Origin of the sequence: Lentzea albida (assembly GCF_900111005.1) — a bacterium.
GTDB lineage: Bacteria > Actinomycetota > Actinomycetes > Mycobacteriales > Pseudonocardiaceae > Lentzea > Lentzea albida.
Genome location: NZ_FOFV01000001.1, coordinates 449,059 through 676,685 on the forward strand (window position 1 = coordinate 449,059; position 227,627 = coordinate 676,685).

Below are 227,627 nucleotides of genomic sequence, written 5' to 3' on the forward strand. Positions count from 1 at the left end.
CATGTCTGAGAAGGAGAAGATCACCCCCGTCAAGCTCATCGCGAGTGTGCTCGCGGCCACCACGGCGGCCGTTCTGAGCCTTCGCCTCAACCTCGTCGGCACCATCGTCGGTGCGATCCTCGCGAGTGTCGTCACGACCGTCGGCGCCGTGTTCTACCAACGGTCGATGGAACGCGAAAAGCGTTGGCAGATAATAGCTGTCGGCGGTCTGCTCGTGTTCGTCGTGACCGTCCTCACCGCGACGAGCGTCCAGCTCGTGACCGGCAAACCCGTGACGGCCGATACGGGCAAACCGTCCACAAGCACCCATACCGAGACGCACACCGAGACGACGAAGACCGAGACGGTCACCGTCACGGTCCCGCCGAGCGCGTCCACCCCGTCGTCGTCGGGCAGCACGACGACCACCGAACCCACGACGACGTCGACAGGTTCCGGACAGCCGAGCGACAGTCCCGCGCCCTCCTCCAGCGCCGACCCCATTCGGTGATCAGTTCACTACGTTGAGCGATAGTTAACTGTCAATGGCTACGCACCGGAGTTGATCTGTCGTGAGCTGTGACACACTTCGTTCACGTTCGAGGCGGGGCGTCATAGCCGAGAGTTCCGCAACTTCACTCGAACGGGCGAAGTAAATCGGTCATAACAGACCGGGAGGAGGCGCAATGAGGCTCGTGGCACGTCCGCTTGAGCCCGGCGCCTGCCGTGGATTCGCGTTGCGACCGAGGACGGGAGGGGTGGGGCGACCCCTGCCGCCGCCCCACCACCCGTCCCCCTAGAGCCCCCGAGAGAGGTCCCTGCAACCGACTCTCGGGTTCCCCTGCACCCGAAAGTGAGGGAGACGCTTGATGAACCGCACGAGTGCGGCCCGTGTAACCGGTGCCGTGTTGCTCGCCACCGGAGTCGTCACTGCTCTCAGCGTACCGGCGTTTGGCGCCCCTGCCGCACCAGTCGCCCCAACCGGTTCCGATACGGAGAGCTACCCGGCCGAATTGCTCCAAGCGGTGGAGCGTGATTTGGGCCTGAACGCTGACCAGGCCCGCGTCCGGTTGGCGTCTGACCACCAATTGGCCGGTGTCGCCGAGAACGCCAAGACCTCCCTCGGCGACGCGTTCGGCGGAGCCTGGATCGACCAGGCGAGCGGCAGACTGACCGTCGCCGTGACCAAGTCGGGACTCTCCGTGACCGGCGCGGACACCCAGGTTGTGAAGCACTCGCTCACCCAGCTCAACGGGACCAAGTCGGTCCTCGACCTGATGACCGCCCCCAAGGCGATCACGAGCTGGCGCGTCGACGAGAAGTCGAACAGCGTCGTCGTCGAGGTCAACAAGAACGTGCGCGACGCGGCCGCGGACCAGTGGATCGCGACCGCGAAGTCCGTCAGCGGAGCGGTCTCGGTCACCGAGGTGACGGAGAGCCCGACCCCGCTGTACGACCTGCGCGGCGGTGACGCCATCTACATGGGCGGCGGCCGCTGCTCGCTCGGCTTCTCCGTGTCGGGCGGCTACGTGACGGCGGGCCACTGCGGCACCACCGGCACGGCCGTCTCCGGCTACAACCGGGTCGCGCAGGGCACGTTCGCCGGCTCGGTGTTCCCCGGCAACGACTACGCCTGGGTCCGCACCAACTCGAACTGGACCCCGCGGCCGTGGGTCAACCGCTACAACGGCACGAACGTGATCGTCCGCGGCAACACCGAGGCCGCCGTCGGTGCCCAGATCTGCCGTTCGGGCTCGACGACCGGATGGCGCTGCGGCACCGTCCAGGCCAAGAACCAGACCGTGAACTACCCGCAGGGCCAGGTCCGGGGCCTCACCCGCACCAACGCCTGCGCCGAGGGCGGCGACTCGGGTGGTTCGTGGGTGGCGGGCACGAGCTTCGGCCAGGCCCAGGGCGTGACCTCCGGCGGTTCGGGCAACTGCTCGTCCGGCGGCACCACGTACTTCCAGCCGCTCAACCCGATCCTGTCGCGCTACGGCCTGACCCTCACGCGGGGCTAGTCCTGAGCTGAGAGCGCCGCGGCACCTGCTGGTGTCGCGGCGTTCTCGCGTTCATCGGACCAGCACGACCTTCCCGTGGGCATGGCCCGTCTCGCTCAGCCTGTGCGCGTCGGCGGCCTCGGCGAGGGGGAAGACCCCGGCGAGCGGCACGGTGAACGAGCCCTGCTCCGCGAGCGCGGCCGCGATGGCGAGACCGTGCAGCGCCTGAGGGTCCGAGCCGGGACCGCCTGCCGTGTGCGTCAGCCGGACCCCGTGCTCGCCGGACAGGTCGGCGATCGTCACCACGCGATCCGGTGAGCCGGCGATCGGCACCAGTTCCGGCACCGGGCCCGCGCAGTGCAGGACGGCGTCGACGGCCCGGCTGGCGGAGAGCGCCGCGACCCGGTCCGCCAGCCCTTCGCCGTAGACGACCGGAGTCGCGCCCAGTCCCGCGACGAAGTCCTGCGTGGACGGCCCGGCCGTGCCGATCACCTCCGCTCCTCGCGCCGCCGCCAGCTGGACCGCCACCGTTCCGACGCCTCCCGCCGCGCCCGCGATCAGCACCGTCGTGCCGTCGCGCACGTCCAGCAGGTCGAGCGCCCTGGTGGCGGTCTCCACGTTGGCCGCCGCCCCGCCCGCCTGCTCCCAGCTCAGCGCGGACGGCCTGGGCGCCCACGCCGCCAGCACCGCGAACTCGGCGTTGGCGCCGCCGAGCCGGGCCAGGTCGACCATCCCGAACACCTCGTCGCCCACCTCGACACCGCTCACCCCCTCGCCGACCTCGTCGACGACCCCGGCCGCGTCCACGCCCGGCACGTGCGGGAGCGCCAGCCGCGCGCCGAACCGTCCCGACCGCAGTCCGGCGTCGGCGGGCGTGACCCCGGACGCCCGCACGGCGATCCGGATCTGGCCCGGGCCCGCGTGCGGTTCGGCGACCTCGGCCACGTGCAGCACGTCGGCGGGCCCGTACTCGGTGAACTGGAGTGCTCGCATGACGGCGAAATTAGTGGAACAGGCCGTCCGTTTAGAGGAAACTGAGACGGTGACGGCGAATCTGACCCACAACCTGCGTTCGGACGCCCAGGACAACCGCGACCGGATCATGGCGGTCGCGCGCGAGGCGTTCGCGACGGAGGGCCTGGACGTGCCGATGCGCGAGCTCGCCCGCCGCGCCGGGGTCGGTCCGGCGACCCTCTACCGCCGCTTCCCCACCAAGGAGGCGCTCGTGGTGGAGGCCTTCTCGGAGCAGATGGCGGCGTGCACGGCCGCGGTCGACGACGGGCTGGCGCACCCCGACCCGTGGCTGGGCTTCTGCCACACGGTGGAGGAGATCTGCCGGCTGCACGTGCTCGACCGCGGGTTCGCGGCGGCGTTCACGACCGCCTACCCGCGGGCGATCGACTTCGGCGTCGTGCGCGAGACGGCGTTCCACAAGCTCACCGAGCTGATCCGCCGGGCCAAGGCGGCTGGGAGGCTGCGCGCGGACTTCTCGGTCGACGACCTGGTGCTGCTGCTGATGGCGAGCGGGGGCGTCCGCAACGGGACGCCCGCGATCGCGCGGCGGCTCGCCACCCTGTTCCTCGAAGGCTCAGCTGAACTGCACTGATCGCTTCGAGAGTCCGTACCAGAAGCCCTCGACGCTGGTGCGCGCCTTCTCGTCGCTCGCCGCGCCGAGGGCGACGAACAGCGGTGCGAAGTGCTCGGTCCGCGGGTGGGCGATCCCGGCGGCCGGCGCCTTCACCTGGAAGTCCAGCAACGCGTCCACGTCACCGGCGGCCAGCTGCCGGTGCGCCCAGTCGTCGAACTCCTTCGACCACGACGGCGGCTCGTAGTCCGGTCCGGCCGGGAAGTTCACGCAGCTCAGGTTGTGCGTCATGAACCCGCTGCCGACGATCAGGACGTTCTTGTCCCGCAACGGCGCCAGCCTGCGGCCGACCTCGTGCAGCTTGCGGGGGTCGAGCGTGGGCAACGACATCTGCAGCACCGGCACGTCGGCGTCCGGGAACATCTCCTTGAGCGGCACGTAGGCGCCGTGGTCGAGGCCGCGCTCCTCGTCCTGCTCGACATGGCCGCCCAGCAGCTTGCGGACGTCGTTCGCGAGCTCCGGCGCGCCCGGCGCCTCGTAGGTCACTTCGTAGTACCGCTGCGGGAAACCCCAGAAGTCGTAGACCAGCGGCACGGTCGTGGTCGCGCCGATGGTCGTCGGCGCCTCCTCCCAGTGCGCGGAGACCATGAGCACGGCCTCCGGGCGCGGGAGGGTGGCGGACCAGTCCTTGAGCTCTCTGGTCCACGTCTCGTCATCGGCCAGCGGGGGAGCCCCGTGGCTCAGGTACAGCACAGGTGCGCTCACGTCTTCGAGCGTACGCCTTTTAGTTCAAATTTCAACGATCAAGTTCGGATTTGAACAACTCGGCGGCACGGCGCGGGTCCTCGGCGTCCGTGATGGCCCTGACCACGACGACCCGGGTCGCGCCGGCCTGCTTCACCTCGTGCAGGTTCGTCAGGTCGATGCCGCCGATCGCGAACCACGGGCGGTCGGTCTTCGTGGCGCGGACGAGGTCGAGGCCCGGTGCGGGGCGGCCCGGCTTGGTCGGGGTCGGCCAGCAGGGGCCGGTGCAGAAGTAGTCGACGCCGGGTTCCCCGGCGGCCGCCGTCATCTGGTCGACGTCGTGGGTGGAGCGGCCGATCACCACCTCGTCGCCGATGATCCTGCGGGCGAGAGGCACGGGCAGGTCGTCCTGGCCGAGGTGCAGCACGTCGGCGTCGACGGCGTGCGCGATGTCGGCGCGGTCGTTGACGGCGAGCAGCTTGCCGTGGCGTTCGGTGGCCTCGGCGAGGAGCTCGATCGCCTCGATCTCCTGCTTCGCCTCCAGTGACTTGTCCCGCAACTGGATGATGTCGACGCCGCCCGCGAGGACCGCGTCCGCGAACTCGGCCAGATCAGGCCGGTTCGGCGTGCAGAGGTAGAGGGTCGCGTCGGCGAGTCGTTGCCTGATCAGGTTTCCGTCGAGTCCTGGCACGCACGCACGTTAACCGTTATGTTGAAGGCGGTCCGCACGGGAGCCTGGAGAACACCGGGCTGAGAGGGAGCGTGGTTCGCTCCGACCGTCGAACCTGATCCGGGTCATGCCGGCGCAGGGAGCGTGAATGCCTTGAGCAGTGTGGAAGTGGCCGTCCTGGGTGGCGGCGTCATCGGTCTGTCCGCGGCCCTGGCCGCGGCACGGGCCGGGTTCTCCGTCTCCGTCACGGACCTGGGCTCGCCGCACGCGGGCTCACGGGTCGCGGGCGGGATGCTCGCACCGCTGACGGAGGCGTGGCCCGGCGAGGAAGCCGTGGTGGCGCAGGGTGTCGAGGCCCTCGCGCTGTGGCCGTCGTTCGCCGCGTCGATCGGCGTGCCGCTGTTCGACGCCGGAACGCTGGCCGTCGGCACGCAGCCGGGCGACCTCGCCGACCTGCGGCACGCGGGGGAGTTGCTGACGTCGCGGGAGATCCGGGCCCTCGAACCCTCGCTGGGACCGGCGGTGCGCGGTGGCGTGTACGCGCCGGGTGACCTCGCCGTCGACAACAGGCTGTTGCTTTCCGCACTGTGGAAGGCTTGTCGCGAGGCCGGTGTTCTCTCCGATGTGGACGGACGCGTCACGGTGATCGCGGCCGGGGCGTGGAGCGGGTCGCTGCACCCGGCTCTGCGGGACGTGATCCGCCCGGTCAAGGGCGAGATCCTGCGGCTCACGCACCGCCCAGGAGCGTTGCCACCGCCCCGCCACACCATCCGCGCGCTGGTCTCCGGCCGTCCCGTCTACCTGGTGCCGCGCGACGACGGGCTGGTCGTCGGCGCGACCCAGTACGAGGCCGGGTTCGACACCGACGTGTCCGTCGCGGGCGTGCGAGATCTGTTGCGGGACGCGGAAACCGTGCTGCCGGGCATCGCCGAGTACGCCCTGACCGAGGCCGCCGTGGGTTTCCGCGCGGGCAGCCCGGACAACGTCCCCGTCGTGCGGTGGCTGGAGCCCGGCGTGATCGCGGCGACGGGTCACCACCGCAACGGTCTGCTGCTGGCCCCCCACACCGCACAGGTCGTGGTCGAGCTGCTTCGAGGAGGAACTTCGTGAGGGCACAGGTGAACGGGACCTCCCGCGACCTGGCCGAGGGCACGTCGGTGGCCGCGGTCGTGACGCTGGTGGGGGCACCCGAGAAGGGCGTGGCGGTGGCCTTGGACGGCGCCGTGGTGCCGAAGGCGTTGTGGGGCTCGACGATCGTGCCGGACGGCGGCGTCGTCGAGGTGCTGACCGCGGTCCAGGGAGGCTGACGTGGACGATCCGCTGATCATCGCGGGCCGGGAGTTCCGCTCCAGGCTCATCACCGGCACGGGCGGTGCCGCGAACCTGTCGGTGCTGGAACGGGCGCTGGTCGCGTCCGGCACCGAGCTGACGACCGTGGCGATGCGCCGGGTCGACGCGGCCGGGCAGACCGGTGTCCTGGAGTTGTTGCGGCGCCTTGGAATCGAGGTCCTGCCGAACACCGCGGGCTGCCGCACCTCCGCCGAGGCCGTGCTGACCGCGCAGCTCGCACGGGAGGCGCTCGAGACGAACTGGGTCAAGCTCGAGGTCGTCCACGACGAGGAGACCCTGCTGCCCGACCCGGTCGAGCTGCTGGACGCGGCGGAACGGCTCGTCAACGACGGGTTCGTCGTCCTGCCGTACACCAACGACGACCCGGTGCTGGCGCGGAAGCTGGAGGACATCGGGTGCGCCACGGTCATGCCGTTGGGTTCTCCCATCGGCACGGGGCTGGGAATCCGCAACCCCCACAACATCGAGCTGATCACTTCTCGTGCATCTGTTCCAGTAGTTCTAGACGCGGGCATCGGCACGGCCTCGGACGCCGCTCTCGCAATGGAACTCGGCTGCTCAGCGGTCCTCTTGGCGACCGCCGTCACACGAGCCCAGGACCCGGAACGGATGGGCGCCGCCATGCGTTGTGCGGTCGAGGGCGGACGGCTGGCGCGCTTGGCCGGGCGAATTCCGCAGCGCTTTTGGGCCCAAGCGTCTTCGCCGGGTCTCTGAGTCGCTACCTTGGGTACTCGCGTGTTGGGGGATGATTGAGAACTACGTAAGTTCCGCCGAGGAGGACGACTAGCCGTGACCGCCCCCATTGACGCCGAGGTCGAGGACGCGACGGCGCGCCTGTACCTGGCGATCGGCCGGCTGGCCCGGTTGTTGCGCCGCACCGGATCCCCCGGCCTGGGCCCCGGCGCGGTCTCCGCGCTCGCCACCCTCGCGCGCTGCGGTCCGATGCGTCTGGGCGACCTGGCGACCAAGGAGGGCGTGGCGCCCCCGACGCTGTCCCGCATCGTCGCCGCGCTGGTCGAGGCCGGGTACGTGAAGCGCGAACCCGACCCGCAGGACGGCCGCGCCTGGCTCGCCACCCCCACGCCCGAGGGCGAGACGATGGTGTCCGGCGTGCGGTCCGCGCGGGTGCGCGAACTGCAGCGCAGGATCGAGCAGCTGACGCCCGAACACGTCGCCGCGCTCGTGAGCGCCCTGGACGCGCTGGAGACCCTCGTGGGCGAGGAGTCCAAGTAGCCGTGAAGTCGCGGACCGCCGGCATGTGGTGGGGGACGTCGATCGAGGCCCCCGACCCCGGTGCCCTGGCGCGGTTCTACGCCGAGCTCCTCGGGTGGCACGTCGGCCACGAGGAGCCGGGCACCGCGATCGTGGCGGCCTCGCCGAACGGTCCGTTCTTCGTCTTCCAGCGGGCGGACGGCTACCGGCCGCCGGTCTGGCCGCCCGAGGACGGGCGGCAGCGCCCGATGATGCACTTCGACTTCCAGGTCGGTGACCTGGAATCGGCCGTCGCCGAGGCGGTGGCGCTGGGGGCCGTTCTCGCGGAGTTCCAGCCGCAGCCGCACGTGCGGGTGCTGCTAGACCCCGCGGGCCACCCCTTCTGCCTGTGCCTCGACTCCTAGCGCCCGGTTGAAGGCGTCGAACTCGGCGGCGAGCACCTCGCGGGTCTGCGCCAGCACGTCCCCGGCCATCGTGCCGGTGAAGGACTCCACGTTCACCAGCAAGGTGCCGCCGTCGGTCTCGCTGAGCTCCCAGCGGTGGCGCCCGAAGAACGTCTCCGGGTCGCCGCCCTGGGAGGCCAGCACGTACTTGTCGGCCGAGGTGATCTCCCCGTCGAAGTCGCGTTCGAACGGCGTGCCCTTGGCCGCCTTCACCTTCGTCCTCGCCCCGTCGACCTGGGTGTACTCCAGGACGGGGTTCCAGCGGGCGTAGCCGCCGAAGTCCACCAGCACGCGCCACACGTCGTCGATCGGCGCCGGGATGAGCAGCTCGGTTCTGATCTCATTTTCCTGCACGGTCGTTCAGCCTAATGGGCTCGGCTAGTCTTTTTCCATCGTCGGGATCAAGGGGCAGGTTCAGCAGCGCGGCGTCAAGCGACGCCGCGAGATCGTCGATGCCGCGATAGAGCTGTTCGGTACCAACGGGTACGCGGGCACCGGTGTCGCGGCCATCGCGAAGAAGGCGGGCGTCACGCCGTCCGCGGTGATCCACCACTTCGGCTCGAAGGAGAACCTGCTCAAGGCGGTCCTCGACGAGTTCGACGCACGGGCCGTCGCGCGCGTCACGGGCAGCGAGCTCGCGCAGGCGTTGCTCGACGACGCCGAGTACACGATGGCGCACAAGGGGTTGGCGACGCTGCACACGGTTCTGCAGGCCGAGCACCTGGCGCGCGACGACGAGATCACGCACCGGTTCCGCGCCCGCAACCGCGCGCTCCGCGGCCACTTCGCCGCGGTGCTGGGCGAAGCGGCCGCCGTGGAGTTGATCGCGTTCATCGAAGGCGCGTTGACGGTCTGGCTGCTCGATCCAGAGACCACGGACCTGAGAGCGATGTACGCCCGCTACCTGGCGAGGCTCCAGAACGGCGAGACCGGACCGGACCCGGCACCCAGCGGGTAGGCGGCCTCAACGGACTTCACGATGAAGTCCTTGCCGAACCGCACCGCCTCCGGCACCGAGGCACCGCGAGCGAGCGCCGAGCTGATCGACGACGCCAAGGTGTCGCCACTGCCGTGCGTGTGCTCGGTGTCGTAGCGGGGCCCGGGCAGTTCGATGAACTCACGGCCGTCGTAGAGCAGGTCGAGGCACTCCGGGTCGTCCCACATGTGGCCGCCCTTCACCAGCACCCACTCCGGTCCGAGCGCGTGCAACGCCTCCGCCGCCACGCGCTGGTCCTCGCGGTCCTTCACCGCGATGCCGGTGATCAGCCGCACCTCGTCGAGGTTCGGCGTCACCAGCGTCGCGCGCGGGAACAGCAGGCCGCGCAACGCGTCCAGGGCGTTGTCGGCGAGGAGTTGGTTGCCGTGCATGGAGGCCGAGACCGGGTCGACGACTAGCGGGGTCCTCCCGGCCCCGATGCCGACGCGGTCCAGCGCGGGCGTGACGGCCTCGATGATCTGCGCCGACGCCAGCATGCCGGTCTTCGCCGCCTGCACGCCGATGTCCTCGGCGACCGAGACGACCTGCGCCGCGACCGTGTCCGCCGGGATCTCGACGACGCCCGTGACGCCCAGCGAGTTCTGGACCGTCACGGCCGTCAGCGCGACACAGCCGTGCACTCCGCACGCGAAGAACGTGCGGAGGTCGGCCTGGATGCCCGCACCACCGCCGGAATCGCTTCCGGCGATGGTGAGCACCCGCGGGGGCGCCTCGGTCACGTGGTCTCCACGACCGGCAGGTAGACCTTGTTGCCCGTGTCGGCGAACTCGCCGGACTTCTCGGCCATGCCCGCCTCGATGGCTTCCACTGTGGACAGTCCGCGTTCCTCGGCGTAGCGCCGCACGTCCTGCGTGATCTTCATGGAGCAGAACTTCGGCCCGCACATCGAGCAGAAGTGCGCCGTCTTCGCCGGCTCCGCGGGGAGCGTCTCGTCGTGGAACGAGCGCGCGGTGTCCGGGTCGAGCGACAGGTTGAACTGGTCCTCCCAGCGGAACTCGAAGCGCGCCTTGGACAACGCGTCGTCCCAGTCCTGGACGCCGGGGTGGCCCTTGGCGAGGTCCGCGGAGTGCGCCGCGATCTTGTACGTGATCACGCCGGTCTTCACGTCGTCGCGGTTCGGCAGGCCGAGGTGCTCCTTCGGCGTGACGTAGCAGAGCATCGCCGTGCCGAGCCAGCCGATCTGCGCCGCGCCGATCGCGGACGTGATGTGGTCGTACGCCGGCGCGATGTCCGTGGCCAGCGGCCCGAGGGTGTAGAACGGCGCCTCACCGCACCACTCCTCCTCGAGCCGGACGTTCTCGGCGATCTTGTGCATCGGCACGTGGCCGGGGCCCTCGATCATGACCTGGACGTCCTTGGCGCGTGCGATGTGCGTGAGTTCGCCGAGCGTCCGCAGCTCCGCGAACTGCGCCTCGTCGTTGGCGTCCGCGATGGAGCCCGGCCGCAGCCCGTCACCCAGCGAGAACGTCACGTCGTAGGTGCGCAGGATGTCGCACAGCTCCTCGAAGTGCGTGTAGAGGAAGCTCTCCTTGTGGTGCGCGAGGCACCACGCGGCCATGATCGACCCGCCGCGCGAGACGATGCCGGTGACGCGCTTGGCCGTCAGCGGCACGTACCGCAGCAGCACGCCCGCGTGCACGGTCATGTAGTCGACGCCCTGCTCGCACTGCTCGATCACGGTGTCGCGGTAGACCTCCCACGACAGCTTCTCCGGATCGCCGTTGACCTTCTCCAGCGCCTGGTAGATCGGCACGGTGCCGATCGGCACGGGCGAGTTGCGCAGGATCCACTCGCGCGTCTCGTGGATCCGCTTGCCGGTGGAGAGGTCCATGATCGTGTCGGCGCCCCACCGGGACGCCCAGACCATCTTCTCGACCTCGTCCTCGATCGACGACGACACCGCGGAGTTGCCGATGTTGGCGTTGATCTTCACGAGGAACTTCTTGCCGATGATCATCGGCTCGGCCTCGGGGTGCTTGCGGTTCAACGGGATGACCGCACGCCCGATGGCCACCTCGTCGCGCACGAACTCCGCGTCGAGGTTCTCGCGCACCGCGATGTAGCGCATCTCCGGGGTGATGATCCCGGCCTTCGCGTACGCGAGCTGGCTGACAGCTCCGTTGATCGGTTCCCGTGCGGCGATCCACTCCGACCTCAGGTCGGGCAGTCCACTGTGGACGTCGATCGTCGCGTTGTCGTCGGTATACGGACCGGAAGTGTCGTAGAGATCGACATGCTCGCCGTTGGTCAGTTCCACCCTGCGGAAAGGCACACCATCGCGGTACACCTTGCGCGAGCCCGAGATGGGGCCCGTGGTCACACTGGGCTTGACCGAACGGTCGTCAAGTGCCGTCACGACATTCCTCCCTACGCCGGCATTACCCGGTCAGGTTCAGGCGGTCGGTGACACCGGCACGACGGCCAGTCACCCTCTCAGCCCGCTTCAGGCGCGAGCTCCCGCGTTCTTGTTGAGTTGTCGAGAACCGACCATAGTCAGCGCGCGCCGCAGCTGCCAAGGCCGCGTTTTACCCCTAATCTCTTCCCGTGGCTGATCACCAGCCGTTCCCGCCCGGCGCGCGTCGCGGTCAGCGCCCCGCCGTGGTCTCGGCATGCCCTTCCTGCGGTGAGCTGGCGGGCCGGGGTTATCCCGACTGCGGCTTCTGCGCGGAGCTGCTCGACCAGTTCTGGCTCGCCGACTGGGAGGCGCTGCGCACGTCGTCGCAGCTCGCCGACCGGGAGCTGGCCGAGCTGGTGACCTCGGCGGACGTCGGCCAGTACCCGTGGACGTGCGTCGACTGGGCGATGACGCTGCTGGCGTGCTCGCGCTGCGGTGCCGAGCTCGGCACCGGGCCGGTCGAGTGCGTGCGGTGCGCGGTCACCGAGGAGCGCCGGTGGAACTGGGACCACGCGGCGCACCCGTCCACGATGAGCGCGAACGAGCACCTGCTCCGCGTGGCCCGTGCCGCCCTGCGCGCACCTCACCGACGTCGTCCGGCCGTCGTGCAGGCCTGGCAGCTGGTGCTGCCGTTCCTGATCGCCGGTGAGGTGATCGAGTTCGGCCGCCTGGACCGCATCCGCGCGCACGTGCTGGCCGGCGGTTACGCGTCGATGGCCGCCTGCCACACCTTCGCCGAGCTGGCCGGGCTGCCCGAGCTCTTCTGGCGCAGGGGCAACCCGAACTCAACGCGGGTCGAGTACCAGCCTGACTCCGAGCGCCAGCAGCACGCCGCCCGACAGCTTCTCGAGCGCGGGACGGACCCGCGGCCTGCTCAGCCAGCCGCGAACGGTGTGCAGGACCGACACGATGATCAGGTACCAGACGGTGTCGATCAGGACCCACCCGACGGCGAGGAAGAGCAGAACCCCCTTGCCGGCCTCCCCGGCAGGCACGAACTGCGGTAGGAACGAGATCGCGAACACGCCGAGCTTCGGGTTGGCGAGGTTCACGACCAGGCCGCTGCGGAACGCGTGGCTCGCGGGCGGCGGTTCGGCACCGGGCAGGCTCTTGCTGATCAGGGCCTTGACGCCCAGGTAGATCAGGAAGACCGCGCCCGCGATCCGGAGCCCGTGGTAGGCGATCTCGGACGCCGTGAGCAGGACGCTGAGGCCGAGAGCCGCGGCGACGGCCCAGCAGGCCACGCCGACCTCCATGCCGAACACCGTCGCCAGCGCGGCCTTCCGCCCGTGCACCGACTGTCGCAGGACCATGGCCGTGCCGGGTCCTGGCGACAGTGCGATGAGGAACGAGGCCGCGACGAAGGCGACGATGTTTTCGATGGGCATGCGTTGATGGTGGCTTGTGGTCGCAACTTGTTTCTTGACTTGGAGCGCGCTCCAGGATGTTCGGTGGTGCCATGACCTTGGAACTGGGGAAGTTGGGTTTCGGCACGTGGGCCATGGGCGGCCCGATGACCTTCGAGGGGCAGCCCGTCGGCTGGGGTCCGACGGACGACGAGGAGTCGCTGAAGGCCCTGCGCAGGGGCTTCGACCTGGGAGTTCGTCTGGTCGACACGGCGGACGTCTACGGCTGCGGGCACTCCGAGGAGCTGGTCGGGCAAGCGTTTGCGGACGTGCGGGACGAGGTCGTGATCGCGACCAAGTGGGGCGACGAGTTCGACCCTGCGAAGCGCGAGCTGACGGGGTACAACGGGACGGTCGAGTACCTGCGCCGCGCCGTCGAGGGGTCGTTGCGGCGACTGGGCACCGATCGGATCGACCTGTACCAGCTCCACCTCGGCGGGCTCGGGCTCGACGAGGCGGCGCTGCTGCGCGACGAGTGCGAGGCGCTGGTCGCGGCGGGCAAGATCCGCGCATACGGGTGGAGCACCGACGACCCGGAGCGGGCACGGTTCTTCTGCGAGGGCGAGCACGGTGTGGCCGCGCAGGCCGACATCAACGTGCTGTTCGACAACCCCGAGATGTACGCGGGGGAGTACGCGGTGCTGTGCAGGCGCCCGCTGGCCATGGGGCTGCTGGCGCGGGAGACGTTCGCGCCGCTGCCGGCGGACGACGTGCGCGTCTCGGACCCGGCGTGGCTGCTGTTCTTCGAGGACGGCAAGCCGACGCCCGCGTACTTCGAGGCGCGCGAGGCCGTGCGGGACGTGCTGACGTCCGGCGGCCGCACGTTGGTGCAGGGCGCGCTGGCGTGGTTCTGGGCGCGCTCTCCGCGCCTGGTTCCGATCCCAGGGGTCCGGACGGTGGCCCAGGTCGAGGAGAACGCTCGCGCGCTGGAGTTCGGTCCGTTGAGTGCGGACGAGTTGAAGCAGGTGGAGGCGGTGCTCCGGCCCTAGTCCTCGTCGTCGTCGAAGTTGGCCGGGTCGCTCGGGTCCCACGAGAGGCCCGGCTGGTTCCACTCGTTGTCGCGGAGCATCCGCTTGGCCTCCTTCTTGTACCGGCCGATGAGGCGGTCGGTGTAGAGGTAGCCGTTGAGGTGGTCGGTCTCGTGCTGGAGGCACCGCGCGAAGAAGCCGGTGCCCTCGACCTCGAACGGCTGACCGTCGAGGTCCACCCCGGTGACCTTCGCCCACTGGGCGCGTCCGGTCGGGTACGCCTCACCGGGCACGCTCAGGCAGCCCTCGAAGTCGTCGTCCGGGTCCGGCATGGTCTCCGGGACCTCGGACGTCTCGAGCACGGGGTTGCAGATCACGCCGCGGTGCTGCACCCCCTGGTCGTCCGGGCAGTCGTAGACGAAGACCCGCAGGTCGACGCCGATCTGGTTGGCCGCGAGCCCCACTCCGCGAGCAGCCGCCATCGTCTCGAACATGTCGTCGACGAGGGTCTTCAACTCGGTGTCGAACTCGGTGACCTCGCGCGTCGGGTTGTGGAGCACGGGGTCGCCGGCGATGCGGATGCGGTGGACGGCCATGGCTGAACTTTAAGCCGTCCAAAACTGTCGGTGTCGCGCGGTAGGTTGGAACGATCACGTGATTGAATTGCCCGCACCTGAGATGGTGTGGCGACCGTGGGGAGCCAGATGGATCACGCCGAGACGCTCACCTCCGCTGACGGGCTGACCAGCCGCGAACGCACGATGCTCGCGTTCGAGCGCCAGTGGTGGAAGTACTCGGGATCCAAGGAACAGGCCATCAGGGAACTGTTCGACATGTCCGCGACCCGCTACTACCAGCTGCTCAACGCGCTCGTTGAATCCGAAGCCGCCCTGGCCGCAGATCCGATGCTCGTCAAGCGGCTGCGCGGTGTCCGGACAGGCCGCCAAAGGGTTCGCGCCCGCGCCAGGAGCACCGAGGACTGATGACCTCCCCCGAGTCCGCAAGCCCGTCCCGTCCGGCCAAGGCAGCAGGCTTCGCCCTGCTCGGCGTCGCCGCCGTCGCGTTGGTGATCGGAGTCGTCTCGCTGTTCGGCGGAGGCTCCTCCTCCGACGACACACCGCCCGTGGCGGAGGGGTCGTCGACCGCGCCTCCGGTGGCGACTTCCGCTTCCGAGCCGCCCGCCTCGACACCCTCGTCCGCGCCCCCCGTGACGACGACGGCTTCGCCCACGGTGCCGCCGTCCACACCTGCGTCGTCGGCAGCGGTGCCGCCTCCGCCCGTCACCCAGCCGGGGGTCGCCAAGGCGCCTGTCCGGGTCTACAACAACTCGACGATCACCGGGTTGGCTTCGAAGGCTTCTGACGAGGTTCGGGCCAACGGGTGGGAGGTCGCGGAGACCGGCAACTACTCGGGCGGGACGATTCCGACCACCACCGTTTACTACCGGCCCGGGACTGAGGAAGAGGCCGCGGCCAAGGAGCTGGGGTCGGTGCTGCGGGCGCGGGTGGAGCCCCGGTTCGACGGGATCCAGTCTGCTGCGGCCGGGGTCATCCTGATCGTCACCAACGACTACCAGGGCACTTCGAAGAGCAAGTAGCGGCTTTGGGTTGATGGCTGCTTTTGCGGGCGGCTGCTTTTGCGTGCGGCCTGGTCGCCTTGCGTGCTTCCCCTGGGGCTCTGCCCCAGACCCCGGCAATCTGAGATGGGGGCCAGCGCTGGGGGCAGGTTGATGGCACGCCTGTTGCGCAGAGCGGCTGCCGGTTGCTTGGTTTGGTTGCGGTGGCGGTGGGGTCCCATCACAAGCCGCACCAGGAGCGGGCCACATGCCTGAGGGGGTGTCAACTCGACGAAAAGCGTGTCGAGTTGACACCCCCTCAGGCATGCAGCAAGTGCTGTGGCGCGACTCGTGATGGGACCCCACCGCCGGTACCTCTTTGCTGAAGACGGCTCGCCTGCGGCATCGCACCAAACTGACGGCTCGCCTTCGGTGTCGCACCGATCGCACGGCTCGCCTTCGGCATCGCACCTGTCGTGCGGTCCGCCTCAGCGGTCGCCCTCGCGGTCCACTCCCGGCGGCCCGTCTCAGTGGTCGCCCCGCGGCCCAGCCTCAGCGGCCCAGCGGGCCTCCCCCTCAGCGGTTCGCGGCGTAGGCCGCCAGCGATGCCAGCTGGGCCGGGTCCAGCGACGGCCGCACCACCTCGCGGGCCTTCGCCAGGTGTGCCTGCGTCACCTCGGCCGCCTCCAGCGACTCGCGCATCGCCGTCAGCGCCGCCTCCCGCACCAGGGCCGCGCAGTCCGCCGCCGAGTACATGTCCAGCTCACGCGCCAACGCTGCCAGGTCCACGTCATCTGCCAGCGGCGTGTTGCGGGACGAGGCCTTGAGGATCTCCGTGCGCGCCTCGGCGTCGGGTGGCGGCACGTAGATGATGCGCTCCAGCCTGCCGGGGCGGAGCAGTGCCGGGTCGATCAGTTCGGGACGGTTGGTGGCGGCGATGACCACGACGTCGCGGAGGGGTTCGACGCCGTCGAGTTCGGTCAGCAGCGCGGCCACGACGCGGTCGGCCACGCCGGAGTCCGAGGACTGGCCTCGGCGCGGGGCCAGTGCGTCCACCTCGTCCAGGAACACGAGCGCGGGGGCGGCGTCCGCTGCCCGGCGGAAGAGTTCGCGGACCGCTCGTTCCGACTCACCGACGAACTTGTCCATCAGCTCGGCGCCCTTGACGGTCAGGACGTTGAGCTGGCCCGTGCCCGCCAGCGCGCGCACGAGGAACGTCTTGCCACATCCCGGCGGGCCGTAGAGCAGGAGGCCGCGCGGGGGTTCGACGCCCAGGCGGGCGAACGAGTCCGGGTAGCGCAGGGGCCAGAGGGCCGCTTCCGTGAGGGCCTGCTTGACCTCCTTCATGTCGCCGACGTCGTCCAGCGTCAGGCCACCGGTCTGGACCGTGTCCGAGGCGGACATGGAGATCGGGCGCACGGTGTTCAGCGCACCGAGCAGGTCCTCCTGTCCCACCCGGGGTTCCGGCACCTCGCGCTGCCGCAGCGCGGCCCGGACCGCTGCCTCGCGGCGCAGGGCGCAGAGGTCCGCCGCCACGAAACCCGGTGTGCGGGCGGCCACCTCGCCGAAGTCCACATCGGACTCCAGGGGGACGTCGCGCAGCAGCACGCGCAGCAGTTCCGTGCGGCCCGCGGCGTCCGGGAGGGGGAGTGTCAGCTCGCGGTCGACCAGGTCGGGGGCGCGCAGGCGGGCGTCCACCGACTCGGCGCGGGCCGAGGTGACGACCAGGGCCAGGTTCGGGCGGGAGATGGCCGTGCGCAGGATGTCCAGGACCACGGTCGCCACCGGCGGCGGGGCGGTGGGCAGCAGGGCGTCTACATCCGTGAGGAGCAGGACCGTGGGCTGCTCGGGGACGCCCGCGATCGCGTCGCCGAGCTGCTTCGCCATCGCGCCCGGCTCCAGGACCGCGATGCTCGGCGCGGCCAGTTCCACGACCGTGGCGTCGACGGAGCGGGCCACCGCGCGGACCAGGGTCGCCTTGCCGACGCCTTCCGGGCCGCTGACCATGGCCGCGAGGCGGGCCGAGGCGCCCAGCTTCGTGAGCAGCTCGGGCTGGCGGAACATCAGCTCCAGCCACTCCGTCAGCCGCCGCGCCTGCTCCCGCTGACCCACCAGGTCCGCGACGGGCAACGCGTCGTGCTTCTCCTGCACCACCACCGGCGTCACCTCGGCGGCGGGAGCCGAAGCCGAACGCCACCCGACGACGCTCGACGGCTGCACGGCCACCGGGCCCGCGGGGTCGGTGGAGGTGATCGTGATGAGCTCGTTGGTCCACGTCATGCCGATGGCGTTGGACAGCTTGCGGCGCGTCTCGGACACGTTCGCACCGGGCGGCGGCGCGAGGTCCTGGGGGAGCAGCGAGACGTTGTCGCCGACCGTCAGTACCTTGCCCGTCAACGCCATCCGCACGTGTTCGGGAGTCAGGGCCGTGGTGGCGAGCCGCGAACCGGCGACGGTGATCGACCGCGCGGCGGTGACCTGGACGGGGGCCACGACGATCTCGGAACCCTCGACCACGCCCAGGTTGGTGAGCGTCACGTCGTCGACGAGGACCACCCCGGGTGGCTGCTCGCCGGACGCCGCCAGGGCCGCGCTCACGCGGGCGCCGGTCAGCTTCACCGCGTCCCAGGCGCGCAGGCCCAGGGCGTCGAGCACCTCGGGGTGGAGGCGGACGACGCCGCGCCGGGTGTCCAGGGCGGACGGGGACAGGCGAGCCGTCAGCGTGATCACCCCGACGACTCTAGTTCCTCACGGCGGGCCGGACGCGGCACGAGCACGAGCTCACCGCCGTCAGAACGGGAAAGGGCCGGACACGATGAACGTGTCCGGCCCTCTTCCTCAGAACGGTCAGCGCTTCGGCTGGCGCCTCAAGCCCAGCTGCCGCCAGGAACGACGGCGTCCGTTGGTGGAAGGCGCAGCGCCCTCCACAGTGGAACCATCACGCCGAGGCCGACGCACGGCCCGCATGGCCGCACCGGCCACACGACCGCGCAGGGGCTGGCGCAGGCCGAGCCGGCGAGCCGCCACGCCATGGGCCCGCTTGATCGCACGACGATCCGCACCGGTGACGGTCCAGGCCTCAGGGTGCTTGGAGAGCCACATGTACCGCCGCACCGAGTAGGGCAGGTGCCCGAGGTACACGACCATCGCGATGATCAACGCCACCAACGGGTACGTGATCACGGCGGCGGCCAGCAGTCCGACGGCGACCAGCAGGGGAGCCACCGCGCGCGGCGGCACCTTGACGGTCTTCACCGACAGCGTCGGGATCCGCGACACCAGCAGCATCGCCACCAGGACGGTCCACGCGCCGACGACGTAGGAGTTGTTCCACCAGCCGTCGGACCGGACCTGCTCCTCGATGATCAGGGGCAGCAGCAGCAACAGGCCGCCTGCGGGAGCCGGGACGCCGACGAAGAACTCCTTCGCGAACGGCGGTTGTTCCTTCTCCAGCAACGTGTTGAAGCGGGCGAGGCGGACCACCATGCAGACCGCGAAGATCAGCGCGATGACCCAGCCGGCCCGGTTGCCCTCGAACTTCCAGAGGTAGATCGCGAGTGCCGGTGCGACGCCGAAGGAGATGGCGTCGGCCAGTGAGTCGAGTTCCGCGCCCATCTTCGACGTCGCGTCCAGCAGGCGGGCGATGCGGCCGTCGAGGCCGTCGAAGACGGCCGCTGCCCCGATCGAGGCGATGGCCGCGCCCCACATGCCGACGTTCGCGAAGTGCACGGCCGACAGGCCCGAGCACATGGCGAGGACCGTGATCGCGTTCGGCAGCAGGCGAACGCCGGGCCCGCTGGGTGCCACTTACGCCTCCGGGAGTTCGGCGAGAACGGTCTCGCCGCCGATGGTGCGCTGGCCGGCCTCGACCAGGACGCGGCTGCCGCGCGGCACGTAGAGGTCCACGCGCGAGCCGAAGCGGATCAGGCCGTAGGTCTGGCCTGCGGTGACCTTCTCGCCCTCGGCGACCTCGCACACGATGCGGCGGGCGACGAGGCCGGCGATCTGGACGACGACCAGGTCGTGGCCGTCGACGGTGCGCAGCCACACGGTGTTGCGCTCGTTCTCCTCGGAGGCCTTGTCGAGGTCCGCCGAGAGGAACTTGCCGGGGTGGTAGGAGACCTGGACGACCTCGCCGTCGGCGGGCACGCGCTGCACGTGCACGTCGAAGACCGAGAGGAAGACGCTGACGCGCGTCATCGGCTGCGAGCCGAGGCCGAGTTCGGCCGGCGGGACGGCGTCGACCACGTGCGAGACGGTGCCGTCGGCCGGGGCCACGGCGAGGTTCGGACGGGTCGGCGTCACGCGCTTCGGCTCGCGGAAGAACCACGCCACCCACGCCGTGACCAGCGCGAGGACGACGCCCAGGCGCTTGAAGCGCAGCCGGACGAGGAGGGTCGCGATCGCCGCACCGGCGACGAACGGGCGCCCTGCCGGGTGCATCGGCGGCACCATGCCGCGCGCGAGTTCGAGGAAGTGGGAGACGGGCTTCTCGCTGCTCATCGTGTCTGTGGGTTCCGTAGCTTCCGTGGATTGTCGGGCGGCATCACGCTACGGCAACACCGCAAACCGCCCACCGGGACTGCCGGAGAAGACAAGTGGCCGGTCGGCCCGTGCATCCCCCGACGAACGCACGGGCCGACCGGCGCCTGCGGGCAGTGTAATCCCCGTCACATGGCGTTAACAACGCCGCTGGGTGAGCGTTCCGTCACAATCCGTTGACGCCGAGGTTCTGCAACGCGAACCGCACTTCAGGCACCCGGTTAGCGTCACGCACGGCGGGGGCGACGAGGTCGTCCGGATAGACCGCAGCTCCGTCCGCCATCCGCAGCACGAAGAGTCCGCCCCAGTTGAGTTCCAGCGTCGCGCGGTTAGCCGTCACGAGCAGGTCGGCCACCATGCAGCCGAGGAGTTCCGTCACGGCCTCGACGGCGGCGTCGTGCACCTCTTCCCGGGTCAGCGAGGCGTCCACCGGAGCTCCCGTGAGCTTGTGCAACTGCGCGCCCTCCAACGCCCTGAGCACGTCCGCGATCGTCTCGCCGACCTTGCTCACCCGGCCCGCGTGCCGCAGCAGGTCGGCCTGCCGCCGCACCAGCACCGGCCCGGCCAGCGCGGCGAGCTCCTCCCAGCCGATCGGCGGCCCCTGCACGCCGACCAGCGCCGCGACCTGCTCGGGCGGCAGGCCGTCGAGCAACGGCCACGAGGACCGTTCGTCGACCGCCTCGGCCACCCCGCCGCCGAGCTGGGAGAACCGCGCGATCGTCGCGACCCGCTCCCGGATCGGCGGGTGGCTGTCGAACACCGACTTCGGTTCCTGCGCGGCCAGCAGCGGTTCGATCTCGCGCAGCTGGTGGACGCGGCGGGGGTGGTCGAGGTAGGCGCGGAAGCCCTCCAGCAACGGTGGCGTGCGGCCGGCCACCACGGCCAGTGCCACGTACCAGCTCTTGTAGTCCTGCCACGCCACGCCGAGCGGGCCGCCGCGCAGCAACGACCGCACCGACGCCTCGCGCCCGGACGCGGCGACCGACACCTCGTCGGCGAACCGCTCGTGCTTGCGGCTTTCCGAGGCCGCGACCAGCGCGTACAGCCTCGCCCACCCGTAAAGGACGCCGAAGAAGGCGAAGTCCTGCCGCGACGCCATCCCGAGGGCGTGCTGCGCGCGCGAGGTGAGCGCGGAGAGCCGGGTGTGCCCGCCGCCGTAGTGGCCGAGTTCGTGCGCGAGCACCGAGCGCAGCTCGCCGATCGTCATCCCGGCGAGCCACGGCAGGCCCAGTTCCATGTACCGCGTGCCGCGGCGCTCCCAGACGCCCGCGTTCGCCTTGTCGACCAGCCGGATCTCGTCGGGGCTGCGGGTGCCCGCGATCCTCGCGAGCTCGTCGACGTGCCGCCAGAGCTCCGGGTGCGCCGACCGCGTCAGCTCGGCGCCTTCCGCCCGCGGACGCGCCCAGAACGCCGTGACCACCGCGAACAGGGTCGGCCCGCCCACGACCAGCGCCAGTGCCAGCAGCCACCAGCCGCCCGAGTCGTCGCCCCGCTCGAAGAGGACGGCCGCCAGCACGCCCAGCCCCGCCACGATGCCCACCGCGAGCACGAAGAACCCCGCCAGCATCACCAGCGCGAGTGCCGCTCTCATGTCCTGCTTCCCCCAGATCGTCCAGAACTACTGCAGGTATCTCACGACGACCTCGGATCCCGCAGCCAGTTCGGTGACGTCCTCGGGCACCTCGATCAGGCAGTTGGACAGCGCGAGCGCCGACAGCAGGTGCGACCCCGGCCCGCCGACCGGCGTCACGACCTGGCCGGACGACGGGTCGTGCAGGCCGCGCCGGAACTGCGTCTTCCCGGCGGGGGACGTCAGACCGCTCGTGATCGCCGCCCGCGCGGTGGGGCGTTCCGGCCGCGGGTGACCCATCGACGCCAGCAGCGCCGGCCGCACGAACACCTCGAACGACACCTGCGCGCTCACCGGGTTGCCCGGCAGCGACAGCACCGGCACGCCCTCGTAGCGGCCGGAACCCTGCGGCCCGCCCGGCTGCATCGCGACCTTGGTGAACTGCACGTCGTGGTCCGCCAGGGCGTCCTTGACCACCTCGTACGCGCCCGCGCTCACCCCGCCGGACGTCACGATCACGTCCACCGCTCCCAGGTAGGGCCTCAGCGCCTGGTGGAACGCCTCGACGTCGTCCGGCACGAACCGCAGCTGCGTGGCGACGCAGCCCGCGTCCCGCACGGAGGAGGCGAGCATCATGCCGTTCGACTCGTAGATCTGGCCCGGCCGCAGCGGCGTGCCCGGTTCGACCAGCTCGGAGCCCGTCGACAGGACCAGCACGTGCGGGCGGCGGCGCACCGGCAGCTCGGGCAGTCCCAGGGCGGAGGCGAGGCCGAGCGTGGACGGGCGCAGCACCGTGCCCGCGGCCAGCACCGCGTCGCCCTTCCGCACGTCGTCGCCGCCGGTGCGGATGTTCTGGCCGGGCACGACGGCCCGGTTGATCGTCACGGTGTCCGTGGCGCCGTCGGTCCACTCGACCTGCACCACCGCGTCCGCGCCGGGCGGCACCGGGGCGCCGGTCATGATCCGCTGCACGGTGCCGGGCTCCAGCGCGTTCAGCTCGGTGCGGCCCGCCGGGATGTCGTCGGCCACGCGCAGGCGCACCGGCAGCTCACCGGCCAGGTCGGCCGCGCGCACCGCGTACCCGTCCATCGCGGAGTTGTCGAACGGCGGCAGGGGCAGCGGCGCGATGACGTCGGCGGCGAGCACCAGCCCGAGGCACTCGTCGAGCGGGAGCTGCAGCACGGGCATCAGCCCGACGAGCTCCGCGACGCGCTTGCGGTGTTCGGCGACAGAGGTGGGGGACACGACTGCATACTGCCAACGTCGCGGCGACCGCGACGACCGCGTTGCCCCGTTTCACCCCGGAGGTGTTGTTCGTGCAGGTCAGGACCAGGCACACGCCGACGTTCGGCGTGGCGAGACTCGTCCTCGCACCCGGCGAGGCGGTGCTGGTCGACCCGCTGACCATCGCGGCGACGAGCTACGGGCTCGTGGTCGAGGTGAAGGGACTGGGTACCAAGGCGGTCGCGCTGTGCACGGCCGGCGCGGAAGGCGGCTGGCTCGACGCGACGCCCGTGCTGCCCGGCGACCTGCACCAGCTCGAGCTCGACGGCACCCACGGCTGGTGCGTGTCCCGGCACGGCTGGATCGCGTCGAGCAGCACGGTGGCGATGAACCCGGAGGCGCCGCCGATGCAGGCGATCTTCGGGGGCGCCGAGGGCTTCATGAACTACGCGCACGGCAAGGGCGCCGTGGTGATCGCCTGCTACGGCGCGCTCGACCTCGTGACGCTCGAAGCCGGGGAGGCGGTGACCATCAGCAGCGACCACGTCGTGGCGTTCGCGGACACCGTGCAATGCCGCCTCCGGCCGTCCGCGCCCGATGGCGTGCAATCCATTCAGACGGGTGAGGGCCTGGTGTTCGACTTCGCCGGTCCCGGGGCCGTGCTGACGCAGACGCGCGGGCCCCGGCGGCTCACCACCTGGTTGCGCGCCAACGGAGTCAGCCGGAGTTCATGACTCCGTAAGGAGGTATCCGCGTGAGATTTCTTCTTTTAGCGTTGCTCTCTGCGCTTTGCGTGAGATGCGTGATCTGAAGGAGGACGTCTTGGCTCTCGGTACCGTCAAGTGGTTCAACTCCGAAAAGGGATACGGCTTCATCGCGACCGATGGCGGGCCCGACGTGTTCGTGCACTACTCGGCGATCCAGATGGAAGGCTTCCGGACGCTCTCAGAAGGCGACCGGGTGGAGTTCGAGGTGCAGGCCGGACGGGACGGGCGCAGCCAGGCGTCGGACGTGCGCCGGGCCGGGTAGCGCCGCGCGGGACGCCCGCGCCCGAGTCCCTCTGATCACAGCTTTGGCCAACCCGGAGCAAGCCGATCTCGCCGGACGTTAGGCTGCCTCGCGTGTCGGAGGACCTGAGCGGACGGCGAATCGCGCATTACCGGATCGACGGAGTGCTCGGCCGCGGTGGCATGAGCGTGACGTACCGGGCCACGGACGTGAGGCTCGGCCGGAAGGTCGCGCTGAAGGTCATCGGTGAGCACCTCGCACCCGACGCGGAGTTCCGCGAGCGGTTCGTGGACGAGGCGCGCAACACCTCGGCGATCGACCACGCCAACATCGTGCCGCTGTACGACTTCGACGAGGTCGACGGCCTGCTCTACATCGCGATGCGGCTCGTGGACGGCCAGGACCTGGCCGGGCACATCAAGGAGGGGCCGCTCACGCCCGCGCGCACGTTGACGCTGCTCGCCCAGGTGGCCGAAGCGCTCGACATGCTGCACGGCAAGGGTCTCGTGCACCTCGACGTGAAACCGGCGAACGTGCTGGTCACGCAGAAGGAGGGCGTGCGCGAGCACGTCTACGTCGCCGACTTCGGCCTGACCCGCCGCGGCGCCACCGGCCACCGCACCCGGACGGGTGATTTCCTCGGCTCGCCGACCTACGCGGCGCCGGAACACCTGCGCGGCGAGCCCGTCGACGGCCGCACCGACCAGTACGCGCTCGCGTGCATGCTCTTCGCCTGCCTCTCCGGCCGCCCGCCGTTCCAGGGCGGTGTGCAGGAGGTCATCGCGGGCCACCTCAGCACGCCCGTTCCGGCGTTGTCGCAGCTCGTGGCATTGCCACCGGCCATCGACGAGGTGATCCGCAAGGGCACCTCGAAGGACCCGGCGCAGCGGTTCGCGAGCTGCGCCGAGCTCATCGCCGCCGCCCGCGTCGCTCTGGCCGGGGTCGCGCAGGGCTCGGCTCCCGATCGACTCGGGCCGCAGTCCGGCTCGTTCCCCGCCCAGTCGCCGGTGTCCGGGCCGATGCCCGCGCAGCAGGGCCAGTTCCAGGGCGGCGGGTACCAGCAGCCGTTGCAGGACCCGGTCCGCCTGCGCCCGCCGAACCAGGTGGGCGTGAGCGCGTTCACGTCCGGCAAGAAGGAACGGCCGGCGTGGTTCGCGCCGGTCATCGCGGCCGCGGTGGCGATCGTGGTGATCATCATCGTGGTGGTGATCCTCTCGCCGGGCGACGAACCCGCACGCCAGCCCAAGACGAGCTCCGCTCCGTCGCTGAACATCGGCGACGAGCCGACCTCGCGCAAGCCGCTGCCGACCTCCGTGCCCGTCCGCACCTCACCCTGAGTTCGCTTGCACTCGCCGTGCCCGAGTGCTAAACACGAACTAGCACTCGGCTGAGTCGAGTGCCAAAGACAGTGAGGCTAGGACTGGTGAGGCCCTCTCGGGGGTCGCCCGACCAGGAAAAAAAAAAGGTCACTCGCACCGTGTTCCGCTGTGGGCTCTGCCGGCCCGCAGTGGCCCAGAATCCACAAAGGCGGAGGAACACACCGCAATGGCCAAGATGATTGCGTTCGACGAGGACGCCCGCCGCGGTCTCGAGCGGGGTATGAACACCCTCGCTGACGCCGTCAAGGTGACGCTCGGCCCGAAGGGCCGCAACGTCGTGCTCGAGAAGAAGTGGGGTGCGCCGACGATCACCAACGACGGCGTCTCCATCGCGAAGGAGATCGAGCTCGAGGACCCGTGGGAGAAGATCGGGGCCGAGCTCGTCAAGGAGGTCGCGAAGAAGACCGACGACGTCGCCGGTGACGGCACGACGACCGCGACCGTTCTCGCCCAGGCGCTGGTCCGCGAGGGCCTGCGCAACGTGGCCGCCGGCGCCAACCCGCTGGGTCTGAAGCGCGGCATCGAGCAGGCCGTCGAGGCCATCGCCGAGCAGCTGCTGAAGAACGCCAAGGAGATCGAGACGAAGGAGCAGATCGCTGCTACCGCGTCCATCTCCGCCGCCGACCCCACGATCGGCGAGCTCATCGCCGAGGCGATGGACAAGGTCGGCAAGGAAGGCGTCATCACCGTCGAGGAGAGCAACACCCTCGGTCTCGAGCTCGAGCTCACCGAAGGCATGCGCTTCGACAAGGGCTACATCTCCGGTTACTTCGTGACCGACCCCGAGCGCCAGGAAGCGGTCCTCGAGGACCCGTACATCCTGCTGTTCGGCTCCAAGATCTCCACGGTCAAGGACCTGCTCCCGCTGCTCGAGAAGGTCATGCAGGGCGGCAAGCCGCTCCTCATCATCTCCGAGGACGTCGAGGGCGAGGCCCTGGCCACGCTGGTCGTCAACAAGATCCGCGGCACCTTCAAGTCCGTCGCCGTCAAGGCCCCGGGCTTCGGTGACCGCCGGAAGGCCATCCTCCAGGACATCGCCACCCTCACCGGTGGCCAGGTCATCACCGAGGACGTCGGCCTGAAGCTGGAGAACGCCGACATCTCGCTGCTGGGCAAGGCCCGCAAGGTCGTCGTCACCAAGGACGAGACGACCATCGTCGAGGGCTCGGGCGACGCGGAGCAGATCCAGGGCCGCGTCAACCAGATCCGCGCCGAGATCGACAAGTCGGACTCCGACTACGACCGCGAGAAGCTCCAGGAGCGCCTCGCCAAGCTCGCCGGCGGCGTCGCCGTCATCAAGGCGGGCGCGGCCACCGAGGTCGAGCTCAAGGAGCGCAAGCACCGCATCGAGGACGCGGTCCGCAACGCCAAGGCCGCCGTCGAGGAGGGCATCGTCGCCGGTGGTGGCGTCGCGCTGCTCCAGGCCGCCGAGGCCGCCTTCGCGGGCCTGAAGCTCGAGGGCGACGAGGCCACCGGCGCGAACATCGTCAAGGTCGCCGTCGAGGCCCCGCTGAAGCAGATCGCCGTCAACGCCGGCCTCGAAGGCGGCGTCGTGGTCGAGCGCGTCAAGTCCCTCCCCTCGGGCGAGGGCCTGGACGCCGCGACCGGCGAGTACAAGGACCTGATCAAGGCGGGCATCATCGACCCGGCCAAGGTCACGCGCTCCGCGCTGCAGAACGCCGCGTCCATCGCCGCCCTGTTCCTGACGACGGAAGCCGTCGTCGCGGACAAGCCGGAGAAGAACGCCGCGCCGGCCGCGCCGGACGCCGGCGGCATGGACTTCTGAGTCCACTCCGCAGGACGCACCACTCCTGAAAGGCCCGGCTCGCTTCGGCGAGCCGGGCCTTTCGGCGTCTCCGGGGTGGAGGCAGGCCTGCCGGGGTGGGCGAGGGGCCTGGTGGGGGACGTGGGAGGTACCGGCGGGCGGGAGAGTGGCGCTCGGCGTGAGTGGCGGGGCCTGCCGGGGTGGGCGAGAGGCTCGGTGAGGGGCGACGGGGGTACCGGCGCGCGTGCCAGTGGCGCTCGACGTGTGTGGTGGGGCTGGCGGCGGAAGGAACGCAGCGCCACGAGGCCCGGCGGGGTGAAGGCTGAACCCTGGTGTGACGCGGGCGAGGCCGCACGCGAGGGGCGAAGCCCGAGGTGGTGGGGCGAGGGGCGGCAAGCGCCTGGGTGGATGGGACGCGGGTCCATGGGTGGGTGAAGGGCCTGAACCGCCCGACGCAATGGCGAAGCCGAGCCGTCGGAGACAGCAGCTCCGATCAGCGGTGGTGACTCAACCCCGACGGCGATTGGGGCTTGACTTTGGGTGCGAGGCCTTAAACTTGACCACTCGGCCGGGCTTCACAGACCGGCCTTTATTAGGCCGAGAAAGGCCTCGCAAGGGCCCCGAAGTCAAGCCCCAATCGCGATCGTCGCGAAGCGGCGATGAATCAACCCGGCTCGTCACGGCACACGCAACCACCTGCGCAAGCCAATCTTTCCGTCAAAACCCCAGAACCCCAGCAAGTCGGAAAATCAAAGCATGATCGTGGGCGTAACAACGGTCCGCCCAGGTTCCCCACGAGAATTAACCAAATGCACCAAAATCTGCGTGGTCCCAGCCGGCACGTCAGGCAGAACGAACCGCCCCCCGTCATCAGCCCGAGTGCACGAGGACTGGTGATCGGCCACCCGAACCTCCACCTCGTGCTCCCCGGCCGGCACCAGCCACCCGTCGATCCGGTGCCGCGACCCGGTCGAGGTGAAGTTCACCATCAACGTCAGGTTGTCCACGGTGAACGTGATCGTGCCGGTCTGCCCGCCCCGCACCCCGGCGAACGACCCGGCCCGTTCCCATCGCGCCACTTCCACGTCCAGCGACTCCAGGGCGATCGCGAACTTCACGCGGTCGACCAGGTCGGCCGGCGGCGGGTCCAGTTCGTCGACGAGCCTGTTCAGCTCTGAGAGGACTGCGGTGTCCTCGGGGCCCCTGCGGTCGTCGCGCGGGTCGATCTCGTTCACCGCGATCCTCCTTCCGTCTCCAGGTAGTTGCGCAGCAGTGTCAGGCACCGTCCCCTGGTCGGACCGATGCTGCCGTGGGGCATGGCGAGCGCCTCTGCGACTGCCCGGTACTCCGCGCGGCCCGCGAGCACGGTGAGCCGGAGCAGTTCCTGGCACCTCGTGGTCAGGCGGCCGAACGCGAGCCACAGGCGGCGGTCGCGGTCGTCCGTCAACATGACGTCCTCGGGCAGGCCGGTGTCGGACTCGAGCTGTTCGGCGTATTCGTCGGACAGGTGCGTCTCACGCTTGTTGGGTGTCCAGGTTCGGCGCGCTTCACGCCTCGTCGTGACCACCAGGTAGCCGACCAGGGCTTTCGGCTCGTTGATGTTCGTGATGTTCTTCAGGAACGCGAGCCACACGGTCTGCACGACGTCTTCCGCCGCGGCCCTGTCCAAGCCCTGGCCGCGGGCGACGTGCCACAGGAGCGGCGTCAGCTCGGTCACCAGGACGTTCGTCGCCTCGCGGTTGCCTTCGCGCGCGGCTTCGACGCACACCGCATGACGTTCGGTGCCTTCAAGCCCGTCCCACGGCGGACGGTCATCCGCCGTGTGCAGCTCGTCCATGCAGCACCTCCGATCGGCCGCCCTTGTCAGCGCCGTCCGCCAACACATGAAGGGCTAACTGGGCGGTAGATACAAAATTCACTCGATTGGAGCAGCATCACCGCCGGGTCGGGCCCCATCTTCCTCCGCATGCGCCAGCGGCCCGTGATTCCCCCTCCGAGTCACGGGCCGCCAGTGGTGGGAGCCGCGCCGGCCGGCACCCCTCGAACCGGCTGACGCGGACTCCACGCCTGAACACTGCGCTCACCAGGTAAGGAGCGGTGCTCGGGCGAGCAGATACAGCCTCTGACGCAAGGGGCGGCGTGAAGGCTCCCGATTCACGAAAGCACACGTTATGGTCTAGACCATGCCGATTCTCGAAGTGATCGCACTGGACGCGAAGGACGCCGAAGCCGCGCAGGCGGGCGGAGCCGACCGGCTCGAACTGGTCGCCGACATGGCGAGCGACGGTCTCACGCCGTCGGTCTCCACCTTCAAGGAGGTCGAGAAGGCCGTCGACATCCCCATCCGCGTGATGCTCAGGGACGCCAAGGGCTTCGCGCCCGGCAACCTCAAGCACCTGCGCCGCCAGGCTTGGGAGCTGCGGGAGGCGGGTGCCACCGAGTTCGTGCTCGGTTTCCTCGACGCGGGCGGTGAGGTCGACGAGGGCGTCACGCTCAACCTCCTCGCCGAACTGGAGGGCTGCGCCTGGACGTTCCACCGCGCGCTCGACAACTCGAACGACGTCTTCCGCTCCTGGGGAGTCGTCAAGACCCTCGGCTGCGACACGGTGCTCGCGGCGGGCAGCGCCAAGGGCGTCGAGGACGGGATCGAGAACCTGAAGGAGCTGGTCACCCAGGGCCCGCCCGCGCTGCTCGTCGGAGGCGGTCTGCAGCAGCGGCACGTGCCGGAACTGCTGGCCGCGGGAGTGAAGGGTTTTCATGTCGGCAGCGCGGTCCGTCCGTCCGGATGGGACTCGCCGGTCGATTCGGCATCAGTTCGGGAATGGGTCAATCGTCTGGTCTAGACCCTTGACGTAGTCCGTTCTACAGTCACGTTGCTTCCTGTGAAATAGCTGTTGCAACATACGCAACGTGGAGGGCGCGACGATGCGGTTGAAGACACTCGCGGCGGTGCTGGGCGTGGGCGCGGTGGTCGCCTGCGCCCCGGTGCAGTCGGGACCGACGAACTCCGGCACGGACGAGCAGACGGGGCAGCTGCGGGTGTGGCTGTTCGACGAGGTCAACCGGGCACCCAAGGAGGCCGTGGTCAAGGAGGCGATCTCCGAGTTCCAGGGCAAGCACAGCGGCGTCACCGTCGACGTGCAGTACATCCAGGTCTCCAGCCGGGCGGAGCGCTTCAAGGCCGCGTTCAGCGACCCGAAGAGCGCTCCGGACGTGGCCGAGTTCGGCAACACCGACCTCGCGGGCTACGTGTCCGCCGGTGGCTTCTCCGAGCTCGACCTCGGCAAGTGGGACGAGTCCAAGGACCTGGTCCCCACGATCCTCGACACGGCCAAGGTCGACGGCAAGACGTATGGCGTGCCGTGGTTCGTCGGCGTGCGCGCGTTGTACTACCGCACGGACGTGTTCACCGAGCTCGGCCTGCAGCCGCCGACGACGCTGGACGAAATCGCCACCACGGCCCGTGAGATCAGGCAGAAGAAGCCGGAACTCATCGGCATCTCGGCCGGCGGCAAGTACCTGTTCGCCGCCCTCCCGTTCATCTGGGCCAACGGCGGGGACATCGCCAAGTCCGACGGCGGCAAGTTCAGCGCCACGATCGACAGCGCCGAGGCCAAGGCCGGTGTCGCCAAGTACACCGAACTGATCAAGGACGACATCTGCCCGCCCGCCACCTGCGCCGGCAACGGCGGTGACGCGAGCGTCGAGGCGTTCCGCGCGGGCAAGGCCGCGATGACCATCGGCGGCGACTTCAACCGCAAGTCCGTCGACGCCTCCTCCGCGGCCGGCAAGTACGGCGTCGTGCCGCTGCCCGGCAAGGACAAGGGCTCGGTCGCGCCCGCGTTCGCCGGCGGCAACCTGCTGGGCGTCATGAAGGGCACGCAGCGCAAGACGCTCGCCACCGAGTTCACGCAGCTGCTCGCGTCGAAGAAGTACCAGCAGAAGATGTACACGGCGATGGGCAACCTGCCAACGTTCTCCGACGTGCAGAAGCAGGTCGCGGACTCCGACAAGTTCCTGGAGCCGTTCACGAAGACGCTGCAGTCCGGCACGAAGTTCGTCCCCGTCACGCCGGCGTGGGCGAAGATCGAGGCCCAGGCGGTGGTGCCGACGATGCTCCAGGAGATCGTCACCGGCGCGAAGAACGTCGACACGGCCACCGCCGACGCCGCCAAGACGATGAACGCGGCCTTCACGTCGTGAGCATGACCGCGAAAGGCCAGGGGCGGACCGCGTTCGCCTACCTGGCCCCAGCGCTGCTGGTCCTGGGCGGCCTGCTGGCCTACCCGATCTACCAGCTGGTGCTCATCTCGCTCTTCGACTACGGCCAGGAACAGGTCAGCGGCGGCGCGCCGCTCGAGTTCCTCGGTCTCGGGAACTACCAGAAGCTGCTGGGGGACCAGCAGTTCTGGACGGTGCTCGGGCAGACCGTCGGGTTCGCGGCGGTCTGCGTGGTCGGCACGTTGCTCGTGGGCGCGTTCCTCGCGATCCTCGCCACGAGGGTCCGCACCTGGGTCCGGATGACGTTGTTCCTGGCGGCGCTCGGCGCGTGGTCCACGCCCGCCGTCGCCGGGTCGACGATCTGGCTCTTCCTGTTCGACGCGAACTTCGGGTTCGTGAACGAGGTCCTGGGCATCCAGGGCTTCTCCTGGACGTTCGACAAGTGGACGGCGTTCGGACTCGTCGCCGCCCAGGTGATCTGGTGCTCGTTCCCGTTCGTCATGGTGACGCTCTACGCGGGCATCAAGGCGATCCCGGGCGAGGTGCTGGAGGCCGCGGCACTGGACGGCGCGTCGGCGTTCCGCACGGCGTGGAGCGTCATCCTGCCGTTGCTGCGACCGATCATCCTCGTGGTGACGATCCAGTCGATCATCTGGGACTTCAAGGTCTTCACACAGATCTACGTGATGACCAACGGCGGCGGCATCGCCGGGCGCAACCTCGTGCTCAACGTCTACGCCTACCAGCAGGCGTTCGCGGCGTCGGAGTACGGCCTGGGCGCGGCCATCGGTGTCGTGATGACCGTGCTGTTGCTGGGAATCACGATGTTCTACCTGCGTGCACTCAAGCGGTCGGGGGAGGTCCTGTGAGGCGCTGGCTGACCGAGGGCTTCGTCCTCGTCATCGCCGCCGTGGTGGCGTTTCCGCTGTTCTGGATGGTCCTGTCCGCGTTCAAGCCGGAGGACGAGATCATCTCGGCCGACCCGGTGCCGTGGACGACGCGGCCGACGCTCGACAGCTTCACGCGGGCGCTCACGGTCGCGAACTTCGGGCGCTACTTCGTGAACAGCATCGTCGTCGCGTTGATCGTGGTCGCGCTGAGCATCCTGATCTCGTTCCTCGCGGCGACCGCGCTGACCCGCTTCCGGTTCCGCAGCCGCACGACGCTGCTGATCATGTTGCTGGTCGTGCAGATGGTGCCGGTCGAGGCGTTGACCGTGCCGCTGTTCTTCCTGATGCGGTCCGTGGGCGACTCCGTGCCGGTCTTCGGCCTGAACCACCTCGGCTCGCTCGTGCTGGTGCACCTCGCGTTCAGCCTGCCGTTCGCGATCTGGATGCTGCGGGGCTTCGTCGCCGCGGTGCCGGTGGAACTGGAGGAGGCCGCCACCCTGGACGGCGCCTCGCGGTTCCGGTTCCTGTGGCAGGTGCTGTTCCCGCTCGTCGCGCCCGGCCTGGTGGCGACGAGCGTGCTGTCGTTCATCCACGCCTGGAACGACTTCCTGTTCGCCAAGACGTTCATCATCTCGGCCGTGGAGAACCAGACCCTGCCTCTGGCACTCCAGGTGTTCGTCAAACCCGACCAGAACGATTGGGGCGCGATCATGGCGGGCTCCACCCTGATGACCATCCCTGTGCTGATCTTCTTCATCTTCGTGCAGCGTCGTCTCGTTTCCGGCCTCGCGGGGGCGGTGAAGGGATGAACCTGCTGCCACGGCCGGTGTCCTTCGTGGACGGCGGAAGGCTCTGCGAGTACAAGGGCTGGGAGACCGTTCTCGTCGACGGTCCTCCCGGCGGCTACCGGTTGCTCTCGTCCGACGACGGCGTGCTGATCGAGGCGCACGACGCGGAGGGGGAGATGAACGCGCTGCAGACGTTGCGGCAACTCCTGGGCGCACAGGCGTTCCGGGCCGCGGGCGACAAACCGTCGGTCATCCCGGCGTGCGAGGTCGTCGACTACCCGAGGTTCGGGTGGCGCGGCGTGATGCTCGACGTCGCGCGGCACTTCCTGCCCAAGCGGGAGGTGCTTCGGTACGTCGAGCTGCTGTCCGTGCACAAGTTGAACGTCCTGCACCTGCACCTGACCGACGACCAGGGCTGGCGCTTCGAGGTGAAGCGCTACCCGAAGCTCACCGAGGTCGGGTCGTGGCGGGAGGACTCGCGGTTCGGCGACCGGCGCTCCGGTGGTCTGAAAGGCCGTCCGCACGGCGGTTTTTACACGCAGGACGACCTGCGCGAGATCGTCGCGTACGCGCGGGCCCGGCACATCGCGGTGGTCCCGGAGATCGACATCCCCGGGCACTCGCAGTCGGCGATCGCGGCCTACCCGGAACTGGGCGTGCACGGCGGTGGAGTCTGGACCGACTGGGGCGTCAACGAACGCGTGCTCAACATCGAGAAGTCCACAGTGGACTTCTACCGGAACGTGTTCGACGAGCTGATGGACGTCTTCCCCGCGGAGGTCATCGGACTCGGCGGCGACGAGGCACCCGGTCACGAGGACGGCGTGCTGGTGCGGGCGATCGCGGAGCACGTCGTCAGCAGGGGCCGGCGGCCGTACGGGTGGGACGAGGTCCTGGACGCCCGTCCGCTGCCCGCGAGCACGGTCGTCGCGTCGTGGCGCGGGGTGCAGGGCGGCATCACGGCGTTGGGCGACGGCCACGACGTGGTCATGTGCCCCGAGCAGCACGTGTATCTCGACTACCGGCAGTCGGACTCGCCCGGCGAGCCGATCCCGGTGGGAACGCTGACGACGCTCGAGGACGTCTACGCGTGGGACCCGGTGCCCGGAGGCCTCACCGGCGAGGAGCCGGGGCGCCTGCTGGGCGCGCAGGCGAACATCTGGACCGAGCACCTCGACTCGGCCCGGCGGGTGGACTACGCGGCGTTCCCCAGGCTGGCCGCGTTCGCCGAGGTCGTGTGGTCCCCGGCGGAGAAGGACCCCGGGTTCGTGCGGCGGCTCGAGGAGCACCACCTGCCGAGGCTCGACGCACTGGGGGTGGAGTACCGGCCCCTCACCGGACCCCACCCGTGGCAGCGGCTCCCTGGCGTTCCTGGTTTTCCACGGTGATCACACGGCCGGCTCTTCCTCGGGCATGAGGATCCAGGCGGCGACGTAGAGGATCGCTCCGGTGCCGAACCCGAGCAGCGTCGCCGCCACGAGGATGATCCGCAGGATCGCGGCGTCCACGCCGATCATCTTGGCGGCACCGCCGCAGACGCCGGCGAGCATCTTGTCGCTGCGGCTCCTGCGGAGCTTCTTGACCTGGGCCGTCGCGTCGTTGAGCACGTTGTTCGTCATGGCTCAAGGATCGTCGGAATGACGGTCCCGCACATCGGTGACCACCCCGAATCCGACCCTGAGTCGTACTCTGAGGCTCATGGAGTCCCCCGAGGAGCTGGCGTCAGGGCTCGACCGCGCGGGCTACCTGCCGGACGGCGGGGTGGCCACGGCGGCGTTCCTCGCGGTCCGCATGGGCCGGCCGCTGTTCCTGGAGGGCGAACCCGGCACCGGCAAGACCTCCCTCGCGCTGGCGCTGGCCAAGGCGATGGACGTCCCGCTGATCAGGTTGCAGTGCCACGAGGGCATCGACGCCACGCAGGCCCTGTACGACTGGGACTACCCGCGCCAGCTCATGCACCTGCGCGTGCTCGAGACCCGCGGCGAGGTGGACGAGGCGTCCCTCTACACGCGACGGTTCCTGCTGGCCAGGCCGTTGTTGCAGGCGCTGGAGAACGCGCCGTGCGTGCTGCTCGTCGACGAGGTCGACAGGGCGGACGACGAGTTCGAGGCGTTCCTGCTGGAGGTGCTGTCCGAGAACGCCGTGAGCATCCCCGAGTTCGGCGAGATCAGGGCCACGACACCGCCGCTGACCGTGCTGACCTCGAACCGCACCCGCGAGGTCCACGACGCGCTGAAGCGTCGCTGCCTCTACCACTGGCTCGAGCACCCGGCGCTCGACCGCGAGGTGGCCATCCTGCGCCGCACGTTGCCCGGTCTCGACGAACGGCTCGCGCGCAAGGTCGCCGAGGCCGTCGGGAAGATGCGCGGGCTCGACCTGCTCAAGCCACCGGGCGTCGCGGAGTCGCTGGACTGGGCGCGGGCGTTGCAGGCGCTGGGGCGCACCGAGCCGGACGCGGAGACGCTGGGCGCGGTGCTGAAGTACCGAGAAGACGCGGAACGCGTCATCGGGAGCACAATCGTGGGGTGACGGAAGCCTGCGTGGGGTTCACGAGCGTCCTGCGGGGCGCCGGACTCCAGTGCGGGCCCGACCGCGTCCAGGCGTTCCTGCGGGCCACCGAGCACGTCGACCTGTACTGGGCCGGGCGCCTCACGCTGTGCGCCGACCCGGACGACCTGCCGCGCTACGACGCCGCCTACCGCGCGTATTTCGGCGGCGCCCCGCCCCGTCCACGCACGACGGTCGAGCTGGACTCGGTGACCGTCGGCGTCGCCGCGTCCGACGTGGAAGTGCTGAAGCACAAGGACATCTCCGAGTTCGACGCGGCACCGCTGATCGCACGGCTCACGCCGCTGCCTCCGCGCCGCCGGTCGCGCAGGCTCCGCAAGGCCCGGCGCGGGCGGGTGGACCTGGCCCGCACGGTCCGGGCGATGATCGAGACCGGCGGTGAGATCGCGTTGCCGCGCCACCGCCGCCGGGGTGAGAAGGCCCGCCGGCTCGTGCTGCTGATCGACGTCTCGGGCTCGATGGCCGCCTACTCGGACGCGCTGCTGCGGTTCGCGCACGTCGTCGCCCGCGCCATGCCCGCCGAGGTCCACACCATCGGCACCAGGCTGACCCGCGTGACCCGCCAGCTCCGGGAACGCGATCCGGAACGGGCGCTGCGGGCGGCGGGCAGGGCGATCCCCGACTACGAGGGCGGTACCCGGCTCGGCGATGCGCTGCGCCGGTTCAACCAGCGGTGGCGGCAACGCGGTGCCGTCGTCGTGCTCTTCAGCGACGGCTGGGAACGCGGCGACACCACCCTGCTCGCGACGGAGATGGCCCGGCTGCGGCGGCTGAGCCACAAGGTCATCTGGGCCAACCCCCATGCGGGCAAACAGGGTTATCGTCCATTGCAGGGCGGTGTGGTGGCGGCGCTCCCGCACGTCGACACCATGGTCGCCGGACACAGCGTGCACGCGTTGGAAGAACTGTTGAAGGAGGTACGCCGTGCGTGATGTCCTCTTCGACCTCGCCGAACGGGTGGCGAACGGCGAGACGGTCGGGGTCGGCACGGTGGTCGCGACCTTCAGCTCGGCGCCCCGGCCGGCGGGCGCGGCGATGCTCGTGACGCAGGACGGCGAGGCGGTCGGCAGCGTGTCCGGCGGCTGCGTCGAGGGCGCGGTCTACGACCTCGCGCAGTCCACGGACACCCCCGTCCTGCAGCGGTACGGGGTGAGCGACGACGACGCGTTCGCGGTGGGGCTGACCTGCGGCGGGATCATCGACATCTTCGTGGAGAAGGTCGACGCCGAGACGTTCCCGCAGCTCGCCGAGGTGGTGGAGACGGTCCGCGCCGAGGCGCCCGTGGCCGTCGCGACGGTCGTCGAGCACCCGGACGGCGTCGGCCGCCGCATGGTCGTCTGGCCCGACCGGCGTGACGGCACCCTCGGCAGCGCGCGCATCGACGACGCCGTCGCGGACGACGCCCGCGGCATGCTCGCCTCGGGCCGCAGCGGTGTGCTCCAGTACGGACCGGACGGTCAGCGGCGCGGCGAGGGCCTGAGCGTCTTCGTGAACTCGTTCGAACCGCCGCCGCGCATGCTCGTGTTCGGCGCGATCGACTTCGCCGCCTCCATGGCGCGGCTCGGCGCGTTCCTCGGTTACCGGGTGACGGTCTGCGACGCACGGCCCGTGTTCGCCACACGCAGCCGTTTTCCCGAAGCGGACGAGGTCGTCGTGGACTGGCCGCACCGGTACCTCGAACGCGAAGCGTCCAAGCTCGACGAACGCACGGTCATCACGGTGCTCACCCACGACCCGAAGTTCGACGTGCCGTTGCTGGAGGTCGCGTTGCGGCTGAAGGTCGGCTACGTCGGCGCGATGGGGTCCCGCCGGACGCACGAAGATCGACTGAACCGGTTGCGGGAAACGGGAATGACCGAATCCGAACTTGCGGCGCTGTCGTCGCCGATCGGGCTCGATCTCGGGGGCCGAACGCCCGAGGAAACCGCAGTTGCGATTGCCGCCGAGATCATTTCCTTGCGGTGGAAGGGAAGCGGGCGGCGGCTGACGGAGATCGAACTCCCGATTCACCGGTGATCGGGTTGTTGAACCCGCAAACAGGGAGCAAGCTGGAGTGACCCTCGTCACTTCATGGCCCACCACCCTGGGAGGGTTTCAATGCACATCTCGGTCAACGTCGACGGAGTGACATACGCCGACGAGGTCGAACCCCGCCTCCTGCTCGTGCACTACCTACGGGAGCGATTGAGCAAGACCGGCACCGTCGTCGGGTGCGACACCGGCAACTGCGGTGCCTGCACCGTCCACCTCGACGGTCACAGCGTGAAGTCGTGCCAGATGTTGGCCGTGCAGGCGAACGGCCACGACGTCACCACCATCGAAGGGCTCGCTCGCGACGGCAAGTTGCATCCCGTGCAGGAGGCTTTCCACTCGAACCACGCGCTGCAGTGCGGCTTCTGCACGCCCGGAATGATCATGCAGGCGATCGACCTGCTCGCCGACGAGTCGGACCCCGACGACGAGACCGTGCGCAAGGGCCTGGAGGGCAACCTCTGCCGGTGCACCGGCTACCAGAACATCGTGCGCGCGGTGCAGGACGCCGCCCAGCGGATGAAGCCCGGCGCCGGACCTGACCAGGAGCGGCACAGCGACGAACACGTCACCGCGAAGCAGCCGGTAGGTGGCGAATGACCGCCACGGCCGAGCCGGAGGTCGGAAAGGCCCGGCTCCGCAAGGAGGACGCTCGCCTCATCACCGGCCAGACCAGGTGGACCGACAACATCCAGTTGACCGGCATGCTGCACATGGCCGTGCTGCGCAGCCCCGTCGCCCACGCCCGCATCACGAACATCGACGTCAGCCGCGCGACGGCGATGCCCGGTGTGGCGCTGGTGCTGACCGGTGAGGACTTCGCCGCCGAGCAGGGCTCCCTGCCGTGCGCCTGGCCGATCACCGAGGACATGAAGTCGCCGCCCGCGCCCGCGATGGCCGTCGACAGGGTCAACTTCGCCGGCGAGGCCGTCGCACTCGTGATCGCCGACAGCGCCTACCACGCGGCGGACGCGCTGGAGGCCATCGACGTCGACTACGAGGACCTCCCGGTCGTGCTCGACCTGGAAGAAGCGTTGCGGGACAACGACCTCGTCCATCCCGACCTCGGTACGAACAAGTGCGCGACGTGGATCTTCGACTCCGCCGAGGCGGGCGCGGGGACGAACGTCGAGGACGAGATCGCGGCCGCCGACGTCGTGATCGAGCGGACGTTCCGGCAGCAACGGCTGATCCCGGCGTTCATGGAACCGCGCTCGGTCGTCGTGGACTCGACCGCGGGCATGTTCACCGTGTGGTCCGCCACGCAAATCCCGCACATCCTGCGGTGGATGCTGTCGGCCGTCACGGGCATCCCCGAGCACCGGCTGCGCGTGATCGCACCGGACGTCGGCGGTGGCTTCGGCGGCAAGCTCCAGGTCACGCCGGAGGAGCTGCTCTGCCTGCTGGTCGCCCGCCGGATGGGGCGTCCGGTCAAGTGGACGGAGACCCGCACCGAGTCGATGCTGTCCGCGCACCACGGCCGCGACCAGCTGCAGAAGATCACGCTGGCCGCCCGCCGCGACGGCACCGTGACCGGCCTGAAGGTCGAGCTGCTCGCCGACATGGGCGCCTACCTGCGCCTGGTCACACCGGGCGTGCCGATCCTCGGCGCGTTCATGTTCAACGCGATCTACAAGTTCGCCGCGTACCGGTTCGAGTGCACGAACGTGTTCACGAACAAGGTGCCGACGGACGCGTACCGCGGTGCCGGACGGCCCGAGGCGACGTTCGCGATCGAGCGCATGATGGACGAGCTCGCGGTCGAGCTCGGCATCGAGCCGATGAAGATCCGCGAGATGAACTGGATCAAGCACGAGGAGTTCCCGTTCACCACGGTCGCCGGGCTCACCTACGACTCCGGCAACTACGAGGCCGCGACGGCCCGTGCGATGGAACTGTTCGGGTACGACGAACTGCGCGAGGAGCAGGCACGGCGCCGTGCGTCCGGTGACGTCAAGCAACTCGGCATCGGGATCTCCACCTACACCGAGATGTGCGGTCTCGCGCCGTCACGGGTGCTGGGTGCTCTGCGGTACGGCGCGGGCGGGTGGGAGACCGCGTCGATCCGCATGCTGCCCACCGGCAAGGTCGAGGTGATCACCGGGACCTCGCCGCACGGGCAGGGCCACGAGACGGTGTGGTCGCAGATCGTCGCGGACCGGCTCGGCGTGCCGTTCGAGGACGTCGAGGTGCTGCACGGCGACACGGCGACGTCGCACAAGGGCATGGACAGCTACGGCTCGCGGTCGCTGGCCGTCGGCGGCACGGCGCTGGTGTACGCGGCGGACAAGGTGCTGGCCAAGGCCAGGACGCTGGCCGCGCACATGATGGAGTGCGACGAGGCGGACGTGGAGTTCGCCTCCGGTTCGTTCTCCGTCCGCGGCACGTCGACCGCCCGGACGCTGGGTGACGTCGTGCTGGCCGCGCACGTCGCGCACGACCTGCCCGAGGGCATGGAACCCGGCATGGACGCCGATGCCACGTTCGACCCGGACAACTTCTCGTACCCGCACGGAACCCATTTGTGCGCGACGGAGGTCGACACCGAGACGGGCATGGTGAAGATCGTGCGGTACGTGGCCGTGGACGACGTCGGCACGGTCGTGAACCCGTTGATCGTCGACGGTCAGGTGCACGGCGGACTGGCGCAGGGCATAGCACAGGCGTTGTACGAAGAAGCCACGCACGACGAGATGGGCACGCTGACGTCGGCGACGTTCGCCGACTACCTCGTGCCGTGCGCGGCCGACCTGCCGGCGTTCCTCACGGACCGCACGGCGACACCGGCGACGTCCAACCCGCTGGGCGCCAAGGGAGTCGGCGAGGCGGGCACGATCGCCTCGACACCGGCCGTGGTGAACAGCGTGCTGGACGCCGTGCGGCACCTGGGCGTGCGGGACATCGAGATGCCGATGTCGCCGGAACGCGTGTGGACCGCGTTGCGGGGTCGTGAGGATTCGGGTGCGGGCGAGGTCGCCGCGGGCGGGCTCGGTTCGATCGACGCGCAGGGAGGGCAGTCGTGATCCCGGCGGAGTTCAAGTACCTGTTCCCGTCCACCGTGGACGAAGCCGTGCGGATGCTCGCGGAGGAGGGCGAGGACGCCAAGGTCATCGCGGGCGGGCAGTCGCTCGTGCCGGTGCTGCGGATGCGGCTCGCCGCGCCCACGGCGTTGATCGACATCGGTGGCCTGACCGAGCTGACCGGCGTGCGCGACGACGGCGACTCGTTGCTCATCGGTGCCATGACCACGCACTACGAGGTGCAGCGTGATCATCTCGTGCAGGACCACGCGTTGCTGTTGAAGCTGGTCACGGACACCATCGCGGACCCGCAGATCCGGCACCGCGGCACGTTCGGCGGCTCGCTGTGCCACGCGGACCCGGCCGGTGACCTGCTGGCGCCCGTGCTGGCGCTGGACGCCGTGATGATCATCGCCGGGCCGTCCGGGCGGCGTGAGGTGCCCGCGTCGGAGTTCTTCGTCGACTACTTCACGACGGCCCTGGGCCCCGACGAGATCCTGCTCGACGTCCGGGTGCCGAAGTACACCGGCTGGAGCGCGCACTACGAGAAGCTCAACCGGGTCGCGCAGGCGTGGTCGATCGTCGCCGTCGCGGCCGCCGTGCAGGTGCGCGACGGCACCGTTTCCGCGGCTCGGGTGGGCCTCACGAACGTGGGCTCCGGGCCGGTGCGCGCGGTGGACGTGGAAGCCGCACTCGTCGGGCAGCCCGCGTCGGCCGAGGTGATCTCGGAGGCGGCCCTGCGGGCGTCGTCGGGTGACGGTTACAAGGACAACCTGGCCCGCGTGCTGACCGGGCGTGCGTTGACGGCGGCGGTCGCGGGATGAAGTTGACGCATTCGTTCCCGTCACCGGCGCCCGCCGAGGAGGTGTGGGAGGCGCTGCTCGACCCCGAGCGGGTGGCGCCGTGCCTGCCCGGCGCCACGCTGACCTCGGTGGACGGCAAGACGTTCAGCGGGGAGGTGAAGGTGAAGCTCGGCCCGGTGCAGCTGCTGTACCGGGGGAGCGGCGAGTTCGTCGAGGTCGACCCGGTGCTGCGCCGCGCCGTCATGAAGGCCGCGGGCAAGGACACCCGCGGCAACGGCACGGCGTCCGCCCTGGTGACCTTCGTCGTCGGCGACACGGTCGAGGTGGAGACCGACCTGGCGATCACCGGCCGTCCGGCGCAACTGGGCCGCGGGCTGATCGCCGAGGTCAGCGGCAAGCTCGTCGACCAGTTCGCGGAATGCCTGGCGGGCACGCTGGTATCCGTGGATCCTGACGAGGTGGCGCAACAGCAGCATCTCCGAGTGGTCCCCGACGAGCCGATCGACCTGATCGACACGGCAGGCGTGCCGGTGTTGAAGCGCGTGCTGCCGTTCGCGGCGGCGCTCGCCGTCGTGGCGTTCGTGGTCCTGCGACGCCGGCGGCACCGCTGAGGCGTGTGGTCCGGTGGCCGGCATCCGTGCTGGCCACCGGCCTTTTGCTGTCCGCGTGCACCGGCTCGCCGACGGTCGTCACCTCGGCACCCGCGCCGACTACTTCCAGCCCGCCACCCGCGCGGTCCTTCGTGCTGACCGCGGGCGGCGACATCCTGATCCACCCGGCGCTCACCGACCAGGCCGTGGCCGACGGGGGCGCCGCCGGGCGCGACTTCCTGCCGTTGTTCTCGGGCATCAAGGAGACCCTGAAAGCCGACCTCTCGCTGTGCCACCTGGAGGTGCCGCTGGGCCCGAAGGAGGGCCCGTTCTTCGGCTACCCGGCCTTCCTCGCGCCGCCCGAGGTGGCGAAGGGCCTGGTCGACGTGGGGTACGACTCGTGCTCGACGGCCTCGAACCACACGCTGGACCGCGGTGTCTCGGCGATCGGCACGACGCTGGACGCGATGGACGCCGTGGGCCTGAAGCACACCGGCTCGTACCGCACGCCGGAGGAGGCCGCTGCCCCGCACATCCTGGACGCGGGCGGCGTGAAGGTGGCCCAGCTGTCGTTCACCTACGGCTTCAACGGGATCCCGCTGCCCCAGCCGTGGCGGGCGAACCAGATCAACGCCGACAAGATCCTCGCCGACGCCCGTGCGGCCCGTGCCGCCGGCGCCGAGGTCGTCGTGCTGTCCGTGCAGTGGGGCAACGAGTACCAGCACGAGGCGACCGCCGAGCAGAAGGCGCTGGCCCGCCAGTTGCTGGCCGACCCCGCCCTGGACCTGATCATCGGCACCCACGTGCACGTCGTGCAGCCGTTCGAGAAGATCGGCGGCAAGTGGGTCGCGTACGGGCTCGGCAACGAGGTCGCCCGGCACGCCGAACCCCGCGGGGTGACCGAGGAGGGCGCGATCGCCCGGTTCAAGTTCGAGCAGGGGCCGTCCGGGTGGTCCGTCGTGGAGGCGTCCTACACCCCGACCCTGGTCGAGCTGGGGCCGCCGATCCGGCTGGTGGACCTGACCCGCGTCCCGGCCACCGAGCGGCGGACGCAGGCGATCGACCGGACCGAGGGGATCGTGTTCAGCATGGGCGCGGCCGAGCAGGGGTTGAAGCGCGGCAAGCCGTAGATCGCTCGAAGGTGTGGGTGCAGGGGCGGAATTGGAGTTCCTCCATGTGCGACGGTCGATGAGTGCTGTCACCTCCGCTCACCGTCGCCCAGTTCACCGCGCTGGGGCCGGCCCACTCCGGCTACACCGAGCTGGTGGAGGGCCGTCCGGTGTCCTCCCCCGCCGCCGCGGCCGGCCACAACTTCGCCTGCGGCAACCTGATCTCGCAGCTGGCGGCGCAACTCCCCGCGCACCTGCGGGTCACCTACGCACCGGACGTGGACCTGGAGCTGGCCCCGCCCGACGCCCCCGGTTTCGTCCGGCGGCCGGACGTGGTCGTGTTCCACCGCGGCGCCTCGGACCCCGTGCGGGCCTCCGAGGTGGTTCTCGCCGTCGAGGTGCTCTCACCGCACTCGCACTACACCGACCGCCGCGCCAAGCGCCTCGACTACGCCGAGGCCCGAATCCCGTTCTACTGGCTGGTCGACGCGGCCTCGCTGACCCCGTTGCGCCTGACCCAGGAAGGTGTGTTCGAGGAGGCGCCCGTCGCCACCACGACCTACGAGACGCGCGACCCGTTCCCGGTGAGGATCGAGCTGGATCAGCTCGTCGACTGAACCCGCCGGAACCGCTCGACCCAGGCCGGGCTCTCGACCTCGAACTCCGCGATCCGGCTGGTACACCTCACGCGGGCACCCGCCTCCGAGCGGTGGACGCAGGCGATCAACCGGGCCGAGGGATCGTGTTCAGCACGGGCGCGGCCTAGCAGGGGTGAAGCGCGGCAAGCTTCCACACAGGTAGCGCGAGCTGCTGGTTGCCCGCGTTAAGATCCGAGCGTTCCGTTGGAAAGGGGGTGCGGTGTGGTCGACAAGTTCCAGGATCCATTGCTGACTCCCAAGGAGACTGCCAAGCACCTGCTGATCCCGAGATCGACTCTGGATCGTTGGCTCCGGGAGCAGGTCGACGGAGCTCCGCTTGTCCATCGCGTTGAGCCAGACCGCCGCGGTTGGCCATCAGTGCCGTTCGTGGCGGTAGTTGAGGCGTATGTACTTCGATCTTTGCGGGACCTCGGGCTTCGAATGAACAAGATTCGAGATGCGGCTGAGGCCGTGCGCCGGGAATTCAACACGCCTTACGCTTTGGCGAACCGGAAGATTTCGACCGACGGAGTCGACATATTCTTGGAGTACGCGGACGGCGACATGGCGCGGGTTGGGGATCAGCAGCGGCCGATCCGTGACTTCTTGAATGCGCATCTGAGGTACATTAATTGGGACTCGAGTGATGGTTTGGCGTCATCGTTGAAGCTGAGGCAATATCCGGACGTCGCTCCTGTGATCATCGACCCGCGTTTCGGGTGGGGTGCTCCGGTGATCGAGGCGAACCATGTTCCGGTAGATGCGGTCGTGAACATGTGGCTCGCAGGCGACTCGCTGAAGGAAGTCGCTTATGAGTACAGTTTGACCACCGAACAAGTCGAATCGATCTGTCGAGCTGCCCAGCGTGTCGTCGCTTGAGTTTTTTCTGGACCGAAGCCTTGGTCGCGGTGTCGCGGAAGGTTTGCTTCGGCTTGAGTGGATCATCCACTGCATAGCGGATCATTTTCCGGATGACGCGCAATTCACCCCTGATGAGGAGTGGCTTGAGTACGGCCTTGATCGGGGTTGGGTTCCGCTGTGTAAAGACGGGCGGATCAAGGGGCGGCCGTCCGAGCGGCGTCCCGTTGAAGCCAAGGGTGCCGTGCTGTTCTATCTGGACAACCAGCAGCTTCGCAGAGACGAGATGATCAGTCGATTCCACGGCGCACATGATGCAATTCATCGTGCTGTGTTGCGGGGCGGTCCTGCGATCTACGCGGTGAAGAGCGACGGCATTCGGCGTACCTGGCCTTAGATGGGCCACCGGCCGACCACCCTGCCTCAGATCGTATTGCTAGTACGCCTTTACACGCCGGAACCGCTCGACCCAGGCCGGGCTCTCGACCTCGAACTCCGCGATCCGGTCCGGCTTCGGCGCCGTGGTGAGCACCGGCAGGTACCCGTCCACGGGCAGCAGCGGGTCGCTCGTGACGTCGCCGTCCAACAGTTGCAGCGTGGCGAGCCCGCATGCGTACTCAAGCGTCGGCAGCGCGGCCGCGAGGGCGACCCCGGCCGCCATCCCGACCGAGGTCTCCAACGCCGACGACACCACACACGGCAACCCACAGGCCTCAGCGACCTCGAGGGCCTTCCGCACCCCGCCGAGCGGCGCCACCTTGATCACCGCGATGTCCGCGGCCCCGGACACGGCCACCTTCATCGGGTCGTCGGCCTTGCGGATCGACTCGTCCGCCGCGATCGGCACACCGACCCTCCGCCTGACCGCGGCCAGCTCGTCCAGCGTGTGGCACGGCTGTTCCACGTACTGGAGCCCGCCGGCGGCCTTGTCCATGGCCTTGATCGCCGCGACGGCCGTGTCGACGTCCCACAGCATGTTCGCGTCGACCCGGATCGCCCCTCGCGGCCCGAGAGCGTCGCGTACGGCCTCGAGCCGCGCGCAGTCGTCTTCGAGCGTCGACTCGGCGACCTTCACCTTGGCCGTGGAACACCCGGACCGCTGGACGATCTCGTGCGCCCGCTCCGGACCGACCACGGGCACGGTGCAGTTGACCGGGATGCGGTCGCGGACCGGCGCGGGCCACCCGTCGTTCGCGGCCTCCAGCGCACACGCGAGCCAGGCGGCGGCCTCGGCGTCGTCGTACTCCTCGAACGGGCAGAACTCGCCCCACCCGGACGGACCTTCGAACAGCAGGCCGGTGCGGCGGGTGATGCCGCGGAACCGGGCGCGCATCGGGATGGAGTAGACGTGCACGGCCCGATTCAAGCGCACTTGAGGAACTCCAGCGAATGCCCGCCCCCACGCAGGTTGACCGAGCCGGCGGGCTGGATGCCGAGCACCGTGCAGACGATCTGCTGCACGGCAGCGGCACTGAGCTGCGAGACGTCGGTGGACAGGGCCACGTCGAGCCCGTTCGCCACCCGGTCGACGGTGGCGGGCACGGCGTCGAACGGCACTTCGGTGGTGAGCCCGCGGGCCTGCTCGGCGCCGGTCGGGCCCTGGGCGAGGAGTCCCACGACGTCGAACCCGCTCAGGCTGCCCTCGGGGCGGGGGACGGGCAGCACCCCGGTTCGGGAGACCCAGTAGAGCGACGGGGAGGTGTTCTCGACGGGGCCGGTGGGGGCTTCGAGGCCGGGGATGGGGTCGGTGGGGCGGATGCCGCAGGCTGTCAGGACGGTGAGGGCGGCGAGGACGAGCAGTGCGGGGCCGAGCTCACGAAGGGGCCGGGGCCTGGCATCGAGCCCGCGCCGGACACGCAGTCCGCGCTCAGGAAGGGGCTGCGGCTCACGTTCGCGCCGGGCAGCCGGCACGTGGCGGACTCCCAGCCCATGCCGGACGGCGAACACCCGGCCACCACCCAGCACCCACCAGCGCTTCACGCCTCACCACCCAACGGCAGCCGCAGCGTGAACAACGCCCCGCCCCCGGCCCGGTTCGCCGCCGTCAGCGTCCCCCCGTGCAGCCGCGCGTTCTCCCACGCGATCGCGAGCCCCAGCCCCGACCCCTCCGACCGCCCCCGAGCCGAGTCGGCCTTGTAGAACCGCGCGAACACGTGCGGCAGCACCTCCGCCGGCAACCCGGGCCCCGAGTCCGCCACCTCGATCACCAAGAATCCCGAAGCGACCGACAGCTCCAAAGACACCGGTGGCGAGCCGTGCCGCAGGGCGTTGCCGACCAGGTTCGCCACGACCACGTCCAGCCGCCGCGGGTCCAGGCGGGCCCGCACGCCGTCCGGCAGGGAGGCGGACACCTCGGAGAAGCCGCGCATCCGCAGGCAGGTCCGCACCACCTCGGCCACGTCGACGTCGTCCAGCGCCAGTGCCGCGGTCCCCGAGTCGAACCGGGTGACCTCGATCAGGTCGTTCACCAGCCGGGTCAGGTTCTGCGTCTCCCGGTTCACCAGCCGCGCGGCCTGGCCCGCCACGCCGGGCAGGGAGGCGGTCTCGGCGTCCAGCACGTCCGTCACGGCCGTCATCGCGGCCAGCGGCGTGCGCAGCTCGTGCGACACGTCCGCCACGAACCGCCGCGCGTCCGCCTCCATCCGCCGCAGCTCGCCGACGTGGTGCTCCAGCGAGGAGGCCGTGCTGTTGAAGGTCGACGCCACGGACGCGAGTTCGTCGCGGCCGCGGACCGGTACCCGAGCGGAGAGCTCGCCCTGGCCGAGTCTCCAGGCGGCCAGCTGCAGTTCGCGGACGGGGCGCAGCACGCCGCGCGCGGCCAGGAATGCCAGGCCCAGGGCCAGGACCAGCACCGCGCCGCCGATCAGCCACGCGTTGCGGGCCAGCTCGTCGACGAACGCGGCCTCCGAGGTGAACGGCCGCAGCACGTACACCTCGATGCCCGGCGAGGCGCCGGAGGTGACCCGCACCTGCATGCCCACGACGAGCCAGACGGAGTCCGCGTACGACACGCGCTGCCAGCCGACACGTCCCGAGGACACGAGGGACCGCAGTTCGGCGGTGATCACGGACGGGTCCATGCCGCCCGCGGAAAGTCCGTTGCCGTAGGCCAGGGCCGAGCCCTCGCGGCCGGAGACACGTCCCGCGACGCGTTCCAGGAGGGCGGTGTCCACGGGACGGGCGGGCAGCGGGTAGAGCTGCTCGACGCGGTTCGTGGTCTCGATGACGGCGTTGTCCTGGGCGCGTTGCACGATCGCGTCGCGCGCCCGCACGTAGCCGGCGCCGGCGACGGCCGCGGCGGTCACGACCGTCAGGAACGCGAAGGCGAGCAGCAGCCGCAGGCGCAGCGTCACAGCGGTCCGAACCGGTAACCGAAGCCCCGCACCGTCTGGACGTACACGGGGGCCGCCGGGTCGTCCTCGATCTTCGACCGCAGCCGTTGCACGCACGCGTCGACCAGCCGCGAGTCGCCCAGGTACCCCTGGTCCCACACCGATCCCAGCAACTGCTGGCGCGACATCACGCGGCCCGGCGACGAGGAGAGTTCCAGCAGCAGGCGCAGTTCGGTGGGCGCCAGCGAGACCGGCTCGCCCGACCGCGTCACCACGAGTCCCTCGCGGTCGATCGTCAGGTCGCCGTGGCGCTCGGCCAGCACCTCGGCGACCGGGGCGGACGAGCGGCGCAGCACGGCGCGGATGCGGGCCTCCAGCACGCGGGCCTGCGCCGGTTTGGCGACGTAGTCGTCGGCACCGGCCTCCAGGCCCGCCACCACGTCGATGTCGTCGTTGCGCGCGGTCAGCATGATGATCGGCAGGTCACCGGACGCGCGGATGCGGCGGCACACCTCGAAGCCGTCCACGCCCGGCAGCATCAGGTCCAGCACCACGACGTCGGGCGTGACCCTGCCCAGCAGGTCGAGGCCCTCCTCGCCGGTGCGCACCGCGTCCACGGTGTGCCCCTGGTAGGTCAGGGCGAGCGACAGTCCCTCGCGGACCGCCTCGTCGTCCTCGATCAGCAGTACGCGCGGCATGCCCTCCAGCCTTCCCGACGGGTCTCATGAGGACGTTCGTGCCACGTCATCGTTGCGCAACGATCAGCGGCCCGGCCGGCCCTAGTCCAGCGCGGCGGTGTGGCGCAGCTGCTCCGGCGTCGGGTCCGACACCAGCACGCGCAGGGCGTCCGCGAACCGGTCGAACCGCCGGTCCAGCTCGGCCAGCTCGCGCGACGGCTCCGCGACCAGCGCCGCCCGGCCCGCCCTGGGCGGTGCGGTCGCGAGCGCGTCGCGGACGGGCTGGGCCCGGCGCAGCGCCACGAGCAGCGTCCAGAGCCGCTGCTCGACCAGCGCCACCTGCACCGGGTCACCGGAGACGCGCAGGAAGTCCGTCCGCACCGCCGTGGCCCGGCGGCGCTGCGCCGGGCAGGTGAAGTCAGCGGACCGGACGACCTGCGCGTCCGGTGCGGACCGGGCGAGCGACTCCTCCGACCGGAACCGGCGCGTGGGCACGGTTCCGGCCGGGTTCCACATCCACCAGCCGGTCATCCGACCAGGTCGTCCGCGTCGACGATCTTGTACGCGTACCCCTGCTCGGCCAGGAACCGCTGCCGGTGCGCCGCGTAGTCGGTGTCGAGCGTGTCGCGCGCGACGACCGAGTAGAAGTGCGCCTGCCGGCCGTCGCCCTTGGGCCGCAGCAACCGGCCGAGGCGCTGCGCCTCCTCCTGCCGGGACCCGAACGTGCCGGACACCTGCACGGCGACCGACGCCTCGGGCAGGTCGATGGAGAAGTTCGCGACCTTCGACACCACCAGCGTCCGGAGCTCGCCGCGACGGAACCGGTCGAACAGCTCCTCGCGCTCCTTGTTCTTCGTCGACCCCTTGATCACCGGCGCTCCCAGCTCCTCGCCCAGCTCGTCCAGCTGGTCCAGGTAAGCACCGATCACCAGGGCCGGCTCGTCGGGGTGCTGCTCCAGCACCCGGCGGACGACCGGGATCTTGGTCCTGGCCGTCGAGCAGAGCTTGTAGCGCTCCTCCGGCTCGGCCGTCGCGTACTGCAGGCGCTCGTTGTCGGTGAGGGTCACGCGGACCTCGGTGCACTCGGCCGGTGCGATCCAGCCCTGCGCCTCGATGTCGCGCCACGGCACGTCGTAGCGCTTCGGCCCGATCAACGAGAAGACGTCGCCCTCCTGGCCGTCCTCGCGCACCAGCGTCGCGGTGAGCCCCAGGCGGCGGCGGGACTGCAGGTCCGCCGTCATCCGGAACACCGGCGCGGGCAGCAGGTGCACCTCGTCGTAGACGATCAGGCCCCAGTCGCGCGAGTCGAACAGCTCCAGGTGCTTGTACTCGCCCTTCGACTTGCGGGTGATCACCTGGTAGGTCGCGATCGTGACCGGGCGGATCTCCTTGCGCTCACCCGAGTACTCGCCGATCTCCTCCTCGGTGAGCGACGTGCGCGCGATCAGCTCCCGCTTCCACTGCCGGCCCGCCACGGTGTTCGTGACCAGGATCAGCGTGGTCGCCTGCGCCTCGGCCATCGCCGCCGCGCCGACGAGCGTCTTGCCCGCGCCGCAGGGCAGCACGACGACGCCGGACCCGCCGGCCCAGAACGCCTGCGCCGCCAGCCGCTGGTAGTCGCGCAGCTTCCAGCCGTCCTCCGCGAGCTCGATCGGGTGCGCCTCGCCGTCGACGTAGCCGGCCTCGTCCTCGGCCGGCCAGCCGACCTTGAGCAGCAGCTGCTTGAGGCGCCCGCGCTCACTCGGGTGCACGACGACCGTGTCGTCGTCGATCCGCGCCCCGAACATCGGCGCGATCTTCTTGTTGCGCAGCACCTCTTCGAGCACCGCTCGGTCGTTGGTGTGCAGCGTCAGCCCGTGGGCCGGGTGGTTGGTGAGCACCAGCCGCCCGAACCGGCTCATCGTGTCGACCACGTCGACCAGCAGCGGCTGCGGCACCGGGTAGCGGCTGAACCGCACCAGCGCGTCGACCACCTGCTCGGCGTCGTGCCCGGCCGCCCGCGCGTTCCACAACGCGAGCGGCGTCACGCGGTACGTGTGCACGTGCTCGGGAGCCCGCTCCAGCTCGGCGAACGGCGCGATGGACGTGCGCGCGTCGTCGGCGAGCGGGTGGTCGACCTCGAGCAGCAGCGTCTTGTCCGACTGGACGATCAATGGGCCATCGGTCACGCCGACAAGTCTCCCTGACGACGCCAAATGCGTTCGACCTGCGTCAACCGGTGACGACAAGTGTGAGTCGACACACCAAGCCAACACGACGTGTCGTACGTTCTCGGCCATGAGCAGCGAGTCGACTGATCCCGTCGAGCCCCCGGCCGTGGTGAACCCGGCTCCGGACGAGGCCGAGACCGACGAGGCGCCCCAGAAGAACAACTGGCTGAAGTTCGTCATCGTCGGCGTGCTGGCCGTCGTCCTGGTCGGTGGTGGCGTGTGGGCGCTGACGTCGCTCAACAGCACCGGGGCAGGCGACTGCGTGAGCGCCTCGCCGAAGAACGCGGACCAGCCGGACGGCGAGTGGAACCTCTCGTCGGAGGGCTGCAACGACACCGCGGCCACGCACCGGGTCGCCGTCGTGCTGAAGAACGCCGAGGACCAGTGCCCGGCCGAAGGCCTCTACGAGCCGGTGAAGTCCGGCGACGAGACGCTCTGCCTCATGCCCAACCTCATCGAGGGCAAGTGCTACAACTCGGGTGACGACGGCGTGTTCAAGCAGGAGGCCTGCACCCCCGAGTCACCGGTCAAGATCGTCAAGAAGGTCGACGGCCTGCCCGAGGAGGGCACGGTGTGCCCCGAGACCGCGGGTGAGTGGCGCTTCAGCGAGCCCGCCTCCGTCTACTGCATGGGTGTCCCCGAAGGATCCTGATCGGGTGAACTCGGTTGAGTTGAGCCCCCTCTGACGCCGATACCCAGGCCATGAAGAAGGTCGGCCTGGGTTTCGCCGTTGTCCTCGCCCTCGTGCTGCTCGGCGGGTTCGTGCTGAACCAGCTCGGCGATGTGGCGAAGTCGGCGAAGGCCGGCGACTGCGCGCGGATCTCCGGCGCGCTCGACAACCCGCGCTACCAGGCCCTCGACTGCGGGTCGGACCAGGCGAACGTCAAGATCGCCAAGGTCCTCGACTGGAACGAGAAGGCGTGCCCGTCCGGCGGCATGGACTACTCGACGTTCACGGGCGACTCCACCCTGTGCCTCATGCCGAACTTCGTCGAGGGCTCCTGCTACGGCCAGGACACCGACGCCGGCATCGCGAAGGTCGCCTGCGCGACCAAGGACTCGGTGAAGGTCGCCAAGGTGTTCACCGGCAAGGCCGACCGCGCTGCCTGCGGTTCCGCGCGCGCCGCGGTCTTCCCGGAGCCCGCCGTCACCTTCTGCCTCGAACGCGGCGACCAGCAGCAGTGACCTGTGCAGCTCTCCAGGTGATCCAAGTCGCCGTAACGTTTCCGTAAAGCCCGAGCGCATTTCCGCGCCGCGTGGCACTCTCTGCTCCGGCTGTGTCGGGGGGCATGGGCCATCTGGGGTAATCGGAAATGAGAGAACTGCATGAGCACGACTGAATCCGCTTCGCCCGCGCACGCGCCGGAGCCCTCGCAGGAGCCCGCGCCGAAGAAGTCGAGCATCGGCAAGCGGATCCTGACCTACGTCGTCGGCCTGGTGGTCGTCGGTGCCGCGTTCTACGCGTTCAACTACTTCACCAGCGACGTCGCGCAGGCGAAGGTCGGTGACTGCGCCGCGGTCACCGGCACGTCGACCAGCCCGGAGTACAAGCAGGTCGACTGCGGCGCCGCCGAGGCGAACTACGTGGTCGGCAAGGCCGGCGGCACCAGCGAGGTGTGCGGCGACGGCTACGACGAGTACACGCAGACGCAGCGCCGCGGCCCGAAGACGAAGCTGTGCCTCGCGCCCGTCCTCGCCGAGGGCAAGTGCTACGCCGAGAACACCGGTGGCATCGGTGTGAAGGCCGTCGAGTGCGGCGAGTCGGCCGCCTTCAAGGTGACCAAGGTCGTCAAGGACGCCGCCGCGCCGCAGTGCGCGGAGGGCGAGCAGCCGCAGTCCTTCCCCGAGGCGAAGCTCCAGTACTGCCTCGGCGCTGCTGCCTGACGAGGTCCGGCCTCATGAAACCGGAGTCGTGTCCCACGGCTCCGGTTTCGCTGTCTTCCGCGTGACCTGTCCGAGAGGAATCCCCAGTGACCGACCCCAACCAGCCGCAGCAGCCAGGGCCCTACGGGCCGCCTCCCGGCGGACAGCCGCAGCCGTACGGCCAGCCGAACCCCTACGGTCAGCCGCCCCAGCAGGGCTACCCCGGCCAGCCGGGACAGCCGGGCGATCCGTACGCCCAGCCCGGTCAGTACGGGCAGCCGGGCCAGTACGGCCAGCCGGGTCCGTACGGCCAGCCCGGACAGCCCGGTGACCCGTACGCCCAGCAGAACCCCTACGGCCAGGTGCCCGGTCAGCCCCTGGGCCAGCCGATGCCCTACGGCCCGCCGCCCAAGAAGAGCGGCGCCGGCAAGGTCATCGGCTCGATCGTCACCATCGTCGTGCTCGTCGGCGTCGGCATCCTGGTGAAGGCCCTGATCAGCGGTGGCCTGAGCAGCATCGGCGAGCCCTCGGCGAAGCCGGGCGACTGTGCGAGCGTCACGGGCACCACGTTCAAGCCGGACTACAAGAAGGTCGACTGCACCGCGCCCGAGGCGAACTACATCATCGCCAAGGCCATGAAGTCGACGACGGAGGCGTGCCCGAGCGACGACTACGCCGAGTACACCGAGTCCGGCCGGCGCACCTCGTCGCTGAAGCTCTGCCTGGTGGAGAAGCTCGAGGAGGGCAAGTGCTACCAGGAAGAGCTCGTGAAGATGAACATGGAGGGAATGAAGGTCGTCGACTGCTCCAAGGGCAGCAACGAGTTCGCCGTCCAGAAGGTCCTCAAGATCGAAAAGGTCGTCAAATCGGCGACCGCGGACTGCGGTGAGGCGACCGCCATTTCGTACACCGAACCCTCACCGGGCCTCACTTACTGCGTAACGGCGCTCGGCGGACAGTGACGAACGAGAAATGGCGGGCTGCAACTTGCAGCCCGCCATTTCCTATGCGTAAAAGCAACTAATTCGTCGTTCCCGGCGGCAGCAGCTGCTGCACGTCCAGACGCCCGGACAGCACGTCCTCGGTGTCCATCATGTCGGCGACGCGCTGGAGCCGGATCGGGTTCAGCGACAGCGGGAACGTGCCCACGGACACGAGCGCGGCGGTCGGCTGGTCGATGTCGGCGTAGCTGGTCAGCGAGTCCTGCACGCTCAGCTTGTTGGCCTGCGCGCGCTGCTGGGCCTCGCGCAGCACGTCCCGGAACACCTTCAGCGTCTTCGGGTTGGCCTCGGCGAACTTCTTCGACGACGCGTACCCGGACATGGGGAAGTCCAGTGTCGGGCCGCGCGCGGTGTCGGTGACGATCTTCGCGCCGATCTTGCGCTGCGCCTTCGTGATGAAGGGCTCGATCATGAAGGCCGCGTCCACCGTGCCGGCCGTCAGCGCGCCCTCCATGTCGGCGTACGGCATGGTCTTGAAGTTGATCTTCTGCTTCTCGACCGCGGCGGTGTCCAGCACGGCACGCGTGGTCAGCGCGCCGACGTCGTCCTTGCTGGGCACGGCGATGGTGGGCGCCGACTTCTTGCCCGGGTCGTCGTAGTCCGAGCCGGCCGAGGCGACCAGCGCCATCGAGTTCGGACCCGCCTGGTAGGCCTCACCCTGCAGCTGCAGCTCGGTGCCGCTCGCGACCGCGCGGAAGAAGTTCACGTGGGTCGCCCACGTGAGGTCCAGCGTCGAGTCGAGCTGCTTGATGGCCTCGTCCTCGCTGGGCTGGGGCACCAGGGTGACCTGCAGGCCGTTCTTCTCGAACAGCTTCTCGTTGAGGGCGATCCGCAGCGGCGCCACGTCGACGACCGGCAGCACGCCGATGCGGATGACGTTGCGTTCCATGTCCGCCGCGCCGCCGTCCGACGAGCCTCCGAACAGGCCGCAGCTCGCGGTCAGAACACACGTGATGAGCACTGCGACAAGCCGCAGAGCTTTGGCTCGGGTAGCCATGGCACCTCTCGCCGGTAGGCCTGGGTAGCTTCGAATTGATCAGTGAGTGTCACCACAGACCAGGGCGTCCGCAGTCCGAACTGCGCGTTCGGACGGACGTGGGGTGTGCCGACAACCGGGGATGTTAACCACCTGAACGTATGAAACGACACCCCATCTCGATACGGTGAGTGCTTCTGGAGACTTCCCCAACTGAGGGGGTGACCATTACCCTTCCCGCTCGGGTGGCACAGGTCGTAGTAGACCCACGTGTCTTCAGACGGGGTAGGGCGCCTCACCGGGCGAACAACCTCTGTGCTGCAATTCGGCCCGTTTGACGAGTCCATGCTCGGTCCTGGGGAGAGACCGGGACACTGCTGCTGGAAGAGGAAGCCCAGAGTGGCCCGACGTGAGAGAGGTCCCAGCCAGTTTGGCGTGGGTGACACCACACGCTCCGAAAGGCCCGAATCGGGTGACGGACTGGCTGCGCTGGGTAACGGACCGATGGACGTGACACCGGACCCGGTGAAGCACGACAACGGTGCCGGACCCGGTTCAGGATCTGCCCGATCCGCGGGATGGCGCCTGCGCAACTGGCGGTTGCGCACGAAGCTGCTCGCCGTTCTGCTCATCCCGACGGTCTGTGCGCTCGCCCTGGGTGGTCTGCGCGTGCGCACCGACCTCCAGGCCGCGACGGAGTTCAACAACCTCGCGAACCAGATCCGCCTCGAGACCGCTGTCGCGGACCTGGTGCAGCAGCTGCAGCGCGAACGCGACCTGTCGGTCAGCTACGTGGCCTCGAACAAGAAGGTCGACAGGGTCGTCCTGGAGCGCCAGCTGCGCAGGGTGAACGACACCAGCGAGGCTTTCCGCAACAAGATCTCCGAGCTCAGCTCCGACCTGAACCCGGCTGCCGTCGAGCGGTTCCAGGTCGCGTTCAACCAGCTCGAACGCCTGAACAGCCTCCGCAACTCGGTGCGCGACACGCAGTACCCCGCCGAGGCCGTCCAGCGCACCTACTCGGAGTCCGTCGAGACGCTCATCAACCTCGGTGAGCAGACGATCTCCGAGATCAACGACCCGGAACTGGTGCGACTGCACCTGACCACGAACGCCATCGCGCGCATCAAGGAGCAGGAGTCGCTCAAGCGGGCGATCCTCCTGGACGTCTTCCAGCGCAAGGCGTTCACCCCGTCCCAGCTGCGGTCCCTGCAGGCCGCGGACGCCGAGCTCGAAGCCGCGCGGAACGACTTCCGCAAGGCCGCGACGCCGGAGCAGGCCAAGATCTACGACGACACCGTCACCGGCCTCATCGTCGACAACGCGAACGACATGCAGGAATCGGCGATCAACCAGCAGGCGGGCGCGAAGGACTTCACGCAGGTCACGCCCGAGAAGTGGGACATCGCCGCCACGCTGACGGTCAACCTGACGCGTGACGTCGAGAACCTGCTGGTCGAGCAGCTGCAGACGAAGACCGACGACCTCGCCGGCGACACCCGCACCAGGGCCTACGTCGAGTCCGGCATCGTGCTCGCGATCCTCGCGCTCGCGTTGCTGATGGCGCTGTTCGTCGCCCGCTCGATCCTCAACCCGCTGCGCACGCTGCGCCGCACCGCCCTCGACGTCGCCGACCACGGTCTCCCCGACGCGGTCGAGCGGATCCTCGCGGACCCGAACCCGGAGGACGCGGCCAAGACCGCCGTCGAGCCGGTGCCGGTGCACACGCGGGAAGAGGTCGGCCAGGTGGCGCGCGCGTTCGACGCGGTGCACGGTGAAGCGGTGCGACTGGCCGCCCAGCAGGCCCTCCTGCGTGACAACGTCAACGCGATGTTCGTCAACCTGTCCCGCAGGTCGCAGGCCCTGGTCGAGCGCCAGCTGAACCTGATCGACCGGCTGGAGCAGGACGAGCAGGACCCGGACCAGCTGGCCTCGCTGTTCGAGCTCGACCACCTCGCGACCCGCATGCGCCGCAACTCGGAGAACCTCCTGGTCCTCTCGGGCACGGACCTCTCGCGGCGCCTGACCCGGCCCGTCCCGGCCGCCGAGGTCCTCGGCGCCGCGGTCTCCGAGGTCGAGCAGTACGCCCGCGTGCAGGTCGGCCAGACCCCGGACCTCACGGTCCAGGGCCGCGCGGTCAACGACCTCGTGCACCTCATCGCCGAGTTGCTGGACAACGCCACGGCGTTCTCCGACCCGGTCACCAAGGTCACCGTTCGCACGGCGAAGACCCGCAAGGGCGAGCTGGCGATCGAGATCCAGGACCGCGGCGTGGGCATGGGCGACCAGGAGATCATCGACGCCAACGAGCGCCTGGCGGACCCGCCGGACGTCGACGTCGCCGTCTCCCGCCGGATGGGCCTGTACGTGGTCGCGCGGCTCGCCAAGCGCCACGACATCAAGGTCCGCCTGCGCGGCAACGAGGACATCGAGGGCGGCACGACGGCACTGGTGATCGTGCCGGAGACGCTCATCGCGATCCCCGGTCAGGCACCGTCGTCGACCCCGCCGTCCGGCTCGGGCTCGCTGGCGTCCGCGTTCGGCATGTCGCCGACCGCGTCCTCGCCCTCGATGCCGCCCGTGCCGATGTCGCCGGCGGAGCACACGACGGAGATCGGCAGCACCGCGACGAGGGCCAGCGGCATCGCGGGCGCCTTCGGCGGCGCGACCGGTGTCCAGCCGCGGGTCGACGAGTCGAGCCCGAACATCCCGGTCAGCTTCGTGCCGAGTCCGATCACGGACACCGGTGCGGGCGCGACGGCGATCCCGGTCTACAGCGACCCGCCGATCGAGGACGTGACGCCGTCCGAGCGGTGGCGCCGCGACCAGCTCGCGGCCGTGGAGCCGGAGGGTTCGTTCGGCGAGCCCACGCTCTTCACCGCGTACGAGGACCGCAACGAGGAAGCCGGCGAGATCTCGTTCGAGCCCGGCTACGAGACCACCCAGTTCGTGCCGATCCCCCCGATCGAGGACGAGCCCGCCTCGTCCAACGGCGTCTCGCGCGCCTCGGTCGACGAGGGCCGGCTGGACATCGGGATGGGCCACCGCAACGGCACCTCCGAGTCCTCGCGCAAGAAGATCGAACACGACCTGGACGCTCCGACCGAACGCCTCCCGATCTACGAGGCCGTCCTGTCGCAGTGGTTCCAGGCCGTGGGCAGCGAGACGTCCGCATCGGCCGCTCAGCCGGTCCCTGCGGCCGCTGAGGACGACGCACCGGCCGCCACCAACGGTCACGTCGAGTCGAGGCTCGGCGGGACCGACAAGGGCTCGGTCGAGTACATCGACGAACCGCCGACGACCCCTCCGCTCTCGGACGGGCCGGAGCCGGAGCTGCCGACCCGAACCCGCAAGCCCGTTCCGGCGGTGGCACCCACCACCACGTCGGCCGCTGGCCTTCCGGTGCGCACGCCGCGCTCGAAGATCCAGAAGGCGGTCGAGGAAGTACCCGCACCCGCCGAGCAGGAGCGAGTTGTGGAACCCGAGCCCGTTGTGGAGGAGACTCCAGCGGCGGCACCCGTCTCCGAATCGGCTTGGCAATCGCCTGCCGATGAGGGATGGCACGCGGCTCAGGCGTTGTTGAACAAGACGCCGGAGACGAAGACCACGGCAGGATTGCCGAAACGGACACCGAAGGCTCAGCTCGTGCCAGGATCTGCTGCACCCAAGCAGTCGCCCCTGTCCACGACAGCGCAGCGCCCGCCGCTGCCGCCCCGCACCGCCGACGCGGTGCGCGGACGGATGTCGAGCCTGCAAAGTGGTGTCAAGCGAGGCCGGCACGCATTGATCGAGGCATACGCTGGTGACCAGTCGAGCCGGCAGAACGAGGAGCAGGAGTGACGACCGCAGCGCAGCCAGGCAGCTTTGGTTGGCTTATCACCGACTTCGTGCGGAGGGTGCCCGGCGTGGCACATTCCGTTGTGGTGTCCGCGGACGGGCTGTTGCTCGCGGGTTCCCAGGGCTTGCCCCGGGACCGCGCAGAGCAGCTTTCCGCGGTCGCGTCCGGACTGGTCAGCCTCACCCAGGGTGCTGCCCGCTGCTTCGAGGCAGGCGGGGTCAACCAGACGGTCGTCGAGATGGAGCGGGGCTACCTGTTCCTCATGTCGATCAGTGACGGTTCTTGCCTTGCCGTCCTGGCGGCACCCAACTGCGACATCGGCCTCGTGGCCTACGAGATGACGCTGTTGGTGGAGAGAGTCGGTCAACAACTCACCCCTGAGCTGCGCGCGCAGCTTCAGGGCGTGGTCCGTCGCTAGACCTCATCTGAAGTTCAGGGGTGAGAACAAATGGCTGGTAGATCTGGCGCTAGAGGCCGGGGCTTCGGTAGGAACTTCAACTACCAGGAGTGGGCTTCTGGCGGGTTTCAGTTCGACGAGCCTGACGCGATACCCCAAGAATCAGAGGAAGCTGAGGACGCACCCCTCGATGAGCGGGTTACAGGGCAAGGGCTAGGCGATATGTCTCAGCGTGAGGTGGACGACTCGTCGTCGTACCCGTACGACGACGTGCCGAACCGGTTCGACATAGACGGGTACGGCACCGGGTTGTTCGGTGGACCCGGTGCGGACCTGTTCGGCCAGCACGAGATGCCGGACGCCGTGCCGGAACAACTGCCGTACACGACGGGCTCCCACCCCGTGTACAGCACCGGCGGGCAACCGGCGTACAGCACCGGTGCGCAGCCTCAAGTGCGCCCGGAGGAGAATGCTTCCGCGGACTCGGGTTCACTGGTGCGGCCGTACACGCGCACCGGTGGACGCACACGACCCGACTACGACCTTGCTATCGAGGCGCTGATCTCCACCAGCGAGAAGGGCCTCGAACGGGATGCGGCAGTGCTTCCCGAGCACAGGTCGATCTGCGGGCTGTGTGTCGACACGCGGTCGGTGGCCGAGGTCGCGGCACTCCTACGCTTGCCACTTGGCGTCGTGCGGGTGTTGATCGGCGACATGGCAAGCATGGGTTTGGTTTTGATTCACCAGGGCGGTCTGGTCGTGGGGGACCGGCCTTCCATGGAATTCCTGGAGAGGGTGCTCAGTGGGCTTCGCAGGCTCTAGTCCCCAGGGCGCCGAGGGCGCACGGAAGCCGACGACCTCCGCCAAGATCGTGGTGGCGGGTGGCTTCGGTGTGGGCAAGACGACGTTCGTCGGCTCGGTGTCCGAGATCGTCCCGTTGACCACCGAGGCGGTGATGACCGAGGCCAGCGCGGGGGTGGACGACCTCTCCGCCACGCCCAACAAGGTCACGACGACCGTCGCGATGGACTTCGGCCGCGTGTCGCTCGACAGCGACCTGATCCTGTACCTCTTCGGTACACCGGGTCAGCACCGGTTCTGGTTCATGTGGGACGACCTGGTCCGTGGTGCCATCGGCGCCATCGTGCTGGTCGACACCCGCCGCCTGGCCGACGCGTTCGCCTCGATCGACTTCTTCGACGACCGGCAGCTGCCGTACGTCGTCGGCGTCAACTGCTTCGACGGCCTCCTGCACCACAGGCTGGAGGACGTGCGCGAAGCGCTGACGATCGACGAGTCGGTGCCGATCGTGACGTGCGACGCGCGCAACAGGCAGTCGACGAAGCAGACGCTCATCACGCTGGTGGAGCACGCGATGCGCCAGTGGATGTCCGTCCGCGCGGGCTGAACTCCTTCCGCCGGAGTCACCACCGCACACGACCGCGACGAGGCGAGCGCCACCTTCGGGAACGGCGCTCGCCTCGTCGTTGCGGTCTGATTCAGCTCGGGTCTGCGGTCAAGCGGTAGTCCCTTCGCCGTGGGCTGCGGCTACCCGATGACGAGGCCGAGCCCGATGCCGATGCCGAGCAGGCCGCCGTGGTGGTGGTGCCAGCCGTGGTCCCAGTCGTCCCAGTCGTCGTCGTCCCACTCGTCCCAGTCGTGCCAGTGGTGTCCGGTGCTGATGCCGACGCCGAGCCCGATGCCGATGTCGTCGACCTTCTGCTGATCCGTGTCGGCCGACGCCGTGCCGGACGAGAACAGCAGGGCGAAAGCCAGGGCTGTGAAGGTTGCGGCGGTGCTGAGCGCCGCCCTGGGGCTGACCATCGTGGAAGTCCTCCTCGGTCGATGCGGACGTCTCTCGGGAACGTCCACGTCAACCGACGCTAGGTCGCGCCACGACCACGTAAGGGTGATCAGCGGTCCCTTTCGGGGGATGACGGCGTGTCAGTCCTCGTCCACCAATGCGGCGGACGTGACGCGGTGAAGAGGGAACCTGAGCACCTCTCCGTAGCTGTGGTCGTAGCCCTCGAGCACGCCACCCCCGACGACGTGCGGTTCGATCACGCGCTGTGCCGCCGTGCCGTGGGAGTCGACGAACCCGACGAGCACCCTGCGGCGCGCCCGTGCGGCCTGCTGGAGCAACGACAGGGTGGCCGACGGACCGGCGCCCAGGTTGCCGGGGACGGCCACGCGTTCACCCCGTGGTGTCGCTGCGGCGCGATCACCGGCCCGGACCAGCCGGACGAGTTCACCCAGCCGCTCGACGGTGGGCACGGTGGGTGACGCCGGTTTGCGGGCGCTCCGCTGCCTCGGCGTGGTCCGGCGACCACCCGGCCGCAGGTCCAGCACCTGGCCGTCCGGGCCCTCGGCCGCCGGGGCGAACCCGGCCGAGCGCAGCCCGTCCAGCACGTCGGCCAGCGGCAACGGGCTGACGACCACGGTCGGGGCGATCCGGCGCAGCTCGAGCCGCATGGCCTCCGGGTGCGCGAGGACCTCGCTGATCAGCACCGGGTCGTCGCAGCGCAGGAACGACCCGGCCGCCCCGCCGCGCAACCTGCCGTGGCGGCGCGCGGCGTCGTCGATCAGGTACGTCAGCGACTGCGGGACGGGCGTGCGCGAGCGGACCTTGAAGAGCTCCTGCAGTTCGTCGGCCGTGCGCCCGGCGTCGAGCGCACGCCGCACGGTGGTCTCGCTGATCCGGTAGACCGTGGCGCTGCCGGCCGACTCGACGTCCGCGACCAGCGCCATCTCGTCCGCGAGCTCCGGTTCGAGGCGGCCGGGGGCGACGACGGTCAGGTCGGCCTGCACCAGCACGTGGTCGAGCGGTTCCGGCAGGGCGTCGCCCAGCGTCTTCGCCGCGTGACCGGGCCCTTCGTCGAGCAGCACGCGGCCGGCGCTGGTGATCGCGCCGAGGGCCAGCACGCCCACCGCGGTGCCCTCCTCGACGGTCCAGCGCACCAGCTCGTCGCGCTGGCGCCCGCCCCGGCGCGGGGCCCGCCAGCCGAGCAACGCGGCCAGGTCGGCGGGGTTCGCGATCGCGGTGCCCTTGGGGAACGCCGTCAGCGTCTCGAGCACCCACCGGCGGTCGCGCGGCGCCTGGGCGCGGCGGATCTCGTCGGCGAGGGGGTTGAAGAGCTTGTCCTTCTCGTCGCGGCGGCCGACCAGCGCGGGCAGCCGCGGCAGCTCCAGCCAGGCGTGCGCGAGCGTGGACCAGCGGACCTCGGTGGTGGCGGCGAGCCAGACGTCCGCCTTGGTCGTCGGCACCCACTCCGGCTCTGTCGCCTCGTTGTTCGCGACCAGGTCGGCGCCCACGACGAGCTCGATCAGCAGGGCCGCGCGCTGCTCGTCGACGCCCAGGTCCTTGGCCGCCTTGCGCAGGTCGCGGACGCCCAGGCCGCCCGTCCGCAGCACCGGCGGCGGTTCGGCGGACCAGCTCGTGATCAGGTTCTCGACGTGCCGGACCAGTTCCAGCGCCTCGCCTCCGCCGGTGGCGTCGACGCCGTCCTGCTGGAGTGCGGTGGTCTTCGGCTTCGGCTCGGTGACCTGGATCGGGCCGAGGGGGCGTTCACCGCGCAGCTCGAGGCCGATCTCGCGCGGCAGTTCGACGGTGCCGGGATCGCGCCGCAGCAGCAGACCGCGGGCGAGCAGGCGTTGGACCGGCGTCTCGGCCTTGTCGAGGGGCACGACCCTGGACGCGTCCTTGGTGTCGCCGATCGGTGGCCCCGCGGCGAGCTTCTGCAGGACCCGCTGCTCACCCTCGCTGATGCCGCCGAGGTCGTAGGTCTGCCCGGTCCTGCGGCCGAGCCCGCCGGGGTAGGCGCCGAACGCCTCCCTGGTCACCGGCGGCACGGACAGCGCGTCGTCGTCACCCCAGGCCAGTGCGAACGACCTCAGCCTCGCGACCGCCTGTTTGAGGGGCTTCGGCTTCACGTCCGGTCCGAGCAGCCGGCCGAGTGTGGGCAACGCCACGGGCTCGACGTCCGCGCCCTCGATCACCAGCGCCTCGAGCACCGCCAGCGTGAACGTGTCGAGGTCCTCGCAGGCGCGCGCGATCGACGCCCTGGTGCCGACCCGTGTCGCGAGCACGGACATATCGGCAGGTGGGGGCGTTGCCAGATCGGGACGCGCGCGCAGCAGCGCGACGAGAGCGGCGTCGTCCCGGGAGCGCAGCCAGTCGGCGAGAGTGGTGCCGGACATTCTCACCACGGTATATGGGCCGCCGGGATCTCATCGTCGCCCAGGTGAAAACGGGTCTGTCACACTTGTGCCCGTCAGCAGGCACCACCGAGGAGGAGATCGTGGCGAAAGGACGCCCTGGACGGGTCGACCCGCACTGGCCGGAGGGTCCCGACGGCGGTCACCCCGTGACCGAACTGACCAGTGACGTGCAGGGAGCGCTCTCGCCGTTCGGCACGGTGACGTTCCCGCTGCCGGTGGACACCCTCCCGTACACGCACCCCGTGACGGAGATCAACAAGTCCTGACGCGACTGTCAGGGCGGTCTTAAGACTGCCGAGTCGCGTGAGTACCGCAATGGGCCCGGGGATAGGCTCACTTCCCGCTTGAGCTGCACTTCGTGGGAGGAAAGACGATGCCGGTCCCCGGCCCTGGTTACTCGATCACCGTTCGTCTGGAGGCGCCGCCGTCAGCGAGCGCCGCGGGTGACCTCACCTCGGCCGTCGGCCGCGCCGGTGGCGTGATCACGGCGTTCGACGTCGTGGAGTCGCACAACGACCGCGTCGTCATCGACCTCACGTGCAACGCGTTGTCCGCGAACCACGCCAAGGACATCACCGACACGCTGGAGACGTTGCCCGGCATCGTCGTCCGCAAGGTGTCGGACCGCACGTTCCTCGTGCACCTCGGCGGCAAGATCGAGATCTCGTCGAAGGTGCCGCTGCGCAACCGCGACGACCTCTCCCGCGCGTACACGCCGGGTGTCGCCCGCGTGTGCGAGGCCATCGCCAAGAACCCGGACGACGCGCGCCGCCTGACCATCAAGCGCAACACCGTCGCCGTCGTGACGGACGGCTCCGCGGTCCTGGGCCTGGGCAACCTCGGCCCCGCCGCCGCCCTGCCCGTGATGGAGGGCAAGGCCGCGCTGTTCAAGAAGTTCGCCGGCGTCGACGCCTGGCCGGTCTGCCTGGACACCCAGGACACCGAGGAGATCATCCGCGCGGTCGAGCTCATCGCTCCCGTGTACGGCGGCATCAACCTCGAGGACATCTCCGCGCCGCGCTGCTTCGAGATCGAGGCCCGCCTGCGCGAGAAGCTCGACATCCCCGTCTTCCACGACGACCAGCACGGCACGGCGATCGTCGTTGTCGCGGCCCTGCGCAACGCCCTGCGCGTCGTGAACAAGGACATCAAGGACTGCCGCATCACCGTGTGCGGTGTCGGCGCCGCGGGTTCCGCGATCATCCGCCTGCTGCAGGCGCAGGAGCCGGGCGACATCATCGCCGTGGACGTCGACGGCATCGTGCACCGCGACCGCCCGGGCCTCGACTCGAACCTGAAGTCGATCGCGGCCTCGACCAACAAGGACAACCAGTCCGGCCGCCTGCACGACGCCCTGGTCGGCTCCGACGTCTTCATCGGCGTCTCGGCCCCGAACCTGTTCGGCGCGGACCAGGTCGCGACCATGGCGAAGGACGCCATCGTGTTCGCGCTGGCCAACCCGGACCCGGAGATCGACCCGATGGAGGCGCAGCAGCACGCCGCCGTCGTCGCCACGGGCCGTTCGGACTTCCCGAACCAGATCAACAACGTGCTGGCGTTCCCCGGCGTCTTCCGCGGCCTGCTGGACGCCCACGCCAAGACCATCACCGACGCGATGCTCCTGGCCGCCGCGCAGGCCATCGCCGACGTGGTGGACGGCGACAGGCTGAACGCGTCGTTCATCGTGCCGTCGGTCTTCGACAACACGGTCGCCCCCGCGGTGGCCGAAGCGGTGCGCAAGGCCGCCAGTTCCTGACGGTTGACGGGTGAACTCAGGCATACGATCGCCGTATGACCAAGCAGTTCACCCACCTGGACTCCCACGGTGCTGCCCGGATGGTCGACGTCTCCGGCAAGGAGCAGACCACCCGGATCGCCGTGGCCACCGGGATCCTGCACACGACCGCCGAGGTGGTCGAGTTGCTGGGCGCCGACGGCCTGCCCAAGGGCGACGCCCTGGCCACGGCCAGGATCGCGGGCATCATGGCCGCGAAGCGCACCTGGGAACTAGTCCCGCTGTGCCACCCGATCGCGCTGTCGTCGGTGAAGGTGGACCTGGCCCTGGCGGACTCCGCCGTGCTGATCACCGCCACCGTCCGCACCACCGACCGCACGGGCGTGGAGATGGAGGCACTGACCGCGGTCTCCGTGGCCGGCCTGACCCTGCACGACATGGTGAAGTCGGTCGACCCGGCCGCCTCCCTGGACGCGGTGCGGGTGGAGCGCAAGGAAGGCGGCAAGTCCGGCCTGTGGGAACGCCCGTGACCGCGTACAAGGCAGTCGTCATCACCGCGTCGAACCGCGCCGCCGCCGGCGTCTACGAGGACCGCAGCGGACCGGTCATCGTCTCGTGGCTGTCGGAGCGCGGCTTCTCGGTGTCGTCACCGGTGGTGGTGCCGGACGGCGAGCCGGTCCGCGCGGCGCTGGTCTCCGCCGTGGAGTCCGGCGCCGACCTGGTGCTGACCACCGGCGGCACCGGCATCAACCCGACCGACGGCACCCCCGAGGCCACGCGCGCCGTCGTCGACTACGAGGTGCCCGGCCTCGCCGACGTCATCCGGATGTCGGGGTGGCCGCGGGTGCCCGGTTCCGTGCTGTCGCGCGGCGTGGCCGGCGTGGCGGGCCGGACGTTGATCGTGAACCTGCCCGGCTCGACCGGCGGCGTGAAGGACGGCCTGGACGTGCTGGCCTCCGTTGTGGACCATGCGCTCGACCAACTGCGTGGAGGTGACCACCGATGAGCGTCGTGCTGCGGGCCGTCGTGACTTCGGAACCGTTGTCGGTGCAGGAGCACGCCTCGCTGGTCGAGTCCGACCGGGCCGGGGCCGTGGTCACCTTCTCGGGAGTGGTGCGCGATCACGACGGCGGGCGTTCGGTGGTGGAGCTCGAGTACCACTCGCACCCGTCCGCTTCGGACGTGGTGGCCGAGGTGGTCGAGTCGTTGGCGTCGAAGTACCCCGGGGTGCACGGGATCGCCGTGTCGCACCGGGTGGGGCCGTTGAGGATCGGGGACGTGGCGCTGGCCTGCGCGGTGGCGGCCGAGCACCGGGGGGAGGCGTTTTCCCTTTGTTCTGACCTCGTTGACGAGGTCAAGGCTCGGTTGCCGGTGTGGAAGCGGCAGGTGTTCGTCGGGGGCGACGACGAGTGGGTCAACTGCCCCTGAGGGTTCTGGTGGCCGTCGGGCCGGGATGAGGGCCTGCTCGCCTGCGCCAGTGCGTCTGTGGTGCTCGCCTCGCGCGCCTCGCCTGGTGTGCGCGTGCTTGCGTGCCCGGCTCGCTGGTCCGCCCGGCCTGCCCGCCTGCCTGATCGGCTCGTCGGCTCGCCCGCCTGCCAGCTCGCCCGCCTGCCCGGCGTGCCGGACCCGCGCGTCCGCCTGCCAGCTCGGCTGCCTGTTGTGCCGGACCCGCGCGTCCGCCTGCCAGCCCGGCCTGCCGCCTGCCTGGCTCGCGCGTCTGCCTGCCCGGCTTGCCGGCTCGCTCGCCTGCACGGCATGCCCGGCACGAGCGTCCGCCGCCCGGCCTCGGCAGACCCGCCCGCCAATCCCGGCCCGCTCACCCAAGCCCCACCCACCTCGGCGGCCACCGCACCCGCAAACGCAGGCAGGGACCTCACCGTCGGGGGGTAACGGTGAGGTCCCTGGTCCTGTGTCAGCCCGACTCGACAGGGCTGGCGATCATGCGGCCTGTCCGGCCCGAGCCCGCGGGGCTCAGATCAGGATCTTGTGGCCCGGGAAGATCAGGTCGGGGTTCGTGAGGAAGTTCTTGTTCTTCTCCACGATGGCCTGGTAGCCGCCTTCGACCTTGTTGGCGTCGGCGATCTTCGACAGGGTGTCGCCCGGCTTGATCTCGTAGTTGCCGTCCGGGTTCGACTTCGACGCCGGGGCGGCGGGTGCCTGCTGCACCGGCGCGGCGGCCTGGCGCTGCTGCGGCTGGGCCTTGCGCTGCTGCTGCTGGGGAGCGGCCTGGGTCTTCGGGGCGGTGCCCGAGGTGGCGCCCAGCTTGCGGCTGCAGGCGGGCCAGGCGTTGTTCAGGCCCTGGCCGGCGGCGACGCGCTCGGCGACAGCGATCTGCTGTTCGCGGGAGGCGTTGGCCGGGTTGCCCTGGCCGCCGTAGGCGTTCCAGGTCTGCTGGGTGAACTGCAGGCCGCCGTAGTACCCGTTGCCGGTGTTGGCGCCCCAGTTGCCACTTGCCTCGCACTGCGCGAGGGCGTCCCAGTTCACGGGGGCCGCGTTGGCGGTGCCAACGGCGAGGCCCAGAGGGGCGCCGGCGATGATGCCGGCGACCGCGACCTTGGCGATAGTGCGAGCGGCGGAACTCTGCTTGCCCTGCTTGCCACGGTTGAAAGCCATGTGCCTCTCGGTCCACCACACCTGCTGCCAGGAACTCGGGTTCGGGGCCCGGTGCGCTCCTGCGTCCCAGTCCGGCGGTTTCTCTCGCTCGGGGTTGTTCCGGAGTACCCGTCGGACTGGGTTCGGTGCTGGGTGCTCCGGTCTAGCTCGCGGCTGGTTCGGGCCAGCCGAGGAGCGACCGTACGTAACCGCCGAGGCCGAATCCAAATGTTTCGAGCTGTGATGCGCATCACAGTAACAGTGTGGAAAGTTGTGCTGGGGCTACAAAAGTGCAGCTCAGAGCCTTCGTTATCGGTCCGTTTCCATTCTGAGATCGGCCGAGATCTATCACGGAAAGTGAGTCGTGGCTCACGTGTGTTGGGCCATCGGGGACGCCCTGGTCACGGTCGAGCGACGCCTCGCCGGTAACTGGTTGATGATGTTCGGATGAGCAGGGAGTCACGGCAGGCCGCTCTGCACCGCGCGTTGCTCGCGAAGGCCGGCGAGCCCGTGTTGTTCGGTGATCTCGTCCGCGAGGTCTGGGGCGACGACCCCCCGGTGAGACCCCTGCCCGCGTTGCGCAACCTCGTGCGGCGGCTGCGGCAGTCGGTCGGCGACGAGATCGTCACGGACGCCTCCGGCTACCGACTCGTCGTGCGCAGGCCGGGCCCGGCGCAGCTGCCCGCCGACCTGCCGGACTTCGTCGGACGGGAGCGGGAGCTCGCCGCGCTCGCCGGGTCGGACGCCCGCGTGCTCGCGATCACCGGCCCTCCCGGCGTCGGCAAGACCGCGCTCGCCGTGCGCTTGGCCCACCGGATCCGCGACCGGTTCCCCGACGGGCAGCTGCACGTCAACCTGCGGGGGTTCGCGGCGGGACCGCCGGTCACACCCGAGCAGGCCCTCGGCCGGTTCCTGCGCGCGCTCGGCGTGGCTCCGGAGAACGTCCCGCTCGCACTCGACGACCAGGTCGCGCTCTACCGCGAGACCTTGCGCGGCCGCCGCGTGCTGGTGCTCCTCGACAACGTCACCGAACTGGGCCCGCTCGTGCCGGACGTCGAGGGCTGCACGGCCATCGTGACCAGCCGCAACGCGCTGCGGGCGGGGGAGGTCGGGCTCGACGTCCTCAGCGGTGGCGAGGCCGGGGAGCTGCTCGACCGGCTGGGCGTCGAGGGCTCGTCGCACGAGCGCGCCGAACTGATCAGGCTCTGTGCTCACCTGCCGCTCGCGTTGCGCATCGCGGGCGCGCACCTCGCCGACCGCCACCTGCCCGACTACCTCGCCGACCTGCGGGGTGGCGGCAGGCTCGACGCGCTGGAGATCGAGGGCGACGCGGCGGTGCGGGCGACGTTCGAGCTCTCCCACCGGGCACTGCCCGAGCGCGCCCGGCAGCTGTTCGGGTTGCTCGGCCAGGTCCCCGGACCGGACTTCGGCGTCGAAGCCGCCTCTGCGCTGCTCGGCGAGGACGCGAGCGGACCGCTCGGCCAGCTCGTCGCCGCGAACCTCGTGCACCGCGCCGGCACCCGCCACAGCCTCCACGACCTGCTCCGCGAGTACGCCCTGGGCCTCGGCACGCCCGTGACGTCCCGGCTCGACGAGTACTACCTCCTCAACGCCGACGCGGCCGCCCGCGCGCTCAACCCGGAGCTGCACCGCCTGCCGGTGCCCGCGCTGCCGCAGGACCTTCCCGCGCACGACCTGAGCGACATGGCGAGCTCCCTCGCGTGGTTCGAGGCGGAACGGGCCAACGTCGTCGCGGCCGTGCTCACGGCGGGCGCCAGGCCGATCGCCTGGCAGCTGACCGACGCCATGCGCTCGTGCTTCCTCCACCACACCGGCAACGTCGTCGACTGGTTCACGACCGCCCGCGCGGGACTGGCGGCCGCCCGCGCGCTCGGCGACGTCGGCGCCGAGGCGGCCATGAGCGCCTCGCTCGGCCTCGCGCACTGGCGGTCCAGCCAGTTCGCCGAGGCTCTGCCCGAGTACCGGCGTGCCGTGGAGCTCACCCGGCAGCGGGACGACCCCGGGGCGCTCAAGTCGTTCCTCGGCAACCTCGGCATCATCCACTGGGAGCTGGGCGACCTGGCCGAGGCAGCGGAGGCGATGCGCGCGTCGCTCGCCATCGAGTCGAGCCCGAACGCGCTGTACAACCTCAGCTGCGTGCTGCTGGACCTCGGACCGCTCGACCTGGCCGTGTCCTACGGCGAGGAGGCGCTGCGGGTCTCGACGGAGCTGGGCCTGACCGCGGGTACCGCTTTCTGCCTGCGCGGTCTCGCCGTCACGCACCTGTTCACCGGACGGTACGACCTCGTGGCCGAATATCAGGACCGGGCGGCCGAGGTGGCGACCGCGGAGCTCGGTCCCGTGTTCTTCGCCAGGGGCACGGAGACCCAGGCGTTCCTCCGCTTCGAACAGGGCCACCTCGACGAGGCGGAGGCCCTGGCGCGCAGGTCGATCGAGATGGGCGCCGAGTGCGCGGATGACATCGTCGAGGTCGACGGCCGCATCACGCTCGGCATGGTGCTGGAGCGGCAGGGCCGGGCGCGGGAGGCGGCGGACCAGCACGAGCAGGCGCTGGCGATCAGCAGGAAGTCGGCCTTCGCGCGGGGCGAGGTCCAGTCGCTCACGTGTCTGGCGGCCGACCACCGGGCGCTGGGAGACCTGGCGGTGTCGCTGAAGTGCGCCACCGAGGCCGACGAACGCGCCGAACGGGGCCAGCTGCGCGTTCGCCAGGTGCAGGCGGTGGGGGAACTGGCGTTGACGCGGGAGGCGCTGGGAGACCACGAGGAGGCCGAACGCCACCGGCTGCGGGCGGTGGAGCTGGCGCTCGCGACCGGCCGCAGGGGAGTGGGGACGACGGTGGACCGGCTGGGGCTGCCCCAGCCGCCCGCGAACGGCGGCTGAGGAGAGTGAGCGACGTCCACTTGGCGCGGAACCCGCTCAGCCGCCCGCGAACGGCGGCAGCACGTCCAGCTGGGAGCCGGCGGGCACCCGCGTCGAGGTGTCCCGCACCGCGACCCCGTCCAGCAGGAAGCTCGACGCGGCGAGCACCTTGCCGAGCTTGTCGCCGTGCCGCTCGCCGATGGCCGAGACCACGAGCGCCACGGTCGGTTCGGGCGCGTCGAGCAGCAGGTCCTCGTCGGCCACCCCGGCCGCGGCCCGCGCTCCCGCGAAGTAGCGGACGTTCACGGCGGTGGTCACTGTCATCCTCCGATGGCGCTCATGGGGCGGTCGGGCTGCGAGAAGCCCTCGTCGTTGATGCCGTGACCGGCGGCCTTGACCCACATGTTCGCGCGCCAGGCGTCGGCGATCGCGGAGTCGGGGGAGCCGTCGCGCAGCAGCGCGCGCAGGTCGGTCTCGCCGTTGCTGAACAGGCAGTTGCGGATCTGGCCGTCCGAGGTGAGCCTCGTGCGGTCGCAGGCCGCGCAGAACGGCCTGGTCACCGACGCGATCACGCCAACGACCGCGGGGCCGCCGTCGACCAGCCAGCGCTCGGCCGGGGCGCCGCCGCGGGGGACCTCCGACGGGGTCAGCGTGAAGGCGGACGAGAGCATCGTGAGGATCTCATCGGCCGTGACCATGTTCGTGCGCGTCCAGCCGTGCTGCGCGTCCAGCGGCATCTGTTCGATGAACCTCAGCTGGTAGCCGTTCTCCACGCAGAACCGCAGCAGCGGGACGGCTTCCTCCTCGTTCACGCCGCGCATCAGCACGGAGTTGACCTTCACCGGCTCCAGGCCGGCCTCGCGGGCGGCGTCGAGGCCGTCGAGCACGTCGGTGATGCGGTCGCGCCTGGTCAGCGTCGCGAACTTCTCCGGGTCGAGGGTGTCGAGCGAGATGTTGATCCGGTTCAGGCCGGCGTCCTTCAGCGACCGCGCGCGCCGGGCGAGCCCGATGCCGTTGGACGTCATGGACATGCGCGGACGCGGTTCGAGCTCGGCCGTCGCGGCGATGACCTGCTCGAGGCCGCGGCGCAGCAACGGCTCGCCGCCGGTGAACCTGATGTCGGTGATGCCCAGGTCGACCACGGCGATGCGCATGAGCCTGATCAACTCGGCGTCGGTGAGGAGCTCGTCCTTCTTCAGCCAGTCGAGGCCCTCGGCGGGCATGCAGTAGGTGCAGCGCAGGTTGCAGCGGTCGGTCAGCGAGACCCGCAGGTCCTTCGCGACCCGGCCGAACCTGTCGACGAGCTGGGGCGTGTCCGGACGTGCGGAGGTGTCCGGGGTGCCGCGCAGGACGGGGATGCCCAACTCCACTGCTGTCACCCTGTTCAGCTTAATGAACAAGTCGTTGTAGATGCCTCCAACAACGAGCTTTCTCACGTTCCGCCCGTTTGGAGCACCTCACGGGGAATTCTCTTACTGGCTAAGATGTTCCACATGGAACCAGAAGTGCTGGAGAGGTTCACCTGGTACATGCGGGAGCAGAGCGCCCTCACCGTCATGTTCCACGCGCGGGTCGCCGAGCAGATGGGCCTGTCCGCGACCGACGAGAAGTGCCTCGATCTCGCCATGCGGGCGGACGGACCGCTGACCGCGGGCCGGATCGCCGAACTCTCCGGCCTCTCCACCGGTGCCGTCACGGGCGTGATCGACCGCCTCGAACGTGCCGGATATGTCCGCCGTGTCCGTGACCCGCATGACCGCCGCAAGGTCCTCGTCGAGGTCACGGTGGGGGACGTCGACAAGTTCGGCGCGCCGTTCGAGAAGGCCCGCGACAGCCTGGTCGAGGTGCTCGGGCACTTCGACGACGCCGAGCTCGAAGTGATCGAGCGTTATCTACAGCTCCAGATCGGTACGTTTCGCAAGCGCGTGATCGATACTTAGGCCATGTGGCACTACTTGATGGACATGGACGGCGTCCTCGTGCACGAGGAGCACCTGATCCCGGGAGCGGACGAGTTCGTCGCGGAACTGCGTGCGTCCGAGACGCCGTTCCTCGTGCTCACGAACAACTCCATCTACACGCCACGGGACCTGCGGGCACGCCTGCAGCGCACCGGCCTGGACATCCCGGAGAAGTCCATCTGGACCTCCGCGCTGGCCACGGCCAAGTTCCTCGACTCGCAGCGCCCGAACGGCTCGGCGTTCGTGATCGGCGAGGCCGGCCTCACCACCGCGCTGCACGAGATCGGCTACGTGCTGACCGACCGCGACCCGGACTACGTGGTGCTCGGCGAGACCCGCACCTACAGCTTCACCGCGATCACCAAGGCCATCCGGCTGGTCGAGGAGGGCGCGAAGTTCATCGCGACCAACCCGGACGCCACCGGCCCGTCGCGCGAGGGCTCGCTGCCCGCGACCGGTGCCGTCGCGGCCCTGATCGAGCGCGCCACCGGACGTGAGCCGTACTACGTCGGCAAGCCCAACCCGCTGATGATGCGCTCGGCCCTGCGCACCCTCGGCTCGCACTCCGAGCAGGCGCTGATGATCGGTGACCGGATGGACACCGACGTGCGGTCGGGCCTCGAGGCGGGCCTGTCGACCATCCTCGTGCTGTCCGGGGTCTTCAGCGCCGAGTCCGCCGAGATGTTCCCGTACCGGCCGACGCGCGTGCTGAAGTCGATCGCGGAGCTCGTCGGTCACTCGCAGGACCCGTTCGGTGACTGGAACGCCGCCGTTCAGGCCTGACGCGAGCGCTGATCCGGGCAGACCACTGACGCGCGACGGTTCATCACCTATCGTCGCGGAGGTGGACACGGATCGACGCCCGATGTACGTCGTGGGAGACGTGCACGGGCACCTCGCAGAACTGATCAGGGCGCTGCACGTCGCCGGGTTGTGCGACGAGGAAGGGCGCTGGATCGGCGGCGAGGCCGAGCTGTGGTTCCTCGGCGACTTCGTGGACCGCGGGCCCGACGGCGTGGGCGTGATCGACCTGGTCATGCGCCTCGGTGACGAGGCGGCGGAGGCGGGTGGCTCGGTCAACTCGCTGATCGGCAACCACGAGATCCTGCTGCTCGGCATGTACCGGTTCGGCGACGAGCAGGTGCCGGACAGCCTCGGGCCGCGGTCGTTCGCGCGCAGCTGGCTGCTCAACGGCGGGCTGCGCAGCGACCAGGACCGGCTGACCGACGCGCACGTCGAGTGGCTGACGACGCGACCGGTGCTGAAGCTGCGCGACGACCACCTGCTGATGCACTCCGACACCGTGGCCTACCTCGAATGGGGGGCCTCGATCGAAGAGGTCAACGAGGCCGTCCGGCACGTGCTCAAGAGCGACGACCTCGTCGACTGGTGGGAGTGCTGGCGCAAGATGACGACCCGGTACGCGTTCCGGGGTCCGCAGGGGCCCGAGATCGCGGACGAGCTGCTCGCGACCCTCGGAGGCACCCGGATCGTGCACGGGCACAGCGTCATCGCCGACCAGCTCGGGGTGCCGCCGGACGAGATCGACGGGCCCCTCGTGTACGCCGACGACAAGGTCCTGGCGATCGACGCGGGCCTCTACAGCGGCGGTCCGTGCCTGGTCGTGCCCTTGCCATACGCCGAAGCCTGACTACCGTCTGGGGGATGACCTCCAGCTACTCCTCGGGCACGTCCGCCGCCCCGCTGCTGGGCGACACCATCCACGCGAACCTCGCGGCCACGGTCGCGCGGTTCGGCGACCGCGAGGCACTTGTCGACAAGGCGACAGGTCGACGGTGGACGTACGCGGAGCTCTCCAGCGAGGTCGACAGGGCCGCCGCCGGGCTGCACGCGCTCGGGGTGCGCAAGGGCGACCGGGTCGGGATCTGGGCGCCGAACTGCGCCGAGTGGGTGTTCGTGCAGTACGCGACGGCCCGGATCGGCGCGATCCTGGTCAACGTCAACCCGGCCTACCGCGTGCACGAGCTGGAGTACGTGCTGAACCAGGCGGGCATCCACACGCTGGTGTCCGCGCGGTCGTTCAAGACCTCGGACTACGCGGCCATGATCGAGGAGGTCCGTCCGCGCTGCCCGGAGTTGGAGCACGTCGTCTTCACCGACGATCCGCAGTGGACTCCCGGTGAGCTCCCGGACGTCGAGCTGGACCGCGACGACCCGATCAACATCCAGTACACGTCCGGCACCACGGGCTTCCCCAAGGGCGCGACGCTCTCGCACCACAACATCCTCAACAACGGCTACTTCGTCGGCGAGCTGATCAACTACACCGAGCACGACCGCATCTGCGTGGTGCCGCCGTTCTACCACTGCTTCGGCATGGTCATGGGCAACCTCGCGGCGACCAGCCACGGCGCGTGCGTCGTGATCCCGGCGCCGGCGTTCGACCCGGCGAAAACCCTTGCGGCCGTTCAGGAAGAGAAGTGCACGTCGCTCTACGGCGTGCCGACGATGTTCATCGCGATGCTCGACCTGGTCGACGGCTACGACCTGAGCAGCCTGCGCACCGGCATCATGGCGGGCTCGCCGTGCCCGGTCGAGGTCATGAAGCAGGTCGTCGAGCGCATGGGCATGAGCGAGGTCTCGATCTGCTACGGCATGACGGAAACCTCGCCCGTGTCAACACAAACGCGCGTCGACGACTCCCTCGACCGTCGTGTCGGGACGGTCGGCCGCGTCGGCCCGCACCTCGAGGTCAAGATCGTCGACCCGGAGACCGGCCTCACGGTGCCGCGCGGCGAGCCGGGGGAGCTGTGCACGCGCGGCTACTCCGTCATGCTCGGGTACTGGAACGAGCCGGAGAAGACCGCCGAGGCCGTCGACGGCGCGGGCTGGATGCACACCGGCGACCTCGCGGTGATGGACGACGACGAGTACGTCAACATCACCGGCCGCATCAAGGACATGGTGATCCGCGGCGGCGAGAACATCTACCCGCGCGAGATCGAGGAGTTCCTCTACACGCATCCGGACGTGCTCGACGCGCAGGTGATCGGCGTGCCCGACGCCCGCTACGGCGAGGAGCTCATGGCGTGGGTGCGGCTGCGCGACGGGGTGTGCGGGTTGACCGCCGAGGCCGTCCGCGAGTTCTGCACGGGCAAGCTCGCCCACTACAAGATCCCGCGGTACGTGCACGTGGTCGAGGAGTTCCCGATGACGGTCACCGGCAAGATCCGCAAGGTGGAGATGCGGGCGAAGTCGGTGGAGCTGCTGAATCTCGACGACAGCGCGCGACAGGCCTGACAGTGGTCGCGGGACTACGGGGCGATGAGGCGTAAAGACCCTGGTGAACGGGCCTGCGGCGAGCGCAGCATCGGTGGGTCGGAGCACTAGGAGGCATCATGCTCACCGCCACCAGGACCACCACGATGCTGCCCGTCGAAGACCCGGAGCGCGCCGAGCGCTTCTACGCGGACATGCTCGGTCTCAAGCCCGTCGCCACGAACCCGGACGGCACGCGGATCTTCGCCCTCGGCCAGGGCGACGCGCTGGGCCTGATGCCCGCGGAGAAGGGCTCGCAGACCGCGCACACCGTGCTCAGCTTCGAGGTGCCGGACCTCGAAGCCGAGATCCGCGAGCTCGAAGGCAGGGGCGTGCGGTTCGAGGACTACGACCTGCCCGACTTCAAGACCACCGGCCACATCGCCGTGATGGGCAACGAGCGCGCGGCGTGGTTCCTCGACACCGAGGGCAACATCCTCTGCCTGCACGAGCTGCTCGAAACCTAGGGCAGCTCGACGATCTCCTTGCCCAGCGGCACCAGCGAGACCTTCACCAGCTTGAAGTTCGCGATGCCCAGCGGGATGCCGATGATCGTCACGCACAGCGCGATGCCGGTGACGACGTGACCGATCGCGAGCCACAGACCGGCCACGATGATCCAGATCACGTTGCCCAGCAACGAGCCGGTGCCTGCGCCGGGCTTGTCGACGACCTCGCGGCCGAACGGCCACAGCGCGTAGTTCGCGATGCGGAACGACGCGATGCCCCACGGGATCGTGATGATCAGGATGCAGCAGATCAGGCCGGCGACCGCGTAGCCGACGGCCATCCAGAAACCGGCGAGCACCAGCCAGATCACGTTCAGGATGAGGCGCATGCCTCCAATCTAGTGCCGTGGCCGCCTGCCTTGCCTCGTATTGCGACGGTCAGACGGGTGCCGCAAGGTGCCCTGCTGAGCGCCGGAAGACGCGGTGGAGGTAGGCGGTCACGGCACTAGGCTCACCGCATGAAGTGGGGTGTGATCGCAACAGGCGGAATCGCGCAGGCCGTGACCGCCGACATGCTGAAGGTCGAGGGCGTCACGGTTCTCGCGGTGTCCTCCCGCGACGTCACGAAGGCGCGGGCGTTCGCCGACCGCTTCGGCGTCGAGCGCGCGTACGGCGACTACCGCGAGCTGCTCGCGGATCTCGACGTGGAGGTCGTCTACGTCGCGACGCCGCACGGCCAGCACCACGAGGTCACGCTCGCCGCGCTCGACGCCGGCAAGCACGTGCTGTGCGAGAAGGCCTTCGCCCTCTCGGTGGCGGACGCGGAGGAGATGGTCGAGCGGGCGCGGTCGAAGGACCTCTTCCTCATGGAGGCCATGTGGACGCGGTTCAACCCGCTGGTCCGCAAGGCCCACGACGCCGTGCGGAACGGGGAGATCGGCGAGGTCCGGCTGATCCGCGCCGACTTCGGCTTCCGGCACGCCTTCAGCGACGGCGACCGCCTGTGGGCCAAGGAAGCAGGCGGTGGCGCGACCCTCGACCTCGGCGTCTACCCGGTCGCGCTCGCGCACCAGTTCCTCGGCGTGCCGGCGCACGTCCACGCGCACGGCGCCCTCGCGCCGACCGGAGTGGACGCCGACGCGGGCATCCTGCTGGCCTACGACAACGGCGCGCACGCGCTGCTCAGCTGCTCGCTCGTCGCCAACACCGGTGCGCGCGCGGAGATCATCGGCACCGAGGGCCGCATCGAGCTCGTCGACCCGATGTTCAACCCGACCGCCGTCGTGATCAACGGTGTCGAGCACGCGATCGAGGACGAGGGCTACGCGCACCAGATCCGCGCGGTCGAGGAGAGCATCGCCGCCGGCCTCACCCAGAACCCGTCGATCACCTGGGACAACACCCTGGAGGTCATGCGCACGCTGGAGGAGGCGCTGCGCCAGGTCGGTGTCAGCTACGCGACCGTCAGGTAGATCAGCGCCACGTTCAGCACCACGACCGCGAAGGCCACGGCCCACGCGGCGTGCGTGACGACGCGCCGGTTCGTGTGCGAACCCATCACGGACCGGCGCGCGGTCAGCCAGACCAGCGGCACCAGTGCGAACGGGATGCCGAACGACAGCACGACCTGCGACAGCACCAGCGCGAACGTCGGGTCGACCCCGAACGCCAGGATCGCGAGCGCGGGCACCAGCGTGACCGAACGCCGTGCCAGCAAGGGAATCCGCACGCGCAGCAGGCCGTCCATCACCACCGCGCCGGCGTAACACCCCACGGCCGTGGACGCGAAACCCGACGCCAGCAAGCCGAGCGCGAACAGCAGCGCGATCCCGCCACCCAGCGTGGAGCCGACGGCCGCGTGCGCACCTTCCAGCGTGTCAACGCCTTCGCGGCCCTGCAAGGCGGACGCCGCGAGCAGCAGCATGGCCATGTTCACCGCGCCCGCGAGCACCATTGCCACCACGACGTCGACCTTGGTCGCGCCCAGCACCGACGGGTTCCTGCCGTGCCGGTCGCGGGCGAGGGCGGAGTGCAGGTAGACCGCGTGCGGCATCACGGTCGCGCCGAGCATGCCCGCGGCGAGCAGCACGCTGTTCGCGCCGTCGAAGCGCGGCACCAGCCCGGAGACCGCACCCGCAACCGACGGCGGCGCAACGAAAAGCCCCGCCACGAACCCGACCGCGATCACGACCAGCATCGTGGTGATCACGCGCTCGAACGGCTTCTGTCCGCGCCTGTCCTGCACCAGCAACAGGAGCGTCGACACCACACCGGTGATCACGCCACCGAGCAGCAGCGGCAGGTCGAACAGCAGGTGCAGCGCGATCGCCCCGCCGAGCACCTCGGCCAGGTCGGTCGCCATCGCCACGACCTCGGCCTGCCCCCAGTAGGCGAGCCGCACGGGCCGTGGCAGGTGGTCGCGCACCGCCTCCGGCAACGACTTCCCGGTCACCAGGCCGAGCTTGGCCGACAGGTACTGCACGAGCCCGGCCATGACGTTCGCGACGACGAGCACCCACACCAGCAGGTACCCGTACGTCGCGCCCGCCGCGGTGTTGGTGGCCACGTTCCCCGGATCGACGTACGCGATCGCGGCGACGAACGCCGGACCGAGCAACGCCGCACCCGCGCGCAGACGCGCCGAGACAGCGACCACCAGGACACCTCCCCTTGTCGCCAGATTATGGCAACAAGGGGCTGCGGGACCTAACTCATGCGTTCATCGTCACTCGGGCGACCCGCACGACGGCGTCCATTGCGCCGTCCAGGTCGCCGCTCGGCATCAGCAGGTGGCTCAGGGCGAGCCGCACCGTCGTCTCGGCGGTGAACCGCACGTGCCTGCCGGGGAAGTGCCGGCTGAGGTGCTGCTCCACGACCTCGGTGGCGTGGAACAGGATCGGGTGGCCGCGGATGGTGATGAACGGCAGCAGGTCCTCGGCGTTCTGCCCGGTCAGCACGGCCGAGACCAGCCGGTCCTTCTCGGTCTGCTCGAAGGTGAAGCGGAACGCCGACCGCATCGCCTCCCACGGGTCGGGGTCCTCCCGGAGCCGGGTGGCGATCCCGGTCAGGTACTCCTCCGTCTTGTGGACCGCGACGGCCTGGACGAGTCCCTCCTTGTTGCCGAACTCGTTGTAGACGGTCTGTCTGCTCACCCCGGCGCGACTGGCGACCTCGATCATGCGCAGCCCGTGGAAGCCCCGGGCCGCCAGCAGGTCGGCGGCCGCGTCCAGTAAGAGCTCGGTGATGTCGCTCACTCGTCCACCTTTACACAGTTACATTTTTTGTAAAGACGTAGAGTCGGGTTCTGTGCCGTTCACCGTGGGTTTCGACCTGGACATGACCCTCATCGACCCGCGACCGGGCATGGCCGCCGTGCTGAACGAGGTGGGCGCCCGCACCGGGCACGACCTCGACGGCGAGCACTTCGCGTCGAACCTCGGCCCGCCCCTCGACATGGTCTACCGCGAGATGGGCGTGCCCGAGGAGGAGATCCCCGAGATGGTCTCGCTCTTCCGCGCGCTGTACCCGGACGTCGTAATACCCGCGACGGTCGCCCTGCCCGGTGCCGCGGCGGCGTTGCAGTGCGTGCGGGAACTGGGCGGCCGCACCATGGTCGTCACGGGCAAGTACCGCAAGAACGCCGCGCTGCACCTCGAAGCCATGGGCTGGGAGGTCGACCACCTCTACGGCGAGCTGTGGTCGACGGGCAAGGCCGAGTCGCTCAAGCTGCACGGCGCGAGCGTCTACGTGGGTGACCACATCGGCGACATGCGCGGTGCCGCGGCGGCCGGAGCGCTGGGCGTCGGGGTCGTCACCGGGCCGTGCTCCCGCGCCGAACTGACCGAGGCGGGCGCGGCCGTCGTGCTGGAGGACCTGCGCGAGTTCCCGGAGTGGCTCAGGACTTCTTCTGGCGTGACTTCCTGACCACGGCGATGATCCCGAGACCCAGGCCCACGGCCGGCAGGTAGGTCGCGAGGACGTTCAGCCACACCGGCAGGTCGCTGTGGCCGGCGGCGAAGAGCACGAAGACCGCGATGATCGCCAGTACGCCCACGGCGAACAGGCCGATGGCCAGCGGCATCAACTTCGGAGCGGTCATACGTGCAGGGTAGTCGCGCTAACGGAGGTGCCTTCGCCCTGGTCTTCTGGCTACTCTGGTGGAACGCGTCCTGGGTGCGCCCCGGGCGCGTTCGTTGTGCATGAGTAAGGGAATGGTGAGCGCGGTGCCGACCGGCAAGGTCAAGTGGTACGACACGGAGAAGGGCTTCGGATTCGTCACCCAGGACGGTGGCGAGGACGTCTACGTCCGCAAGGCCGCCCTGCCTCCGGGTGTCACCGGTCTGAAAGCCGGCCAGCGCATCGAGTTCGGCATGGCCGAGGGCCGTCGCGGTCCGCAGGCGCTGTCCGTGCGCCTGATCGACCCCGCGCCGTCCGTCGCCGAGGCGCGCCGCCGTCCCGCCGAGGAGCTGCACGGCCTGATCGAGGACATGATCAAGCTGCTGGAGAACAAGGTGCAGCCCGACCTGCGCCGCGGCCGCTACCCGTCCGACAAGAAGAACATGAAGCTCATCGCCGAGGTCGTCCGGGCGGTGGCGCGGGACCTCGATCCGTAAAAGGATCGGCGTCATGTCTGACGCGGATCGGATCGTCGAGTTCGTCTACGAGGTCGGCCAGCTCAAACGCCTGCCCAGAGCGGGGTGGCTCTTCGCCGGGGTGCAGCACCCCGAGTCGGTGGCCGCCCACTCGTTCCGGGTGGGCGTCCTGGCGTTCGCGCTCGCCGTGCAGGAGGGCGCGAATCCCGACAGGGCGGCCACCCTGGGCCTCTTCCACGACGTGCCGGAGACGCGGATCGGCGACATCCCGTACGTCGGCAAGCTCTATCTCGACGTGAAGGTGCCCCCGGAGGCCGTGGCGCGCGACCAGGTCCAGCACCTGCCCGCGCCATTGGCCGCGCACATCGAGGCCCTGGTCGCCGAGCACGAGGCGGCCAGGGACATCGACCACACGCCCGAGGCGCGCTGTTCGCGTGACGCGGACAAGCTCGAGCTGTTGTTGCAGGCCAGGGAGTACCAGGCCGCGGGCATCTCCAAGATGGAGCGGTTCATCCAGACCATGCAGGGCTCGGTGGTCACCGACACCGGCAAGGCGCTGATGGACTCGGCCCTGCGGATCGCGCCCACCGAGTGGTGGGAGGCGTTCGGCCGGCGTTAGTTCGTCACCTCGACCGCCCAGTAGCCGCGCAGCAGCGGCTGACCGGTGTCGAGCACGGCCGCGGCGGCCTCGTGGACCTCGATGCCCTGGAGCTGGTCGCCCTTGTCGGGCAGGGCGAGGGTGTAGGTGAAGTTCTCGCCCTTGCCCAGCAGGCCGGTGCCCGTGGTCGTCTGCTCGCCGTTCGCCTTCTTGTAGAGGAACACGGCCTCCCAGAGGCCGTCGGCGAGCTGGCCGTCCACCGAGATCTGCACGACCTTGCCCGCGGGGACCTTCAGCTGCGCGGGCTTGGTCCGCTCCGCGCAGTTGTTGCCCTCGATGTCGCAGTAGACCGCAGGCTCGACCCTGATCGTCTTGCCGTTCGCGTGGAACGTGACCTCGGGGTAGTGGCGGGGCAGCGCGCACCCCGTCAGCACGAGAACGCTGGCAGCAATGACTGAAGCAAGTCGACGCACGTCAGGCAGCCTACGGGGTCACCGGGGCGGGCCTGCGGACCAGCCTGTGCAACGAGGTTCCGTTGCGGTACATCCACGTCTGCGTCAGACCCAGCGCCAGCAGCACGGACAGCACGGTGAACCCGATCCAGAACGTCGCTGGCAGCAGCACGCCCAGGGCGCCACCGAAGACCCACGCGAGCTGCAGGATCGTCTCGGAGCGGCCGAACGCCGACGCGCGCGACTCCTCCGGCAGGTCGTCCTGGATCACCGCGTCGAGGCTGATCTTCGCGAGCGACGACGCCGTGGCGCCCAGCAGGCCGACGATCGCGGCGGTGACGAGACCGGGCAGCGCGGCGGCGACGATCGTGGCGGCCAGCGCCGTGGCGACGCAGGCGATGACCACCTCGTCGGGCTTGCCGAAGTGCTGGCGCGCGCCGATCGCGTTGCCGAGGAAGCTGCCGACGCCCGCCGCGCCGGCGATCACGCCGAGCAGCAGCAGTTGCCGGACCGCGTCGCCCTCCGTCTGCTCGCGCACCACGAAGGCCGCGAACAGCGTCAGGAACCCCGTCAGCATGCGGATGGACCCGTTGCCCCACAACGAGACCGCGACGTGCCGCGAGATGCGTTGCCTGCGCGGCCTGGACGTCAGCGACGCGGGCACCTCGCCCTCGGTCACCTCGACCCACGACGGGATCTTCATGCACAGCCACGCGTTCACGCCGCACAGCACGGCGGTGAACCACAGCGCGCCCGGCGAGCCGAACAGGTTCGCGAAGCCCGCGGCCAGCGCGCCGAACACGCCGCCCGCCGCGAGCCCGAAGACCGTCATCCGGGCGTTGGTCTTCGACAGCGTGATCTCCGGCGGCAGCACGCGCGGGGTGATCGCGGACTTGAGCACGGTGAACGACTTGGAGAGCACCATGCTGCCGAGCGCCGCCGGGTACAGCAGCCAGTTGTCGAAGTTCAGCGCCATCACGACCGACAGGCCGATTCGCAGCACGCACGACGCCGCCAGCGCGAGACGGCGACCGCGCTGGATCTTGTCGAGCAACGGCCCGATGACCGGCGCGATCAAGGCGAACGGCGCGACCGTGATCAACAGGTAGAGCGCGACCTTGGTCTTGGACTCGGCGCTCGCGGCGGAGAAGAACAGGGTGTTCGCCAGCGCGACGGCCATCGCGGCGTCGGCGGCGTAGTTCATCATCACCGCGTAGGTGACCGACGTCATGCCGGACTTCCCCGCGCCGTCGGCACGGGCCGCACGCCGGAACGCCGCGACCGCCTGCTGCGAGAGCTGCTTGCTGCGGAACCACGCGACGCGCGTGACCGTGAGCTTGCGCGGCGGTTTGGGCGTCGGGGTCGTCTGCTGGTCCTGGTTGGGCAGCGGACGGGTGTTCTGCGGGCGTGGCGGCGGCTGGAAACCGTGTCCGGACGGCGTCTCGCGGCGCTCCCGCGGCCGGTACTCGTCGTCCTGCCACGGGTAGCGCTTCGGAGCCGGCTCGTCACTCCACCCGCGGTCGCCCGTCACACGTCAATCCTGCCCCATCCCGGTGAACCTCACCCGGAAGATGGTCGGCCAGTTCTTGCCTGTGACCAGGAACTCGTTGGTCCCCGGGACGTGCGCGATGCCGTTGAGGACGTCCACGTCACCGCTCGGCTTGAGCGAGGACAGGTCGTAGGTGTTCGTCACCTGGCCCGTGGCCGGGTCGATGCGGACGATCTCGTCGGTCTTCCAGACGTTCGACCAGACCTCGTCGCCGACGCACTCCAGCTCGTTCAGCTGGGTCAACGGCTTGCCGTCGCGCGTGACCTGCACACTTCCGGTCTCGGCGAACGTCTTCGGGTCGCGGAACGTCAGCTTCGCGGAGCCGTCGCTCATGACCAGGCGCCTGCCGTCGTCGCAGATGCCCCAGCCCTCGCCCTCGTAGGAGACGCGGCGGAGCTCGTCCAGCGTCTTGCGGTCGCGCTCGATCGCGACGCCGTTCTGCCACGTGATCTGCCAGATGGTGTCGCCGACGACGGTGATGCCCTCGCCGAAGAAGTCCGGCGGCAGGTCGACCTTCTTCTGCACGTTGCCGGTCGACGGGTCGAGCGCGCGCATCGTCGACTCGCCCTCGAGGCCGGTGCCCTCGTAGAGGACGCCGTCGACCAGTTCCAACCCCTGGGTGAACGCCGACGTGTCGTGCGGAATCTTCTGCAGGACCTCTACCTGGGGTTTTGCTTCTTGTGGCGGCGAACAGGCGGCCAGGACCGCGACGACGACCAGCCAGACGGGGGAGCGCACCCCACGGAGGGTGGCACGAGTTTTCGTCCCGGCGAAGACCTGCGGCACAATTCATGGCGTGACCGCGACTGAGATGCTCCTCGACGCCGTTGACCTCGCCCGCGCAGCCGCGCAGGAAGAGGCCGGTATGGAACGTGTCGGCGCTCATGTGGGGGTGTCCACCGAGGACGAGCACTCGGTGACCCACCTGTTCGAAGCCGAGCACGCGGGCTACCGCGGCTGGACCTGGGCGGTGACGGTCGCCCACGCGGGCGAGGGCACGCCGGTCTCGGTCAGCGAGGTCGTGCTGCTGCCCGGCAAGGACGCCCTGGTCGCCCCCGAGTGGGTCCCGTGGAGCGAACGCGTCCGCGCCGGTGACCTGGGCGTCGGCGACCTGATGCCGCCCCGCGAGGACGACCCGCGCCTCGTCGAGGCGTACGTGCAGTCCGACGACCCGGCGGTCGAGGAGGTGGCGCTGGAGATCGGCCTCGGCCGCACCCGCGTCCTGTCCCGCGAGGGCCGCCTCGACGCCGCCGAGCGCTGGGCGTCCTCCGACTTCGGCCCGCGCTCCGACATGGCCCGCAGCGCCCCCGCGCACTGCGGCACCTGCGGCTTCTACACCCGCGTGGCCGGCGCGTTCGGGTCGGCGTTCGGCGTCTGCGCGAACGAGATCGCCCCGGCGGACGGCCACGTCGTGCACGTCGAGTACGGCTGCGGCGCGCACTCGCAGGTCGAGGTCGACATCAGCCCGATGGTGCCGGTCGCGGACCTGGTCTACGACGACGCGCAGCTGGAAGTTCTGGACGTCTCGGAGTGACCGATCCGTTCGGCACCGAGGCCCTGCGCACCTCGGTCCTCTCGGCGTGGCGTGGTTCGCCCACCCGCTTCCGCGAGGACGCGAACGCCGAGGAGGACCTGCGCCTCGGCGGCTACCGGGACCGCCTGCTCGTCGAGCTCGCCCAGAACGCGGCCGATGCCGCTGGTTCTTCGCCGGGTGTGTTGCGGATCACTCTCGTGGACGGTGAGCTGCGCGCGGCCAACACGGGTGCCCCGCTGACCGCGGCCGGCGTCGCCGCCCTGGCCTCGCTTCGCGCGTCCTCGAAGGAGTCCGGCGTCGGGCAGTTCGGCGTCGGCTTCGCGGCCGTGCTGGCCGTGTCGGACGCACCGCGGGTGGTGTCTGTCTCCGGTGGCGTGGAGTTCTCTGCTTCTCGCACTCGCGCCGAGGTGCCGGAGTTGGCGTCCGAGCGCGGCGGTGACGTGCCGGTGCTGCGCCTGGTCTGGCCGGTGGTCGAGGAGGTGCCGGACGGGTTCACGACCGAGGTCCGGCTGCCGCTGAAGGTCGACCTGTCGCTGGACGACCTGGCGTCGGAGGTGCCGGACCTGCTGCTGGCGCTGCCCGGGCTGCGCCGCATCGAGGTCGGTTCGCAGTCGTGGGAGCGCTTCGTCACGGCGGACGGTGTGGTCACCGTCGGCTCGTTGCGCTGGCTGGTGGAGCGCACCGTCGGTGAGCTGCCCTCCGAGCTGGTCCAGGGCGTCGAACACCGTCCTCAGTGGACTGTGTCGTGGGCGTACCCGCTGGACGAGCCACTGGGCGAGGACGTGCTGCACGCGCCGACCCCGACCGACGAACGCCTGTCGCTGCCCGCCCGCCTGATCGCGACCCTGCCCGTCGAGCCCTCGCGCCGCCGGATCCTGCCGGGCCCCGCCGCGTGGTCGGTGCTGGACGCCGCCGCGGCCGCCTACCCAGCGCTGGTGGCGCGCGTCCCGGCCGTCGAGCGCACCGCCATGGTGCCGCTGCCGGGCTTCCCGCTGTCCGAAGTGGACGACCGCCTGCGCACGGCCGTGCTGCGTTCGCTGCGCACCTCCGCCTGGCTGCCGCTGGCCTCCGGCGAGTGGATCGAACCCGCGCGCGCCCGCGTGCTCGACGTCGGCTCCGAGGAGCTCGTCGACCTCGTCGAGGACGCGCTGCCCGGCCTGCTGGACGCCGAGCTCTCCGCTCCCGTGCACGCGCGTGCGTTGGCGGCACTGGAAGTTCCGCGCGTCACGACCGCCGAGGTCGTCGCCGCGCTGGCCGAGGTCTCCGGTGACCCGGGCTGGTGGCGCGACGTCTACGCCGCCTTCGCACCGCTGGCCGAGGTGGACCCGGACGTCCGCGAGGCGTTGGCCTCGCTCCCCGTCCCCCTGGCCGACGGCCGCGTCGTCACCGGCCCGCGCACCACCCTGATCGCCGACGAACCGCTGCCCGGCCTGCGGGTCGTGCACCCGGACGCCGTGCACCCGCTGCTGGTCCGCCTGGGCGCGGTCGAGGCGGGCGCCGCCGAACTGCTGGCCGACCCGACGCTCCGCGAGAACGTGGCCAGGTCCGTCGAGGACGCCGAAGCAGGCCTCGACGGCCTGGAACTGGTCGAGACGGTGCTGCGCCTGGTCGACCTGGCCGGCGTGCGCTCCGGCGAGGAACCGTGGCTCGGTGCCCTGGCCCTGCCGGACGCCGACGGCGAGTGGCACCGCGCGGACGAACTGCTGCTGCCCGACTCACCCCTGGTCGGCGTGGTCGAGGCGGACGCGTTCCCCCTGCTGTCCAAGGAGATCCTCGAGACGTACCCGCGTTCCGCGCTGGTCGCCGTCGGGGTGGTGGACGGGTTTTCCTTGGTGGTCGACGAGGAGCCGTCCGGCCCGGACCACGACCTGGCCGACGAGTCGGCGTGGTGGTCGCACGTGCCGGACGAGCCCCGTCGGGTGGTGGCCGTCCGCGACCTGGACCTGGTGGCCGACTGGCCCGCGGCCCTGCGCCTGCTGGCCTCCGATCCGGTGACGTGGCGCGCGGTGACCGAGCCCGACGGCTACACGGGGTGGTGGATCGCGCGGCATGCTTCGCTGGCGGGCAAGCCGCCGCGTTCGTACCGGCTGGCCGGGGCGTCGCTTTTGGACGGTCTGTTCGACGTGGTGCCTGATCTGGAGCTGCCTGACCATGTTCTGAGGGCGGCCGGTGTGCGGTCGTCGCTGGAGATCTGGGACGACGAGGACGCCGAGTTCGTGCTGGACCGGCTCGGTGATGCCGACCGGGTCGTTGCCGATGCGGTGGTGTTGCGCGCGTATGCGGCGTTGCCCGAGTTGGACTTCGCTCCGCCTGAGCGGGTTCGGGTGTTGAGCGGGGACGTGGTCTCTGCCGACGACGTGGTCGTTCTGGACCATCCCTGGTTGTTGGGGGTTGTGCCCGCTTCTCGTGTGTTGCTGGCTGACGGGTCGGAGGAACTGGCCGATCTGTTGGACCTGGCGTTGGCGTCCGAGGAGTTCGACGGGTTGCCGGATCACGTCGGTGAGGTTGTGGCGTGGGGTGATCTTGGGGCTGTTCGGATGGCCTGTGAGTTGCTCGAGGTCGCTCTGCCGGACGGTGTCGTGGTTGTGCACGAGTCGTTGGTGGTGGAGGGGCAGCGGGTCGAGTGGTGGATGGTGGACGGGGTTCCGCATTCCGCTGACACGCCTGAGGGGTTGGGGCGGGCCCTGGCTTGGGTTTCTGGGCGGTGGGGGGATCGGCACACGTTCGTGGCTTTGATCGGGGATCCGACTGCTGCGACGTTGTTGGGCTGAGTTCTGCTTGTGGTTGTTTTGCGTGCGGCCTGGTCGCTTTGCGTGCTTCCCCTGGGGCTCTGCCCCAGACCCCGGCAATCTGATCAGGGGGTAGCGCCGCGGGCAGGTAGATGGCACGCCTGTTGCGTAGAGCGGCCGCCGGTTTCGTAGTTTGGGCGCGGTGGCGGTGGGGTCCCATCACAAGCCGCACCAAGAGCGGGCCACACCTGAGGGGTGGGGTCAAGTCGACGAAAAGCGTGTCGACTTGACCCCACCCCTCAGGTGCAGCAAGAGCTGTGGCGCGACTCGTGATGGGACCCCACCGCCGGTACCTCTTTGCTGAAGACGGCTCGCCTGCGGCATCGCACCTGTCATGCGGCTCGCCTTCGGCATCGCGGGTGAGCACCCCAGTCAGGCACCGCGCCCCGCTACCCGCCTCCACCCCAGGGGCTAGCTCGCCACCTCTGCCGGTTCCGGCAGCGCCTCCGCCGATGCCGCCCGCCGCCTTCGCAGCCGGGGCTTCGCGATGTCCCCGCGCCGCACCAGGATGATCCACGCCGTGATCGTCACCAGCATCGACACGGCGCCGCCGATGATGATCGGCGCGCGGCCGTTGATCTCGCCCAGCCAGCCCATCAGCGGGCCGCCCACCGGGTTGCCGCCCAGGAAGACCAGCATGTAGATGCCCATTACGCGGCCGCGCATCTCTGGTTCGACCGCCAGTTGGATGGTGGCGTTGGCGGTGGTGTTGAACGTCATCATCGCCACGCCCACCGGGATCATCATCAGGCCCGTCAGGAGGATCGTCGGCATGAAGCCGGAGACGATCTCCAGGGCGCCGAAGACGATGCCGGAGCCGATGAAGACGGTCATCTTCGGGGTTTTTCGCTTCGCTGCCAGGGTGGCGCCTGCGAGGGTGCCCACGGCTATCAGGGTGGAGAGCAGGCCGTAGGCGTCGGCGTCGCCGCCGAAGACGTTGCGGGCCATGATGGCCAGGGTCATGTAGAAGTTCATGCCGAAGGTGGCGATGAAGAACACCAGCAGCATGACCGTCATGAGGTCCGGGCGGCTGCGGACGTAGCGCAGGCCCGAGAGGAGTTGGCCCTTCTCGCGGGGCAGGGGGTCGGAGCGCAACAACTGCGACGTTCGCATCAGCCAGATGCCGCCCACCACGCCCACGAAGCTGATGGCGTTGGCCAGGAAGACCCAGCCGGTGCCTATCGCCACGATCGTCACGCCCGCTATGGCCGGGCCGATGATGCGGGCCAGGTTGAACATCATCGAGTTGATCGCCACGGCGTTGGTGAGCTGGTCGCGGCCGACCATTTCGACGACGAACGACTGGCGTACCGGGGTTTCCACTGCAGAGAAGGCGCCCAGCAGGAGGCACAGCAGGTAGACGTGCCAGAGCTCCACCACGCCGGTGACGTCCAGCAGTCCCAGGGCCAGGGCGCAGATTCCCAGCGCGGACTCCAGCCAGAGCAGGAGTTTGCGCTTGTCCATGCGGTCGGCGAGGACGCCGCCCCACATCGAGAGCAGCAGGACCGGGAGGAACTGCAGGGACGCGGCGAAGCCCAGGGCCACGGGGGAGCCGTTGGAGAGCTCCAGGACCAGCCAGTCCTGGGCCACGCGCTGCATCCACACGCCGACCAGCGAGATGATCTGGCCGGACGCGTAAAGGCGATAGTTGTAGATGCCTAAGGATCCGAACATTCCGGTACGACGAGGTGGCGAACTGTCTGCTCCACCACCCGCGTAACCCGACACGTTCTTACTGACCCGCCATCCTGTCGATGATGTCGGCGGCCCTGGCGAGCAGTTCCCGTTCCTCCGGGTCCAGCTCGGCCAGCCGCTTGTCCAGCCATGCTTCGCGGGCCGTTATCTCGTCCCGCAGGTACGACAAGCCTTCGTCCGTGAGCTCGACGATGGCTTGACGACCGTCGGTGGGGTGCGGGCTGCGCGTCGCGAAGCCGAACTCCTCCAGGGCGGCGATCACGCGCGTCATCGACGGCGGCTGCACGCCTTCCTTCGACGCCAGTTCGCCCGGGGTCAGCGGTCCGCACTTGTGCAGCGTGGACAGGGCTGACACCTGCGTGAGCGACACCGCCGAGTTGGTGCGCTGTGCCCGCAGGCGGCGGTTGAGGCGCACGACGGCAAGCCTGAGCCTGCTCGCCAGTCCGTGCTGATCGGTCGCCACGTAGTTAGCATACCTCACGAAATAGTTTCCTGCCGAAAGGTCACGACAGGAGGCTCTGGATCGGTCCCAACGAGAAGTAGACGACGAAAGCCGCCGCCACGATCCACATGAGCGCGTGAATTTCGCGGGCCTTGCCGGTGAGGGCCTTGAGCAGGACGTAGCTGACGAAGCCCGCGCCGATGCCGTTCGCGATCGAGTAGGTGAACGGCATGACGACGATCGTGAGGAACGCGGGCAGGGCGATGGTGAAGTCGGTGAAGTCGATCTCGCGGATCTGCATCATCATCAGCGCGCCGACGATCACCAGCGCGGGTGCGGCCGCCTCGATCGGCACGACCTCGTAGAGCGGCGTGAAGAACATCGCGAGCAGGAACAGCACGCCGGTCACGACGTTCGCGAGGCCGGTCCTGGCGCCCTCCGCGATGCCGGACGCCGACTCGATGTAGACGGTGTTCGACGAGCTGGAGGCGGCACCGCCGGCGACGGCGCCGAGGCCGTCGACGAAGAGGGCCTTGCTGACGTTGGGCAGCTGGCCGTCCTTGTCGATCAGATCCGCTTCCTTGCCGAGACCGGTCATCGTGCCGACGGTGTCGAAGAAGTCGGTGAGGACGAGCGTGAAGACGATCAACGCGGCGGCCAGCGCGGGCAGGCGGGTCCAGGCGCCGAACGACACGTCGCCGAGCAGGCTGAGGTCCGGGACACCGAAGACCTGGTCGGGCAGCGCGGGGTAGCCGAGGTTCCAGCCCTTGGCGTTGACGCCCGCGGACGGGCCGGCCTTCACGAGCGCCTCCAGGACGATCGCGAAGATCGCCGTCGAGACGATGCCGATGAGGATCGCGCCCTTGACCCTGCGCGCGAACAACACACCCGTGACCACGAGTCCGACGACGAAGACGAGCGTCGGCCAGCTCGCGATCGACCCGTTGATGCCGAGGCCGACGGGCACGGTGGTGTTCGCGGCGTCCGGCAGGCGGCGGACGAACCCGGCGTCCACCAGGCCGATGAACGTGATGAACAGACCGATGCCGACCGCGATCGCGGCCTTGAGCTCGTTCGGCACGGCGTTGAACACCGCCGTCCGCACACCCGTGACGACGAGCAGCAGCACCACGAGCCCGTTGACCAGGATGAGGCCCATCGCCTCGGGCCAGCTGACCTTCGCCGCGACGCTCACCGCCACGAACGAGTTGATGCCGAGCCCGGTCGCGAGGGCGAACGGGTAGTTGGCGATCAGTCCGAACAGGATGGTCATCACGCCGGCGACCAGCGCCGTCACCGCGGCGACCTGACCGACCGGGAGGATGTTGCCGAGCACGTCGGGGTGCGACCCGGGACCCGACGGCGCGAAGCTGCCGATGATCAGCGGGTTCAGCACGACGATGTACGCCATCGTGAAGAACGTCACGACACCACCGCGCACTTCCCGCGCCACGGTCGACCCGCGCTCGGAAATCTTGAAGAACCCGTCCAGCATCTGGTCTCCTTACGACGTGTCCGAACGCGACTCCGCCCCACCGCACCCGCCGGCGCTGCCGCACGGGCTGGCAGACCCCGTGCCGGTCGTGCTGGGGGGAACCGCGCTGTGGTTCCTCGGATTTCTGGTGGTGCTGGTCCTCGACCGCTCGAACAGCACCCTGCTCTGGACGACCCTGTCCGGAGGTCTGCTCGGGATCATCGGGTACGGAGTCTTCTACTGGCAACGGCGGGCGGCGAGGCGCGGGTCACGAACTGCGCAGCGGGGCCTCGACGACGCATAGTTGCTCATGGTTCTGGCCACCGACTGGGTCCGCCTGCTGATCGTCTGCGTCGTCTTCGTGGCCGCGGCCTGCGCCGTCGTGCGCTTCACCGGCCTCACCACCCCGAAGCCGTTCCTCACGGCGGCGGCCCGCGCCGTCCTCCAGCTCGCGGCCGTCAGCGCCGTGATCACGTTCGTCCTGACCCACCTGGGCCTCACGTGGGCCTTCCTCGTCGTGATGGCCGTCGTGGCGACCGCCACCTCCGCGCGCCGCACCGGAGCGGGTCGCAAGGGCGTCTGGGTGGCTGCCTCGATCCTGGTGGGCACCGTGCCCGCGCTCGTCTTCCTGCTCGCCATCGGGCTGCTCCCGGCGAAGGGCATCTCGCTCATCCCGGTCGGCGGCATCCTGATCGGGGGCGCGATGACCGCCACGACGCTGTCGGCGCGCAGAGCCCTCGACACGCTGCACGACCGCTTCGGCGAGTACGAGGCGGCGCGCGCCATGGGCTTTCGCGAGCGCGACGCCGTGCGCCTGATCATCCGCCAGCCGTCCGCGGAGGCGCTGCTGCCGCCGCTCGACCAGACCAGAACGGTCGGGCTGGTCACCCTTCCGGGTGCTTTCGTCGGGATGCTCCTCGGCGGCGCGCCGGTCTGGCAGGCGGGCGCGCTCCAGATCGTGGTGCTCCTGGCGCTGCTGGCCGTCGAAGCCGCCGCCGTTGCGACCGTCGTGGAGCTCGTCGCGAGAGGTCTGGTCAGGAGGGCTTCCCAACCAACCGAAGTTAGGCTAACCTAAGTCTCGTCGCTTCGTGGTGGGAGCGGCAGTCAGTTCGGGAACGGACGAGGCCCCCGCTCTGGGCAGAGCGGGGGCCTCGTCGTGTTCGGCCGTGGGCGCTTGTCGGAGCATCCACTGCCGAAGGATCAGGGCAGCAGCAGGCCGTTCTGGCCCGAGCGCGCCGCCTCGAAGCGGGCGGAGACGTCCTCCCAGTTGACGACGTTCCACAGCGCCGAGATGTAGTCGGCCTTGAGGTTGCGGTACTGCAGGTAGTACGCGTGCTCCCAGATGTCGAACGCGAGCAGCGGCGTGACCGCGATCGACAGGTTGGAGTGGTGGTCCTTCAGCTGCAGCGTGATCAGCTTCTGCGCGATCGGCTCCCAGGCGAGGATGCCCCAGCCGGAACCCTGGATCGACGACGCGGCGGCGTTGAGCTGACCGCGGAACTTGTCGAACGAGCCGAAGTGCTCGTCGATCGCGGCCGCGAGCTCGCCGACCGGCTTGTCACCGCCGTTGGGCGAGAGGTTCTTCCACCACACCTGGTGCAGCGCGTGACCCGCCAGGTGGAACGCGAGCGTGGTCTCGAGGCCGACGATCGAGCCGAAGGCCTCCTTGTCGCGGGCCTCCTCGATCTGCTCGATCGTGTCGTTCGCGCCCTTGACGTACGCCGCGTGGTGCTTGCCGTGGTGCAGCTCGTTGATCTCGCCGATGATCGCCGGCTCGAGGTCGCCGTAGTCGTAGTCGAGATCCGGCAGCACGTACTGGCCCATGACTTCTCCTGCAATCTCTTGGTTCTTGCAACTTACTAGCAACAAGGTGAGTAAACCAGTTGCGAGCGCCCGTACCGTCGAAAGCGTGTCCGTGCTGACAGCCAGGAACATTTCGCTGTCGTTCGGTCCGAGGACCGTGATCTCGGAGGTTGATTTCAGTGTTTCGCCTGGTGACCGCGTCGGCCTGATCGCGCCCAACGGCGTCGGCAAGTCCACGTTGCTCCGCCTGCTCGCCGGTGAGCTGCCACCGGAAACCGGTTCTGTCTCAAGCACCGGGACAGTCGCCCACCTGACGCAGGAGACCCTCCACCAAGCTGGAGAGTCGCTGCGGGGCCACCTCGCGCGTCGCTCCGGCGTCGCGCGGGCCGAGCAGTGGCTGCAACGGGAGGCCGAGGCCCTCGCGGAGGGCGGCGGCGCCGAGTACTCCGACGCGTTCGACCACTGGACCGCCATCGGTGCCGGTGACTTCGACGAACGCGCGGACGTCGTCTGCGAACACCTCGGCCTGCGGGCGGACCTCCTCGACGGCCGGGAGCCCGACGAGCTGTCGGGCGGCCAGCAGGCGCGCCTGCGGCTCGCGGCGGTCCTGCTCACGCGTGCCGACGTGCTGTTGCTCGACGAACCCACGAACGACCTCGACGCCGCCGGTCTCGACCTGCTGGAGAACCACGTCAACGGCTACCAGGGCGCGATCGTGCTGGTGAGCCACGACCGGGAGTTCCTGGCGCGCACCACGACCGCCATCGCCGAGCTCGACGAGTTCAGCCACGGCATCACCGTCTTCGGCGGTGGCTGGGACGCCTACGTCGAGGAGAAGGCGAACGCCGAACGCCGTGCCCGCGAGGAGTACGACGCGTACTCGGCGAAGCGCGACTCGCTGGTGCAGCGCAGCCGCCAGGTGAAGGAGTGGTCGCGCCAGGGCGTGCACCGGGCGAACAGCGCCAAGGCGCGCCGGGACGAGCCGGACGAGAACATCCGCGCCGGACGCACGCAGGCAGCGGAGAACACGGCGTCCCGATCGTCCGTTGTGGACCGTCAGCTGGCGAGGCTGGAGGAGGTCGAGGAACCGCGCGAGGCGTGGCAGCTCCGGCTCACCCTGCCGTCGGCGGGGCGCGGCAGCTCGGTCGCGTTCACGTTGCGGCAGGCCGTGGTCCGCCGCGGCGACGTGACGCTCGGACCGGTCGACCTCACCATCGGCGCGGGCGAGCGGTGGCGGATCACCGGCCCCAACGGCTCAGGCAAGTCGACGTTGCTCGGCGCGCTGCTCGGCCGCCTCCCGCTGCTGGAGGGCGACCGCTCGATCGGGCCGGGCGTGGTCGTCGGCGAGGTCGACCAGCTGCGGGCCGAGTTCGCGAGCGACACCAGTGCGCTGCGGATCGTGGCGGACGCGTCGGGGCTCCAGGACGTCGAGGTGCGCACGCTGCTGGCGAAGTTCCGGCTCGGCGCGGACGCCGTGCTGCGGCCGGCGCGCGAGCTCTCACCGGGCGAGCGCACGCGCGCAGGACTCGCCCTGTTGCAAGCCCGTGGCACGAACTGTTTGGTGCTCGACGAACCGACGAACCACCTCGACCTCCCTGCCATCGAACAGCTGGAACAGGCGCTCGAGACCTACGCGGGAACGTTGTTGCTGGTCACGCACGACCGGCGGCTCGCTTCGGCCGTGCGGGTGGATCACGAGATCAACGTCCGCGACCTTCTCACGTTTCCTCGTGTGAAGGGTGGAAGATATGGGTCATGACCACCGAGGAGGACTGGCCGGTCGAACAGACCTGGTCGATGCGCAACACCCACTGGCACGCCTATGTGGAGCACACGTCACTCGACCACGCCTCTCCTCGACAGGTCCGGCTCGAACGCACCCCTGAGGAAGTGCTGACGTCGCCGGCCGAGGTCGCCGCGTGGCTCGAGGTCAACCTCCGCAGCGCGACGAGGCCCGAGGAGACGGGCAAGAAGCGCGTGAAGGACGAACGGGACTTCACCGACTCGAACCGGGTGCACGCCTCGCTGGCGTCGCGCGGCGAGTCGATCTACACGGGCGTGAAGGGCGAGCTCACGCTGGCGGTCGAGGCCGTGACGCCGGACGAGTGCCGGATCTCGCACGACGGTGCGGACGTGGCGCCCCTGAAGGCCGGCCGCCGCCGCTAGCTCGAGCCGGTGCGGGCAGGCCTGTCACGAGGACATGCCTGCCCGCACCGGTTTCCTCGTCAGGGCTTCGGGCGGCTAGCCGACGTGCCACGTGTGCACGGGCTCGCCCGCGTGCATCAGCTCCATGTACCGCTTGAGCATGCCGGACAGCGCCGCGTCCCTCGACAGGCCGCGTTCCTCCAGCAGCGCAACGGTTTCCCGCTGCCACGACGAGCCCGTGCGGCGCGCGAGGCAGCGCTGTTCGATCACGCCGAGGTAGCGCTCGCGGGCCTCGTCGGAGACACCGCAGTCGCGCAGGCCGTCGTGCGCCATCGGCAGGAGCCTGCGCAGCACCAGCTCGTCCGGCGGGATCCAGCCGATGCCGGGCCAGTACAGCTGGGCGTTCATGCCGTGCCGTGCGCCGGTGTAGAGGTTCTCCTCCGCCGCCTGGAACGACATCTGAGTCCACAGTGGACGTTCCTGTGAAGTGAGCGCGCGCTGGGCGCCGTAGAAGAACGCGGCGTTGGCCATCGTGTCGAGCACCGTGGGGCCCGCGGGCAGCACCCGGTTCTCGACGCGCAGGTGCGGCACGCCGTCGACCACGTCGTAGACCGGCCTGTTCCAGCGCCAGATCGTGCCGTTGTGCAGCCGCAGCTCGGAAAGTCGAGGCGCGCCACCGGCTTCCAGGACCTCCAACGGGTCCTCGTCGTCGGTTTCGGGCAGCAGGCTCGGGAAGTAGCGCACGTTCTCCTCGAACAGGTCGAAGATCGACGTGATCCACCGTTCACCGAACCACACGCGCGGGCGCACGCCCTGGTTCTTCAGCTCGTCCGGGCGCGTGTCCGTGGCCTGCTCGAACAACGGGATCCGGGTCTCGTGCCAGAGCGCCTTGCCCAGCAGGAACGCCGAGTTCGCGGCGATTGCGACCTGCACGCCCGCCAGGCACTGCGCGGCGTTCCAGTGCGAGGCGAAGTTCGTGGGCTCGACCTGCAGGTGCAGTTGCACCGACGTGCACGCCGCTTCCGGCAGGATCGACTCCGCGTAGCTGTGCAGCTTCTCCGGCCCCTTGCCCGGCATCGCCGGGCCTTCCATGTGCAGCACCATCTCCTCGCCGCGGGCCTTGAAGATGGTGTCGTTGAGCAGCGCGTACCGCGGCGACTCGGAGAGCCACCTGCGGTCGAAGTGCCGCTCCCGCAACGTGGGCAGCACGCCGATCATGGCCAGGTTGGCGCCCACGTCGTTGGCCTTGGAGTCCGCGCTGTCGAGCGACTGGCGCAGTTCTTCCTCCAGGCCGAGCATCTCGCCCCCGGCGAGCTCGCGCGGGGGGACGTTGATCTCGAGGTTCTGCTGTCCCAGCTCCAAGGTGTAGGAGGGATCGTCGATCTTCTCGAGGACCTCCGAGTTCGCCATCGCCGGACGCATCGCGTCGTCGACGAGGTTCAGCTCGATCTCGAGCCCCATCTGGCGACGGGGGAAGGAGAACGTGTCTTCGGCCAGCATCGTGGCCAGTGCGTCGAGACTCCGCTGCATCTTCTCCCGATAACGCTGGCGGTCGTCTCTGGTGAAAGTGCGGCTGGACACTTCACTTCCCATGCCGCTACCCCTTCGCTCGGCGCCGGTGGGCGCGGGCCAGGCGGAACGCCAAACGTGACACAGCGGAAACCTGCTTTACATCGCCCAAATCGGTGCTCTCTGTCACGTCGAGGTAACAACCAGCGATCATCCGCTGGTCGGGCGCGTGCGGTTCCGCCCTCCGGACTACCTCGCCTGTTCCACGACGGGTCGGATGCGAAACTTCCCGCGTGGCTGACGTGATCGAGATCAACGACCCGGCCGACCCCCGGCTGGACGACTTCCGCGACCTGTCGACGGCCGACCGCAGGCCCGACCGGCCCGGAGGACGCGGTCTCGTCATCGCCGAGGGTGTCGTCGTGGTGGAACGCCTGCTGGCCTCGCCGTACCCGGTGCGCGGACTGCTCGGCGTGCGCCGCCGGATCGAGGCCCTGGACCTCGCTGACCTGGACGTTCCCGCCTACGTGACGTCAGCGGAGGTCATGGCGTCGGTGGTCGGCTTCCACCTGAACCGGGGCGTGCTGGCGGCCGCGGACAGGGCTCCCGCGGTGTCGTTCGAAGAGCTCGCGGCCGGCTCCCAGCGCCTCGCCGTGCTGGAGGGCGTGGGCGACCACGAGAACCTGGGTTCGATCTTCCGCAACGCCGCCGCACTGGGCGTGGACGGCGTCGTCCTGGGTCCCGGCTGCAGCGACCCTCTGTACCGCCGCAGCGTGCGCGTGTCGATGGGCCACGTGCTGCGCGTGCCGTTCGCTACCACGGATGAGTGGCCCGCGGCGCTGAACCTGTTGAGGCAAAAGGGTTACACGGTTGCCGCTCTGACGCCCCGCCCGTCCGCCCTGCACCTAGCGGACGCGGGCCTGCGCGGCCGTCGCGTGGCCGTGCTGCTCGGCTCGGAGGGCCCCGGCCTCACCGACGAGGCGATCGACGCGGCCGACCTGGCCGTCCGCATCCCGATGTCGTCGGGCGTGGACTCCCTGAACGTCGCGACCGCGGGCGCCGTGGCGTTCTACGCGTTGCTCTAGAGGAGCGTGAGGATCAGCGCGAGCCAGGCGACGCCCACCCCGGTCACGACGCCGTAGGCTACCCAGCGCCACACCGGCACCTTGCGCCCGAGCCACACGCTCGGCGCCAGGCCACCGACCACCAGCACGTTCGCCACGAGCGCGAGCCACCGGCTCGTCTCGCCCAGGCCCAGCGAGAGCGACACGACCGTCACCGCGACGATCGCCGCGGTGATGACGCTGACCGTGAGCCCGGTGCCCCACGGGGTGGGCTCGGACTCCTCCTGCTGCTCCTCCGCGACGGCTTCGGCTTCGGCAGGCGCCTCGGGCGCCTCGACGGTGAGCAGGTCGCCGCTGACCGGGTCGGTGTAGCTGACCGGGGAGTTCATGACCGCCGCGATCCTGCCGGCGAGTTGCCTGCCCCGACGGGCGACCAGCGCGTTGGCCACCCCGTCGGCAGGCGTCTCGGTGCGCACCACGGCGTCGGCGACCTTCGCCCACTCGTGCAGCGCCTCGGCCAGATCGGCACCGAGGGGCAGGCTGTGCGGGTCGACCTCGCGCTCACCGGACTCGTCTTCGCCGGCGAGCACGGCGCGGCCGTCCCGGACTCGCAACTCCACTGCGCCTCCTCGGTCTGGAGCTTCGGGCAGAAACCTATCGGACGGGTGGGGTGGGGAGAACGGATGTCGGCCGGCGTCGGGTGGGTGGGCGGCCGAAGGGGCCGGAAAGGCCGGGGTGGCGGGAAATGCTGGGGATGACGGAGGCCGGGGTGGTGGGAAAGGCCGGAACGGCCGGAAAGCCGGGGTGGCGGAAACGGACGGGGATGGCGGGAAGGCCGGGTTGGCAGCGAGCACAGGTGGAGACGCGACCTGACGCCACCACCCTCGGCGCCTGCACCTCGGCGGCCTCGCCGCTCCCACAACCGGCGCCCCCACAGCCGGAGTCGTGAGGTCGCGTTCGCGCCAGATCCCCATTGGCGCGAACGCGACCTGCCGGCCTAGGCGAGCGAGTCGCGCCAGGCCGTGTGCAGGGCGGCGAACCTGCCCCGCTCACCGATCAGCTCCTCGGGGGAGCCGTCCTCCACCACAATGCCACCATCGAGCACCAGCACGCGGTCCGCGATCAGGACCGTCGACAGGCGGTGGGCGATGATGAACGCCGTCCGGTCCGCCAGCACCGTTTCCAGCGCTGCCTGCACGGCGCGTTCTGTGGGCACGTCCAGTGACGACGTCGCCTCGTCCAGCACCAGCACCGCCGGGTCCGCGAGGAACGCGCGGGCGAAGGCGACCATCTGGCGCTGGCCCGCGGACAGGCGGCCGCCTCGCTTGCGGACGTCCGTGTCGTAGCCGTCGGGGAGGGCCGCGATGAACTCGTGCGCGCCCACCTCGGCCGCTGCCGCCTCGATCTCCGCCCGGGTCGCCGCCGGACGGCCCAGGGCGATGTTGTCGGCCACGGAGCCGGAGAACAGGAAGTTCTCCTGCGTAACCATCGTGACCGCCCGGCGGAGGTCCGTGTCGGCGACCGTGCGGAGGTCGGTGCCGTCGAGCTGCACCGAACCCGTCGACGGGTCGTAGAAACGGGCCACGAGCTTCGCCACGGTCGTCTTGCCGGCACCGGTCGCGCCCACCAGGGCCACGGTCTGGCCCGCCGGGACGTCCAGCGAGAAGCGCGGCAGCACCAGGCGGGTCGTGCCGGGGTACTGGAACTCCACGTCGGCGAACCGGACGGCGCCCCGCGCGTGCGGCAGGGCCACCGGCGAAGCAGGTTCCGGGACCGACGGCTCCTCCTCCAGGACGCCTGAGATCTTCTCCAGGGCGGCGGTGGCGGAGGAGTAGGAGTTCGCGAACATCGCCAGCTCGTCGAACGGGTCGTAGAAGCGGCGCAGGTACACGGTGAACGCCGTCAGCACGCCCAGTTCCAGGGAGCCGCCCGCCACGCGGTAGGCGCCCCAGGCGAGGACCAGCGCCAGGGACACGTTGCCGATGGCGCGGACCGACGACACGAACGTGGCCATCACGCCCAGCGCGTCGGTGTTCGCGTCGCGGAACTGGCCGTTGAAGCCCTTCATGATCTGCTCGTTGCGGGGCTGGCGGCGGAACGCCTGCACCGCGCGGATGCCGTTCATGGACTCCACGAACTGCACGATGATCTTGGCGATCGCGCCGCGCGTGCCGCGGTAGGCGTCCATCGAACGCCGGCGGAACCAGCGCCAGATGAAGTAGATCGGCACGAAGCCCGCGATCACGACCAGGGCCAGCGGGACGTCCAGGTACAGCAGGATGATCGCGATGCCCGTCACCGACAGCGCCGCGTTGAACAGGCTGTCGAGGCCCTCCTCCAGCAGGTCCTGCAACGAGTCGACGTCGCTCGTCAGCCGTGAGATGACCTTGCCGGACGTGTAGGACTCGTGGAACCCGACGGACAGGCTTTGCGAGTGCCGGAAGATCCGGCCGCGCAGGTCCAGCAGCACGTCCTGGCCGACCCGGCCGGACAGGCGCAGGAACGCCCAGCGCAGGAACGTCATCAGCAGCGCGGAGACCGCGTACCCGGCGACGCACCAGACCAGGGTCGCCGCGCTGCCGCCGATCGCGGCCGGGATGCCGTCGTCGATCGCGACGGCGATCAGCAACGGACCCGCGAGCGCCGCCAGGTTGCCGCCCACCACCGCGGCGATCGCCAGCGACACGAGGCCGACGTGCGGGCGCAGCAACGATCCCAGCAGCCTGCGCGAGCGGGCCTGCAGGCGCAGGCCCGTCGAGTGCGTGATCTCCTCGATCTCCTCGGCGGCGACGCCGCGCCACTCTTCTTCCTGTGCCACAGTCACTTCACTCACGACGCCACCTCCTCTTCGATCAGGTCGTCGTCCATCGAGGACAGAAGACGCTTGTACTCCTCGTTGGTGTCCAACAGCTCCCGGTGCGACCCGATCGCCTCGATCCTGCCGTCGACCAGCAGCGCCACCCTGTCCGCGAGCTGCACGGTCGACGACCGGTGCGCCACGACCAGCGCCGTGGTGTCGCGCAGCACGCGCCTCAGCGCGCCCTCCACCTCGGCCTCGGTGTGGACGTCCAACGCGGACAGCGGGTCGTCCAGCACCAGCACCGCCGGCTTGCCGACGACCGCGCGGGCCAGCGCCAGCCGCTGCCGCTGGCCACCGGACAGCGACAGGCCCTGCTCGCCGATCCGGGTCGCGAGCCCCCACGGCAGCGCGTCCACGAACTCCTCCGCCTTGGCCACCCGCAACGCCTCGCGCACGGCGGCCTCGGACACGTCCGGCACGCCCAGGCCCACGTTCTCCGTCACCGACGCCGAGAACAGCACCGGTTCCTCGAACGCCGTGCCCACGACGGTCCGCAGGTCCTCCAGCGAGAAGTCCCGCACGTCGACGCCGTCGATCGTGATCCGGCCGCCCGTCACGTCGGCGAGGCGCGGCACCAGCGCCGTCAGGGTCGTCTTGCCCGACCCCGTCGCGCCGACCAGCGCCAGCGTCTCACCGGGACGCAGGTCGAGGTCGACGCCCGAGAGCACCTCGCGGCCGTCCTCGAACGCGAACCGCACGCCCTCGAAGCGGACGTGCCCGCGCACCGGCGCAGGCAGCGGCACGGGTGTGGCGGGGCCGGTGACGGTGACGGGGGAGTCGATGACCTCCCAGTACCGTTCGAGCGCCGAGGCGGCCTGGTTCGTCTCCGCCAGCAACCAGCCGATGGAGTCGATCGGCCAGCGCAGGTACGCGCTCACCGCGACCGCCGCGACCAGCGTGCCGACCGTCATCCAGCCGTTCACGATGCCGATCGCCCCGACGCCCAGCATGCCCGCGATCGACAGCTCCGGCAGCACGATCAGCACCGACCACAGCGACGCCAGGATCGAGATCTTGTGCAGTTCCGTGGTCCGCAGCTCGCGCGCCTGCGCCAGGAACCGCTTCGACAGCTCCGGCCCGCGCCCGAACGCCTTCAGCACCCGGATGCCGAGCACCGACTCCTCGACCGTCGTCGTCAGGTCGCCCGCCTGGTCCTGCGCCTTGCGCGCGACGACCTTGAACTTCGCCTCGAAGAAGTACGAGATGACGATCAGCGGCAGCGCCCCGCACAGCGACACGATCAGCAGCCACGGCGACAGGGCCGCGATGATGCCCAGCCCGATCAGCACGACCAGGCTGTTGACGATCAGGAAGACGATCGCGAACGCCACGAACCGCCGCACGGTCGTGAGGTCGTTCGTCGCGCGTGAGAGCAGCTGGCCGGACTGCCACCTGTCGTGGAACGCCACCGGCAGCCGCTGAAGGTGCTGGTACAGGTCGAACCGCATGCGCGCCTCGACCTCGGCCGCCGGCCGGGCCACGACCTTGCGCCGGATGTAGAACAGCACCGCCTCGCCGAGCCCGAGCAGCAGCACGCCCAGGATCAGCCACGGCAGCGGGCCGGTCTCCTTGTTCTGAATCGGACCGTCGACGATGCGCTGCGTGAGCAGCGGGATGCCGAGACCGCACAGCATCGCGAGCATCGTCGCCGACAGCACGACAGTCATCCGTGCGCGGTGCGGCCGCACGTACGGCCACAACCTCCGCAAGGTCTGAATTGTCGAGTTACGTTGATCGCTCACGCGACGAGCCCCCTCCAGGTCCTCTCCAAAGTACGAAGGAGGACCGACAGTCAGCATCCGGTTTTTCTCCCCACCGGAGCCTCCCGGCTCGACTTAGGTCGAGGTCAAGGGCACGATGACCACCATGACGCGGTTTCTGCGAACTGAGCAGACGATGGCGTTTCCACACGGACGGCTCATCGCTTCACACGACGGGGTGAACTACGTGCTCGCCCCCGACGGCTGGGACCACCTGGCGGGACCACGCCCCCGGCACGCGGTGCTCGTCTCCCGCGAGGACGCCGAGGACTGGTGCGAACGCGAGGGCTGGGACCTGAACCTGCTCGACGAGGTGCCTACGCCCTCTTGAAGGTGAACAGGCCGACGAGGCCGTAGGCGACGGCCGCGAGCAACGCCTCGGCGTGGTGCCGGTTGGTGAACCACGCCATCGCCGGTTCGTGCAGCTTGAAGTAGAGCCCGACGCCCAGCACGACCGGTCCGAGCAGGATGATCGGCCACACCGGCCGCACCCCGAAGACCCACAGGACCGGCCCGGCCAGCACGAGGGACGACACGAGCGCGATCGGCAGTCCGATCAGCACCAGCAGCAGGAACGTCGACATCGACGTGCTGTCGAGCCACGACTTGAGGAAGCCCGACTCGTAGGCCCACGTCCACCCGAGCACCAGCCCGGCGCCGACGGCCATCGACAGCACGACCCGGAACAGCAGCCGGCGTCCCGTCCTACCCGTCTTGCCCGCGGTGCTCTGCTCCGTCACGCCTCCCACGGTAACCAGCGGTCACCACCGAGGCCAAGGCGTACCCGCAAGCAGTCCCGGCGGCGACCACGAGGATCCCGCTCCACTCCGGCAACTGGACCTGCACGAACCGCAGGCTGAACGAGCTGATGATCACCAGCAGCACCGCTCCGGCGGTGCCCAGGGCGGCGGTCCGCCCGGCCACGGGGAACCGCACCAGCCGCAACAGGCCCCAGCCGACGACTCCCCAGACGACTATCAGCGCCGGGAGGAGGACGAAGAGGGCCAGGACCGCGCACCCGATCCCGCTCTCGGGACACGTCAGGTCGGTGGCGGGTTCGACCGACGCGAACCACCCGGCCCCGCACAACGCCCCGGCGCCCGCTGCCCACGCCTGCCTCACACGACCTCCCGCCTCGATCCACTGATCATGCCCGCTGACCCGTAGGCGACGCACGGCACCACCACCGCCGCGACCAGGACGAAGAAGTGTCCGTCCTCCTGAACCAGGTCCAGGTAGGTGTACCGGAACCACAGGACCGCCACGATCAGAACGACCCACAGCACGCTGCCGATCGCGGTCGCGAGCCACCCGCGCTGCTGCCGCACGACCCGGAACCCCGCCCAGATCAGCAAGCCCGCGACGGCCATCCAGAACGCGAAGACCGGCGGGTACAGCACCGGACCCTGCAGACCGCAGCCGGAGCGTCCGGGCCGGAGGTAGCAGTACCGCGTGAGCCCGTCGAGCGTCAGCGCGAACCCGGCACCGGCGAGGATCCCGGCGCCCGCCCCCACAACAGTGCGCGACAACATGCGCCCAGAACTACTCGATCAAGGCGCTTCGCGGGCAGATCAGCCCGAAGTCTCCACAGGACCTTCACGACGCGCGCCCGTCAGCACGGCGATCAACGCGTACAGCGCGGCGAACACCGCGAACGACACAAAGGTCACGCCCAGCAACAACACCATCGCGACCACCGCCATGAGGGTCGCGGGCACGGCCACCAGCCATGCCCGCGACACCTTCAGCGATCGCAGTGCGAGCCCGCCCACCACCGACCCCGCCACGGCGAAGACCGGTATCGAGGTCACGAAGGCCCCGAGGCAGCCCCAGTCGTCCTTGGTGCACACAGCTCCCGAGGCGAGGAGCTCGAACAGTCCCCACCAGGCCAGCCCGAGGAGTGCACCCACTCCGGCAGCCAGCGCGACACGACGTCCCACGGCGTCAGCTTCTCACTCAGCGGTTCGACCGCACGCCCAGTAAAACGTCTTCCCACGAAGGGACGATGGGGTGGTTCTTCTTCCCCCGCTTCGGAGGAGGGTCCTTGCGGACCGGCTTCTCCGCGGCGGGCTCCTGCTCCTTCTTCACCGGCGGTGCCGGTGCGGCGGGAACGGGAGCGGGCTCAGGCTCGGGCTGCTTCTCCTGGACGACCGGCTTCTCGGCCACGACCGGTGCCGCCACGGGGGCGGGAGCCTGCGCCGGGACCGTCGGTGCCGGCGGCTCCTCCATCACGGGGATGGGAGGGAGCACCGGAGTCGCTTCCAGGGCCTGCCGCGCGAGCTGCGTCACCGGACGCACCGTGCGCAGCGTGCGGTTCGGGTTCGGGTCCATCAGGTCGACGGCCGCGTCGTCGAGCGCCGTGACCGTGCCGCCCTGGGCACCCGGGTGGAACGCCCAGTGCGCGCGGTTGTCCGAACGCCCGGTCGTCCAGTGCAGCTGCACGATCCAGCGGCCGTCGTCGCCCTTCCACGAGTCCCACTTCGTGTCGGACAGGTCGTGGCCGCGCAGGCCGAACGAGTGCGCGACGACCTCGCCGAGCGTCTGCACATCCGGGCCGTCCTCGCGGACCGGGTGCGCGCGCTGGGCCATGTCGGCCGTGCGCGAGCGCTCCAGCAGGACGGGGTAGGCGAAGCGCTCGATGCGGTGCGCCGGCATGCCCGCGGCGGCCGCGACCTGCTCGATCGACTCGCCGGCGCGGATGCGGGACTGGATCTCGCGCGGCCGCATCTGGGCCTCGCCGGACTCGATCTGCATCTGGCCGAGGCGCGCGAGGTCACCGCGCAGGGCCGCCCGAAGACGCTCGTCCGCGGGGAGCGTGAAGCGCTCGCCGCGGTTTTCGGGGTCCTCGAGGATGACGGACTTGCCGTCCTCGTCGAGCCCGATGACTCGCAGCGCTCGCATCGTGGCCTCCCTGAATTCGCACCTCGCCAGCAGACAACGTTAGGACAACGAGCCCTCCATGAGTGGGAGACTCGCCGATATCTCTACGTGATCTTGCCAGTTCACGAGGGTTGCCGCACGCCCGTTTCCGGAAGGTTCACGTGGACCACCAGTCCTCCTCCCCCGTTCGGACGAGCCTTCACCGAACCGTGGTGAGCCCTCGCCACGGACTGCACGATCGACAGCCCGAGACCCGATCCGGCGGTCCCGGTCCGGTCGCGCAGACGTCGGAAGGGTTCGAACAACCCGGGTACTGCCTGGGCAGGCACGGTGGGACCGGTGTTGGAGACGATCAGTTCTCGATCAAGCTCGACGGTGACGGAGCCGCCCGGCTCGTTGTAGAGGACCGCGTTGCGCAACAGGTTGCCGACGAGGTGGGCTAGTAAGACCGGGTCACCGTCCACCAGATACCTGCGCGACCGAACTCCAAACGTGACCTTTTTCTCCGCGGCGAGTGCCGCGCACGTCTCGATTTCGTCGTCGATCACCTCGTCCAGCCACACGAGCTCACGCGTGGCGAGCCCGCGGTCACTGCGAGCGAGCAGCAGCAGCCCGTCGATGAGCTTCTCGCTCCGTTCGTTCGTGTCGAGCAGGTGCGCCCCGAGGCGGCGGATGTCGTCGGACGCGTCCGGAGCGCCCAGCGCGACCTCGATCAGCGTCCGCTGCACCGCCAGCGGCGTGCGCAGCTCGTGCGAGGCGTTCGCGACGAACCGCTTCTGGCTGTCGAACGACGACGCGAGCCGGTCGAGCATGCCGTCGAAGGTGTCCGCCAGCTCCTTGAGCTCGTCCGGCGGCCCGTCCAGCTCGATCCGCCGGTCCAGTTGCTCCGCCTCCAGCCGGTGCGCGGTGGAGGTGATCGAGTGCAGCGGCGCCAGCACCCGTCCGGCCACGACCCAGCCGAGCCAGACGGCGATCACCGCGGCGACCAGCAACGCGATGACGGACTGCCACAGGACGGTGTTCATCGTGTCCGCGGCGAAGTCCGCGCCGCTGACCACCAGGGTGTCCGCGGGCAGGACACCCGCCTCGACCGCCGCGATGCCGGGGTACGTCGCGGCCGCCTCGGTGGGCAGCGCGCGGGACACCGCCATCCCCTCCAGCGGCATCCACTCGGCGAGCAACCAGTAGTTGAGGCCGATCAGCGCGATGCCCGCGATCAGGAAGACCCCGGCGTACCAGGCCGTCAGCCTGGTCCTGAGCTTCACGAGCCGAACCGGTAGCCGGCGCCGGGCACGGTCTCGATGACCTGCGGCGCGCCCAGCTTCCGGCGCAGCGTCATCACCGCCACCCGCACGGCGTTGGTGAACGGGTCCGCGTGCTCGTCCCAGGCCTTCTCCAGCAGCTCCTCGGCACTCACGACGTTGCCCTCCGCCCGCATCAGCACCTCCAGCACCGCGAACTCCTTCGGGGAGAGGGGCAGGAACCTCCCCTCCCGCATCGCCTGGTGCCGCGGCAGGTCGAGCGTCACGCCCGCCCGCCGGAGCACCGGCGGCAGCGCGGGACGAGCACGGCGGCCCAGCGCCTGCACGCGGGCCACGAGCTCGGCGAACGCGAACGGCTTGGTCAGGTAGTCGTCGGCGCCGAGCCCGAGCCCGGCCACCCGGTCGTCCACCTCGGCCGCCGCCGTCAGCATCAGCACCCGCGCCTCGCCGCCGGTCGCGTGCACCGCCTTGCACACCTCGTCCCCGTGCACGAGGGGCAGGTCGCGGTCGAGCACCACGACGTCGTACGCGTGCACCCCCACGCGCTCCAACGCCGCCTCGCCGTCGTAGCAGACGTCGACCGCCATCGAGAACCTGCGCAGCCCCTCGGCGATCGTGTCCGCGAGCAGCTGTTCGTCCTCGACCACCAGCACACGCATGGCGCCCATTTTCCGGGGAACGGGCATAAGCGCCGGATAAGCCCTTTCGCTTAACGCCGCCGAATGACGGCCTCCGTAGACCTGTCGCCATGAAAACCACCATCGCAGTGCTGCTGGGCCTGCTGCTGGCGCTCACCGCCTGCGGGTCGAAGGACCAGCCGGCCGACGCCGAGAAGGACGAGAAGGGCGACTCGATCCAGTTCGCCAAGTGCATGCGGGAGAACGGCATCGACATGCCGGATCCGAGCGAGGACGGCGGGGGTGTCGGCATCACGATCGGCGGCGAGGGCGGGCTCGACCCGGAGAAGATGAAGACCGCGCACGAGGCGTGCAAGAAGTTCCTGCCCAACGGTGGTGAGTTCAAGCCGCCGTCGCCCGAGGACCAGGACAAGATGCGCCAGCAGGCGAAGTGCATGCGGGACAAGGGCTACAACTGGCCGGACCCGCAGTTCGAGGGTGGTGTCGGCCAGCCGCTGGAGCCGATCGAGCTGCCCGACATGGAGGACGAGAAGGTCAAGCAGGACATGAAGGACTGCGGCCTCGAGAACGGCGGCATGGTCGCGGCGAGGCCCGTCGGATGAAGCGCCGCGTGAACAGGAAGATCGTCATCGCCGCCCTCGTCGCCGCCGTGGTGCTCGGCACCGGCGGGGTCGTGGTGCTCACGAGGATCGCGTCCAACCAGGCCAACGCCGCCCCGTTGCAGAACGACCCGGCGAAGACCGCGGCCGTGAAGAGGACGAACCTCGCCGACCAGCAGTCGGTGACCGGCCAGCTCGGCTTCGGCGCGGAACGGGCACTGGCCAGCCGGAAAAGCGGCACGGTCACCGGCCTGCCGAAGCAGGGCGACGTCATCGAGCAGGGCAAGCCGGTGTTCCACGCGGACGCCAAGCCGGTGCCGCTGTTCTACGGCCAGATGCCGCTCTACCGCGACCTCGAGCAGGGCATGTCGAACGGACCCGACGTCAAGGTGGTGGAGGAGAACCTCGCCGCACTGGGGTTCAAGGACTTCGGCACCCCCGACGAGAAGTTCACCTACTACACGGCCACCGCGCTGAAGAAGTGGCAGAAGGCCAACGGCCTGGAGCAGACCGGAAAGCTCGGCTCCGGCGACGTGGTCGTGCAGCCGGGAGCGGTCCGCGTCTCGTCGGTGACGGGCCAGCTCGGCGCCCCCGCGGGCGGTGACCTGCTGAAGGTCACCGGCACCGAGCGCGCCGTGACCGTCGAGCTCGACTCGGCCAAGCAGCGCCTCGCCAAGCAGGGCGAGAAGGTCGAGCTGTCGATCTCCGGCGGCAAGCCCACCACCGGCACGATCACCGGCATCACCCGCACCGCGGGCGACCCGAACCAGGGTTCCAAGCCGAAGATCGTGCTGACGATCTCCGTCGACGACCCCAAGGCGGCGGAAGGCCTGGACACGGCCAACGTGACGGCGTTGTTCACGGTGTCGAAGAAGCAGGGCGTGCTCGCGGTCCCCATCGGCGCGCTGCTCGCGTTGAACGAGGGCGGCTACGGCGTGGTCACCGAGGACGGCAGGACCATCCCGGTCACCGTCGGCATCTTCGCCAAGGGGCAGGTCGAGGTGCAGGGCGAAGGCCTGGCCGAGGGCATGAAGGTGGTGACCACGGAGTGATCACCGTCGACCACGCGAGCAGGACCTACCCCGGTGGCGTGCAGGCGTTGCGCGACGTCTCCCTGACCGTCGGGGGCGGGGAGCTGCTCGCGATCGTGGGCCCGTCCGGCTCGGGGAAGTCGACGCTGCTGCACCTGATGGGCACGCTCGACAAGCCGACCGCCGGCAAGGTCGAGATCGACGGCCACGACATCTCGACCATGTCCGACAACGCTTTGTCGGCGCTGCGGGCCCGCACGATCGGGTTCGTGTTCCAGCAGTTCTTCCTCACCGAGGGGCTGTCCGCGATCGAGAACGTGGCCGCAGGCCTCGTCTACGCCGGTGTGCCGCGCTCGAAGCGACGGGCTCTCGCGATGTCCGCCCTGGACAGGGTCGGCCTGATCCACCGGGCGCTGCACAAGCCGCACGAGCTGTCCGGCGGCGAACGCCAGCGCGTCGCGATCGCCCGCGCCGTCGTGAACACGCCGGGCATCCTGCTAGCCGACGAGCCGACCGGGAACCTGGACACGAAGAACGGCGCCGGCGTGCTGGAGTTGTTGGAAAGCCTCAACTCCGACGGCACGACGATCGTGATGATCACGCACGACCGGGACATCGCGGCCTGGGCGCCGCGCCGCGTCGAGGTCCGCGACGGGGTGATCGTATGACTCCCACGCTCCGGGCCTTGCCGTCTGACATCAGCTCCGCGGGCCTCGACGGCGAGCAGGGCCGCCGATCGCACCAACGCCGTGCTGGTGCGATGCGGGAAGTCGTGCCGCGCGTCTCGCACCCTGCGGTGAGCACGGGTGCCCTTCGCCTTGTGCCGGTTGTCGCTGCCACGGCGGCGACTTCCCGGACGCGGGTTCTCGTCGGGAGGGCGTTGTGATCGACCTGCTGCGACTCGGTTTCTTCGGCATGCGGACCCGCCCGATCCGCGCCGTGCTCTCCGCCCTGGGCATCGCGATCGGCATCGCCGCGGTGGTCGCGGTGGTCGGCATCCCGGCCTCCAGCGCGGCGGCGTTGCAGGAGAAGATGTCCAAGCTGGGCACCAACCTCCTGACCGCCGCGCCCGGCCAGGACTTCTTCGGCCAGGACGCGAAGTTGCCGGAGACGGCGGTGCCGATGGCCAAGCGGATCGGCGCGGTGTCGGCGGCCAGCGCCACCGGCAAGATCTCCGCGAACGCCCGCAAGAACGACCTCGTGCCGGCCAGCGACACGCTCGGCCTGCAGGTGCAGGCGGCGGAGCAGGACCTGCTGAAGGTGCTGAACGCCGAGGTCCGCGCGGGCCGCTGGCTGTCGTCGGGCGAGAAGGCGGTGGTGCTCGGGGGCACCGCGGCCTCGCGTCTCGGCATCGACAAGCCCGGTGTGCAGCTGTGGATCGACGGGCAGTGGTTCACCGTCGTCGGCATCCTCGGCCCGCTGCCGCTCTCGCCGGAGATCGACCGCTCGGTGCTGATCGGCTGGGACGCGGCCAAGGAGGCGTTCGGGTTCGAGGGCCACGCGAACACGGTCTACGTGCGCACGACGCCCGACCAGGTCGACAACGTCCGCACCCTGCTCGGCCCGACGCTGAACCCGGAGAAGTCCAACGAGGTCAAGGTTTCCCGGCCGTCCGAGGCGCTGGAGGCGCAGCAGCTGGCCGAGAGTTCCTACAACGCGCTGTTCCTGGGCCTGGGCGGAGTCGCGTTGTTGGTGGGTGGCGTCGGCGTGGCGAACACGATGGTGATCTCGGTGCTGGAACGCCGGAGGGAGATCGGTCTGCGGCGGGCGCTCGGGGCGACCCGCAGGCAGATCAGGTGGCAGTTCCTGACCGAGTCGGTGCTGCTGTCCGGCCTCGGCGGACTGGTCGGCGTGATCGTGGGGATCGCGGTCACGGCCGGATATTCGATCAGTCAGCACTGGCCGGCGGCACTGCCGTGGCCGGCCCTGCTCGGGGGAGCGGGCTCGGCGGTCCTCATCGGCGCCATCGCCGGCGTCTACCCGGCGGTGCGGGCGGCACGCCAGTCGCCCACGGAGGCACTCGCCTGAAAAGCCCTGGGGCGCACCGGAAACTCGGTGCGCCCCAGGTTTGCTCGCGGTGTCAGAGCTGGCCGACGACCCAGTCGATCGCCTGCGTGAGGATCGTGACGTCGTCCGGCTCGATGGCCGGGAACATCGCGACGCGCAGCTGGTTCTTGCCGAGCTTGCGGTACGGCTCGACGTCCACGATGCCGTTGGCGCGCAACACCTTCGCCACGGTCGCGGCGTCCACGTCGTCAGCGAAGTTGATCGTGCCGACGACCTGCGACCGGTCAGCGGCCTTCTCGACGTACGGCGTGGTGTACGCGGTCTTCTCGGCCCACGAGTACAGCCGGTCGCTCGAGTCCTTGGTGCGCGCGACGGCCCAGTCGAGACCACCGTTGCCGTTGATCCAGTCGATCTGGTGCGCCAGCAGGAACAGCGTGGCGACCGACGGCGTGTTGTACGTCTGATCCTTCGTGGAATTGTCGAGCGCCGTCGGCAGCGACAGGAACTCCGGCACCCACCGGTCTTTGAGCTCCTCGACGCGCTCCAGCGCCTTCGGAGACATCAGCGCGAGCCACAGACCACCGTCGCTCGCGAACGACTTCTGCGGCGCGAAGTAGTAGACGTCGAAGTCCTCGGCCTTGACCGGCAGACCACCGGCACCGGACGTGGCATCGATCGCGATCAGCGCGTCGCCCGAACCCTCGATCCGGGTCACGGGCATCGCGACACCGGTCGACGTCTCGTTCTGCGCCCAGCCGACCAGGTCGGCGCCCTCGGCGTAGAACAGCTCGGGCGCGGTGCCCGGCTCCGCCTTGGTGACCAGCGAGTCCTTCAGGAACGGCGCGGTCTGCGTGACCTTCGCGAACTTGGAGGAGAACTCACCGTTGGTGAAGTGCTGGGCGGTCTCGCGCACGAGCCCGAAGGACGCCGCGTCCCAGAACGCCGTGGTGCCGCCGTTGCCGAGCACGACCTCGTAGCCCTCGGGCAGCTGGAACAGGTCGCGCAGTCCGGAGCGGACACGGCCGACGAGGTTCTTGACGGGCTTCTGCCGGTGCGAAGTGCCGAGCAGCGCGGCACCCTCGGTGGCGAGGGCCTGCACGGCCTCGGGACGCACCTTGGACGGTCCACAGCCGAAGCGGCCGTCAGACGGCTTGAGCTCGGCTGGAAGCACCAACGAGGTCGGATCGGCGGTCTGGGTCATGTGGTCACGCCTCCGGGGCGGTGGACGAGCTGAACGGGACCTGACCGGCGCCGTTGCCGGAGTTCACAGTGTTGCAGGCCGGTGGCCGGCAGGTGACAGCCGGGTGTCCTGGGTCACGTCAGCATGCCGCGATCCATCGCCGTGGTGACCGCTGCCGTCCGGTCCGACACGCCCAGCTTGTTGAACACCCGCAACAGGTGCGTCTTCACCGTCGCCTCCGAGATGAACAGCGCCCGGCCGATCTCGGCGTTCGACAGGCCCTTCGCCACCAACCTCAGCACCTCGGACTCGCGCGCCGACAGAGGCGGCGTCCTGACCTGCCCGACCACCTTGGCCACCATCGACGGCGCCAGCACCGTCTCCCCGCGCGCCGCCGCCCGGATGGCCGCGATCAGGTCCTCGGTGGTCGAGTCCTTCAACAGGTACCCGGAAGCCCCGGCCTCCACCGCGCGAAGAATGTCCGAATCGGTCTCGTAAGTGGTCAACACCAGCACCCGAGGCCCGGTCCCCACGATCCGAGCGGTGGCGGCCACCCCGTCCATCTCGGGCATCCGCAGGTCCATCAGCACGACGTCCGGCTTCAACGCGGCGGCCTGAGCGATCGCCTCGGCGCCCGAGCCTGCGTCCCCGACCACCTCCAGGTCGTCCCCCACGAGCATCCCGCGCAGCCCCTGGCGCACCACGGGGTGGTCGTCCACGAGCAAGATCCTGATCACAGCGGTACCTCCACCAGCACTGACGCCCCCTCGTCCGAAGACAGCGACAGCGTGCCACCGACCTGTTCGAGCCGTGCACGCATGCCCCGCAGGCCGAAGCCCTCCGGGGCGTCGCCGAAGCCGCGGCCGTCGTCGCGCACCTCCAGCGAGACGCCGTCCTCGTCGAACCTCATCACCACGTCGACGCGGGACGCTCCCGAGTGCCGCGCGACGTTGGTCAGCGCCTCCTGCGCGGTGCGCAGCAGCACCACCTCGGCCGAGGTCGCCAGCGGGCGGGCGTCGCCGATCACGCGGAAGGCGGACGGCAGTGAGACGCCGGAGACCAGGCGGCGCAACGCGTCCTCCAGCGAGGAACCGTCCAAAGGCGACGGTGCGTTGGACGCGACCAGCGCGCGGGCCTCTCGGAGGTTCTCGCGTGCGGTCTGCAAAGCGAGTTCCACGTTCGGTTGGGCGCCCTGCAACAAGGTGATGATCGAGGTGAAGCCCTGGGCCAGGGTGTCGTGGATCTCGGCGGACCAACGGGCGCGTTCGGCTTCGAGGGTCAGCGCCTCGATGCGTTGCAGGAGTTCGCCGCGTTGTTCGTTCTGCTGCGCGATCCGGCTCACCGCCCAGCCGAACGCCTGGGAGAAGCCGACGATCAGCAGCGCGCCGGGCCAGGGGAGCGCGGGGTCGGCGCCCGCCAGCCAGGTCAGCAGCTGCGGCGTGAAGACGAAGACCACCATCGGGAAGAACGCCCACGTCACCGGCATCATCATGTAGATCTGCGGAACGAGGCCGAACAGCGCGAACGTGGCGTTGCCGGTCAGCCAGACCGCCGGGGCCCAGAGGGCGAGCGAACCGGCGGCGTAGACGAGGCCCCGCCAGTCCTCGACGCCCTTCCTCATCAGCCGCAGTCCGAACGCGACGAACCACGCGGAGTTCAGGACGAGCAACCCCGCCGCCGTCAGCCGGTCGGCGAGGGGGTTGGCGTCCAGCAGGACGAGGGTGATGGTGGTGACCTGGGTCAGTGCGAACAGCACGTACCAGGTCGTCAGCGGCTGGTGTTGCTCCACTTGAACGTCCTGCTGACGAGGACCAGGCCCACGATCGTCCACGCCCCGAGCACCAGCGCGACCTTGCCGAGCTCCCATGATCCCGCCGCCTCCATGACCGCGTAGCCGTCGTCCAGTGCGAACACCGAGCGGAAACCCTGACACACCCACTTCAGCGGGAAGAGCGAGCCCGCCGTGCGCAGCGACTCGGGCAGGGCCGACTGCATGATGAACACGCCGCTGAGGAACTGCAGCACGACGTACGGCAGGTTCAGCACGCCCGCCGCGCTGCGGGTGGACTTCGCGATCGAGCTCAGCGCCACACCGATCAGCGAGCACGCGACGACGCCGAGGGAGAAGACCCAGGCGAACGTCAGCCACTTCTCCGCGCTCGAAGGCAGTTCCAGGTCGAACCGCAGCAGCCCGACCACGACCAGCAGCACGGCCTCGAAGAGGCTCGACACGAAGACCAGGACGATCTTGCCGATGAAGTAGGACGTGAACGGCATCGGCGTGCCGCGCAGGCGCTTGAGCGTGCCGTCCTCGCGGTCGGCCACGACGCTCATGCCGAGCCCGACGAACGACGTCGAGATGATGCCGGCGCCGATCATGCTGGCCGCGAACATCTGCGCGGCGGCGGGTTCCTTCACGTACACGGTGCCGAGCAGCAGCATCAGCAGTGCGGGCAGCGAGACGGTGAAGAGGAGGTTCTCCTTCTGCCGGAAGAACTCCCGCAGCTCGGTCCCACCCCTCGCGAGACCGAGCGACAGCAGCGAGGGCAGGGCGGCCGCCTTGGACGCGACAGCGGTAATCAATTGATCAGCTCCAGGTAGACGTCTTCCAGCGACGGGCGGGTGACGGTGAGCTCGGCCAGCTCGCCGTGGCGGGACAGGTCGGCGATCACTTTGGTGGGCTCGGAGGTCCTGATCTCCTGGTGGCCGCGGTCGGATAACCAGCGGACGGTGGCGTCGGCGTGTGCGCGACCCCCGAGCGTCCGCGGCGTCCCCTCGGCGACGATCCGGCCGCCCGCGAGCACGGCGACGCGGTCGGCGAGCGCCTCGGCCTCGTCCAGGTAGTGCGTGGTCAGCAGGATCGTGGTGCCCTCGGAGGCGAGCAGCCTGATCAGGCCCCAGAACTGGCGCCGCGCCTCGGGGTCGAACCCGGTGGTCGGCTCGTCCAGGAACACGAGCTCCGGGCGTCCGATGATGCCGAGCGCCACGTCGAGCCTGCGCCGCTGGCCGCCGGACAGCGTGCCGGCGCGGGACTTCGCCTTCTCGGTGAGCCCGACGAGGTCGATGACCTCGTCCGGGTCACGCGGGTCGCCGTAGTACCTGGCGTAGTGGCGGACGGCCTCGCGCACCGACAACGTCGCCGCGTCCGTCGCGCTCTGCAGGACGATGCCGAGCTTCGAACGCCACTCGCGGCCGCCCCTGGCCGGGTCGACGCCCAGCACGCTGACCTCACCGGCGTCGCGGTCGCGGTGCCCCTCCAGGATCTCGACGCTCGTGGTCTTGCCGGCGCCGTTCGGTCCGAGGACCGCGAAGACCTCACCGCGGGCGACGTCGAGGTCCACCCCTGCCACCGCCTGGTGGCCCTTGTAGGCCTTCACCAGGCCCCTCACTCGGATCGCGTTCATGTCGTGAATCCTGCGTTTTCGAGGGGGTCGCGCGGGACGACCGTGCCGCTGACCCCGGTTGTCAACCGGTCGGTGGACACGCGGTCGTGTTTCGGCCGTGTTTCCACTCCGGGAAAGCGCGCTCGCGCGTGTTAGAACGGCGGGGTGCATCTGACGCCGCATGAACGCGACAAGCTCCTCGTGCACGTCGCCGCCGACGTGGCGCGGCGGAGGCTCGAACGCGGGGTGCTGCTCAACTACCCCGAGGCCGTCGCGTTGATCACCGACCACGTGCTGGAGGGCGCGCGGGACGGCCGCACGGTCAGCGAGCTCATGGAGAGCGGCCGCACGGTGCTCGCGCCGGAGCAGGTCATGCGGGGCGTCCCGGAGATGATCGACTCGGTGCAGGCGGAGGCGACGTTCCCCGACGGCACCAAGCTCGTCACCGTGCACCACCCGATCGCGCCGTCCGCCGGTCCGGCGCCGGGGGAGGTCGTCGTCGGGTCCGAACCCGTCGAGCTCAACCCCGGACGGCCGCGCGTGACGATGGTCGTCGTGAACACCGCCGACCGGCCCGTCCAGGTCGGGTCGCACTTCCACTTCGCCTCGGTCAACACGGGGCTCGAGTTCGACCGCGAGGCCGCGTTCGGCTACCGGCTGGACATCCCGGCCGGTACGGCCGTGCGGTTCGAGCCCGGCGTCGAGCGCGAGGTCACGCTGGTTCCGCTGGCAGGCTTGAGGATCGTCCGGGGGTTGCAGCGATGATCGACCGCGAGCGTTACGCCGAACTGCTCGGGCCGACGGTCGGCGACCGCATCAGGCTCGCCGACACCGACCTGTTCATCGAGGTCACCGAGGACCTGAGCCGCGGTGCGGGCTCCGGTGACGAGGTGATCTTCGGCGGCGGCAAGGTCGTCCGCGAGTCGATGGGCCAGGGCGTCGCGACCCGTGCCGAGGGCGCTCCCGACCTGGTCATCACCGGTGCGGTCGTCCTCGACCACTGGGGTGTCGTCAAGGCCGACGTCGGTGTGCGGGACGGGCGGATCGTCGCGATCGGCAAGGCCGGCAACCCCGACACGATGGACGGCGTGCACCCCGCGCTGGTGATCGGCCCGTCGACGGAGATCCTGTCCGGCAACGGGAAGATCCTGACCGCGGGCGGCATCGACTGCCACGTGCACTTCATCTGCCCGCAGATCGTGGACGAGGCGCTGGCGTCTGGGCTCACGACGCTGGTCGGTGGCGGCACCGGTCCGGCGGAGGGCACGAAGGCCACCACGGTCACGCCGGGGGCCTGGTACCTCGACCGCATGCTGACGTCGATGGACCACATGCCGGTCAACGTCCTGTTGCTGGGCAAGGGGAACACGGTCTCCGAAGAAGGCCTGCGCGAGCAGCTCGCCGGTGGCGCCGGCGGGTTCAAGCTGCACGAGGACTGGGGCACGACGCCCGCCGCGATCGACGCGTGCCTGCGGATCGCGGACGAGTCCGGGGTGCAGGTCGCGATCCACACGGACACGTTGAACGAGGCAGGCTTCCTGGAGTCCACTGTGGACGCCATCGCGGGCCGGTCGATCAACGCGTACCACTCCGAGGGCGCGGGCGGCGGGCACGCGCCGGACATCATCCGCGTGGTCTCGCTGCCGAACGTGCTGCCGTCGTCGACCAACCCGACGCGCCCGCACACCGTCAACACCCTCGAAGAGCACCTCGACATGCTGATGGTGTGCCACCACCTCAACCCGTCGGTGCCGGAGGACCTGGCGTTCGCGGAGTCGCGGATCCGGCCGACCACGATCGCCGCCGAGGACCTGCTGCACGACCTCGGCGCGATCTCGATGATCTCGTCGGACTCGCAGGCGATGGGCCGCGTCGGCGAGGTGATCATCCGGACCTGGCAGACCGCGCACGTGATGTCGTCGCGCCGGTCGATGGACCCGAACCTGCGGGCGCGGCGGTACGTCGCCAAGTACACGATCAACCCCGCCGTGGCGCACGGCATCGCGGACGAGGTCGGGTCGGTCGAGGTCGGCAAGCTCGCCGACCTCGTGCTGTGGGAGCCCAAGTTCTTCGGCGTGCGGCCGTCGGTGGTGCTGAAGGGCGGGTTCATCGCGTGGGGCGCGATGGGCGACGCGAACGCCTCGATCCCGACGCCGCAACCGGTGTGGGCGCGGCCGATGTTCGGTGCGACGGCCGGTGCCGCGTCGTCGGTGTTCTTCGTGGCGCCCGAGGCCGTGGAGGCCGGGATCGCCGACCGGTACGCGCGGCGGGTGCTGCCCGTGTCCTCCACGCGGTCGGTGACCAAGGCCGACATGGTGCTGAACGACGCGATGCCGGACGTGCGGGTCGACCCGGACAGCTTCGCCGTGCACGTCGACGGCGACCTGGTCGAGCCGTCACCGGTCGCGGAACTGCCGATGGCACAACGGTACTTCCTGTTCTGATGCTGACCGCGCTGATCCTCGCCGACTCCCGCTTCCCGGGCGGCGGCCACGTGCACTCCGGCGGGCTGGAGGAGGCCGCCGCGCGCGGGCTCGTGTCCGACGAGCCCTCGCTGCGGTCGTTCCTGCACGGCCGGTTGGTCGGCGCGGGGTTGCTGGCGGCGGGGTTCGCGGCCGCGGCTGCGCGCGGTGAGGACCTCGACGTCTTGGACGCGGAGCTGGACGCCCGCACGCCTTCCCCTGCCCAGCGCGAGGCTTCACGGGCCCAGGGGAGGGGCATGCTGCGGGCGGCCCGCCGGGCCTGGCCGTCCGAACGGCTGGCGGCGCTGCCCAGGGACCCGCACCAGCCGCTGGTGATCGGCGTGCTGGTCGATGACCCCTTCGAGGCCGCCCTGACCTGCGCCTACCTCGCGGTGAGCGGACCCGCGTCGGCGGCGGTGCGGTTGCTGGGGCTGGATCCGTTCGGGGTCAACGCGATCGTGGCAGGCCTGCCGGTGCAAGACGTTGCTTCGCGGGCGTGCAAGGAACTGCCCGCGCTCGGTTCGCCGGCCCTGGACCTGCTGGCCGAAGCACATCTACGACGTGAAGGGGTGCGTCTCTTTGGGAGCTAACCACGGGCCCGACCCGCATGATCACCACCACGGCGCCGCGCCGCGCATCGGCATCGGCGGTCCGGTCGGCAGCGGCAAGACCGCGCTGACCGCGGCGCTGTGCCGGGCGCTGGGGTCGCAGCTGTCGCTGGCGGTCGTCACCAACGACATCTACACGACCGAGGACGCCGACTTCCTGCGGCGGGCGGGCGTGCTCGACCCGTCGCGGATCGAGGCCGTGCAGACGGGGTGCTGCCCGCACACCGCGATCCGCGACGACATCACGGCGAACCTGGACGCGGTGGAGCGGCTGGAGCACCGGTTCGACGGACTGGACCTGGTGATCATCGAGAGCGGCGGCGACAACCTGACGGCGGTGTTCTCGCGCGGGCTGGTCGACCGGCAGATCTTCGTGGTCGACGTCGCCGGCGGCGACAAGGTGCCCCGCAAGGGCGGGCCCGGCGTGACGACGGCGGACCTCCTGGTCATCAACAAGATCGACCTGGCGCCGTTCGTCGGCGCTGACATGGACGTGATGATCTCCGACGCGCACCGGATGCGCGGGGAGCTGCCCGTCATCGCGCAGTCGCTGGTGGAGACCCCGGAGGCGCCCGAGGTGGCGAAGTGGGTGCTGGCCCAGCTGTGAAGGCCTCGGCTCGGCTGGTGGTGTCGCCGGACCCGCACGGCAACAGCGTCGTGCGGGTCCTGCGGTCGATGACACCGTTGACATTGGTGCCGGCCCGCCGGGTGGGGCCGGTTGCGTTGGTGCACCTGGTTTCCTCGGTGACGGCACCTCTCGGTGGCGATTCGTTGTCGTTGACCGTCGAAGTCGAACGCGGAGCTTCCCTGGAACTGCGAGGTGTTGCGGCGACCCTGCTGCTGCCCGGTTCGTCCGGTGCGGAGTCTTCGTCCCTCGTGCGTTTTCACGTTCAGGGAAACCTTTGTTACAAGCCCGAACCGACCGTCGTGACCGGCCGGGCGAACCACACCGCAGTCGTGGAGGCCGAATTGGACGGTCACGCACAGTTGCGGACGCGCGAGGTCCTCGTGCTGGGCCGAGCCGGCGAGGCGAGCGGCGCGCTGTCGTCCACCGTGCGCGCAACCCGTTGCGGCAAGCCGTTGTTGCACCAGCAACTCGTCGTCGGCTCGCCGTCGATAGACGGATCGCCTGCCGGCTTGGCGGGCAAACGGGTCGTCGGAACGGAACTGGTCCTGGACTCGGTGGCGCGCGAATCGGACGGCGGTGAGTGGTGGAGCGTCGTTCCTTTGGCAGCAGGCGGAACCCTCGCCACCGCACTGGGTGAAGACGTGGTCACCGTCACACGTGTGCTCGATGCCATCTGACTCGATCACGGACTCGATCCAGAACTGTTCTTTGCACGGACAGTCACCGTTCAGGTGGTGGTCATCACCGCGCAGGCGGTTTCGGGATCCGTTGTCCGTGCGTATGGTCGCGGGTCCAGGGACCACGAGTTCTGCCCGCCGCTTGGAGGTTCGCCGATGACGGAGACCACGAACATCGCACTGCCGGCGATGCGCGTGTCCTACGAGCAGGGCTCGCTCAGCGAGTCCGAGCTTGCCGCCACCTGGCACGACCAGCTCCAGCTCTGGCTGGACCAGGCCTCGGGTGCCGGCCTCGCCGAACCCAACGCCATGGTGCTGGCGACCACGGACGTGAAGGGCCGTCCGTCGTCGCGGACGGTGCTGGCCAAGGGTCTCGACGCTCGCGGGCTGGTGTTCTTCACCAACTACACGTCGAACAAGTCGCACGACCTGATGGCCACGCGCTACGCGTCGGCCACATTCCCCTGGTTCGCGATGCAGCGGCAGGCGCACGTGCGCGGCGTCGTCGAGAAGGTCGGACCCGTGGAGACCGCCGAGTACTGGAACTCGCGCCCGCGGGGGTCGCAGATCGGGGCCTGGGCCTCGCCGCAGTCGCGTGTGGTGAGTGGGCGGTCCACTTTGGATTCCGCGCTGCACAAGATCGAGCGCCAGTTCGCCGACACCGAGAAGATCCCGGTGCCGCCGCACTGGGGCGGGTGGCGGATCCGGCCCGAGGAGGTCGAGTTCTGGCAGGGGCGGCGGGATCGGATGCACGACCGGCTGCGGTTCCGGCTCGGGCGGGACGGGTGGTCTTTGGAGCGAGTAGCTCCGTAGGGGTTTTGGGCTTGGGGCGCTTCCTGTGGGCGGGAGGCGCCCCTTTTCGTGCGGGTCGGGTTCGTGTGGGCTGGGGTGCGGGTCGGCCTGGGGTGCGGGTCGGGTTGTGCGGGCTCGTGTCGGTTCCGCCGGCCGTGTGCAGAGGGGCAGCACCCCGCCCCCCTCGAGGTGAAGCCCCAATCGCCCCGGTTGGTGTGCACCGGCTCCCGGTGCGGCACAGTTCAGACGGCTCGCTGGGCTTCGCCACGCCAGGCTGCGTGCGTGGGCGGCCGTGTGCGGGTGGGCGCCGGTTGGCACCGCGCGCCCGGCCTGCGTGCGTGGTTGCGGTGGGCGGGCCAGTGCGGTCGGTACCGCCCCTTCCGCCGTGGCGCACCTCGCGGAACCTGACCTGGGGCTCGGGCGTCCTTCGGGTGGCGCGAATGTCCGATACCGGACTCGTCATACTGGGAATTCGGCAACAGCTAGCTACGAGGTGCGATTAACCGTGTGCGGAGTGCTCGGACTCATCTGTTCCACCGAAGCCACTGCGGCGTCCGCGCGTGCCTCGGTGGCTTCGGCGTTGCGTTGTCAGCGGCACCGGGGGCCGGACGAGCAGGACACCTGGGCCGACAAAGAGGTCATCTACGGGTTCAACCGGCTCGGGTTCATCGACCTCGAGCACTCGCACCAGCCGCTGGTGTGGGGGCCGCCGGAGAACCCGACGCGGTACACGCTGAACTTCAACGGCGAGATCTACAACTACAAGGAGCTCCGGGCGGAGCTCATGCGGAAGTTCGGCGCGCAGTTCAAGACCAACGGTGACGGCGAGTCCATCGTCGCGGGGTACCACTACCTCGGGGCGGACTGGGTCAAGATGTTGCGCGGCATGTTCGCGTTCATGATCTGGGACGCGCAGGAGCGGGTTGTCTTCGGCGCCCGCGACCCGTTCGGGATCAAGCCGCTGTACTGGGCCGCCGGGCCCGGTGGGGTCGGGTTCTCGTCCGAGAAGAAGAGCCTGCTGCAGCTGACCGGTGTGCTGGGGATCAGCCAGGAGCTGGACCAGACGGCGTTGCAGCACTACCTGGTGCTCCAGTACGTGCCGGAGCCCGAGTCGCTGCACAAGGCGATCCGGCGGGTGGAGTCCGGCACGTCGTTCAAGGTGTCGCCGGGTGGGCAGGTGCTGTTCAACCGGTACTTCAAGCCCGTGTTCTCGCCGCGGCCGGTCAACGGGGCGCACGAGGCCGAGGCGCTGCACGAGCGCATTGCCGACGTGATGCGCGACTCGGTGGCCAAGCACATGATCTCCGACCCGGACGTCACGGTCGGTGCGTTCCTGTCCGGCGGTATCGACTCCACGGCCACGGCGACGCTGGCGAAGCAGCACAACCCGAACCTCATCGCGTTCACCAGCGGGTTCGACCGGCAGGGGTACTCGGAGGTCGACGTCGCGGCGGAGACGGCAGCGGCGATCGGGGTGCGGCACGTGGTCCGGACGGTGTCGCCGGACGAGATGATGGAAGAGCTGCCGCTGATCATCTGGTACCTCGACGACCCGGTGGCGGACCCGGCGTTGGTGCCGTTGTACTTCATCGCCAAGGAGGCGCGGAAGTACGTCAAGGCCGTGCTGTCCGGTGAGGGCGCGGACGAGCTGTTCGGCGGGTACGTGATCTACCACGAGCCGCTGTCGCTGTCGCCGTTCGAGAAGGTGCCGGGCGGCGTGCGCAAGCTCATGGGTGCCGTGTCGAAGTCCATTCCGGAGGGTGTGCGCGGCAAGGACCTGCTGCGGCGCGGGTCGCTCCGGCTGGAGGAGCGGTACTACGGCAACGCCCGCAACTTCAGCGACGCGCAGGTGCGCGCGGTGTTCCCCGGTTACGTCGAGGGCATCGGCTTCCAGGACGTCACGGCGCCCTGGTACCGCGAGTCGGAGTCGTGGGACCCGGTCGCGCGCATGCAGCACATCGACCTCTTCACGTGGCTGCGCGGCGACATCCTGGTCAAGGCCGACAAGGTCACCATGGCCAACTCGATCGAGCTGCGCGTGCCGTTCCTCGACCCCGAGGTGTTCCGGGTGGCGGCCGAGGTGCCGCTCGACCAGAAGCTCACCGAGGGCACCACGAAGTACGCGCTGCGCAAGGCATTGGCGAAGATCATCCCCGCGCACGTGCTGAACCGGCCGAAGCTCGGGTTCCCGGTGCCGATCCGGCACTGGCTGCGCGCCGAGATGTACGACTGGGCGCGCGGGATCATCAACGACTCGCAGACCGGTCACCTGCTCGACAAGAACGCGGTGCTCGACCTGCTCGCCGAGCACAAGTCGGAGCAGTTCGACCGCAGCCGGCAGCTGTGGAGCGTGCTGTGCTTCATGATCTGGCACGGGATCTTCGTCGAGGGCCGGATCAGCCCGAAGGTGCCGGAGCCGGTGTACCCGGTGCGCCTCTGACGAGTGGTCTTGGCGACAAGTCCACGAAATGGGCTTGTTAGTTGCCATAGGCTAACCAAGTGACCACTGCGGGGAGAAGCACGCGCTCGGCGTTCGTGATCGACACGCGACCGTTGAAGATCGTCGCCTATCGCCGGTTGTGGATCTCCACGATCGTCACGGCGGTGGGCTCCCAGCTCACCGCCGTCGCCGTGCCGAAGCAGGTCTACGACCTCACCGGGTCGTCCGCCTGGGTCGGCATCGCGGCCGGCGTCGCGCTCGTCCCGCTGCTGGTCTTCGGCCTGTGGGGCGGCGCGATTGCGGACACGGTCGACCGCCGCAAGCTGCTGCTCGTCACCAACACCGGCATCGCCGTCTCGTCGGTGCTGCTGTGGGCGCAGGCGGCGATGAACGTCGGCTCGGTGTGGCTCGTGATCGCGTTGCTCGGGCTGCAACAGGTGTTCTTCGCGGCCAACGCGCCCGCGCGGTCGGCGTCGATCGCCAGGCTGGTGCCCGCCGAGCTGTTGCCGTCGGCCGGCGCGCTGGGCTCCACGGTCATGCAGTTCGGTGCCGTGCTCGGGCCGTTGCTCGCGGGCGCGTTCATGCCGGTCGTCGGGCTCTCGACGCTGTACCTCGTGGACGCCGTCGCGCTCATCGCCGCGGTCTACGCCGTGTGGAAGCTGCCGCCGATGCCCCCGCTGGACGGCGTGGTGCGCCGCGCGGGCCTGCGGGACGTGCTGGACGGGTTCGTCTACCTCTGGGCCCAGAAGGTGCTGATGGCGAGCATGCTGCTGGACATCATCGCGATGGTGTTCGGCATGCCGCGGGCGCTGTTCCCGGAGATGGCCCAGCACACGTTCGGCGACCCGGCGGGCGGTGGGTTCGCGCTCGGCGTGCTGTTCGCGGCGATCCCCGTCGGTGCCGTCCTCTGCGGCCTCACGTCCGGCTGGATCTCCAACGTCAGCAGGCACGGTGTCGCGCTGACGCTCGCCGTCGTGGGCTGGGGCCTCGCGATCGCCGGGTTCGGCCTCGCCGGTTCGCTGTGGGTCGCGGCCGCGTTCCTCGCGCTCGCCGGCGCCGCCGACATGGTGTCGATGGCGTTCCGCGGCGCGATCCTGCAGTCCGCCGCGACGGACGAGATGCGCGGACGGATGCAGGGCGTGTTCATCGTGGTCGTGGCCGGTGGGCCGCGCATCGCGGACCTGTTGCACGGCACCGGTGGCGCGGCGTTCGGCACGGCCGCGGCGGTGTCGGTCGGCGGTCTGCTGGTGGTCGTCGCGAGCGTGGTCATGGTCGCCGCGCTGCCCGCGATCTGGCGCTACCGCGTCAACTCCGCGAGCTGATCTCCGACGCGTTCGGCGCCGCGATCGCCACCTCGTCGCCCCAGCCGGAGAAGCGCGCCTCGTCGACGATCCGAGCGCCCTGGAACTCCGTGTAGAACGCGATGCGGACGGGCAGGCCGCTGCCGTCGAGCTCGATCTCGCCGGTCGACCCGGCCACGTTCTGGTCCAGCGCGAGCTTGATCTCGTTGCGCAGGCCCTCGTCGGTGAGGGTGTCGTAGGCCTTCCGGTAGTCGACGGAGATCGAGTACCGGGTCGTCCCGCCGATCTGCGCGGTCAGCTTGATCTCCCCGCCCGCCTCCATCACCGGCAGGTGGTACGTCGTGAACGCGGCCTGCTGGAAGACGACGTCGTGGAACCCGAGCAACGTCGTGGTGAAGTCGTCGTCCACGGCGCGGTCCAGCTTCACCCACGGCTTGTCCGCGGGCAGCCCGAACACCGCCGCCGGCAGCTTCACGAACGCGCTGTCCCGCGTGGTCGACACCAGCCGCAGCTCCACCGCCTCGCCGCCGCTCTGCACGGGACGGGTCGTGGTCGCGTCCATGGCGGGCACCTCGCCGCCGAGCCGCACGGCACCGCTCGACGGGTACCGCACGCCCCCGCCCGCGGCCGGCGGGGCGATGGTGAACCGGTAGGTCTTCTTCTCGCCGACCGACTTGGTCACCGCGGCCACCAGGCTCTTCACGTCGCGGTACCGGCCGTCGCCCTGGCTCGCGGGTTCGGACGAGGAGCAGGCGGTCAGCGCCAGGACGGCGATGATCGCGGTTGCCGCGAGTCTCATCGTGCGATTGTTACACCAATTGGGTGAGGTGGGCGTCCGTTCGTGCCTGGTGGCCAGGCGAAACGGGCAGAATCTTCGGGCATGGCTGAAGCGACTCCACAAACGGAGCAACCAGAGCTGCACCGGGCGATCGGCCCGAAGCTCCTGCTGTTCTTCGTCGTCGGCGACATCCTCGGCACCGGTATCTACGCCCTCACCGGCAACGTGGCCGGCAAGATCGGCGGCGCCCTCTGGCTGCCCTTCCTGCTCGCGTTCGTGGTGGCGTTCCTGACCGCGTTCAGCTACCTCGAGCTCGTCGGCAAGTACCCCAGGGCCGCCGGCGCCGCGCTCTACACGAACAGAGCGTTCGGGATCCACTTCCTGACGTTCATGGTCGCGTTCGCCGTCATGTGCTCCGGCATCACGTCGGCGTCGTCGGCCGCGCTCGCGTTCGGCCGCACGTACCTGCGGCAGTTGCTCGTCGAGTTCTTCGACGTCTCGTTGCGGCCGGAGTCGCTCGTCATCACCGGCATCGCGATCGTCTTCATCGCGGCGCTGGCGGTCATCAACTTCCGCGGCGTCTCGGAGTCGGTCAAGGCCAACGTGGTGCTGACCTGCATCGAGCTGTCCGGTCTGGTGATCATCATCCTGATCGGCATCTGGGCCGTCGTGAACGGCGACGGCGAGCCCGGCAGGCTCACCGAGATCCACGTGCCGGACGGCAGCAGCGTGCTGCTCGCGGTCACCTCGGCCACGGCGCTCGCGTTCTTCGCGATGGTCGGCTTCGAGGACTCGGTCAACATGGCCGAGGAGTGCAAGAACCCGGCCAAGATCTTCCCGCGCGCGATGCTGATCGGCATGGGCGTCGCGGCCCTGATCTACGTGCTGGTCGCGATCACGTCGTCGCTGCTGATCCCGTCCGACGAGCTCGCGAAGGCGGGCAGCAGCGCGTTGCTGAAGGTCGTCACGGTCGGCGCGCCGGGCTTCCCGCTGTGGATCTTCGCGTTGATCGGCCTGCTGGCCGTCATCAACTCGGCGCTGATCAACATGCTGATGGCGTCGAGGCTGTTGTACGGCATGGCGAACGAGAAGATCATCCCGTCGTTCTTCGGCACGGTGCACCCGTTCCGCCGCACGCCGTGGATCTCGATCGTCTTCACGACCGGCGTCGCGGTGATCCTGGTGTCCACGGCGGACATCGGCAAGCTCGGCGGCACCACGTCGTTGCTGCTGCTGATCGTCTTCACGATCGTCAACGTGGCGTGCCTGGTGCTGCGGCGGGAGAAGTCCGAGCACGAGCACTTCCGGGCGCCGACGTGGGCCCCGGTCCTCGGCGCGATCACGTGCGCGTACCTCGCCATGCCGGTGCTCTCGGGCCGTCCGTGGGACGACTACAAGATCGCGGGCTGGCTGCTGCTCGCCGGTCTGGTGCTCTGGGGCATCAACCGCGTGCTGCACGGCAAGGTGGAGACCCACCCGGAGAACCTCGGCAAGTAGGGCTCCAGGACACAGGCCCTAGTCGAGCAGGTGCTTCAGGAACCGGTCCGGATCGCCCAGGAAACCGCGGGTGAGCCGGACCGGTTCCGCTGTGTCGTAGGAGATCTCGTCGATGGTGTCGGTGATCTCGAGGATCGTGGCCCGCGGCGCCGCGAGCAGGATCGGCGAGTGCGTGGCGATGATGAACTGCGAGCCCTCCTCGACGAGCTCGTGCATGCGGCGCAGGACCGTGAGGCAGCCTTTGACCGACAGCGCGGCCTCCGGCTCGTCCAGCACGTAGAGGCCCTTGCTGCCGAACCGGTGCGTCATCAGGTCGATGAAGCTCTCGCCGTGTGACCGCTCGTGCAACGACTTCCCGCCGTACGACGCGTGGATCCCCTCGCCGATCCGGTCGATCTCGGTGGCGACGTTGTAGAACGACTCGGCCCTGAGGAAGAACCCCGTCCGCGGCTTCCTGGTGCCCCAGCTCAGGATCAGGTGCTCGCCGAGCGACGACTCCGTCGCCTTGGTGGCGAAGCGGAACGACTGCGTGCCGCCCTCCGCGTTGAACCCGGCCGCCACCGCGATCGCCTCGACCAGCGTCGACTTGCCCGCGCCGTTGTCGCCCGTGAGGAACGTGATCGGGCTGCGGAGCTCCAGAGGCTGCCTGATCAGGTGCTGGACGACCGGCAACGTGAACGGGTAGCGGTGCGTGTCGCTGGCCTGGTCGAGGCGGATCCGGTGGATGAACGTCACGCGAGGCGCGCCAGTTCGACCGGGTCGTGCGCGGAGAACACCTCGACCTCGCCCTGGGCCTTGAGCTCGCGCAGACGCTCCACATTGGACACGCGCTGCTGGTTGATCATCGCGGTCTGCTTCCCGAAGAGCTTCAGGGCGAAGATGTCGCTGGGCGGCGTCTCGACCTCGCCGCGGTAGAAGTACGCGTCGCCCGCGTGCAGCAGCCAGCCGTCGTCGGACCGGACCGCGATGCCGGTGTGGCCCCTGGTGTGCCCGATCAGCGGCACCATCAGGACGTCCTCGGGCAGGCCGTCGATGCTCTTGACGGCCTCGAACCCGAACCAGTCCTCACCCTCGGCCTTGTGCGTCTCGAACGTGACGCCCTCGCGTTGCTTCTTCGGGTACCGAGCGCGCTCCTTGGCGTTGCGCGGGTTGGTCGCCGCCTCCAGCTCGGTGTCGAGCACGTGCACGGTGGCCTTCGGGAAGTCGCGCAGCCCACCGGCGTGGTCGAGGTCGAGGTGGGTCAGCAGCACGTGCCGCACGTCGTCGGCGGTGTACCCGCGCTTCTCGACCTGGCTGATCGCCGTCTCGGTGATGTCGAGCGCCGGCCGCAGCAGCTTGCGGCTCAACCCGTCGATCGTCGCCTTCGGGTCCGTCACCTCGTTCATGCCGAAGCCCGTGTCGACCAGCACCAGCCCCCGGTCGGACTCGATGAGCAGGCAGTGGGCCACCAGCCCGCCCGCGACCAGGGGCGGCCGGAACGTGGCGCAGTTGAGGTGATGAACCTTCATGGGCAAATCCTTCCACCGGCCCCGTAGGCTTCAGCCTCATGTTGGGGATCTCGTACGAGGGTGCCACCGCCGTGATCACGACTGTAGGGGCGGGCCTGCGGTCCTTCGAGGTGGACGGCGTCCCGTACGTGGAGACGTTCGGGCCCGACGAGAAACCGCCGATGAGCGCCGGCGCGGTGCTGGTGCCGTGGCCCAACCGGACCGCGGGTGCCACGTGGGAGCTGGACGGGGTGCGGCAGCAGCTCGACGTCACCGAGCCTGCTCGGGGGAACGCGATTCACGGGCTGGTGCGGCGGCGGCCCTGGGCCGTTCTGGAGCACACCGGGTCTTTGGTGTCGTTGCGGACTTTGATCGAGCCTCAGGCCGGGTGGCCCGCTGCTTTGGACGTGACCGTTTCTTATGCGTTGGATGATCGCGGGTTGACGGTCACGCACGGGGTTACCAATGTCGGGGATGTCGCCACGCCGTTTGGGGTTGGTACTCATCCTTATCCTCGGGCTGGTGCCGCTTCCACCGAATCGTGTGTGCTGACGTTGGCTGCCACCACCGTGTTGCCGTTGGATGTCGAGCGGATGGTTCCTTCTGGGCCGGCTGTTCCTGTGGAGGGGACCGAGTTCGACTTCCGGAGCGGGCGGTCGTTGGCCGAGGTTCGGTTGGACACGCCGTTCGGCGGGTGTGAGCCTGGGGCTGACGGGCTGGTGCACCACACGCTGGTCGCTGAGAGCGGTGGGGTTGAGGTTTGGGCCGATCCTGCTTTTCGGTGGGTGCAGGTTTTCACGCCTGATTCGTTTCCCGGGCGGGGGTTGGCTGTGGCTGTGGAGCCGATGACCTGTCCGCCTGATGCTTTGAACTCCGGGGTGGATTTGATCTGGGTTTCGCCTGGTGAGTCCTGGGGGGCTCGGTGGGGGATTCGGCCGTTGGGCTGAGTTTTGCCTGTTTTTCGGGTGGTTGTTTTGCGGGCGGCCTGGTCGCTTTGCGTGCTTCCTCTGGGGCTCTGCCCCAGACCCCGGCAATCTGAGATGGGGGTAGCGCCGCGGGCAGGTAGATGGCACGCCTGTTGCTTAGAGCGGCTGCCTGTTGAGTTGTTTGGTTGCGGTGGCGGTGGGGTCCCATCCCAAGCCGCACCAGGAGCGGGCCACACCTGAGGGGTGGGGTCAAGTCGACGAAAAGCGTGTCGACTTGACCCCACCCCTCAGGTGCAGCAAGTGCTGTGGCGCGACTCGTGATGGGACCCCACCGCCGGTACCTCTTTGCCAAGGACGGCTCGCCTGCGGCATCGCACCGATCTGGCGGCTCGCCACGGCCACCGCCACGTCCTCGGCCCCGCCGCACCTGCCACCCCCTCACCCCGGCCGCCCCGCCATCCGGGGTGGCCGTCTCCCGTCCGAACCGTTAGCGTTGCTAACCATGAACATCGCGATCACCGGTGGCTACGTCGTGCCCGTCGACGGCGAACCCGTCGAAGGCGGCACTGTCCTCATCCAGGACGGGAAGATCGTCGCGGTCGGCTCCGACGTCGACATCCCCGAGGGCGTTGAGGTCGTCGACGCGGACGGGGCGTGGGTGTTGCCCGGCTTTGTGGAGGCGCACGGGCACATCGGTGTCCACGAGGAGGCCGAGGGGTGGGCCGGGCAGGACACCAACGAGATGACGGACCCCGTCGGGGCTCGGATGCGGGCGCTCGACGCCATCAACCCCGCTGACCTCGGCTTTGCCGACGCGTTGAGTGGTGGGGTGACCACCGCGGTGATCAAGCCCGGGTCGGGCAACCCCATCGGTGGGCAGACGGTCGCCATCAAGTGCTGGGGGCGGACCGTGGACGAGATGCTCGTCAAGGAGCCCGTCAGCGTGAAGAGCGCGCTCGGGGAGAACCCGAAGCGGGTGTACGGCGAGAAGGGGAAGCTGCCGTCCACGCGGCAGGGGGTTGCGGCCGTCATCCGCGACCAGTTGACCAAGGCGCAGGACTACGCGGCCAAGAAGGCGGAGGCGGAGAAGGACGGGAAGCCGTTCGACCGCGACAACACCATGGAGATCCTCGGCAAGGTGCTCAGCGGGGAGCTGGGGTGGTGTCAGCACGCGCACCGGGCCGACGACATCGCCACGGCCATTCGGTTGTCCGAGGAGTTCGGGTACCGGTTGATCCTCAACCACGGCACCGAAGGGCACCTGATCGCGGACGTCATCGCGGACAAGGGGATTCCGGTCATCATCGGGCCGCTGTTCACGAGTCGGTCCAAAGTGGAGCTTCGCAACCGGGGGCTGCGCAACCCCGGAATCCTGGCGCGGGCCGGGGTGGAGCTGGCGATCACGACCGATCACCCCGTCGTGCCCATCCACTTCCTGGTGCACCAGGCCACGCTGGCGGTGAAGGAGGGGCTGGACAGCGACGTCGCGCTCAAGTCGATCACGACGAACCCGGCCCGGATCATGGGGCTGGACGACCGGGTCGGGTCGTTGAAGCCGGGGCTCGACGGTGACGTCGTGATCTGGTCCGGGGACCCGCTCGACGTGATGAGCCGCGCGCTGCACGTGTACGTACAGGGTCGGGAGGTCTACACGTGGAACGAGGCGAAGGGTGAAGGGGTCGTGGCCGACCCCTTCTACCGGGAGGGCTAGCGGAGTCCCCGGCCGATGACGAGGCGCTGGATCTGGTTGGTGCCCTCGAAGATCTGCAGGACCTTGGCCTCGCGCATGTAGCGCTCGACCGGGAAGTCGCGGGTGTAGCCCGCGCCGCCGAGCACCTGCACGGCGTCGGTCGTCACCTTCATCGCCGCGTCCGTGGCGACGAGCTTGGCGATCGACGCCTGCTGGCGGAACGGCAGGCCGCGGTCGCGGCGGCGGGCTGCCGAGATGTACGTGGCACGAGCCGACTCGACGGCGGCGGCCATGTCGGCCAGCAGGAACTCGAGGCCCTGGAACTCGATGATCGGGCGGCCGAACTGGGTTCGGGTCTTCGCGTACGCCACGGCCTCGTCGAGTGCCGCCTGTGCGAGGCCCACGGCGCAGGCCGCGATGCCGAGGCGGCCCGAGTCCAAAGCGGACAGTGCGATCTTGAGGCCGTCGCCCTCGTTGCCGATCAGGCGGTCCGCGCCGAAGCGGACGTCGTCGAACGCCAGCTGCGCGGTGATGGAGCCGGTGAGGCCCATCTTGCGTTCGGGGGTGGCCGCCGTGAGGCCGTCTGCCTCGCCCGGTGCGAGGAAGCAGGAGATGCCCCTGCCCGCGTCGGGGGACGTGCGGGCCATCAGCGTGTAGAAGTCGGCGGCGCCGGCGTGCGTGATCCACGCCTTGGTGCCGTTCACGACGTAGTCGGTGCCCTGGCGGACGGCCCTGGTCGACATGGCGGCCGGGTCGGAGCCCGCCTGGACCTCGGAGAGGGCGTAGCCGCCGAGCAGTTCGCCCTCGAGCATCTCCGGGAGCCAGCGGTCCTGCTGCTCGCGGGTGCCGAACGTGGCGAGGCCGTAGCACGACATGACGTGCACGGAGAGGCCGACGGCGACCGTCATCCACGCGGAGGCGACCTCTTCGAGGGCCTGCAGGTACACCTCGTAGGGCTGGTCGCCGCCGCCGAACTCCTCGGAGTACGGCAGTCCGAGCAGACCGGACCTGCCCAGCAGGCGGAACGCGTCGCGGGGGAACTTCTCGTTCTCCTCCGCGTCCGCGGCGTGGGGCTTGAGCTCGTCCCGCGCGATCTCCTTGACCAGCGCGATCAGGTCCTCGGCCTCTTGCGTGGGGAGCAACCGCTCGGCGGGCATCGTCGACCTCCGTTGAGTACTGTTAGCAGTACTCTAGTGCTCTGTGCAGTACAGCAGCCAGTGAATGTGGCAGGGTCGTCACATGACGCGGGCTCTCACGCAGCGGCAGGCCGAGCTGCTCACCCGGTTGGAGGCGCTGTTCCTCACCGAGGGCTTCGGGCATTTCACGCTGGACGACATCGCGGGCAGGCTGCACTGCTCGAAGTCCACGCTGTACGCGCTCGCCGGCAGCAAGGAACAGCTGGCCGTGCGGGTCGTCGGCCGGTACTTCAAAGGCGCCGCCGAACGCATCGAGAAGCGCATCGCGGGCCTCAACGACGTGCGCAAACGCATCGGCAGCTACCTCGCGGGCGCCGCGGAGGAGCTGAGCAAGGCCTCGGCGGCGTTCATCGCGGACGTGTCCGACTTCCCGCCCACGCGCGCCACGTACGAGCGCAACGCGCGCGCTGCGGCCGATCGCATCAAGTCGTTCATCCAGGACGGGGTCGAGCGGCACGTGTTCCGCGAGGTGCACGCCACGTTGTTCGCGGAGATGGCCGGCCTGCTCATCGAGGGCATCCAGACCGGCGTCCTCACGAAGCGGGCAGGCGTTTCGGACGCCGAGGCGTTCACCGCGCTGGGTGAACTGCTGTTGGATGGGCTGCAGAGGACGGGCGCTTCCCCGAAGGAGTAGAACGCGTGATCGTGGTTGCAGGCGAGGCACTCGTCGACATGGTGCCGGTGGGGGACGACGAGCTCACGCCGCTCGCCCCGAAGCTCGGTGGCGGGCCGTACAACGTGGCCGTCGCGCTCGGCCGGCTGGGCGTGGCGACGGGGTTCCTGTCGCGGGTCTCGACCGACCACTTCGGCGAGCAGCTGGTGAAGCGGCTGCACGCGTCGAACGTGGGGACGGAACTGCTCCAACGTGGACCGGAGAACACCACGCTCGCCGTCGTGGGGCTCGCCGAGGACGGCAGCGCGCGGTACGCGTTCTACGTCGACGGCACCGCCGACCGGCTCGTCGAGGACCCCGGCCCGCTGCCCGCGGACGCGAAGGCCGTGTCGTTCGGCACGCTCTCGCTCGTCCTCGAGCCCGGCGCCTCGGTCTACGAGACGGTGCTGCGGCGGGAGAGCAAGCGCTTGTTGACCGCGCTCGACCCCAACATCCGGGCAGGGCTCATCCACGATCCGGGCGCCTACCGCGCGCGGTTCCGGTCGTGGCTGCCGGACGTCGGGCTGCTGAAGCTCTCGGTCGAGGACGCGCAGTGGCTCGCCGAGGACGATGACGTGATCGAGATCGCAAGGACGTGGATTTCACAGGGACCGGCGGCCGTGGTCCTGACGAAAGGTGGCGACGGTCTCTCCGTGATCACCGCCACCGAACAGGTCGACGTGCCACCCGTGAAGGTGGACGTGGTCGACACGATCGGGGCGGGCGACACCGTGCAAGGCGCCCTGCTCGCGTGGCTGCACGACCACGACGCGCTCGGCGCCGAGAAGATCCGCGGCCTCTCGACCGAGGAATGGACCGCCGCATTGACGTATGCGGGTGCCGCCGCCGCGATCACATGTTCCCGCGCGGGTGCCGAACCGCCCTTTGCGAGCGAACTCACCGCCGCGTTGGCTGGATAAAACGACGGATCGGACTACCGTGGGGTAGCCGCGCTAGAAACTGGCATTACGGATGTGATGCCGGTCCCATCTCACAGAATCGGTTCACACCGCTGCTGCGAGGCGGGCCTTCCGCCGACTAGCGTGAGTGGACTTGAAGACTCAGATCCCAACGGGGTGGTCCGAGACGACGGCAGGCCCAGCGTGGACTGCCGCCACCCCGTCCGAGCGTTGAGAGGGACTTGAATGCCCGACGCGACGACTGCGCCGACCGACCCCCAGACCGTCGCGCTGCGCCACGGGGACGCAGAGCTCGAGATGAAGGTGGTGCGGGCGTCCGAAGGCGCGTCCGGCATCGATCTCGGCAAGCTGCTGTCGACGACCGGCCTGGTAACCCTGGACACCGGCTTCGTCAACACGGCCTCCTGCTCCTCCGAGATCACCTACATCGACGGTGACGCAGGCATTCTGCGTTACCGCGGGTACCCGATCGAGCAGTTGGCCGCGCGTTCGAACTTCATCGAGGTCAGCTACCTCCTGATCTACGGCGAGCTGCCGACCGCCGCCCAGCTCGAGGACTTCTCGCAGAAGATCAGCAGGCACACCCTGCTGCACGAGGACCTCAAGCGCTTCTTCGACGGCTTCCCGCGCGACGCGCACCCGATGCCGGTGCTGTCGTCCGCGGTCTCCGCGCTGTCGACCTTCTACCAGGACTCGCTGTCGCCGTTCGACGCGAACCAGGTGGAGATCTCCACGATCCGCCTCCTCGCCAAGCTGCCGACCATCGCGGCCTACGCGTACAAGAAGTCGGTCGGCCAGCCGTTCCTCTACCCGGACAACTCGCTTGGCCTGGTGGAGAACTTCCTGCGGATGACCTTCGGGTTCCCGGCCGAGGCCTACGACCTCGACCCGGACCTGGTCCGCGCGCTCGACCTGCTCTTCATCCTGCACGCCGACCACGAGCAGAACTGCTCCACGTCGACCGTGCGCCTGGTCGGCTCCTCCGAGGCGAACCTCTTCGCGTCCATCTCCGCGGGCATCAACGCCCTGTTCGGCCCGCTGCACGGCGGCGCGAACAGCGCGGTGCTGGAGATGCTGGAGAAGATCAAGAACGACGGCGGCGACGTGAAGTCGTTCGTCAACAAGGTGAAGAACAAGGAGGACGGCGTCCGCCTGATGGGCTTCGGCCACCGGGTCTACAAGAACTACGACCCGCGCGCCGCGATCATCAAGAAGACGGCCGACGAGATCCTCGGCAAGCTCGGCGCCGACGACCAGCTGCTCGACATCGCGAAGCAGCTGGAAGAGGCCGCCCTGAGCGACGAGTACTTCATCTCCCGCAAGCTCTACCCGAACGTGGACTTCTACACGGGTCTGATCTACCGGGCGATGGGCTTCCCGACCAAGTTCTTCACCGTGCTGTTCGCGCTCGGCCGGCTCCCCGGCTGGATCGCGCACTGGCGCGAGATGATCAACGACCCGGCCACCAAGATCGGCCGCCCGCGGCAGATCTACACCGGCCCGACCGAGCGCGACTTCATCGCGATGGAGAACCGCTGATCACGGGCTAGTTCGTCTGGCAAGCTGAAGGCGCGTCACCCGTTGGGGTGGCGCGCTTTTCGCGTTGCTGGGGGGTTGGGTGTCCGAAACGCTGGAACGGCTGTACGCGGCCCACATGGAGCGGCTGTTCCCACCGCGGTTGCGCTCGGTGGACGTCGCGGATGTCTGGTTCGTGGTGCTGGACGCGGATGTGGCGGCCTGCACCCAGGTCGTTCTCCGCCAAGGCGCCCTCGACCAGAAGCGCGCCGCCGTGCTCGCGCGGCACCGCGCGGACCTCGACCGGATGCTGCCACTGCTCACGGACCCGGACGAGATCGCCTACGCGATCGGGTTGCAGCGGCTCGCCGCTCGTTGTGCAGACCCGTCCGGCCCGTTTTAGCGTCGATCCGTGAGTTCCGAACCCTCGATCGTCTGGTTTCGCCGCGATCTGCGGACATCCGATCATCCCGCCATTCTCGCGGCCGCGGAAAGGTCACCCCGCGCACTCGCGCTGTTCGTTCTCGACGACAGGTTGCTGAAACCGTCGGGGCAGCCGCGAATCGATTTCCTGCACCGCTGTTTGCACGCCCTGAACGACGAACTCGGCGGCCGCCTGATGGTGGTGCACGGTGATCCGGTGAAGGTCGTTCCGCGCATCGCGAAGGAAATCGGGGCGGGCAGCGTCCACATCTCCGCGGACTACGCGCCGTACGGGCGCCGCAGGGACGAGGCCGTCGAGGAAGCGCTCGGGGACGTCGAGCTCGTCCGCTCCGGATCGCCGTACGCCGTGGCGCCGGGCCGGGTGCGCAAGCAGGACGGCACGCCGTTCAAGGTCTTCACGCCGTTCCGCAACGCCTGGCTGGAGCACGGCTGGCGCAAGCCCGCGGACACCGATGCGTCCACTCTGGACTGGATCGAGCCGGAGCACGGCGAGGAAATCCCCAAGGCCCAGGAGAAACTCCCCGACGCGCGGCAGCTCTGGGAGGAGTTCCGCGACGAACGGCTCCACGACTACGACAACACCCGCGACCGGCCCGACCTCGACGCCACGAGCCGGCTGTCGGCGTTCCTGCGGTGGGGCGTCCTGCACCCCCGCACGCTGCTGCAGGACTGTGACGGAACGTTCCGCAGCGAGCTCGCGTGGCGTGAGTTCTACGCCGACGTGCTCTGGCACAGGCCGGAGACCGCGCGGCAGAACCTCGACCGCAAGTTCGACCGCATGCAGCTCGACGACGACAAGGAGCTGTTCGAGGCCTGGAAGCAGGGGCGCACGGGGTTCGGCATCGTGGACGCGGGCATGCGGCAGCTGCTCCAGGAAGGTTTCATGCACAACCGGGTGCGCATGATCGTCGCGAGCTTCCTGGTCAAGGACCTGCACCTGCCGTGGTGGTGGGGCGCGCGGCACTTCATGAACCACCTGATCGACGGCGACATCGCCTCGAACCAGCACAACTGGCAGTGGGTCGCGGGCTGCGGCACGGACGCCTCGCCGTTCTTCCGCGTCTTCAACCCCCTGACGCAGGCCAAGAAGTTCGACCCGGACGGCGTGTACGTCAGGAAGTACGCGCCGGACTCGCACGAGATCACGCCGATCGTGGACCACGCGGTCGAACGCCAGGTGGCGCTCGACCGCTACCAGGCGATCAAAGCCTGAGGGCTTCGCGGAGCTTGACGCGAGCGCCGGTCCTCAGCACGGCGTTCGCGTAGACCTTGCCGCCCAGCCACGTGATCGCCGCAATGGCCAGCAGCGCCAGCACGACGGCGAGCAGCACCTGCCAGGCCGGTGCGACGCCCAGCGCCATCCGGCCCGGCATCAGGATCGGGGCGAACGGCGGCAGCAGCGACAGCACGGTGACCGTCGTGCCGGACGGGCTGCCGATCATCAGGTTGATGCCCGCCACGAACGCCACGATGATCGTCATGCTGATCGGCGTCAGCACCGACTGCAGCTCCTCCTGCCGGGACACCAGTGACGCGGCGGCCGCGAACACGGTGGCGTACAGGAAGAAACCGAGCAGGTACCACAGGACGCCCGTCAGCAGTGCGGCGCCGCCCAGCGTGCTCACGTCGACGACGTCGAACGCGGACGACAGTCCCAGGCCGACGGTGGAGATCACCACCAGCTGCAGCAGGCCGACCGCGCCGAGCCCGATCACCTTGCCCAGCAACAACTGCCACGGCCGCAGGGTCGCGAGCAGGATCTCCACGACCCGGCTGGACTTCTCCTCGACCACGCCCTGCGCGACCATCGTGCCGTAGACCAGCAGAGAGTAGTACAGCAGCGCGGCCACGATCAACCCGATCGCGAGGCGCTGACCCCGTTGCGGGTCAACGGGTTCGAGCGCGGTGACGTCCACGCTGACGCCCGCGAGGCTCTGCGCGACCTCCTGCGGGGTGGTGCCCGACTCGGCGAGCTGCGCGATCAGCACCTGCTGGCGCAGCACGTCGTTCAGCGCCGTCGTCAGCATCTGGTCGCCGGAGTCCTTGACGATCATCTTCAGCGCGGGCGGCGCGCCGGTGACGAGCGCGTCCAGCGAGCCGTCGCGCACCTGCTGCTCGGCGTCGCCCGCGGTCGTGACGTCACGCGTCTCCAGCTCGATGCCGAACGCGCCCGCCTTCTCCTTCAACGGATCCGCGAGCTGCGTGGCCTGGCCGGACAGCCCGACGACGCTGCGCTGCTGGTCGTCGAACAGGACCGACTGCAGCACCACGTACCCGGCGAGCACGGCGATGATCACCGCCGTGCCGATCAGGAACGACCTGGTGCGCACCTTCGCGACGAACTCGCGCTTCGCCACCAGCGAGACCGCTCGTGCCGACGTCATGCGCTCCTGCTCTCGGTGGTCACGACGTTGCGGAACAGCTCCGTCAGGGACGGGCGCTGCCGGGAGAACTCGTGGACGGGACCCGCCGCGAGCGCCGCGTGCAGCACCGCCTGGTCGTCCACGCCGTCGGCGAGCTCGAGCACGCAGCGCGTCCCGTTCTTCTCGATCACCCGCACGCCACCCAGCGTGGCAGCCCAGTCGGTGGTCGGCGACTCCACGACGAGGCGAGGTGTGCCACCCGACCGGAGCTCGTCCACCGTTCCGCTCGCGACCATCGCCCCGGCGCTCACGATGCCGACCCGGTCGCACAGCCGTTCCACCAGGTCGAGCTGGTGGCTCGAGAACACCACGGGCACCCCCGAGGAGGCCTTCTCCCGCAGCACCTGGCTCATCACGTCGACCGCGACCGGGTCGAGGCCGGAGAACGGCTCGTCGAGCACCAGCACGTCCGGCTCGTGCACCAGGGCGGCGGCCAGCTGCACGCGCTGCTGGTTGCCGAGGCTCAGGCGCTGCACCTCGTCCGCGCGGCGGTCGCGCAGGCCGAGGCGCGCGATCCAGTTCTCCGCGCTCGTGTGGGCCTCGTTGGTGCCCATGCCGTGCAGCTCGGCCAGGTAGACCAGCTGGTCGAGCACCTTCATCCGCGGGTACAGGCCGCGCTCCTCCGGCATGTAGCCGATGCGGCGCCGCGTGTCGAGGTCGACGGTTCTCCCGTTCCACCGCACCTCGCCGGAGTCGGCCGCGAGCACGCCCAGCGCGATGCGCATGGCCGTGGTCTTCCCGGCGCCGTTGCTGCCGACGAATCCGAAGAGCTCGCCGGCGCGCACGTCGAAGGACATGTCCCGCAGGGCGACGACCTCCCCGTAGCGCTTGGAGATCCGGTCGACCTCCAGCACTCCCTCAGGCACGGTGAACCCCTTCGTTAGCCCGGATGGCGGTAATCGCACTGAAAGTATCGATGAGCAGGGAACGGGTGAAACGATACGGGCGTCTACGGCGAATCGAACGAACGACCAATTCACTCAACGGGGGTGACCATGCAGCCCATCGACCCGGATCAGTGGCTCAAGCAGTACGGGACCAAGATCGAGCAGGCCAAGCAGAACGCCGAACAGGCCCGCGACCAGCTCGGTGGTGTGGGTGGCAGCGCCAGCTCGCCAGACGGCCTGATCACGGTGACAGTTAACGCAACAGGTGTGCTCACCGATCTCCAGATCAAGCCCGAAGCGCGCGGCATGGACCCCGGTGAGATCGCCTCCGCGGTGCTCACTGCCTCGGCAAAGGCCCAGCGGGACGCCTCCGGGCGGGTCGTGCAGATCATGACGGACTTCGTCGGCGACAGCCCCGCGCTGGAGTTCGTGAAGGCCCAGATGCCGAACGGCTACAAGGGCGACGGAACCGACGAGGAAGAACCGAAGTCGGAGTTGGAGCGCAAGGACACGCGGCCCGACGACGAGTACTTCACGAACCCGCCCGACGTCATGGCCTGAGTGCAGGAGGAGGGGGCACGGCATGCAACAGCACTTCAACATCGACCTCGACGAGCTGAGAACCCACGCCGCCAGTGTGGACCGGCTCATGGAGCGGATGCGCAAGGCCACCGAGACGTGCGACCCGGGGGCCCTCACGACCGAGGCGTTCGGCGTCTTCCTCGGGTTCCTGGCCTCGAAGGTCCTCCAGGAGGCCGGCCTGTCGCAGGACATGCTCGGCAAGGCCGCGAACTCGCTGATGGACATGGGTAGCGGGCTCAAGAAGACCGTCGAGCAGTACGAGCAGGTCGACCTCGACAACATGTTCGGCTTCAAGGGAGGCCGGGGATGAACGCCCCCGCGACGCAGTCCAGCAGCGGTGACACCGCGCAGCTGTTCAACAACGTCTCGAACGCCTACAAGTCCATCGAGAGCGGCGACTGGGTCAGCGGCGGCCTCGGCATCGCGAACGCGGCCATGGGCATCGTCGGCATGTCCGCGAACCCCCTGAGCGGGTTCCTCTCCGCCGGCTTCAGCTGGGCCATCCAGCACGTCGACTTCCTGCGCGAACCGTTCGACGTCCTGCTCGGCAGCCCCGAGTCCATCGCCAGGATGTCCGAGTCGTTCAAGAGCGCGGGCAAGCAGGTCAAGGACATCGCGACCGAGTACGAGAAGATCTGCGTCTCGCAGACCCGCGAGTGGCAGGGCAGGGCGGCTGACGGCTACCGCGCCGCCGCCAAGCGGCACGCGACCGGCCTCGAGACCCTCGCGAAGTCGGTCGACGGCATCGCGGGCGCGGTCAAGGGCGCCGGTGAGCTGGTCGGCACCGTCCGCAAGATGATCATGGACCTGATCAGCCAGGCCGTGTCCGACATGGTCATGAAGATCATCCAGTGGCTCGCGGCCTCGTTCCTGACCTTCGGCGCGGCCATCGCGGGCGCCATCGCGGACATCGTCACGACCGCGGTCAACTACGCGAAGAAGCTCGCCGACTTCCTGCAGAAGCTCGTCGGCTCCGTGCAGAAGCTGCTGAAGCTGATCCAGTCGGTCTCGCAGATCGCCAAGGCCGCCGAGTCGATCATTGACGCGATCTCGTCGCTGGCGAACGGCGGCAAGGCCGGTGGCGGCGCCGGACCCGTGCGCAACACGGCGGGCGGCTTCGACGGCATCCGCGGCGGTGACCAGGACCGCGCCTCGTCCGGTGCGGGCGGCACGTTCACCAGCGGCGCCGGTGGCGGCTACGCCGGCGGCCCGCTGCCCGCCGGTGGGGGCGGCGCGCAGGTCTCGCCCGGCTGGCAGAACCCCGGCGACCAGGGCGGCTACGTGAGCCCGAACGGGCCCGGCGGCGGCGCCGGGGCCGGCACCCCGGTGCGTCCCATCTACACGCCTCCCGGCACCCCCACCGGACCCGTCTACACCACTCCGGGTGGTCCCGGTCCCGGTGGCGGTTCCGGCGGCTACGTCCCGCCCGGCACCGGCACGGGTCCCGGCTCCGGCAGCGGTACCGCCGGTCCCGGTCGCTGGGTCCCCGGTCACTGGGAGCCCGACACGACCACGACGGCCGGCGGCAACACCGGCACGAAGCCCCCGGTGATCGGTGGCTTGCCGACGACGCCGAACACCGACTGGTACCGCCCGACGACCCCCGACCACGCCGCGACGGCCGCCTCCGGAGGCGCCGGTGGTGGCGGCGGAGGCGGCGGCGTGCCCAAGGGCATGGGTGGCGGCGGAGGCGGCGGCATGCCCGCAGGCCTCGGCGGTGGCCCCGCCGGTGGCGCCGGTGGCACCGCGGCCACCCAGTTCGGTGGTGCCGCGGGCGTCATGGCGTCCGGCAGCGGTGCCGGTCCCGCCGCTCCCGCGGCCGCCGGTGGTGCCGGTGGCGGCGCCAAGGGCGGCGCGGGCATGGGCGCCGGCATGATGGGTGGCGCTCCGATGGCCGGTGCCGGTGGCCAGCAGGGCGGCAGCAACGAGCACAAGCGGAAGGTCCGGATCGAGGGCGAGGCGCTGGTCGACCCGCCCAAGGCCGCGAAGCCGGTCATCGGCGAGTGACCTCGCCGGTCCTGCACTGAGATCCTTGCGCCGAGAAGCGGGGCGTCCTCCGGGACGCCCCGCTTTTTCACGCGTTGGTCAGGAGTTCCGCGATCTCGGGTGCGGCCTTCGCGCGGTCCTGCGGCACCAGTCCGATGCGGGTGCGCCGGTCGAGCACGTCGTCGGCGTCCAGCGCGCCCTCGTGCCGGATCGCGTGGACGACGTCGGCCTCGGTGACACCCGGCGCGATCGGGGTGGTGGGCGCGGGCCTGTCGTCGACCAGGCGGATGTCCTTGGTGCGGCAGGGGATGCGCGTCAGGTTCGTGGCGTTCACCGCGTCCGCCGCCATCCTGCGGTAGGTGGTGAGCTTGCCGCCGACGACCGTGATCACGCCGTTCGGTGCCGTGAGCACGGCGTGGTGACGTGACAGGTCCGCGGTGCTGCCCTCGGCCTGGAGCAGCGGGCGCAGGCCCGCGTAGCTGCCGATGACGTCGGCGCGGGTGAGATCCCGTTGCAGCACCTGGGAAGCGGTCGTGAGCAGGAAGTCCACATCGGACTCCGGAACGGCGGGCACGTCCGGGACGTCGTCCACCGGTTCGTCGGTGAGGCCGAGGTACGCGCGGCCGTTCGCCTGGGGCAGCAGGAAGGCGTAGCGGTGGCGCTCGCCGGGGACCGGGATGGTCAGCGCCGTTCCGGTGAGGCCGGCCGACTTCGCGTCGACCACCAGGTGCGAGCCGCGGGACGGGCGCAGGTGCACCGGGGCGAGCGTGCCCGCCCACACGCCGGTCGCGTTGATCACGGCTTTGGCGCGGACGGTGAACGCGGTGCCGGTGAGCGTGTCCTGTGCTTCGGCGCCATCTCCTTGCAGTGTCGAGACTTTCGCACGGGTGATGATCCGCGCGCCGTACCCCGCCGCCGTGCGGGCCAGTGCCACGACGAGCTTGGCGTCGTCGACGAGCTGGCCGTCGTAGCTCAGCAGTCCGCCGGTGAGCCCGGCCGGGTCGAGTCCGGGGACCAGCGCCAGGGCTTCGTGCCTCGGCACCCGCCGGGGACCCGGCAGCACGTCCGACGGCGTGCGGGCGGCGATGCGCAGCGCGTTGCCGGCGCGGAAGCCGGACATGACGACGTGGCCCGCCGTGGAGTGCAACGGGAACAGCATCGGCAGTGTGCGGGTGAGGTGCGGTGCCGTCCTCGTCATCAGGATGCCGCGCTCGACGGCGCTCTCGTGGGCGAGCCGCACGTCGCCCTTCGCGAGGTAGCGCAGGCCGCCGTGGACGAGCTTGCTGGACCAGCGGGACGTCCCGAACGCCAGGTCGTGCGCCTCCAGCAGCACGGTCTTCAGGCCCCTCGACGCCGCGTCGAGCGCGACACCGGCACCCGTGACGCCGCCGCCGATCACGAGGACGTCGGCCACTTCCCGTTGTGCTGCTTCGAGGTCGTGCTCGCGCCGGGCGGCGTTCAGGGACGTGTTCACGGCTTCAGGGCTCCGTCCAGCTGCTTGGCGAGCTCGTCGAGCAACGCGGTGAAGTCGAGCCCGGAGGTGGCGGGCCTCGTGCTCAGCACCATCGACTGCGTGCTCAGCAGCACGACGCGCGCCTGCGTCTTGGCATCGCCGAACCGGATGGAGCCGTCGAGGTGACCCGCCTCGACCTGGGCGACGAGGAACTGCTCGACCAGCCGCTGCGTGCTGCCGAGCCGGTCGGTGAGGTACGGCAGCATCAGGTCCGCGTCGAGCTGCAGCACCCGCTGCATGAGGGGGTTGGCGTCGAGCAGCCGGATGGCGTCCACGGCCCGCTGAACGAGCTGTTGACGGGCGTTCCCGTGGCCACTGGCCCGTTCCACAGCTTCGAGGATGGCGGCGAACTCGCGGGTCATCAGGGCCCGGACCAGGTGGTCGACGTCCGGGTAGCGGCGGTAGAGCGTCATGCGGCTCACGCCGGCCCGTTTCGCCACGTCGGTGAGGGTCGTCCGGCGGACTCCGACCTCCAGAACACACTCACGGGTGGCGTCGAGCAGAGCGTCGTGGGTGTGACGTTGAGACGTCATGTGTAACACTGTAGCAGTGACCAGGGCTCGATGGACCACCGAAACCGTGCCGTTGCCGCCGCATGCGCTGGCGTGGCTCAGCCAGCGCGTCGGACTGGGCGAGCCGTTCGCCGAGGTGCCGGTGCAGGCGCCGCCGTCCGCGCTGTCCACCGACGCCTTCACGGCGTTGGAGGCGGTCAGCGCCATCTCCCTCGCGGACGAGGACCGGCTCGGACGGGCCGGTGGGCTGTCCTACCTCGACCTGCTGCGCCACCGCGGGCACGGCGAGCTGCCGGTGCCGGACGCCGTCGTGCGGCCCGCCTCGCCCGAGGAGGTCGCCGAGGTGCTCCAGGTCTGCGTCGAGCACGACGTGGCCGTGGTCCCGTTCGGCGGTGGCACCTCCGTGGTCGGCGGGGTCGAGGCCCTGCGCGGGTCCAAGTCCGCGGTCGTGGCGTTGGACCTGGCCGGCCTCGGGGCGCTCGTCTCCGTCGACCCCGTGTCGCGGGTCGCCGTGCTGCAGGCGGGGCTGACCGGCCCGGAGGCCGAGAGGTTGCTGGGAGAGCACGGTTTCACGCTCGGGCACGTGCCGCAGTCGTTCGAACGGGCGACGATCGGCGGTTTCGCCGCCACCCGCTCCGCCGGTCAGGCGTCCTCCGGGTACGGGCGGTTCGAGGACGTGGTCGAGTCGGTCCGCGTCGCCACACCCGTGGGGGAGTGGGTGGCCGGTGCCGCGCCAGCGTCGGCGGCCGGGCCCGACCTCAAGCAGCTGGTGCTCGGCAGTGAGGGACTTTTCGGTGTCATCACCGAGGTCTCGGTGCGCGTGCGCCCCAAGCCGTACGGGCCGCGGTACGAGGGTTTCGTGGTCGACGGGTGGGAGGCGGGCGTGTCGCTCGTGCGCTCGCTGGCCCAGGCCGGTGCGCTGGCCGACATCACCCGGCTGTCCGATGTGGACGAGACGGAAGTGGCCCTGGCGCTGGCCGGGTCCAAGGCCGACGTCGTGAAGAAGTACCTGAAGCTGCGCGGGGTCAAGCAACCCTGTCTGGTCATCCTCGGCTGGGAGTGCCGCTCCCGCTCCGCGACCATGAGCGCGTTGAGCGGGCACAAGGTCGTGCGGCTCGGCCGGGCCATGGGCGCCTCGTGGCTGCACGGGCGGTTCAACGGCCCGCGGCAACGGGACGCGTTGCTGGACGCGGGCGTCTGCGTCGAGACCCTGGAGACCGCCACCCACTGGTCGCGGGTCTCCGAACTGCGTGACGCCGTGCGGGACGCGCTGGTCGCCGAGCTCGGGAACCCCGTGGTGATGTGCCACGTCTCGCACGCCTACGAGACCGGGGCGTCGCTGTACTTCACCGTGCTGGTGCCGCGGGACCTCGACGACCCGGTGGGGCAGTGGGCGAAGGCGAAGGTCGCCGCCTCGGAGGCCATTTCGCGGCTCGGCACGATCACCCACCACCACGCCGTCGGGCGGGATCACCTGCCGTGGCTGGAGAGGGAGATCGGGGCGGTCGGGGTGGACGTGCTGCGCGCGGTGAAGGACCGGCTGGACCCGACCGGGATCCTGAACCCCGGCAAGCTGATCTGAGGGGACGCGGTGGTCGGGTGGTGGCGCAGGTCGGCCACCACCCGCACGGCGCGGTGGCGGCCGACCTGCCGCCACCCGAAGCCCGCCGTCAGAACTTGACGAGCATCTTCCCGGTGTTCTCGCCCCGCAGCAGCCCCAGGAACGCGGCCGGCGCCTGCCGGACCCCGCCCTCGACCACGGTCTCCGAGTACTTCAGCTCACCCGACTTGATCCAGGCCGCCACCTCCGCGACGAACTGCGGCTGGAGCGCCTGGTGGTCGCCCACCAGCATGCCGCGCAGCGTCAGGCGCTTCGACAGCACCTGGATGATGTTGCGCGGGCCCGTCGGGGGCTTGTCGGCGTTGTACTGCGAGATGGCGCCGCAGATCGTGACGCGCCCGTTGAGGTTCAGGGACTCGATGGCGGCCTCGAGGTGCTCGCCGCCCACGTTGTCGAAGTACACGTCGATGCCGTCGGGTGCCGCCGCGGCGAGCTGCTCGGCGACCGGGCCGTCCTTGTAGTTGAAGGCGGCGTCGAAGCCGAGTTCCTCGGTCAGGTACTTGACCTTCTCGGCGGAACCGGCGGAGCCGATGACCCGCGAGGCGCCCTTGAGGCGGGCGATCTGGCCGACGATCTGGCCCACGGCACCCGCGGCGCCGGAGACGAAGACGACGTCGCCGGGCTTGAACTCCGCCGTGACGAGCAGGCCCGCGTAGGCGGTCAGGCCGGGCATGCCCAGCACGCCGAGGTAGGTGGTGAGCGGGGCGATGTCACCGTCGACCTTCGCGGCGCGCTTGCCGTCGACGACGGCGTACTCGCGCCAGCCCAGGCCGTGCAGGACGTGGTCGCCCACGGCGAAGCCCTCGGCGTTCGAGGCCACGACCTCACCGACCGCGCCGCCCTCGAGCGGGGCGCCTACCTGGAACGGCGGCACGTACGACTTCACGTCGTTCATGCGGCCGCGCATGTACGGGTCGACGCTCATGACCACGTTGCGCACCAGGATCTGGCCTTCGCCGGGGGTGGGGACCTCCACCTCGGCGATCTCGAAGTTCTCGTCGGTCGGCCAGCCCTTCGGACGGGACGCGAGCCTGACTTCGAGTGCGGTGCTGGTCATGGTCGGACCATCTCCATTCGTCTGGGTTCCGGATATTTTGCGGATCACTTATCCGTTTCAACCGCCTGCCGCTGACGACTGTTCCGCACTGTGACCTAAGCCGCAGGAAGAAGCGTGGTGACGTCGCGGTACGCGAAACCGAGCTTGCGGTACAGGGCGATGGCCGGAGCGTTGTAGTTCTCCACGAAGAGCGCGCACGTGCCGTACAGCGTCAGCAGCGAAGACGTGACGAACTGGCACACGCGCTGACCCAGGCCCTGGCCCGTGTGGGACGGGTGGACGGCCACGCCCATCATGAAACCGACGTCGGCGGACGACCAGGCCTCGGCCGCGGTGGCCACCAGCTCACCGCCCACGTGCACGCCCGCCCAGCGGCAGACGCCCTTCTCACCCGGCCACGCCCAGGAGTCCGGGTTGGCCTCGTGCAGCAACGCCTCCACGCCGTCCGGTGCCCCCAGCCAGCAGGCCTCGGTGGGCAGGTCCAACGTGCCCGAGCGGTCCATCCAGCCGAAGGGCTTGTCCTCGACCCACGGGGTCGGCATGACGGACATGACGTCCAGCGCCAGCGGGCGTTCCATCAACGGCCGCAGCTCCACACCGCGACCGTGGGCCGCGAGGAGGGACGCGACACCCTCCGCCGGTCCGGCGAGGACCAGCCGGCGGCGCCGGGTCAGCACGGGGGCGTGCACGGCCACGGCGCCGTTGTGCTCCCAGGCGGCACCGCCCGACGACAACGCCTGGGCAGCCCAGCGGACCAACGGGTCGTCACTGGCGTCCTGGACGTCGGCGGTGGTGCGTAAGCGGCGCACTCAGTCCTTCTGCTTGCGGCGCAACAGGGTCCGCTTCGCCAGCGCGTCTTCCAGGCCCTGGTACGCGAGGTCCATCGCCCGGTTGTACTCGCCCTGGGGACGCGGCGGGACGGACTCGTCGGGGCGCGGCGGCGTGGTCATCTGCAGCCAGCGCTCGTTCCAGAGCTGCTCGACCGCGGCCTCCCAGTGCAGCGCGGCGCCCATCCGCACGACCCGCTCGCGATCGCGCACCTCGGCGATCTCGTGCTGGGTCGCCGCGATCCGCTGTGCGAGTTCGGCGCACCGCACCTCGTCCAGCTTGCGCTGGCGAGCAGCCGCGTCCGCGGCGATGGCGATGATCTCCTTGTAGCGCTCGACCGCGGAGATCGCCGGCACCTCGATCACCTCCCCGCTCTGGCGCTGTGACGGGACCGGGTCGAACATCGTGGTCATCATCGGGTTCATCACGCTTCTCCTGTGTCGAACGGGATGATCACTTGCGGTCGCGAGTGCTCGAACCGGTCGAAGAACAGGCCTCGCCGTGGTCGCGGCGACCACGCCATCACCTGCTCCGGCCCGAGCGACAGCAGTTCCTTGCCCTGGACGTCGAACGCCACCCAGGCGCCGATGTCGTCGTAGACGCCGGGCGGCAGGCTCGCCTTGAGCCTCGTCACCCCGCGCCACCAGCCCAGCACGTGCGTGCGGTTCTCCGGGCCGTGCTTCAGCACCGTCCGCAGACTGTCCACGCCGGACGTCCGCGTCACCGGATCCTTCTGCTCCAGCAACGTCTGCGCGGCGTCGACGCCGTACAGCACCAGGTAGTGCGGCTTCAGCGGTGCGTCGGCCTGGCCCGTGTTGATCGCCTGCAGCTCGGCGGCGGTCCTGGCCAGCACGTCCTTGATCTCGTTCATGCCGATCACCGAGGCGTCGTGCCCGTCGGAGTTCAGGCGCTTCATCAGGTGCAGCGCCGAGGGCATCGCCTCTTCCACCAGGCAGGCCAGCGTGAACACCGCCTCGTGCGGGTGGTGCTGCCTGCCCAGTGACGCGGCCGCTCCGCCGAGCACGGCGGCCGCGTCCTGGACCACGGAACCGATCACCGCGATGTTGCGGCCCGGCGTGCGGGCGAACCGCACCCGTGCCGCGCTGCCCGCGACGTCGATCACCTGCCCGAGAAGCACGGTAGGCGATGCCTCGCCGGGCCGCAGAACGGAGAAGTCCGGGACGGCGTCGATCAGGGGGATCTTGCTGCCGTCGAACAGGCTCGGTGCCTGTCCGGGTTCGCGGCGCCACAGCTCCGTCTGCAGGAAGTCCATGGTGCCCTTGGACGTCGAGTCCGGGATGCGGCAGATCTCGTTGCCGGGCTTCACACCCGACTCGTGGTTGATCACCGCGTGCCAGCGCGGGAGCTCCACCGCGGCGTCGTTCTGCGGCTCGGCCAGCACCCGGCGGGCCTTGGGCAGCGCGATGCGGACGGTGAACTGCTCGAAGATCGCCGACTTGCCCCAGAAACCCTCGATGCCCGAGACGTCCTGCGACGACAGCACGAGGTGGATGCCCTGCGAACGACCGCGGCGCGCCACGTCCTCCAGCAGCTGCGTGGCGGCGGCGGTGACCTGGTCGCGTTCGCCGAAGAGGTACTGGAACTCGTCGATCACCGCGACGATCCGCGGCCAGCGGCCGGACGGGTCCTCGGCGCGCAGGTCCTGCAGCTTGGTGACCTCGTGCTGCTTGGCCGCGTCCGCACGGCGGCGCATCTCGTCCGACAGGTACCGCAGCAGCGCCACGCCGAACTCGCGATCGGTGTTGACGTTCACGCCGACCAGGCGCGCGTGCGGCAGCCACGACGGGTCCTTGCGGCCCGGCGCGAACTGAGCGAACGACACGCCTTCCTTGAAGTCCAGCAGGTACAGCTCCAGCTCGTCCGGCGAGTACCGCGCGCACAACGAACCGAGCATCGCGTAGAGGAAGTTCGTCTTGCCCGAACCCGAGGGACCGCCGATCAACGCGTGCGGCGAGGTGTCGCCGAGCTGCACGCAGACCTGTTCACCGTCGTCGAACCCCACGGGCGCGATGACCCCGGCGGACGAGTTCTCCGTCCACGGCCGGTCCGGCAGCAGGTCGCCGAACGTGCCCATGCGCGACCGCCGTTCCTCGCGCTTCTCCGCGATGGCGGCGCAGGCGCGCGGCACCAGGGTGCGCGGCAGGGCGGGGTCCAGCGTGACCGTCACGTCCTTGCCGGTCATCGTGCAGGTCGCGGAACCACCGCTGCGCAACGACACCGTCTCGACCGGCGAGTTGATCGTGATCGGGATGTCCACGATGAACAGCTGCACGCCGCACGCCAAACCGTTGCGCGCCACGCGTTGCAGCTGCTGCTGGTGTTCTTCCTTCAACGCCTTGCGGTTGCCGAACAGCACGGCGATCCGCCACGGCTCGGTGCGCCGGCCCTCACCGCTGACCGACCGCACCGTCAGGTGGCCGTCGACCAGGACCTTGGTGTGCACCTGGCGGATGTGCTCGGACAGCTCGTCGAGCAGCTCGTGCAGCCGCGCCGGGTCGTGCACCGTCAGCAGGTTCGCCCGCGTCAGCGGGTAGAGGCCGGGCAACGACCCGGTGAGCTGGCCGACGTCCCACACGTGCACGTGCACGAGCCCCGGCTGGAAGTGCGACAGCACCCGCAGCAACAGCGTCTCCACGAGCGTGTCCGCGAGCTGTCGGGTGTCCGAAGTGGACGAGATGTGCAGGTGCGCCTGGTCCAGCAGCGGCACCGCGACGGGGAACGGGGCGGCCTCCGGCGCCGACGTCACCACGCCGGTGCCGATCCGCCACAGCTCCGGCACGCCCTCGCTGCCGTCGTGCGTGCCGGGATCACCCAGCCACGACTCGTGCGGCCACGAAGCCGGCCCGGCGGCGACCGAGTTCACCAGTTCGGTGATCTGGTCGGGGCCGGAGGACGTCCACTCGTGGAACGACTGCCGCCAGTCGTACTCGATCTGGTCGAGCCGCTCCTTGAACTGCGCCATCGAGAGCGGTGCCTGGCGCGGGTTCTTCGTGCGCTTCTCGTCGACCGTGAGGAACGCCGTCACGTCCCTCAGCGCGGGGTCCTGCAACGCCTTGTCGACGCCCATGCCGCGCACGGTGAACTCGAACATGTCCTTGGCGTGCTCGGTGGCGAGCGCCCGGTGCTCGCGCGCCACGGAGCCCAGCGCGGCCGAAACGGCGCGCTGGAACTCCAAGAAGGCGTTCTCGATCCTCGCCCGCCGGTCGTCGCGCCTGCTCATCACAGCTCCACGGTGAGTTGTTGTATGCGCTCCAGGGTTCCCACCATCAGCTCCAGCTGATCGGGGAATCTTTCCTTCGCGCGCACGAACTCCGGTGGAAGCAGCGACTCGTGGTGGTTCTCGCTCGACTCGGCGAGGATGGCGACCGCCTCGTCGAGGCCCTCCTGCGCTGATCGCACGTTGCGGTACGACTCACGCAGGATCTCGCTCGCCTGCTCGAGCGCGGCACGAACCTCGCCGATGGACGCCATCAAAGCCTGCTGTTGATGCCCTCGGCCCCGGAGATGCCGGCGCCGAGGTAGTTCTGCAGCTCGCTCACGCCGGACACGACCTGGGCGAACTGCGCGTTCGTCGTCTCGACGTCCGCCTGCACGGAGCCCTGCGTGACCGATGTCAGCAGCTGCTGCGCGTCCTCGGCGAGCTCAGCCGCCTGCTGGAGGGCCGACTGGCTTTGCGCAGCCTTGTCGATCGCCTGGGCAATTGCGGCACGGACCTCTTCGATGCTGGCCATGTCGGCTCCCGAACCCTCCGGAACACAAGATGGTCTGACGACCACCCCTGGTAGAGATTGTGCCCAGATTTTCACAGTTGAGAGCGAAGATCGGCTAACCGGGTGGATGCCTGAATTCGCTCGAACGGGCCTTGATTTAATGATCAGTTGAGCGCGCGGCTGGCCCCTCGTCCACGGGTGTAGCAACTCTCACACCGACGCCTACAGCCTGTCGTGGATTCACGCCTACCGGCCGGGTGAATCAAGACGGTCTGCTGGGTGAGTTGTCACGCGGAGTGCCTGCACCGAAAGGGTCATCTCCTGCCCACGCCTCGACCAGGACCCGTTCGGCACCCGGCACGAGGCCGCTGATCAACTCGGGTTCGTCCAGGACTGTCCACGCCGTCGGCGGCTCGCACGCCACCCTCGGCGTCGGAAAGCCGTCACCCAGTCCGCGCACGAAGGTGCGAACGGCCCGCGCCAGCGCCGCCGAGACGTTGTGGGTGGCCTTCTCCGTGCTCGGCCGCGTGATCACGACCGCCCAGCAGCCGGGCTCCTCGTCGGAGCAGTCACGGGCGTCCACGATCTGGGCACCGGCACGCTGCAGGAGCGCGTCGCACGCGGCACGCGCCTGGGGCTCGTTCGCCGCCTCGACCACCACGGTGATCAGCAGCACGAGATCGTCTTGTTCCATGACAGCAGAGATGGTGTCAGACGACACGGCGCGCGAACTCCAGCACCTGGGTGACAACCTCTCCGTCGGTCAGCAGGCCCGGCACGACGTGCTCCTCGAACCTGGACCCGCGGATCCGGTCCGTGCCCGCCCGCGTGTCCGCGGTCGGCACCATCTCGTCGCCCGACCCGTGTAGCCGCAACGTCGGCGGCTCGTCGTCCCACATGCCGGGCACCGGCGAGACGAGGACGAGCGCGGCGAGCCCGGAACGCGTTCGCGCGCAACGGACTGCGGCGGCAGCACCGGCGAAGTGTCCGATCAGGACGACCGGCAGCCCGGCGGTCTCCACAGCCTCCGCGATGCGCTCGCCGTGCGGGAGCACGGCGAGCCACCGGGGTCCGGGCACCTACGAAGCGTAGAAGGCGCTGATCTCGATCCGGCCGCCGGAACACACGGGCCCGAAGGTCCACGGCACGCTCAGCGGCGCCGTCTCGTTCGGCGGGATCGCGGCCACCTTCGACGGCTCGGGCTGGCACGAGCCCTCCACCGGTTCGCTGCCCGCGGGCACGACGCTCCAGTGCAGGTTCGCCGATGCCTTGGCGCCCGGTGCGAGCGTCACGGCGGCGGGGCCGGGATCGGCCTTGCGCTCCAGTTTGGTCGGTATCGCGCCGGAGCCGTTCTGCAGCTGGAAACCGCTGTAGCCGTTCAACGTGCACGGCGCCCCGCCGCTGTTCGTCACCACGAACTTGCCGTACCTGTTGCCCGCGCCGGCGTCCGTGGGGGTGACCTCGCCCTTGAGCACCGCCGAGTCGCAGCGCTTCACCCCGTCGGCCGGGGCGGCGAGGTCGTCCGACTTCGGAGCGGACGACGTGGACGAAGCGGTCGACGAGGGCGTCGACGGGGCCGTCGGCAGCGTTTGCGACGCGTTGTCCGGCGTTCTCGTCCCGCAAGCCGTAACGGAAGCGAGCACCAGCAGTCCGCAAGCGATCAACCGTCGAGTCATGGGTGCACCTCCTACCACCGAGGATGTTCCCAACTGACGAGTCGCTCATGCACCGTGCCGGAAATTCACCGTATCTGGTGGACGTCCCATCCGTCCGGAAGCTCGGCCATGCCCTCGAGCGCCGCGGTCCAGATGTAGGTCCAGGCGATCCGGCCGTCGGGCAGCACGACGCGCACGCGGCGGTAGTCGCCGCCCTCGTACTCGTCGAGCAGCGGCAGGGCGTCCTCGGGGGAGCGGAGCCGCAGCACGAAGCCCGGCACGCCGAGTCCGGCGCCGGGACGCAGCGCGGGGTAACCCAGGCCCGTGTCGAACAACGTGCCGGGCAGGTGGGTCTCCTCGGACTCCACGACGTGCGGCTCCATCAGGTGCCAAGCGCTTGCGCCCGGCTGGAGCGTGCCGTAGACGAACAGCAGCTCGGGCCAGTCGTCCGCGGACGGCTCACCGTGGACCTCGGTCACGTCCAGTCCATCGCTCATCGCAGGCCTCTCGCCCAGCACCCGAGCGCCTCGCTGCGAGACGTCCGCGCACCGGACCATGCGGCCGTTGAAGAGCACGGGCATCCGCTTCTTGGACCCCGCCGTGTACGCCAGAACGCTGTCGATGACGCCACCGTTGTAGAGCACCACACGACCCGTGTGCACGCGCACGAGCCGATAGCGCAGCCCGCGCCCCTCGCACCGGTCCAGCACGCGGAGCTGCTCAGGCGTGGCGAACCAGATGGAGTGCTCCTCGGTGACGCCGGGAGCGCCCGCGAGGGTCGCTGGCCGCTGCCCGTCGCGCATCCGCAGGCCCGCGGCCCAGACAGCAGAAAGGCCCTCGCACCGTGCGCGGAGCACGACAGCGGGGCCTTCGAGACCGAGCTCCTCGCGGAGCCAGGTGAGCTTGCTCGGATTGGCGTTGGAGCCGTAGCCGAGCACCGGCATCCGGCCCGCCAGGGGAGGCTCACCGTGGTTCGCGAGCCATTGGTCTAGATCGATGTTCTCCGGCTCAACACGCCATCCCGACTCCATCGTGAGGTCCGGTCGCACTGGCCAGCCTGTTTCGTCCACGTGAACGAAACAGTGGTCTGGACGAGTGCCCGGATAGGGCTCCGCCGGATGGCTTTCGTCGGTGAACGGTTGGGCCATTGGTCCATTGTGCCAGTCCAAGGCCGTGAATGGCGCCCCCTAATCGTGACCCATCCGATCTCCGGTCCGAGATACGGGCGTCGGAGTGACCACCTTCACTGCGCAATCGGGTGACTGACCCGATGTCTGCTCGTTTCCGCTCCGGTGGACCTCAGGAGATGTCATAGCGCGCCTGCGCCTGCGCGACCTCGGGCTGGTTGTCCGCGATCCACGACGCCAGCGCCACGAGGTGCCCGGCCGCCCCCTTCCCGAGGGGTGTCAGCGAGTACTCGACGTGCGGCGGGATGACGGGGTAGACCTCCCGGTGCACGAACCCGTCCCGTTCGAGCGTCCGCAACGTCTGCGTGAGCATCTTCTCGCTGGCCGGCTCCAACTCGCGCCGCAACTCGCTGAACCGCCACGCCTCCCCGTTCGACAGCGCCTGCAGGACCAGCACGCCCCACCGGCTTGTGACGTGCTCCATGATCGCTCGCTCGGGACACATCGTGACCTGCATGCTCACCTCCGCGTTAGTACCCCACTCTCAAGTGGGTACTTACGAAAGGTTAGCGCTTTCTCCACTATGGGTGCATGACGATCCTCATCACCGGTGCCACCGGCCAGCTCGGCAGCGCAGTCGTCCGCCACGTCCTCGCCCGCACGGACGAACAGGTCGTCGTGTCGGTCAGGGACCCGAAGAAGTTCACCACCGAGGGCGTCGAGGTCCGCCAGGGCGACTTCGACCACCCCGAGACCCTGGACTTCCGGGGCGCGGACAAGCTCCTGATCGTGTCCGCCGAGGCCCCCGACGCCGCCGCCCGGATCCAGCAGCACGAGAACGCCATCGCCAAGGCCGTGGAGCACGGCGTGGGCCACATCTTCTACACGAGCATCACCGACGCCGACACGTCCACCGTCGGCGTGGCCGTCGTGCACAAGGCCACCGAGGAGGCCATCCGCGCCACCGGCATCCCGTTCACCTTCCTGCGCAACGGCATGTACCACGAGAACTACCTCGGCGTGCTCGCCGGCGACACCGTCGCCATCTCCACCAAGGACGGCCGGGTCGCGAGCGCCGCCCGCGACGACTTCGCCGAGGCGGCCGCCGTCGCCCTCACCACCCCTGGCCACGAGAACGCCGTCCACGAACTCACCGGCTCGACCACCTGGTCGTTCCCGGAGCTGGCCGGGGACCGGTACCAGGACGTCTCCGACGAGGACCTGGTCGCGGCCGGCGTCCCGGCGATCTTCGTGGACTTCTTCAAGGCGATCCGCGAGGGCGTGTTCGCCGAGGTCCGCCCGGACCTGGAAAAGCTGCTCGGCCGTCCGTCGACGCCGATCAAGGTCGGCTGAGGGGACGCGCGGGGCTCAGGTGAACTCGGGATGCGCCTCCGGATGCGCATCCCACCACTTCCGGTACTCCGGGTTGCGGTCCAGCACGGACCGGTAGGCCTCGGCCGCGCAGGCGAACACCTCGTGCGCCCGCCCGGCCGCCGGCGAATCCCGCCGGGTGGCCACGAAGATGTCCGTCATCAACGGCATCCCCCGCAACCGCCGGATCACGATCCCCTCCCCGGTCCGCGACGGCGCGGCGGCGAACGAGACGCACCCGCCCGCCACCAGCCCGCGAGCCATGCTCGCCTCCCCGGTGTGGTGCGTGAGCCGCGGCACGAACCCGGCGTCCGCGCACACCTGGAACATCTGCGTCCGGCTCCCGATGTGCTGCTTGGGCGGCGTGACCCAGTCCCGGTCGGCCAACTGGGCCAGGTCGACCTCCTCGAGCCCGGCCAGCGGGTCGGTCTCCGACAAGGCCACGAAGGCCGGTTCGGTCACGAGCTTGCGCAGCTCGATGCCGGCCAGGTCCCGCGCGTGCATGCCGTCGAAGAACTCGAACAACGCCACGTGGACCTGCCCGCCCTCCAGCATGTCCACGATCTCGGCGGACGACGGCCGGACCTCCGCCCGCACGTCGGCGTTGAGCCCGCGCAGCCCCTCCACGAGCCGCGCGAAGTACAGGATCGGGATGCAACCGAAGATGAGCGGCCCGCGCCGGTCCGCGGCCGGTGTCGTGCTCATCAGCTGCGCCATCTCGTCCAGCACGAGACGTGCCGTCCCCAGCACGCGGCGGCCGAGGTCCGTTGGGACGCAACCGTTGCGCGTCCGGTCGAACAGCTGGCCGCCGACCAGTCTCTCCACCGTGCGCAGCTGGGCCGACAGGGCGGGTTGGGTGAGTCCGAGCCGCGTCGCGGCCCTGGTGACGCTGCCTTCCTCGGCGATCGTTCGAACCGCGCGGAGGTGGCGTAGCTCCAGCTCGGGCATAAAGACCTTCTATCCCCGTTCTGAATGCGCCGCCACCCTTCGATCGGGGCATAGTGACTTCGATCGATCTTCCGGCCCGGCGCTTTGCGGCAGCGCACAGGGGTCCGGCGCGGGAGGGTGCGCACCCCTCGTTCGACGCTGCTGCCGTGGTACACCCTGCGCACCGCGGCAGCAGCGTCGAGCACAACTCAGGAAATGACGACGGCGGCACCGGTCACGGTGACCCGCCGGTCCTCGCGGGTGGCGTCGACCTCCAGCCGTGACGGCCGCCCCATGTCCTCGCCCTGCAGGATCACGAACCGCTGCGGCCCTTCGAGATCACGCAGGTAGCCGCCGAACGCGGCCGCCGCGGCACCGGTGGCCGCGTCCTCCACGACCCCGCCGACCGGGAACGGGTCCCGCGCGTGCACGACGTCCGCCGACTCGCGCCAGTACAGGTGCACCGTCGTCAGGTCGTGCTCCAGCATCAGGTCCCGCAACGCGTCGAAGTCGTAGTCCAGAGCAGCCAGCTGCGCGCGGTCCTTCATCGGGACCAGGAGGTGCCGTGCGCCGCCGAACCCGACGTGCACCGGCGCGTCCCCGATCTCCGCGTACCCCAACGCCTTGAGGGCCGCGGAGACCAGCGCGGGGTCGGCGACGGCGGACGAGGTCGGCACGCTGGTCAGCGATGCCGTGCCGCCGGAGGTCTGCACCGCCACCTCGCCGGCCGGGGTGGAGAACGTCAGCGGCCCGTCCCCGATCCGCTCGGCCAGCGCGACGCCCGTGGCGATGGTGGCGTGCCCGCAGAACGGCACCTCCGCCTTGGGGCTGAAGTACCGGACGTCGAACGCCCGTTCCTCGGCCCGCGGCACCACGAACGCCGTCTCCGAGTACCCGACGCGCGCGGCGATCGCGAGCATCTCCTCGTCGGTCAGGTCGCTCGCGTCGAGCACCACCCCGGCCGGGTTGCCGCCCGCCGGGTCCTCCGTGAACGCGCTGTAGCGCAAAACCCCCGTGTCGCTCATGCCACGCTGCAACGCGTAATGGTGCTCGAGTCTTCCGCCCCGGTACCTGCTGGTGAAGTACGTCAGTCCGGCCTTCTCGAGCACGCGCCCGGACGCGGTGTTGTCCGCCTGGTGCGCCGCGACGACCCGGTCGGCGATGGCGAGCGCCTTGTCCCGCAGTTCGGTGGCGACGACCGTGGCGATCCCGCGGCCCCACCACGCCGGGTCGATCCAGTAGCCGATCTCGATCTGCCCCAGGTCGCCGTCGAGCATCTGCCCCAGCCCGATGCCGACGCCGTCCTCGACCACCAGGTGCAGGCCGAAACCGTGGTCCTCCCAGTGCTTCAGCGCCTGCTCGTGGCGTTCGGTCACGTAGTCCGGCGTCCAGGGCATGCCGTTGCCGACGTGTGCCGTCATCCGGGGATCGGACGCCCACCGCAGCATGTAGCCGAAGTGGTCAGGCTCCCACCGCACGAGTTCCATGGGGCCCATCGTGCCTCAGCCGAACTGGGCGAGTAGCCCCTCGCACGTGCGCACCACGATCTGGGCGGCCTTCCGGTGGTCGTGCGACGCGTGCACGTCCGCGGCCTGCGCCTGCCACCGCACCAGCGCGTCGAGCAACGCCTCGCGCAGCTCGCGGCCGTCGGCCTCGTACTCGAACCCGAGCCGTGCCGCCGGGGCCACGCCCTCGGCGCCGACGAGCCGCAACGCCTCGGTCTGCAGCTCGGCGGGCAGTTTCGTGCGTCCCGACTGCAGCGCGGCGATCAGCCGGAGCTCGCGGAAGTCGTGCGCGGAGGCGACGACCCGTTCGAGGTCGGCCACCAGCTTGCGGGCGTTCTGCCGCGGCTCCATCCGGAACAGCACGTCGAGCGCCAGCAACGCCGACCGCGCCTTGAGCACCTCACGCCGTTCGGTGAAGTGCACGGCGATCGAGTCGCGCAGCTCGCCGAGCCCGCTGCGCTGCACCAGTTGCCCGGTCAGCTTCACCTGCGAGTCGAAGCCCTGCCGGATCAACGCGGTGATCAGCCGCACGCCGAAGATGCCGAAGCGTTCCAGCAACGCCTGTCGCACAACGGGTTGCATCGTCAGCGGGAACTGGTCGCCGGCGAACCGGTCCGCCGACAGCAGGTGGTCCTCGAGCTCCTCCCGCCCCAGCGACGACAGCAGCCGCAGCGCCGCGAACTCGTCCTCCCGCAACGTCCTCGCCGCCACCGCGAGCAGCCCGGCCACCGAGACCACGTTCTGGCACAACGGTTGCACGGCCGGGTCGCGGCGGTAGCGGCGCGCGATCTGCTTGGCCGACGACAGCGCGTCGATCCGTCCGGCGCCGATCTCGTCGGCCCGAGCGAGCACCGCGACCGTGTGCACCGCGGCACTCCGCGCGATGGGGTGGTCGTTGGCGGACTGCAGGAACTTCAGGTCCTCGTCCTGCACGTGCCGCATCAGGTACACCAACGCGTCCGCGTCCCCGAGCACCTGTTCCGGCGTGGCCTCGGACGGGGTGTCGATCAGCACGACGTCGCGCAGCGTCCGCGCCGGCCAGTCCACGACGACCCGGTCGGCGCGGTCGAACTGGCCAGCCTCGACGTGGTGGCGGTGGCCGCGCCTGCCGAGCGCGAGCTCGTGCGGACGTCCGGGTCCGGTGAACACGTGCGCACGGGGCTCAGCGCCGCCGCGGTACCAGACGAACGAGGCCTGCGGCGTGAACTCGTCACCGATCAGCGCGTTGACCACGGTCGACTTGCCGATCCGCGACCGGCCGGCCACCGCGATCCGCACGGGCTCGGTGTAGCGCTCGGCGTGCGAGCGCAGCCAGGCCGTGGCGCGGGGGCTGTCGCGGTAGACCCCCATCGCCTCCTGCAGCATCGACCAGACGACGCGGTCCAAGGTCACGCGGTGAGCTCCATCGCGGGACCCCCGAGCGCCTGAACCCTCTTGTAGAGCGTGACGAGCTTGTCGAGCTCCTTGCGGCCCTCCCGCATCCTGCGCTCGCGGTCGGTCTGGTCGTCCTGCACCGCGCGCTTGGCGCTGCGGGCCGACTCCAGCAACGTCTCCTGCAGCTCCTCGGCGAGGGTGCTGAAGTGGTTGCGCAGCGAGCGCTGGATGTGCCGCCCGGAGTCGCGGACGTCCTTGGAGAACTTCATGAAGAAGTCGTCGACGTGCCGTTGCGCGGCGGCCTTCGCGGCCGCCTGGCGGCGCTTCAGCCGTTGGTCCGATTCGTCCAGAATGGACTTCCCGCCGAACAGCGCGCCGGCGCCGAGCGAGATCACGTTGATCAGCGGCATGCCCGCCAGCGACGTGACCAGACCGAACATCAGCACACCGCCGTAGGAGCCGCGCAGACCCGTGAAGAGCTTCTGCGGCACGGAGAACGGCTCGATCTTCGGCTTCTCCAGCTTGCTCGCGGGCTCCAGCAGGTCGTCCGGCAGCACCGAGCCGGGGATCAGGTCTTCGCGGTAGACGGGGAAGTTCCGCGCGACCTTCGCGGCGACCCACTCCGCGCGTTCCATGAGCCAGGCGAAGTTCGTGGTGGCGGCCTCGTTGAGGTTGTCCTCGAGCCACTGCTCGAACTTGTCCCAGCCGATCGCGGGGTCCGCCTCGTCGTAGGTCTTGTCGACCTCGCGCAGGATCTTGCGCGTGCGGTCGCGCAGGTCGTACTCGACGTCGGAGATCAGGTCGGCCATCTCGTCGTTCAGCACGTTCTGCCAGCGCGCGGACCGGCGCCGCAGCTCGTCGACGCGCCGCTGGGCCTCCTGCAGCGTCGAGATCGTGGCGACGGTGCGGGACGAGTCGTGGGCCGTCAGCTCCTCGCGCAACGGCGTGACGAGCTGCGTGAGGGCACTGGACGCCACGACGGCCACGGCACGGCGGGCCAGCAGGTCGGCGCTCGCCACGATGTCGCTCTGCACGCACGACACCAGTTCGGGGAAGCCGGACTCGGTGTTGAGGCGCTGGTCACCGGTCTTCGCGGCGCGCAGGCGCAGCGCGCTCGACACGGGGATGAGCTTCGCGCGGACGCCGGCCCTGGCCAGCAGCACCCGGTTGCGCTCCACGACGCTGCGCCAGCCGGGCACAAGATCGATCTTGGTGACGACCACCGTGACGTTCGGGCAGGCCTCCATGACCTTCTTGAGCAGCGTCATCTCCGCCGCCGTCAGCTCGCCGGTCGCGTCGGACACCAGCAGCACGGCGTCCGCCTGCATCAGCGTCGCGAACGTGCTGGCGGTGTGCGCGGAGCGGGTGTCGCCGACGCCAGGGGTGTCGATCAGGACGAGCCCGCTGTCGAGCAGCGCGCGCGGGATGCCGATCTCGGCGCGCACGACGTGCTGCGCGGCGGCCTGTTTCGTCACCTGGTCGATCGGCACGGCGATGCGCTCGGTCGGGGTGTGGAAGATCGACCCGCCCGCGGACGCGTTGCGGACCAGCGCCGCCGACGGCGTGTCGGCGTGCTGGACGAAGGTCGGCACAGTCGTCGTGATGTCGTCGCCCACCGCGCACACGGGGGCGTTGAGCAACGCGTTGACGAGCTGGCTCTTGCCTTGTTTGGACTCGCCGACGACGAGAACGCGCAACTTGGGGTCCAGTTGCTGTGCCCGCTTCTCCCGCAGCCGGGCCTCCAGGTCGGGCCTCCGGTGCGTGACGCAGGCCCCGATCGTCTCGTCGAGCACGTCGAGCCAGGGCGGTGCCATCACCTGACTCATAGTGCCGTGTTCACCCCCTTGGGTGAAAGCCTCGAATGCGATACCGGGTTTGTTCGGGCTGGTGGGCCTGTTCGGGAGGACCGTGACGTTGCTCACCAGATGAGACGTGAACCGCTTTGATCTTTTCGTCAGCCGAGACGACGAACCGGCCCTGTCCGCGAAAGACAGGGCCGGTCCGCGTTGGGGAGGGTGGCTCAGCCGAGCAGGCCCAGGTCCAGGTCGCCGACGACCGGGACGTTGTGGGTCACGTCGGTGACGGTGCCCAGCACGTTGCCGACGCCCGCGTCGCCGACCAGGCCGGTCGCGGTGCCGGTCACGCCGGTCGCCGTGCCGACGACACCGGTGACGGTGCTGTGCACGTCCGCGACGGTCTCGGTGGAGTGCACCGCGATGTTGCCGGTGGACAGGGTGTCGATGCCGCCGGCGTGCAGACCGCCCAGGAGGACGTCGCTGCCGCCGAGCACGCCCAGGGCGTCGTGGGCGAGGCCCGTCACGCCGGTCAGCTCGCCGAGCACGCCGTCCACGGCCGGAACGGTCGAGGTGACGCCCTCGAGCGGCGCGTCGACGGTCGCGGTGGCCGTGTCGGCCACGTCGAGGACGGTGCCGGTCAGCGGGGACGTGGTCTGGTCGAGCACCGAGGTCACGTCGCCGACGACGGAGAAGTCGCCGCCCAGGCCGAGGCCGGCCGAGGTGATGTCACCCAGGGTGTTGTTGCCGATCAGGAGGTTGAGACCGTCCGCATCGGCGGCGAGCACACCCGCGGAGGAGGTGTGGAGGTCGCTGAGGCTCACACCCGACGAGGTCAGCTGAGACGCGACGGCCTGCAGCTGGCTGATGGCGCCGAGCGGGCCTTCGGCGAGCAGGTCGTCGGCCGGCAGGTTCAGGTCGAGGCTCTCGATGGTGGGCAGACCGTCGACAGCGGGGACCAGGTCGAGCACCAGCGGGATGACTTCCTGCACGTCGACTGCCGTGATGTCGGCCAGCCCGGCCTGCTCCAGGGTGCCCTGGGCGTCGTTCGCGAACGCGGTCTTCAGGGCGGGGTCGCTCAGGAGGCTGAGGACGAAGTCGTGGAGCGTCGTGGGCTGGATCATCGAAGGAACTCCTGTTGTGGCACGTAGCTAGGTCGGGGGTGTGCGGCTCGAAAGCTATGAGAGCGGGGCTCCTACCTGCATCGGGGATCACTCCCAGTGAATCCCCGTTCCCCAATGGGGTGACGGTCGTTGACCCCCTAGGGGATTAGGGGCCTCGCTTGAGCGTCTCTCGTTCACCCGTGTAGGTACTGCTCGCTGCTGCGAACAGGTGAGGTAGGGACTTGGCGTACGTACTCGGAGTCGATGTCGGGACCACCCGGACGACGGCTGCCGTGTGCCGCCTCGACGGTGCCCGGGATGCCGAGATCGCCCTGGTCGTGCCGTCGTTGCTGCAGCTCACGGATGCCGGCACGTTCTCGGTCGGAGAACGCGGCACACCCGGCTGGACGGCCTCCGGCTTCGCCCGGCGGGTCGGCGACGCGGTGCCGTTCTCGCTGGGCCCGGAGATGTGCCCGGCCGAGGAGCTCACCGCGCTGCTCGTGATGTGGGTCGTCGGCGAGGTGGTCGCCCGGGAGGGTGAGAAGCCCCGTCATCTGGCGGTGAGTCACCCGGCCGGGTGGGGCCCCTATCGCCGAGGGCAGCTCTACGCGGCGTTGCGGGCCGTCGGCCTGCACGACGTGACGCTCGTGCCCGAGCCGTTGGCGGCCGCCGAGAACCACGCCGTGCGCGCACGGGTGGTGCCGGAGGCGACGTTGGCGGTGTTCTCGCTGGGCAGCCACGCGTTCTCCGCGTCGGTCGTCCGCCGCGCGCAGAACCGGACGTTCGAGCTGGTCAACCACGTCGAAGGCGTCGACCACCACACCGGCGCCGACTTCGACGACCTGCTGCTCGGCCTCGTGCGCGGCCGGCTCGGCAAGGACGGCCGGGTGTCCGCCGCCGAGTGCGAGGCGGCGAAGCGCGCGTTCGGCCCGTCCGTGGTGGTCAGCGGCGTGGAGATCACGCGCGACGAGTTCGTCGACGAGATCCGCCCGTCCGTCGACCACCTGGTCGGCACTTTCGTCCGGGCGCTCGGACCGGCGCAGCCCGACGCCGTGCTGCTCGTCGGCGGCGGCTGCCGGCTGACCGCGATCGGCGACGCGCTGTCGTCGTCGGTCGACTGCCGCGTGCTGGCCGAGGCCGCCCCCGAGCACTCGGTCGCCAAGGGCCTCGCCGTCGCCGCGCGCCTGGTCCTGCTGGGTCCCGAGGTCGAGCCGGAACCACTCGAGACCTCGGTCCTGGTGCACACCCGCGAAGCGTCGTTGCGCTTCCCCGTCGGCGAGGTCCCGAACCCCGACGACGACGAGTTCTCCGCGCCACCGCCCCGCCCCCCGGTGGACGTGTCCCCGCTGGAACTGCCGCCGAGGCGGGTGAAGCGCGTCACGAGCGCGCTCAAACCCGCCGGACGCCGCGCCGGTTCCGGCTCCCGATCCCGAGACGATGATGAGGACGGCCGTTGAGCGTGACCACGCGAGACAGGTTGGTGCTGGACGCCCCCGTGCGGGGCGTCCTCGACCGGATCAACGACGCCGACGCCGGCACCCGCCTGCGCGTCGTCGTCGCGGCACCTGGTGGTTACGGCAAGACAGCGCTGCTTTCGGAGATCACCAACACCGCTGTGCGCGTGGTGGACGACGCGCACCTGCTGGACGATGCTTCGTTGCGCGCCCTTGCCGCGGAACCGCTTCTGGTGCTTGCCCACCGCCCCTGGCCCCGCCGCGCGGCGCTGGCCGAACTGACCCACGGCGCCGTCGTCGTGCCGTTGGCGCCCCTGACCCGCGACCAGGTCCGCGAGCTGCTGAACGCCGGTAAGCCCGTCGCGGACTTCGTGTACGCGCAAACCCTTGGCGTGCCGCGGTTCGTGGAACGCCTCGGCGCCGCGACCGAGGTCTCCGCCGACGTGCTGGCCGCGTTCCGCGCCGAGCTCGACTGGCTGGACCCGGACCTGCAGAAGTTCCTGATCGCCGCCGAAGCCGGCGCCGGCCAGCGGCTCGACCTGCTGTCCGCGTTGCTGGACAAGGACTTCGACGAGGTCAGCGACATCATCGAGGCCGCTCGCGCCACCGGCATGCTCGCCGAGGACGGCACCCTGCTGCCGCTGGCCCTGCGCGCCGTCGGATCCCTGACCCGCACCGAACGCCGCATCGCCGTGCGCCAGAAACTCGCCCAGCTGCAACTGGACCGCGGCGGCCCCGTGCTCGACCTCGTCCGCCCCCTGCTGGACACCGGCATCGGCGGCCCGGTGTTCGTCGCGGCCGCCCGCGAGGCCCTGTCGTCGGACCCCGCCCTGGCAGCACGCCTGTTCAAGGCCTCCACCGGCGGCGGAACCCCGTCCGCCGAAACCGCCGCCTCCTGGGCCACGGCCTCGGCGATGGCGGGAGACCTGGACGGCGCACTGCGCCTCGCGGACCAGGTCATCAGCGCCCCGGACTCACCCCACCGCCGAACCGCGGCCGAGGTGGCGGCCGTCGCCCTGGCCCACCGCGGCCAGCTGGCCCGCAGCACCGAACTCTTCCGCTGGGCGGCCACCCCCTACGCCGCCGCCTTCGCCGGCATCGGCCTGATCGGCACCGGCCACCTGTTCGAGGAGACGCCCCCGCAACCCCCGACGATGCTCGGTGGCGCGGCATCGCTGATGCTCCAGGGCGTCCGCCAGTCGGTGGCGGGAGCGGAGACAGCCGCACTGTCCACTTTGGTCAGAGCGTCCTCGATGCTGGAACCCGCCGGCGGAGCCGTGCTGCTGCCGGACAGCCCAGCCGCCCTGGCAGCCCTCGTGGCCCTGCACTGCGGCGAGCCGAACGTGGCCGAGTCCGTGCTGGACCGGGCCGTCGAGAACGGCACCGGCGGGGTGCTGATGTCCGTCCGCCACCGCCTGCTGCAGGCCTGGCTGCACATGCTGCGCGGCAACCTGGCCGTGGCCCGCGAGACCCTGCTGTCCGTCCGGGGCGCTTTCGAACCCCGTGACTGGATCTTCGCGGTGGCCCTGGAAGTGGGCGTCGCCAGGCGCAACTCCGACCTGGCCACGTTGCGCCGCACCTGGGAACAGGCCTGCGAGGCAGTGCTGCGGCACCCCGTCGACCTGTTCAGCCTGCTACCGCTGGGCGAGTTCGCCGCCGCGGCGGCCCGGCTGCGCGACCAGGAGCGGCTGGCGCCGCACCTCGCCCAGGCGTCGGCTCTGCTGCGCTCCCTGGGGAACCCGCCGTTGTGGGCCGCGCAGGTGCACTGGGGGCTGCTGCACGCGGCGATCATCGACGAGAACTCCGCCGCTGCGGAGGAACATGCGGCTGCTTTGGCTGCTTGCCGGGATTCCAGCCGGTACTGCTTGATTCTTTCTGGCGCTGCTGAGTGCTGGCTGGACGTTGTCGCCGGGAAGGTCGACGCGGATCGCGTTGAGGAAGCTGCCCGCAGTTTGCACGCGGTCGGGCTGTGGTGGGACGCGTCCCGGTTGGCCGGGCAGGCTGCTATCCGGACGTCGGATCGGCAGGCGATGGTTCGGTTGCTGGACTGTGCTCGGTTGTTGCAGGGGCGGCCTGTTTCTGCTCGGCGGGCTTCTGAGGCCGCTGATGTCGTTCCTGTTGCTGAGGATGCTGGGAAGTTGAGCGATCGGGAGCGGGAGGTGGCTCAGTTGGTGTTGGAGGGGATGACTTATCGGCAGGTGGGGGATCGGTTGTTCATCTCCGCCAAGACCGTTGAGCACCACATGGCTCGGATGAGGCAGCGGTTGGGGTCTACGTCGCGGTCGGATTTGTTGGGGCAGTTGCGGCATATTCTGGGCTGACTTCGCCTGTTTTTCGGGTGGTTGTTTTGCGTGCGGCCTGGTTGCCTTGCGTGCTTCCCCTGGGGCTCTGCCCCAGACCCCGGCAATCTGATCAGGGGGTAGCGCCGCGGGCAGGCTGATGGCACGCCTGCTGCTTAGGGCGGCTGCCGGTTTCGTAGTTTGGGCGCGTTGGCGGTGGGGTCCCATCACAAGCCGCACCAAGAGCAGGCCACACCTGAGGGGTGGGGTCAAGTCGACGAAAAGCGTGTCGACTTGACCCCACCCCTCAGGTGCAGCAGGAGCTGTGGCGCGACTCGTGATGGGACCCCACCGCCGGTACCTCATTGCTGAAGACGGCTCGCCTGCGGCATCGCACCGATCGCACGGCTCGCCTTCGGCATCGCGGATGATCTGGGGCCTTGCCCCACACGGCGCCCTGCCGCCCCGCCGTGCCAGCGCCGCCCCACCTTGCTGTCCCGCCGCGTCCCGCCCTGCCCACTGAGCGCCGCAATCCGCCCCCGCCCCGCCGTCACCCACAGCCGTTCACCGTTGCCAAACCTCCGCTGGTCGCCTCTGCCCCGATCGTGGGTCGAGGGTTGCGCCGGGTCGTGAGAAAATTGGTCCGATTGAGCGAGTAAAGGGTGTAACACTCAGACATCGCTATACCCCCGTTGGGGGGAACGACCCTGCGCAATGGGACGGTGTGGATTGCTGGCGGTAGGCTTCCGCACCGTTGCTCGCCGAGCAGGTCAGGTGGAACGGATTGCCGAGCCAGGACGACGCGAGACCGTCACGCCCTCTGGGACGTGACGAGCTGGCGCGCGACTGGGCGGTCAAGGTCAGTCGGACCGCGTACATACCGTTCTCCGCGGCCAAGCTGACCGAGGAGTTGCACGAGCTGCTCAACGTGGTGGCCGAGGCGCTGGTCGAGGAACCCGGTGTCGCCTCGCTGGTGGGGACTCGGCTGGTGGAGATCCACTGCGTTGGCGCTGAGAGCCTGAAGGTGTCGCTCGACGTCCTTGCGCGCTTCGTCGTTCGGGAGGGGGCGGATGCCGAGCGGGCCGCGTTGGTGATCGGGGCCGTGGCGGCTGCTTACACCGCCGCGATTCAGACATTCGTGCTGGAGCAGCAGGAGAGCGTCAGCCAGGCCCTGTTGCGGGCCAATCGGGCTGTGCGGCTGGATTTGCAGGCCAGCGAGGAGCGGTTCGAGGACATTTTCACGCACTCGTCCACCGGAATTGCGATGGTCGGCCTCGACGGGTCGTTGCAACGGGCCAACGAGGCTTTGTGCACCATCCTGCGGCGCGAGGACGTTGCGGGGATGACGCTCACCGATTTGATCGCGCCCGCGGATCTGCCGCTCGTCAACGACGCGCTGATGAGTTTGCGGTACGGGCGGATGCGGCGCGTCGAGGAACGGCCCCGGCTCATCGATCGGGATGGCGAGCACTTCCGGGTGTTGATGGCGGCCACGGTGCAGAAGGACGCCGAGGACAACCCGCGGCACTTCGTGTTGATGATCGACGACGACAGCCAGCTCACGTTGCTGGGTGGGCGGTTGCAGTACCAGTCGTTGCACGACGCGTTGACCGGGCTGCCGAACCGGCAGTACCTCACGACGCGCCTGGAGTCGTTGCTGCACAGCGACATCGAGTTCGGCGTGACGTTGTACCACCTGGACCTCGACGCCTTCGCGGTGATCACGGACGGGCTGGGGCGCGAGGTCGGCGACAAGGTGTTGAAGCTCGTGGCGGAGCGGTTGAGTTCCGTGTTCTCCGCCGAGAAGGCGATGGTCGCCCGGCTCGAGGGTGACGAGTTCGCCGTGCTGGTCGAGAACGGGCCCGAGACGCCGGACGTCGACACGACGATCCGGACGATCGAGCACGAACTGGCCGAGCCCGTCTACTTCGGTGAGCAAGGGGTGGCGGTGTCGGCGTCGATCGGGGTGTTGCCGCGGCTGCATCCCGGTGATCATCCCGCCGAGGTCTTACGGGCCTCGGACATGACGTTGCGGCGGGCCAAGCGCATCGGGCGGCGGCAGTGGGGGCTGCACGACGCCACGCAGGACAAGCGGGAGCAGGAGGAGTTCGCTCTCGCCGCGGTCATGCCCGGTGCCTGGGAGAGCGGCGAGATCGACGTCGTGTTCAACCCCGTCATGAAGCTCGACGGGACGGGGCGGATCTGCGTCGAGGCCGAGCTCAACTGGCGGCACCGGGACGTCGGGCTCATCCCGCACGAGAAGTGCGTGGCCATGGCCGAGCACACCGGACTGATGCTGCCGCTCGGCGAGTGGATGTTGCGGACGGCCGCGGAGACGGCGTGCCGGTACGAGGAGATGCTCGCCGTCTGCCTGACCGAGAGCATGGCGAACAGTCCCGACCTGGTCCGGGACGTGCGGCGCGTGCTCGCCGACACCGGGTTGCAGGCCGGGCGGTTGTTGCTCGGGTTCCCCGTGCACGTGCTCGCGTCGGAGGACAGCGAGGCCGCCGACAACCTGGACCTGTTGTCGGACATGGGGATCCACATCGGCGCGCGCGACTTCCGGGGCTCCACCGCGGAGATCGAACTGGTGCGGTCGCTCGGTGTGACGGCCGTGCGGGTGAAGGGGCGCTGCCAGAAGCCGGACGAGCTGGTGTCGCACGTGCTCAGCGACCTCGTCGGGTTCGTGCACGAGGCCGGCGGGCTCGTCGTGGTCGACGCGATCGAGGACGCCGAGCAGCGCGACTGGTGGACAGCACTCGGCGCCGACGCCGGGGTCGGGCCGGTGTTCTGCGTGGAGCCGACTACGGAGTGGCCCGACGCGGGTTGAGGTGCACGAGGATCAACGCGAAGCCCGCGATGGTCACCATGCGCAGGGCGGCGCTGATGCCGTTCCAGTCCTTCGACTGCCACATCGCGAACCACTCGCCGCCGATGGTGATGAAGCCACCGAGGAACAGCGCCACGACCATCAGTAGCCCGGCGGACGCGAACCTGCGCGCGCTGTCCTCCTTGTCGCGGAGGTAGGCGATGGTGCCCGCGGTCAGCAGAACGGCGGAGACCGCCTCCCACGCGATGATCGCGACGTAGACGATCGTGACGACGGCCGGGCTCGTGATCGCCCGCCACTTCAGGCCTTCGCCGAACGTCGTGTCCATCGCCAGGACGTGCCGCACGAACGCCTCGTTCGTGCCGTAGTCCGTGACGTTGCCGAGCACCACGAGAATCATGTTGAGAGCGATGAACCCCACGGTCACCGCGACGACCGCGCGCAAGCTGCCGACCCGAGCAAGAAGACCCATGGAGCGGACAGTAATCGATGGAGTGCTGTCGGTGAGACAGTTCAACAAGGGGAGTGGAACTCCACCTGCGGAAGGCGCGTCCGCCACACCTCCTCCGTGAGCGCACCGCGCGTCGCGGCGCAGATGCGCTCGGCCTCGTGGGCGACCTCGACGTCCCACACGCGCAACAGGCCGTCGCCCGCGCCCGACAGCACCAGCGCCCGGCTTCCCGGCCGGAACTGGACGCCCGGCTCCGCGCCGGACGCGAGCGCCATCGGCCTGCCCAGCGCCGTCGCCTCGGCGGGATTGCTCATGTCCCACAGACGAAGCGTCTTGTCCGAGCTGCCGCTCACCAGCATCCTGCCGTCCGGTGTCACCGCCAGCGAACTGACCTGCTGGGTGTGGCCGGTGAGGACGCTGAGCGCCTGCGGCTTCTCGCGGTCGCGGACGTCCCACAGCCGGATCGCCCTGTCGGTACCGCCGGTGACCAACGTCCTGCCGTCCGGCGTGAAGACGGCGCGCTGCACCGGTTCGCGGTGGTCGCCGATCGGCTTGCCGAGCAGCCTCGGTCCCGTCGGGTCGGACACGTCCCACAGCCGGAACATGCGGTCGCTGCTCGCGGTCACCATCGTCCTGCCGTCGGGGCTGAACGTCGTGTCGTTGACGTACCCGTCGTGCCCGGTGAGGGGAGGGCCGAGCTTGACCGGCTTCGCGGGATCGCCGACGTCCCACAGTTGCACGGACTCGTCGTCGGCGCCGGTCACCATGACCCGGCCGTCGGGGGAGAAGACGATCTGGTTGGTGAACCTCGTGCCGAGCGGCATCGGCGGCGTGAGCGGCACGACGCGCGTGGGATCACTCGTGTCCCACAGCTGCAACACCTTCTCGCCCGCGTAGGTGCCGAGCACCTTGCCGTCCGGTCGCAGCTGCACCCGCACGGACCCCTTGTCCGGGCTCACCTTCACCGAACCGAGGAGCTTCGGCGTGAACGGGTCGGTGGTGTCCCACAACCGCGCGGTCTTGCCCTCCTTGCCGCCGTTGCCGTCGGCCGTCACGAGCAGTCTGCCGTCCTTGCTGAACGACGTCACGCCGGCGTTCCCGGTGGGTGTCCTGGCCACGTGCCTCGGCAACGACCACAGCCGCACCGAGTTCTCGCCCGCGCCCGTGGCGAGGGTCTGGCCGTCCGGTGTGAAGCCGACCGCGAACACGCCCCCGCTGGGGGCTGCGAGCGGTTTGCCGATCTGGCCCGCGCCGGCCGGGTCGGTGACGTTCCACAGCCGCGCGGTGCCGTCGCCGGCACCGGAGGCGAGCATCTGCCCGTCGGGGCTGAACTTCACCGACCACACGCCGGCGGTGTGGCCGACGAGCGGGTCGCCGACCGGAGCCTGCGCGGCCGGGTCCCAGAGCCGCACCGTCGTGTCGTCCGCGGCGGACGCGAGGAGCCTGCCGTCCGGGCTGAACGTCACCGAGTGCACGCCGGCGGTGTGGCCGGGCATCGGGTTGCCGATCGATGTCCTCGTCGTGACGTCCCAGAGCCGGATGATCTGGTCGTCCCCGGACGTGGCGAGCGTCCTGCCGTCCGGGGAGAACGCGAGCGTGCGCACCGCCGCCGTCGCGCCGCGCAACGGTTCGCCGAGAGGCTGCGGGTTCGCGGGATCGCCGACGTCCCACAGCCGCGCGGTCCTGTCCTCGTTCGCGGCGGCCAGCGTCCTGCCGTCCGGGCTGAACTCCAGCAGGTAGCTGGTGCCGTTGCCCGTCTCGATCGTCTTGAGCGCCTTGGGGTTCGCCTTGTCGGTGACGTCCCACAGCCGGATCGTCTTGTCGTTGCCGGTGGTCGCGAGCACCCTGTCGTCGGGCGAGAACACCGCCGACGTCAGCCAGTCGTCGTGGCCGGTGATCACCGCGAGCGGCTTCGGGTTCGAGCGGTCCCGCACGTCCCACAGCCGGGCGGTGCGGTCGTAGCTCGCCGTCGCGAGAACGGTGCCGTCCCTGGTGAACGACGTCAGGTAGACCGCTCCGGTGTGCCCCTGCAACGGCACGGCGAGCGGGGTCTGCTGGTTCGCGAGCAGCCGGGAGCCGACCTCGGCGTCGTCGGGGCGCATGCGGTGCGCGGCGAGGAGCAGCTGGGCGGCGAGCGACGGGTCGGTGTCGGCCAGCCTGTCCGCCTCGGAGACGACCTGGCGGAACTGCGCGTCGTCGCGCTGGTTCACCGCTATCACCGCCGCACCCGCCGCGATCAGCGCGAACACCGCCACCAGCGCGACCGCCGACCTGCGCAGCCAGACGCTCTTGCGGTGCTGGCGCTCCGACGTCCGCACGAACTCCTTGGCGATCGTGGTGACGTCCTGCTGCTGGCGCACGCCCTCCAGCCGTGCGCCGCGGTAGAGCAGTGACGAGTCGTGGCCGTTCTCGGACCACGCCGCCGCGTCCTCCTCCAGGCGCTGCCGGGTGAGGTTGCCGGCCCTGTCCTCGTCGATCCAGCTGCGCAACCGCGGCCAGGCGTGCAGCAACGCCTCGTGGGTGATCTCGACCGAGCCCGCGTCCGTGGTGATCAGGCGGGCGTGCGTGAGGACCTCGAGCGCGCGTTCCGTGGCGGGCAGGTTGGTGCTCGCCTCCAGCAGGCTGCGCCGGGTGGAGCGGCGGCGCGTGTCCTGGGTGTCGTCACCGACCCTGACCAGGCGCAACAGCAGCTGACGCGCGGCGGCCCTGGCCGGTTCGTCGAGATCGGACCAGGCGCGTTCGGCGGTGGCGGCGACGGCGCCCTGGATGCCGCCCGCCGCCCGGTACCCGGCGATCGTGAGGCGGCCAGCCTGCCTGCGCTGCCACGTGACCAGCAGCGCGTGGCTGAGCAGCGGGAGCGCGCCCGCGTCGTAGGCGTCCTTGCCGCGGCGGTTGTGCGTGCCGAGGTCGCGCAGCACCAGGTCGACCAGACCGGCCTCCAGCTGCAGGCCCGCGGCCTTGGCCGGGTTCGTCACGGCGTCGCGCACCTCGGCCGCCGACATCGCGCCGAGCACCATCTGCCTGCTCTGCAGGGCCTCGGCGAGCTCGGGGAAGTCGAGGCAGCGGGCGTAGAAGTCGGCCCGCACGCCGAGCACCACCGACGTCTTCCCCGCGGCCGCGTGCAGGGCCTGCACGAAGATCCGCAGCCGGTTCTCGTCACCGCCGAGCGTGAAGGCCTCCTCGAACTGGTCGACGACCACCACCCGGTCGCCGACGGCGGCCTGCACCTCGTGCGCGAACTCGGCGAGCGCGTCCGCGTCGGCCGCCTCCAGGGTGTGGAGCAGCTCCGGCACCTGGAGGGCGAACTCCTTCAGCGGGTCGGTGCCGGGGGAGAAGACGACGGCGTCCTTGCTCAGCCGGGGCAGGACGCCCGCCTTCATCAGGCTCGACTTCCCCGCCCCGGACGCGCCGACGAGCATTGTGATGCCGTTGTCGCCCAGCCTGTCGAGAAATGCGTTCGTCGCCCTTTCCCGGCCGAAGAACCAATTCGCGTCCTGCGGCCCGAATTCGCTCAGACCCATGTACGGGCAGACGGAGCTGTCTTCTGGGACCTGAGTTCCGGAATCCGTCACGGGACTGGCGAGTGCCTCTTCCCAGAGAGCACGCCACGCGTCGAGTTCGTACAGGCCGTCGATCGCCGGCTGGGGCCTGCGCTTGCGGGCCTCGCCGACCAGGACCTCGAGGACCGCGCTCAGCCCGCTGAACCTGGCGGGGACGTTGCGCCCGCGCCGCCAGTCGCTGACCCGCTGGGCGGGCACCCGCAGCGGACGGCCCCGTTCGTCCGTCCGGCGGGCACGGGCGACCGACTCCGTGACTCGTTTCAGAGGAGGGTCGCCTGCCTCCGCGTAGAGCAGCGCGAAGCGCTCCGCGAAGACGCCACGGGGTCCCAAGCCGCCCTCCTCCACGTCCGGTCCGGAAAACGCGTGCTGCCCGCCTGAGCTGCGGCGCACGCACCGGACAGGTGGTCAGAACCCCACCATAACGATGCGGTCTGACAACCTCGACTCCACGTCCTTCACGAGACCGGGAGACCGACGAAGTGAGAGTGACTGACTGGGGCACGGCGTCCACGGCTGAGGGGTTCCGGGGGTTTCCTCAGCCGTGGACCGCAGGTTCGGTTCGCCGCGAGTGGCAGGGCGCGGCCTGCTAGTTCAGGCGGCCTGCCAGAGCGCGTCCGCCTCGGGTTGCTTCGGCTGGACCCGGTTCGGATCGGGCGGGTAGGTCTCGGTCGGCAGCGTCACGTACGTGATGGCGTCCGGTTTCAAAGCGGTGAGTTTTCCCGCCAGATCGGCCAATTTCGGAATCGAGCCGATTTCGCTGTCCGTGACGATGGACTTCGTGAGGATGTCGGCGAGTTCGAGCGTTTTCGCCGGGCTGCCGAGCCAGTTCTCGTTCGCCAGTTTCTCGCTCAGCGCCCGCATGAACAGCTGCTGGTTCTTGATCCGGTTCAGGTCGCTGCCGTCACCGATGCTGTAGCGGGTGCGCACGAACGCGAGCGCCTGCGTCCCGTCCAGCCTGGTCGGCCCGGCCGGCACGTGCAGCCCGCTCTTGTCGTCGTCGATCGCCTCGGGCAGCGTGACGTCGATGCCGCCGAGCCGGTCGATGACGTCGCGGAAGCCGTTGAAGTCGATCTGCACGAAGTGGTCGATCCGGATGCCGCTCAGCTGTTCGACCGTCGCCACCGTGCAGGCCGCGCCACCCGTGGTGAACGCGCTGTTGAACATCGCGATCGCGGCCGGCGGGTTCGTCCCGCACCTCGGCCGCGGCACCATCGTGTCGCGCGGGATGCTGACCACCCGCGCCTGGTCGCCTTTGGCGTTGAGCTGCACGACCATGGCGGTGTCGGACCGCCCGTCATCTTTGCCGAGTAGGAGGATGTTGAGAGGCCGGCCAGGCGTCGACGGAGGCCTGGGGTGGGTGATCTCCTTGGCGAGATCGACGGTCTGGAGATTGCTCTCGAGCCGCCAGTAGGACCCCCCGGCCACGACGCCCGCCGCGATGACCACCGCGGCCCCCGAGACCACGAGCCATCGTTTCAAGTGGACGTTCATGCCTCCCACGGTCCCCGGTGTTTGTCCAGGTCGCGTTGGCGGTTCGTCATGGTTGTGTTACAGCGTGCCTCAGCTGGTCGAGGAACGTGGCGTGGTCGGCCGTGACGGCGTACCTGGCCTTCGTGCGTTCGGTGGCGATGTCCCGCCCGAACGGGCTCCCCGGCGCCAGGAACCGTTGGTCGGCAACGATCTTGCCCCGCGTGTACCGCCCGGTGAGCTCGATCGCGAACCGGTCCTCGTGGTACGTCGCGAGGCCGGGTTCGAGCAGGACCGCCGCCGCCAGCGGGTCGTGCGGCACGAAGCCGGCCTTGCCGAGGAAACTGCCGTAGAAGTCCGCGTAGAAGCCAAGGATCTGCCGCGGGTAGCAGTCGTGCGGAAGCGCGTCGAGCCACTCCTGCGGCGCGTGGCTCGCCATGGTGACGTCGAGTCCGACGATCGTGAGGTCCTCGAAGCCGGCCGCCAGAACGAGGTCCGCCGCCTCGGGGTCGTGCCAGAAGTTGGCCTCGGCGTGCGAGGTGATGTTGCCGGGGACGTTCAGCGCGCCACCCATGACCACGACCTTGTCCAGCAACTCCGGCAGCCGCGGCTCGATCTGCAGGGCCAGCGCGACGTTGGTGAGCGGCCCGATCGCGAGCAGGCTCAACTCGCCGGGGTTGCTCCGCGCCAGGTCGGCCAGTTGCTCGGCAGCACTCTCTTGCAAGTGGCTGGTCTTCGGCTCGTCGCCCGCGTACCCGCCAAGACCGTCCTCGCCGTGCACCCCCTCCGCGGTCATGAGGGGCTGAGCGAGCGGTTTCGCGGCGCCCATGGCCACGGGCACGTCGAGGTTGAGGCGCTCGACGAGCCTCAACGCGTTGGCGGTGGCCTGCTGCACCGGCACGTTGCCGTGGACCGTGCCGATGGCAACTATTTCGGTGTCGGGCTGCGCGCGCAGGTAGTACAAAGCAAGGGCATCATCGATGCCGGGGTCCGCGTCGACGATGATCCTCATACTTTCGATCATGCCATCGGGGGATGCCATGACGGTCCGTCCCGCAGTTCTCTCCGACGCCCCTGCTGTCGCATCGGTGCACGTCCAGACCTGGCAGTCGGCCTACCGCGGCCTCGTCCCGGACTCCGAGCTGGACGCCCTCTCGCTGGAGCAGCGCACCGCGATGTGGCAACGAGCCATCCCCCGCGGCGGCGTGTGGGTAGCGGTCGTCGACGGTGAGGTGGTGGGCTTCGTCGCGGTGGGCCCGTCCGACGAACCGGACGCGGCCTTCAAGCTGTACCCGATCTACGTGCTCCCCTCGGCGTGGAACACGGGCCTGGGGTACGAGTTGGCCGGTGCCGCTCTCGACGGCCGGCGCGACGTGGTGCTTTGGGTGTTCGAGAACAACCCAAGGGCTCGCCGATTCTACGAGCGGTTTGGGTTCCGCACCGATGGAACGGTTAGAACCGAGACCATCGGCGGGGCCGAGTTGAAAGAGGTCCGTTATCGCTTCAACGGCGCTGCAGGGTGAGTTCGTCGACCAGTGCTTCGTCCTCGTCGAGCGCGCGGACCTTCATGGTGGACTCGGTGCCGTCGGCGGCCACGATGCCGTAGCGGCAGTACCGCCCGCATGGCCACGTGGCCTCAATGTCGGTCGACCTGGAGCCGTTCTTCTTGTAGAGCAGCGCATGGTCCGCGTGCCGCTCAACAAATCGGACTGCATGGGATGTTTTTGTAGAACTCGTCGCGCGTCTGGCCGCCACGCCGGCGGTGATGTAAGTGGTGCCGGTGGGATTCGCTTTCGGCCTGGATCGGGTCGGTGCGCTCGTGGACTCGGCTGTGTGTGTTGAGGACGAGCTCGACCCGGTACTCGTCGAAGACCGGCACCTACTTCTGCTGTGCTGTCTGGTCCGCGCCGCCGTCGGTCGTCGAGTACGCGCTACGACTGCTCATCTGCTGATTGACGCGCATCGGATCGACTCGTGCTTGTTCGCCGTGTCGTGGGTAGCCTCGAACGAATCCAATCGCCGAGCGGAGGTCGCATGGCCGAGGAGTGGACGCCTACCGCGAAGGGGGAGCACCTTCGAGGTCGACGTACCCGCAACACCGCTCCAGAGGTCGCTCTTCGGCGAGCTCTGCACCAGCGCGGTCTGCGGTTCCGGCTTCATCGCGCCGTCGCCCCGCGTTGCACCCCTGACTTCGTCCTTCCGCGGTACCACTTGGCGGTCTTCGTCGACGGGTGCTTCTGGCATGGCTGCCCCACTCATTCTCCCCAGCAGTTCCGCGGGCCGAACGCGGAGCTGTGGGCACGGAAGCTGTCGGCTAACCGCGAACGCGACAAGCGCAACGACCGGGTCGTCACCGATGCGGGCTGGCGAGTGATCCGCGTGTGGGAATGTGAGATCAAGTCCGACGTGGAGGTCGCGGCGGACAAGCTCCAGACAGCTGCACTCGGCGGCTCCGGCTAGGCCGGCGGGTCAGAACAACGTCGGATCCGCCTGGTCGGGCTTCGCGTCGGTGCAGTGTCGTTGCAGCGGGCACTCCGCGCAGGAGGGAACCGGGACGCGGCAGATCGAGTTTCCGATCTGTCGGAGCGCCGCGGCACGTAACGGGGCGTCCTGTCCTGCTCCAACCAGTCTGGCCAGGTCGACACGGCCGTCGCTGAGCCTGTTGGCCCTGTCGGACACCGTTCCCGACACGCGAGCCGCCACGCGGAGCGTTGCCTGGGACGCGAGCAGGACGTCCTCGCCCACCAACATCCTGAACACGCTCTCCTCGACCGGTTTCAGGTCCAGTTGCCTGACGACCTCGTCGGTGTCGGCCCAGACGAGCCGCTTGCCGATCAACGGCTGGAAGCGTTCCAACGCGTTGCGGGCGGCCACGGACTTCAGCTCCGCACGCATTCCGTCCAAATCTGACTTCGTCAGGCGGTCTTTGCCCCGGATCAGTTCGAGCGAGCGGTGAAATCCCGGCGGCCGGCTGTACCTGCCGTTGAGGACCGCGGACACCGCGGCAACGGTCGGGGTGACCTCGGGATTCGGATAAGCGTGCCACAGCGAGCCACGCCGCTGCTCCTCGGCCCATTCGGTGATCGCTCTCCTGGCGAGGACGAAACGCGAAGTCGTGGCACTGTCACCCCGGACTCCTTCAGCGCCGGTGTGCGGTACCAACGCCGTGGCTGCGGCCTGCCCGAGCAACGGCGGAACCGCGTTGCCGATCTGGCGGAAGGCATCGCTGCGGGTACCGGCGAACCGGAACCGGTCCGGAAAGGTCTGGACACGAGCTGCTTCACGGACCGTCAAAGTCCGCAGTTCCTGCGGATGGATGTACCAATATCCGTCTTTGGCGATGTGCGCCGTGATGGAGCGGCTCAACGCACCCCAGTCGAGCTTCTTGTACTTGTCGTCGAACGTCTCTACCTTGTAGCGCCTGAGGCGCGCGGGAACGTCCGCGTAGAGGGTTGTCGCGTCCATGAGTTCGAAGATCTCGCGGTCGTCCTCCCGGACGGGCCTGGTCATGTGGTCCCAGACCACTCCGTTGCGGGCTCCTGCACGCATCCGCTGGGCGAACTCGGGGAGATGACGCGGTTTCCTGTACTTCAGCTCGCGTGCTCCAGTGGTGTCTTCCAGATCTGGAAGGTCGCCGATCGCGTCACGCAGGGTGGGTTGCGAGTCCTCGGACAGTGCTTCGGGCCACGGAAAGTTCTCGGCGTCGTTGCGTGCCAGCAGGATGAGACGTTTTCGGTGCTGAGGTACCCCGTATTTCCAGGCGTCCACGAGACGGAAGCTGGTGAAATACCCTGCGGCTTCAAGCGCGTCCGCCATCTTCCGGACAGTGCTGAAGTCGTCGCCGAGCGCCATGTCCGGGACGTTCTCCATGAGGACGGCACGCGGTCGCACGGCGAGGACGACGTCGAGGAAGGCCTGCCACAACTCGCGTCGGTGATCGTGCTCCTCGCGGTGACCAGCCGCGACCAGACTGCGTATCTTGCTCCGGCCGGCCCGGCTGAAGGGCTGGCACGGCGGTCCGCCAGCCAGGAGGTCGATCTTCGTCTTCTTGAGCAACGTGATGAGTGCCTCGCGTTCATCACGGTCGGACAGGTCCCTGCCCAGGGCCAAGCCGGCGAAGTTGTGCCTGTGGGTCTGAAGCGCCTTCGGATCGTTGTCGACCGACACGGCGACGGTCCAGCCCGCTGCCTCCAGACCGAGGCTCAGGCCTCCTGCGCCGGAGAAGAGGTCGACCGCCAGCCGATGACCTTGGCTGATCCGTTTCACGCACCACTGCTCGAATGTGTCCTCAGCACAACCGTCGACGTGAACGGCGAGTTGCAGATCGTCGCTGCGTTGCAGCTTGACCTTGTAATAGGACACCTTTTCGAACCTTTCAAGCCGCATCGCAGCAGCGACTGCTGAACATTTTGCTATGACAGAACAACTTGCTCGCGCGCCCGCGAAGAGGTTCAGGCGGAGAACCGGATCACTTCCGGAGGTGCGTTCCAACCGACCTTCCGCACCTCGGTCCAGCACGCCGGTTTCTTGCACCATTCCGTCACGTTCGCGGAACCGGGCGGATTGACGAGTGCGTGCCTGACCCTTCTGGAGAGATCCGGGATCGCCTCCGCCACCGGCTGAGGAAGGCTCTGCTGGCGCCACACGAGGTCCAGGTCCAGTCCGCCGAGGGTGTGAACGAGCATCGACATCGCGTAGGCGGTCGTCTGACCCAGGTAGCCACCGAATTTCTCCGCCTGCACGAGAGTTCGGATCTGGCGGAACACGATCGCCTTGGCCACCAGGTGACGGAAGTAGCCGTCGTCTGGTGCCTCACGCTCGGCCAGAGCCTCCTCGAGGGTCCACGTGCGGAAGCACTTCTCGCCGCCCTGACAGACCACGTCGGGCCGCAGCGCGTACGCGAACTCGTACTTCGCGGCGTCGGTCTTGCCGAACCGTTGACGTGTAGGTGTCTCTTTCTCGAACTGGCGCCGCTGGGCTGTCGTCAGGCTCCTGCCCTTGTCGACGTCGTACTGCCCCCGGACACGTTCGTAGTACCACCGCGTCGGCGCGGTTTCCGCTTCGACCGGTGTTGTCCAGATGCTCCGCGACCAACGTTCGAGTCCGACGTGGAACCTGCTGTTGCCTTCGAAGTCCGCCGCGGTGACCGCGTTCTGGGAGTTCGCGTACCGCGAGATCTCAGGGACCATCACGTCGAGGTCGTCGTTGTCGATCAGTGTGATCTTCGCCGGGACGGTTATGTCCGTCAGGTCGATGCCGCGGCGAAGGGCGTGGTGCAGCGAGGCGGTGGTCTGGCCCCCGTTGACGATCTGCAACTCGTGGAGGCGGCGGATCATCAGCCCTGACGGAGTGCTCTCGATCTCCGCTGAGCGAGCTGTGGCCGAGACACCGTTGTTGTAGGCGAGGAATCTGCCAGGTTGGTTCTTGATGGTCTCCGCGATGCCCTTGTTGACCTTGCCCCGAGCTTGCAGGAACGCACGCACGTTGCGTTGCAGAAGCCGGCTGTGGTGCTCGTCGTACAGCTCTGCGAGCAGTTTGCCGGGCACCATCGCGAGCAGGCATCGGTAGCCGTCGGCCTGCGGAGGCGACTCCAGACAGCTCACCGAGTAACCGAGCTCGGCGATGTCGATGAGCAGTTCCTCCTGCTCGGCACCGGAACCCATCACCTTCTGGAGCCTCACCGCGTCCCAGACGTGGATCGCGGTGGAGAGTCCCGCGATCGTCACTTCCTTGGCGCGGCGGAGATTCGTGCGACCGTCGGTGAGAACGAAGATCCTGATCTGCTGGAGTTGCGGCCAAGCGGCGTGAACGCGCTCGACCATGTCGTACGACGGGTTGGACTTCTCCAGCAGCGTGTGCTGACCGGTCCGGCAGAAGTCTGCGAACGAGGCTGTTCCCCGGATGAGCTGGTCGATCCGATCTCGGGTTACAGCGGCACCGGACGCGCCGTAGTGGGCGGCGACGAGATGGAGAATCGTGCCCTCGCCGGCGATGTCGTACCCCGCCACCTCGACTTTCCGCTTCTGCCACGGCAGGTGCAGGTAGCACGTGTCGAGGTCGTCGAGGACGCCGCCCTCGACGAGGTGTTCGCCGACCGTCGACACGAACGCGTCCCGCAGCATCAGCTCGGGTTCGAGTTCCACCCTGTCCAGCAGGCGCTGGTGCAGTCTGGTGAGGAAGTTGCTGAGGTCCGTGTCCGTCACTGAGCCGGTTCCGTTCGATGGCGGTCGACAACGAGCTTGGAGCGCTGCATCGCGAGGTGTGCGAGCGCGGTGAGACGCGGCCGGAGTGCAGGCGGAGGAGAGACCTCGTCGGAGGGGTCGTTCAGCCCCCAGGCACCGCGGTCATCGGCGGCCACGTCGATGAGCACACGGGCCAAGCTGCTGTCGGGCGTCGGCACGCACAGCCCCAGCCAGCCGCCCAGAGAGACGAGTCGGCCCTCGCACCTCAGGTAGAAGCCCTGTCGCGCCGACCACGTGTCGGGTTCGCCCGCCGCGAGGTGGTCGTCGTGGTGAAGGAGCGAAGGGTGTGGGAGCACACGTGGACTGACTCTCACCGTGTGCTCCCCGGCAGTCACGGTCTCCTCGCCGAGGTGCTGTGCGGCAGGATTGGCCCACAGGAAGGGATCTCTGCTGGTCAACTTCCGGGAGTCCAGGGAGACGCTCAAGCCACCGTCGAGGAGTTCCCCGAACACCGTGCCGAGCTGGTCCTCGAGCCGGATCAACACCTCGCGCACCGGCATTCGCGCCACCTGCGGCCGGGGCGAACGCAACACCACGACCGCGCTTGGCTGCGCGGGGCCAACGGTGGTTGCCGGTGGCGAACCGAGGCCACGGCCGATCCACCAGCTACCGGTGGTGCGTCCGCAGGTCAGCACGAAGCACCGGTGTTCGGAGGCCGCCGTCGCCTCCCACGTGATCAACTCGTCGTACAGCGACATGGCGGTCGCGGCCAGCGCGTCGCCGTGAAGCGCGGATCTACTGCCTCGTTCGAGGAAGATGTCGTGCAACCGCTGGTTCATGAACGGGAAGCCGTTGTGCGCGAGCGTCAGGAATGCGGTCGCGCCCGTGCCCGCCGACTGAACTGACACCTTTTGTGCGCCCGCTCGTACGGCCTGGTCGACGAACTCCACGACCAGTTCAGCGATGCTGCTTCCGCTCCTGGTGCCGAGCCTGTCCTCCAGGTGAGTGCCCGACGCCAGTTCGTTGCGCCGCACCTCCAGATGTGACGGTGACGGATTCGACGTCCTGGTCCTGACCCGGCGGGCAGGGCCGGCTGGCGCGGGAACTGCTGGGGAGGAGGCGGCGTTCGTGTCGGTGGACACCAGGCCGACCTCGTTGAGCTTGCCTCGCAGGCTCTGTTTGGCGCGCCCTTCGATCTGCCTGATCCGTTCGCGGGTGACGCCGAACTGCGTACCGATCTGCTCCAGGGTCTGAGGTTCATCACTGTGGAAACCGAAGCGGTGGCGTAGGACATCAGCCTCGCGTGGCTTCAGCAGCGAGAGCGCTTTGTGCACGAGCGCCTGTCCGTCCTGCCGTTCGAGCACGCTGTCGGGGTTCGTGGCCTCGAAGTCCGCAGGAATGATGTCCGCCAGGCAAAGGTCCTCACCCGAGGCGAGAGGTGCGTCAAGACTGACGGTTCCAGCCGCGTACTGAAGGTGCTTCACGACGTCGGCTGGACTCATCTCGGTTCGGTGAGCGACCTCGGCGACGGTGGAGGCGATGCCCAGGCGGTCGAGGGTTCGATAGGTCGCCAGTACCTTGCGTACGACCTCGTGCACATGAACGGGGAGCCTGATCAGTGCTCCCTCACAGGCGATCGCTCTCGACATCGCCTGGTTGATCCAGTGCGTGGCGTACGTCGAGAACTTGAGACCCCTTGAACCGTCGAACTTCTCCACAGCCCGCATGAGACCGATGACACCGTGCTGGTAGAGGTCGTCGTCATCGAGCCCGTTGCCGCGGTACCTGCTGATGTTCGAATGGATGAGACCTGTGTTGTGCCCGACGAAAGCGTCGAACGCACGTGCTCGCGGATCCTTCGCGTCCAGCGTCGATCGGAATCCGCGCGGCAGCTCCTCGTTGAGGGCGTACTCGTTCGCGCGGATGAGCAACGCGAGCTCGACCTCTTCCAGAGCTGTCAGAACCCTGCGGCGGTTCTCCGGATCCAGACGATCGGCTTCGATCACTTCTCGCGCTACATCGGCAACACCCCCGGACATCGCCGGCGGTGCGACTGTCGGCACCGGTGTGAGCACAGGAACCGCGGCCGCCTGGATCTGAGGAGCAGCAAGCGGGTCGCTCGTTCGCGGAGCGGTCTTGACCTGGAGGAGCTGCCTGGGAAGCCGCGCCAGCATCGTCGGCTCGCCTTGACCCGTGTACGAGAGCAGCAGCCTGTCCCGCGCTGAGCAGCCGAGCGTTCGCAGCGTGCTGTCGAACAGAGCTTCGCTCGTGACCTGGTCCAGCGAGCCCAGTACGACCTGGTCGAACTTCAGACCCGCTCCACTGGCCCAGGTGAGGATCTTGATCCCTGGTGTGGTGCTGTCGACCCGTTCCTCATGTGGCGTCGGGACGCGTGAGAGGTACCACTGGATCGTCCCGTCGAACCGGGTGCGGATCAGATCGACGAAGGTCTCGACGAGATCGGCGGTGGGGAGCAGAAGTCCGATCTGGGAGCCGGGGTCCTCGTACGCCAGTTCCGCTACGAAGTCCGCTTCGTCCTCCACGGACCGGTGACCCGCAAGAACGCTGACGTCGTCGGAAGTGCTGTTCTCGTCCTGGGCGGCGGACAACCGTCGGGTGCCCAGAGCGTCCGCGAGGACCACTCCTGCCTTTGTCCTCTTGCCTGCAGGGAGCTGTACCGCGCTGGGAAGGCCGAAGCAGTCCAGGATTTCCGGCAGAGTGGATCCGGACTCGTCGACCATCTGATGTGGGTCCACGAGAACGGTGGTGGCGACGTCCAGCAGCCGGAGCAACGTGTAGAAGTCCGCCGGAAGTTGCTGGCCCTGGACGACGATCAGACTCCGGTTGGACTGAGGCCTGACGTAGTCCCGGCGGAGCAGTTCGCGGAACTCCCACAGATCGACCGAGAAGCCGTCGACCAGTTTCGGGTCGGTTCCCGTCACTGCCCTCCAGAGGGTCTTCGTGAACTGGTTGAAAGGCAGGTACGCGGATCGGCGGCTCTCGAAGGGCAATGACGCACGCAGGTGATTTCCCAGAACCACCCCGCGTGTGGTGATCACGGTCGACGGCAGACGACCACGCAGACCTCGGAACACGTCCACCGCGACAGCCGCCTGGTCCCCGCCAGGTGGCGTCGACAGGACACGGAACCGCTGTTGCGGGTCGTAGTTCCGCAGCGGGGCGGCGGACATCAGTGCTCACCGCCGAGCGCTTGCTCGAGCAGCGGCAGCAACGAGCGGAAGAAGCCGTAGTCGGGATCGATGAGCAGCCGGCGGTCGAGAAGCCGGTTCGCCTCGACGCAGCTCGTTTCGGGGACGAGAGAACATGCGTGACACGCCGCGAGCGAAAGTCCGTGCGGCCCCTGACCTGAGGACTCCGAGCAGACCGGGTCGAACGAGCACCAGTTGGCTGCCGCCACCGACATGTCGAGCAACCTGATGAGCCGTGGGAATTCGCCCATGCGCACAAGGCCACCGAGCGTTCCCTCGGAGTCGCCCGCGGCGGTGTAGATGAGGATGCCGGCCATGGCAGGGCCTTCCTGCCCCTCCGTCACGTAGAGCCGCTCACGCAGCGACGAGGTCGAGTAACCGGCGTCGAACGCCGTGTGTCGAAGCAACAGGTGCGCGAATGTGTGAAGCAGCAACCGGCGTGGAGTTGGCTCCTTCAGCCACGTGCTTCGAGCCTGCTGCCGGCGCCTGACGAGCGACGAACACCTGTCGCGCACCTTTGGGAGCTGCTCCCAGCTGACCAGCTCCTCTTCGTCGAACCTGATGAAGAAGCCTTCACCGAACACCTCCGTCGCGGGGAGGAAGTCAGGATTCGGGGCGAGGTTCGATGCCACGGACTCGTTCATGGTGTGACGCTCGAAGTGTTGCAGCACACGGACTTCCCGGAGGCGATCGACCATGATCACGTCGGAGATGAACCCGCGCCAAGCTGACGAGATGGGGCTGTCGCCGCGCAGTGGTCGATCGGCGCGCCTGGTGATGAAGTGGTCCTTGTGGTCGTGCGGTTCGGCCTGGGGATTCGTGAGCGCAACCCACTCCTCGACCGGGATGTCGTCAGGACCGGCGTCAGGGTCGTAGTGGACCTCACCGGTCATCGACAACAACGCGGCTTCGACCTCCGCAGTGCTGATCCCGGTCTGGTTCGCGACCACATTGATCATGGCTGATCGCAGGGCGTGGTTGGGGCTGTTCTGCAACCAGACGAAGTCGTTGTTCTGCCTCAGTTTGGTCAGCGGGTTGTTGATCGAAGACCACGACGACTCCGGGGGAATGTCGATGGCACTCACGACGGTGGGGAAGTAGACCGCGGCCGCGCCGCGCTGCATCACCACCATCCGCTCGTCGCAGTTCACCTCATCGGCCGAGGACTGCCACGGCTGACGGCCGCTGCACCTCACGCGGTACTTCTGCGACAGCTCCTCAAGGCTTCTGCTCGCCTTGCAGGCGATGCAGGTGACGGTCAGGGACTGAAGGCCGCTGCCGACGTCGGCCTTGCTGTCGAACCTGATCTCGTTGACTCCGCACTGCTGCTGGTTTCGCGTGTTGCGATCGGCTGAGTGGGCCCAGTTTCTCCAGTTGACGTCGTCGAGGTGGCCGTTGGCGCACACGGCGACGAAGCGCATCGGTACCAACCGCGTGGTGACGGTGCACTTGTCGCACACCGGCGCGGCGTTCTGCTTCTCGTCGTGCCGGGACCAGAACCTGACCCGCCGGCAGTTGGGGCAGAACAGTCTCCGCGGAAAGCGGTAGTAGGGGAGCCACCGACTTCGCGGTGACGGGGAACGGAGGTGCGCGACCTTCAGATACGCGGCCAGCCGCGGAAAGACGATTTCCTCCAGAGGTCCCCGCCAGTTCCCCGCGTCCTCGACGACGAACGACTCACCGACGAGATCGATCAGTGCGCCGGGCCCGAACGGGCTGACGAACTGGGAACGCCTGACCTTCCGCACCGTCACCGCTGACCTCCGGTCACGTGAACCGGCACCTCGATGTCGACACTGCGCATCGAGTCGAGTGTCGGCCAGCCCTCACCCCGCTCCGGATACCTCCGCATGAGTTTCGGCCGCTCGCGGCCCCCACCGAGTCCGTAACGAAGCCCGCCCTGTTCCTCCGCGTTGTCGATGCGCCTAACCCAGGTGTGCACGAGGTCGGTCAGATGCGCGCTGACCCGGCCGGACTCCGTGCTGTCGGCGCGTTCCACGCGAGCGAGGAACTTGGTGATGAGCTCCTGGAACAAGGCGTCATCGGGATCGAACCTCGCCGCGTCGTCCTCATCGGGCAAACCGAGAGCGTGCCGCACGAGGATCACCAGATCGGCGTGGAGTGCTCTGATCCTCGCGGGCACGGAGAACGGCGTCACCGAACTCGGCTCGACCGACCGGTACAACGTCTCGTGGTAGGGAACGAACGACTCGTAGTGGGAACGGTCCCTGGGTTTCGACGGCGAGTACAGCGTGAGCACGAGCCCTGGGCACTTGGCGTCACGCCCGACGCGGCTGGTCGCCTGGATGTACTCGGCTGTGGTCTTCGGTTGACCGACCACCGTCATCACGCCCAGACGGCTCACGTCCACTCCGACGGAGATCATGTTCGTGCTGGCGAGGAAGGCGACGCCGTTGGAGTCGTCGTGGCGCAGAGCGAGGCGGCGCAGCGTGCGCGGGATGTCCCGCGAGGAAACATTGCTCGTCAGCTCCACGACGTTGTCCTCGTTCAGCACGCGACACTGGTCCTCGGCGGCGGCGATCACCTTGATGCGAGAAGGGACGTCGTCCTTCGCGAGGGTGATCGTCTTGCCGAGCTCCCGAAGGCTGTTGTGGTAGACGACCAGCGTCGAGTAGCCGTCCTCCGGAGCAGCCGCGAGAGCGAGTTCCAGCGGCGCCTGAAGCTGTGCGGCCGTGAGGTGGATGAGTCCGGTGAGCGGCGTATGTCCCTGGGGCATCACTCCGACATATGCGCGGCCGTTGCTTTCTCGGTTCGTGCGGACGAAGTACGAGTCCGCCGCGTCGATACCGGCCGGAGGGAACAGGGCGACGTCGCGGCCGAACACCCCGCGGGTCTGCTCGTCAGCCCGGCGAATGGTGGCCGTCGCGGCCACGATCTTCGGACGCAGCTTGTGGTGCTCCATCAGCACGTCGAACGCCGCCTCGTAAAGACCGACGATCGTGCCGAGCGGCCCTGAGATCAGGTGGAACTCGTCCTGGATGATCAGTGACGGACCCTGGTCGTCCAGCGCACCGAAGAACACCCCTGTACGGGGGTTCCAGGCTGCCCGCGCGAACTTGTCCACAGTTCCGACCAGCATCGTCGGCGGGTTCTGGTACAGGTCATCGTCGACAGAGGAAATGGGCAGCTCGGAGGCGAACGGGCACCGGTCGTTGACGCAACGGACGTGGAACGAGTTGTTGTTGGCGAAGATGCCCCAGACGTCGGCGTCGTCGCGCTCGGTTGGGATGATCTTCGTTCCGCACCAGGGACAGATCTCGATCTGGAAGCCCTCCTCGGCCTCCTCGCCCTTCTGGAGTTTCGCGAGAAGGATCCGGGCATCGGCGAACTTGTTGGGACTGTTTGAGCTTCCGACCCAGATTCCGATCGAGATCGGTCGGCTGCCCAGCTCGTCGTGACGTTCGCGCCGGAGAATCTCACAGGCGGCGATCATGGTCGCCGCACGCTGGAACTGCTGGGCCGTCAGCAACCGGAGGGTGTATCGCGTGATGACCGTCGTACCCGCTCCGCGGTCGCCCAGGGTGAGCCTGCGGTGCAGGATCGTGAACGCGGCCAGTCCCAGGTAGGCCTCGGTCTTGCCGCCGCCGGTGGGGAACCAGATCAGGTCGACGAGGTCGCGATCGTCCTCCTCCACCACACTTTTGATCGTCAGCAGGAGGAAGCCGAGCTGGAACGGCCTCCATCTGGGGTCGCGCGTCGTGTAGTCGACATGGGGGTCAGGTGCTTCGGCGAACGGGTGTGACGATCCGGCGAGCCCAGGCTCGCTGTGCGCCATCTGCATGGCCATCACGCGGTTGGCCAGCCCAAACGCCTCCCTCGCGTCCTGGTTGGTCCGCAGCAGTTCGATTCCGCTGCGCATCCGTTCGCACGCGGTTGTTGCCCTGCCGTGCAGGTCCTCAGCAGCTCCACAGAGATCAGGCGCAACCGCGCCGGCCACCGAGTCCCACGTCCTGCAGATCCAGTCCGCATAGAGGTTCACGAACTCTTCGAGACCAGCGAGTGACTCCTGTGGATCGTTGTCGATCTCGGCGAGCCGGTTGAGGTGGAGAATCGTGTCGACACCTTCAAGATCGAAGGCCACGTCGGGCACGACGTGGACGGGAAGGAAGGAGGTGCGCACCCACGACGGCAGATCGTTCTGTCGATCCCATTCCGCTGCACTGCCGTGGCCGATCGCGAACACGGAGACGTTTCGGTAGAGCAGCTCCAGTTCTTTCGCCTCGTCGTCCGTGTGCGGATGAGTGAGGGTCGGATACCGCGTGATGTGACCGGCGGTCGGCTGGCAGGTCAGTTCGACCTGGAAGAAGCAGTCCGAATCGACGACGCGACGCCTCTCCTGCTGGATGTTCTCGTTGACCAGTACCACCGTGACGAGAGCGCCTTCACCGTGTGGGCGCCAGGTCACCCGAAGCGAAGCCGTTCCGTCCCACAAGCTTTTGTTCTGCACGTAGAGCCTGTTGCTCTGCGGTGCCGGTGCGATGGCGTTGCCAGTGTTGAGTTTCAGCTCCTCGCGTCGCCACTCACCATCCTCTTCGAGGTATCGGGCAGCGCTCACGTCGACCTCGATCGGTGACCAGCCGGAGGTGACGAAGCTGATGCCAACTGACGCGGGCCGTGTCTGTCCGGCAAGAATGATCGGATCCTCGTCGTCAGCCTCCAGCAACTGGTGAGGCTGGTCGTCGAGTTCCTCCGCTGTGTCCTCCTCGATCGCGGGGAACGGCCCGTCGGTCTTCAGCTCATCGGGGCGCGGGTAGAGCATGCCGCTGAGGTAGCGGCCCGAGGGACGCTCGCTGAGACGCTCGTGAGCCCCTTGGACCGGCCCGATCAGCTGCCGCCGTATGTAGTCGATTACGGCATCTCTGTCAGGAAAACCGGTGCCCGTGATCATTTCAATGCCTTCTCGATACGCACATCTACCGGACTGATCACCCACAACGCGGCTTTGGCTCGCGTCATGCCGACGTAGAGCGAAGCTTTGGCGCGTGTCGCCTGACTGTGATCGCTCGCCTCCAACAGCACGTACCTGCGTTCAAGGCCTTTGAAGTCGCCGGTCGTCGCGAACCCGATCCTGCCTGGCCCAGGTCGGCTCAGACGCTTCAGATCAAGGACGTCGATCCGTCGTCGCCAGATGTCAGGCAGGCTCGCGAAGAGTGAAGACGACAACTCGTGGGTCGACAGGAGAACAACCTGGTCCATCGGAACTTCGTGATCTTCGAGGCTTTCCAGCACCTTGGCGGCGGTCGCGATGGCTTCTGCGCGAGGGGCCTCCGTGAACACGACCTCACGGCCGGGCCCGGCCGTGGTCACTCCCAGGTCCGCGCCTGTTCGGTCCTGTGTGGCGCGCACGATCTCCACTGTGTTGCGGCAGTTGTCCGTCAGGGTGAAGCGAACAGGTCGCTGCTGACGGAGAGCTTCCATCGCAGCGTCCTCATAGCTCCCGACGAGACCCCGTTGGTTGTTGGAGTCCAGTAGAAACACCCAACGTCCTTCGGAGAGTCCGCCTCTCAGGACTCTGTCGACAGTGGCCAGATCCGTTGTGTTGATGACGTCCTGCGCTTCGTCGATGACGATCAGATCGACGCTATCGTCAGCCACCTCGCTCATGCGGCTGAACGGCATGACGGAGGTGTTCTCCATGCCGGCCTGGATCCGGAGGAAGTTCGCCAGCACGCCGCTTCGGCACGTGAGCAACACCTTGCTGGACGTGTTCTCCCTGCGGCACATCTCGGCCGCGAGCATGGTCTTGCCCGTACCCGCGCCACCTTCGTACAGGATGCGGGGGTTGTGTCGGCAGTTGTCGAGGGCCCGGTACTGCTGCTCAGTCAGTGCGACCAGCTCCGCGTCCACGTTCCTTCCGTGCTGACGCAGCGTTGGCACGCGGTCGAAGTCAGCACGCAGCAGATCGAGGTACCGCTGGACGTCGTCCGCAGTGAGTGCGCTGCGGTGGCCTGGCTTGTCCTCCCAGAACTTCCCGAGTTTGTCGAGGCAGACGTCCCAGCCTTCGAACTCCAACCGCCGCCGGTCGAGGATGAGCTCAGGAGTCCACTCGACACTCTCGACGTCGAAGTCACAGTCCGGGAAGACGACGCCGTGTCCGAAAACCGTGCGAGCGACCGTCTTCCGCTCGATCTTCTTGGCTTTGCCGAGGCGTCCTTCCAGGCTGAACACGCCTGACCGCGCCTGTTCGAGGGGGCTTTCGCTCAGGCGGTGCTTCCTGCCGCTCATCGACTGGCTGTGCCAAACTCCGTTGATCCGGGAGATCCCGCCGCCCTTCGCCTCGAGCCCAAGGATCCCGCGCTCGCCTATGAGCACGAAGTCGATCTCGCAGACCCGCTTGCGCTCGTGTTCGGGCAGGTTGATCGAGTGGAGGGCGTACGTCCATCCCGGCACCTGAACCTTGCTCAGCGCCTCGAAGATCTTCTTCTCGGCAGCGCTTGCCCGCGAGTTCACACGGCTTGGAATCATTTCCATGTCGGTTTTCCAGGTTTTGGGTATGACGGCAACGCCGCAGGGGTGCTGGGCGAGTTCAGGGCTGCATGGTCGGTGGAGGAGTTCGTTGCTCCTCATCGTCCGACTGGTCGCAGAAGTTACCAGGGGATGCCGCTCGAGCAATAGCATTTGATCAACTGGGCACGATTCTGGTCATCGACACTCTTGTCTGCATGCGTCCCTGAGCTGCTGCTATGTCGGCCGCGCTCGGTCCTCCAACTTCGGCGACCGTGGAATAATGGCTGCTCAGGGCATGGTTGGAAGCCACTGGGGTGGATGGTCCGCGGCAGAGTGTTCCGGCTCCGCATCGCCATCGAACAACCTCCGATTTCGAGGCAATATCCAATACGGTGTCAACTTTCTGTCCCTTGTGAAGGCAGGGTCTGCTGTTGTATGTGGCTAGGCGTTTCTTGCGGGATCAGGGAGCTCTTCCAATCTGACTGGAATAGTCTTAGCTTGACGAAACAAGCTAGCGACAGGAGGGAGGTTGACGAGAGCGAAGACGCTGACGCCAAACAGCAGGAGCACTCGACCTGGACAGCGGTGAGCATGCTTGGCGATGTTGGCCGGGTCGTGCCTAGCATCGGTCCTTGACCACGCTCGCGCAGGGAGCCGCTACCGTGTTCCGACCAGTGTTCAGTCGTGCTCTGGAGTCGAAAGAACGCAACATCGTCCATGAGGTGTTCGGCGACGCCCTCGACATCAACGCCCTGACCCTGGCCGAGGGCGGCATCCTGGGCAGCTTCGGCGTGGCCCGCACCCTGCCCCGCCTCGTCACCTTCCCCAAGGGCGTCCTCACCACGCCACAACAACAGGCCCGCTACGAGCGCTGGCTGGTCCACGAACTGACGCACGCCTACCAGTACCAACACGGCCGCAGCGTCCTGAGCCTCCTGCCGACCGCCATCGCAGGCTTCTTCAAGAAGAGCCTCTACGACTACGGCGGCCCGGAAGGCCTGCACGGTAGGACTTTCGGTGACTTCAACACCGAACAACAGGCCAACATCATCGCCGACTACTACTACCTCAGCCGGTACGAGCCGCACCGCGATCTGACGGCCTACGAGCCGTACATCGCGCACGTCCGGTCAGGCGGTTGATCGCCTTGGAAAAGATCAAGCTCCGACCGCGTTGCCGCTGGTCAGAGCTTGATTTCACCCGGCGAAAGGTGGTGCCCCAGGCAGGATTCGAACCTGCGACACACGGTTTAGGAATGTGCTTTTCGGGTGGGGAGTGCTGCTCTACCTGCGGCGATGCCATCACCGTTGCTCGCACCATGCGCCGCATGGTCTCGGTTCGGCCACAGTTCGCACCACGACCCGCACCACGACGTGAGCCGCTCATCGGTGCCACCACACGGCAGGTCGGCGCTGGGCGAGTAGCGAGCCAGCAAGATCATAACTGGTGCACGGAGCGGCTTGCCTCCTTCGTAGGAATCGCAGTTACCGCCGTAACGTTTCACCCGGTTTCCGGAGATGTCTCGGTTGCATCTGTAGGACTCTGCCGGAGAGGCGGGACAGCATGAGTGGCGTAGGAAAAATAGAGATCAACTCGACCAGTACCAGCACGGCTGACGTCACCCCTGTAGTCCTTCGCCCGGGCACGCTGACGCGACTCGTGTTCAAGCCAATCCTCGTCAAGAATGAGCAGGACGAAGCTGCTTCGGTTAGCGGCGAGCTGACCTACCAGAAGAAGCTTAAGTCGGATGAATGGGAAGATGTCGACAGCATCAACTTGCAGACGCTGAAGGCTGGAGAGAACGTACGGATTGCCCTGAAGTCTGGCGAAGTTCTCAAGATGTATCAGTGTCTGTCGGCGCTTTACGAACACATGCGGGCAAACGGAGTCGAGTACGGAACTAAGCATCTCATACCGATTGAGGAATCGTCCGGACTGTCGGCCGTGCTAGAGATGATTGCAGGATTTCCCGATCAGGACGCCATTATGGGCGTGCTTGACTGGTTGAAGAACCGTGACGTGGGGGCGGTAGCAACAGCGTTGGGTGCAAACGAGGGGACGTTAGTTAGTCACCTTGCCGTTGCTACGGGAGTTGCACGGCTGCGAGCGTTTGTTCAGGAAGCCGAAGAGAACCTGGCCAACCCCGAGGAAAGCTTCTGGCAGGATCTGCTCGTGCGCAATAGTTGGGCGCTCGGCCAGCTGTATTCGTACCCTGTAGTGATCCTTCAGGATCAGGCATACCTAGGGGGCAAGGCCGTCGATAGCCGTGGCGGCAACGTGGCGGACTTTCTATACAAGAACGATCTCACAGATAACGCCTTGATCGTCGAAATAAAGACGCCGACTGCGCGCCTCACTGGCGACAGAACGTATCGCAACAACGCCTATGCGTGTACTAAGGAGCTAGCGGGTGCAGTGCAGCAGGTCCTTCAGGATCTGTCTACACTTCGGGCCAGCTATGGCGCATTGCATCAAGACCGTGAGCCTGAGTTCAGGATCTTTAGTCCGAGATTGCTTCTGGTTATTGGAAACCTGGCTCACGAGGGCGATATTGACAGGAAGCGCAGTTTTGAGCTTTTCAGGAATGGCTTGCATGAAGTCGACATTGTAACCTTTGATGAGCTTGTGGCGAAAGCCAAGCTCCTGCTTGCGTTGTTCGAAGAAGCGTTCTAGTGCAGTGTCTGCGCGAACGCGATTGGGGTTACTGGATATATTTGGGGTCAGGCTCGAATTACGTTTGGCATGTTAAATGTAGGTGACGCACGTTCCAGCTCTGCCGAGATAAGGAAGCGCAGTGCGTCGCGAGTTGCACGGAACGGTAGCCGAGGAGCTTCATCAGGCTTGACTTGTATGGACATCTCAGTCACAAGGTCAACCGTGCGGCGACCTTCGTGGACAAATGAGCTTCGAGCTTGATAAGCGCCAGAAAGGGCGTTTCGTATGATCGTTTCTGTCGGTTCGGCGATGAACCGCGGCCGTTCCTTCTCCCAGTGACCGCCTGTGATGGTTCCGGCGGAAGCATCAAACTCGTGAGACCAGTCTTGTATGGGCTCCGACCAGAATTCGAGCGGTATGCTCGAAAGTGCATAGTCGACAAACCTGCGCTTTAGGTTGCGATGTTTGTTGTCGGCGAGTAGGGCCTTGCGCATCCTGGATTTCTGATCATCGTTCAGCTTCCCCTTGCGGAATGTCCCTTCCCAGCGGCTTGATTCCGACCAATCGTCCCAGGCTGAGGAAGTTGTCCCGAACCGCTTCGACAGAAGTTCGAGTGCGCCAACCAGCAGCGCGTACGCAGCATTGGTTTCTCTTGTTGAGAGCAGGCATGCGCTGTAGTGCATCTGTATGGCTGCTGATATGACGTCGTGGTCTTCGGGTGATAGTGACAGAAGTCTCGTGAGGTTGTTGGTTACGTGGTTTGCGTCAGCATCCGTCGTAAACGGTGCCATCAGTGTCGAGTCGATTCGGTCGCCGAGTGGAACAGCTAGCGAGTATTCAACGCCTAGAAGGCGAGTGTGAATCTCTTCGAGTGCTTCTATTCGGCGGTTGAAGGTGAAAGTGAGCAGGCCGGCCCACTCTTGTGATTGACCTGCGATCGAGCGCATGTCGGACTGAGTTTGCTTGTGGGCTGGCCATTCAAGATTGGTAAGGGTTTCGATCGGGAGGCCTACGCGATGAATATGCTGTTCAGCCGTAAGTTCGGCATACCGTGATTTGAGGCCACCTTGAACTGCCCCTGGCACGATCACTCTAGTGATAGCTGACCCTACGTCGCCATCGTCGACGGCTTTACGGAGGCCTCGAACCCAGTGCCAAAGTGCGCGCATAAGCTTCCGATCGTGGTGTGGGTCAGGTCTACAGCGTAATCGCTGCTGTGGATGCCGGTGTTACGTGCGGCGGAAAATCTGGAACGCTGACGCTTGTGGTCCTCCTCTAGCGATCGATCTGTTGTGCGAATACGATTGCGGGGTGACGGAGTACCCGGAAGAACTTAAGTGGAAAGTTCACGGCAGGCGGACTGTCTACGACAACCGCTGGGTTCAGGTTGACCTTGTTGACGTCGAGCCTCCGGATGGAAGCCGATTCGAGCATCATGTCGTTCGGCTTGACCATGTGGCGGTGGCACTTCTCGTAAACGAGCGTGAGGAGGTTCTGACGCTGTGGCGCTATAGGTTCGCAGTTGATAAATGGGGCTACGAACTGATCGGCGGACTGGTTGAGGAGGGTGAAGAACCGGCAGCCACGGCGGCACGCGAGGCAGAAGAAGAGACAGGCTGGAAGCCGATCGGCGAGCCAGAGCACATCGGCACTTTCCAGCCCCTGCCAGGCATCATCGACGCACCCGTGGATACCTATGTTTGGCGAGCAGCGGAGAAGGTTGGAGAGCCGACGGACGCCGAGGAAGCCGCTCGGATCGAGTGGATCTCGGTTGACCGAGTACTGGACCTGGTTCAACGCGGCGAAGTTCTCGGATCTGGCGCGATCGTGCCTCTCCTCTACTACCTAGCCTCACGCGCTGTCGGAACGTCCTCGGGGGACAGGAAGCTCTAGGTTCGCGAGCCGCCGTTGCTGGCGATCGGACTTGATGCGGGACGCAAGCTGTCGTGCCTTGCGCGCGTAGTCGAGCGCTCCCCGGCTGTCGCCAGCAGCGGCGTACGCGAAGGCAAGATCTACGTACAGGTTGGTCTGACCGCGCACGGCGTTGAGTCCGGGCGTGGCGAGATCTCGAACGGCTGCTTCGAGTTGATTGATGGCGTCCTGGTCGCCCAACCGCAAGAGTGAGCTGCCGCGCCAGCGCACGAGCTGCCCTTCGTTGAGGAGTAGGAAGGGCATCTCGGGATCGACCGGATTCGTTGGCAGCAAAGAGCTTGCGTCATCGAACGCGCGCAACGCCGCGTCCCGCTGGCCATCGGCGGCGAGCCCTTCGCCGTGTGCTGCGGCAAGCCACGATCGCAGCAACGACGGCGCGCGGTTCTCTGCGACGTACCGCGCGTACTCCAGTAGTTCGACGGCTTCGGCCGGCTGCCCGATGTCGAGCAGGATCACTGCTTGCTGTGCGGCAGCGTGCGCGAGCAACTGAGGTGAATCAGCTTCTCGCGCCGAGACTTTCGCGTCCTCGTGGTACTGCCACGCCTGAAGCTGCGAACCTCTATCCAGAGCGGTCCAACCGGCGAGCGTTCGCGCGTCTGTGAGGATTGCGGCGAGCCGTTCGCGATGACGTGAACTCACGCTGAACGTTCGGTACTCCTCAATCTGGCGTACCAGGCTGTTCAACTGGTCCAGTACCACCACGGCGCCGAATTTGTGGTCAGAGCTGCGAAGGTCGTTGACTTGTCGCTGAAACATGTCGAGCGTTCCGCGGTCGATGCTGCGCGCGACGATCAGCCGTTCGCGCAGCTCTTCAGCGCTCTGGTGCTCGACCTCGGGCGGGAATCCAAGCTCTTCGTTGGTTCGTCCGTAGAACTCTCGGAACAGCCGTTGATATCCGGGGTCGGTCACCTCTACGTGGCCGTTCTCCCAACGCGACATCATGATGAGCATTGATTGCTCTGTTGCGTGGGGAGCGCCGATCTGCGGCCCACGTGTCAGGAAGAACCTGACCACCTGCCCCTGTGTGTGGCCAAGCTCCTGACGGACCCCTTGTAGCCTCGATCGAGGCTGCTCACCGCGCTTCCTTGTCGCCACGTCTCCCCGTTCCCCAACGGTTGTGACCTGCGGACCTAACTCCACCTAACACGCGGCGTGATAGCCGCTGACAATTATTTCGACCCCCTCTCCGGCTGTCTGCTGTTCACATGACAGCGACACCGAAAGCAGCAAGCGAACGAAAGCTAGTCCTTTCGACGGCTCCCATCGTCGAGGCGGCTAGCGAGCGTTCCGACCTGAGCGCGAAGGCCGCGCAGTTCTCGAATGATCGTGTTGAGAAGCGGAACAAGCGGATTGTCAGCCGTGAGGGCCGGCGGCTCGGGTGGCGTCTTTCCTTGCAGCACCGAAATGAGGTGCTGGGGGTGCCAGTCGAGCGCAATCGACAGCGCTTCGAGCGTCCGCGGATTGCGTCGCCGCTGGATCTTTCCCTGTTGCATCTCGCGAACGATCGCGAGCGACACCCCGGATCTCTCCGCAAGTTCCTTCTGCTTCAAAGCCAGCTCTGCCGCGCGGGCGTTCATTGCCTCCGCGACTGCCGACCAATCCTCTGCCACGTACGCCTCCGTGCTCCGCCTCAGCGCCGACGTTAGCGCGCGCATGTGCCCTGAAACGGGGTTAGCGCTGACATCGGCGGTGAATCGCCAGTAATCAACGCCAACGTCAGCGCCTTCGGAGAAGAAATCAGTCTTTCGAAAGGTATTCAGCTGATGACTACGTCAGGCATGGCGGGGAGCAACCCGCCGATCTTCTACACAGTCGCCGAAGCCGCGCGCATCCTGCGCGTGGACGTGGCGACCATCTACAGGGCGATCCGAGAGGACGCGTTCCCGGCGGTGCGCCTGCGCACTCGCTACGTGATTCCTTCTCGTGCGGTCGAGGAGATCGTTCGACAGGCGTCGGAGTCCGGAAGCGTTGTGGACGTCGCCCGGATGACCGCTGAGCGGCGGTCCGCCCGTGAGTTCGAGCGGAAGTCCGGGGGTGCGTGGTGAACCCGGAGAACTACTACGAGGTGATCGCGGCCGAGCTCGACCGCTACGCCAAGGTCCCGGACGACGTGCTGATGGAGATCGTCACCCGTGACGGCACGTGCATGTGGTTGTGGGCCAACGAGGACGGCCCGGAGTGGCAGGGCGAGGAGATCACGGATCGGGAGTTGGCGGCTCGCCTGTGTGAGTCGTGCCCGGTACGGAGGCTCTGCCTTGAGTGGGAGCTGCGCCTTGCTGGTGAGCACCAGTTCGGCGTGTGCGGCGGACTGACCGGAGAGGACCGGCGCGCGCTGTTCCACGTGTGGCGTGCCCGTCGCGACCGGATGAACGAGGACCAGGACGGAGGGCAGTTCCGTGACGTTTAACGTGACACCAACGCAACTGCTCGTCGTTCTGGGCGTGGCCGTGGTGCTGCTGTGGATCTGGCGAGCCAGTGCCCGTAGGGCGAAGGCTGCCGCAAACGCAGCGCGAACGGGTGCTCGGTTGCTCTCGCTGACCGGGCGGGTGCTGGTGATGGCTGGCGTCATCGTCGGAGTTCAGTGGGTGGTGATCACTCACCGGGGCGACACCGTGTTGTTGCTCGTGGTGTTGGGTCTGCCCGCGTTGTTCGCCGCGTACACGCTGACCCGTGCACTCACGATCACGTCTTACGACAGTCCGCGAGGTAAGGGTGATCGGCGATGAACGCGATCACTCGGGTTCGGGAAGGGGCAGCCGCCTTCGAGCGGCTGCCCGCCGCCCCGGCAGCGCAGCAGCTCGCGGCCGACGCTGCGGAGGCGGCAGAGCTGAGGGCCTACGCGACGCACCCGGACGTGGTCGCGCTTCGTGTCGAGCGTGTCCGTGCTGAGGTCGACCGGCTGTGCTGGGCAGGGATCGTGCTCGGTCTCGGCTTCACGATGACCAACGTCCAGAGCTTCGCGGCAGCGGGCACGCCGGCATGGTCGCTGCCGTGGCTCGCAGCGTGGCTGCTTGATCCCACGGTGTCGCTGGTCTTGTTGGCGATCCTGCGCGCGGAGCAGGTGACCGCGCGGTATCAGGTGCGCACAGGTGCGTGGACGCGTCGTGCGAAGTGGTTCACGCTCGCGGCCACGTACGTGATGAACACCTGGCACTCGTGGGCGGAAGGGTCCGTGTCGGGTGTGGTGCTGCACTCGGTTCCGCCTCTCGTGGTGTTCGTCGCGGCGGAGGCGGTGACGGACCTGCGGGACAAGTTGACGGAGGCGGTCACGGCCGCGTTCGCCGAAGCGCAGCGACGCGCGGCACCGGTCGTGTCGGCGAGCGCGCCGAAGACGACCGCTACCGAGCGTCCGGCAGTGGAACGTAAGCAGCGCAACAGGAGTCGACCCAAGCGACGAGTGACGTTCGACGACTACCTAGCGACTGCACGCGAAGCGTGGACACCTGAGGTCGTGGTGAGTCCCGCATGGGTACGTGAGGTCACCAGGTGCTCGCGTGGCCTGTCGTCACGGCTCGCCGCAACGCTCGCGGCCGAACTCCGGACCGCGACCACATCGGACGGAGGTGATCCGCGATGACCGAGCAGGACCGAGAGTTGGCCAATGTGGATGCCTCGCTGCCCGTGCGGGCGGTGCTCGAAGGCGAGTTCGTGAACGACGTCCCAGCGGTCGAGCGGACGCCGTGGCGTCGGCGGGCTGTGAACTGGTGGCGGCGCTCACCACGTGTGCCGTTGTGGGCGAAGGATCGCGTTCACGCCGTGCAGGCCGTGAAGGATCTCGTCGTGGCGGTGCTGCGTTCACCGTTCCGGTTCATGGGCGCGGTCGTGCGTGGACTCGTGGTCGCGGTGCGGTGGTGGCGTTCATGGGTGACCGTGCGGGACTATCGGGAGGCAGCCGAGCAGTCGGAGAAGCTCGCGGACAAGTTCACCGACATTCGCGAGCTGACGCTGTTCCGGTGGAAGGTCACCGGGGCAACGGTGGTCACGGTGGCACTCGTGGTCGCGGTGCTCGATCTCGTGTACGGGCACAGGGCGCTGTGGATCGCCGGAGGCGTCTGCGCGGTGGCGCTGGCGGTCCTCGGTAGGCGCAAGGACGGCAGCCCTGGGCGTAAGGCGGTGCTCGCCGGACCGCGCACGCTGACGTGGACGATGGACCCCCAGATACTCGTGGACGCGTTCCGTGACGCGAAACTGATTGGGAAGGATGAGACGCTGCGCCTGGTCGACCGAGCCACGCGCAGGGGTGAGGGATGGGCGGTCACGGTCGACCTACCCGCCACCCGCAAGGCGGCCGATGTCGTCAAGCAACGGGAAGCGCTCGCGTCCGCGCTCGCGGTGGATGAGATCCAACTCAGTGTGGAGCGCGTACGCGGCAACGGCGGGCACGCCGGACGGGTGGCGATGTGGGTGGCCGATGAGGACCCCTACGCCAAGCCGCCCATTCGGACACCGCTGCTCGGGGTGCACCGGTGGGACGCGTGGCGGCCGGTGCCGTTCGGTACCGACGCGCGCGGACGCCGGATCGACCTGCCGATGGTGTGGACGTCGGTACTGATCGGCGCTCTGCCCCGGCAGGGCAAGACGATGGCGCAACGGTTGGCAGCCGCGGGCTTGATCATGGACCCGCATGTCCGGTTGCTCGTGGCTGATTTCAAGGCTGGTAAGGACTGGGGTGCCGTCGCGCAGATGGCACACCGGTTCATGTCCGGCGACGACAGCGAGCACGTGTTGACGTTCCTGGATTGGCTCGTGGAACTGGTCGCCGACGTTCAACAGCGCTACCGCAGGATGCGCGAGCTGGACGACCTGACATGTCCTGAGTCGAAGGTGACGCCGGACATGTCGCGTGATCCGTCCTTGGACATGCCGATCACGGCCCTGTTCGTGGATGAGCTTCACATCCCACTGGAGGACCGTACTCCCGTGGAGGTGCAGGGAAAGAAGCTCACGGCGGGGGAGTACATAGGCGAGTTGCTGACGTGGCTCGCGAAGAAGGCGCCGGCCGCTGGACTGATCTTGGTGCTCGCGACGCAGCGACCGGACGCCAAGACCCTTCCGACAAGGCTGCGTGCGGTGCTCGGCTCGCGCTTCGCGTTGCGGGTGATGGACTACCGGGACAGCAACATCATCCTTGGCGAACAGATGAACACACGTGGGTACGACTCCAGCCGCCTACTGCCCTCGCATAAGGGCGTGGGCATCCTGCGACCGGACGGAGAAACCCAAGCCGGGGCCGAAGTCCTCGCGCTGACCGTGCGGACGTTCTACATGCCCAACGAGGACTGGAGGGAGATCTGCCAACGTGGACGGTCATTGAGGGAGGTTGAGGGCACACTCACCGGACACGCCGCTGGACAGGAAGCACAGCCGATGCTCGATCACGCAGCTGTGGCGAAGGCTATTGGAAGTGCGCCGACACCCGCTGAAGCGGAGCGGGCTGGCGAGATCGAGTTGCCCGAACCGTTGGCGTCCGTTGTGGACTATCTCGCCAACGACCTTGACGGCGACGACGGCCGGGACTTCGTGCCCACAGCCGAACTTGTGGCCGCGCTCGACGTCGAGCCCACGTTCGGGCTCGACATGGCCAAGCTCGGCTGCCGCTCGACACGGGACCGGGTGCCCACAGAGGACGGAGTGAAGCAGGTACGCGGTTACGCCGTCGCCGACATCCGCGCGGCGGTCGAACGCCTCCGCGAAGCGGCCCTGATCGACGGCGAGGTGATCGATGATGACGACCGCTGACCCGTCACACCTCGTCCTAGGCGCCCGTCACCCCGTCACACGCCGTGTGACGGGTAAGAAACCGGGGTCTAGCTGCGGAAACGAGCCACCGTGACGGGTGTGTCGTGTGACGGGCAACCCCGTCACACGACCGCGAAACGGCCCTGTGCAGTGCTTTTGTGTGGGAGGACGTAGGCACACGTGGTTCCGTCGATGCGACCTCGCCGTCATCTCACTCGACGTTGTTCGATCCGCGCTTCTCCGACACAGTCAAGCGAGACACTCTCCAGTACACGGAAACCATGTCGAGCCAGGTTCCCGGCTGGCCTGTGCCTCATAGCTGAACTGGACCGATGCCAAGTTCGCCACGGCTTTGCCACTTCATCTAGTCGGCACCGGCTCCCATCATTCCGCATCTGGGCCCGTTACTCGACCAGGGTCGCGTGACGGTACAAGATCGTCACAAGTTGGCATCACCGTGCCGCGCATCGGACGCTCAGAGAACCGCAGCAACGGCATCGTAAGGGCCTGCTTCCGCCAAGATGGACGTGCCAATCTACACAGTGTTCGCCGAGCAACGTCATCCTGCCGAATGATCATTGGATCGTCTGAAGATAGCGGCATTGCCGTCAGGTCGTGATCCCCGGCTTCGAGTACGTAGGCTACGATCTTTGATTTGTCCGTTTTTTCGATTACCTCGACCGGTAGCCATGAACCAGCGCCGTTTGGATATATATAGACTGCAAAGACCGTATATATCACCGCTACGCTGATAAGTGACTTGCCTAGGATCGATGAAACGTAGCCGATCGCTGTTGTCGGTCCGGCGTCGGCTTGTCGTCTTTCGGCGATTCCTGGCACATGGCGCCATAGGGTGCCTGTGACAAAGATCGAGGTAGGCGCGAGGAATGCGGCATAGGCTACCGGGACGGCAAATAGGGTCCAGAGTGATATTGCCAGTCCTATGGCTGCTCCAACCAGCATATGAACCTGGCCGAGTCGAACTAGTCGAGGTAGAAAATAGAGAACGCTGGCGCAGAAGAGTGGGCTAGAGGTCAACAATACTGCCAGTGCGACCGCGCCGATGTCGAGTGCGCGAAGCACGACCGGAACGAGTGTGTAATCCCAGTGGGCCAGTGATAGAATCTTGAGGGTGGCAATCACGACGGGGACCACTGTTATCAAGGTCGGGACCCAGGAGCCGTAGTCGAATTCCAGTCTCTTGGGGGCATCGTTCAAGCTGGCCGGCGCCTGATTGTTCACGGCTTTTGAATTATCCGCGAGAGGCCTATGTTTGACGCTTCGTCGTTTGCGCGACGTCAATCTGCCGTTCCTTCCAGTGCTGCCGCAAGGCTTCGACCTGTGGACGTACAGGCCCAACGACACAACGCGCGATGTGCCTGAGATGTTGAGTCATCCGGGCAGGCTAGCGATGAGTCACATAATCTAACCGAGTAGCACCTGGTGCGGGTGCAGTTTGGTAGGCTGATGGCCCCAGAGCTGGTCAACGGGATGAACCGCCAGCAAGATCAAAATTGATGCTGGAACAACGCCTCCGCCTGCCGCTATGTGATTGTGCGCCGTCGTGGCCGTGCTGCGGCACGCTGGTAGTCGTCGACCAGTCGCGCTAGAGCGTCTATCCGGCTACGCCACGGGCCACCATGCACGCGAGCCAGACTGGCAGTCTGCGCCTTCCAGCGGCTACTGCGCCGACCAGTTGCCGACAGCACCGGTTCGAGGAACCCCACCAAGACCGGAGCGTCCTCAGTCCCCGCCAGCACCCGCCATCCCGTACGGGTCGGGTCTGACGAGCGTTCGAGCCGGACGGTATCCAGGTCCAGCGGAGCAGGGCGCGTCAGCGGCTTGGCCCGGCTCGTTCGAGGCTTGCTTTCCGTGACGGCTTTCGTAACAGGCGATGTAGGTGGCTCGGCCACCTCGGCAGTGGGAGCGACCGTTACGAGTTGGGAGAGTTCGGCAGCGGCACGCGTGAGCTGATTCGTCGCCCGCTCCGAGTCGCCATCCCCGAGTACCGCGCGGCGCACCTCGGCAGCCGCCGTCTCGACAGCGGCCACGGCAGCCAGCACGTCCGCGTGCTGCGTGGTCAGCCGTGCGCGGCGAGCGCGCTGCCGACAAGCCGCGTTGTGATAGCGGGCCGGTCGTCCACGGCCGGTCCCTGCTGGCAACGGCTGACCGCATCCCGCACACTTCACGGCTCACCACTCCGATTCGTGACTAGTTTCGTGACGCCAGGTCGAGCGTAGCAAAGCCGGTCACGAAAAGAGTCACGGAACTGTCGTGGCACCGGTTGGCGCGGTGTCCTTGAGATGCTGCGCTGCCCGGTAGAGGTGTCCGGTCGTCACAGCGGCCGGGAGCGCAGCCGACGTCAGCCGCTCGAACGACTCCACATAGGGCAGCCGCTCAGTCTCGCTCTCCAGCCACGTCCCACGGTGCAGGCTGTCGAGGTACACCACGTCATCGAACTGCGCTTCACGGAACGACAGCACGGTGAACGAGGTCATCCCGGCGAACGCGCCCAACCGGTCCGGCGCGAGAAACACCCTCACGCCGGGAAGCTGAGCGAACGATCCCAGCTGAAACAACTGATCAGCCATCACCAGCGCACCACCGACCGGACGCCGCAACACGGCCTGTCCCAAGACAAGATCCATCCGCAGTGTCGGGCCGTGGCCCAACTGGTGCAGCATCTCTGCACGGTGATCGTCGGAGTAGTGGCGGTGCCCCTGCTCGGACACGGCCTCGACCTGGACGCCTCGAACCGCCTCCGAGTACTCAGGCGTCCAGACCAGCGGAGGCAGGACGTCCAGCGCCACCACGCGAACGTAGTTCGCTTCGGCCTCGACCTCGGAGTAGGTCCAGCCGACACAAGACGCCGTGCCACCGGTCAGTGCGTCGAACGTCCGGGGATCACGCGCACGCTGTGCACCCCAGAACACCGGCTCACGCCGTAGCTCATCGATGCCGTACGCCAGAGCGAGCGCCATGACGTCAGCATCGGTGATCGGGACCAACCCGTTTTGCATCATCGACGTCTTGGCCGACGACCACTTCACGCGGTCGGTCACCTCGGCCAGACTCAAGCCGCTTTCCTTGCGCCACAACGCAAGGGCACGCGCAACGGCGCGGTTCTGGAGATTGGACTTGAACCCTTTGGGCATCGTTGGCTGGCTCCGTGTGATGGTGCGATGAGAGAAGCCGACGCGGCGATGCACGCCGCGTCGGCTCCCCCTGACCAGCCTCGAACGGAGGTGAGACGGAGCCCCGGAGGCTGGCGGTTTCGGTGGTCTCAACCGTCAGTCGGGCTGACGGTTGTCGGTGGTGCTTCAGGCTGAAGGCGTTCGTCGGCGTGGTGGACGAGAAGTTCCCCGAGCGAGATGAGGATCTGACCGAACTCGTGCTCTCGGTCCGGTGTCAGAGTGCCCATGATGAAGTCGAACGCGACCCCAGGCATGAGCTGAGAGACCTTGTGGAACTCGGTGATCAGTTCGGTGTCTTCAGGCGTCACGACGCCACCCCGCGTGCAAGCAGCGACTCGTCGAGCCTGTGTTTGCCGACAGCGGCCGGAGGCTCGGTCACGCGAGGCAGTTCCTGTGTGACCTCAGTGCGCGCAGACGGCATGCCTGCTTGAGCCGCGTCCTGCGAGTCTTGGGCAGTCTCGAAGTCGTCAAGCAGGTCCTGAACCTCTGCGTACGCCCACATGGTGTCTCGGGCTGCTTCCTGAGCCTGCCTGACGTACCGGCGACCGAGGACCACCACGTACGCGGGCGGCAGCACCAGCCACACTACGAACAGCACGACTCCCGTTGCATCCCACACCATGACCGCCCACCGCCCTCCCGAGGAACGTGACCGCAGACATCAGCTTCTCTGGCGGCAGATCGGGCGTAAATGACCTGGCTGCGACCTCTGGCGACATTTCGCGACCTATACTGATCGGCGCTGACATCAGTGAGACGGAAGGTCAGCCGATGGATTCGGGAGATCAACGGCGACAGTCACGGACGTTGTTCGGCGAGCTGCTGCGCCAGCGAAGGCAGACCGCGGAGGAGTTCAGTCGAGAGGCTGAGCGTTTCGCGCGCGAGCACGGGTTGAGCGCGACGATAAGTCCGCGCCACGTTCAGCGGTTCGCGTCCGGCCGGCGTGCCGATGGCAAGTCTCTCGGTCTTCCGCAGTCATCAACGCGCCGTCTGCTCGAAGACATGCTCGGCGTGCCGATCGAACGGCTGCTCGAGCCCGTGCCCGACGCCGTTCCCGTGGTCACGGATGACGACCTGGGACTGCAGGCCAGGATTGCCGCAGGGCGGAACCTGGATATGGAGACCGTCGATCTCCTCCGGCAGAAGCTCGACATCACCCGCGTGATTGATCGTCGGCTGGGCGCGTCCGCCTTGCTCGGCGAGCTTCGCGCGCAGATAGGTCAGATGGAACGAGCAATGCGCGACGTGCTGAGCCAGCCGATCCGGTCGGGTCTCGCCGAAGTACTTGTCGACGCTTCCGCGCTTGCAGGTTGGCAGTCGCTCGATCAGGGTCTCGTCAGTGAATCGTGGGACCACTACAACACGGCTCGAATGGCAGCGCGCGAAGCACGCTCGCCCGCGCTCGAAGCGTATGCGTGCGCTGGGCAGGCCGTGGTGTTGCTCGACATCGGCGAAGTCCGGGCGGCCGTCGAGTTGACGGACTATGCGTTGGCGATCGCGAGAGGCAGGGTTCCCGAACTGCTCTTCGCGTGGCTCACTGCGGGATACGGCGAAGCGTGCGCAGCGAACCGAGAGCGCCAAGCCTGTATGCGGGCATTCGATGAGGCTCTGCGCTCGATGCCTGCCAGGATCGACAGCTCGGACACGCCGTATCTGGTGTTCGACTCAACGCACCTCGCGCGCTGGCGTGGCAGTGCGCTGGCTCGGCTCGGTGCACGTGAGGCCGTCGAGATTCTGTCCGATGTCCTGAGCCGACTCGATCCCACTTTCACACGAGCCGAAACCGCGCTCAGGGTCGACCTGGTCCAGGTCTTCACCGCTACGGGAGAGAAACACGAAGTAGCCGCACACGCGGAGCGTGCACGGCTACTTGCTACGCAGATCGGGTCTCAGCGTCAGCGAAAGCGGCTTACTTCGCTGCTCGTTTCCGGCTGAGACTCACGACTTCGGCAATGTCCGGCTCTTCGCCCGGAGCCAGCACGACGGCGCGCTTGCCACGGCTCGCGTGAACGAGTCCTTCGGCTTTCAACTCGGCGATAGCGCGGTTGACGGTTCCGGCAGACAGGCCGTAACGGCTCTTCAGTTCGACCACCGTAGGAAGTTGGTCGCCCGGACGCAGTGCGCCGCACTTGATCGCGCCTCGAAGATCTACGTATATCTTCTGATACGGGTTGTCGGCCGTCGGCTCCAGAGTTGTCGTGACAGCGCCGGATTCGGAAATCATGATCGGCGCTTTGGGCATCCGGGTGCCGATGTTCCCGGCTGCACGCTGGTCCGCCTCCGAGACCCAGGCGGAGTAAACGCGCAGCGTGGTAGCGCCGCCGCCACTGTGTCCCAGGCGACCGGCAACGGTACGCACGTCGACACCTGCGGCGATTAGTTCCGTGGCGGAGTAGTGGCGCAACTGGTGGATGTTCATCTTCCACCCGAGTCGTTCGCACATGCGTCTGTATCGCTGCGTGACAGTGTCCGGCTTGAGCCAGGTGCTGTGATCGACCGACGACGAGAAGACGCGTCCGTCCCTGTGAAGCTTGACTCCGCCGATCTCTGCTTCGGCTTTGCGCTGGTCGATGTAGGCCCGGAGAAGGCCGACGGTTTCCGGGTCGAGCGCGATGCGCCGCTGTTGGTGAGTCTTGGTGTCCTGCTCCCAGGTTTCGGCGCCGTCCTGCGCGATAGCCGTCTGAATGGACAGAACCGCGTTGTTCAGGTCGAGAAGGTCCAGCCGTAGCGCGCAGACCTCACCGCGTCGTGCGCCGGTCGTCATCGCGAGCCACACGAACATTCCCCACGGAAGGTCCTTGAACGCCTCATTGACGATCGCTGCCGCCTGTTCGGGAGTGGGCGGCTTCGGATTCGGCTTGACCGGCTTCGGCGGTTTCGCCTGGGCGAGAGGGTTCACCTTGATCCAGCCCCAGCGAAGCGCGGAGTCGAGCGCTCCGCTCAGGCAGAAGTGAACCTGACGAACGGAGTTCTTTTCCAGCCCCTTGCACTCGTGAGGCTGGCAGTCGAGCTTCTTGCAGTCGTGGTTCTTCTCTTCGGACTTGTGCTCGACGAACTTCCTGCCTCCGCAGTGGGTACGGCACAGTCGGAGGGTCGCGTAAAGCGAGTCGATGACTTCGCCGTCCAGCTTCGCCACCGGCAGAGCACCGACAAGCGGACGGATGTGGTTGTTGATGTACCCCTCGTAACCCTTGCGGGTGTTCCGCTTGACGTCCAGGTTCTTCAGGTAGTGGTCGAGGAGGGTGTTCACATTCGCTTTGGTGCGTGGACTGCGCTGCTCGTCGATCTCGTTGAGAAGTCTCGTCTTGGTCTTCTCGGCTTCGTCCCAAAGATTGGGCGTGTTCTTCGGAATCGTCTCGTTCCGGTAATTCCGGAGACCTGTCAGCGGGTCGACTCCCGCGTAGACGACCACCCTCAGCGAGCCGCTCGGCAGGACCTCGATCCGCCCGCGCTCGCGGTCCTTGGGACCTGCCTTGCGCTTGGTCATGGTGCGACCGTACGCCCGGCTCGCACCACGCGCGGCACCACGAAACGGGCTGTAGATCGACTTCAGTCCTGACTAAAGACTAAGGCCTCTGACCGATATCTGCAGGTCAGAGGCCTTAGTTTCACCCGGCGAAAGGTGGTGCCCCAGGCAGGATTCGAACCTGCGACACACGGTTTAGGAAACCGATGCTCTATCCCCTGAGCTACTAGGGCTGGCGACAGCAGTCTAGCGGGGTGCCGCCACCGAGTTGACCAGCGCCCCCGTCTAGCGCCGGCGGAGGCTGCGCCGGCGTTCGGACCGGGGGCCCGCTCACGCTCGGTGAAGAGCACCGGGCAAGGCCTGCGGCCGTTGGAGGGAAGTGAGACAGGCCACCTTCTATCGGGCACAAACGTCAGGTAGGGAGGGCTTGTGAGCAGACCTTGGCCCGACTTCCGTCCTGGCCCTCTCGGTTCCCTCAAGGCCTGGTGGCGCCGGCTGGTGCCCAAGCGGGCCGACGACATCACCTTCGTGCCGCCCGTCAGCAGTCATCAGCAGGAGTTCGCCACGCCGCTCGCCAGTGCGGTGTACGGGCTGGACTTCCAGCTGAAGCTGACTGTGGTGTGGCGCCTTGATCTGGCGACCGGGCTTCGGCACAACTCGCCTCGCAACGCTGCCATCCACCACGTTCTGCAGCGGGCGAAGGAGATCAGCTGCAAGGCGATGCTGGTGCACCACGCCGCCCTGCAGGTGCAACTGGGGGATGAGCTCGCCGTGGAACGGCAGGTGCCCGGTACGCATGTCTGGGCTCGGGCCGAGCAGGTCAAGGTCGAGGTCGACGGGGACGACCTCGAGATGGCCAAGAAGCACGTCGAGCTGTTGAGGAACTCCACGTTCAAGTTGGCCGAGCGGGATGTGGAACGGGCTGAGATCCGGTACCTGCGCGACGAGGTGCTGACGGACGTCGGGACCGCGACGATCTGGTGGTTGCAGCGCAACGGGTACCAGGTCGAGGAGGCGGTCAAGCTGGCCGATCACCTCGCCGAGCTCGTGAAGATCGCGCAGCGGGAGCCTGCCGGGCATTGGGCCGAGTCGTTGGTGAGCAGTGTCGAGCGGGCCATGCCTGAGCTGGGGGACGCTCATCGGAAGGACTTGCGGTTGCACCTGGTGAAGGCGCTCAGCGTTTACGGTGGTGAGCGGGTGGCTGCCGAGTTCGCGGACCAGATCGGGTTGCCTGCGGGCGAACGGCACAACAACGGGCACGTCTAGGCTCAGCGGGGTGTTGACCCAACTTCGCAGTGCCGCGGTTGTCGCCGGGTTGCAGGCGCTCGCCCGGCTCACGCCCTATGCCGAGGCGGAGCTCATCGGGCTCCGGAAGGTCGTCAGGCCCGGAGACGTCTGCATCGACGTCGGGGCCGCGTTGGGGCTGTACACGGTGACCTTGGCGAGACTGGTCGGTCCACAAGGGACTGTGCACAGCATCGAGCCGCTCGTGTTCGCGCATCCTGCCCTTTCGTACGTGTTGCGGCCCCGCGAAGGGGCGAACATCAAGCGGCATTCGGTGGCGCTTGGTGCTGAGGAGCAGGGGCGCGAGGTGATGAGCGTTCCTGTGCGGCACGGGAGTCCGGTCACTGGACGGTCGTTCCTCACGGCCGGGGCGAACGGGCTGGGGTCCAACGAGGAGTTCGAGCAGCACCTCGACGTGCTCGTGAAGACGGACACGCTCGACCACTTCGTCGAGGAGCAGGGGATCGGGCGGCTCGACTTCGTCAAGGCCGACGTCGAGGGGGCCGAGCTCAAGGTTCTCGAGGGGGCCAAGGGGACCATCGAACGGCTCAAGCCCGCTTTCCTGCTGGAGATCGAGGAACGGCACGTCGAACGGTTCGGGTACCAGGCGAAGGACGTCGCGGACTTCCTGACCGAGCGCGGGTACCGGATGACGACGTGGCGCGGTGGTGCTTGGGTGCCGACGAACGTCATCGGGGACGAGGTCAGGAACTACCTGTTCAGGGCCTGAAAAAGTAGAGGACGCCGACCCCTGGGGGTGGATCGGCGTCCTCATCTCGAAGGCCTACGAGCTGTAGACCTCAAGTTCGTACAGGGAGTACCCGTACTGGCCTGACCGTTGTGTGCCGGTCAACCGCAGGTATCTCGCGTCCTGTGGTGAGAACGCTACGACATCATCGCCGCCATCGCCAGCACTTGTGGAGAAAACGTTGCGCCAGCTCGTGCCGTCATTGGAAATCTCGATGCGGTAGCCCTTGCCGAAGGCCGACTCCCAGCGCAACACCGCGCGACCGATCCGTTGCACAGAGCCAAGGTCCACTTGTATCCATTGGTTGTCGTTCCAGTCGCTGGCCCAGCGCGTGGCCGGGTTTCCGTCGACCACGTGCGACGGCGGGAGGGTGTTCCAGCCCGTCTCGTGTGACGACGCGGTGGCGGTGCGTCCGGCCGCCAGGTTGGTGATGTTCTGGCCCCTGCGGGACGGGAACTGCACGACCTGCTGGTAGGTCGGGCGGTTCTGCCAGTGGATCTTGTCGTGGGTGATGCCGCCCATGGCGCGGTGGATGATCGTGTCGGCGCACCACTGGTCGCCTGCGGCGCAGTCGGCGTCGCCGGGGTAGACGGCGTTCGCCGGCTTGGCCACGGCGGCCTGCAGCGAGGTCACCAGAGCGGATCGGCAACCGGACAAAGTGCCGCCACCGCAGTAGGTCTGCGGGAAGGCTCCCTGGACCGGGTCGCCCAGGACCTTGCGCAGGTCCTTGTCGACGTAGCCCCACCAGCCGTACTGGAACGAGGAACCCTTGTGCGGTGCCGCGCCGTGCGTGTCGGACGGGGCCTCGTCCACTTGCTGGGCGCTCACCAGCGCCCCGAACAGCCCGTCACCGAGTGACGGCTTGAACTGCGCCTCGACCAGGAGCGGCCACCAGGCATCGAGAATCCGGATGGCTTCGGCGTGGCCGTAGGCCTTGCTGCCCTTGGCGGTCTCCTTGCGCAACGAGCCGGAGCGCTGCCAGTCCTTCAGCTTCTGCACGGCCGGGGCCAGCGCCGCGTCGACGGGTGCCGACTCGACCACCCTCAGCAACTCCGGGAGCACCTGCTCGGCGCGCAGGTCGGCGACGGCCGCCTCGGCCATGGCACGGGTCAGGGACGCGCGGGTGACCTTGGTGCCGGACGCGATCAGCGCGCGCACCCTGCGGTCGAGCAGGTCGCCGCGGTGCACGGAGCTGTGGCCGAAGCCGCCGAACGTGAAGTCCTTGGCCTGCTTGTTGTTCCAGGAGATGTAGAAGTCCTGGTTGATCGAGTTCGGGTGCCCGGCGAACGGCAGGACGTCGGACGTGTTCTCGTCGCCGTTCCAGTTCACCCACTCGTACTCGGGACGGGCCCAGGTCGGCAGGTTCGGATCCACTGTGGACCGGCGGACCGGGTTCAGGCCCGAGTTGAAGTACGCCGTGTCACGGGAGTCCACGTAGAACCAGTTGAACGCGTACCCGATCTTCGAGGCCGCCCGCTGGAAATCACCCGCCGAACGGATCGCGGACGGGTCGTTGAGCTCCTGGAACCCGATGATCGAGTCGACCTCGTGCATGTACGTCGACCGCAGCGTCGTGTACGCGACGACCTTGCCGCCGACCGTCGCACGGCTCGTCACCAGACCGTACTTGGTCCGGAACATCACCAACGCGTACGAACCCGCCGGCGTGCCGTCCGCGACGGTCGGCTTCCAGGCGTTCTTGCGCTCCAGGCGTTCCATCGGCAGGCAGGCGCCGTGGTACAGGTACGAGGAGGACGCCTTCGTGGCAGGAGAACCGTCGGGGTTGCACAGCTCGACGGCGTAGGTGTCGATGATGTCCTGCGCCGACGAGGTCGCGCTCCACGAGTAGTCGACACCGCGGCCGAGCTGCACGTACATCGAGACGCCCGCGAACGAGACGCCGCGCGAACGGATGCCGGGGCCGTTGAGCTCCTGCAGCATGAGCAACTGCGGCGCGAAGTACCCGGTCTGCGGCCCCCACACGGCGATCGGGTTGCCGGAATCGGTGTGGGCGCCGGACACCGCGAGGGCGTTGGACATGCCGTGCTTCTTGTTCAACAGGTCGGGCGGCAGCACGCCGTCCTCGAAGATCCCGCGGGCCTTCGCCACGTCGGCCGGGGCGGGCACGGCGACGGACGCGCCCGTTCCACCCACCTCGTCGTAGACCATCCGCTCCGGCGTGATGGAACCGCTGTCCGGGAGCGCCACGCCCTGAGGGGAAGCGGGCGAGGCCGAGTACGGGAAGGACTGTCCGTCGTGGAGGGTCAGGACGGCTTCGGGGTCGTTCTGCGCCCGGAACGCCTTCCACACCTGCTCACCGACGGCGGCGCCGTACCTGTTCTGCGCGGCCAGCTTCACCAGCGCCGACTGCACCTCACCGCCACCGCCGGCGCCGAACAGGCCGCCGACGACCGAGGCGATCGCCACCATGTCGGTCGACTTGAACGGCTGGATGTCGTTCCAGTTCGTGATCGCGTCGGCGTGCCCGGTCAGCACGTACTCGCCGGGGAAGTTCCGCGCGGAGACGGACTGGGTGATGTAGGCGTTGATGCCCGAGATGTAGTCGTTGACGTCCGCCAACGCCTGCCGCCCGCGCTCACCGCCGTTCGCCGCCGCCGAGTCGATCTGCTTCTGCAGGTCCTCCTCGGTGTACGGGATCTGGTTGTAGAAGCTCTGCTCCAGCACCCGGTTCGACGGCGCGCCGCCGGCGAACCCGGTCAGCTGGCCGCGGCCGAGGTGGCGGAACAGGTCCATCAGCCAGAGGCGGTCCTGCCCGGCCGCGAAACCGGCGCCGAACATCGTCCCGGACCGCGTGGTGCCGGTGATGTGCGGCATGCCGATCTTCTTGTCGCGCACGATCGTCACGTCCGGCCGCGGCTTCACGGTGCTCTCGACCTGGTCGGACGGCACGCCGAACGACGCGTCGTTGAAGAAGTCCGTCAGCTGCGAGTTCGTCAGGCCGGAGTAGCCGGACACCAGGGCGTCGTACTTGCCCAGTTGGTCGGCCGAATGCGCCGGCCTGGTGCCGAACGCCTTGTGCGTGAGGATCTCGGCCAGCGTCGCGTTGCCGTTGTTGCCGGGCGGCACGATGTCGCCGCACTGGCCCAGGCAGTAGTCGTCGGCCGCGAACGCCGCGGCGCGCGGCTCCTCGGCCTGGGCGGTCGGGACGAGAAGAAGGGAGGCGGTGACGGCGGCGGTCGCCAGCAGGGTCGTCACCGGATTGGCTCTCCGCATCGCGCGAAGCTCCTCTCCGTGCAGGGCAGGGCTGTTGTGACGCACGTTACTTTCCGGTACGCCTATCGCGAAAGACCTTCGCGTTTTACCGAGTGCCGCCAGAGCGCCTGTATCGATCCCGAAACCCATCAAGATCACATATGGGCAGAAACGAGTCCAATCGAGACATCTGAATCGGATTACCGAGGCCGTATCCGTGTTTCTGGTCCCACATTCCACTGAGTGGGATTTCCGTGTTTGGTCACTCAGTGTTCCGATGATCCCGCTCAACTTCAGGTGGCATGCCTACGCAGCGAAGTCGCAGCTCAATTCCGGTAACTGTGAACGCCGTCGTTGATCTCGAAAATCTGTAACCACATGATGAGATAACTGAGAATTAACGTGACCTTCGGCAGATGTACGCGAAGATCGCGAACATGAGGGAGCACGGAACGCCAATGCGGGAGGCGTCGTGATCAAGGTTCTGCTGGCCGACGACGAGGACCTCGTCCGTTCCGGCCTTCGCATGATCCTGAGCAGCGTCGGAGACATCGAAGTTGTTGCTGAGGCCGACGACGGACACCTGGTAGCCGACCTGGCGCGCCAGCACCGTCCGCACGTGGTTCTGCTCGACATCCGGATGCGCACCTCGGACGGACTCGTGGCCCTGCGGAGGCTGCGGACCCTGCCGGACCCACCGAGGGTCTGCATCCTGACCACGTTCGACGTCGACGAGTACGTGTCGGAAGCCCTGCGCCTCGGCGCGGCCGGCTTCCTGTTGAAGGACACCGAGCCCGAACAGCTCGTCAAGGCCGTGCGCGACCTTGCGCGCGGTGGAGCGGTGCTCGACCCCGGTGTCGCGGCGAGAGTCCTCGCGGCGGTCGCCGACGGTGAACGGATGGCAGAGCCTGCACGCAGGCTCCTCCAAAGTCTGTCCGAACGCGAGCGCGAGGTGCTCGTGCTGATCGGGCAGGGCATGTCCAACGCGGAGATCGGCGGCACCCTGCACCTGTCGGAGGCGACGGTGAAGGGCTACGTCTCGTCCGTGCTCGGCAAGATCGGCGCGGTCAACCGCGTGCAGGCCGCGCTGGTGGCCTACCGCGGCGGCCTGATCGCCTAGAACCCACACGGGAGTCGTCCGCCGCAGAAGTGCGGCGGGCGGCCCTGGTTCTAGTTGCCCGACACGATCTCGGGCACCTCGTCCACCGACGGCTCGACCTCGACCCTGTTGCGGCCGTGCCGCTTCGCCCGGTACAGCGCCATGTCGGCGGCCGCGAACAACTGGTCCAGCTTGGCGGGCCCCGCCGCGACACCGATGCTGACCGTCGGGCGGCGGACGGCGCCGAGCACCATCGTCCAGTCGTGCCCGTCGACGGCCGCGCGGATCCGCTCCGCCACGTTCGGGCCGACGTCCCTGTTCGTTCCCGTGTCGCCCAGCAGCACCACGAACTCGTCGCCGGCCCAGCGCGCCACCAGGTCGTCCGCACGGCACTCGCGCCGCAGCAACGCCGCTATCTCGCGCAACGCCGCGTCGCCCGTCGCGTGCCCGGCGTCGTCGTTGACGCTCTTGAACCAGTCGACGTCGACCAGCACCAGCCACGGCACGCGCCCGCGGGCCGCCGTCGACTCGAGCAACGTCGCCGCCGCGCGTTCCAGCCCCAGCCGGTTCGCGAGGCCCGTCAACGGATCCCGTGCTGCGGCCTCCTGCGCCGCCACCGCGAGCCGTTGGGCCTGCACGGCCACCCGGCGTTGTTCCAGGGCCTGGCCCAGGCCTTCCTGCAACGTCTCCGTGGCCGTGCGGGAGGCCTGCATCGACCGCCGCAACGCCGCCGCCTCGCCCACCGAGTCACCCAGGGAGTGGCAGATGTCCGCGAGTTCCGTGGAGAACCGCAGCAGCAGTGACGTGTCGTTGATGCGTTCGGCGTTCGTCACCGCGCGGGACGCGAGTGTGCGCGCCTCGTCGAGATCGTCCTGTTCGCGGCGCACGACGGAGAGGACCCAGTTGCCGACCGAGATGCCCCACAGGTCGTCGGCGTCCAACGACAGCCGCAGGGTCTCCTCGCCCAGCTCCTCGGCCTTGTCGAGCTGGCCGACACCGGCCAGGGACCGGCCGCACGCACCGAGCAGCGCCCGGTGGTGCATCTCGTCCTTGACGATGCCCAGGCCCTCGTCGAGGTACGCCAGGGCTTCCTCGAAGATCGCCGGTGCCGCCGCGGGAGATCCGGCGCAGGCGCGGAAGTTGAGCGAGCCGCCGAGGCGTTGCAGGCACTGGGCCAGCACGTCGGTGTTGCCCGCCCGCCGCGCCACCTGAACGGACATCCGCAGCATCTCGAGGGCTGCGCGCCGGTTGCCGATGCCCTCCATCAGATAACCGAGGGAACCCATCGTGTGGGCCACGGCCGGGCTGTCGGAACGGTCGGCGTCGAGGTCGGTCCAGCCCTCGGCGGCCAGTTCCAGCGCCAGCGGTATGCGGCCGAGTCGCCACGCCATGACCGCCCTGTTGACCAGCACGGCTGATCGGACCCAGCGGTCGGCGCCGGGGGACACCTTCGTGACCACCTCGTCGAAGAGGCTGTTCGCCTCCGGCACGCGGCCAGCGTTGTACAACGCGCGGACCTCTAGGTCCAATCGCGGAATCTGGCCCGCTACCAGCGGATCGCGCTGCTCCACTCGTTCATCGACTCCGTTCCGACTTGCCGAGCGGCCCGCACAGGCTACCGGGTCGGTCGCGCCCCGTACCGATCGTGGTGCAGGACGTCATCAAGGGGTAGTCGGTTGCGCCAACCGTGACGTTCCAGATCGGGCGTTTCGGGCAGTGATCGAACCGGACCGACGCACAACCACGCAACCGGGCGGACCCTGGTGGGGATGTCCAGCAGGCGGCGCAGCACATCTTCTCGGTAGAAGCTCACCCAGCCAACCCCGAGTCCTTCTTCGGTCGCCGCGAGCCACAGGTTCTGGATGGCCAGGCAGACGGAGTACAAACCCGCGTCCGCGATGGCGTGCCTGCCCAGCACCGCGGGCGAGCCCCTGTCGGGGTCGTAGGTGACGACGATGCCGAGCGACGACTCCATGACGCCCTCGACCTTGATGCGGGAGAACGTCTCCGCCCGTTCCCCGTCGAGCCCGGCCGCGAAGACGCTGCGCTCGGCCTGGACGTGGTCGCGGAACGCCCTCCGGATCGATTCGTCGCGCACCAGGACGAAGTCCCACGGCTGGGAGAGGCCGACGCTGGGGGCGGCGTGCGCGGCCGTCAGCACCCTGCGCAGGACGTCGGAAGGGATTTCTCCGCCGGAGAACTCGGCGCGGGTGTCCCTGCGGCGGTGGACCACGTCGTACAGGTTCATTCGATCGATCGTGCCTCACTCGAAAGCACCAACTTCACGCTGGAGAGGTGGCGCTGATCTCACCTGAGGCGATACACCGATCGGATGCGAAGAATGAGAGGTGGTTATGGCTCCGCGCTCGGATTCGGCGGCGGAGTCGGCGTGACCACGTTCACCGGGGCCTGGCCGCTGCTCGCCCTCGTCCTGCTCGCGGCGGTCGTCGTGATCGTCTCGCTGAGGACCACGATCGTCGGTGCGGGCCTGGCCGCGGTGCAGTGCTGGGGCCTCTACGCGACCTTCTTGGTGGGTGTTCGTGGCGATCTGACGGTCGACGAACACACGACCTGGGTGCTCGCGTTGCTGGTGCAGCTCGCCGCGCTGGCCCTGCTCGCCAGCGCGGCGATCCGCGTCATCGCCCTTGTGACGGGTACGGCAGCAGGGCCATCTCCCGTGCGTTCTTGATCGCCGTGGCGACCTGGCGCTGCTGTTGCGGCGTCAGGCCGGTCACCCGGCGGGACCGGATCTTGCCCCGGTCCGAGATGAACTTGCGCAGCAGCGTGACGTCCTTCCAGTCGACGACGGTCACGCCCTCCTTCACCAGGAGGTTCACCCTGCGCTTGAGAGGCCTCTTCTCGCGCATCACCAGCTCGCCTTCGACACGCCGGGCAGCTCACCGCGGTGGGCCATCTCCCTCAGCCGGACGCGGGACAGGCCGAACTTCCGGTTGAACGCGCGCGGCCGTCCGTCCACGACGTCCCGGTTGCGCAGCCGGGTCGGCGACGCGTCGCGCGGCAGCTTCTGCAGGCCCCGCAACGCTTCCTCGCGCGTCTCCGGGTGCCGCAGCTTCTCCTTGAGCTCGGCGCGGCGTTCCGCGTACCGGGCCACGACCTCGCGCCGGCGTTGGTCGGCGGCGATCTTCGACTTCTTCGCCATCAGCGCTCTTCCTTGAACTCGACGTGCCTGCGCGCCACCGGGTCGTACTTGCGCAGCACCAGGCGATCCGGGTCGTTGCGCCGGTTCTTGCGCGTCACGTAGGTGTAGCCGGTTCCCGCGGTCGACCTCATCTTGATGATCGGCCGGACGTCCGTCGCCTTGGCCATCAGACCTTCACCCCCTGCGCGCGCAGGCGGGCCACGGCGGCCTCGACACCCAGCTTGTCGACGGTCTTGATGCCCTTCGCGGACAGCGTCAGGGTCACGAACCTGTTCAGCGACGGCACCCAGTACCGCTTGCGCTGGACGTTCGGGTTCCACCGGCGGCGCGTCTTGCGTTGCGAGTGCGAGACGCGGTTGCCGAAGCCCGGCTCCCGGCCGGTCAGCTGGCAGCGCACCTGAGTACCTCCTGTTTGAAACGACTTTCGTTTTCATCTACGGTACCTCACATGAAAACCGTTGTCGTCATGGTGGCGGGCCTGGTCGAGCACGACGTCGCCGTGAAGGTGTGGCGCGACCGGCCCGGATCGGTGCTCGTGCGGCACGTGGCCGCGGAAACGTGCGTGCGGCGGTGGGTCGACGGCATCGCGACCGACGTGGAGTTGCAGCACGACTGCGTGTCCTGCACCGTCCGCGAGGACCTCCGCGGGCTGCTCGCCGACCTGGAGGGGCACACGGTCGTGCTGCACCTCGACCCGCTGCTGGAACCGGAGGCGGTGCGCCGCGACCTCGGTGTCGACGTCGAGTGCGTCATCACCGTGCTCGACGCGGCGACCTGGCTGGACGACGCGCTGAGCGACGCCTCCATGACCAGCGACCGGCGCACGGTGGCCCAGGTTGTCGTCGCGCAGGCCGAGGCAGCGGATGTCCTGGTGCTGCAAGGGGATGCCGACGAACGGACGCTCGCCGTGCTGGACCGGCTGGCCCCCGGCGCGCACCGCTGCACACCGGAAACGGTCGTGGTGCGCCGTTCGAACAAGCCCCGGATGCTGCCCCTGGCGCCCGAATGCGGTGTCTCGACAGCGGTTTTCACGGCGGACCGGCCGTTCCACCCGGCCCGGCTGAACGACGCGCTCGACTCGTTGCTCGACGGAACGGTCGTGCGCTCGCGCGGCCGGCTCTGGGTCGCCGACGAGCCGGACGTCGCGCTGCACCTGGAATCCGCCGGGTGCGGGATGCACGTCGGCGAGGGCGGGCCGCGTGGCGGGAGGACCACCCAGATCGTGGCGATCACCCTGGGCGAGCCGGACACCATCACGGCGGCCTTCGCGGGCGCGCTGCTCACCGACGACGAACTGTCCTTCGTGGACTCGATCCGAAAGCTGGCGTCATGAAACCCGGAATCCACCCCGACTACCACCCGGTCGTCTTCCAGGACGCGTCCACGGGCAAGACGTTCCTGACCCGGTCGACCGCGACCTCGGCCAAGACGATCGAGTGGGAGGACGGCAACACCTACCCCTTGCTGGTCGTCGACATCACCGCCGACTCCCACCCGTTCTGGACGGGCACGCAGCGGGTCATGGACACCGCCGGCCGGGTCGAGAAGTTCAACCGCCGTTACGGAAAGCGAGAGCGCTGATGGCCGTTCCCAAGCGCAAGACGTCCCGGTCCAACACGCGGCACCGCCGGGCGCAGTGGAAGGCCACCGCGCCGGACCTCGTGCGCGTGCGGACGTTGGACGGCAAGGAACTCCTCGTTCCCCGTCGGCTCGTCGCCGCCTACAGGCGCGGGTTGCTCTAGCGGGGCAGCTGGACCGTTCCGTCCGGTGAGTCGCGCCACTGGTCGAAGGGGCGGTCCAGCCTCCAGCCCGTGCCGTCGTGGTCGAGCACCCGGTTCTCGCAGGTGTCCGGATTGGACAGCGACTCGAACAGGTCGATGCTCCAGTCGAAGAACCTGCGGCACAGCAACCTGATCGTCAGCCCGTGCGACACGACGAGCACCGTCTTCGGGTGCGCCTCGTCCTTGTGCATCCGCACGGTCAGGCCGTCGAGGAACGCCGCCACCCGGTCGTCCACGTCCGCGCCGGACTCGCCGTTGGGCAGCCGGAAGAAGAAGTGGCCGAACGCGTGCCGCTGGTGCTTGAGCACCTCCTGCTGCACCGGGTCCTGGAGGTTGCCCCAGTCCTGCTCGCGCACCCTCGGCTCGGTGACGATCCGCTCGGCGTCGACGCCCAGCAGGTCGAACGTGTGCTTCGTCCTGCGGTACGGCGAGACGTAGGCCGCGACCGGGCCGTCGCCGATCAGCTCCTTGATCACCGGGCCGGCGGCGCGGGCCTGTTGTTCGCCGGTCTCGGTCAGGGGGAGGGCGTGGTCGGGGATGCGGCAGTAGGCGAGCTCGTCGACGTTGCCGAGGCTCTGTCCGTGGCGCAGCAGGATGATCCGCACCTCACCATCGTGCCTCAGCTCCGCGAGTGGTCCGGGCGTTACAGTGCTCGGCGAGTCGAGGAGGATGGCGTCACATGATCAAGTACATCGCTCTGTACAAGAAGCCCGCCGACCCCGAGGGCTTCGACGAGAAGTACTTCGAGTCGCACCTGCCGATCGTGAACTCGGTGCCCGGCATCGTGCGCGCCGAGGTCGCGAAGGTGCAGCGGGTGTTCCTCGCCGGGTTCCTCGGCGACACCGAGCCGCACCTGATGGCCGAGATGTACTTCGAGTCCGAGGAGTCGTTCAAGGCCGCACTGCAGTCGCCGGAGTGGGCCACGTCGGGCGCCAACCTCGCCGAGATCGGCGGGATGGAGCTCGTCGCGATGTTCAGCGCCGAGGTGGTCGGCGAGTGAAGGCCGTCGTCATCGGCGGCGGCACCATGGGCGCGGGCATCGCGCACCTCCTGCTCGCCCACGGCCACGAGGTCACGTTGTCGGAGGCCGATGCCGAACGCGCCGAGCAGGGCAGGCTCGCCGTCCGGCGGTCGCTCGGCAGGGCGCAGGAGAAGGGCAAGCTCACCGACGCCGAGGCGGTGTTCGCGAACCTGAGCACCGGTGACCTGCCCGCGGACGCCGAACTGGTCGTCGAGGCGGTCCCGGAGAACGTGCCGCTGAAGCAGCAAGTGCTGGGCGTCGCGGCCGAGAAGTGCCCGCAGGCGGTCCTCGCGTCCAACACCTCGTCGCTGTCGATCTCGGAGATCGCCGAGGGACTGCCCGGCGAACGCGTGCTGGGCATGCACTTCTTCAACCCCGTCCCGGTGCAGCAGCTCGTCGAGCTGGTCCACCACGAGGGCGTCGACCCGGCGAACGTGGCCAAGGCGCGGGCCTGGGCCGAGGAGATGGGCAAGACCGTCATCGAGGTGCGCGACTCGCCGGGCTTCGCGACCTCGCGGCTGGGCGTCGCCGTCGGCATGGAGGCGATCCGCATGCTCGAGGAGGGTGTCGCGTCCGCCGCCGACATCGACACCGGCATGAAGCTCGGCTACCGCTGGCCGATGGGCCCGCTGGAGCTCACCGACCTGGTCGGCCTCGACGTGCGGCTCGCGATCGCCGAGCACCTCGCGGCCGAGCTGGGGCCGCGGTTCGAGCCGCCGGCGCTGCTGCGCGACAAGGTCGCCCGCGGTGAGCTGGGGAAGAAGACGGGCCAGGGCTTCTTCTCCTGGTAGATAGTTGTCCGTGCGCATCCGTGAGTTCACCGAGGACGACCGCGACGCCGTGTTCCGCCTGCGGAAGGTGGCGTTCAACGGGACGCCACCGCCGGGGCCGTTGCTGAGGCCGGGGTCGCACGGGATCCTCGCCGAGGTCGACGGACGGGTCGCGGGCGTCCTCGGGATCGGCTCGTACGCCCAGTTCTACGGCGGCGCCGCGGTGCCCATGGGCGGCATCGGCGGTGTCGCCGTCGACGGGGCCTATCGCGGCCGCGGGATCGCGAACGCGTTGCTCGACGCCGCGCTGACCACGATGAGGGAGCACGGCCAGCCGATCTCGGCGCTCTACCCGACCGTGCCGAACCTGTACCGCAAACGCGGCTGGGAGCGCGCCGGCGTCTTCGAGTGGGTCGAGCTGCCGATGGACAGGCTGCTCTCGGTGCCGAAGCCCACCGAGCGGATCGAGTCGCGCCCGGCGGTGGAGAGCGACCTGCCCGCGCTGCACGAGTGCTACCTGGAGGTCGCGCGGACCGTCGACGGCATGGCCGACCGCCGTCCGCCGCGGATCGAGCTCGAGAAGGTGCTCGAGATGGACGTGGTGACCGTGCTGCCCGGCCCGAACGGCCTGCGCGGCTACCTCACCGCCACCCGCGAGTCCGGTGGCGACCTGGGCCGGCTCAAGGTCCACGACCTCATCGGCGTGGACGTCGAGGCCCAGCTGACCCTCCTCGCGTCGCTGGCGTCGTGGGCGGGCCTGCTCGAAGCCGTCGACCTGCGGATCACCGACCCGGCGACGGTGAACCTGCTGGGCGCCACGCCGTTGCGGTACTCGGTGTGGACCTCGACGTGGATGCAGCGCGTCGTCGACCTGCCCGCCGCCGTGGCCGCGCGGGGCTGGCCGCGCCTGCCCGACGTCGCGGTGGACCTGGACGTGGTCGACGAGCACGCGCCGTGGCACGCGGGCCCGCAGCGCGTCGTCGTGGAGGACGGCGCCGTCCGCGTCGAACCCGGTGGCACGGGTGCCGTGCGGCTGCACGCACGGGCGCTCGGGCCGTGGTTCTCCGGCGCGCAGACCACGCACGCGTTGCGGCGCGGGGGCTTGCTGGAGGGCGACCCGGCCGACGCGGTGGTGCTGGACCAGCTCGTCGGCTCCGCGGGCACCCCACGCCTCGCCGACTTCTTCTGACGCGCCAGCGCGTCGCAATTCACCCGATCGGTCGCGTCCAGTAACAATGGACGGGTGGCGGGGGACCAGGACGAGGTCAGGCATGCCTACGGCGACAACATGGGTTGGCGCCTGAAGGGCTACGCGAAACGGCACAGCGGGCCACCGGTCAGCGTGCGCGAGCTCTCCCGGGACGAGTTCCTGGCGATCAGACCGCTGTTCGACTGCGACGACAACCCGTGGCTCGTGGACCTGAACGAGGTGGTCCCGCAGATCCGGCCGTTCGTCGAGGAGGTGCTCGGCCCGCTCAGCCCCGACGAGGACTACTACGTCACCGGCCACCCGCTGGACTGGGACAAGGACCCGGTGCAGGTCGCCAGGGACCTGCTCGACACGTACTACCCGCTCGCGAGGGCGGCGTTCCTCGGCGGCAGCGTGGCGACGGGCACCTACACGGCGAACTCCGACCTGGACATGATCGTGATCGTCGACGACCTGCCCGGCGCGTTCCGCGAGACGCTGCGGCACCGCGGCTGGCCGGTCGAGCTGTTCTGCCACACGATCGAGTCCTTCCAGGACTTCGTGGCCCGCGACACCGAGGGCCGACGGCCGCCGTTGCTGCACATGTGCGCCGAGGGTTTCCTCATGCTCGACGCCGACGGCACGGGCGCGCGGATGCGGGCCGAGGCGCGCGTTCTGCTGGACGCGGGGCCTCCCCCCGCGACGGTCACCGAGCTGGAGGACCGTCGTTACGGCACCACGGACCTGCTCGAAGACCTGATCGGCGCACGGGACGAGGACGAACGGCTGTTCGTCGCGGCACGGCTGTTGACCTGCGTCGGTGAGCTGGCGCTGGTCGTGCAGAACCGGTGGCTCGGGCACGGCAAGTGGCTGCTGCGTCGGCTGCGCGACGCCAAGGAGGACGAGCTCGTCGACTCCTACCGGGCGCTGGTGCGGGGCGAGGGCGCCGAGCGGTTCATCACCGTCGTGGAGGCCGTGCTGGAGTCCGCGGGCGGGCGCATGGAGGCCGGTTACCGCCGCGCTGCGCCCCACCGGTGAACAACTAGTCTCTCCGTTCGTGCTGCTCATCGTCCTGGAGCTGATCGGTATCGCGGTCTTCGCCGCCTCCGGAGCGGTGGCGGCGGTCCGCGCGCGCCTCGACGTGTTCGGCGTGATCATCCTGGCCCTCACCACCGCGCTGGGCGGCGGCATCATCCGCGACGTGCTGCTCGGCGTGCACCCGCCGACGAGCCTGCGGAACTGGCCGTACCTGCTGGTCGCGGGCGGCACGGGGCTGATCGTGTTCTGGTTCCACCCGCAGGTCGCGAAGCTCCGCCGCAGCGTGCTGCTGCTCGACGCCGTGGGGCTCGGCCTGTTCGTCACGTCCGGCACGTCGACCGCGCTCGCGCTCGGCGCCACCCCGTACGCGGCCTGCCTGATCGGGATGACCACCGGCATCGGCGGCGGCGCGATGCGCGATCTCCTCCTCCGAGAGATCCCTTTGGTCCTCAGGAGGGAGATCTACGCGGTGGCGGCGTTGTGCGGTGCCGTCGTCGTCGCGGTGGGCGAATGGGCGCGTCTGCCGAAAGGCCTGGTCGCGCTCACCGGTGCGTTGCTGATCATCACCATCCGGCTGATCGCGCTCTGGCGGAAGTGGAACGCGCCCGTCGCACGGGGCCTTGAGGGCTAACGCCGAACTCACACCCGCAGTTAGGGCCCTTCTCAGGCACTTCTCAGATCCCTCGGCAAGACTGCCCTCATGCGCATCCTCGTTGTCGATGACGATCGGGCGGTCCGGGAGTCACTCCGCCGCTCGCTCCAGTTCAACGGCTACCAGGTCGAGACTGCCGGAGACGGCATGCAGGCCCTGGAGTCGGTGACCGCCGCCAGGCCGGACGCGATGGTGCTCGACGTGATGATGCCCCGCCTCGACGGCCTCGAGGTGTGCCGCAGGCTGCGCAGCACCGGTGACGACCTGCCGATCCTCGTGCTGACCGCACGGGACGCCGTGAGCGACAGGGTGTCCGGTCTGGACGCCGGTGCCGACGACTACCTGCCCAAGCCGTTCGCGCTGGAGGAGTTGCTGGCCCGGCTGCGCGCGTTGCTGCGCAGGGCCGCCCACGACGACGACGCGGCCCAGCACTCCGCGGCCGCGCTCAAGTTCGCCGACCTGGAGCTGGACCCGTCCACCAGGGACGTCCGCCGCGGCGAGCGCCCGATCAGCCTCACCCGCACCGAGTTCGCGCTGCTCGAGCTCCTGCTGGCGCACCCGCGCCAGGTGCTCACCCGCAGCCGCATCCTGGAGGACGTGTGGGGATACGACTTCCCGACCTCGGGCAACGCACTCGAGGTCTACGTGGGGTACCTGCGCCGCAAGACGGAGGCCGAGGGGGAACCCAGGCTGATCCACACGGTGCGTGGAGTGGGCTACGTCCTGCGGGAGACCCCTCCGTGATCCACGAACCCCAGGGACGCCTCCAGCGGGCGTCGCTGCGGGCTCGGGTCACGTGGCTCGCGGCGTTCTGCGTCGCCGGGGCGGTCGCGTTGGTGTCCCTCGGCGCGTACATGGTCGTGCGCAAGAGCACGTACGACGCGCTCGACGACGGCCTGCGCCAGCGCGCCGCCACGGTGGCGAACGGCAAGAAGGTCAGTTCTCCCGACGAGGTCGCGAACTACCCGGCGGCGTTCCTCGCGGCCGGCGACGTGAAGATGGGCGTGCTGCTCTCGGACACCGGGAAGCTCACCTACCCGAGGGAGTCCGAGCCGCCGCCGACCGTCCCGGAGGCGTGGGACGTCGCGGACGGCGAGCGGCCCGAGTTCATCTGGACCGACCACAAGACCGAGACGCGCGTGATCGCGGTCAGGTACCAGCCCGACCAGGCGATCATCATCGCCCAGTCGATGGCGCCCCAGCGCACCACGCTGGCGAAGCTCAGCGTCGTCCTGCTGCTGATCGGCGGTGCCGGTGTGCTGCTCGCGGCCATCGCGGGCACGGCCGTCGCCCGCACGAGTCTGCGGCCGGTGCAGAGGCTGACCGAGGCCACCGAACGCGTCGCGAACACCGGCGACCTGACGCCGATCCCGGTGTCGGGCGACGACGAGCTGGCGCGGCTCACGCACAGCTTCAACGCGATGCTCGGCGCCGTCGCCGAGTCGCAGGAACGGCAACGCCGCCTGGTCGCCGACGCGGGCCACGAGCTGCGCACGCCGCTGACCTCGATGCGCACCAACCTGGAGCTGCTGCTCGCCTCGGAACGCCCGGACTCCCCGACGTTGTCGCAGGAGGACAAGACGGAGATCCAGGCCGACGTGCGCGCGCAGATCGACGAGCTGACCACGTTGATCGGCGACCTGGTCGAACTGGCCCGCGAGGACGCCCCGCAGGTCGTCCACGAGCCGGTCGACCTCGTCGAGGTGGTCGAACGGTCCCTCGACCGGGCCCGTCGTCGCGGCTCGGGCGCCGTTCGCTTCGACGTGCAGCTCCAGCCGTGGACACTTCTGGGTGATTCGAGCGCCCTGGAACGCGCGGTGCTGAACCTCCTCGACAACGCGGTGAAGTTCAGTCCGTCCGGTTCGTCCGTTCGCCTGAACCTCCGCCAGGTGGGGGACGGCAGCGCGGTGGTGGAGGTCGCGGACGCGGGCCCCGGCATCGCGGACGCCGATCTACCTCACGTTTTCGAGCGGTTCTACCGCTCCTCCGAGGCGCGGACCCTGCCGGGTTCGGGCCTCGGGCTCGCCATCGTCAAGCAGGTGGCGCAACGGCACGGCGGCACGGCCACGGCGGGCCGTGCGCCCGAGGGCGGTGCCCTGTTCACGTTGCGCCTACCCGGACGTCCGTAAGGTGGGGCGTGTGAGTCATCGCGTGAATGACGATTCTTCGTCGACCTGGGAGACGACGCCTCCCGCCGGAGACGGCCCCGCCGAACCCACGACGCGCTTCTCGACGTCCGGTTCGCGGGCTTCGTCCCGCTCGTCGGCCTACGACGAGGACGACGCGCCGAAGTTCTCCAGGAAGAAGACGAAGAAGAAGCAGCCGTTCTGGAAAGAGCTGCTGGTCATCTTCAGCGTGGCGCTGCTGCTGACCGTCGTGATCCAGACGTTCGTCGCGCGCGTGTTCGTCATCCCGTCGGCCTCGATGGAGACGACCCTGCACGGCTGCACGGGCTGCGTGAACGACAAGGTGCTGGTCGAGAAGATCACGTACCTGTTCAACGACCCGCGCCCCGGCGACGTCATCGTCTTCCGCGGCCCGCCGAACTGGACCGGCGGCAAGCAGCCCCCGAACTTCGTGGTCGGCACGCTGCAGGACCTCGGCTCGATGGTGAACCTCTCCGAGCCCAGCGGCACGGACTTCATCAAGCGCGTCATCGCCGTCGGCGGCCAGACCGTCGAGTGCTGCGACGACGAGGGCCGCGTCCTGGTCGACGGCAAGCCGCTGGACGAGCCGTACCTGAACTTCGGCGGCGGCCCGCGCCAGCAGGACTCGTTCGAGAAGGTCACCGTCCCCGCGGGCAAGCTGTGGGTGATGGGCGACAACCGCAACAACTCGTCGGACTCGCGCAAGCACGGCGACCCGACGCCGGCCGACGGTGCGATCCCGGTGGAGAACGTGGTCGGCAAGGCCCGCGTGATCGTGATCCCGGTGGGGCGTTGGGGCGGCATTTCGGACTTCAACCCGCAGACCGGCGGGAAGTAGGCGGACCGGCTGGGGACAGCCGCGAGTACGCGAGAGGGGCGAGGACCAAGCGGTCCTCGCCCCTCCCGGCGTTGTGGGGCCGGGTCGTGCCGGTCAGCGCGGGGCGGGTGGGACTCGGCCAACGCCGGGCGACGCGGTCCGGACAACGTGAAAGGGGCGAGGACCACGCGGTCCTCGCCCCTCCCGCATCGGTCCCTCAGCCCTTCGTCGACCCCAGCGTCAGTCCGCCCACGAACTGCCGCTGCAACACGAAGAACACGACCAGCGTGGGCAGCGCGACCAGGAGAGAGCCCGCTGCGATCAGGTTGTTGTCGGTGAAGAACGTCCCCTTGAGGTTCTGCAAGGCCGACGTCACCGGCATCTTGTCGCCGTCCTGGATCAACACCAACGCCCACAGGAAGTCGTTGTAGATCCAGGTGAACTCCAACGTCGCCAGCGCGGCGAGCACGGGCCGGCACAACGGCAGGGTCAGCTGCCAGTACTGCCGGAACACCGACGCCCCGTCCACCCGGGCGGCCTCGGTGAGCTCGTACGGGATGGTCTTCATGTAGTTCGACAGCACGAACGTGCAGAAGCCCATCTGGAACGCGATGTGGATCAGGATCACGCCGAGTGGCGAGTCGATCAGGGACTCGCTCTCCGACATCCACGCCGGCAGTTCGATCAGGCGGTACAGCCTCCACAGCGGCGTCACGATCACCTGCTGCGGCAACAGGTTGCCCGCGGTGAACAGCATCAGCAGCGCGATGTTGAACTTGAAGCTGAACCGCGAGACCCCGAACGCCACCATCGAGCTGAGCACCAGCGTCAGGATCAGCGCCGGCACCGTGATCAGGAAGGTGTTCCAGTAGAAGTGCGGCAGGTCGCCGATCTCCCACGCCTTCGCGAAGTTCTCGAACGTCAGCGACTTCGCGATCGAGAAGTACCCGTTGACCGAGGTGTCCTCGTACGTCCGCAGTGACGCGTACACCGCCCACAGCAACGGGGTCAGCGTCATCAGACATGTCAGGACCAGGAACACGTGCAAAGCGACGCGCGCGGGCGTCACCGAACGCTTCTTGCGAACAGCGACCGAAGGCCGTTCCAGCGTGGCCGTCACGTCCGGTTCTCCTTGCTGAACACCTGGTACAGGTACGGGATGATGACGCCGAGGGAGATCGTCAGCAGGATCACGGCGACCGCGGAGCCTCGGCCGATGCGCGAGGCCTCGCCGATGATGTTGTCGGTCACGAGCACCGACAGCAGCTCCAGGCCGTTGCGGCCCTTGTTGATGACGTAGACGATGTCGAACGCGCGCAGCGCCTCGATCACGGTCACGACGGCGACCACGATGTTCACCGGCTTCATCACCGGGAACGTGACGCGGAAGAACGTCTGCGCCGAGGAGGCGCCGTCCAGGGCCGCCGCTTCCTTCAACGCCGGGTCCACCGACTTCAGGCCCGCCAGGTACAGCAGCATGATGTAGCCGGTGTGCCGCCACGCCGCCGCGACGAGCACCGCGTAGAGGTTGATGTCCGAGTCACCGATCCAGTCGACCGGGTCGGCGCTCAGGCCCAGCAGCGAGTTGAGCAGGCCGCCGTCCGGTGTGTAGATCAGCTGCCAGATGAAGCCCACCAGGGCGAGCGACAGCACCATCGGCATGTACAGCGCGCTCTGGTAGATCCGGCTGAACCGGAGTTCGCGGTCGAGCAGCACGGCGAGCAGCAGGCCCGCCGTCGTCGGCACGACGAGCAGGAACAGCAGCCAGATCAGGTTGTGCTGCACCGCCGGCCAGAACCGCGGGTACTCGCTGAAGATCTCGACGTAGTTCGCGACACCGATCCACTCGATGTCCTCGAGACCGCCGATGCCGTTCCACCTGCTGAACGACAACGCGATCGAGCCCAGCGTCGGGACCCACACGAACAGCAGGTGCACGACCGCGGGGATGCCCAGCATGAGCGCCAGCACGAGTTTGTCCGTGCCGGCGAGGGCCGTGGCACGCTTTCCACGCCGACGAGGCGGCGGCCCGCTGGGGGCCACCGCCTTCGGCTTCTCCTGCACCGCGGTCACTTGAAGATGTTCTTCGCCTGGTCGGCCATGCCCTTGAGCACGGAGTCGACGCTGTTCGGGTCCTTGATGAACTCGATCAGGCCGTTGGTGGCGGCCTCGCTCGCGAAGCCCGGGTCGGTGTCGCGGTCGAGGAACTGCGTGATGTGCTTGGCGCCCTTGATGACCTCGGCCGCCTTCTTCTGCAGCGAGTTGTAGCTGGAGGTGTCCGCCTTCTGGTTGGTCGCGACCACGGACGAGTCGGACTTCAGGTAGGTGAGCTGCGGCTCGGCCGTCGACAGGTACTCGAGCAGCTTGAGCGCGCCCTCGGGGTTGCCGGGCTTCTTCGCCATCATGTACCCGTCGATCGGCGCCTCGACCGTGTCGGTGCCGTGCTCCGGGTTGATCTCCGGGAACGGGAAGAAGTCGAGGTCCTCCTTCTCCGCGTCCGGGAACTGCTGGCCGAGGAACGAGCCCAGCAGGTACATGCCGGACTTCTTCTGCTGCAACGACTGCGCGGCTTCCTGCCACTCGCGGCCGAGCGCGTTCTCCTGGTGGAACGGCAGCAGCCGCTTCCACGTGTCGAAGACGTCCTTGACCCGCTTGTCCTGCCAGTCCTCCTTGCCCGCGAGGAGGTCCACGTGGAACTGGTAGCCGTTGGTGCGGAAGTTCAACTGGTCGAACGTGCCCATGCCCGGCCAGCCCTGCTTCTGCGCGAAGGCGATCGGGATCAGGCCGTCGGCCTTCATCTTCGTGGCGAGCGCGACGAGCTCGTCGAGCGTCTTGGGGACGGCGTAACCGCG

At 68.8% G+C, this 227,627-nt stretch carries 227 protein-coding genes, 1 tRNA gene and 1 riboswitch (1 of these 229 running past the window's edge); of the genes, 117 read left to right on the forward strand and 111 right to left on the reverse strand.

Annotation, left to right across the window (positions count from 1 at the left end):
- Position 1: 1 nt before the first annotated feature.
- Together BMY74_RS02265 and BMY74_RS02270 are read left to right on the forward strand one after the other, a co-directional pair.
- Positions 2-490 carry a hypothetical protein gene (locus BMY74_RS02265; RefSeq protein WP_089908591.1) on the forward strand — a complete coding sequence of 163 codons (489 nt, stop codon included), beginning with the start codon at positions 2-4 and terminating at the stop codon, positions 488-490.
- Between the two features lie 526 nt (positions 491-1,016).
- The gene (locus BMY74_RS02270) at positions 1,017-2,000 is read left to right on the forward strand and encodes a S1 family peptidase (RefSeq protein WP_342716571.1); all 984 of its coding nucleotides are present in this window, start codon (positions 1,017-1,019) and stop codon (positions 1,998-2,000) included.
- Between the two features lie 51 nt (positions 2,001-2,051).
- Here BMY74_RS02270 and BMY74_RS02275 read toward each other — a convergent pair whose 3' ends face one another.
- On the reverse strand, positions 2,052-2,972 hold the full coding sequence (locus tag BMY74_RS02275) for an NADP-dependent oxidoreductase (protein ID WP_089908598.1): 921 nt from the start codon (positions 2,970-2,972) through the stop codon (positions 2,052-2,054).
- Positions 2,973-3,021: 49 nt separating this feature from the next.
- On the opposite strand from BMY74_RS02275, the gene BMY74_RS02280 reads away from it, so the two are divergent.
- Positions 3,022-3,585: a TetR/AcrR family transcriptional regulator gene (locus BMY74_RS02280; protein ID WP_245785838.1), complete on the forward strand. Its 564-nt coding sequence runs from the start codon at positions 3,022-3,024 to the stop codon at positions 3,583-3,585.
- Here the strand turns inward: BMY74_RS02280 and BMY74_RS02285 are convergent.
- Both BMY74_RS02285 and thiE read right to left on the reverse strand, forming a co-directional pair.
- Positions 3,568-4,329 (reverse strand): dioxygenase family protein, encoded by a 762-nt coding sequence (locus tag BMY74_RS02285; RefSeq protein ID WP_245785839.1) that lies wholly within the window; start codon positions 4,327-4,329, stop codon positions 3,568-3,570. The two genes, BMY74_RS02280 and BMY74_RS02285, sit on opposite strands and share 18 nt — an antisense overlap.
- A 31-nt stretch (positions 4,330-4,360) precedes the next feature.
- Entirely contained in the window at positions 4,361-4,999 is a 639-nt protein-coding gene (thiE, locus tag BMY74_RS02290) for a thiamine phosphate synthase (RefSeq protein WP_089908609.1), read from the reverse strand.
- A gap of 26 nt (positions 5,000-5,025) precedes the next feature.
- Positions 5,026-5,137: riboswitch (TPP riboswitch) on the forward strand.
- Here thiE and BMY74_RS02295 point away from each other — a divergent pair.
- The 5 genes from BMY74_RS02295 (at position 5,132) to BMY74_RS02315 (ending at position 7,944) form a co-directional block, all read left to right on the forward strand.
- On the forward strand, positions 5,132-6,088 hold the full coding sequence (locus BMY74_RS02295; RefSeq protein ID WP_089908612.1) for an FAD-dependent oxidoreductase: 957 nt from the start codon (positions 5,132-5,134) through the stop codon (positions 6,086-6,088). It overlaps the preceding riboswitch by 6 nt.
- Complete coding sequence (gene thiS / locus BMY74_RS02300) at positions 6,085-6,285, forward strand: sulfur carrier protein ThiS (protein WP_089908614.1); 201 nt, start codon at positions 6,085-6,087, stop codon at positions 6,283-6,285. Before BMY74_RS02295 ends, thiS begins: the two co-directional genes overlap by 4 nt.
- Position 6,286: 1 nt before the next feature.
- Positions 6,287-7,042 (forward strand): thiazole synthase, encoded by a 756-nt coding sequence (thiG, locus tag BMY74_RS02305; RefSeq protein WP_089908617.1) that lies wholly within the window; start codon positions 6,287-6,289, stop codon positions 7,040-7,042.
- A 75-nt stretch (positions 7,043-7,117) separates the two neighbouring features.
- Positions 7,118-7,561 (forward strand): MarR family winged helix-turn-helix transcriptional regulator, encoded by a 444-nt coding sequence (locus BMY74_RS02310; RefSeq protein WP_245785840.1) that lies wholly within the window; start codon positions 7,118-7,120, stop codon positions 7,559-7,561.
- A gap of 2 nt (positions 7,562-7,563) precedes the next feature.
- Positions 7,564-7,944, forward strand: coding sequence for a VOC family protein (locus BMY74_RS02315; protein ID WP_342716572.1), 381 nt, complete (start codon positions 7,564-7,566; stop codon positions 7,942-7,944).
- Here BMY74_RS02315 and BMY74_RS02320 read toward each other — a convergent pair.
- Both BMY74_RS02320 and BMY74_RS46595 read right to left on the reverse strand, forming a co-directional pair.
- Positions 7,900-8,337: an SRPBCC domain-containing protein gene (locus BMY74_RS02320; protein WP_089908620.1), complete on the reverse strand. Its 438-nt coding sequence runs from the start codon at positions 8,335-8,337 to the stop codon at positions 7,900-7,902. The genes BMY74_RS02315 and BMY74_RS02320 overlap by 45 nt on opposite strands.
- Positions 8,324-8,536 carry a hypothetical protein gene (locus BMY74_RS46595; RefSeq protein ID WP_281244935.1) on the reverse strand — a complete coding sequence of 71 codons (213 nt, stop codon included), beginning with the start codon at positions 8,534-8,536 and terminating at the stop codon, positions 8,324-8,326. The genes BMY74_RS02320 and BMY74_RS46595 overlap by 14 nt, the downstream gene beginning before the upstream one ends.
- Between BMY74_RS46595 and BMY74_RS46600 the strand changes: the two genes are divergently transcribed.
- Positions 8,450-8,941 carry a TetR/AcrR family transcriptional regulator gene (locus BMY74_RS46600; protein ID WP_425434815.1) on the forward strand — a complete coding sequence of 164 codons (492 nt, stop codon included), beginning with the start codon at positions 8,450-8,452 and terminating at the stop codon, positions 8,939-8,941. The genes BMY74_RS46595 and BMY74_RS46600 overlap by 87 nt on opposite strands.
- Here BMY74_RS46600 and thiD read toward each other — a convergent pair.
- The 3 genes from thiD to BMY74_RS02345 all read right to left on the reverse strand — a co-directional run bounded on the left by thiD (position 8,884) and on the right by BMY74_RS02345 (position 12,763).
- Positions 8,884-9,699 carry a bifunctional hydroxymethylpyrimidine kinase/phosphomethylpyrimidine kinase gene (thiD, locus tag BMY74_RS02330; RefSeq protein WP_089908625.1) on the reverse strand — a complete coding sequence of 272 codons (816 nt, stop codon included), beginning with the start codon at positions 9,697-9,699 and terminating at the stop codon, positions 8,884-8,886. The genes BMY74_RS46600 and thiD overlap by 58 nt on opposite strands.
- The gene (gene thiC, locus BMY74_RS02335; RefSeq protein WP_089910313.1) at positions 9,696-11,336 is read right to left on the reverse strand and encodes a phosphomethylpyrimidine synthase ThiC; all 1,641 of its coding nucleotides are present in this window, start codon (positions 11,334-11,336) and stop codon (positions 9,696-9,698) included. Before thiC ends, thiD begins: the two co-directional genes overlap by 4 nt.
- 824 nt (positions 11,337-12,160) lie before the next feature.
- Positions 12,161-12,763: a LysE family translocator gene (locus tag BMY74_RS02345; protein WP_089908632.1), complete on the reverse strand. Its 603-nt coding sequence runs from the start codon at positions 12,761-12,763 to the stop codon at positions 12,161-12,163.
- 71 nt (positions 12,764-12,834) lie between these two features.
- On the opposite strand from BMY74_RS02345, the gene BMY74_RS02350 reads away from it, so the two are divergent.
- Positions 12,835-13,770 carry an aldo/keto reductase gene (locus BMY74_RS02350; protein WP_218159496.1) on the forward strand — a complete coding sequence of 312 codons (936 nt, stop codon included), beginning with the start codon at positions 12,835-12,837 and terminating at the stop codon, positions 13,768-13,770.
- Here the strand turns inward: BMY74_RS02350 and BMY74_RS02355 are convergent.
- On the reverse strand, positions 13,767-14,345 hold the full coding sequence (locus tag BMY74_RS02355; RefSeq protein ID WP_089908635.1) for a peptide deformylase: 579 nt from the start codon (positions 14,343-14,345) through the stop codon (positions 13,767-13,769). The two genes, BMY74_RS02350 and BMY74_RS02355, sit on opposite strands and share 4 nt — an antisense overlap.
- 108 nt (positions 14,346-14,453) lie before the next feature.
- Between BMY74_RS02355 and BMY74_RS02360 the strand changes: the two genes are divergently transcribed.
- Both BMY74_RS02360 and BMY74_RS02365 read left to right on the forward strand, forming a co-directional pair.
- On the forward strand, positions 14,454-14,732 hold the full coding sequence (locus tag BMY74_RS02360) for a DUF3263 domain-containing protein (RefSeq protein ID WP_089910320.1): 279 nt from the start codon (positions 14,454-14,456) through the stop codon (positions 14,730-14,732).
- The gene (locus BMY74_RS02365; RefSeq protein WP_089908639.1) at positions 14,732-15,346 is read left to right on the forward strand and encodes a LytR C-terminal domain-containing protein; all 615 of its coding nucleotides are present in this window, start codon (positions 14,732-14,734) and stop codon (positions 15,344-15,346) included. The genes BMY74_RS02360 and BMY74_RS02365 overlap by 1 nt, the downstream gene beginning before the upstream one ends.
- 534 nt (positions 15,347-15,880) lie before the next feature.
- Here BMY74_RS02365 and BMY74_RS02370 read toward each other — a convergent pair.
- The 5 genes from BMY74_RS02370 to moeA all read right to left on the reverse strand — a co-directional run bounded on the left by BMY74_RS02370 (position 15,881) and on the right by moeA (position 22,661).
- The gene (locus BMY74_RS02370) at positions 15,881-18,034 is read right to left on the reverse strand and encodes an AAA family ATPase (protein WP_089908641.1); all 2,154 of its coding nucleotides are present in this window, start codon (positions 18,032-18,034) and stop codon (positions 15,881-15,883) included.
- 117 nt (positions 18,035-18,151) lie between these two features.
- On the reverse strand, positions 18,152-19,111 hold the full coding sequence (gene pssA / locus BMY74_RS02375) for a CDP-diacylglycerol--serine O-phosphatidyltransferase (RefSeq protein WP_089908644.1): 960 nt from the start codon (positions 19,109-19,111) through the stop codon (positions 18,152-18,154).
- Positions 19,112-19,807, reverse strand: coding sequence for a phosphatidylserine decarboxylase (locus BMY74_RS02380; protein ID WP_089908648.1), 696 nt, complete (start codon positions 19,805-19,807; stop codon positions 19,112-19,114).
- 205 nt (positions 19,808-20,012) lie between these two features.
- Positions 20,013-21,437 carry a M48 family metallopeptidase gene (locus tag BMY74_RS02385; protein WP_089908651.1) on the reverse strand — a complete coding sequence of 475 codons (1,425 nt, stop codon included), beginning with the start codon at positions 21,435-21,437 and terminating at the stop codon, positions 20,013-20,015.
- A gap of 27 nt (positions 21,438-21,464) precedes the next feature.
- Entirely contained in the window at positions 21,465-22,661 is a 1,197-nt protein-coding gene (gene moeA / locus BMY74_RS02390) for a molybdopterin molybdotransferase MoeA (protein WP_281244938.1), read from the reverse strand.
- Positions 22,662-22,732: 71 nt separating this feature from the next.
- Here moeA and BMY74_RS02395 point away from each other — a divergent pair, with 71 nt between their 5' ends.
- The 4 genes from BMY74_RS02395 (at position 22,733) to groL (ending at position 26,813) form a co-directional block, all read left to right on the forward strand.
- Positions 22,733-23,374, forward strand: a complete 642-nt coding sequence (locus BMY74_RS02395; protein WP_089910326.1) for an AIM24 family protein — start codon at positions 22,733-22,735, stop codon at positions 23,372-23,374.
- Between the two features lie 88 nt (positions 23,375-23,462).
- On the forward strand, positions 23,463-23,669 hold the full coding sequence (locus BMY74_RS02400; RefSeq protein WP_030470913.1) for a cold-shock protein: 207 nt from the start codon (positions 23,463-23,465) through the stop codon (positions 23,667-23,669).
- A gap of 92 nt (positions 23,670-23,761) precedes the next feature.
- Entirely contained in the window at positions 23,762-24,985 is a 1,224-nt protein-coding gene (locus BMY74_RS02405; protein WP_089908655.1) for a serine/threonine-protein kinase, read from the forward strand.
- A 208-nt stretch (positions 24,986-25,193) separates the two neighbouring features.
- Positions 25,194-26,813 carry a chaperonin GroEL gene (gene groL / locus BMY74_RS02410; RefSeq protein ID WP_089908658.1) on the forward strand — a complete coding sequence of 540 codons (1,620 nt, stop codon included), beginning with the start codon at positions 25,194-25,196 and terminating at the stop codon, positions 26,811-26,813.
- Between the two features lie 728 nt (positions 26,814-27,541).
- On the opposite strand, the gene BMY74_RS02415 is transcribed toward groL, so the two are convergent.
- Positions 27,542-28,018 carry a carboxypeptidase regulatory-like domain-containing protein gene (locus BMY74_RS02415; protein ID WP_169746023.1) on the reverse strand — a complete coding sequence of 159 codons (477 nt, stop codon included), beginning with the start codon at positions 28,016-28,018 and terminating at the stop codon, positions 27,542-27,544.
- A 5-nt stretch (positions 28,019-28,023) separates the two neighbouring features.
- Positions 28,024-28,629 (reverse strand): RNA polymerase sigma factor, encoded by a 606-nt coding sequence (locus BMY74_RS02420; protein ID WP_089908661.1) that lies wholly within the window; start codon positions 28,627-28,629, stop codon positions 28,024-28,026.
- Positions 28,630-28,975: 346 nt separating this feature from the next.
- Between BMY74_RS02420 and BMY74_RS02425 the strand changes: the two genes are divergently transcribed.
- The 5 genes from BMY74_RS02425 to BMY74_RS02445 all read left to right on the forward strand — a co-directional run bounded on the left by BMY74_RS02425 (position 28,976) and on the right by BMY74_RS02445 (position 34,079).
- The gene (locus BMY74_RS02425; RefSeq protein WP_089908664.1) at positions 28,976-29,635 is read left to right on the forward strand and encodes a copper homeostasis protein CutC; all 660 of its coding nucleotides are present in this window, start codon (positions 28,976-28,978) and stop codon (positions 29,633-29,635) included.
- Positions 29,636-29,717: 82 nt separating this feature from the next.
- Positions 29,718-30,995: an extracellular solute-binding protein gene (locus BMY74_RS02430; protein WP_089910329.1), complete on the forward strand. Its 1,278-nt coding sequence runs from the start codon at positions 29,718-29,720 to the stop codon at positions 30,993-30,995.
- A gap of 2 nt (positions 30,996-30,997) precedes the next feature.
- Complete coding sequence (locus BMY74_RS02435; protein WP_089908666.1) at positions 30,998-31,882, forward strand: carbohydrate ABC transporter permease; 885 nt, start codon at positions 30,998-31,000, stop codon at positions 31,880-31,882.
- Positions 31,879-32,712: a carbohydrate ABC transporter permease gene (locus BMY74_RS02440; protein WP_245785841.1), complete on the forward strand. Its 834-nt coding sequence runs from the start codon at positions 31,879-31,881 to the stop codon at positions 32,710-32,712. Before BMY74_RS02435 ends, BMY74_RS02440 begins: the two co-directional genes overlap by 4 nt.
- Positions 32,709-34,079, forward strand: a complete 1,371-nt coding sequence (locus BMY74_RS02445; RefSeq protein WP_089908669.1) for a beta-N-acetylhexosaminidase — start codon at positions 32,709-32,711, stop codon at positions 34,077-34,079. Before BMY74_RS02440 ends, BMY74_RS02445 begins: the two co-directional genes overlap by 4 nt.
- Here BMY74_RS02445 and BMY74_RS02450 read toward each other — a convergent pair whose 3' ends face one another.
- Positions 34,080-34,310 carry a PspC domain-containing protein gene (locus BMY74_RS02450; protein WP_089908672.1) on the reverse strand — a complete coding sequence of 77 codons (231 nt, stop codon included), beginning with the start codon at positions 34,308-34,310 and terminating at the stop codon, positions 34,080-34,082.
- 79 nt (positions 34,311-34,389) lie between these two features.
- Between BMY74_RS02450 and BMY74_RS02455 the strand changes: the two genes are divergently transcribed.
- From BMY74_RS02455 to BMY74_RS02505, 11 genes are all read left to right on the forward strand, one after another.
- A complete protein-coding gene (locus BMY74_RS02455) occupies positions 34,390-35,220 on the forward strand; it encodes an AAA family ATPase (RefSeq protein ID WP_089908674.1) in 831 nt (276 codons plus the stop codon).
- Positions 35,217-36,191 (forward strand): vWA domain-containing protein, encoded by a 975-nt coding sequence (locus BMY74_RS02460; protein ID WP_089908676.1) that lies wholly within the window; start codon positions 35,217-35,219, stop codon positions 36,189-36,191. The genes BMY74_RS02455 and BMY74_RS02460 overlap by 4 nt, the downstream gene beginning before the upstream one ends.
- Positions 36,184-37,275: an XdhC family protein gene (locus BMY74_RS02465; RefSeq protein ID WP_089908680.1), complete on the forward strand. Its 1,092-nt coding sequence runs from the start codon at positions 36,184-36,186 to the stop codon at positions 37,273-37,275. Before BMY74_RS02460 ends, BMY74_RS02465 begins: the two co-directional genes overlap by 8 nt.
- Positions 37,276-37,356: 81 nt before the next feature.
- A complete protein-coding gene (locus BMY74_RS02470; RefSeq protein WP_089908683.1) occupies positions 37,357-37,890 on the forward strand; it encodes a (2Fe-2S)-binding protein in 534 nt (177 codons plus the stop codon).
- Positions 37,887-40,313 (forward strand): xanthine dehydrogenase family protein molybdopterin-binding subunit, encoded by a 2,427-nt coding sequence (locus BMY74_RS02475; RefSeq protein WP_089908686.1) that lies wholly within the window; start codon positions 37,887-37,889, stop codon positions 40,311-40,313. The genes BMY74_RS02470 and BMY74_RS02475 overlap by 4 nt, the downstream gene beginning before the upstream one ends.
- Positions 40,310-41,134 (forward strand): FAD binding domain-containing protein, encoded by an 825-nt coding sequence (locus BMY74_RS02480; RefSeq protein WP_089908688.1) that lies wholly within the window; start codon positions 40,310-40,312, stop codon positions 41,132-41,134. The genes BMY74_RS02475 and BMY74_RS02480 overlap by 4 nt, the downstream gene beginning before the upstream one ends.
- Complete coding sequence (locus BMY74_RS02485; RefSeq protein WP_089908693.1) at positions 41,131-41,724, forward strand: SRPBCC family protein; 594 nt, start codon at positions 41,131-41,133, stop codon at positions 41,722-41,724. The genes BMY74_RS02480 and BMY74_RS02485 overlap by 4 nt, the downstream gene beginning before the upstream one ends.
- A 26-nt stretch (positions 41,725-41,750) precedes the next feature.
- A complete protein-coding gene (locus BMY74_RS02490) occupies positions 41,751-42,833 on the forward strand; it encodes a CapA family protein (RefSeq protein ID WP_245785842.1) in 1,083 nt (360 codons plus the stop codon).
- Positions 42,834-42,895: 62 nt separating this feature from the next.
- Positions 42,896-43,429, forward strand: a complete 534-nt coding sequence (locus tag BMY74_RS02495; RefSeq protein WP_089908702.1) for a Uma2 family endonuclease — start codon at positions 42,896-42,898, stop codon at positions 43,427-43,429.
- Positions 43,430-43,672: 243 nt separating this feature from the next.
- Positions 43,673-44,329, forward strand: coding sequence for a DUF433 domain-containing protein (locus BMY74_RS02500; RefSeq protein WP_089908704.1), 657 nt, complete (start codon positions 43,673-43,675; stop codon positions 44,327-44,329).
- Positions 44,316-44,705: a PIN-like domain-containing protein gene (locus BMY74_RS02505; RefSeq protein WP_089908708.1), complete on the forward strand. Its 390-nt coding sequence runs from the start codon at positions 44,316-44,318 to the stop codon at positions 44,703-44,705. Before BMY74_RS02500 ends, BMY74_RS02505 begins: the two co-directional genes overlap by 14 nt.
- A gap of 39 nt (positions 44,706-44,744) precedes the next feature.
- Here BMY74_RS02505 and BMY74_RS02510 read toward each other — a convergent pair whose 3' ends face one another.
- The 6 genes from BMY74_RS02510 to BMY74_RS02535 form a co-directional block, all read right to left on the reverse strand.
- The gene (locus BMY74_RS02510) at positions 44,745-45,662 is read right to left on the reverse strand and encodes an o-succinylbenzoate synthase (RefSeq protein WP_089908712.1); all 918 of its coding nucleotides are present in this window, start codon (positions 45,660-45,662) and stop codon (positions 44,745-44,747) included.
- An 8-nt stretch (positions 45,663-45,670) separates the two neighbouring features.
- Entirely contained in the window at positions 45,671-46,288 is a 618-nt protein-coding gene (locus BMY74_RS02515) for a GerMN domain-containing protein (protein ID WP_089908715.1), read from the reverse strand.
- Complete coding sequence (locus tag BMY74_RS02520; protein ID WP_089908718.1) at positions 46,285-47,661, reverse strand: sensor histidine kinase; 1,377 nt, start codon at positions 47,659-47,661, stop codon at positions 46,285-46,287. The genes BMY74_RS02515 and BMY74_RS02520 overlap by 4 nt, the downstream gene beginning before the upstream one ends.
- Positions 47,658-48,338, reverse strand: coding sequence for a response regulator transcription factor (locus BMY74_RS02525; RefSeq protein ID WP_089908724.1), 681 nt, complete (start codon positions 48,336-48,338; stop codon positions 47,658-47,660). Before BMY74_RS02525 ends, BMY74_RS02520 begins: the two co-directional genes overlap by 4 nt.
- 81 nt (positions 48,339-48,419) lie before the next feature.
- Entirely contained in the window at positions 48,420-48,848 is a 429-nt protein-coding gene (locus BMY74_RS02530) for a hypothetical protein (protein ID WP_089908727.1), read from the reverse strand.
- Entirely contained in the window at positions 48,845-50,485 is a 1,641-nt protein-coding gene (locus BMY74_RS02535) for a DNA repair helicase XPB (RefSeq protein WP_089908730.1), read from the reverse strand. Before BMY74_RS02535 ends, BMY74_RS02530 begins: the two co-directional genes overlap by 4 nt.
- A gap of 109 nt (positions 50,486-50,594) precedes the next feature.
- Here BMY74_RS02535 and BMY74_RS02540 point away from each other — a divergent pair, with 109 nt between their 5' ends.
- The 4 genes from BMY74_RS02540 to BMY74_RS44765 all read left to right on the forward strand — a co-directional run bounded on the left by BMY74_RS02540 (position 50,595) and on the right by BMY74_RS44765 (position 53,352).
- Entirely contained in the window at positions 50,595-51,179 is a 585-nt protein-coding gene (locus BMY74_RS02540; protein WP_089908733.1) for an LppU/SCO3897 family protein, read from the forward strand.
- A 50-nt stretch (positions 51,180-51,229) separates the two neighbouring features.
- Positions 51,230-51,712, forward strand: coding sequence for an LppU/SCO3897 family protein (locus tag BMY74_RS02545; protein ID WP_089908736.1), 483 nt, complete (start codon positions 51,230-51,232; stop codon positions 51,710-51,712).
- 141 nt (positions 51,713-51,853) lie between these two features.
- On the forward strand, positions 51,854-52,411 hold the full coding sequence (locus BMY74_RS02550) for an LppU/SCO3897 family protein (RefSeq protein WP_089908739.1): 558 nt from the start codon (positions 51,854-51,856) through the stop codon (positions 52,409-52,411).
- Positions 52,412-52,497: 86 nt separating this feature from the next.
- Positions 52,498-53,352 (forward strand): LppU/SCO3897 family protein, encoded by an 855-nt coding sequence (locus BMY74_RS44765; RefSeq protein WP_177229533.1) that lies wholly within the window; start codon positions 52,498-52,500, stop codon positions 53,350-53,352.
- 58 nt (positions 53,353-53,410) lie between these two features.
- On the opposite strand, the gene BMY74_RS02560 is transcribed toward BMY74_RS44765, so the two are convergent.
- Positions 53,411-54,388 carry an ABC transporter substrate-binding protein gene (locus BMY74_RS02560; RefSeq protein ID WP_089908742.1) on the reverse strand — a complete coding sequence of 326 codons (978 nt, stop codon included), beginning with the start codon at positions 54,386-54,388 and terminating at the stop codon, positions 53,411-53,413.
- Between the two features lie 483 nt (positions 54,389-54,871).
- Here BMY74_RS02560 and BMY74_RS02565 point away from each other — a divergent pair, with 483 nt between their 5' ends.
- From BMY74_RS02565 to BMY74_RS02580, 4 genes are all read left to right on the forward strand, one after another.
- Positions 54,872-58,207, forward strand: coding sequence for a nitrate- and nitrite sensing domain-containing protein (locus BMY74_RS02565; protein WP_245785843.1), 3,336 nt, complete (start codon positions 54,872-54,874; stop codon positions 58,205-58,207).
- Positions 58,204-58,623 (forward strand): roadblock/LC7 domain-containing protein, encoded by a 420-nt coding sequence (locus BMY74_RS02570; protein WP_030470879.1) that lies wholly within the window; start codon positions 58,204-58,206, stop codon positions 58,621-58,623. Before BMY74_RS02565 ends, BMY74_RS02570 begins: the two co-directional genes overlap by 4 nt.
- Positions 58,624-58,839: 216 nt before the next feature.
- Positions 58,840-59,424, forward strand: coding sequence for a DUF742 domain-containing protein (locus tag BMY74_RS02575; protein ID WP_245785844.1), 585 nt, complete (start codon positions 58,840-58,842; stop codon positions 59,422-59,424).
- The gene (locus tag BMY74_RS02580) at positions 59,405-60,010 is read left to right on the forward strand and encodes a GTP-binding protein (protein WP_030470877.1); all 606 of its coding nucleotides are present in this window, start codon (positions 59,405-59,407) and stop codon (positions 60,008-60,010) included. The genes BMY74_RS02575 and BMY74_RS02580 overlap by 20 nt, the downstream gene beginning before the upstream one ends.
- A gap of 140 nt (positions 60,011-60,150) precedes the next feature.
- Here the strand turns inward: BMY74_RS02580 and BMY74_RS02585 are convergent, their stop codons facing one another.
- Together BMY74_RS02585 and BMY74_RS02590 are read right to left on the reverse strand one after the other, a co-directional pair.
- Complete coding sequence (locus BMY74_RS02585; protein WP_089908750.1) at positions 60,151-60,426, reverse strand: hypothetical protein; 276 nt, start codon at positions 60,424-60,426, stop codon at positions 60,151-60,153.
- Positions 60,427-60,546: 120 nt separating this feature from the next.
- Positions 60,547-62,799 carry a helicase-associated domain-containing protein gene (locus BMY74_RS02590; protein ID WP_089908753.1) on the reverse strand — a complete coding sequence of 751 codons (2,253 nt, stop codon included), beginning with the start codon at positions 62,797-62,799 and terminating at the stop codon, positions 60,547-60,549.
- Positions 62,800-62,900: 101 nt separating this feature from the next.
- Between BMY74_RS02590 and BMY74_RS02595 the strand changes: the two genes are divergently transcribed.
- The 5 genes from BMY74_RS02595 (at position 62,901) to BMY74_RS02615 (ending at position 65,983) form a co-directional block, all read left to right on the forward strand.
- Positions 62,901-63,086, forward strand: coding sequence for a hypothetical protein (locus BMY74_RS02595; RefSeq protein WP_089910334.1), 186 nt, complete (start codon positions 62,901-62,903; stop codon positions 63,084-63,086).
- A gap of 107 nt (positions 63,087-63,193) precedes the next feature.
- Positions 63,194-64,576, forward strand: coding sequence for an NAD-dependent malic enzyme (locus BMY74_RS02600; RefSeq protein ID WP_089908756.1), 1,383 nt, complete (start codon positions 63,194-63,196; stop codon positions 64,574-64,576).
- 35 nt (positions 64,577-64,611) lie between these two features.
- On the forward strand, positions 64,612-65,085 hold the full coding sequence (gene moaC, locus BMY74_RS02605) for a cyclic pyranopterin monophosphate synthase MoaC (protein ID WP_089908759.1): 474 nt from the start codon (positions 64,612-64,614) through the stop codon (positions 65,083-65,085).
- Complete coding sequence (locus BMY74_RS02610) at positions 65,082-65,561, forward strand: MogA/MoaB family molybdenum cofactor biosynthesis protein (protein WP_089908761.1); 480 nt, start codon at positions 65,082-65,084, stop codon at positions 65,559-65,561. The genes moaC and BMY74_RS02610 overlap by 4 nt, the downstream gene beginning before the upstream one ends.
- Positions 65,558-65,983, forward strand: a complete 426-nt coding sequence (locus BMY74_RS02615; protein WP_089908764.1) for a molybdenum cofactor biosynthesis protein MoaE — start codon at positions 65,558-65,560, stop codon at positions 65,981-65,983. Before BMY74_RS02610 ends, BMY74_RS02615 begins: the two co-directional genes overlap by 4 nt.
- A 543-nt stretch (positions 65,984-66,526) precedes the next feature.
- On the opposite strand, the gene BMY74_RS02620 is transcribed toward BMY74_RS02615, so the two are convergent.
- On the reverse strand, positions 66,527-67,168 hold the full coding sequence (locus BMY74_RS02620) for a transglycosylase family protein (protein ID WP_089910337.1): 642 nt from the start codon (positions 67,166-67,168) through the stop codon (positions 66,527-66,529).
- Between the two features lie 426 nt (positions 67,169-67,594).
- On the opposite strand from BMY74_RS02620, the gene BMY74_RS02625 reads away from it, so the two are divergent.
- Positions 67,595-70,048, forward strand: coding sequence for an ATP-binding protein (locus BMY74_RS02625; protein WP_089908767.1), 2,454 nt, complete (start codon positions 67,595-67,597; stop codon positions 70,046-70,048).
- A gap of 36 nt (positions 70,049-70,084) precedes the next feature.
- Here the strand turns inward: BMY74_RS02625 and BMY74_RS02630 are convergent, their stop codons facing one another.
- Positions 70,085-70,351, reverse strand: a complete 267-nt coding sequence (locus tag BMY74_RS02630; protein ID WP_089908770.1) for a MoaD/ThiS family protein — start codon at positions 70,349-70,351, stop codon at positions 70,085-70,087.
- A complete protein-coding gene (moaA, locus tag BMY74_RS02635; protein ID WP_089908773.1) occupies positions 70,348-71,406 on the reverse strand; it encodes a GTP 3',8-cyclase MoaA in 1,059 nt (352 codons plus the stop codon). Before moaA ends, BMY74_RS02630 begins: the two co-directional genes overlap by 4 nt.
- Positions 71,407-71,520: 114 nt before the next feature.
- Here moaA and BMY74_RS02640 point away from each other — a divergent pair, with 114 nt between their 5' ends.
- The 5 genes from BMY74_RS02640 (at position 71,521) to BMY74_RS02660 (ending at position 75,734) form a co-directional block, all read left to right on the forward strand.
- Positions 71,521-71,967, forward strand: a complete 447-nt coding sequence (locus BMY74_RS02640; RefSeq protein ID WP_089910341.1) for a MarR family winged helix-turn-helix transcriptional regulator — start codon at positions 71,521-71,523, stop codon at positions 71,965-71,967.
- A 3-nt stretch (positions 71,968-71,970) separates the two neighbouring features.
- Entirely contained in the window at positions 71,971-72,771 is an 801-nt protein-coding gene (locus BMY74_RS02645) for an HAD-IIA family hydrolase (RefSeq protein ID WP_245785845.1), read from the forward strand.
- A gap of 82 nt (positions 72,772-72,853) precedes the next feature.
- The gene (locus tag BMY74_RS02650) at positions 72,854-73,639 is read left to right on the forward strand and encodes a metallophosphoesterase (protein ID WP_089908776.1); all 786 of its coding nucleotides are present in this window, start codon (positions 72,854-72,856) and stop codon (positions 73,637-73,639) included.
- Positions 73,640-73,653: 14 nt separating this feature from the next.
- Positions 73,654-75,249: an AMP-binding protein gene (locus tag BMY74_RS02655; RefSeq protein WP_089908779.1), complete on the forward strand. Its 1,596-nt coding sequence runs from the start codon at positions 73,654-73,656 to the stop codon at positions 75,247-75,249.
- Positions 75,250-75,347: 98 nt separating this feature from the next.
- Complete coding sequence (locus tag BMY74_RS02660; RefSeq protein WP_089908782.1) at positions 75,348-75,734, forward strand: VOC family protein; 387 nt, start codon at positions 75,348-75,350, stop codon at positions 75,732-75,734.
- Here the strand turns inward: BMY74_RS02660 and BMY74_RS02665 are convergent.
- The gene (locus tag BMY74_RS02665) at positions 75,731-76,105 is read right to left on the reverse strand and encodes a YccF domain-containing protein (protein WP_089908784.1); all 375 of its coding nucleotides are present in this window, start codon (positions 76,103-76,105) and stop codon (positions 75,731-75,733) included. The genes BMY74_RS02660 and BMY74_RS02665 overlap by 4 nt on opposite strands.
- Before the next feature lie 129 nt (positions 76,106-76,234).
- Here BMY74_RS02665 and BMY74_RS02670 point away from each other — a divergent pair, with 129 nt between their 5' ends.
- Positions 76,235-77,188 (forward strand): Gfo/Idh/MocA family protein, encoded by a 954-nt coding sequence (locus BMY74_RS02670; protein WP_089908787.1) that lies wholly within the window; start codon positions 76,235-76,237, stop codon positions 77,186-77,188.
- Here the strand turns inward: BMY74_RS02670 and BMY74_RS02675 are convergent.
- Positions 77,170-78,372, reverse strand: coding sequence for an Nramp family divalent metal transporter (locus BMY74_RS02675; protein ID WP_245785846.1), 1,203 nt, complete (start codon positions 78,370-78,372; stop codon positions 77,170-77,172). The two genes, BMY74_RS02670 and BMY74_RS02675, sit on opposite strands and share 19 nt — an antisense overlap.
- Positions 78,373-78,427: 55 nt before the next feature.
- Entirely contained in the window at positions 78,428-78,970 is a 543-nt protein-coding gene (locus tag BMY74_RS02680) for a TetR/AcrR family transcriptional regulator (RefSeq protein WP_177229534.1), read from the reverse strand.
- A 52-nt stretch (positions 78,971-79,022) separates the two neighbouring features.
- Between BMY74_RS02680 and BMY74_RS02685 the strand changes: the two genes are divergently transcribed.
- Entirely contained in the window at positions 79,023-79,640 is a 618-nt protein-coding gene (locus BMY74_RS02685) for an HAD family hydrolase (RefSeq protein ID WP_089908796.1), read from the forward strand.
- Here the strand turns inward: BMY74_RS02685 and BMY74_RS02690 are convergent.
- A complete protein-coding gene (locus BMY74_RS02690; protein WP_089908802.1) occupies positions 79,612-79,815 on the reverse strand; it encodes a hypothetical protein in 204 nt (67 codons plus the stop codon). The two genes, BMY74_RS02685 and BMY74_RS02690, sit on opposite strands and share 29 nt — an antisense overlap.
- A 124-nt stretch (positions 79,816-79,939) precedes the next feature.
- On the opposite strand from BMY74_RS02690, the gene BMY74_RS02695 reads away from it, so the two are divergent.
- Together BMY74_RS02695 and BMY74_RS02700 are read left to right on the forward strand one after the other, a co-directional pair.
- On the forward strand, positions 79,940-80,329 hold the full coding sequence (locus tag BMY74_RS02695) for a cold-shock protein (protein ID WP_089910349.1): 390 nt from the start codon (positions 79,940-79,942) through the stop codon (positions 80,327-80,329).
- A gap of 13 nt (positions 80,330-80,342) precedes the next feature.
- Positions 80,343-80,927, forward strand: a complete 585-nt coding sequence (locus BMY74_RS02700) for an HD domain-containing protein (RefSeq protein WP_089908805.1) — start codon at positions 80,343-80,345, stop codon at positions 80,925-80,927.
- Here BMY74_RS02700 and BMY74_RS02705 read toward each other — a convergent pair.
- Genes BMY74_RS02705 through BMY74_RS02715 form a run of 3 tightly spaced genes read right to left on the reverse strand, consistent with a single transcriptional unit; the run spans position 80,924 to position 83,645 of the window.
- Positions 80,924-81,379, reverse strand: a complete 456-nt coding sequence (locus BMY74_RS02705; protein WP_177229535.1) for a DUF2771 family protein — start codon at positions 81,377-81,379, stop codon at positions 80,924-80,926. The genes BMY74_RS02700 and BMY74_RS02705 overlap by 4 nt on opposite strands.
- A gap of 10 nt (positions 81,380-81,389) precedes the next feature.
- Complete coding sequence (locus BMY74_RS02710) at positions 81,390-82,889, reverse strand: MFS transporter (protein WP_089908811.1); 1,500 nt, start codon at positions 82,887-82,889, stop codon at positions 81,390-81,392.
- A gap of 3 nt (positions 82,890-82,892) precedes the next feature.
- On the reverse strand, positions 82,893-83,645 hold the full coding sequence (locus tag BMY74_RS02715) for a glutaminyl-peptide cyclotransferase (protein ID WP_089908814.1): 753 nt from the start codon (positions 83,643-83,645) through the stop codon (positions 82,893-82,895).
- A 58-nt stretch (positions 83,646-83,703) separates the two neighbouring features.
- Between BMY74_RS02715 and BMY74_RS02720 the strand changes: the two genes are divergently transcribed.
- Both BMY74_RS02720 and BMY74_RS02725 read left to right on the forward strand, forming a co-directional pair.
- Entirely contained in the window at positions 83,704-84,441 is a 738-nt protein-coding gene (locus tag BMY74_RS02720) for a DUF3027 domain-containing protein (RefSeq protein WP_245785847.1), read from the forward strand.
- Positions 84,438-87,212 carry a sacsin N-terminal ATP-binding-like domain-containing protein gene (locus tag BMY74_RS02725; protein ID WP_089908817.1) on the forward strand — a complete coding sequence of 925 codons (2,775 nt, stop codon included), beginning with the start codon at positions 84,438-84,440 and terminating at the stop codon, positions 87,210-87,212. Before BMY74_RS02720 ends, BMY74_RS02725 begins: the two co-directional genes overlap by 4 nt.
- Before the next feature lie 429 nt (positions 87,213-87,641).
- Here the strand turns inward: BMY74_RS02725 and BMY74_RS02730 are convergent, their stop codons facing one another.
- Genes BMY74_RS02730 through BMY74_RS02740 form a run of 3 tightly spaced genes read right to left on the reverse strand, consistent with a single transcriptional unit; the run spans position 87,642 to position 90,862 of the window.
- Entirely contained in the window at positions 87,642-88,904 is a 1,263-nt protein-coding gene (locus BMY74_RS02730) for an MFS transporter (protein ID WP_089908819.1), read from the reverse strand.
- Positions 88,905-88,962: 58 nt separating this feature from the next.
- On the reverse strand, positions 88,963-89,388 hold the full coding sequence (locus tag BMY74_RS02735) for a MarR family winged helix-turn-helix transcriptional regulator (protein ID WP_089908822.1): 426 nt from the start codon (positions 89,386-89,388) through the stop codon (positions 88,963-88,965).
- A 40-nt stretch (positions 89,389-89,428) separates the two neighbouring features.
- Positions 89,429-90,862, reverse strand: coding sequence for an NCS2 family permease (locus tag BMY74_RS02740; protein WP_089908825.1), 1,434 nt, complete (start codon positions 90,860-90,862; stop codon positions 89,429-89,431).
- A 16-nt stretch (positions 90,863-90,878) separates the two neighbouring features.
- Between BMY74_RS02740 and BMY74_RS02745 the strand changes: the two genes are divergently transcribed.
- On the forward strand, positions 90,879-91,145 hold the full coding sequence (locus tag BMY74_RS02745; RefSeq protein WP_245785848.1) for a DUF2530 domain-containing protein: 267 nt from the start codon (positions 90,879-90,881) through the stop codon (positions 91,143-91,145).
- Positions 91,146-91,151: 6 nt separating this feature from the next.
- Positions 91,152-91,916, forward strand: coding sequence for an ABC transporter permease (locus tag BMY74_RS02750; protein ID WP_089910355.1), 765 nt, complete (start codon positions 91,152-91,154; stop codon positions 91,914-91,916).
- Positions 91,917-92,041: 125 nt separating this feature from the next.
- On the opposite strand, the gene BMY74_RS02755 is transcribed toward BMY74_RS02750, so the two are convergent.
- Complete coding sequence (locus BMY74_RS02755; RefSeq protein WP_089908832.1) at positions 92,042-92,665, reverse strand: superoxide dismutase; 624 nt, start codon at positions 92,663-92,665, stop codon at positions 92,042-92,044.
- Between the two features lie 85 nt (positions 92,666-92,750).
- Between BMY74_RS02755 and BMY74_RS02760 the strand changes: the two genes are divergently transcribed.
- On the forward strand, positions 92,751-94,403 hold the full coding sequence (locus BMY74_RS02760) for an ABC-F family ATP-binding cassette domain-containing protein (protein WP_245785849.1): 1,653 nt from the start codon (positions 92,751-92,753) through the stop codon (positions 94,401-94,403).
- The gene (locus BMY74_RS02765) at positions 94,400-94,810 is read left to right on the forward strand and encodes a hypothetical protein (protein ID WP_030467775.1); all 411 of its coding nucleotides are present in this window, start codon (positions 94,400-94,402) and stop codon (positions 94,808-94,810) included. The genes BMY74_RS02760 and BMY74_RS02765 overlap by 4 nt, the downstream gene beginning before the upstream one ends.
- Before the next feature lie 75 nt (positions 94,811-94,885).
- On the opposite strand, the gene BMY74_RS02770 is transcribed toward BMY74_RS02765, so the two are convergent.
- A complete protein-coding gene (locus BMY74_RS02770; protein ID WP_089908837.1) occupies positions 94,886-96,382 on the reverse strand; it encodes a glutamate-cysteine ligase family protein in 1,497 nt (498 codons plus the stop codon).
- A gap of 209 nt (positions 96,383-96,591) precedes the next feature.
- Between BMY74_RS02770 and BMY74_RS02775 the strand changes: the two genes are divergently transcribed.
- The gene (locus BMY74_RS02775; protein ID WP_089908839.1) at positions 96,592-97,383 is read left to right on the forward strand and encodes a TrmH family RNA methyltransferase; all 792 of its coding nucleotides are present in this window, start codon (positions 96,592-96,594) and stop codon (positions 97,381-97,383) included.
- On the opposite strand, the gene BMY74_RS02780 is transcribed toward BMY74_RS02775, so the two are convergent.
- From BMY74_RS02780 to BMY74_RS02790, 3 genes are all read right to left on the reverse strand, one after another.
- A complete protein-coding gene (locus tag BMY74_RS02780; protein WP_089908842.1) occupies positions 97,380-97,982 on the reverse strand; it encodes a DUF2537 domain-containing protein in 603 nt (200 codons plus the stop codon). The two genes, BMY74_RS02775 and BMY74_RS02780, sit on opposite strands and share 4 nt — an antisense overlap.
- Before the next feature lie 377 nt (positions 97,983-98,359).
- Complete coding sequence (locus BMY74_RS02785) at positions 98,360-100,195, reverse strand: ABC transporter ATP-binding protein (protein ID WP_089908845.1); 1,836 nt, start codon at positions 100,193-100,195, stop codon at positions 98,360-98,362.
- On the reverse strand, positions 100,192-101,889 hold the full coding sequence (locus tag BMY74_RS02790; protein ID WP_245785850.1) for an ABC transporter ATP-binding protein: 1,698 nt from the start codon (positions 101,887-101,889) through the stop codon (positions 100,192-100,194). Before BMY74_RS02790 ends, BMY74_RS02785 begins: the two co-directional genes overlap by 4 nt.
- A gap of 199 nt (positions 101,890-102,088) precedes the next feature.
- Between BMY74_RS02790 and BMY74_RS02795 the strand changes: the two genes are divergently transcribed.
- Positions 102,089-102,313: a hypothetical protein gene (locus BMY74_RS02795; RefSeq protein WP_245785851.1), complete on the forward strand. Its 225-nt coding sequence runs from the start codon at positions 102,089-102,091 to the stop codon at positions 102,311-102,313.
- Here the strand turns inward: BMY74_RS02795 and BMY74_RS02800 are convergent.
- From BMY74_RS02800 to BMY74_RS02830, 7 genes are all read right to left on the reverse strand, one after another.
- Entirely contained in the window at positions 102,300-102,722 is a 423-nt protein-coding gene (locus BMY74_RS02800) for a hypothetical protein (protein ID WP_089908851.1), read from the reverse strand. The genes BMY74_RS02795 and BMY74_RS02800 overlap by 14 nt on opposite strands.
- Positions 102,688-103,104, reverse strand: coding sequence for a hypothetical protein (locus BMY74_RS02805; RefSeq protein ID WP_089908854.1), 417 nt, complete (start codon positions 103,102-103,104; stop codon positions 102,688-102,690). The genes BMY74_RS02800 and BMY74_RS02805 overlap by 35 nt, the downstream gene beginning before the upstream one ends.
- Entirely contained in the window at positions 103,101-103,514 is a 414-nt protein-coding gene (locus BMY74_RS02810) for a hypothetical protein (protein WP_143091415.1), read from the reverse strand. The genes BMY74_RS02805 and BMY74_RS02810 overlap by 4 nt, the downstream gene beginning before the upstream one ends.
- Positions 103,515-103,553: 39 nt before the next feature.
- A complete protein-coding gene (locus tag BMY74_RS02815) occupies positions 103,554-103,922 on the reverse strand; it encodes a hypothetical protein (protein ID WP_143091416.1) in 369 nt (122 codons plus the stop codon).
- Positions 103,923-103,938: 16 nt separating this feature from the next.
- Complete coding sequence (gene sepH, locus BMY74_RS02820; protein ID WP_089908862.1) at positions 103,939-104,883, reverse strand: septation protein SepH; 945 nt, start codon at positions 104,881-104,883, stop codon at positions 103,939-103,941.
- A gap of 101 nt (positions 104,884-104,984) precedes the next feature.
- Positions 104,985-106,127: a sensor histidine kinase gene (locus tag BMY74_RS02825; protein ID WP_089908865.1), complete on the reverse strand. Its 1,143-nt coding sequence runs from the start codon at positions 106,125-106,127 to the stop codon at positions 104,985-104,987.
- Positions 106,124-106,783, reverse strand: a complete 660-nt coding sequence (locus BMY74_RS02830) for a response regulator transcription factor (protein ID WP_089910362.1) — start codon at positions 106,781-106,783, stop codon at positions 106,124-106,126. Before BMY74_RS02830 ends, BMY74_RS02825 begins: the two co-directional genes overlap by 4 nt.
- A gap of 89 nt (positions 106,784-106,872) precedes the next feature.
- Here BMY74_RS02830 and BMY74_RS02835 point away from each other — a divergent pair, with 89 nt between their 5' ends.
- From BMY74_RS02835 to BMY74_RS02850, 4 genes are all read left to right on the forward strand, one after another.
- The gene (locus tag BMY74_RS02835) at positions 106,873-107,364 is read left to right on the forward strand and encodes a hypothetical protein (RefSeq protein WP_245785852.1); all 492 of its coding nucleotides are present in this window, start codon (positions 106,873-106,875) and stop codon (positions 107,362-107,364) included.
- An 8-nt stretch (positions 107,365-107,372) separates the two neighbouring features.
- On the forward strand, positions 107,373-108,413 hold the full coding sequence (locus tag BMY74_RS02840) for a peptidoglycan-binding protein (RefSeq protein WP_245785853.1): 1,041 nt from the start codon (positions 107,373-107,375) through the stop codon (positions 108,411-108,413).
- The gene (locus tag BMY74_RS02845) at positions 108,410-109,060 is read left to right on the forward strand and encodes an ABC transporter ATP-binding protein (protein ID WP_089908871.1); all 651 of its coding nucleotides are present in this window, start codon (positions 108,410-108,412) and stop codon (positions 109,058-109,060) included. Before BMY74_RS02840 ends, BMY74_RS02845 begins: the two co-directional genes overlap by 4 nt.
- Before the next feature lie 247 nt (positions 109,061-109,307).
- The gene (locus BMY74_RS02850) at positions 109,308-110,420 is read left to right on the forward strand and encodes an ABC transporter permease (RefSeq protein WP_089910368.1); all 1,113 of its coding nucleotides are present in this window, start codon (positions 109,308-109,310) and stop codon (positions 110,418-110,420) included.
- Between the two features lie 52 nt (positions 110,421-110,472).
- Here the strand turns inward: BMY74_RS02850 and serC are convergent, their stop codons facing one another.
- From serC to BMY74_RS02875, 5 genes are all read right to left on the reverse strand, one after another.
- Complete coding sequence (gene serC / locus BMY74_RS02855) at positions 110,473-111,600, reverse strand: phosphoserine transaminase (protein ID WP_089908874.1); 1,128 nt, start codon at positions 111,598-111,600, stop codon at positions 110,473-110,475.
- A 113-nt stretch (positions 111,601-111,713) separates the two neighbouring features.
- Positions 111,714-112,316, reverse strand: coding sequence for a response regulator transcription factor (locus BMY74_RS02860; protein WP_089908877.1), 603 nt, complete (start codon positions 112,314-112,316; stop codon positions 111,714-111,716).
- A complete protein-coding gene (locus BMY74_RS02865; RefSeq protein WP_177229537.1) occupies positions 112,313-113,368 on the reverse strand; it encodes a sensor histidine kinase in 1,056 nt (351 codons plus the stop codon). Before BMY74_RS02865 ends, BMY74_RS02860 begins: the two co-directional genes overlap by 4 nt.
- The gene (locus tag BMY74_RS02870) at positions 113,347-114,162 is read right to left on the reverse strand and encodes an ABC transporter permease (RefSeq protein ID WP_245785854.1); all 816 of its coding nucleotides are present in this window, start codon (positions 114,160-114,162) and stop codon (positions 113,347-113,349) included. Before BMY74_RS02870 ends, BMY74_RS02865 begins: the two co-directional genes overlap by 22 nt.
- A complete protein-coding gene (locus tag BMY74_RS02875; protein WP_089908883.1) occupies positions 114,159-114,983 on the reverse strand; it encodes an ABC transporter ATP-binding protein in 825 nt (274 codons plus the stop codon). Before BMY74_RS02875 ends, BMY74_RS02870 begins: the two co-directional genes overlap by 4 nt.
- Before the next feature lie 144 nt (positions 114,984-115,127).
- Here BMY74_RS02875 and BMY74_RS02880 point away from each other — a divergent pair, with 144 nt between their 5' ends.
- From BMY74_RS02880 to BMY74_RS02915, 8 genes are all read left to right on the forward strand, one after another.
- Entirely contained in the window at positions 115,128-115,727 is a 600-nt protein-coding gene (locus tag BMY74_RS02880; protein ID WP_089908886.1) for an urease subunit gamma, read from the forward strand.
- Entirely contained in the window at positions 115,724-117,406 is a 1,683-nt protein-coding gene (locus BMY74_RS02885) for an urease subunit alpha (protein WP_089908889.1), read from the forward strand. The genes BMY74_RS02880 and BMY74_RS02885 overlap by 4 nt, the downstream gene beginning before the upstream one ends.
- On the forward strand, positions 117,403-118,014 hold the full coding sequence (locus BMY74_RS02890; RefSeq protein ID WP_177229578.1) for an urease accessory protein UreF: 612 nt from the start codon (positions 117,403-117,405) through the stop codon (positions 118,012-118,014). Before BMY74_RS02885 ends, BMY74_RS02890 begins: the two co-directional genes overlap by 4 nt.
- Positions 118,004-118,639, forward strand: a complete 636-nt coding sequence (gene ureG / locus BMY74_RS02895) for an urease accessory protein UreG (protein WP_342716577.1) — start codon at positions 118,004-118,006, stop codon at positions 118,637-118,639. The genes BMY74_RS02890 and ureG overlap by 11 nt, the downstream gene beginning before the upstream one ends.
- A 17-nt stretch (positions 118,640-118,656) precedes the next feature.
- Positions 118,657-119,337 carry an urease accessory protein UreD gene (locus BMY74_RS02900; RefSeq protein ID WP_342716578.1) on the forward strand — a complete coding sequence of 227 codons (681 nt, stop codon included), beginning with the start codon at positions 118,657-118,659 and terminating at the stop codon, positions 119,335-119,337.
- A 156-nt stretch (positions 119,338-119,493) separates the two neighbouring features.
- The gene (pdxH, locus tag BMY74_RS02905; RefSeq protein WP_089908901.1) at positions 119,494-120,150 is read left to right on the forward strand and encodes a pyridoxamine 5'-phosphate oxidase; all 657 of its coding nucleotides are present in this window, start codon (positions 119,494-119,496) and stop codon (positions 120,148-120,150) included.
- Positions 120,151-120,634: 484 nt separating this feature from the next.
- Positions 120,635-122,569 carry an asparagine synthase (glutamine-hydrolyzing) gene (asnB, locus tag BMY74_RS02910; protein WP_089908904.1) on the forward strand — a complete coding sequence of 645 codons (1,935 nt, stop codon included), beginning with the start codon at positions 120,635-120,637 and terminating at the stop codon, positions 122,567-122,569.
- Positions 122,570-122,628: 59 nt separating this feature from the next.
- Positions 122,629-123,891 carry an MFS transporter gene (locus BMY74_RS02915; protein ID WP_245785855.1) on the forward strand — a complete coding sequence of 421 codons (1,263 nt, stop codon included), beginning with the start codon at positions 122,629-122,631 and terminating at the stop codon, positions 123,889-123,891.
- Here BMY74_RS02915 and BMY74_RS02920 read toward each other — a convergent pair.
- Positions 123,875-124,669, reverse strand: coding sequence for a hypothetical protein (locus BMY74_RS02920; RefSeq protein ID WP_089908906.1), 795 nt, complete (start codon positions 124,667-124,669; stop codon positions 123,875-123,877). The genes BMY74_RS02915 and BMY74_RS02920 overlap by 17 nt on opposite strands.
- An 81-nt stretch (positions 124,670-124,750) precedes the next feature.
- Between BMY74_RS02920 and BMY74_RS02925 the strand changes: the two genes are divergently transcribed.
- Positions 124,751-126,145: an APC family permease gene (locus BMY74_RS02925; protein ID WP_089908909.1), complete on the forward strand. Its 1,395-nt coding sequence runs from the start codon at positions 124,751-124,753 to the stop codon at positions 126,143-126,145.
- Positions 126,146-126,163: 18 nt separating this feature from the next.
- Here BMY74_RS02925 and BMY74_RS02930 read toward each other — a convergent pair whose 3' ends face one another.
- Both BMY74_RS02930 and BMY74_RS02935 read right to left on the reverse strand, forming a co-directional pair.
- Entirely contained in the window at positions 126,164-126,880 is a 717-nt protein-coding gene (locus tag BMY74_RS02930) for an AAA family ATPase (RefSeq protein WP_089908912.1), read from the reverse strand.
- A complete protein-coding gene (locus BMY74_RS02935; RefSeq protein ID WP_089908915.1) occupies positions 126,877-127,653 on the reverse strand; it encodes an MBL fold metallo-hydrolase in 777 nt (258 codons plus the stop codon). The genes BMY74_RS02930 and BMY74_RS02935 overlap by 4 nt, the downstream gene beginning before the upstream one ends.
- Positions 127,654-127,691: 38 nt before the next feature.
- On the opposite strand from BMY74_RS02935, the gene BMY74_RS02940 reads away from it, so the two are divergent.
- A complete protein-coding gene (locus tag BMY74_RS02940; RefSeq protein ID WP_089908918.1) occupies positions 127,692-128,579 on the forward strand; it encodes an aldose 1-epimerase family protein in 888 nt (295 codons plus the stop codon).
- 481 nt (positions 128,580-129,060) lie between these two features.
- Complete coding sequence (locus BMY74_RS02945) at positions 129,061-130,269, forward strand: amidohydrolase (RefSeq protein WP_089908921.1); 1,209 nt, start codon at positions 129,061-129,063, stop codon at positions 130,267-130,269.
- Here the strand turns inward: BMY74_RS02945 and BMY74_RS02950 are convergent.
- Positions 130,266-131,405 carry an acyl-CoA dehydrogenase family protein gene (locus BMY74_RS02950; protein ID WP_089908924.1) on the reverse strand — a complete coding sequence of 380 codons (1,140 nt, stop codon included), beginning with the start codon at positions 131,403-131,405 and terminating at the stop codon, positions 130,266-130,268. The two genes, BMY74_RS02945 and BMY74_RS02950, sit on opposite strands and share 4 nt — an antisense overlap.
- Positions 131,406-131,487: 82 nt before the next feature.
- Here BMY74_RS02950 and BMY74_RS02955 point away from each other — a divergent pair, with 82 nt between their 5' ends.
- The 5 genes from BMY74_RS02955 to BMY74_RS02975 all read left to right on the forward strand — a co-directional run bounded on the left by BMY74_RS02955 (position 131,488) and on the right by BMY74_RS02975 (position 136,188).
- Positions 131,488-132,078, forward strand: a complete 591-nt coding sequence (locus BMY74_RS02955; protein ID WP_089908927.1) for a TetR/AcrR family transcriptional regulator — start codon at positions 131,488-131,490, stop codon at positions 132,076-132,078.
- Positions 132,079-132,083: 5 nt separating this feature from the next.
- Positions 132,084-133,016, forward strand: coding sequence for a carbohydrate kinase family protein (locus BMY74_RS02960; protein WP_089908930.1), 933 nt, complete (start codon positions 132,084-132,086; stop codon positions 133,014-133,016).
- A gap of 225 nt (positions 133,017-133,241) precedes the next feature.
- Positions 133,242-134,555 carry a citrate synthase gene (locus BMY74_RS02965; RefSeq protein ID WP_089908933.1) on the forward strand — a complete coding sequence of 438 codons (1,314 nt, stop codon included), beginning with the start codon at positions 133,242-133,244 and terminating at the stop codon, positions 134,553-134,555.
- 79 nt (positions 134,556-134,634) lie between these two features.
- On the forward strand, positions 134,635-134,934 hold the full coding sequence (locus BMY74_RS02970; RefSeq protein WP_143091417.1) for a hypothetical protein: 300 nt from the start codon (positions 134,635-134,637) through the stop codon (positions 134,932-134,934).
- 9 nt (positions 134,935-134,943) lie between these two features.
- On the forward strand, positions 134,944-136,188 hold the full coding sequence (locus BMY74_RS02975; protein WP_245785856.1) for a cryptochrome/photolyase family protein: 1,245 nt from the start codon (positions 134,944-134,946) through the stop codon (positions 136,186-136,188).
- On the opposite strand, the gene BMY74_RS02980 is transcribed toward BMY74_RS02975, so the two are convergent.
- Positions 136,178-137,359: an ABC transporter permease gene (locus tag BMY74_RS02980; RefSeq protein ID WP_089908938.1), complete on the reverse strand. Its 1,182-nt coding sequence runs from the start codon at positions 137,357-137,359 to the stop codon at positions 136,178-136,180. The two genes, BMY74_RS02975 and BMY74_RS02980, sit on opposite strands and share 11 nt — an antisense overlap.
- Positions 137,356-138,264 (reverse strand): ABC transporter ATP-binding protein, encoded by a 909-nt coding sequence (locus BMY74_RS02985; RefSeq protein WP_089908941.1) that lies wholly within the window; start codon positions 138,262-138,264, stop codon positions 137,356-137,358. The genes BMY74_RS02980 and BMY74_RS02985 overlap by 4 nt, the downstream gene beginning before the upstream one ends.
- A 129-nt stretch (positions 138,265-138,393) precedes the next feature.
- Here BMY74_RS02985 and BMY74_RS02990 point away from each other — a divergent pair, with 129 nt between their 5' ends.
- The 3 genes from BMY74_RS02990 to BMY74_RS03000 are packed head-to-tail and all read left to right on the forward strand — an operon-like array spanning position 138,394 to position 140,874.
- The gene (locus BMY74_RS02990) at positions 138,394-138,846 is read left to right on the forward strand and encodes a YbaB/EbfC family nucleoid-associated protein (RefSeq protein ID WP_089910381.1); all 453 of its coding nucleotides are present in this window, start codon (positions 138,394-138,396) and stop codon (positions 138,844-138,846) included.
- 22 nt (positions 138,847-138,868) lie between these two features.
- Positions 138,869-139,177 carry a hypothetical protein gene (locus BMY74_RS02995; protein WP_089908944.1) on the forward strand — a complete coding sequence of 103 codons (309 nt, stop codon included), beginning with the start codon at positions 138,869-138,871 and terminating at the stop codon, positions 139,175-139,177.
- Positions 139,174-140,874 carry a WXG100 family type VII secretion target gene (locus tag BMY74_RS03000; RefSeq protein WP_089908947.1) on the forward strand — a complete coding sequence of 567 codons (1,701 nt, stop codon included), beginning with the start codon at positions 139,174-139,176 and terminating at the stop codon, positions 140,872-140,874. Before BMY74_RS02995 ends, BMY74_RS03000 begins: the two co-directional genes overlap by 4 nt.
- A gap of 67 nt (positions 140,875-140,941) precedes the next feature.
- Here the strand turns inward: BMY74_RS03000 and BMY74_RS03005 are convergent, their stop codons facing one another.
- Together BMY74_RS03005 and BMY74_RS03010 are read right to left on the reverse strand one after the other, a co-directional pair.
- Positions 140,942-142,327 (reverse strand): glycerol-3-phosphate dehydrogenase/oxidase, encoded by a 1,386-nt coding sequence (locus tag BMY74_RS03005; RefSeq protein ID WP_089908950.1) that lies wholly within the window; start codon positions 142,325-142,327, stop codon positions 140,942-140,944.
- Positions 142,324-142,899 carry a TetR/AcrR family transcriptional regulator gene (locus tag BMY74_RS03010; protein ID WP_089908953.1) on the reverse strand — a complete coding sequence of 192 codons (576 nt, stop codon included), beginning with the start codon at positions 142,897-142,899 and terminating at the stop codon, positions 142,324-142,326. Before BMY74_RS03010 ends, BMY74_RS03005 begins: the two co-directional genes overlap by 4 nt.
- On the opposite strand from BMY74_RS03010, the gene BMY74_RS03015 reads away from it, so the two are divergent.
- On the forward strand, positions 142,898-144,460 hold the full coding sequence (locus BMY74_RS03015) for an FAD-binding oxidoreductase (protein WP_089908956.1): 1,563 nt from the start codon (positions 142,898-142,900) through the stop codon (positions 144,458-144,460). The genes BMY74_RS03010 and BMY74_RS03015 overlap by 2 nt on opposite strands.
- A gap of 88 nt (positions 144,461-144,548) precedes the next feature.
- Here BMY74_RS03015 and BMY74_RS03020 read toward each other — a convergent pair whose 3' ends face one another.
- From BMY74_RS03020 to BMY74_RS03070, 11 genes are all read right to left on the reverse strand, one after another.
- Positions 144,549-145,556, reverse strand: a complete 1,008-nt coding sequence (locus BMY74_RS03020) for an NADP-dependent oxidoreductase (RefSeq protein WP_089908959.1) — start codon at positions 145,554-145,556, stop codon at positions 144,549-144,551.
- Positions 145,557-145,651: 95 nt separating this feature from the next.
- Entirely contained in the window at positions 145,652-146,365 is a 714-nt protein-coding gene (locus BMY74_RS03025; protein ID WP_089908962.1) for a GNAT family N-acetyltransferase, read from the reverse strand.
- Positions 146,366-146,809, reverse strand: coding sequence for a hypothetical protein (locus tag BMY74_RS03030; RefSeq protein ID WP_089908965.1), 444 nt, complete (start codon positions 146,807-146,809; stop codon positions 146,366-146,368).
- On the reverse strand, positions 146,809-149,625 hold the full coding sequence (locus BMY74_RS03035) for an FtsK/SpoIIIE domain-containing protein (RefSeq protein ID WP_089908969.1): 2,817 nt from the start codon (positions 149,623-149,625) through the stop codon (positions 146,809-146,811). Before BMY74_RS03035 ends, BMY74_RS03030 begins: the two co-directional genes overlap by 1 nt.
- Positions 149,625-149,876 carry a hypothetical protein gene (locus BMY74_RS03040; RefSeq protein ID WP_089908972.1) on the reverse strand — a complete coding sequence of 84 codons (252 nt, stop codon included), beginning with the start codon at positions 149,874-149,876 and terminating at the stop codon, positions 149,625-149,627. Before BMY74_RS03040 ends, BMY74_RS03035 begins: the two co-directional genes overlap by 1 nt.
- On the reverse strand, positions 149,876-150,136 hold the full coding sequence (locus BMY74_RS03045; protein WP_030481403.1) for a hypothetical protein: 261 nt from the start codon (positions 150,134-150,136) through the stop codon (positions 149,876-149,878). The genes BMY74_RS03040 and BMY74_RS03045 overlap by 1 nt, the downstream gene beginning before the upstream one ends.
- A gap of 241 nt (positions 150,137-150,377) precedes the next feature.
- The gene (locus BMY74_RS03050; protein WP_089908975.1) at positions 150,378-150,809 is read right to left on the reverse strand and encodes a hypothetical protein; all 432 of its coding nucleotides are present in this window, start codon (positions 150,807-150,809) and stop codon (positions 150,378-150,380) included.
- 16 nt (positions 150,810-150,825) lie between these two features.
- The gene (locus BMY74_RS03055) at positions 150,826-151,194 is read right to left on the reverse strand and encodes an alpha/beta hydrolase (RefSeq protein ID WP_089908978.1); all 369 of its coding nucleotides are present in this window, start codon (positions 151,192-151,194) and stop codon (positions 150,826-150,828) included.
- Positions 151,195-151,791: a DUF4232 domain-containing protein gene (locus tag BMY74_RS03060; RefSeq protein WP_089908981.1), complete on the reverse strand. Its 597-nt coding sequence runs from the start codon at positions 151,789-151,791 to the stop codon at positions 151,195-151,197.
- A 65-nt stretch (positions 151,792-151,856) separates the two neighbouring features.
- Positions 151,857-152,801 carry a gamma-glutamylcyclotransferase gene (locus tag BMY74_RS03065; protein WP_245785857.1) on the reverse strand — a complete coding sequence of 315 codons (945 nt, stop codon included), beginning with the start codon at positions 152,799-152,801 and terminating at the stop codon, positions 151,857-151,859.
- A gap of 268 nt (positions 152,802-153,069) precedes the next feature.
- Positions 153,070-153,381 (reverse strand): winged helix-turn-helix transcriptional regulator, encoded by a 312-nt coding sequence (locus BMY74_RS03070; protein WP_425434808.1) that lies wholly within the window; start codon positions 153,379-153,381, stop codon positions 153,070-153,072.
- 107 nt (positions 153,382-153,488) lie between these two features.
- On the opposite strand from BMY74_RS03070, the gene BMY74_RS03075 reads away from it, so the two are divergent.
- Positions 153,489-154,250 (forward strand): SDR family oxidoreductase, encoded by a 762-nt coding sequence (locus BMY74_RS03075; protein WP_089908985.1) that lies wholly within the window; start codon positions 153,489-153,491, stop codon positions 154,248-154,250.
- A 15-nt stretch (positions 154,251-154,265) separates the two neighbouring features.
- Here the strand turns inward: BMY74_RS03075 and BMY74_RS03080 are convergent, their stop codons facing one another.
- The 5 genes from BMY74_RS03080 to BMY74_RS03100 all read right to left on the reverse strand — a co-directional run bounded on the left by BMY74_RS03080 (position 154,266) and on the right by BMY74_RS03100 (position 160,991).
- A complete protein-coding gene (locus tag BMY74_RS03080) occupies positions 154,266-155,216 on the reverse strand; it encodes a LysR family transcriptional regulator (RefSeq protein ID WP_089908988.1) in 951 nt (316 codons plus the stop codon).
- A gap of 188 nt (positions 155,217-155,404) precedes the next feature.
- On the reverse strand, positions 155,405-156,682 hold the full coding sequence (locus BMY74_RS46800; protein WP_177229538.1) for a PhzF family phenazine biosynthesis isomerase: 1,278 nt from the start codon (positions 156,680-156,682) through the stop codon (positions 155,405-155,407).
- A gap of 15 nt (positions 156,683-156,697) precedes the next feature.
- The gene (locus BMY74_RS03090) at positions 156,698-158,092 is read right to left on the reverse strand and encodes a P-loop NTPase family protein (protein WP_089908993.1); all 1,395 of its coding nucleotides are present in this window, start codon (positions 158,090-158,092) and stop codon (positions 156,698-156,700) included.
- Positions 158,089-159,888, reverse strand: coding sequence for a dynamin family protein (locus BMY74_RS03095; protein WP_089908996.1), 1,800 nt, complete (start codon positions 159,886-159,888; stop codon positions 158,089-158,091). Before BMY74_RS03095 ends, BMY74_RS03090 begins: the two co-directional genes overlap by 4 nt.
- A 206-nt stretch (positions 159,889-160,094) precedes the next feature.
- Positions 160,095-160,991 (reverse strand): IniB N-terminal domain-containing protein, encoded by an 897-nt coding sequence (locus BMY74_RS03100; protein ID WP_089908998.1) that lies wholly within the window; start codon positions 160,989-160,991, stop codon positions 160,095-160,097.
- Positions 160,992-161,212: 221 nt separating this feature from the next.
- Here BMY74_RS03100 and BMY74_RS03105 point away from each other — a divergent pair, with 221 nt between their 5' ends.
- From BMY74_RS03105 to BMY74_RS03115, 3 genes are all read left to right on the forward strand, one after another.
- Positions 161,213-162,427 (forward strand): Hsp70 family protein, encoded by a 1,215-nt coding sequence (locus BMY74_RS03105; RefSeq protein WP_143091418.1) that lies wholly within the window; start codon positions 161,213-161,215, stop codon positions 162,425-162,427.
- 2 nt (positions 162,428-162,429) lie between these two features.
- Positions 162,430-164,745, forward strand: coding sequence for a helix-turn-helix transcriptional regulator (locus BMY74_RS03110; RefSeq protein WP_089909003.1), 2,316 nt, complete (start codon positions 162,430-162,432; stop codon positions 164,743-164,745).
- Positions 164,746-165,487: 742 nt separating this feature from the next.
- The gene (locus BMY74_RS03115) at positions 165,488-167,533 is read left to right on the forward strand and encodes a diguanylate cyclase domain-containing protein (RefSeq protein WP_177229539.1); all 2,046 of its coding nucleotides are present in this window, start codon (positions 165,488-165,490) and stop codon (positions 167,531-167,533) included.
- Here BMY74_RS03115 and BMY74_RS03120 read toward each other — a convergent pair.
- From BMY74_RS03120 to BMY74_RS03135, 4 genes are all read right to left on the reverse strand, one after another.
- Positions 167,508-168,005 carry a DUF2165 domain-containing protein gene (locus tag BMY74_RS03120; protein ID WP_089909008.1) on the reverse strand — a complete coding sequence of 166 codons (498 nt, stop codon included), beginning with the start codon at positions 168,003-168,005 and terminating at the stop codon, positions 167,508-167,510. The genes BMY74_RS03115 and BMY74_RS03120 overlap by 26 nt on opposite strands.
- A 41-nt stretch (positions 168,006-168,046) precedes the next feature.
- Positions 168,047-171,874: a WD40 repeat domain-containing protein gene (locus BMY74_RS03125; protein ID WP_245785858.1), complete on the reverse strand. Its 3,828-nt coding sequence runs from the start codon at positions 171,872-171,874 to the stop codon at positions 168,047-168,049.
- 261 nt (positions 171,875-172,135) lie between these two features.
- Complete coding sequence (locus BMY74_RS03130; RefSeq protein ID WP_089909014.1) at positions 172,136-173,035, reverse strand: LCP family protein; 900 nt, start codon at positions 173,033-173,035, stop codon at positions 172,136-172,138.
- Between the two features lie 46 nt (positions 173,036-173,081).
- The gene (locus tag BMY74_RS03135) at positions 173,082-174,023 is read right to left on the reverse strand and encodes a nucleoside hydrolase (protein WP_089909017.1); all 942 of its coding nucleotides are present in this window, start codon (positions 174,021-174,023) and stop codon (positions 173,082-173,084) included.
- 10 nt (positions 174,024-174,033) lie between these two features.
- Between BMY74_RS03135 and BMY74_RS03140 the strand changes: the two genes are divergently transcribed.
- Complete coding sequence (locus BMY74_RS03140; RefSeq protein WP_089909020.1) at positions 174,034-174,534, forward strand: GNAT family N-acetyltransferase; 501 nt, start codon at positions 174,034-174,036, stop codon at positions 174,532-174,534.
- Here BMY74_RS03140 and BMY74_RS44030 read toward each other — a convergent pair.
- Entirely contained in the window at positions 174,515-174,766 is a 252-nt protein-coding gene (locus tag BMY74_RS44030) for a hypothetical protein (RefSeq protein WP_143091419.1), read from the reverse strand. The two genes, BMY74_RS03140 and BMY74_RS44030, sit on opposite strands and share 20 nt — an antisense overlap.
- A gap of 279 nt (positions 174,767-175,045) precedes the next feature.
- On the opposite strand from BMY74_RS44030, the gene BMY74_RS03145 reads away from it, so the two are divergent.
- Positions 175,046-175,471 (forward strand): very short patch repair endonuclease, encoded by a 426-nt coding sequence (locus tag BMY74_RS03145; RefSeq protein WP_089909024.1) that lies wholly within the window; start codon positions 175,046-175,048, stop codon positions 175,469-175,471.
- Positions 175,472-175,480: 9 nt separating this feature from the next.
- Here BMY74_RS03145 and BMY74_RS03150 read toward each other — a convergent pair whose 3' ends face one another.
- The 6 genes from BMY74_RS03150 to BMY74_RS03175 all read right to left on the reverse strand — a co-directional run bounded on the left by BMY74_RS03150 (position 175,481) and on the right by BMY74_RS03175 (position 188,894).
- The gene (locus BMY74_RS03150) at positions 175,481-177,373 is read right to left on the reverse strand and encodes a DNA cytosine methyltransferase (protein ID WP_089909027.1); all 1,893 of its coding nucleotides are present in this window, start codon (positions 177,371-177,373) and stop codon (positions 175,481-175,483) included.
- An 89-nt stretch (positions 177,374-177,462) separates the two neighbouring features.
- Positions 177,463-179,214: an AIPR family protein gene (locus BMY74_RS03155; protein ID WP_218159500.1), complete on the reverse strand. Its 1,752-nt coding sequence runs from the start codon at positions 179,212-179,214 to the stop codon at positions 177,463-177,465.
- Entirely contained in the window at positions 179,211-182,135 is a 2,925-nt protein-coding gene (locus BMY74_RS03160; RefSeq protein WP_177229540.1) for a sigma-70 family RNA polymerase sigma factor, read from the reverse strand. The genes BMY74_RS03155 and BMY74_RS03160 overlap by 4 nt, the downstream gene beginning before the upstream one ends.
- Positions 182,136-182,383: 248 nt before the next feature.
- A complete protein-coding gene (gene drmB / locus BMY74_RS03165) occupies positions 182,384-184,156 on the reverse strand; it encodes a DUF1998 domain-containing protein (RefSeq protein WP_089909033.1) in 1,773 nt (590 codons plus the stop codon).
- Positions 184,153-187,311 carry a helicase-related protein gene (locus tag BMY74_RS03170; protein ID WP_089909036.1) on the reverse strand — a complete coding sequence of 1,053 codons (3,159 nt, stop codon included), beginning with the start codon at positions 187,309-187,311 and terminating at the stop codon, positions 184,153-184,155. Before BMY74_RS03170 ends, drmB begins: the two co-directional genes overlap by 4 nt.
- Entirely contained in the window at positions 187,308-188,894 is a 1,587-nt protein-coding gene (locus BMY74_RS03175; protein WP_177229541.1) for a nuclease-related domain-containing DEAD/DEAH box helicase, read from the reverse strand. The genes BMY74_RS03170 and BMY74_RS03175 overlap by 4 nt, the downstream gene beginning before the upstream one ends.
- A 608-nt stretch (positions 188,895-189,502) precedes the next feature.
- On the opposite strand from BMY74_RS03175, the gene BMY74_RS03180 reads away from it, so the two are divergent.
- Together BMY74_RS03180 and BMY74_RS03185 are read left to right on the forward strand one after the other, a co-directional pair.
- A complete protein-coding gene (locus tag BMY74_RS03180; RefSeq protein WP_143091420.1) occupies positions 189,503-190,012 on the forward strand; it encodes a hypothetical protein in 510 nt (169 codons plus the stop codon).
- A gap of 421 nt (positions 190,013-190,433) precedes the next feature.
- Entirely contained in the window at positions 190,434-191,543 is a 1,110-nt protein-coding gene (locus BMY74_RS03185) for a Shedu immune nuclease family protein (RefSeq protein ID WP_089909047.1), read from the forward strand.
- A gap of 47 nt (positions 191,544-191,590) precedes the next feature.
- Here the strand turns inward: BMY74_RS03185 and BMY74_RS44035 are convergent, their stop codons facing one another.
- Complete coding sequence (locus tag BMY74_RS44035) at positions 191,591-192,472, reverse strand: hypothetical protein (protein WP_143091421.1); 882 nt, start codon at positions 192,470-192,472, stop codon at positions 191,591-191,593.
- A 364-nt stretch (positions 192,473-192,836) separates the two neighbouring features.
- Here BMY74_RS44035 and BMY74_RS03190 point away from each other — a divergent pair, with 364 nt between their 5' ends.
- Positions 192,837-193,418: an NUDIX domain-containing protein gene (locus tag BMY74_RS03190; RefSeq protein ID WP_089909050.1), complete on the forward strand. Its 582-nt coding sequence runs from the start codon at positions 192,837-192,839 to the stop codon at positions 193,416-193,418.
- Here the strand turns inward: BMY74_RS03190 and BMY74_RS03195 are convergent.
- Both BMY74_RS03195 and BMY74_RS03200 read right to left on the reverse strand, forming a co-directional pair.
- Positions 193,377-194,408, reverse strand: coding sequence for an NsdA family TPR-like regulatory protein (locus tag BMY74_RS03195; protein ID WP_245785859.1), 1,032 nt, complete (start codon positions 194,406-194,408; stop codon positions 193,377-193,379). The genes BMY74_RS03190 and BMY74_RS03195 overlap by 42 nt on opposite strands.
- Before the next feature lie 290 nt (positions 194,409-194,698).
- Positions 194,699-195,067, reverse strand: coding sequence for a helix-turn-helix domain-containing protein (locus BMY74_RS03200; protein ID WP_089910391.1), 369 nt, complete (start codon positions 195,065-195,067; stop codon positions 194,699-194,701).
- Positions 195,068-195,220: 153 nt separating this feature from the next.
- On the opposite strand from BMY74_RS03200, the gene BMY74_RS03205 reads away from it, so the two are divergent.
- Genes BMY74_RS03205 through BMY74_RS03225 form a run of 5 tightly spaced genes read left to right on the forward strand, consistent with a single transcriptional unit; the run spans position 195,221 to position 199,196 of the window.
- Positions 195,221-195,502 (forward strand): helix-turn-helix domain-containing protein, encoded by a 282-nt coding sequence (locus BMY74_RS03205; RefSeq protein WP_239566678.1) that lies wholly within the window; start codon positions 195,221-195,223, stop codon positions 195,500-195,502.
- Positions 195,499-195,864 (forward strand): WhiB family transcriptional regulator, encoded by a 366-nt coding sequence (locus BMY74_RS03210; RefSeq protein ID WP_342716579.1) that lies wholly within the window; start codon positions 195,499-195,501, stop codon positions 195,862-195,864. The genes BMY74_RS03205 and BMY74_RS03210 overlap by 4 nt, the downstream gene beginning before the upstream one ends.
- Positions 195,854-196,183, forward strand: a complete 330-nt coding sequence (locus BMY74_RS03215; protein WP_089909060.1) for a hypothetical protein — start codon at positions 195,854-195,856, stop codon at positions 196,181-196,183. The genes BMY74_RS03210 and BMY74_RS03215 overlap by 11 nt, the downstream gene beginning before the upstream one ends.
- Positions 196,180-197,034: a hypothetical protein gene (locus BMY74_RS03220; RefSeq protein ID WP_089909063.1), complete on the forward strand. Its 855-nt coding sequence runs from the start codon at positions 196,180-196,182 to the stop codon at positions 197,032-197,034. The genes BMY74_RS03215 and BMY74_RS03220 overlap by 4 nt, the downstream gene beginning before the upstream one ends.
- Positions 197,031-199,196 carry an FtsK/SpoIIIE domain-containing protein gene (locus BMY74_RS03225; protein WP_143091422.1) on the forward strand — a complete coding sequence of 722 codons (2,166 nt, stop codon included), beginning with the start codon at positions 197,031-197,033 and terminating at the stop codon, positions 199,194-199,196. Before BMY74_RS03220 ends, BMY74_RS03225 begins: the two co-directional genes overlap by 4 nt.
- Positions 199,197-199,580: 384 nt before the next feature.
- Here the strand turns inward: BMY74_RS03225 and BMY74_RS44040 are convergent, their stop codons facing one another.
- The 4 genes from BMY74_RS44040 to BMY74_RS03240 form a co-directional block, all read right to left on the reverse strand.
- On the reverse strand, positions 199,581-200,438 hold the full coding sequence (locus tag BMY74_RS44040; protein ID WP_143091423.1) for a hypothetical protein: 858 nt from the start codon (positions 200,436-200,438) through the stop codon (positions 199,581-199,583).
- Between the two features lie 1,019 nt (positions 200,439-201,457).
- Positions 201,458-202,351 (reverse strand): helix-turn-helix domain-containing protein, encoded by an 894-nt coding sequence (locus BMY74_RS03230; protein WP_143091424.1) that lies wholly within the window; start codon positions 202,349-202,351, stop codon positions 201,458-201,460.
- A gap of 128 nt (positions 202,352-202,479) precedes the next feature.
- Positions 202,480-202,698 carry a hypothetical protein gene (locus BMY74_RS03235; RefSeq protein ID WP_089909070.1) on the reverse strand — a complete coding sequence of 73 codons (219 nt, stop codon included), beginning with the start codon at positions 202,696-202,698 and terminating at the stop codon, positions 202,480-202,482.
- The gene (locus tag BMY74_RS03240; protein ID WP_089909073.1) at positions 202,695-202,988 is read right to left on the reverse strand and encodes a hypothetical protein; all 294 of its coding nucleotides are present in this window, start codon (positions 202,986-202,988) and stop codon (positions 202,695-202,697) included. The genes BMY74_RS03235 and BMY74_RS03240 overlap by 4 nt, the downstream gene beginning before the upstream one ends.
- A 50-nt stretch (positions 202,989-203,038) precedes the next feature.
- Here BMY74_RS03240 and BMY74_RS03245 point away from each other — a divergent pair, with 50 nt between their 5' ends.
- Positions 203,039-204,325, forward strand: coding sequence for an NsdA family TPR-like regulatory protein (locus BMY74_RS03245; protein WP_143091425.1), 1,287 nt, complete (start codon positions 203,039-203,041; stop codon positions 204,323-204,325).
- On the opposite strand, the gene BMY74_RS03250 is transcribed toward BMY74_RS03245, so the two are convergent.
- Entirely contained in the window at positions 204,300-205,877 is a 1,578-nt protein-coding gene (locus BMY74_RS03250; RefSeq protein ID WP_177229542.1) for a tyrosine-type recombinase/integrase, read from the reverse strand. The genes BMY74_RS03245 and BMY74_RS03250 overlap by 26 nt on opposite strands.
- A gap of 136 nt (positions 205,878-206,013) precedes the next feature.
- Positions 206,014-206,089 (reverse strand) — tRNA-Arg (locus BMY74_RS03255).
- 196 nt (positions 206,090-206,285) lie between these two features.
- On the opposite strand from BMY74_RS03255, the gene BMY74_RS03260 reads away from it, so the two are divergent.
- Positions 206,286-207,122: a hypothetical protein gene (locus tag BMY74_RS03260; protein WP_143091426.1), complete on the forward strand. Its 837-nt coding sequence runs from the start codon at positions 206,286-206,288 to the stop codon at positions 207,120-207,122.
- Between the two features lie 10 nt (positions 207,123-207,132).
- Entirely contained in the window at positions 207,133-207,870 is a 738-nt protein-coding gene (locus BMY74_RS03265; RefSeq protein ID WP_089909081.1) for an FkbM family methyltransferase, read from the forward strand.
- A gap of 54 nt (positions 207,871-207,924) precedes the next feature.
- On the opposite strand, the gene BMY74_RS03270 is transcribed toward BMY74_RS03265, so the two are convergent.
- Positions 207,925-211,122, reverse strand: a complete 3,198-nt coding sequence (locus tag BMY74_RS03270; protein WP_089909084.1) for a penicillin acylase family protein — start codon at positions 211,120-211,122, stop codon at positions 207,925-207,927.
- A 451-nt stretch (positions 211,123-211,573) separates the two neighbouring features.
- Here BMY74_RS03270 and BMY74_RS03275 point away from each other — a divergent pair, with 451 nt between their 5' ends.
- On the forward strand, positions 211,574-212,221 hold the full coding sequence (locus tag BMY74_RS03275; protein ID WP_030481367.1) for a response regulator: 648 nt from the start codon (positions 211,574-211,576) through the stop codon (positions 212,219-212,221).
- Positions 212,222-212,271: 50 nt separating this feature from the next.
- Here BMY74_RS03275 and BMY74_RS03280 read toward each other — a convergent pair whose 3' ends face one another.
- Together BMY74_RS03280 and bluB are read right to left on the reverse strand one after the other, a co-directional pair.
- Entirely contained in the window at positions 212,272-213,708 is a 1,437-nt protein-coding gene (locus BMY74_RS03280) for a GGDEF domain-containing protein (protein ID WP_342716581.1), read from the reverse strand.
- Between the two features lie 107 nt (positions 213,709-213,815).
- Positions 213,816-214,448: a 5,6-dimethylbenzimidazole synthase gene (gene bluB / locus BMY74_RS03285; RefSeq protein ID WP_089909091.1), complete on the reverse strand. Its 633-nt coding sequence runs from the start codon at positions 214,446-214,448 to the stop codon at positions 213,816-213,818.
- 141 nt (positions 214,449-214,589) lie between these two features.
- Between bluB and BMY74_RS03290 the strand changes: the two genes are divergently transcribed.
- Complete coding sequence (locus BMY74_RS03290; protein WP_089909093.1) at positions 214,590-214,889, forward strand: hypothetical protein; 300 nt, start codon at positions 214,590-214,592, stop codon at positions 214,887-214,889.
- On the opposite strand, the gene rpsR is transcribed toward BMY74_RS03290, so the two are convergent.
- The 4 genes from rpsR to rpmB are packed head-to-tail and all read right to left on the reverse strand — an operon-like array spanning position 214,837 to position 215,757.
- Positions 214,837-215,067, reverse strand: a complete 231-nt coding sequence (gene rpsR, locus BMY74_RS03295) for a 30S ribosomal protein S18 (RefSeq protein ID WP_089910403.1) — start codon at positions 215,065-215,067, stop codon at positions 214,837-214,839. The genes BMY74_RS03290 and rpsR overlap by 53 nt on opposite strands.
- Positions 215,067-215,360, reverse strand: a complete 294-nt coding sequence (rpsN, locus tag BMY74_RS03300) for a 30S ribosomal protein S14 (RefSeq protein WP_089909097.1) — start codon at positions 215,358-215,360, stop codon at positions 215,067-215,069. The genes rpsR and rpsN overlap by 1 nt, the downstream gene beginning before the upstream one ends.
- Positions 215,360-215,527, reverse strand: a complete 168-nt coding sequence (gene rpmG / locus BMY74_RS03305) for a 50S ribosomal protein L33 (protein ID WP_089909100.1) — start codon at positions 215,525-215,527, stop codon at positions 215,360-215,362. The genes rpsN and rpmG overlap by 1 nt, the downstream gene beginning before the upstream one ends.
- Complete coding sequence (rpmB, locus tag BMY74_RS03310; RefSeq protein WP_089909103.1) at positions 215,527-215,757, reverse strand: 50S ribosomal protein L28; 231 nt, start codon at positions 215,755-215,757, stop codon at positions 215,527-215,529. Before rpmB ends, rpmG begins: the two co-directional genes overlap by 1 nt.
- A gap of 51 nt (positions 215,758-215,808) precedes the next feature.
- On the opposite strand from rpmB, the gene BMY74_RS03315 reads away from it, so the two are divergent.
- From BMY74_RS03315 to rpmF, 3 genes are read left to right on the forward strand one after another with little or no spacing between them, the layout of a single operon-like run.
- Positions 215,809-216,693, forward strand: a complete 885-nt coding sequence (locus BMY74_RS03315; protein WP_089909107.1) for a GTP-binding protein — start codon at positions 215,809-215,811, stop codon at positions 216,691-216,693.
- Positions 216,690-216,941 carry a type B 50S ribosomal protein L31 gene (locus BMY74_RS03320; protein ID WP_089909110.1) on the forward strand — a complete coding sequence of 84 codons (252 nt, stop codon included), beginning with the start codon at positions 216,690-216,692 and terminating at the stop codon, positions 216,939-216,941. Before BMY74_RS03315 ends, BMY74_RS03320 begins: the two co-directional genes overlap by 4 nt.
- Complete coding sequence (gene rpmF, locus BMY74_RS03325) at positions 216,941-217,102, forward strand: 50S ribosomal protein L32 (RefSeq protein ID WP_089909113.1); 162 nt, start codon at positions 216,941-216,943, stop codon at positions 217,100-217,102. The genes BMY74_RS03320 and rpmF overlap by 1 nt, the downstream gene beginning before the upstream one ends.
- On the opposite strand, the gene BMY74_RS03330 is transcribed toward rpmF, so the two are convergent.
- A complete protein-coding gene (locus BMY74_RS03330; protein ID WP_089909116.1) occupies positions 217,099-217,746 on the reverse strand; it encodes a histidine phosphatase family protein in 648 nt (215 codons plus the stop codon). The two genes, rpmF and BMY74_RS03330, sit on opposite strands and share 4 nt — an antisense overlap.
- 74 nt (positions 217,747-217,820) lie before the next feature.
- Between BMY74_RS03330 and BMY74_RS03335 the strand changes: the two genes are divergently transcribed.
- The 8 genes from BMY74_RS03335 to lepB all read left to right on the forward strand — a co-directional run bounded on the left by BMY74_RS03335 (position 217,821) and on the right by lepB (position 224,796).
- A complete protein-coding gene (locus tag BMY74_RS03335) occupies positions 217,821-218,141 on the forward strand; it encodes an EthD family reductase (RefSeq protein WP_089909119.1) in 321 nt (106 codons plus the stop codon).
- Positions 218,138-218,953 carry a 3-hydroxyacyl-CoA dehydrogenase family protein gene (locus BMY74_RS03340; protein WP_089909122.1) on the forward strand — a complete coding sequence of 272 codons (816 nt, stop codon included), beginning with the start codon at positions 218,138-218,140 and terminating at the stop codon, positions 218,951-218,953. Before BMY74_RS03335 ends, BMY74_RS03340 begins: the two co-directional genes overlap by 4 nt.
- 10 nt (positions 218,954-218,963) lie before the next feature.
- Positions 218,964-220,121: a GNAT family N-acetyltransferase gene (locus tag BMY74_RS03345; protein WP_089909125.1), complete on the forward strand. Its 1,158-nt coding sequence runs from the start codon at positions 218,964-218,966 to the stop codon at positions 220,119-220,121.
- Positions 220,122-220,175: 54 nt separating this feature from the next.
- Positions 220,176-221,159: a nucleotidyltransferase domain-containing protein gene (locus BMY74_RS03350; RefSeq protein WP_245785861.1), complete on the forward strand. Its 984-nt coding sequence runs from the start codon at positions 220,176-220,178 to the stop codon at positions 221,157-221,159.
- A 19-nt stretch (positions 221,160-221,178) separates the two neighbouring features.
- Positions 221,179-221,790 carry a trimeric intracellular cation channel family protein gene (locus tag BMY74_RS03355; RefSeq protein WP_089909129.1) on the forward strand — a complete coding sequence of 204 codons (612 nt, stop codon included), beginning with the start codon at positions 221,179-221,181 and terminating at the stop codon, positions 221,788-221,790.
- A gap of 69 nt (positions 221,791-221,859) precedes the next feature.
- Positions 221,860-222,555, forward strand: coding sequence for a response regulator transcription factor (locus tag BMY74_RS03360; RefSeq protein WP_089909132.1), 696 nt, complete (start codon positions 221,860-221,862; stop codon positions 222,553-222,555).
- Positions 222,555-223,940 (forward strand): sensor histidine kinase, encoded by a 1,386-nt coding sequence (locus BMY74_RS03365; RefSeq protein WP_089910409.1) that lies wholly within the window; start codon positions 222,555-222,557, stop codon positions 223,938-223,940. The genes BMY74_RS03360 and BMY74_RS03365 overlap by 1 nt, the downstream gene beginning before the upstream one ends.
- Positions 223,941-223,962: 22 nt before the next feature.
- On the forward strand, positions 223,963-224,796 hold the full coding sequence (gene lepB / locus BMY74_RS03370; RefSeq protein WP_089909135.1) for a signal peptidase I: 834 nt from the start codon (positions 223,963-223,965) through the stop codon (positions 224,794-224,796).
- Positions 224,797-224,992: 196 nt separating this feature from the next.
- Here lepB and BMY74_RS03375 read toward each other — a convergent pair whose 3' ends face one another.
- The 3 genes in view from BMY74_RS03375 to BMY74_RS03385 are tightly spaced (each overlapping or abutting the next) and all read right to left on the reverse strand, a layout consistent with a single transcriptional unit that may run on beyond the window.
- The gene (locus tag BMY74_RS03375; protein ID WP_245785862.1) at positions 224,993-225,895 is read right to left on the reverse strand and encodes a carbohydrate ABC transporter permease; all 903 of its coding nucleotides are present in this window, start codon (positions 225,893-225,895) and stop codon (positions 224,993-224,995) included.
- Positions 225,892-226,848 (reverse strand): carbohydrate ABC transporter permease, encoded by a 957-nt coding sequence (locus BMY74_RS03380; RefSeq protein ID WP_245785863.1) that lies wholly within the window; start codon positions 226,846-226,848, stop codon positions 225,892-225,894. The genes BMY74_RS03375 and BMY74_RS03380 overlap by 4 nt, the downstream gene beginning before the upstream one ends.
- A protein-coding gene (locus BMY74_RS03385; protein WP_245785864.1) for an ABC transporter substrate-binding protein crosses the window boundary here: on the reverse strand, positions 226,845-227,627 show its 3' portion. It continues 462 nt past the right edge of the window; only the last 783 of its 1,245 coding nucleotides appear in the window; its start codon lies beyond the right edge, outside the window; the stop codon is at positions 226,845-226,847. The genes BMY74_RS03380 and BMY74_RS03385 overlap by 4 nt, the downstream gene beginning before the upstream one ends.

Excerpts from the sequence above, each read along its gene's own strand:
- BMY74_RS02265 (WP_089908591.1), top strand. The coding sequence starts at position 2 with ATGTCTGAGAAGGAGAAGATCACCCCCGTCAAGCTCATCGCGAGTGTG.
- BMY74_RS02275 (WP_089908598.1), bottom strand. The coding sequence starts at position 2,972 with ATGCGAGCACTCCAGTTCACCGAGTACGGGCCCGCCGACGTGCTGCAC.
- BMY74_RS02345 (WP_089908632.1), bottom strand. The coding sequence starts at position 12,763 with ATGCCCATCGAAAACATCGTCGCCTTCGTCGCGGCCTCGTTCCTCATC.
- BMY74_RS02350 (WP_218159496.1), top strand. The coding sequence starts at position 12,835 with ATGACCTTGGAACTGGGGAAGTTGGGTTTCGGCACGTGGGCCATGGGC.
- BMY74_RS02355 (WP_089908635.1), bottom strand. The coding sequence starts at position 14,345 with ATGGCCGTCCACCGCATCCGCATCGCCGGCGACCCCGTGCTCCACAAC.
- BMY74_RS02360 (WP_089910320.1), top strand. The coding sequence starts at position 14,454 with ATGGATCACGCCGAGACGCTCACCTCCGCTGACGGGCTGACCAGCCGC.
- BMY74_RS02365 (WP_089908639.1), top strand. The coding sequence starts at position 14,732 with ATGACCTCCCCCGAGTCCGCAAGCCCGTCCCGTCCGGCCAAGGCAGCA.
- BMY74_RS02380 (WP_089908648.1), bottom strand. The coding sequence starts at position 19,807 with ATGAGCAGCGAGAAGCCCGTCTCCCACTTCCTCGAACTCGCGCGCGGC.
- BMY74_RS02385 (WP_089908651.1), bottom strand. The coding sequence starts at position 21,437 with ATGAGAGCGGCACTCGCGCTGGTGATGCTGGCGGGGTTCTTCGTGCTC.
- groL (WP_089908658.1), top strand. The coding sequence starts at position 25,194 with ATGGCCAAGATGATTGCGTTCGACGAGGACGCCCGCCGCGGTCTCGAG.
- BMY74_RS02420 (WP_089908661.1), bottom strand. The coding sequence starts at position 28,629 with ATGGACGAGCTGCACACGGCGGATGACCGTCCGCCGTGGGACGGGCTT.
- BMY74_RS02425 (WP_089908664.1), top strand. The coding sequence starts at position 28,976 with ATGCCGATTCTCGAAGTGATCGCACTGGACGCGAAGGACGCCGAAGCC.
- BMY74_RS02430 (WP_089910329.1), top strand. The coding sequence starts at position 29,718 with ATGCGGTTGAAGACACTCGCGGCGGTGCTGGGCGTGGGCGCGGTGGTC.
- BMY74_RS02435 (WP_089908666.1), top strand. The coding sequence starts at position 30,998 with ATGACCGCGAAAGGCCAGGGGCGGACCGCGTTCGCCTACCTGGCCCCA.
- BMY74_RS02445 (WP_089908669.1), top strand. The coding sequence starts at position 32,709 with ATGAACCTGCTGCCACGGCCGGTGTCCTTCGTGGACGGCGGAAGGCTC.
- BMY74_RS02450 (WP_089908672.1), bottom strand. The coding sequence starts at position 34,310 with ATGACGAACAACGTGCTCAACGACGCGACGGCCCAGGTCAAGAAGCTC.
- BMY74_RS02455 (WP_089908674.1), top strand. The coding sequence starts at position 34,390 with ATGGAGTCCCCCGAGGAGCTGGCGTCAGGGCTCGACCGCGCGGGCTAC.
- BMY74_RS02470 (WP_089908683.1), top strand. The coding sequence starts at position 37,357 with ATGCACATCTCGGTCAACGTCGACGGAGTGACATACGCCGACGAGGTC.
- BMY74_RS02475 (WP_089908686.1), top strand. The coding sequence starts at position 37,887 with ATGACCGCCACGGCCGAGCCGGAGGTCGGAAAGGCCCGGCTCCGCAAG.
- BMY74_RS02485 (WP_089908693.1), top strand. The coding sequence starts at position 41,131 with ATGAAGTTGACGCATTCGTTCCCGTCACCGGCGCCCGCCGAGGAGGTG.
- BMY74_RS02525 (WP_089908724.1), bottom strand. The coding sequence starts at position 48,338 with ATGCCGCGCGTACTGCTGATCGAGGACGACGAGGCGGTCCGCGAGGGA.
- BMY74_RS02530 (WP_089908727.1), bottom strand. The coding sequence starts at position 48,848 with ATGACCGGCTGGTGGATGTGGAACCCGGCCGGAACCGTGCCCACGCGC.
- BMY74_RS02540 (WP_089908733.1), top strand. The coding sequence starts at position 50,595 with ATGAGCAGCGAGTCGACTGATCCCGTCGAGCCCCCGGCCGTGGTGAAC.
- BMY74_RS02545 (WP_089908736.1), top strand. The coding sequence starts at position 51,230 with ATGAAGAAGGTCGGCCTGGGTTTCGCCGTTGTCCTCGCCCTCGTGCTG.
- BMY74_RS02550 (WP_089908739.1), top strand. The coding sequence starts at position 51,854 with ATGAGCACGACTGAATCCGCTTCGCCCGCGCACGCGCCGGAGCCCTCG.
- BMY74_RS02560 (WP_089908742.1), bottom strand. The coding sequence starts at position 54,388 with ATGGCTACCCGAGCCAAAGCTCTGCGGCTTGTCGCAGTGCTCATCACG.
- BMY74_RS02565 (WP_245785843.1), top strand. The coding sequence starts at position 54,872 with ATGGACGTGACACCGGACCCGGTGAAGCACGACAACGGTGCCGGACCC.
- BMY74_RS02585 (WP_089908750.1), bottom strand. The coding sequence starts at position 60,426 with ATGGTCAGCCCCAGGGCGGCGCTCAGCACCGCCGCAACCTTCACAGCC.
- BMY74_RS02590 (WP_089908753.1), bottom strand. The coding sequence starts at position 62,799 with ATGTCCGGCACCACTCTCGCCGACTGGCTGCGCTCCCGGGACGACGCC.
- BMY74_RS02600 (WP_089908756.1), top strand. The coding sequence starts at position 63,194 with ATGCCGGTCCCCGGCCCTGGTTACTCGATCACCGTTCGTCTGGAGGCG.
- moaC (WP_089908759.1), top strand. The coding sequence starts at position 64,612 with ATGACCAAGCAGTTCACCCACCTGGACTCCCACGGTGCTGCCCGGATG.
- BMY74_RS02615 (WP_089908764.1), top strand. The coding sequence starts at position 65,558 with ATGAGCGTCGTGCTGCGGGCCGTCGTGACTTCGGAACCGTTGTCGGTG.
- BMY74_RS02620 (WP_089910337.1), bottom strand. The coding sequence starts at position 67,168 with ATGGCTTTCAACCGTGGCAAGCAGGGCAAGCAGAGTTCCGCCGCTCGC.
- BMY74_RS02625 (WP_089908767.1), top strand. The coding sequence starts at position 67,595 with ATGAGCAGGGAGTCACGGCAGGCCGCTCTGCACCGCGCGTTGCTCGCG.
- BMY74_RS02630 (WP_089908770.1), bottom strand. The coding sequence starts at position 70,351 with ATGACAGTGACCACCGCCGTGAACGTCCGCTACTTCGCGGGAGCGCGG.
- BMY74_RS02640 (WP_089910341.1), top strand. The coding sequence starts at position 71,521 with ATGGAACCAGAAGTGCTGGAGAGGTTCACCTGGTACATGCGGGAGCAG.
- BMY74_RS02645 (WP_245785845.1), top strand. The coding sequence starts at position 71,971 with ATGTGGCACTACTTGATGGACATGGACGGCGTCCTCGTGCACGAGGAG.
- BMY74_RS02650 (WP_089908776.1), top strand. The coding sequence starts at position 72,854 with ATGTACGTCGTGGGAGACGTGCACGGGCACCTCGCAGAACTGATCAGG.
- BMY74_RS02655 (WP_089908779.1), top strand. The coding sequence starts at position 73,654 with ATGACCTCCAGCTACTCCTCGGGCACGTCCGCCGCCCCGCTGCTGGGC.
- BMY74_RS02660 (WP_089908782.1), top strand. The coding sequence starts at position 75,348 with ATGCTCACCGCCACCAGGACCACCACGATGCTGCCCGTCGAAGACCCG.
- BMY74_RS02665 (WP_089908784.1), bottom strand. The coding sequence starts at position 76,105 with ATGCGCCTCATCCTGAACGTGATCTGGCTGGTGCTCGCCGGTTTCTGG.
- BMY74_RS02670 (WP_089908787.1), top strand. The coding sequence starts at position 76,235 with ATGAAGTGGGGTGTGATCGCAACAGGCGGAATCGCGCAGGCCGTGACC.
- BMY74_RS02690 (WP_089908802.1), bottom strand. The coding sequence starts at position 79,815 with ATGACCGCTCCGAAGTTGATGCCGCTGGCCATCGGCCTGTTCGCCGTG.
- BMY74_RS02700 (WP_089908805.1), top strand. The coding sequence starts at position 80,343 with ATGTCTGACGCGGATCGGATCGTCGAGTTCGTCTACGAGGTCGGCCAG.
- BMY74_RS02730 (WP_089908819.1), bottom strand. The coding sequence starts at position 88,904 with ATGTTCGGATCCTTAGGCATCTACAACTATCGCCTTTACGCGTCCGGC.
- BMY74_RS02740 (WP_089908825.1), bottom strand. The coding sequence starts at position 90,862 with ATGCTGGACGGGTTCTTCAAGATTTCCGAGCGCGGGTCGACCGTGGCG.
- BMY74_RS02750 (WP_089910355.1), top strand. The coding sequence starts at position 91,152 with ATGGTTCTGGCCACCGACTGGGTCCGCCTGCTGATCGTCTGCGTCGTC.
- BMY74_RS02755 (WP_089908832.1), bottom strand. The coding sequence starts at position 92,665 with ATGGGCCAGTACGTGCTGCCGGATCTCGACTACGACTACGGCGACCTC.
- BMY74_RS02765 (WP_030467775.1), top strand. The coding sequence starts at position 94,400 with ATGACCACCGAGGAGGACTGGCCGGTCGAACAGACCTGGTCGATGCGC.
- BMY74_RS02770 (WP_089908837.1), bottom strand. The coding sequence starts at position 96,382 with ATGGGAAGTGAAGTGTCCAGCCGCACTTTCACCAGAGACGACCGCCAG.
- BMY74_RS02790 (WP_245785850.1), bottom strand. The coding sequence starts at position 101,889 with ATGACTGTCGTGCTGTCGGCGACGATGCTCGCGATGCTGTGCGGTCTC.
- BMY74_RS02795 (WP_245785851.1), top strand. The coding sequence starts at position 102,089 with ATGACGCGGTTTCTGCGAACTGAGCAGACGATGGCGTTTCCACACGGA.
- BMY74_RS02810 (WP_143091415.1), bottom strand. The coding sequence starts at position 103,514 with ATGTTGTCGCGCACTGTTGTGGGGGCGGGCGCCGGGATCCTCGCCGGT.
- sepH (WP_089908862.1), bottom strand. The coding sequence starts at position 104,883 with ATGCGAGCGCTGCGAGTCATCGGGCTCGACGAGGACGGCAAGTCCGTC.
- BMY74_RS02830 (WP_089910362.1), bottom strand. The coding sequence starts at position 106,783 with ATGCGTGTGCTGGTGGTCGAGGACGAACAGCTGCTCGCGGACACGATC.
- BMY74_RS02835 (WP_245785852.1), top strand. The coding sequence starts at position 106,873 with ATGAAAACCACCATCGCAGTGCTGCTGGGCCTGCTGCTGGCGCTCACC.
- BMY74_RS02850 (WP_089910368.1), top strand. The coding sequence starts at position 109,308 with ATGCGGACCCGCCCGATCCGCGCCGTGCTCTCCGCCCTGGGCATCGCG.
- serC (WP_089908874.1), bottom strand. The coding sequence starts at position 111,600 with ATGACCCAGACCGCCGATCCGACCTCGTTGGTGCTTCCAGCCGAGCTC.
- BMY74_RS02875 (WP_089908883.1), bottom strand. The coding sequence starts at position 114,983 with ATGAACGCGATCCGAGTGAGGGGCCTGGTGAAGGCCTACAAGGGCCAC.
- BMY74_RS02885 (WP_089908889.1), top strand. The coding sequence starts at position 115,724 with ATGATCGACCGCGAGCGTTACGCCGAACTGCTCGGGCCGACGGTCGGC.
- pdxH (WP_089908901.1), top strand. The coding sequence starts at position 119,494 with ATGACGGAGACCACGAACATCGCACTGCCGGCGATGCGCGTGTCCTAC.
- BMY74_RS02920 (WP_089908906.1), bottom strand. The coding sequence starts at position 124,669 with ATGAGACTCGCGGCAACCGCGATCATCGCCGTCCTGGCGCTGACCGCC.
- BMY74_RS02925 (WP_089908909.1), top strand. The coding sequence starts at position 124,751 with ATGGCTGAAGCGACTCCACAAACGGAGCAACCAGAGCTGCACCGGGCG.
- BMY74_RS02935 (WP_089908915.1), bottom strand. The coding sequence starts at position 127,653 with ATGAAGGTTCATCACCTCAACTGCGCCACGTTCCGGCCGCCCCTGGTC.
- BMY74_RS02940 (WP_089908918.1), top strand. The coding sequence starts at position 127,692 with ATGTTGGGGATCTCGTACGAGGGTGCCACCGCCGTGATCACGACTGTA.
- BMY74_RS02945 (WP_089908921.1), top strand. The coding sequence starts at position 129,061 with ATGAACATCGCGATCACCGGTGGCTACGTCGTGCCCGTCGACGGCGAA.
- BMY74_RS02950 (WP_089908924.1), bottom strand. The coding sequence starts at position 131,405 with ATGCCCGCCGAGCGGTTGCTCCCCACGCAAGAGGCCGAGGACCTGATC.
- BMY74_RS02955 (WP_089908927.1), top strand. The coding sequence starts at position 131,488 with ATGACGCGGGCTCTCACGCAGCGGCAGGCCGAGCTGCTCACCCGGTTG.
- BMY74_RS02965 (WP_089908933.1), top strand. The coding sequence starts at position 133,242 with ATGCCCGACGCGACGACTGCGCCGACCGACCCCCAGACCGTCGCGCTG.
- BMY74_RS02980 (WP_089908938.1), bottom strand. The coding sequence starts at position 137,359 with ATGACGTCGGCACGAGCGGTCTCGCTGGTGGCGAAGCGCGAGTTCGTC.
- BMY74_RS02990 (WP_089910381.1), top strand. The coding sequence starts at position 138,394 with ATGCAGCCCATCGACCCGGATCAGTGGCTCAAGCAGTACGGGACCAAG.
- BMY74_RS02995 (WP_089908944.1), top strand. The coding sequence starts at position 138,869 with ATGCAACAGCACTTCAACATCGACCTCGACGAGCTGAGAACCCACGCC.
- BMY74_RS03000 (WP_089908947.1), top strand. The coding sequence starts at position 139,174 with ATGAACGCCCCCGCGACGCAGTCCAGCAGCGGTGACACCGCGCAGCTG.
- BMY74_RS03015 (WP_089908956.1), top strand. The coding sequence starts at position 142,898 with ATGTGTAACACTGTAGCAGTGACCAGGGCTCGATGGACCACCGAAACC.
- BMY74_RS03010 (WP_089908953.1), bottom strand. The coding sequence starts at position 142,899 with ATGACGTCTCAACGTCACACCCACGACGCTCTGCTCGACGCCACCCGT.
- BMY74_RS03020 (WP_089908959.1), bottom strand. The coding sequence starts at position 145,556 with ATGACCAGCACCGCACTCGAAGTCAGGCTCGCGTCCCGTCCGAAGGGC.
- BMY74_RS03030 (WP_089908965.1), bottom strand. The coding sequence starts at position 146,809 with ATGAACCCGATGATGACCACGATGTTCGACCCGGTCCCGTCACAGCGC.
- BMY74_RS03035 (WP_089908969.1), bottom strand. The coding sequence starts at position 149,625 with ATGAGCAGGCGCGACGACCGGCGGGCGAGGATCGAGAACGCCTTCTTG.
- BMY74_RS03040 (WP_089908972.1), bottom strand. The coding sequence starts at position 149,876 with ATGGCGTCCATCGGCGAGGTTCGTGCCGCGCTCGAGCAGGCGAGCGAG.
- BMY74_RS03045 (WP_030481403.1), bottom strand. The coding sequence starts at position 150,136 with ATGGCCAGCATCGAAGAGGTCCGTGCCGCAATTGCCCAGGCGATCGAC.
- BMY74_RS03050 (WP_089908975.1), bottom strand. The coding sequence starts at position 150,809 with ATGGAACAAGACGATCTCGTGCTGCTGATCACCGTGGTGGTCGAGGCG.
- BMY74_RS03060 (WP_089908981.1), bottom strand. The coding sequence starts at position 151,791 with ATGACTCGACGGTTGATCGCTTGCGGACTGCTGGTGCTCGCTTCCGTT.
- BMY74_RS03065 (WP_245785857.1), bottom strand. The coding sequence starts at position 152,801 with ATGGAGTCGGGATGGCGTGTTGAGCCGGAGAACATCGATCTAGACCAA.
- BMY74_RS03070 (WP_425434808.1), bottom strand. The coding sequence starts at position 153,381 with ATGGAGCACGTCACAAGCCGGTGGGGCGTGCTGGTCCTGCAGGCGCTG.
- BMY74_RS03075 (WP_089908985.1), top strand. The coding sequence starts at position 153,489 with ATGACGATCCTCATCACCGGTGCCACCGGCCAGCTCGGCAGCGCAGTC.
- BMY74_RS03080 (WP_089908988.1), bottom strand. The coding sequence starts at position 155,216 with ATGCCCGAGCTGGAGCTACGCCACCTCCGCGCGGTTCGAACGATCGCC.
- BMY74_RS46800 (WP_177229538.1), bottom strand. The coding sequence starts at position 156,682 with ATGGAACTCGTGCGGTGGGAGCCTGACCACTTCGGCTACATGCTGCGG.
- BMY74_RS03095 (WP_089908996.1), bottom strand. The coding sequence starts at position 159,888 with ATGGCACCGCCCTGGCTCGACGTGCTCGACGAGACGATCGGGGCCTGC.
- BMY74_RS03100 (WP_089908998.1), bottom strand. The coding sequence starts at position 160,991 with ATGATCCAGCCCACGACGCTCCACGACTTCGTCCTCAGCCTCCTGAGC.
- BMY74_RS03120 (WP_089909008.1), bottom strand. The coding sequence starts at position 168,005 with ATGGGTCTTCTTGCTCGGGTCGGCAGCTTGCGCGCGGTCGTCGCGGTG.
- BMY74_RS03130 (WP_089909014.1), bottom strand. The coding sequence starts at position 173,035 with ATGAACGTCCACTTGAAACGATGGCTCGTGGTCTCGGGGGCCGCGGTG.
- BMY74_RS03135 (WP_089909017.1), bottom strand. The coding sequence starts at position 174,023 with ATGAGGATCATCGTCGACGCGGACCCCGGCATCGATGATGCCCTTGCT.
- BMY74_RS03140 (WP_089909020.1), top strand. The coding sequence starts at position 174,034 with ATGCCATCGGGGGATGCCATGACGGTCCGTCCCGCAGTTCTCTCCGAC.
- BMY74_RS03145 (WP_089909024.1), top strand. The coding sequence starts at position 175,046 with ATGGCCGAGGAGTGGACGCCTACCGCGAAGGGGGAGCACCTTCGAGGT.
- BMY74_RS03170 (WP_089909036.1), bottom strand. The coding sequence starts at position 187,311 with ATGATCACGGGCACCGGTTTTCCTGACAGAGATGCCGTAATCGACTAC.
- BMY74_RS03175 (WP_177229541.1), bottom strand. The coding sequence starts at position 188,894 with ATGGAAATGATTCCAAGCCGTGTGAACTCGCGGGCAAGCGCTGCCGAG.
- BMY74_RS03185 (WP_089909047.1), top strand. The coding sequence starts at position 190,434 with ATGAGTGGCGTAGGAAAAATAGAGATCAACTCGACCAGTACCAGCACG.
- BMY74_RS44035 (WP_143091421.1), bottom strand. The coding sequence starts at position 192,472 with ATGCGCTCGATCGCAGGTCAATCACAAGAGTGGGCCGGCCTGCTCACT.
- BMY74_RS03195 (WP_245785859.1), bottom strand. The coding sequence starts at position 194,408 with ATGCTCATCATGATGTCGCGTTGGGAGAACGGCCACGTAGAGGTGACC.
- BMY74_RS03205 (WP_239566678.1), top strand. The coding sequence starts at position 195,221 with ATGACTACGTCAGGCATGGCGGGGAGCAACCCGCCGATCTTCTACACA.
- BMY74_RS03220 (WP_089909063.1), top strand. The coding sequence starts at position 196,180 with ATGAACGCGATCACTCGGGTTCGGGAAGGGGCAGCCGCCTTCGAGCGG.
- BMY74_RS03225 (WP_143091422.1), top strand. The coding sequence starts at position 197,031 with ATGACCGAGCAGGACCGAGAGTTGGCCAATGTGGATGCCTCGCTGCCC.
- BMY74_RS03230 (WP_143091424.1), bottom strand. The coding sequence starts at position 202,351 with ATGCCCAAAGGGTTCAAGTCCAATCTCCAGAACCGCGCCGTTGCGCGT.
- BMY74_RS03250 (WP_177229542.1), bottom strand. The coding sequence starts at position 205,877 with ATGACCAAGCGCAAGGCAGGTCCCAAGGACCGCGAGCGCGGGCGGATC.
- BMY74_RS03270 (WP_089909084.1), bottom strand. The coding sequence starts at position 211,122 with ATGCGGAGAGCCAATCCGGTGACGACCCTGCTGGCGACCGCCGCCGTC.
- bluB (WP_089909091.1), bottom strand. The coding sequence starts at position 214,448 with ATGAACCTGTACGACGTGGTCCACCGCCGCAGGGACACCCGCGCCGAG.
- rpsR (WP_089910403.1), bottom strand. The coding sequence starts at position 215,067 with ATGCGCGAGAAGAGGCCTCTCAAGCGCAGGGTGAACCTCCTGGTGAAG.
- rpsN (WP_089909097.1), bottom strand. The coding sequence starts at position 215,360 with ATGGCGAAGAAGTCGAAGATCGCCGCCGACCAACGCCGGCGCGAGGTC.
- rpmG (WP_089909100.1), bottom strand. The coding sequence starts at position 215,527 with ATGGCCAAGGCGACGGACGTCCGGCCGATCATCAAGATGAGGTCGACC.
- BMY74_RS03315 (WP_089909107.1), top strand. The coding sequence starts at position 215,809 with ATGAAAACCGTTGTCGTCATGGTGGCGGGCCTGGTCGAGCACGACGTC.
- BMY74_RS03320 (WP_089909110.1), top strand. The coding sequence starts at position 216,690 with ATGAAACCCGGAATCCACCCCGACTACCACCCGGTCGTCTTCCAGGAC.
- rpmF (WP_089909113.1), top strand. The coding sequence starts at position 216,941 with ATGGCCGTTCCCAAGCGCAAGACGTCCCGGTCCAACACGCGGCACCGC.
- BMY74_RS03335 (WP_089909119.1), top strand. The coding sequence starts at position 217,821 with ATGATCAAGTACATCGCTCTGTACAAGAAGCCCGCCGACCCCGAGGGC.
- BMY74_RS03360 (WP_089909132.1), top strand. The coding sequence starts at position 221,860 with ATGCGCATCCTCGTTGTCGATGACGATCGGGCGGTCCGGGAGTCACTC.